Raw genomic sequence first — 223891 nt, 5'->3', positions numbered from 1 at the left:
ACGTCGTGGACGTCCCGGCCTGCCAGCCGCGCGGCCCGATGCCGGGCGACCGCGGTGGCACTGGCCTGCTGGAGCGCGTCGCCGGTGAACAGCCACGAGGTCGCCGAGTCCAGTTTGGACGACGACTTCCGCCGCAGCACCACCGTTTCCAGTACCGCGGCCGCGTGGTCCGGGGCGATCCGGCGCACGGCGGCGACGTCCGCGATACGGGTCTTGTCGGTCAGCGGCAGGGACGAGCATTCGGCGAGCGCCGCGCTTCCCGCGCCGGAGCGCAGGAAGGCGACGTCGTCGAGGGTGAACTGATACGGCAACCTACGGCCGCTTGGTACCGGTGATCATCACGTTGTAGAACAGCTCGCGCGGCAGCACCTTGGCGAGCAGCTTCTTGTCCAAAGCGGACAGCCGCAGCCAGAGCCGGTACGCGAACAGACGCCACCGCAAGGTCAGTTTCTCCTGCGGCACGGCGGCTTCGAAGGTCCGGATCGGCCACCCCGCGAGCGCGGCGGCGAACTCCTCGGTGACCGCGCGGACGTCCTGAGCGCCCGCGCCGCGGGCCATCGACTCGAGTTCCGACGGATCGAACGTGTGGATGTCGACCACGGCCTCCAGCGCGGCCGCGCGAGAGGACTCGTCGAGTTCCTCCTGCGGACGGCGCCAGCCGTTCAGCACCGGGAGCTTGGTCAGATTGGTGGTGAGGTACCAGGTGATCTGGCCGAGTTTGCGCGCGTAGAAGTCGCCGACCTTGGTCGGCTCCCCCGCGAACACGAACCGGCCACCCGGCTTCAGCACCCGCAGCACCTCGGCGAACGCCGCGCGGACGTCCGGGATGTGGTGCAGCACCGCGTGCCCGACGACGAGGTCGAAACTGTTGTCCTCGTACGGGATCCGCTCGGCGTCGGCGACCCGGCCGTCGACGTCGAGGCCGAGGTTCTCGGCGTTGCGCAGCGCGACCTGGACCATGCCCGGCGAGAGGTCGGTGACCGACCCCTTCTTGATCACGCCGCCCTGCATCAGGTTCAGCAGGAAGAAACCGGTGCCACTGCCCAGTTCCATCGCGGTCGGATACGGCTGGCCGTCCTCACCGGCGACCGCGTTGAACACGTCTGTCGCGTAGGAGATGCACCGCTCGTCGTAGGAGATGGACCATTTTTCGTCGTAAGTCCCGGCTTCCCAGTCGTGGTACAGCACGTTGGCGAGCTTGGGGTCGTCGAAGGCGGCCTTGACCTCTTCGGCGGTGGCGTGCGGGTTCGGCGCCGGATCGTTGACCTGGGTCATCGCGCTACTTCCCCTCGAAGGTGGCTTTGCCAGGGCCGTTCTCGATGAACGACTTCATGCCGTTGCGCTGGTCTTCGGTCGCCCACAGCGCGGCGAAGAGGTGCGATTCGAGCTTGAGGCCGTTCGCGAGGTCGGTGTCGAGACCGCCGTCGATGGCGGCCTTCGCGGCGCGGAGCGCCACGGCCGGGCCGTTCGCGAACTGCGAGGCCCACTTGTGCGCGGCGGCGTAGACGTCGTCCGGCGCGACGACCTCGTCGAGGATGCCCAGCGCCAGCGCCTCTTCGGCCTTCACGAACCGGCCGGTGAACACGAGGTCCTTGGTCTTGCTCGGGCCGATGAGCCGCGCGAGGCGCTGCGTGCCACCGGCACCGGGGATGACGCCGAGCTGGATCTCCGGCTGGCCGACCTTGACGTTGTCGCCGGCGATCCGGCGGTCCGCGGTCAGCGCGAGTTCGAGGCCTCCGCCCAGCGCATAGCCGGTGATGGCCGCGACGACCGGCTTCGGGATGTTCGCGATGGTGGCCAGCGACGCGGTCAGCGCCGCGCCGAACTTCGCGATCTCGGGGTAGGTGCGCTCGGCCATCTCCTTGATGTCCGCGCCGCCCGCGAAGGTCTTCTCGCCGCCGTAGAGGATCACGGCACGCACGTCGTCGCGCTCGGAGGCCTCACGGGCCGCCTCGGCCAGCTCGGCCTGCACCTGGTTGTTCAGCGCGTTGACCGGCGGGCGGTCCAGCCGGATCGTGCCGACCCCGCCTTCGACCTCCAGGCTTACGAACTCTCCCACGCCGTCCTCCTTAACCGTCCAAGACAGAGTGCAGGCTACCGGTCAGTACGACCCGTCAACGGCGACGGGCGAAGAAGCGATCACCGGAGCGTTCGAGCAGCAGGTCCTGGTCGAACGTCTTGGACAGGTTGTCGCTGGTCACGACGTCGTCGACGAGACCGGAGGCGACCGCGCGGCCGTCGCGCAGCAGCAGCGCGTGGGTGAATCCGGGCGGGATTTCTTCCACGTGGTGGGTGACGAGCACCATGGCCGGGGCCTCCGGGTCGAGCGCCAGCTCCGAAAGGCGCGCGACCAGGTCCTCGCGGCCGCCGAGGTCGAGTCCGGCGGCGGGCTCGTCGAGCAGCAGCATCTCCGGGTCGGTCATCAGCGACCGCGCGATCAGGGTCCGCTTGCGCTCGCCCTCCGACAGCGTGCCGAAGGTGCGCTCGGCCAGATGCGGGATGCCCAGCGCGGCCAGCAGTTCGCGGGCGCGGTCGGTGTCGAGGCTGTCGTATTCCTCACGCCAGCGGCCGACGACGGCGTATCCGGCGCTCACCACGACATCGAGGACGCGCTCCTCACCCGGCACCCGCTGGGCGATCGCGGCCGAGGTGAACCCGATCCGCGGGCGCAGCTCGAAGATGTTGACCTTGCCGATCCGGTCGCCGAGCAGGTCGACCGTTCCCGAGGTCGGGTGGAGTTCGGCCGCGGCCAGCCGGAGCAGGGTGGTCTTGCCCGCGCCGTTCGGGCCGAGCACCACCCAGCGCTCGTCCAGTTCCACGGTCCAGTCGAGGTCGGCGAGGAGGTCGTTGCCTGTTCGGCGGACCCCGACACCGGTCATCCTCACCACGAGGTCGTCAAGTTCGCTGGGCTGGATCGGCTCGCTCACGCGCCCATTGTGTCCGCACACGCGCGCGCGTGTGCACCGGGCCGCCGGTCCGCGGAAAGCGGCTGGTCCAGGGAGTGGGACGAGACCACCCGGGCGCGGTGGCTGTGGCACCATCGGCGTCGTGATCAGGTCCGTGTCCGCCGCCTTCCCCGTCATCGGGGGCTCTTTCTGGCGCCGCCGGACCATCGACCTGCTCCTCGTCGCCTCGTGCGGGTGTACCACCGCGCGACACGGCTGAGTTTCCCTTCTTCCGACGGCACGTGTGCCGTGGTTCCGTGTCGCGCCGCGTTCGGCCCTGCTACCGAGCCCGCGAATCTTCACGAGGAGCCCTACGTTGACCACGTCCATCACGCCCCGCCAGGACTTCGAGATCCACCCTCGGCTGACCGACCCGCTGCTCCCGGACCTGCTGCGCCCCGAACGCCTGCTCTGGACGCCCCGGGAGCTGGCCGAGCTGACCTCCACCGTCGCGACCGAACTGACCACGAGCCTGCGCGACCTGCTGCGGTTCGACGAGGAACGCCGCTGGTGGGCGCGGCTCGCGCTGACCGACGGCGTCGAACTGTGGCTGCTGTCCTGGCTGCCCGGCCAGCAGACCAAACCGCACGACCACGGCGGCGCGTCCGGTTCGTTCACCGTGCTGCAGGGCGAACTCGGTGAGGAGTACCGCTACCCCGGCGGCCCGATCCGGCGCCGCACGCATGTCGCGGGCGAGGCCATCGGCTTCGGCGCGGGGCGCGCGCACCAGGTGACCGGTATCGGCACCGAGCCCGCCGCCAGCGTCCACGCGTACTCGCCGCCGCTGGTCGCGACGCGTGAGTACGTCACACTCGCCGACGTTCCCGCCGAGATCCCCTCGCTGGCCCCGATACTGGGCGCATGAGCGAGCTTGCGAGCGAATCGATGACACAGTGCGCCGCTCATGCAACGCAAGGCGACCGGCTACGAGGAGTAGGCATGAGCGCGATCGAAGAACTGCTGGCCTCCGCCCGGTCCGGCGTGGACCGGCCGGAGGCCGGGCGGGCACTGCGGCTGCAACGCGACGGCGCCCTGATCGTGGACATCCGCCCGCAGGTCAACCGGGTCGAAGAGGGCGAGATCCCGGGCTCGGTGATCGTCGAGCGGATCCACCTCGAATGGCGGCTCGCGCCGGACAGCGAGTGGCGGCTGCCGGAGGTGAACGCGGATTCGACGGTGATCGTCGTCTGCAACGAGGGGTACGCGTCGAGCCTGGCCGCCGCCGACCTGCGGCGGCTCGGCCTGCCGGGTGCGACCGACCTCGAAGGCGGGTTCCGCGCCTGGCGCTCGGCCGGCCTCCCGGTCCGGGAGGGTGGCACGCCCGCGGTCCCCTAGCGGCGGACCGTCAGCCGCGCGATCGAGTCGGGGGAAAGCGGAAGCGCCGCCTGGATCCCGGCACCGGGCACCGGACTGGGGTTGACCAGGACGCCGGTCGACACGCCCCGTCTGGCGGCCGCGAGCACGACCTCGCGGCCGGTCCGGTGCCGGACCCGGCCCCAGCCGGCGCCGGTGGCCGCCCGGTACTCGGCGAGCAGGCGCTCGTCGGTGAAGACGCAGAACCAGTCGCCGTACCCGCCGAGACGGGCCGGGATCGGTGCGCCCCCTTCGTCCGCCGGGCCCCACACCGTGCCGTCGAGGAACATCCGCATGGCCGTGGGCCCGGGGGCGGGCGCCTCCCGTTCCGGCCGGACGTTTTCGGCGATCCACCGTGCGGCCAGCCGGAAATCCTCGCCGGTGAGGTCCTCCTGGAAACCGTCGAGGCTGTTCTTGACGTTCCCCAGGAACTCGTAGAACCGCCGGGTGCAGGTGCGCTCGGAAACCGCGACACGGCCGCGGCCCACCATGGCCCGGATCCGGCCGACCATGCCCGACGCGCCGTCCGCCGGATCCACGCCGAGGTTGTAGGCGGTCCAGACGATCTCGGGCATCAGCGGGTCGGCGAACCGTTCGAGGACGCGGTTCAGCCGCAACAGGACGATCTCGCGAACCCGGCCGGGTTCGGCGTCCTCGGCGATACCCCAGATGGCACGCAATTCGGGTCCGAGTGCCTCGGCCAGCCCGTCCTGCCGGATGCCGGCGCGGGCGTGGATGTGGTGCAGCCGGTCTTTGGCCCGGCGCGACGTTTTCGTTTCCTTCGCCGAAGCCACCATTCCTCCGCGTTTCCGGACAGGAACGGCAAAGTCTATTTCACCGGCGTTTTCCCCATTGTCCGCTGGAAAGCGAAGATCAGGGTTTTTCTTTGTCCGGCACCGGCTTGACAACCCGCGAAAATGCGTTTAGTCCTCTGGATGCGGTAGTTCGTAACCCGAACTACCGCATCCAGAGGACTAAACGCAGGAGATGGGAGGGTGGTCAGGCCAGGACGACGCGGGCGAGTTCGGCGGGAGTGGCGAGCAGACGGTGTTTGGGCAGCACCCGGACGGTGTAGCCGATCGAGCCGGGATGCGGCAGCTTCAGCCGCGCGGCGAACGCGCCGATCCCGTCGCCGGACATCCCGACGGTGACCGGGTCGCTCAATTCGTCCCCGTCACCCACCTTCCCGACCACGGCCTGAACGTCCACTTCGGACGGATCGAGACCGGCGAGATCGATCCGCGCCCGGATGGTCACCTCGGTGCCGGTGACCATCGGCGCGTTGTCCTCGACGAGCAGTTCGGTGTCGAAGACCCGTACACGCGGCCAGGAGACGTCCAGTTTGGTCCGGTAGTCGGCCAGCGACAGCGCACCGCGGTACCCGTCACCCGTCGCCTCCGCGACCATCCGTGACGCGGGCAGGTAGCCGGACTCGACGTACTCCCGCACCATCCGCGACGCCTGCACACGCGGCCCCAGGCTCTCCAGCGTGTGCCACACCATCGACAGCCAGCCGCCGGGCACGCCGTCGGCGTCGCGGTCGTAGAACAGCGGCGCGATCTGGTGGCCCAGCAGGTCGTAGAGCGCTGCGGCCTCCAGTTCGTCACGGCGCAGCGGGTCGGTGACGCCGTCCGCGGTCGGGATCGCCCAGCCGTTGCTGCCGTCGTAGCACTCGTCCCACCAGCCGTCGCGGATGGACAGGTTGAGGCCGCCGTTGAGCGCGGACTTCATCCCCGAGGTCCCGCACGCCTCCAACGGGCGCACCGGCGTGTTCAGCCAGACGTCGCAGCCGCGGTAGAGGTAGCGCGCCATGGACATGTCGTAGTCCGGCAGGAAGACGATCCGGCGCCGCACCTCGGGATCGTCGACGAACCGGACGATCTGCTGGATCAGCTGCTTGCCGCCCTCGTCGGCCGGATGCGATTTGCCCGCGACGACGAGCTGGATCGGGCGCCGCTCGTCCAGCAGCAGCGCGCGGAGGCGCTCCGGGTCGCGCAGCATCAGCGTCAGCCGCTTGTACGTCGGCACGCGGCGCGCGAAGCCGACCGTGAGCACGTCGGGGTCGAAGACCGTGTCGGTCCACCCGAGTTCGAGCGCGGACGCGCCGCGCTGCATCCACGCGGCCCGCACCCGCCGCCGCACCTCGGCGACCAGCTTCTCCCGCAGTTCCCGCCGCAGTGCCCACAGCTGCTCGTCGCTGACGCCGTCGCGCAGCGGCCTGCCCTGGGTGCCGTCGAGACCCCACTCCTCGTGGTTGCGGCCGAGCAGCGCGCTCAGCTCGCGCGCCACCCAGGTGGGCCCGTGGACGCCGTTGGTGACCGACGAGACGGGCACCTCGTCGAAGTCGAACCCGGGCCACAGCCGGGAGAACATCCGCCGCGACACCCGGCCGTGCAGTGCCGAGACGCCGTTCGCGCGCTGCGCGAGCCGCAATCCCATATGCGCCATGTTGAACAGGCCGGGGTTGTCCTCCGCGCCGAGCGCCAGCACACGGCGCGGGTCGACGTCCGGGACGAGCCTGCCGTCGGTGAAGTACCGCTGGACGAGGTCGACGGGGAACCGGTCGATCCCGGCGCTGACCGGGGTATGAGTGGTGAACACGGTGCCCGCGCGGACGGCGGGCAGCGCCTCGTCGAACGCCAGCCCGTCGGCCTGGATGATCTCGCGCGCGCGTTCCAGGCCGAGGAACCCGGCGTGGCCTTCGTTGGTGTGGAACACCTTCGGCTGCGGATGCCCGGTCAGCTCGCAGTAGCGCCGCACCGCGCGGAAGCCGCCGATGCCCGCCAGGATCTCCTGCCGGATGCGATGGTCGGCGTCTCCGCCGTAGAGCCGGTCCGTGACCGCGCGCAGGTCCTCGTCGTTGGCATCGGTGTCGGTGTCCAGCAGCAGCAACGGGATCCGGCCGACGCGGGCCTTCCAGATCTGCGCGTGCAGCGTGCGCCCGGCGGGCATCGCGACGTCGACCAGCACCGGCTTGCCGCCGTCGGTCAGCAGTTCCAGCGGGAAGGCGTTGGGGTCGATGACCGGGTAGTGCTCGACCTGCCAGCCGTCGAGCGACAGTGCCTGCCGGAAGTACCCGGCGCGGTAGAGCAGGCCGACGCCGACCATCGGCACGCCGAGGTCCGACGCCGCCTTGAGGTGGTCACCGGCGAGCACGCCGAGGCCGCCGGAGTAGTTCGGCAGCGCCTCGGTGACGCCGAACTCCATCGAGAAGTACGCGACGGCGGAGGGCAGGTCCGCGTCGTTCTGCTTCTGATACCAGCGAGGTTCGGCGAGATAGCGGTTCAGATCGGCGACCGCCTCGCGCGCGCGGGCGAGGAAGTCGTCGTCGACGGCCAGCTCGTCGAGCCTGGCCGGTGGCAGGGCGGTGAGCATCCGCAGTGGGTCACGGACCCGGTTGAACAGCTCCGCGTCCATCGACGCGAACAGGTCACGGGTGGGCGGATGCCAGGTCCAGCGCAGATTCGTGGCGAGGTCACCGAGGCCGGAGAGCGACTCCGGCAGGCTCGCGCGGACGGTGAACCGGCGGACTGCTCTCATGAGGAGCGACCATATCGCCACGGTCCCCACCTCGCTCAAGACCCACTTCGGGGATTACCTGCACGCTCGCCATAAGCGCTGGGTATGGTCCCTGCTTGCCGGAGTACGCGGCCCGGTCGGGGCCCTGACGACAAGCGAGTGAACATGATCCAAGGGGGAGTGCTGGGCTTTCGGCGCCCGGCTCTGATCGCGGTCGTGGCGGTGCTGGCCCTCGGGCTGAGCGCCTGCAGCGACAAGGGCGGCACCGGAACCGGCAAGGACGGCAGCCAGCCGGGAGCCGGGGACATCGCCGGACTGCCGGTCACGCATTTCGAAAGCGGGCTGAAGCCGGACGCCCCGAAGCCGGACCTGCAGGTCCGCAACGAGGACGGCTCCGAAGACGACACGCTCGCCATCGCCGCGATCGCCGACGCGCAGACCTACTGGACCGAGGTCATGCCGCGCGACTTCGGCCAGCAGTACGAGCCGCTGAAGTCGCTGCTGTCCTACAGCGCGCGGTCCGACACCGAAGAAACCGAATGCGGCAGCGTCAAGGGCCTGGTCAACGCCTTCTACTGCCCGCCGGACGACTCGGTGGCGTGGGACCGCGGCGTGCTGCTGCCGATGCTGCGCGAGCGGTTCGGGAAAATGGCGAGCGCCGTCGTGCTCGCGCACGAACTCGGCCACGCCGTGCAGTACCGGCTCGGCGAGAAGGCCAACATCAAGAAGAACACCCCGTCGATCGTCAAGGAACAGCAGGCCGACTGCTTCGCCGGCGGCTACTTCCGCTGGGTCGCCGAGGACAAGAGCAAGTTCTACCGCGTCTCCACCTCCGAGGGCCTGAACCAGGTCATGGCGTCGCTGTTCCTGATCCGCGACCAGGCGGGCACCAGCGCGACCAAACAGGGCGCGCACGGCACGGCGTTCGACCGCACGTACGCGTTCCAGGTCGGGTTCGAGAAGGGCCCGAAGGAATGCGCGGCGATGAACGAGGAGAACATCAAGGCGCGGATCACCGAGCGCCCGTTCGACAAGGGTGACAAGGGCAAGGGCGACGCGAAGCTCGACGCCCAGATCATCGGGATCCTGAAGAAGAGCCTCGACGACGCCTTCAAGGGCGCCGGCGTCCCGGGCCCGGAGATCACCGAGGACGGCAACGGCAGCTGCCCCGGCGGCGTCAGCACCCCGCCCGCGTCGTACTGCGCGTCGAACAACACCGTCAGCATCGACATGGCCAAGCTGCGCGAACTCGCCCAGCCGGTCGATCAGCAGGCGGAATGGGAGAGCGGGCACAGCGAGGGCAAGGGCGACTTCGCAGCGTTCTCGGAAATCGCGTCCCGCTACGCGATGGGCATCCAGAAGGGTGTCGGCGCGTCGATCGACAACGCGAACGCCGGTCTGCGCACCGCCTGCCTGGTCGGGGCGTGGGCGAAGGCCAGCTCGGTGCCGGGCGCGACCCTGCGGCTTTCGGCCGGTGACCTCGACGAGGCCATCTCCGACCTGCTGAGCCCGGAAAGCCTGGTCTCGGCCGACGTCAACGGCAAGCGGGTGGAGAACGGTTTCGAGCGGATCGAGGCACTGCGGAAGGGCTACCTGGAAAGCTCGTCGGTGTGCTCGACCCAGTACGGCTGATCGGCCTGACCGGTCCGGTCACGGCTTCCTGAAGTGTTATGAACGGGACTTTCATTGCAAATTTTGCAATGAAAGTCCCGTTCATAACATCCGGGCCTTGCGAACCCGGCAGGCCTCAGTAAAGGGCGCTCGCCAGATCCCGTCGCGCCTTCATGACCCGCTCGTCCGCCGAGTCGAACAGTTCGAACAGCGCCACCAGGTGCTCCCGCACCTTGTTGCGGTCGTCGCCCGCCGTCCGCCGCACGGCCGCGATCAGCCGCGCGAAACCCGCCTCGGGCTGCTGGCCGGCGACCTCGAGGTCGGCCGCGGCGAGCTGGGCGTCGAGGTCGGCCGGGTCGGCGTCGGCCTTCGCGATCGCGTCCGGGCCCGCGGCTTCGGCGCGCGCGGTGAACTTGACCTGGGCGAGCGCGGTCTTGGCTTCCTCGTTCGCCGGCTCGACGTCGAGGATGCGCTCGTAGGCCGCCTGCGCCGCGGCGAAGTCGCCGCGTTCGAAGGCCTCTTCGGCCTCCGTGAACCGCGGGTCCTCCGGCTGTTCGACGCCGCCGCCGTTCTGCTCGGCGGCCGCGATGCCGGGGAGCTTGTCCCGCAGCGCGTCGAGGAGCGAACCGAGCCACTTGCGGATCTCGGGTTCGGGCAGTGCGCCGGAGAACGCGTCGACCGGCTGGCCGCCGCCGATGGCGATGACCGTCGGGATCGACTGCGCGCCGAAGAGCTGCGCGATGCGCGGGTTGGCGTCGACGTCCACCTTCGCGAGCACCCAGGCACCGCCGGACTCGGCGGCGAGGCGCTCCAGCACCGGGCTGAGCTGCTTGCACGGCCCGCACCATTCGGCCCACAGGTCGACGACCACCAGCTGCCGCAGGGATCGCTCGACGACCTCGGCCTGGAAAGTCGCCTCGGTGACTTCGATCACGGCGTCGCCTGCCGTCGCACCGCCCTCCGCCGAGGGCCGCGGCGGCGCCGGGGGCTGTTTCTGACTCGCTTCTGCTCGTGCCTTGAGCGCGGAAAGGTCGACCGCGCCGGAAAGCGCGGCGGACATCGCCGCCGTCTTCGCTGCTGATCCGCGTGGGTGTGTCACGGTTCCATCCTGGCACGCATCTCCGAGCGTTTCACCGCAGGTGCCCCCGGCTGCCCGCTTGGCAGGACGGGCCCGTTCCGGCAGGCTCGCCACGAGGGGGTGATCGACATTCCGACCCGCAGGACGGCCACCGTGGCCGTCGCGATCGCCATCGCCGTCACGTGGGTGGCGGTGATCACGGTACTGATCGTCCATCAGCCCGACCCCGGCGTCGGCAGTCCGGGGCAGCTCCGGGAGGACCTCACCACCGCGCTCAACCGGCACGACGTGGAGGCCCTCTCCGGGCTCATCGACTACCCGCCCGCGGCGGCCGGCGACTTCGCGAAGTCCTATATCGACGCGTTGGCCGACCGCGGCGCCCACGACGTGACGGTGAAGTTCGCGCCGAACGATCTCGCGCCGACTTCGGCGACCGTCAGCGGGAAACTGGGCGATGGCAGTTCCTTCGGTTATCCGGTCGCCATCGCGGTGAAGGACAAGCTGTGGATGGTCTCCTTCACCCCACCACTCCCCTGACTCATTCGCTCAGGTGCTTCTCGACGCGCTCCACCTTCGCGGTCAGCTGCCCTTCGTAACCCGGCCGGATGTCGGCCTTGAGCACCAGTCCGACCCGCGACGAGCCTTCACCCGCGGCTTCGACGGCCCGTTTGACGACGTCCATGACCTCGTCCCAGGAGCCTTCGATGTTGGTGAACATGGCGTTGGTCGAATTCGGCAGGCCGGACTCGCGGACCACCTTCACCGCACGGGCGACCGCTTCGCTGACCCCACCGTCCTCCTCGGACGCGGACGGGCTGACACTGAAGGCGACGATCATGTTCTGCTCCTCGTTCAGACGCTTTTCCCACGCATAACACCCGGTCGTGCGGCGTGGCACGGGTACCCGCTGGTAACTTCGAACGCCATGAGCCGTCCGTTGCCGTTCGACCCGATCGCCCGCGCGGCGCAGCTGTGGGAGGCCCGCATCGGGCCGTCCTCGACCATGGCCGCGGTGACCGGGATCATGCGCGTGCAACAGATCATCCAGTCCGCGGTGGACGGCGCGCTCAAACCCCACGGACTGACCTTCGCCCGGTACGAGGCACTGGTCCTGCTGACCTTCGCGCGCGCGTCCCATCTGCCGATGCGCGTGATGGGCGAGCGGCTGCAGCTGCACCCGACGAGCGTCACCAACATCGTCGACAGGCTCGAAAAGGACGGGCTGGTCAAGCGCGTCCCGCATCCGACCGACCGCCGCACCACCTTGGTCGAGATCACCGACGAAGGCCGCGTACGCCGCGAAGAGGCCACCAAAGCGGTCACCGAAATCGACTTCGGGCTGACCGGGCTCACCGGCAAGCAGACCGAGCAGCTGACCGAGCTGCTCACCAAGGTCCGCAAGGCCACCGGCGACTTCACCGAATAGCGCGTGAAGGCCCCCTTCCCTCGGCTGAGCCGAGGGAAGGGGGCCTTCACGCGCTTTAAAGGAAGATCAGGCCGCGACGGTTTCCGGGGTCTTGGTGAACAAGCCGACACCGCCGTGCGACAGCCGCTGCGGGCCGTCGAGCTTGCCGTTGCGCAGCGCCCAGGACTCGAACAGCCAGGTGAACAGCGGCGGGATGCTGGAGAGCAGCGCGAGGATCAGGGTCTTCGGGCGCCAGCCGAGCGGCTTCGCCACGGAGAGGGAGACCAGCACGTAGAGGACGAACACGACGCCGTGCACCATGCCGAGGACGGGAACGCCGCCCTCGCCGAGCTTGACGGCGTACTTGAGGAACATCCCGACCAGCAGCCCGGCCCAGGAGAGGGCTTCGGCTACCGCGGCCACGCGGAATACTAGAGCGGCCTTGCTGGACACTTTCTCCTCCTGTGGGGTCTCACCACTACGTGTACACATATGACTACGTCCGACGAGCACTGTCCAAGGCGGACTCGCCAAGAACGTCAACAGCGCTGTCGGACGTGGTAATACCAGTGTGAGGCGTGACGCCCCTCACCGGAACACCGGGGGCCGTGATGCTCCTCACGACCCCCGGTACGAACCGGTCTAAACCAGTCGGATCACCCGGCGCACGGTGACTTCGGCGCGTCTTCCGGACCGCTCGCCCAGGTGGCCTTGGCGGCGTCGGCGGTGAGCTTGAAGTCCAAAGTGGTCCCTCGCGTCAATTGTTCCAAGCCGACATACGCCCGCTGCGAACCGGATCCCAGCCCTTGGACGTATTGGAGCTTCGCCGGGTCGGCGCCGTCGGCCTTGATCGTGATGTCGCGGCCGTTCTCCAGATGCACCACCGACTTCTCGAACCTCGGCGCGTTCAGCACGAACTGCCCGGTCCCCGGCACCGCCGGGTACAACCCCAGCGCGCTGAAGACGTACCACGCGGACATGGTCCCGAGGTCGTCGTTCCCGGTGACGCCGTTCGGCGCGTTGGTGAACAACGTGTGCGCGGCGCGCACCACGGCCGAGGTCTTCCACGGCTGCCCGGTCAGCGTGTACATCCAGGGCGAGTGCAGATCCGGCTCGTTGTTCGGGTTGTAGCGGAACTGGTTGTAGTAGTTGTACGGGCCGACGACCCATTCCTCGCGCACGGTCTTCGCCGGATCCTTGACCAGATCCCCGTAGGCGAAGAAGTCGTCGAGCCGCTTGCCGACGTTCTCCTTGCCGCCCATGCGTTCGACGAGACCGGGGACATCCTGCTGGGTCAGCCACTGGTACTGCCACGACGTGCCCTCGTGGAATCCGTCCTGGCTCTGCGGGTCGAACGGCTTGCCCACCGGGCTGAACCAGTCTCCCCCGGAGACCTTGGGCCGGTAGAACCCGGTGAAACCGCGGTCGGTCACCGAGGGATCCCACAGGGTGCGATAGGTGCGGGCCTTGTCGGACAGGGCTTTCGCGTCCGCCGTCTTGCCGAGGCCGGCGGCCATGATGGACAGCGAGCAGTCGGCGAGCGCGTACTCCAGGGTGGCGGAAGCGCCGTGGTTCGGGTCGGTGTCCTGCCCCTTCTTCGGGAAGTCCGGGTCGTACTGGACGAACCCGTCCTTCTGGTAGCTCGCGTTACCCGAACGGCCCTGGAACGGCGACGACGCGGGCGGGATCTCCCGCGAGTTCTGCAAAAGCGCCTGGTACGCCTTCAGTTCCTGCCCGGACAGCGCACCGAACCGCCACAGGTCGACCAGGAACGGCGTGACCGGGTCGCCGGTCATCGTGTTCGTCTCCTGGTTCGCGTACGCCCAGCGCGGCAGCCAGCCGCCCTGGTCGTGGATCGCGAGGACGGATTTGGCGACGTCCTTCGCCCGCGACGGCCGCAGCAGCGCGAGCAACTGGTTCTGCGTGCGATAGGTGTCCCACAGCGAGAAGAACTCGTAGTACGTCCAGCCCACCGCCCGATGGATCTTGTCGTCGAAACCGCGGTAGCGGCCGTCGGCGTCGTTGCCGGTCAACGGCTGCAGCAGCGCGTGATAGAGCGAGGTGTAGAACACCGTGCGGTCGTCCTTGGCCGCGCCGTGGATGTCCACTGAGGACAGTTCCTTGCGCCAGGCGCGCTGGGCGCCGTCGCGGACCGCGTCGAACGACCGGTTCTTCTCGGACGCGAGGTTGAGCCGGGCACCGGAAGCGTCCACATGGGAGATCGCCGTCGTCGCGGTGACCTGCCCGCCGCCGAAGGTCAGCCAGGCGCCGCGCAGGCCCTCGCCGCCGGCGGACTCCTTCGAACCCGGCGTACCGCCCGTCGGCGACCAGGTCCCGAACGACTTGAACGGCTTGTCGAACGTCGTGGTGAACCAGGTCTTGTACGGCTTCCCGCCGCAGAACGCCTGGGACTCCACCATTCCTTCGACCGTCCGGTCCCCGACGACGCGGATCTGGCTCGCCGTCACCGGTTCCTTGTCGTTGGCCTGGCCGACGTTGACGAAGACGTTGGCGTCCCCGGATTTCGCGAAGGTGTAGCGCTCGACGCCGGTCCGCGTGGTCGCGGTGGTCTCCGCGTCGACGCCGCCGTAGCCGGTGAGCCGCACCTTGTAGTAGCCGGGTTTCCCGACCTCGCCCTCGTGGGTGTAGGGCGACGCGTACTTCTTGTGGTCGAACGTCCCGGGCTTGCTCGTGTCGAACGCCGCGCCGGGGCCGACCGTGCCGGTGGTGGGCAGGGTCGACACGAGGCCGCCCTGCTCCCAGCAACCCGCGCCGGACAGGAAGAAATGCCCGAAGCCACGGATCGCGGTGTCGTCGTAGCGATAGCCGGCGTAATGCGACGAGATCGGGCTGACCTGCGTCATCCCGAACGGCGCCGAAGCGCCGGGGAAGGTGTTCCCGTCGTCCTTGGTGCCGATGAAGGTGTTGACCGCGTCCACGGGGTCGCCACCGGGCGCCGCCGCCGCGACGGGCGTGAAAAGCCCGGCCGGGACGACAAGCGCGGTGAGCAACCCGGCGACGCGGGTCGAAGTGCGTGCAGGCATGGGAAAGGCCGCCTCCTGACAACGTTGTCGCTGCCTGCTCACCTTCGACAAGAACAGACCACCTGGTCAAGAGGTCCGCCAAACCCTGTCCGATTCAGGACAGCGGGAGTACGAAAGCCGCGACCCGGACCGTGCCGCTCCCCGACTGCCGCAGCCCTTCCAGGACGATCTCGGTCGGCTCGTCCTCGATGTCCAGTTCGACCATCTCGCGGGTGACGTCCTCGCCCGCGCCCAGCTCGGTGGCCAGCGAATCGCCGTCGATCAGCAGGCGCACGCGGCCCACGGTCCCCGCCCCCGCGACGGTCTCGACGATCAGCCGCACCCGACCAGGCGTGACGAAAGCGCGCAGCAGGGGTTCCCATGCCGTGGACTCCGTGCCGGGCCAGTCCGACGGCCTCGCGGGCGCGAAGGGCTCGCCCAGCGCAGGCCCCGGGGACACCGGCCGGTAGAACTCGCTCATCACGCCAGTATCGAGGTGGGCAATAACGGTTCGAACTCGGAAAGTGTCTTCCCGGCGAACCGGGCATTGACATCACCGCGTCGCTGGCGTTCAATTCCCGCCACTATGACAACGTTGTCTTCCAGCGGCCCGGACAACGGCCACCGCACCACCAGCCGACGGGCCACGATGAGTGACGTGGCCCGGCTCGCCGGGGTGAGCATCAAGACCGTCTCGCGGGTCGTGAACGACGAGCCCGCCGTCCATCCGGACACCGCCGAGCGGGTCATGGCGGCCATCGAGCAGCTCGGCTTCCGGCGCAACCTCGGCGCGCGGAACCTGCGGCGCGGTTCCACCACCGGGACGATCGGCCTGATCGTCGAGGACGTCGGGAACCCCTTCTATTCGGAACTCAACCGGGCCGTCGAACGGATCGCGACCTCGTTCGGGCGCCAGGTGCTGACCGGTTCGTCGGAGGAGAACTCCGATCGCGAACGCGAGCTGGTCCTCGAGTTCTGTTCCCGCCGCGTCGACGGCATCCTGGTCGTCCCGGCCGGGATGCAGCACGGCTATCTGGTCCCGGAGATGCGCGCGGGCACGCCCGTGGTGTTCCTCGACCGGCCCGCCGGCGACATCGTGGCCGACACGGTGCTGGTCGACAACATCGGCGGCACCATCGAAGCGGTCGCCCATCTCGCGAAACACGGCCACCGCCGGATCGCGTTCCTCGCCGACAGCCCGGACATCTTCACCGCGGGCGAACGCCTGCGCGGATTCCGGGAAGGCTGTGTCCGCAACGGGATCCCCTACGACGAGAGCCTCGTCGTGATGCGGACGCCGACCGCCGAGAGTGTCGGCGACGCCGTGCGGCGGCTGCTCACCGGGCCGAATCCGGCCACCGCGGTGGTCGCGGGCAACAACCGGGTCGCCGTGCACCTGCTGCGCGCGCTCGCGCACGCCGAAAAGCGGCCCGCGATGATCAGCTTCGACGACTTCGAACTGGCGGATCTGCTCGATCCGCCGGTCTCCGTGATCGCGCACGACGTGAGCGCGTTGGGCCGGGCGGCCGCGGAGCTGCTGTTCGCCCGGGTCCAGGGAGATCAATCCGCCCCGAGAAAGGTAGTTCTGCCCGTGCATCTCGTAGCCCGCGGTTCCGGGGAGGTCGCCCCTTCATGAGCGGCCACCTCGAACCGATCCGCCTGCCGGCGAACCAGCCGCCGCAGTTCTACCGCGGCGGGGACGCCATCGCCGCGTTGCGGGGCGCCCCTTCCGAGAGCAAGTTCGGCCCCGAAGACTGGGTCGGCTCGGCGACCACGATGTTCGGCCAGGAGACCAACGGCCTGACCAAGCTCCCGAGCGGGGTCTGGCTGCGCGACGCCGTCCGCGAGAACCCGAACGCCTGGCTCGGCGCCAAACACGTCGAGGCACTCGGCGACTCCACCGGACTGCTGGTGAAACTGCTCGACGCGGGCCAGCGGCTGCCGGTGCACTTCCACCCGTCGGACGCGTTCGCCCGGCGGCACTTCGACTCGCATTTCGGCAAGACCGAGGCGTGGATCGTGGTCGGCACCTACGGCGACGACCCGCGCGTCTACCCCGGCTTCCGGGAGACCGTCGACAAAGCGACGGTCAACGAATGGGCCCGCACCCAGGACGCGCCCGCCATGATCGGGGCGCTGAACAGCGTCGCGGTCACGCCCGGCGACACGGTGTACATCCCGGCGGGCCTGCCGCACGCCATCGGCGAGGGCGTGTTCGTCGTCGAACTCCAGCAGCCGACCGACTTCTCGCTGACGCTGGAGTGGCGCGACTTCCTGGCGAACCCGGAGAAGGCACATCTCGGGATCGGGTTCGAAACCGCCATCGAGACGCTGGACACCTCGGGCTGGGACGAAGAACGGCTCGGCTCGATCGTCAAGCGCACCGCGGCAGACGCGGCGTCCACTGTGGACCTGCTCGCCGACGGCAGTGACGCGTTCTTCCGCGCCGATCAGCTCCGTCCCGCTGTTTCCGGTAGGTCGACAACGTTGTCACTGGATCCGTCGTTCGCGGTACTGGTCGTCATGGACGGTTCGGGGACGCTCCGCACCGAACACGGCGGCGAGTACGCACTGAGCAAGGGCGAGACCTACGTGGTCCCGTACGACGCCGGTCAGGCAGGCGTGGAAGGCGACGTCACGGTCATCCGCTGCAGGCCACCGGCACCGGAGAAGAGGGAGCGGTCGTGAGCGAACTCCTGCTCGACGCACAGGACCTGGTCAAACGCTACGGTTCGGTGGAAGCGCTGCGCGGCGCGTCGTTCCAGGCGCGGGCCGGTGAGGTCACCGCGCTGATCGGCGACAACGGCGCCGGGAAGTCCACTTTGGTCAAATGCCTGTCCGGCGCGGAGCAGCCGACGTCGGGCAAGATCCTGCTCGACGGCTCCGAGGTGGTGCTGGACTCCCCCACCACGGCCCGGCGGATGGGAATCGAGACGGTGTACCAGGACCTCGCGGTCGCACCGGAACTCGACCCGGCCGCGAACCTGTTCCTCGGCAGGGAGATCCACCGCAAGGGGATCCTCGGCAAGCTGGGGATGCTGGACAAGAAGGAGATGCGCCGCCAGGCCGTGGACGAGTTCCAGCGGCTCGGCGTGACCTTGCAGAGTCCCGACGTCCCGATCGGCTCGCTGTCCGGTGGGCAGCGGCAGAGCGTCGCGGTCGCGCGCTCGGTCGTGTGGGCCTCGAAGGTCGTGTTCATGGACGAGCCGACGGCGGCGCTCGGCGTGGTGCAGCGCGAACGCGTGCTGGACGTGATCAAGAAGGTGCGGGACAAGGGCATCGCCGTCGTCCTGATCAGCCACAACATGCCGGAGGTGCTTTCGGTGTCCGACCGCATCGAAGTACTGCGGCTCGGCAAGCGCGTCGCCCGGTTCACCGGCGCCGACACGAAACTCGAAGACCTGGTCGCCGCCATGACCGGGGCGCTCGTACAAGAGGAGGCGGCGTGACCGTGTCCACTCCGGCGAAGAAGGACCCCGGGATCCAGACCACTGTGGACGGTGGCTTCGGCAGGCGGTCGATCGGCCAGCGGCTGATCGGGGCCAACACCTTCTGGATCGCGCTGGTGCTGCTGGCGCTCGTCATCGTGTTCACCGCGATCGCGCCCGCCGAGTTCGCGACGTTGTTCACCTTCCAGACGCTGCTCATCGAGACCTCGGTGCTGCTGGTGCTCTCGGTCGGCATGACGTTCGTGATCATCACGTCGGGGATCGACCTCTCGGTCGGTTCCGTGCTGATCTTCGCGGGCATGGTGGCGGGCAAGACGATGGAGGCGCTGAGCCCGGACGGCGACGCGACGAAGGCCGGCTGGGGCGTCATCACCGCCGGGCTCGTGGCGGCCGTCGTCGCGGGCACGATCTGGGGCCTCATCAACGGTTTCCTGATCGCGGTGGCCAACATCCCGCCGCTGATCGTCACGCTCGGCACGATGGGTGCCGCACTCGGTGCCGCGTACCTGCTGAACAACGGGTCCGACGTGCGCAGCGTGCCGACCGAGCTCAACAAGACACTCGGCTACGGGACCTCGTTCGGCGGGGTGCCGAACCTGGTGCTGGTGGCCGTGGTGATCACCCTGATCGGTGCCTGGCTGTTGCACACCACCAAATTCGGCCGCTACACCTTCGCCGTCGGCTCCAACGCCGAGGGCGCGCGCCGGGCGGGGATCGGGGTGACCGCGCATCTGCTGAAGGTGTACACGCTCACCGGTTTCCTCGCCGGTATCGCCGGTTTCCTCTCGCTGGCGTACTACGCGTCGACGACGATTTCGGCGCACACCACGGACAACCTCAACGCCATCGCCGCGACGGTGATGGGTGGCACGAGCCTCTTCGGCGGTGTCGGTTCGGTGCTGGGCACGGTGATCGGCGTGTTCATCCCGGCCGTGCTGAAGAAGGGCTTCAACATCACGCAGGTCCAGGACTTCTGGCAGATGATCGCGGTCGGCGCGGTGCTGATCGCCGCGGTCTGGTTCGACCAGCGGCGCCGTCGTCGCCGCAATTCTCGTTGACCCTCCCCGCCCCACCACCACCTCGACGGAACTGCTTCGCAACGTCAATTCATATCCGAGCACAAAGAGGTGCAATCACCATGAAGAAGACCCTGCTCGTCACCGGTGCCGCCGTTTCCGCGGCTCTCCTGCTGACCGCCTGCGGCGGCGGCACCGTCGGCGGATCGTCGTCGGGCGACTCCGGCGCCAAGACCACCAGCAAGAAACTGTCGCTGATCCCGGGTGTGCAGGCCGAGCCGTTCTACATCTCGATGCAGTGCGGCGCCGAGGCCGAAGCCAAGAAGGCGGGCTACGAGCTCACCACGCAGGCGCCGCAGAAGTTCGACGCCGCCATGCAGACCCAGCTCGTCAACGCGCTCGGCTCCAACCCGCCCGCCGCGCTGCTGATCGCGCCGACCGACGCGCAGGCGATGCTCGCGCCGATCCAGCAGGTCAAGTCGCGTGGCGCGAAGGTCATCGAGGTCGACACCGCGCTGAAGGACACCAGCGTCGCGGAGTCGTCCATCTCCTCGGACAACGCCGAGGGCGGCAAGCTCGCCGCGAAGACGATGGCGGAACTGGCCGCGGGCAAGACCGGTTCGGTGCTCGTGCTCGACACCATCGCGGGCACCTCGACCACGAACACCCGCGCGAAGGGCTTCGAGGACGAGCTGAAGAACTACCCGAACCTGAAGTCGGCGGGCGTGCAGTTCACCCAGAACGAGCCGGACCAGGCCGCGTCCAAGGTGACCGCCGCGCTCGCGTCCACCCCGGACCTGATCGGCATCTTCGCGACGAACCTCAACACCGGCGAGGGCGCCGCGACCGGCCTGCGGAACGCGGGCAAGATCGGCGCGGTCAACCTGATCGGCTTCGACGCCTCGCCGTCGGAGATCGAGGGCCTGCGCAAGGGCGAGTACCAAGGCCTGATCGCGCAGGACCCGGCCGCCATCGGGCAGCAGGGTGTGCAGCAGGCCATCGCGGCGCTGGAGGGTAAGCCGGTCACGCGCAACCTGACCGCTTCGCTGCACTCCATCACCAAGGCGAACATGGACGCCAACGCGCAGTACTTCTACAAGCAGAGCTGCTGACGCGTTTCGGTAACGCCATGAAAGGTCCTTTCCTTGCAAAATTTGCAAGGAAAGGACCTTTCATGGCGTTCGGGACCCACTCACTCCGCGAGCTCGACCACTCCAGCAGGCGCGAAGAGCGTGAGGGCCGCATACAGCCTGGCGCCCCCACCCAGGTGACCCAGCGCGTACGCGTACTCGTCACCCTCAAGCAGGAGATCCGGCCCGGAACCGGTCCATTCGAGCCGGTAGTGCCACCAGTGCATCCACCGCCCCACCCGCCGCTTCTCCCGCCACACCCGCAGCCGCGTGACCTCGGTCCACCGGACCTCGAAAACCCCCGGAACCGAGAACCCCGCAGCGGAGATCACCAGCGATCCCGCCGAACGCCGCAACCCGAGCAGGATCAGCCCCGCGAACCCCAAGCTGAGCAGGCCGAACAGCAGGCCATAGCCGATGTCCCGCGCCAGCCCGGCCAGCGACACGACGACGGCCGCCAACCCGCCCGCGCCGAAGACCACGAATCCGACGAGCGCGAGCCGTCGCATCACGACGTCGAGCCGGAGCACCACGGCATCCCCAACGACCATGCCCGGAGCGTAACCGCCGGAACCACCCACCGACGTTAGGATCTAGCCCTCGACGTCGCGGAGGGAGGTGGCCGATGAGCACCCGCCTGCCCTGGCGCACCGTCCCGGCCGCCGATCCGGTGCCGGTACTCGCCGCCGCCCAACGGGTCTCCGACGATCTCATGGACGGCCTCGCCGGCCCCCGCGTCCGCCACGCGACGCACGGTCTCCGGCGGCTGTTCGGCGTCCCCGGCCTCGGGCTGACCGACCTCTCCGGTTCGCTGATCTGGTCCGGCCGTCCCGCTGCCGACGACGTCGTCGTGGCGGCGCTCGACGAGGTCCTCCACTCCGAGACACCGGTGTCCGAGCCCGGATTGCTGGCGCTGCCGCTGCACGTCCACGACGAACTCGCCGGTGTCCTCCTGGTCACCGAAGGAAAGACCGCCGTCGCCCGCCAGGCCGCCGAACTCGTCGTCCACGCGCTCGAACGCGGGCGGCTGGAGGCGTCCGCCGAGCAGGCCGCGGAGGCGGAACTGCGCGCGCTGCGGGCCGAGATCTCGCCGCACTTCGTCTACAACGCGCTCACCGTGATCTCCTCGCTGGTCCGCTCCGATCCGGATCGCGCGCGCGACCTGATGCTCGACTTCGCCGAGTACACGCGTTACAGCCTCGCCCGGCACGGCGAGTACACGATGGTCGCCGAGGAGTTCCGCGCCATCGAGACCTACCTGGCGCTGCAGCGGGCGGTCCTCGGCGAACGGTTGCGGGTCCAGGTGCGGGTGGCGCCGGAGGTGCTGGCCGTCGCGGTGCCGTATCTCGTGCTGGAACCGTTGGTGGAGAACGCGATCCGGCACGGGATCGAACCGCGCTCCGAGGCGGGGTTCATCCAGGTACAGGGAATGGCGGAAGGGAACGACTGCGTGATCAGCGTCGAGGACGACGGACTCGGCATGGACCCCGCCCGCGCGGCGGCGATCCTGGCCGGGCGCGGCGACGACGGCGTCGGACTGGCCAATGTGGACAAGAGACTGCGCAGTGTCTACGGGCCATGGTACGGACTGACGGTCGAAACCGAGGTCGGCGCGGGCACCCGGGTCGTGGTGCGCGTGCCCCGTTTCCAGCCGGGGGTGCTGCCGTGACGAACGGGCTCCGGGTACTGGCGGTCGACGACGTGCCGCCCGCCCTCGACGAACTGTGCAGCCTGCTGCGCGAAGCGCCGGAAGTCGCCGAGGTGGTCGCGGCCGGTGACGCGCTCAACGCGCTCAAACTGTTGCAGGGCAGTCACTTCGACGCCGTCTTCCTCGACATCTCCATGCCGGGACTCGACGGGCTCGAACTCGCCTCGCTGCTGGCCCGGCTGAACGAGCCGCCGGTGATCGTGTTCGTCACCGCGCACGACGGCCACGCCGTGACCGCCTACGGTATCGGCGCGGTCGACTACCTGCTCAAACCGGTCCGCGCGGAACGGCTGTCCGCCGCACTGTCCAAAGTGGTCCGGATGGCGGGCAACCAGGCCGAAGAGCAGAAGCCCGCGCCGGACGCGATGTCCGCGCTGCCGGTGGAATCCGGCGGCCGCACGCGCTACGTCCGGCGCGACGAAGTCCAGTTCGTCGAGGCCCACGGTGACTACGTCCGTCTGCACACGAAATCCGGCGTCCACGTCACGCGAATGCCCATCTCCCGGCTCGAAGAGTATTGGGAGGGGACGGGATTCACCCGCGTGCATCGCGGCTTCCTGCTCGCCGTCGACGCGGTACTGGAACTGCGCAGCGACACCACCGGCGGACTGCTCGCGCATACCGAGGCCGGTGACGTGCCGGTGAGCCGCCGCCACGCGCGTGACCTGCGCGACAGGCTGCTCGCCGCCGCGCAACGCGGTGAACTTGGCCCGGGGAACCGGCGGTGAGCCGCGTCAAACGGGTCGCCGTCACCAGTCCGCAGACCCGGCTCGCGCATTCGCGGCGCCGGTCGCGCGGCCGCTGGCGGGTGCCCCGGCTGGCGGCGAACGACGCCGAACGCGCCGACAGGCTCTACCGGGCCCAGCGCCGTCGCGGGCTCCCCGCGCTGGCAGGGATGTTCGGGCTGGTCTTCGGGCTGCCGCTGGTGTTCGGCCTGTTCCCCGGGCTGGATTCGGTGCGGCTGCTGGACATCCCGCTGTCCTGGCTGATGATCGCGATCCTGCCGTATCCCGCGATGGCGCTGCTGTCGTGGTGGCAACTGCGCCGGGCGGAAAAGATCGAGGACGACTAGTGGTCGCGGTGCTGTCGGTGGCCCCCGTCGTCCTGATCACCCTGCTGATCGGGTTGCGCGGGGTCGCCGCCATGCGCACGACGTCGGACTTCCTCGTCGCCTCCCGCCGGATCTCGCCACTGGTCAACTCCGCCGCGGTCTCCGGCGAATACCTGTCCGCGGCGTCGTTCCTCGGCGTCGCCGGGCTGGTGGTGAAGGACGGTATCGGCGCGCTCTGGTATCCGGTCGGGTTCACCGCGGGCTACATCGCGATGCTGGTGCTCGTCGCGGCGCCGATGCGGCGATCCGGCGCGCTCACCGTGCCGGACTTCGCCGAAGCCCGGCTCGCCTCGCCCGCGCTGCGCCGCCTCGCCGCCATCGTCGTCCTCGTGATCGGAACCCTTTACCTGGTACCGCAGTTCCGCACCGCGGGGCTGGTGCTCACCGCGGTCGGCGGGACGCCGTACTGGGTCGGTGTCGTCATCGCGGGCACGGCGGTCAGCGCGACACTGGCGCTCGGCGGGATGCGCGCGGCGACCTACGTCCAGGCGTTCCAGTTCGTGCTGAAACTGCTGCTGTTCCTCATCCCCGCGATCTGGCTGGTCTCCCAGATCTCGCCAGAGGAGCGGTCGGCTTCGGTGCATCCGGTGGAGTTCACCCACTTCGCCCGCGATACCCAGCTGTCGTTCGAGATCGACGTGACGCTGACCCTGCGCGAGCCGACCACCCTGCTCAGCCCGGAGAAACGCGTTGTGCCGCCGGGAGAACTGACCGCCAGGAGCGGTGAGGTACTGGAATTCGCCAAGGGCACACCGGTTCCCGCCGTCCGCGGTGGCGCCCCGCTGGGCGGGCCGGACTGGCAGCGGCCGCTGCTCGACCTCGGCGACCACGGCTACCCGCTGCTCGGGACCTGGGCGATCCTGATCGCGACCATGCTCGGCACCATGGGCCTGCCGCATGTCCTGATGCGCTTCCACACCAGCCCCGACGGCCGCGCCGCCCGCCGGACGGCGGCGATCACCGTCGCCCTGCTCGGCGTTTTCTACCTGTTCCCAGGGATTTACGGAGTGCTCGGCCGGGTGCTCGTGCCCGAGCTGTACGTCTCCGGCGCGACCGACCTCGTCGTCGTCGCGCTGCCGTCGCAGGTCGACCAGGGCTGGGCCGGTTCGCTGTTCACCGGGCTGCTGACGGCGGGCGCGTTCGCCGCGTTCCTCGCGACGTCGCTCGGGCTCCTGCTGGTGATCTCCGGCGCGGTCGCGCACGACCTGATGCCGGGCGGGCTGCGGCGGCTGCGCTGGTCGGTGCTCGGCGCGGCGGCGGTGATGGTCCTGCTCGCGCTGCCCTCGGCCAGATTGGACGCGGGCGTGCTCGTCACCTGGGGCTTCACCGTGGCCGCGTCGACGTTCTGTCCCTTGCTGGTACTCGGCATCTGGTGGAACCGGCTGACCGCGGCGGGCGCGATCAGCGGTGTCCTCACCGGACTGGTCGCGTCCTCCGGCTCGATCCTCGTGGCCCTGTTCGGGCCCGCGCTGAGCGGCCTGCCCGCGATCCTGGTGTCGCAGCCCGCCCCGTGGTCGGTTCCACTGGCATTCGGCGTAATGCTCGTGGTTTCCTTACGGGGCAGGCCTCCTTCCTGGTCAACCGCCGCCATGTTGCGGCTGCATCTGGACGATCGCACAGCCGAAACCCCTTCGTCGTGGTCTGAGTACCGTTCGTCGACCGTTCGTCGTCTCGGCAGGCGTTTGAACCGCTGACGGTTCCGGTCCGCTTGAGCCCTCCTTAACGTGGCGCGGAACACATTCGCGGCGCGGCGAAGGGAAGACGATGTGCGTACGGATGCATCGGGCTTCCCCCGGTCCCCCGGCCGTGCTCGTTCTCGTGGACAGCAAGGAGACCACCATGAGCACCGAAACGGACGCACCCAGTCCGCCTGAGACCGATTGGGACAAGGCCCACGACAGCGCCGAGTTCAAGGAGCTGCGTTCACGGCTGCGCCGGTTCGTGTTCCCGGTGTCGGCGCTGTTCCTCGTCTGGTACCTGCTGTACGTGCTGCTCGCCGACTACGCGCACGGCTTCATGAGCACGAAGCTCTTCGGCAACATCAACGTCGGCCTCGTCTTCGGCCTGTTGCAGTTCGTATCGACCTTCTTGATCACCGGGCTCTACGTCCGCTACGCGAACAAGAAACTCGACCCCATCGCGGAGAAGATCCGCACGGACATCGAGAGTGAGACCAAATGACCCTCGCCGCCGGAGTCGAGGGCAGCAGCCCCGCGCTCAACATCACCATCTTCGGTCTCTTCGTCCTGGTCACGCTGTTCGTCGTGTTCCGGGCCAGCCGGAACACGAAGACCGCGTCGGACTACTACGCCGCCGGCCGCGCGTTCACCGGTCCGCAGAACGGCGTCGCCATCGCGGGCGACTACCTGTCCGCCGCGTCGTTCCTCGGGATCGCGGGTGCGATCGCCGTCTACGGCTACGACGGTTTCCTTTACTCCATCGGCTTCCTGGTCGCGTGGCTGATCGCGCTGCTGCTGGTGGCGGAACTGTTGCGCAACACCGGCAAGTTCACCATGGGCGACGTGCTGGCCTTCCGGATGAAGCAGCGCCCGGTACGGGCCGCGGCGGCGACGTCCACCCTGGCCGTCTCGTTCTTCTATCTGCTCGCGCAGATGGCGGGTGCCGGTGGCCTCGTCGCGCTGCTGCTCGGGATCGAGAGCAAGGCCGGGCAGGCCGCGATCATCGTGATCGTCGGCATCATCATGATCGCCTACGTGCTCATCGGCGGCATGAAGGGCACCACCTGGGTGCAGATCATCAAGGCCGCGCTGCTGATCGCCGGTGCGCTGGCGATGACGGTCTGGGTGCTCGCGCTGTACGGCTTCAACTTCTCCGGGCTGCTGCAGGGTGCCGTGGACAAGGCGGGCAAGGCCGGTGAAGCGCTGCTCGGGCCGGGTAACCAGTACGGGAAGACCGGCACGACCAAACTCGACTTCCTCTCCCTCGGCATCGCGCTGGTGCTCGGTACCGCGGGTCTGCCGCACGTCCTGATGCGCTTCTACACCGTGCCGACCGCGAAGGAAGCCCGTCGTTCGGTGGTCTGGGCGATCGCGCTGATCGGCATCTTCTACCTGTTCACCCTTGTGCTCGGCTATGGCGCCGGCGCGCTCGTCGGGTCGGACAAGATCAAGGCGGCGCCGGGTGGCGTGAACTCGGCCGCTCCGCTGCTGGCGCTCGAACTGGGCGGGCCGATCCTGCTCGGCCTGATCGCGGCGATCGCCTTCGCGACGATCCTCGCGGTGGTCGCGGGCCTGACGATCACGGCGTCGGCGTCGTTCGCGCACGACGTCTACGCCAACGTGATCAAGAAGGGCAAGGCGTCCCCGGCCTCGGAGGTGAAGGTCGCCCGGATCACGGCGCTGGTGATCGGCGCCGTCGCGATCCTCGGCGGCATCCTCGCCAACGGGCAGAACATCGCCTTCCTGGTGGCACTCGCGTTCGCTGTCGCGGCATCGGCGAACCTGCCGACCATCCTGTACTCGCTGTTCTGGAAACGCTTCAACACCCAGGGCGCGCTGTGGAGCATCTACGGCGGTCTCGCGGTCTGTGTCCTGCTGATCGTCTTCTCGCCGGCGGTCTCGGGGAAGCCCGTGGACCCGAAGACCGGTAAGAGCGCCTCGATGATCCAGGGCGTCGACTTCCACTGGTTCCCGCTCGACAACCCCGGCCTCGTCTCGATCCCGGTCGCGTTCTTCCTCGGCTGGCTCGGCACGGTCCTGTCGAAGGAGCACAACCAGAAGAAGTACGCCGAGATGGAGGTCCGCTCCCTCACCGGTGCGGGCGCAGAAAAGGCGATCGCCCACTAGTCGCCGGGGCGTGCGGCCGGGCATCCTTTACGCCCCCCGGCCGCACGCCCCGGTTCCCATTTCCCTAATACGGCAGCTTCCCCGCCGCCAGTTCGGTCAGTTTCGCCCGGAGATCGGCGCGGACCGACTTCCACAGCCCGGTGCCCAGCGAGATCCGCGCCACCCCCAGTGTGGCGAGCGCGGAGAGATCGGGGCCGCCGGGAAGCGGCATGGCGTTGACCGCACCGGGCGCGACCGCCTTGACGAAGTCGCCCAGCACTTCCGGCGACTTCGCCAGGATCGGGTAGACGCAGTCCGCGCCCGCTTCGAAATACGCCTTGGCCCGCACGATCGCCTCGTCCAGTACGGCACGCTCGTCGGAGGCGCTCACGAAGACGTCGACGCGGGCGTTGATCACCAACGCGTCTCCGGCGGCCTCACGCAACTTCGCGATCTGATCCGCCTGTGTCTCCAGCGACCGAAGTCCGCCCGCGACGTGATCGGTGTCCTCGTAGTTGCAGCCGACCGCCCCCGCCTCGGCGAGCCTCGCCGCGAGGTCTCCCGCTTCGAGGCCGTAACCGGACTCGACATCGACCGTCACCGGCACCGAGACCGCTCGCGCGATCCTCGTGGCCGCCGCGAACATCTCCTCGACAGGCGCGGCCTCCCCGTCGTCGTACCCGAGAGCCTTGGCGATGGCGAAGGAACTCGTCGCCACGACGGGGAACCCGGCGGCTTCGACGAGACGCGCGCTGTCGGCGTCCCACGCGTTCGGCAGGAGCAGCGGCGTGCCCGCGACGTGCAGTTCCCGGAGCCGTGCCGTGGTCATTCGGCGCGCTCGGGCAGCGGGGCGTGGCTGGTCACGCACATCCGGTTCCAGCTGTTGATCGCGATGGCCTCCCACACGACCGCGCGGTACTGCTCCTCGGTGAAGACGCGCGTGGCCTCTTCGTAGACGTCGTCCGGGACCTCGTGCAGGGTCGCCACGTTCGTGATCGCCTCGGTGAGCGCGAGCGCGGCCCGCTCCTGTTCGGTGAACAGTTCGGTCTCGCGCCAGCCCTGCAGCACGAACAGCCGACGCGGCGATTCCCCCATCTGCAGCGCGTCGTGGGAGTGCATGTCGAGACAGAACGCGCAGTGGTTGATCTGCGAGGAACGCATCTTCACCAATTCGAGGATCTTCTGGTCGACACCGGCGTTGGCGGCGGCCTTCTCGACTTCGGCCTGCAGTTTGGCCATGGCCTGGTAGATCTCGGGCACCCGTTTGCCCACGTGGATTCGCTTGGTCATGACCTTGAATCTAGCGACAACTGGCCCACGAGTATGGTCCAGTCACATGGCAGAATCGTGGTCCAGTTCGGGAATAGACGTCCATCTGGACTGGCGTCCCGAGAGCGGCCGGACCGGACTCGCCGCGGCGATCCGCTCGGCCATCCGGGAGGGACGCTGGCAGGCGGGCGCGGCGGTGCCTTCGACCAGGGCCTTGGCACAGGACCTCGGAGTGGCGCGGGGAACGGTCACCCGGGTCTACGCCGACCTCGCCGCCGAGGGCTATCTGCGGACCTCGCAGGGCGCACCGACCCGCGTCGCGACGGCGGGCGCGCTGCCCGCGTCACCACCGAGGCCCGCCCCGCGCGATCCGGCGCCGCGCTGGGACCTGCGTCCCGGCAGGCCGAATCTGTCCGCCTTCCCCCGGGCGGCCTGGCTTGCGGCGACCCGGCGGGCGCTGCACCGGGCGCCGATGTCGGCGTTCGACTACACGGCCGAATCCGGGGCGGCGGAACTGCGGGAGACACTCGCCGCGTATCTCGCCCGCAGCCGCGGCGTCGTCGCCGATCCCGAGCGCATCCTGGTGTGCGCCGGGTTCTCGCACGCGATGGCGGTGCTGGCCCGGGTCCTGCACGCGCGCGGGGCGGACGAGATCGCGTTCGAGAACCCGTCGCTGCACATCTACCGGGAGATCGCCGCGGCCAACGGGCCCAGGGTGACCGGTGTCCCGGTGGACGATCACGGGATCACGGTGTCCGCTTTGGACAGTCCGGCGGTGGTGGTCACCCCGGCGCATCAGTACCCGCTGGGAGTCACCCTCGCCCCGGGGCGGCGGGCGGAACTCACCCGCTGGGCGGCGGAGACCGGCGCCGTCGTCATCGAGGACGACTACGACGGCGAGTTCCGGTTCGACCATCAGCAGGTCGGGGCGTTGCAGGCGCTGGCGCCCGAACGGGTCGTGTACGTGGGGACGACGAGCAAGACGCTCGCGCCGTCGCTGCGACTGGGGTGGATGGTGCTGCCGCGGTTCCTGGTCGAGCCGGTGCGCGCGGCGCTGGCCGCGAGCGGGGCCCGGCCCGCGCTGCTGGACCAGCTCGCGATGGCCGAACTGATCGAATCGGGCGCCTACGACCGGCACATCCGCCGATGCCGCGCCGAATACCGCTCCCGGCGGGACCGCCTGCTCGCGGCCTTGCCGGATTCCGTGCTGCCGCAGGGCATCTCGGCGGGGGTGCACCTGGTGCTCCAGTTCCCGGGCGAGCTGCCCCGGGAGATGGAGGTGATGGCCGCCTGCCGCCGCCGCGCGATCGGGCTCGAAGGACTCAGCGGCTATTGGATCGGCGAGCCCCAGCGCGAAGGACTCATCATCGGCTACGGGGCCGCCGCGAAGCACGCCTTCACCGGCGCCACCCATGCCCTGCGCGAAGCCATCTTCGAGGTCACCTGACGCCCCCTCCCCGCCCGTATTTCGTCCTCTGGATGCGGTAGTTCGTACTGCCAACTACCGCATCCAGAGGACGAAACGCATAGGGGGTCAGCAGTACCAGGGGCGGGCGCGCAGGATGTCGGTCTTCAGGACCGGGGCGCCGTCGACCGGCGCGGGGTTCTCCGGCGTGGGCTGGACGCCGCCCGCGGCGACCTTGTCGAGGGTTTCGAGACCGTCCGGGCCGACGGTGCCGAAGATCGTGTAGTTCGGGCGCAGCGCGGAATCGCCGTACACCACGAAGAACTGGCTGCCGTTCGTCGCCGGGCCCGCGTTGGCCATCGCGAGGACGCCGCGGGCGTACACCTTCCGCGCGCCGGTCGGGTCGGTCGGCGCGGGCGGCAGGCCGACGGGCAGTTCGTCCTTGTACTTGTAGCCGGGGCCGCCCTCGCCGGTGCCGCTCGGGTCACCGCACTGCAGCACCTTCAGCGTGGGGTACGCCGTCAGCCGGTGACAGGTCGTGCGGTCGTAGAACCGGTGCACCGCCAGATGCAGGAAACTCTGCACCGTGCACGGCGCCTTCGCCCGATCGAGGGTCAGGTCGATCTTGCCCTGGTTGGTCTTCAGTTGTACCGGCACCGTGCCCCGGCTCGGCGTGTGCCGAGGGTCCGGCGGCAGCGGGACGGGCCGCGCGGCCGGCTCCTCCGGGGTCTCCGTGTACTGGCACGGCCCCTTCGTGACCTTCGGCGGCACGGCCTCCGCCGACGCCGTCCCGGTACCGGCCGCGAGCATCAGCCCGGCACCCAGCACGCTCACAACGACCTTCGCGATCCTCTGCACGGTTCCTGCCTCCCAGCCGTGGACGAAGAAGAGAGCATAGGGTGAATCCCCGCCGTTTCCACAGGTCCGGAAGTAGGTGCGCGGTTAGGGTCGGAGCCGTGGAGATCGCCGAACGACACCAATGGCAGCTGAACGCCCTGACCTTCCTGTACGCGTACACGCAGTACGTCCTGGTGCACGAGAGGGTCATGGCGGGGCTGCCGCCGGACAAGCCGGCCGAACTCGACAAACCGCGCGTCCTCAGACTGGCCAAGATCGTCGACGACATGATCCTCGACTTCCGCAAGGAGGACGGGCTGACCGATCTCGAACGGCGCCGCGTCATCCGGCTCGCCAGGGAGATCAAGTCGCACGTCCGCGAGAAGTGGCCGCCTCGCGACCCTTCACTGACCGAGTGGATCGCGTCGGCCGCGGCGCATTTCTACTGCGAGGAGCACATCAACAACGGCTACGTCCGGATGGGCCGCGTCTTCGACCCCGACATGGCGGACAGGTTCCTGGAGCGCGTCGAGTTCTGCCGGGGGCAGACGGTCACGATCACGAACTACGCCAACAAGGTCGCCGACGGCGAACAGCTCACTTTCGGCGAGACCAACCAGCTCGAAGTCTGGAAAGAGGACGCCATCGCGCATCTGGACAACCTCGACAGCGACTTCGGCGACATCAAGATGTACGTCGAATTCTGAGCGGCGAAGCCTGCCCGGTCGGCCAGACTTGCCTGTCTCAACGGACCCGCGAAACCGCGGGAAATTGACACTTTCCTCCCTTGATCGAGATGCTCGGTTCCGCACGAAGCACACTCCTTTCGTCATTTCGTTCAAAGGAGAATTAGGTGATCTCGAGCAAGAAGGCGGCCCGGCGTGTCCTGGCAGCGGCGGCCGCCGCTGCCGCCGCGTTCAGCATGCTGGTGCCGACAGGCACCTCGTTCGCCATCGACCACATCCCGTGCCGGGACGGGGAGAACTTCCTGAAGATCTGGTCCCACCTCGGCGGGAGCACCAGCGTCGACTGCTACGCCAACCGCGGGAGGATCGGCTTCGGCGGCTGGTGGATCGACAGGATCTACACCGGCAACAACGACCTGATCTACTACGACAGCAACGGCGCCGACGTGAGAATCAACCGGTGGACCGATATCAGTTTCCCGAACCGTCCGCCGAAGGTCCGTGTCATCGAAATCCTCTGAAAGCCTCGTGAGTGGTGATGACGGTTAGAACCGTCATCACCACTCACGAGCGGAGTTCGGCTATCAGTTCGTCGGCCGCCGCGAACGGATCGATCTTCCGCGCGACGACGCGTTCGGCAAGTTCGGCGAGCCGGTCGCCGGAGCGCAGGTCGACGATCTCCGCGCGCAGCCGCTGGACGGCGATCGCCTCGACCTCGTCCCGCGCCCGCGCCGCGCGCCGCCGGGGCAGTTCTTCCCGCTGGACCAGCCAATCGTGGTGGTCCGCCAGCGCGCGGACGACGTCGTCGACGCCTTCACCGCGTGAGGCCACCGTTCGCACGATCGGCTGACGCCAGCTCGGGCCGCGGATCTCCCGGCGCACCAACGAGATCATCTGCTTGAGGTCGTGCACGGTCGCGTCGGCGCCCTCGCGGTCGGCCTTGTTGACCACGAACACGTCCGCGATCTCCAGCACCCCGGCCTTCGCGGCCTGGATACCGTCGCCCATCCCGGGCGCGAGCAGGACCAGCGTGGTGTCGGCCAGTTTCACGACGTCCACTTCGGACTGGCCGACGCCGACGGTCTCGATCAGCACGACGTCGAAACCGGCCGCGTCGAGCACGCGGACCGCCTGCGGGGTCGCCCACGACAGTCCGCCGAGATGCCCGCGGGTGGCCATCGACCGGATGAACACGCCGGGATCGGTGGCGTGTTCGGTCATCCGGATCCGGTCGCCGAGCAGCGCCCCGCCGGAGAACGGCGACGACGGGTCGATCGCCAGCACCCCGACCCGCAGGCCCTGCGCCCGCAAAGCCGTGAGCAGCGCGGACGTCGATGTCGACTTGCCGACACCGGGTGGACCGGTCAGGCCGATGACACGCGCGTTGCCCGTATGCGGAGACAACTTGGCCGCGACCTCGGGCAACTGTGGATGGGCGTCCTCGACCAGCGACAGCAACCGGGCGATCGCGCGGGGGACGCCGTCCCGCGCGCGACCGACCAGTTCGTCGATATCCAGCTGTACCGGCAAAGGCTTACGGGACGCGGAGCAGGAGCGCGTCACCCTGGCCGCCGCCACCGCAGAGCGCGGCGGCACCGAGGCCACCGCCACGACGGCGGAGTTCGTGGATCAGGTGCACGGCCAGCCGCGCGCCGGAAGCGCCGATCGGGTGCCCGAGCGCGATGGCACCGCCGTCGACGTTGACCCTGTTCACGTCGACGCCGAGCTTGTCGGCCGACACCAGGCCGACGGCGGCGAACGCCTCGTTGATCTCGATCAGGTCGAGCGCGTCCGCGGTCAGCTTCCCCTTGGCCAGCGCGGCCAGGATCGCGTTCGACGGCTGCTCGTGGAGGCTGGCGTCCGGGCCGGAGACCACGCCGTGCGCGCCGATCTCGGCGAGCGCGGTCAGGCCCAGTTCCTCGGCCTTGGCCTTGCTGGCCACGACGACCGCGGCGGCGCCGTCGGAGATCTGCGACGCCGAACCCGCGGTGATGGTGCCGTCGGAGGCGAACGCCGGGCGCAGCTTCGCGAGGCTTTCCACGGTGGTGTCGGCGCGGACGCCTTCGTCCTTGGAGAAGACGACCGGGTCGCCCTTGCGCTGCGGGATCGACACCGGCGCGATCTCGGCGTCGAAGCGGCCGGCCTCGATGGCGGCGGCGGCACGCTGGTGCGAGCGCGCGGAGAACTCGTCCTGCTGCTCACGGGTGATTCCGTAGCGGCTGTTGTACTTCTCCGTCGACGCGCCCATCGCGACCTGGTCGAAGGCGCAGAACAGGCCGTCGTAGGCCATGTGGTCGACCAGCGTGGTGTCGCCGTATTTGAAGCCCGCGCGGGACTTCGGCAGCAGATGCGGCGCCTGGGTCATCGATTCCTGTCCGCCCGCGACGATCAGGTCGAACTCGCCCGCGCGGATGAGCTGGTCGGCGAGCGCGATGGCGTCGAGACCGGAGAGGCAGACCTTGTTGATGGTCAGCGCCGGGACGGTCATCGGGATACCGCCGGCGACCGCGGCCTGACGGGCCGGGATCTGGCCCGCGCCCGCGGTGAGCACCTGGCCCATGATCGTGTACTGGACGGCGTCCGGCGAGACACCGGCCTGTTCGAGTGCCGCCTTGATCGCGAATCCGCCCAGTTGCGCACCCGAGAAATCCTTCAAGGAACCGAGCAATCGCCCGATCGGTGTACGGGCGGCACCCAGGATCACGGAACCGGACACGGCGTCCTCCAAGCATCGGCGCAAGGGCAATAGGCGGTCTTCGAGACCATACCCGCGTCACGGCCTTCTTGATGGAGCCAGTGTGAGGCGGCGCACGCCGGTCCGCCCGCCCGCGCCTCTATCCTGCTCTGCATGAACCAGGCGCTGAAACCGTTCGTGACCGCCATCGACCACGTGGGCATCGCGGTACCCGACCTCGACGCGGCGATCGCCTTCCACACCGAGCATTTCGGCCTGGAGGTGGCGCACGAGGAGGTCAACGAGGAGCAGGGCGTCCGCGAGGCGATGCTGCGCGCGCCGGGCACCGCCGGGACCGAGACCGCCATCCAGCTCCTCGCCCCGCTGCGCGAGGACTCGGCGATCGGCAAGTTCCTCGCGAAGAGCGGCCCCGGCCTGCAGCAGCTGGCCTATCGAGTGTCCGATGTGGACGCCGCCGCGGCGGCGCTGCGCGCTCAGGGACTCCGGCTGCTCTACGCCGAGGCCAAACGCGGCACCTCCAACAGCCGGGTGAACTTCGTCCACCCCAAGGACGCCGGTGGGGTGCTGGTGGAGCTGGTCGAACCGGCCGACGGCGGTCACTGACCGCGCGTCAGCGCCTCGGCGATGAAGAGGACCTCGCGATCGATCTCGGCGGGGTCCCCGTCCTCGCTGTGCCGTGCCGTCGCGTGCCGGTGACTGACCGCCCTCGCGAGCAGCCCCGACGCCGAGTCGATGTCGGCGACCGGGAGTTCGCCGCCGGTCGCGGCGACGATCACCGCCTTCACCTGGCGGACCAGTTGCTGGAACCGTTCGGCCAGCGCGTCGCGGACCGCGCGATGGGTGTCAGCCTCGCGCCACAACAGGTGTGACAGCGCCAAGGAGCGGTTGAACCGCCTGTCGAGTTCCCTGACGAGGCCGCGGAGGCTGCCCGCGAGGTCGCCGGGGACGACCACGACGGCCGGTTCGATCCGGGCGTCGGGCAGTTCCGCGACCAGGGCGGCCAGTAGATCCGACTTGCGCCGGAAGTAGTAGTGCACCAGCCCTTTGGGCACACCGGCCCGTTCCGCGATCCGCGACGTGGGGGTCGCGTCGAAACCGGATTCGGCGAAAAGCGCCTCCGCGGCTCGCAGGATGCGCTGTTTCGCCGAATCCTCTTTCACGCCGTCTCCTCCTGGGTCAGTGCTGTCCCGCCGTCTTGTGCGTCGCCTGGGCGATCGGCATCGCCGCCGCCCCGGCCACCACGGTCAGGACGCCACCGATCCAGGCGGTCCAGGACGCGCCCATGAGGTCGGAGTAGCCCATCACCCATGGCGAAATGAACAGCAGCGCGCCCAGCACGATCTGGATGCCTTCGCCGTAGACCATGCCAGGCATCGCGAGCGACGCGAGGCCGTCGAGGGCGACCAGCGCGCCGAGGACGACGAGCGTCCACATGGCGGTGTTGTCCGTGGTCATCCAGAGGGGTGAAAGCGCGACGACGACACCGATGACCACCTCCGCCCAGTCATGGGGACGGGTCCAGGGGCGCGTCGTGGGTTCATTCATGCGTGCTCACCTCCGAGAATCGACGAAACCTGCAGGTCGGAGAGATCTCCAAGGTCGATGGTCCGCTTGGTTGGCCGGCCGGTCAAGAGCGGTCGATAACACTTCGGGATGTGGACGTGCTCCACGTCTCGTACAGTTGTGGACTTGGTTACCGGTGAGTAATTTGTGCCGCTAACGCCGTCCCCCTTTTCGCGGAGGTACCGATGTCGCAGCTCGGCGAGATCCAGCAGGCCATTCTGAACGATGACCTCGGCGCCGTGGCGTCGCTCGACGTGCCGGAGACCTACCGAGGCGTGACCGTCCACAAGGACGAGGCCGACATGTTCCAGGGCCTCGAAAGCCGCGACAAGGATCCGCGCAAGTCGCTGCACGTGGACGAGGTCCCGACGCCGGAACTCGGCCCCGGCGAGGCGCTGGTCGCGGTCATGGCGAGCGCGATCAACTACAACACCGTCTGGACCTCGATCTTCGAGCCGGTTTCGACCTTCAAGTTCCTGGAGCGCTACGGACGGCTTTCGCCGTTGTCGAAGCGCCATGACCTGCCCTATCACGTCGTCGGCTCGGACCTGTCCGGCGTCGTGCTGCGCACCGGACCCGGTGTGCACAACTGGAAGCCGGGCGACGAGGTCGTCGCGCACTGCCTCAACGTGGAACTCGAAGGCCCGGACGGGCACAACGACACGATGCTCGACACCGAGCAGCGGATCTGGGGCTTCGAGACGAACTTCGGCGGGCTCGCCGAGATCGCGCTGGTCAAGGCGAACCAGCTGATGCCGAAGCCGGGCCACCTCACCTGGGAGGAGGCCGCCTCCCCCGGTCTGGTGAACTCCACGGCCTACCGCCAGCTCGTCTCGCGCAACGGCGCCGACATGAAGCAGGGCGACGTCGTGCTGATCTGGGGCGCCTCGGGCGGCCTCGGTTCCTACGCGACGCAGTACGCGCTCAACGGCGGCGCGATCCCGGTGTGCGTGGTCTCCAGCCCGGAGAAGGCGGAGATCTGCCGCAAGCTGGGCGCGGAGCTGATCATCGACCGCAACGCCGAGGGCTACAAGTTCTGGAAGGACGAGCACAACCAGGACCCGAAGGAGTGGCAGCGGTTCGGCAAGAAGATCCGCGAGCTGACCGGCGGCGAGGACCCGGACATCGTCTTCGAGCACCCGGGCCGGGAGACCTTCGGCGCGTCGGTCTACGCCGCGCGCAAGGGCGGCACGATCGTCACGTGCGCGTCGACGTCGGGCTACATGCACCAGTACGACAACCGCTATTTGTGGATGAACCTGAAGCGGATCATCGGCAGCCACTTCGCCAACTACCGCGAATCGTGGGAGGCGAACCGGCTGATCGCGAAAGGTCTGATCCACCCGACGCTGTCGAAGACGTACTCGCTCGAAGAGACCGGCCAGGCCGCGCTGGACGTGCACCGCAACGCCCATCAGGGCAAGGTCGGCGTGCTCGCCCTTGCGCCGGAAGAAGGTTTGGGCGTCCGCAACCACGAATTGCGCGAGAAGCACCTCGACGGGATCAACGCGTTCAGGAACGTTTAGCGCGCCAGAACGCACTTTCGCCGCGTTGGAGTGGGTGCTCACCCTTCCGTGACTCCAGCTCGACTACGGTAGAAGGATGAGCCTTGGCGAGGAACGGGAGCTAGTGCCGCTGGGAGCCGGCTTCGACGTGGCGAAGCGCGGTTACAGCCGTGCACAGGTCGACGAACATCTCGAGCGGCTGGACGCCGATCTGAAGATGCTCACCGCCGATCGCGATGCCGCCATCGCACAGGCGGGTGACCTGGCACGGCAGCTGGAGATCGCGCGCGGCGAGATCGCGGACCTGCGCGGCCAGGTCGACAGGCTGGCCCAGCCGCCGACGAGTGTCGAAGGTCTTTCCGAGCGCCTGCAGCGCATGCTGCGGCTCGCGCAGGACGAGGCCGCCGACACCAAGGCGCGTGCCGAGGCCGAAGCCGGCCACATCCGCGCGAAGGCGGAGACCGACGCGAGCGCCATGCGCGCCCGCTACGAGCAGCTGCTCAACGAGCTCGATCTCCGCCGCAAGGAGATGGAGGCCGAGCACCGCGGCGTGCTCGAGAAGGCCCGCGCCGAGGCCAAGGAGATCACCGACAAGGCGAAGGCCGAGCGTGACAAGCTCGACGCCGAGTCGCAGCAGCGCCGCACCCAGGTCGAAGAGGACTTCGAGATCGCGATGGCGTCGCGGCGTACCGAAGCCATGCACGCGCTGGCCGAGCAGGAGGCCGCGAGCAAGGCCGAGGCCGCCCGCCGCGTCCGCGAGGCCACCGAGGACGCCGCCGCCATCCGAGCGAAGGTGCTCGAAGAGGAGACGGCAGCGAAGGCCGACATCGAACGTCGCCAGCGCGAGTCCGTCGCCGACGCCAACAAGCGCAAGCAGGACTCGATCACCGAGGCCAACGCGCGGCTCGCCGAAGCGGCCGACGAGGCCCGCCGCCGCGTCCGGCAGGCCACCGAGGAGTCCAACCGGCGGATCACCCAGGCCACCGAACGGGTCGAAGCTCTCCGCAAGGTGCGCTCCAGCCTGGCCGAGCAGGTCCGCACCGCGCGGACCGCGCTCGCCGAGGCGACGCACGTGCTCGGCGACGAACCGCATATCCCGGCGGATCTGAAAGCGAAGCCGTCCCCCGACTCCGAGGCCACCGTGCAGCTGCGGACGGCCGATGTGCCGAAGGCCACGTCCGGCGCGAAGCCTTCACCTCGACCTGCGGCAGCGCAGAAACCGACTGGCGAGTAACCTTCTCACCCGACCGTGCTCACGACGGCCTGCGGGCCGGTCGCCGAGCGGTTATCGTCGCTGCTCGCACGCAGGTGCGGCAGACAGATCGGTGGAGGTTGCGGATGGCTGCATATCGGACCGTGGTCGTGGGCACGGACGGATCGGATTCCTCGTTCGCCGCGGTCGACCGGGCGGCGAGCGTCGCCGGGGACTCCGGAGCGACCTTGGTCATCGTGTGCGCCTACTACCCCGCCAACAAGGGTGACGTGGAGAAGGCGCAGGACGTCCTCGGTGACGAGGCCTACCAGGTCGTGGGCTCGGCACCGGCCGAGGACACCCTGCTCTCCGCCCGCGACCGGGCCGCCAAGGCCGGCGCGAAGGCCATCGATACCGCCGCTGTCGTCGGCGACCCCGTCGACGCGCTGCGCAAGGTCGTCTCCGACCGCTCCGCGGACCTGCTGGTGGTCGGCAACCGCGGGCTGAACACGCTCGCGGGCCGCATCCTGGGTTCCGTGCCGTCCGAGGTCGCCCGGAAGTCGGGTGTGGACGTGCTCATCGTCCACACCACCTAATGACCGATTCCGGCGAGCCCGACGCGCTTCAGCAGCGTCTCGAACGGATCCTGCTCGGCGGCCGACGCAAGTACACCCGGCTCGAAGTCGCCGAGAAGGCGGGCGTTCCCGAAGAGCGTTCTCGGCGGCTTTGGCGCGCGCTGGGCTTCGCGACCGTCGATGACGACGAGGTCGTCTTCACCGACGCGGACATCGAGGCGATCCGCACCGCCGACCAGCTGATGAACTCGGGCCTGATCGAGCCCGGCATCGAGCTGGCGGTGACGCGCGCGCTGGGCCAGCACCTTTCGCGGCTCGCGGAGTGGCAAGTCCACATGCTGTGGTCGATGATCACCGAGAACAAGGACATCGGCACCAGCGAACGTCAGATCGCGCGGCTCGTCGACAGGCTGCTGCCCGAGCTGGAAAAGGTGCAGAACTTCGTCTGGCGGCGGCACCTCGCGGCCTACGCGGGACGGGCGTTCGCCTTCCCCGACGAAGACCTCGAAGCCAGGACCGAGGTCGTCGGTTTCGTCGACATGGTCGGCTACACCCGGCTGACCAGGCAAATCGGCGAAGACGAGCTGAGCGCCGTCCTCGACCGGTTCGAATCCGTCGCCACCGAGGTGGTCGCCGAACACCACGGCCGGATCGTGAAGATGATCGGTGACGAGGTGCTGTTCGTCGCCGATTCCGCCTTCGACGGCGCCGAGATCGCCCTGACGCTGTCCGAACGCGCCGAGGCCGACGAGACCCTGCCCGGTGTGCGGGCCGGCATGGCGTCGGGCCGGATCCTCAGCCGGTTCGGCGACGTCTACGGCTCGGTCGTGAACCTCGCCGCCCGCCTCACCTCGACCGCGCGGCCGGGCACCATCCTGATCGACAAGGAGCTGGCCACCGAGCTTTCGGGGGTCGAGGAGTACGAGGTGCGGGCCCGGCGACCGGTGTCGGTGCGGGGCTACAACCGGCTGCGGCCTTCGTCCCTGCGGCGAGCGCGGGAGCGACCTTCCGGCATGTTCGCCTCCTCGCAGCAGCTCGCCGCGGAGATGCTGGGACTGGTGCCCGGCATCCCTCCCGCTCCGGACGCCTCGGCCACGCCCGAGCCCGAGAGCGTCGAGGACGCCACGGCGGACTCGTCACCGCCTCGGCCGCGCCCCAAGCGACGCCGACGGCGCTGACGCCCTCGCGCCGGCCCTCGCGTTAGTCCTCTGAATGCGGAGGTCAGGCGGGAAGCACGGCGTATTGCCGCACGTAGAGGTCGGTGTAGGTGACCGGGCCGCGCGGGCCGGGGACCTTGTCCAGGTTGATGCCGGTTTCGGGGACGGCCAGGAGCTTGAAGCCGTCGAGCAGCCGGGTCGGAGCGTTCCAGAAGACGCCGGTGCCGGTGTAGGCGTCGAAGAACGCGTCGGCGGCTTCGCGACTTTCGGTGGCGATGCCGGCGGCCAGTCCCGAAGTCCGCTCGTTGGCGATCTCCGCCGCTTCGGGCAGGTCCTCGACCTTGGCCACGGTGACGGTCGCCTCGCGGTCGGAGTCGAGGGCCCATTCGTAGCCGATGGCGTGCTCGTGCGGGGCGAGCGACGGCGTGACGCCCCGTTCGGCCAGCGCGCCGGAGATGGCGGGCCAGACGCGGTCGTGGGCACCCTCGTGGATCAGCAGCAGGTTCAGCCGGTTGCAGACACCGAGCCTGTCGAGGCTGTTGAAGACCAGGTCGCGCACCTTGTCGGTGTCGGCCGCTTCGTCGACGTACAGCACGCCCCCGCCATCGGCGTGGGCCAGTGTGCGGACGCCGTGGACGGCCGCCTCGGTGGCCAGCGCGCGGGTGCTGTCACCGCTGCCTCGCAGGATCACCAGCGGCACGAGCGCGGGGAAACGCACCAGCGCGGAAGCCGCTTCGCGCTCCGCGCGCGGCACGAGCTGGATGACGTCCGGGTCGATACCCGCTTCGACGAGCGCGGGGGCGATCACGGTCTCCCGCAGGCGCTGGGCCGAGCCGAGCGCGGCGGAGCCCGTGCGGAGAACGCCGCCGTTACGCGACTTCACCAGCTGCGAGGCGACGTCCACCGTGACGTTCGGGCGCGCCTCGTAGTTCGCGCCGATCACACCGACCGGACGGCGCCGTTCCACCAGTTTCAGCCCGCCGTCCAAAGTGGACACGTCGACGCACCGCTCCTGGTGCGGCGCACCCGCCAGGAGGCGGAGCTGTTCGGCCATGCCGGTCAGCCGCTCGGGGGTGATGGTGAGCCTGTCGAGCAGACCCGCGCTCATCCCGTCCTCGCGCGCCTTGGCGATGTCGGCCTGGTTCGCCTCCAGTACCGCTTCGGCGTGCTCGACCAGCTTGCCCGCCATGGCGTTCAGCGCGGCGTCGATCGCCTCGGCGGACGCGGCGGCCAGCGACGGCGCGGCCCGTTTCGCCGATCGAGCGCATTCCTCGACGGCCTTGGCGACCTCGTCCATCTGGTGACTCCTTCCGCGCGGAACGAGCCACCAGTCTGCCGTACCGCCCCGGTCAGGCGACGGTCGGCTCCAGCAGCCACAACCCGCCCGCGAAGAGGCAGCTCACCGTCAGCACGGCCATCACCAGCACCCACAGCACCGCGGGCATCCCGGTGAGCCTGCCGAGCTGATCGGCGTCGGAATCCCTCGCCGAGCCCCGGCGGCGCTTGATCTGCAGCTCGACCACCGGCCGGACACCGCCGAACAGCAGGAACCAGGTCAGCAGGTAGACGAAGATCGCCTGGAACCACGACGGCGCCACCAGCGCGACCAGGCCGAGCACCACCGAGCTGATGACCACCGCGAACACGCCGTAGGTGTTGCGCACCATCACCAGCACACCCAGCAGCATCAGGGCCATCACGATCAGCACGACGGTGATCAGATCCGACGACAGCAGCCCGGCGAACACCAGTCCGAGTACCGCGGCCGCCGGGTACCCGGCCAGCGCGGTGAACGCCATCCCCGGCCCCTCGGGTTTGCCCCGGGAGACGGTGACGCCGGAGGTGTCCGAATGCAGCTTGATGCCCTGCAGCCGCCTGCCGACCAGCACCGCCGCGAGCGCGTGGCCCGCCTCGTGGACGAGCGTGATCAGGTTGCGGGCGATCCGCCAAGGCCTGCCCGACAGCACCACGAGCAGCGCGAGACCACCGGTGACCAGGGTGATCGTGCCGGGCGGGGTGGACTGGGCGATGTCGGAAACCGTTTCGGCGGGAGACGAGCTCACCTCATCAGCTCACCACAAGCCGGATATGTCCCGTGTCAGGCGGTCATCGAACCCCCGATCTCGCGCATGCGAAACTCCCGGTCGTTGCGCAGCGCGAAGGCGACCCAGCTGCGGAACGGCCGCCACGCCATGGAGAGTTCTTCCAGCTCCTCGGTCTCCGCCCGCGGCAGGTCGTACGCGGTCCGGATGGCCTCCTGCACCCGCGGCTCGTCTCCGGGGAAGACGTCCGGATGCCCGGCTCCCCTGATGAGGATCAGCTGCGCCGAGAACGGGCCGATCCCCGGCAGTCGCTGCAGCCGGCGCAAGGCCTCCGGCACCGGCATGGCGCGCAGGTACGTGGCGTCGAGCAGACCGTCCTTGGCGGCGTTGGCCACCGCGCGCAGCCGCTCGGCCTTCGCCTCCGTCAGGCCCGGCCCGGCTTCCACCCCGGCGAGGACGTCCGGCGCCGGGAACGACCGGAGGATCCGCCCGCCGACGTCCACCGGCCTGCCGAGTTCCTCCGCGAGCCGCCGTTTCACCGCGGCCGCGTTCGGCATCCGGGTCCGGTGGCTCAGGATCGCCCAGCAGGCCGCTTCGTAGGGCGAGTGGAACAGGACGGGCCGCAGCCCGGGGAACTTCCGCTGAAGGCGGCCCACCACGGGATCCGTGGCGCCGATCTTGGCGAATCCGACGCCGTCGACGTCCACCGAGAGGATCCGCCGCACCTGGGCGCCGACCTCGACGGCGAGCGCTTCTTCGGCGAAGACCTCCACTTCGATCGAGCCGGGTGATCTCTGTCTGACGGCCGCGCCGACGTGTTCCCAGCCCGCTTCCACCGGGAAGGCGAGGCGCAGGGTGCCGGGTTCGGCGGCGGCGTCGGCGCGGCACGCCGGCCGGAAATCGGTCAGGAACCGGATGGACTTTTCGAGGTCGAACGGGCCGCGCACCGGGATGCGGAGCGTGGTCGTCTGCTGCAGGGTCGAGCCGGTCATTTCGGGCTCCTTCGGCTGGGAACGGCGACTCCCTCCGACGTTAGAGACGGCCACCGACAGTTTCGGGCCGCGGCGCCGGGGATGTCGCGAACGGGCCGGTCATGGCAGATTCTCGGCTGAGGACGTGAAGGGAGCAGCCATGCCTGACCAACGCGAACGTCTCTTGAGCCTGCTGCAGCCGGGCACCACACCCACCGGAGGACGGGACGGTTTTCTCGATCTGCTGGGCGAAATCCCTCAAGCGGGACCGCCGACCGGACTCGCGCAACGGCTGATGCGCACGTCCGCCGTCCCGATGATCTACGAGCGGTATTGGCGTCCGGCGCTGGGCAGGGTCGCGAAAGGACTGACCGGCCCGAGCATGGCGGGCGAGGTCCGCATCGCGATCGAAGCGCTCGGCCTGAGCCCCGGCAAGGTCGCGCTGGACGTCGCCTGCGGCACCGGCCGGTTCACCCGCGCGTTCGGCGAAGCGGTCGGCCCGGACGGGCTTTCGATCGGGCTCGACGGTTCGGTCACCATGCTGGAGAAGGCACTCGCCGCGCCCAATCCGGCTTCGGTGGCCTATCTGCGTGCCGACGCCGTCGATCTGCCCCTCGCGGATTCCACTGTGGACGCTGTCTGCTGCTTCGCCGCGTTGCACATGTTCGCCGACCCGGACGCGGCACTGGACTCGTTCACCCGCGTGCTGAAACCCGGTGGCGCGCTGGTGTTGCTGACCAGCGCCCGGCACAACGACCAGCCGATGCGGCTGGCGGACACCGTCCTCGGCAGCCTCAGCGGGCAACGGATGTTCGATCGCGGCGAAATAGCGGCGAAGCTGTCCCGGCGCGGATTCGATCGCGTGAAGGAGCGGTTCTCCGGTGTCACGCAGATCGTCTCGGGAGTGCTACCGGTTAACATCCGGCCATGATCCGCTCTGAGCACGCTTCGCCGATTCCCCCCGACGACGGCTATCTCCGTTCGCTGGTCGAAGCGACCGCCGACGCCGTCGCCGCGGCCGAGCCCCTCGGTTCCCCGCATGACGGCGCGGACGCCGCCACGCGGGACGCCGTCGGCGCCGAGATCCGCGCGCTGACGGCGGAACTGGTGGAGCTGAGCCAGGACCTGCACGCTCATCCCGAAGAGGGTTTCGCCGAGCACCGCTCGGTTCGCGCGCTCGGCGAGCTGCTCACCCGCCATGGCCACGAGGTGACGATCGGCGCGGGCGGCCTGGACACCGCCCTGGTCGCGACCACTCCCGGCAGCGGTCCGCATATCGCGGTCCTCTCCGAATACGACGCCCTTCCCGGACTCGGCCACGGCTGCGGGCACAACGTCATCTGCACCGCGGGCGCGGGCGGTTTCCTCGGCGCGGCGGCGGTCGCCGAACGACTGGGCGGCCGGGTCTCGCTGATCGGCACGCCGGCGGAGGAAGGCGGTGGCGGCAAGGAGACCCTGGCCCGCGCGGGTGTCTTCGACGACGTCGACGCCGTGCTCATGCTGCACCCCTTCAGCCACGACATCGCCATGCACCCGTTCCTCGGCAGGCGTCAGCTGGAAATGGTGTTCCACGGCGTCGGCGCGCACGCCTCGGCTCAGCCGTTCATGGGACGCAACGCGCTCGACGCCGCCGTCGCCGCGTACCAGGGCGTCGCGGCGCTTCGGCAGCATCTGCCCTCCAGCGACCGTGTCCACGGCGTCTTCACCGACGGTGGCGCGCGGCCGAACGTCGTCCCCGAACGCGCCGCCCTGATGTTCTACCTGCGGTCCGCTCGGCCGGAGACGCTGCGCGACCTCGCCGAGCGGGTTTCGGCGATCGCGCGCGGCGCGGCGGAGATGACCGGCTGCGGCGTCGAACTGCACTGGGACGCCCAGCCCGCGTATCTGCCGATCCGGTTTAACACCACGCTCGCCGGTCGCTGGTCGGTGCATCAGGTCGACGCGGGCCGCAAACCGCTGCCGCCGGGGATCGTGCCCGAATTCCTCACCGGCTCGACCGATCTCGGCAACCTTTCCTACCGGATGCCCGCGATCCACCCGATGATCGCCATCGCCGGACCGACGACCGCCTTGCACACCAAGGAGTTCGCGGCCGCGGCCGGTTCCCCGGACGGCGATCGCGCGGTCGTCGACGGTGCGCTGGGCCTGGCGCTGACCGCCGTCGACTACCTGGCCGACGCGGAACTCCGCGCGGCGGTGCACGAGGAGTTCGATGCCTCGGGCGGGGCATTGGACGTTCCGGCGTTCTTCGACTGAGGATTCTTCTCAGGAAAGCGCAGGGGGTTTCCACAGGCGGCTCACAAGTAGGGGCGCGAATCTGGTGCCATGACCGAGAACGAGAGTCGGCCCGGCCCCGCCTCCACCGGTGGGCACCAGCCGCCACAGCACCCCGGATACAGCACTCCTTGGCAGGCCGCGCCGAATCCGCTCTTCACCCCGGCTCCCGCGCCACGGAAGAAGGCGAGCCGCGTCGCCGTCCTCGTCAGCGCGACGGCACTCGGCGCCGCCCTCGTCGGCGGGATCGGTGGCGCGGCGATCGTCGGCCTCGGATCGACGCCGTCCGCGTCCGGTACCGGTACCTCCGCGGTCGCCAACGGGCAACCGGTCGGGAACACCACCTCGGGTGACGTCAGCGCTGTCGCCGCGAAGGTGACCCCGAGCGTCGTCCAGGTGAACGTGACCACCGGACAGGGCGAGGCCGTCGGATCCGGCGTCATCCTGACGGCGGACGGCCGCATCCTCACCAACGCCCACGTGGTCGCCGACGCCGAGGGCGACGTCACCATCACGCTTTCGAACGGCAAGCAGTACAAGGCGAGCGTGGTCGGCGCGGACACCAAGGCCGACATCGCGGTCTTGCAGGCGAAGGACGCGAGCGGGCTGACCCCCGCGTCGCTCGGCGACTCCAGCAAGCTCGTCACCGGCCAGCAGGTCGTCGCGATCGGTTCTCCCGGCGGGCTGCAGAACACCGTGACCACCGGGATCGTGAGCGCGCTGAACCGCAAGCTCGACGAGTTGAGCGGTGGCCAGGGCCGGCGTTCGCCCTACAGCCGGACCGCGAACGAGAACGGGCCGAGCTACACCGCGATCCAGACCGACGCCCCGATCAACCAGGGCAACTCGGGCGGGGCGCTGGTGGACGCGCAGGGAAACGTCATCGGCATCAACTCGGCGCTGTACAACCCGGCCTCGACCGGCAGCATCGGCATCGGTTTCGCGATCCCCATCAACGACGCGAAGAAGATCGTCGAGCAGATCGTCGGCTGACCCGGCCGTCTGGACCGCTTTCAGGGGGCGGCCCAGCCGGCACTGTCGTGAAGGCCTCCTTGCCTACCTTCAGGGTAGGGAAGGAGGCCTTCACGGACTTTCAGAGTTCGTAGGTGAGGGCGAAGGTGTGGTTGCCCTCGTCGTCCTGCGTGATCGTGGCGGTGCCGGTGATGCCGGACAGTTCGCCGTGCCCGGAGCCCGGCAAGACGATCAGGCGATGGCCGTCCTCACCCGCCGAGTGGTGCAGGACGAAGCCGCCCTTGCGGCCGTCGACGGACACGGCAAGCCGCTCGAAGGCGACGTACGCCCTCGACGTCCCGCTCACCGCCGTGAGCATCTCCACGGCGCTGGTGCCCTCGACCCCGCCGGTGAAGGTCTTGGTCAGCAGCACCCGTGAGAACTCGGTGTTCTCAGCCTTCTCGGTGGCTTGCGGGTCCCAGCCGTCCACGGTGAACGACGCTGTCGCGATGTTGGTCATGGCGCCCACCCTGCCGGAGATACCTGACAGAACCCGTCAGGTATTCCTCAGCGCCTCCGGTTCCCGAACAGCCCTCGCGTGATCTCCCGCCCGAGCGCGCTCGCCGCGGACCGGAGGAACGACTTCACCGCCGGGTTCTTCATGGCCTGTTCGACCATTCCCGGCGCTTCCTTCTCCGGTTTCGGAGCCGGAGGCGCTTCCGGCGGGGCCTCGTCGGCGGGCGGCACGGCCACCTTCGCGGCGAGCTTCTCGTACGCCGACTCGCGGTCGATCGTCTCGGAGTACTTCGCGTGCAGCTCCGAAGACGTCGTCGCCGCGGAGATCGCTTCGGCGCCGATGGACCCCATCTTCGAACGCGGCGCCCGCAGCCGCGTCCAAGCGACGGGCGTCGGCGCACCGCGTTCGGAAAGGACGGTGACGATCGCTTCGCCGATACCGAGCGACGTCAGGGCCGAGTCCAGCTCGTAGTGCTTCGTCTTCGGGTACGTCTTCACGGTCTTCGTCAGCGCCGCCTGATCCTCGGGCGTGAAGGCGCGCAACGCGTGCTGGATCCGCGCGCCCAGCTGCGACAGGACATTGTTCGGGATGTCCGTCGGAAGCTGCGTGCAGAAGAAGACGCCGACCCCCTTCGACCGGATCAGCTTCACGGTCTGCTCGATCCGCTCCAGGAACGCCTTCGACGCGTCGTTGAAGAGCAGATGTGCCTCGTCGAAGAAGAACACCAGCTTCGGCTTGTCGAGGTCGCCTTCCTCGGGCAGCTCCTCGAACAATTCGGCCAGCAGCCACATCAGGAACGTCGAGAACAGCGCGGGCTTCGACTGGAGGTTGTCCAGCTCCAGCAAGGTCACCATGGCCTTGCCGTCGACCTGGCGCATCAGGTCGTGGACGTCCAGCTCAGGCTCGCCGAAGAAGTCCTCCCCGCCCTGAGCCTCCAGATTGGACAGCGCCCGCAGGATCACCCCGGCCGTCGCGGCCGAGACTCCGCCGATGCCCTTCAAGTCCTCTTTGCCCTCGTCGCTGGTCAGGTGCGTGATGACCGAACGGAGGTCTTTCGTGTCCAGCAGCGCCAGGCCGCGCTGATCGGCCCAGTGGAAAATCAGGCCGAGCGTCGACTCCTGGGTCTCGTTGAGCCCCAGCACCTTCGACAGCAGGATCGGGCCGAAACTCGTGATCGTCGCCCGGATCGGCGAGCCCTTCCCGCCCGTGCCCAGCGACAGGAACTGCACGGGGAACGCGGCGGGCTCCCACTGGTCACCGAGTTCTTCGGCGCGCCGGGCGATCTTGTCGTTGCTCTCGCCCTCCGCGGCCAGGCCCGACAGGTCGCCCTTCACGTCCGCCAGCACCACCGGCACCCCGGCGGCCGACAACTGCTCGGCGACCAGCTGCAAGGTCTTCGTCTTCCCGGTACCTGTCGCGCCCGCGACCAGGCCGTGCCGGTTCAGCGTCGCCAGCGGCAGGCGGACCGCCGCCCCGGCGTCGGCCTTGCCGTCGATCACGACGGCACCGAGCTCGACCGCCGCCCCCTCGCTCACGTACCCCTGCGCGATCTCCTGGGCTGGACCCTGTTCGGCCACTGTCGCTCCCTGGTCTGTGATACGGCTCACCTGAGGATGCACACGCTGCCAGTAAGCGGCCCGACCCGCACGTCGCGCGCCCTGAATCCCCGGGTCGGGTTAGGGTTCCGGGGTGAACGACCGCCTAGTCTGGATCGACTGCGAGATGACGGGGCTCGACCTCGGCAAGGACGCGTTGATCGAAATAGCCGCGCTGGTGACCGACGCCGAGCTCAACGTCCTCGGCGAAGGCGTCGACATCGTCATCCACACCGACGACGAAACCCTCGACGGCATGCCGGAGGTCGTCCGCGAGATGCACGCGCGCTCCGGCCTCACCGAAGAGGTCCGGCGCTCCACGGTCACCCTGGAAGAGGCCGAACAGCGCGTCCTCGAGTACATCCGCGCCCACGTGCCCGAGGCCAACGTCGCCCCGCTCGCCGGCAACTCCATCGGCACCGACCGCGGCTTCATCACCCGCGACATGCCCTCCCTCGACGGCCACCTGCACTACCGCATGGTCGACGTGTCCTCCATCAAGGAACTCGTCCGGCGCTGGTACCCGCGGATCTACTACGCCAAGCCCGAGAAGGGCCTCGCGCACCGCGCGCTCGCCGACATCAAGGAATCCATCGGCGAGCTCGACTACTACCGCCGCGTCGCCTTCGTCCCGCAGCCCGGCCCGACCACCGAACAGGCCAAGGCCGCGGCCGCTGAAGTGCAGGAACGCCACTAACCGCAACCCGTTGCGGGCCCCGGAAACGGGCACGCTAATATAGTGCGGCCGAGGTGATGGGGAAGCTTCCCGAGCCCGGCGATGGTGGGCGTAGCTCAGCTGGTAGAGCACCTGGTTGTGGTCCAGGAGGTCGCGGGTTCGAAACCCGTCGCTCACCCCATCACCCCAGTCTGTTCGGGGCTCTTGCGAGCCCCTCCCAACAGGCTGGGGTTTCGCCTTTTTTTGGGGGCCGAGCCCCCAAGCCCCCGCCGGAGGGCTGCGCCCCCGGACCCCCATCACATCGGTGCCGTCAGTAGCCCAGGGGCGGGAGTGCGTCGTCCCCGAACGTCATGAGGGGTCCCCATAGGACGAAATTCGTCCTATGGGGACCCCCCATGACACCAGGTCAGTTCCGGTCGCCGCCGGTCTTCCAGTCGTCCCACGACATCTGCCACACCGACCAGCCGTCGGTCGGCTCCAGCACCTGCGGACCCGAGTTGGCGACCGTGATGATGTCGCCCTTCTTCGAGATGTCCATCAGCCACTTCGCGTTCTCGGTCGACAGGTTGATGCAGCCGTGGCTCACGTTCCGCTTGCCCTGCGAACCGACCGACCACGGCGCCGAGTGGTAGAAGATGCCGCTGTTCGACATCCGCACCGCGTACTTCACGAAGGTCCGGTAGCCCGCCTTGCTGTCCGTCGGGACGCCGTAGGTGCTCGAGTCCATCGTGTAGCCGGTGTGCTCGCTCATCACGGTGTAGGTCCCGGCCGGGGTGCTGCTCGACGGCTTGCCCATCGAGATCGGCATCTGCTTGACCTCTTGGTCGTTCACCACGACCTTCATCTGGTGCGTGCCACCGTCGGCGGTCGCGACCAGTTTGTCGCCGACGACCACCTTGGCGGGCTTGTCCTCACGGCCGAAGGTGTTGTTGCCGAGGTTCTTGCCGTAGATCGCCGCGTTGACCGAGATCTTGGTGCCCGGCTTGAAGTACTCCTTGGGCCGCCACATCACGGTCTTCTCGCCGAACCAGTGGAACGCGCCCTCGGTCTGCGGTTCGGTGACGATCTTCAGCGCCTTCTCGGTCGCCGCCTTGTCCGGCACATTGGCGGTGAAGGTGAAGATCAACGGCAGGCCGACACCGACCGTCTCGCCTTCGACCAGGTTGATCGAGACACCGATCTGGCGACCCGGCTTGGCCGTGGAGAACGTCGAGGTCGCGGTGACCGGTTTGCCGTCGGTCCCGGTCGCGGCCGCGGTGACGGTATAGGTCTTGCCGTAGCCGAGCGGCTCCGCCGACTCCCAGCCCGAACCGTCTTCCTTCGGCTTGCCCGCGACGACCTTGCCGTCGGCACCGGCGAGTTTGACCTCGCCCACCTTGCCGTCGGCGACGGCGACCGTGACCGGCTCACCGGGCGCCACGTCCGCCGCGCCCTGCGCCGGGGTCAGCGTCATCACGGCGGGCTTCGGGGCCGGAGCGGCCGCACTGCTCTGCTGCGAACCCCCGGGAGCGCCACCCGGCGACGGCGATTCACTCGACGGTGTACTACTGCACGCGGCGAGTGTGAACCCGGCCACCACAGCCACCACAGCCACCCGCGACCGCCCCGTCGCTCCCCAGACCCTCATGCACACCGCCCGTTTCGCGTGGTACCAACCCCAACGTCTGGCTATAGTCTGCCTGACCGGCCGCAACGCCTGCGGCCGGATGGCCGAATCCGTCCCCGCGACGCCCACGGCGGCCGAAGGGGACCCCCCTGAAACGGGCCCCAGCAACCCTGTGTTAATGTTTTCCACGTCGCCGAGGGGAACACCAAAGCGGCGGGAACAAGCAAGCGCCATTAGCTCAATTGGCAGAGCAGCTGGCTCTTAACCAGCGGGTTCGGGGTTCGAGTCCCTGATGGCGCACACTCAAGCCCCACGTTTTCGGATTCGATGACGTGGGGTTTTGTGCTATGTGGACGCATTCCCTCCACTTCCTTATTGTCCATTGTGGTCTGATCCGGTCGCTTCGGCCCGCGGCGAGGCGGCTTCAAGCAGGACCGTGGGGATCAGGCCGCATCATCGCGTCGATCGCGAGTGCGGCCGACCCGAGCCGGCGCGCGATTAGTCGGCGGCTGCGCTTCGTGCTTCGATCTAGTTCGACGGCGGCTGAGCCGACGGGTGACCAGGCTGGGTGTTGCCGGGTTGGGGGTTCGGGAAACCCTGCTGTGCGGCCATCGGATAGTTGACCGGCCCCGGGTACGGCGCGACGCCGGGTTGCCGAGACTGACGGCCACTCTTGAGGACCGCGATCGCGACCAGGAGCCAGGAGAGCAGCGCGGCGGCGTCCAGTGGGACGCCGACACCCAGGAAGATCAAGCGGATTTCGTCGGCGGTGAGCCGCTCGGACGCGGCCCAGGACGGCAGGTTCAACGCCACGAACTGCCAGATGATGCTTGCCACCGTGGCGACGAGCATGACGACGAAAGCGCCCACCATCAGGCCGGAGACTCCCTTGGCGCGTCCTCTGATCGAGAAGATCAGGCCGAGGATCCCCACCACGAGCAGCAACACCCGCGGAATCGCTTCGATGGTCGTGTACATCACGTCTGGCATGCCTTGCCTTTCAGGACTCTCCGCCGGGATCGAGCGCCCGGTCCACGCCATGGCGATCCTAGGCGTGACGACGCCCCGCGGGGGCGCGTTCGGTGCACATCGGCCGTGGGTCGTATTCGACGGCGGGTCAATCGGCGATGGCCTTCTCACCGTCCCCAGCGAGCCGGGACCGGCGCATGCTGTAACCGAAGTAGATGAGCAGGCCGAGCGCCATCCAGCCACCGAACACGATCCAGGTCGCGCCATCGAGGCTGAGCATCATGTAACCGCAGCACAGCACCCCGAGGATCGGCGTGACGGGAGAGAAAGGCACGCGGAACGAGCGCGGAGCCTCGGGCTGCCGCCTTCGCAGCAGCAGGACGGCGACGTTGACCAACCCGAAGGCGAACAGCGTGCCGATGCTGGTGGCGTCGGCCAGTTTCCCGAGCGGGATGAACGCGGCCAGCGCCGCGACGAAGCCGGAGACCACCAGGGTGTTGACCCGGGGAGTCCCGGTCTTGGGATCCACTTTGGACAGTGAAGCGGGGACGAGGCCGTCCCGGGACATCGAGTACAGGATGCGCGTCTGTCCGTAGAGGACGGTCAGCACGACACTGGAGATCGCCACGATGGCGCCGACGGCCAGCAGTCCGGCCCACAGCGGGTTGTCGGACACGGCACCGAGCACATGCGACAGCGCGGCCTCTTGGCCGTCGAACTCCTGCCACGGCAGCGCGCCCACGGCCGCCACGGCGACCAGGCAGTACAGCACGGTGACGATCGCGAGCGAGAGCAGGATCGCCCTCGGCAGATCCCGTTGCGGGTTCTTCGCCTCTTCGCCCGCGGTGGAGGCCGCGTCGAAACCGATGTAGGAGAAGAACAGTTTCGCGGCGCCGGCGCTCAGCCCGGCCAGGCCGAGCGGCAGGAACGGGGCGAAGTTCGCCGCCCGCACCGCGGAGAACGCGATCGCGCAGAACAGCACCAGCGTGCCGATCTTGATCACGACCATGATCGCGTTGGCCCGCGCGCTCTCCTTCGCGCCGGACAGCAACAGGACCATGGCGAGCAGGACGACGACGATGGCCGGGACGTTGACGATCCCGCCCGAGCCCGGTGGCTGGCTGAACGCGTCGGGAATGGCGAAACCGAACGCCAGCCGCAGCAACTCGTTGAGGTACTGCCCCCAGCCGACGGCCACCGACGCCACCGAGACGCCGTACTCGAGCACCAGGCACCAGCCACAGACCCAGGCGACCAGTTCGCCGAGCGTGGCGTAAGCGTAGGAGTAGGACGACCCGGACACCGGGATCATGCCGGCGAGTTCGGCGTAGGAGAGCGCGGAGAAGAGCGCGGTGATCCCGGCGAGCACGAACGACAGCACGACCGCGGGCCCCGCCACGGGTACCGCCTCGCCGAGCACGACGAAGATCCCGCTGCCCAGCGTCGCGCCGATGCTGAGCATGGTCAGCTGCCCGAGCCCGAGGGAACGCTTCAGCGTGCCGTGATCACTGTCGGCGATGAGATCGGCGACCGGTTTCCGCCGCACCGCCGCGGCTCGCAGAGTCATGCCGAGGACCGTATCCGCCGCGCTGAACCGGGCGGCCGCCAGGACCCCGGCGTGAGATCAGTTTCCGTGTTCGGCCCAGCTCGGCAGGTCGCGGGCGACCTCGGCGGGGGATGGCATCCGGGCGATCTCCTCGGCGATCGCGCGGGCCGCGTCGCGGTGGGCGGTGTTTCCGTAGTGTGGCAGTAACTTCTGGGCTTGGTCGGCGATGGCGTCCGCGGTGATTTCGGTGGGCAAGAGGCGTAGCGCGGCACCCGCGGCACTGAGGGCCTCGGCGTTGGCGAACTGGTCGGCTCCTTGAGGAAGGACGAGCTGAGGGGCGCCGACGGCGAGCGCTCCGAGGGTCGTGCCGCTGCCGCCGTGCTGCACGACCACGTCGACGTGCGGCAACAGGTCCGCCTGCGGTATCCACGCTCGCACCGTGACGTTGTCCGGCACCGGGCCGAGTTGTTCCGGGTGGATCCGGCCGGAGGCGAGCACGACGTGCGCGTCGAGCGCGGCCAAGCCATGGATGGCCGTGGTGAGCAGTTCCGGCGTGCCGAACGCGGTGCCGAGCGTCAGGTAGATCAACGGTCGCGAAGTGCGTCCGGAACGCCACGGGAGCGGCGCCGGTTCGGAATAGGCGATGGGGCGCAGTGCGATGCGCTCGGCCGTCGCGAGGAACTCCTTGTCCTGTAAGGACTGTGGGCAGATGTCGAGATGTGGCCGGGCGGGAACCGCCGGGCGCTGGAGTCCGATTCCCTCGGGGAACATGCGGCCGAAGCCGTGCCAGAGACCGGGAATCCCGGCGCGCTGCGCGGCGATGGCCGCCCCCGGCTGGCCCCATTCGTGGACGACGAGGTCGGGCCGTAGCCGCGCCAGTTCCGGTTCGAGATCCTCGGCGTAGATCTCGTAGAACGCATCCGCCGGGCGAAAGGGCCGGAGTCCGTTCCTGCGCAGGGGCACGTGGACGTGTTCACCGACGGCGAAGTGCACCTCGTGCCCGGCTTCCCTGGCGGCGATCGCGAGCGGGATCAGGGGGTAGGTATGGCCTGGCGACGCCAGGCTGGCGAAGAGCACGCGCATGACAGCGGACCACACTCCAGATGTTTTCGACAGATGTTCAGATCATCTGAATGATGATAGCCGGGTGCCGCGGGCACGGCCACACTGGACCGGTCGGACCCGGCTCATGCGCGAAGCGAGAATGAGGACATGGGTTACTGCCTGCACGCTGTCGTCGCCACCCATCCGCTCCTGAGCAAACTGGTCGTGGATATCGACGACGCACACATCGTGCCGCTCGGACAGCACCTTTCACTGATCCCCGTGACCGACGCGGTCTTCGATGCGGTCACCATCACCGACGCACCCCTGCCCACCGGATTCTGGAAGCTGCCCGCAGGGTTCGACCGCAAGCTGGCCGCTTGTTCGACGGACGGTCCCGTGGCCTACATCGAGGCCGAGTACTTCGGAGGGACAGGCTCGCAGAACGCCCAAGTGTGGGACGCCGGGCACGGTGCCCTCGGCCCGCTCCACCTCGCTGAGAACCAGCCGGCCTCACCTGACGGCAGCCCGATCTCCCAAGCGCTCCGACGCCTCGGGGTCGACAAGGGCGATCATTACGACGAGTTCGACGCGGTCAGGCTCAACCGGCATCGCGACACCGATGACTGGCTCGACCACCGCGGTTGATCACGGCCACTGGCCGAAACCAGCATCGTGCCGTGGAGCCCGTTACCGCTGGCCGGTAACGGGCTCCACGGATCAAGTCAGCTCATTGGACGGTGAGACTGTATTCGGTGGTCCCGGTTTTACCGGTGCTGTCGGTGGCGGTGATGGTGATCTTGTAGACGCCGGGCTGGAACGGCGCGGCGATGGACATGCGTGAAGTACCGCCCGGGGCCACAGTGGACGGCTGGAACATCGGGTTCATCGTCAGCCCGGTCGCGGTGAGTGTGCTGTTGCCCGTTCCCCCGGTGACGGTGACGGTCGCGTCGACGAACGAGCCGGATTTCACCGTTCCCGCGCCGGGTGAGACGGCGGGCTTGGGCCCGTCCGTGGTGCCGCCGTCGCCGACGGTCAGGGTGTAGTCGGCCGACTTGGTGCCGGACGCGCCTCTCGCGGTGACGGTGATCCGGTGCGTGCCTTTCGGAGTGCTCGCCGCGGTTTCCACGGTGAGTTTGGCGACGTCGCCGGAAGTGACGGACGAGCCGGGCTGGAACGTGGCCGTCGCGCCGTCGGGCAGGCCGGTGACGGACAGGTCGAGCTTTTCGGGTCCGGTGTCGCCCGCCTTGGTCACGACGGAGGTCGAGATGTACTTGCCGGGTTCGGTCTTGCCCGCCGCCGGACTGAGGGAGACGCCGAATTTCCCGTCCCCGGGCTGCGTGCCGCCGATCTCGCCGCGGGCCCAGTCGCCCATCTCGTTGGTGAGCCGGGCCATGATGCTGTAGCGGTCGCATCCGCCCGAGCCCCACGAGACGACGCCGACGATCACACCGTCCACGATGAAGGGCCCGCCGCTGTCGCCGGAGCAGGTCGCGGTGCGCCCGTCGTCGTAGCCGACGCACACCATGAGGTCGGGGTTCACCCGCACGTTGAACACCTGGCAGGTGTTCGCGTCGTTGACCGGCATCGTGGTCTTGTAGAGGACGCCGGATCCGCCGTTGGCCGAGGTCCGCCCATAGCCGACGGCGGTGCCCGACTTCCCCGGTGCGGTCAGCGCGGCATCACCCGATCCGGCCACCTTGGCCCACTGACTCTCCGGGACGGGCAGGTCGGTTTCGGTGGTGATCACCGCGACGTCGTAGCCGGTCTGCCAGGAGTTCGGGCCGGTGTAGCGGGGGTGCACTTTGTAGGAGGCGACGGGTGTGCGGAAGGTTTCGTCGCCTGGAGTGTTCAGGTCGTCGTCGCCGTAGAGGTAGCTTTTCGCACCGCCGACGTCGATCATGCAGTGCGCCGCGGTGACGATCTTGCGTTTGCCGACGACGGAAGCGGTGCAGGACTGGCCCTGTGGGCCGCCGCCACCCGCACGCAGACCCGCGATGATGTAAGGGTTTTCCCGCACGGTCGTCCGTTGTCCGTTGACCACCCGGGTGCCCATGTCCGGGGGCCGCAACTGGTCGGTGGGTGTCGCGGCGATGGCGGAGGGCCCGGCGTCCGCCGTGTCGATCGCGGGCAGGGTGATCACGGCCAGTGCCATGGCGAAGGCGATGACCAGACGTGCTGTTCTCATCGTGCTCCTCGGTTCGCAGGGACGTTCCGGTTCAGAACGTGATCGACCAGCCGGTCAGGGTGCCGGTGTCGAATCGGTGGATGTCGCGGACCTGGAGCTTCCAGGTGCCGTTGGCGTTCTCGCCGGAGGCGTCCACGGTGAAGGTCTGGTGCACACCGCCGCTGTCGCCGATCCCGCCCGCTCGTTTGAGAGGCCGCGTGGCCCCGCTCGGTCCGACCAGGTCGATCGCCAGGTCCGCGGAGTAGGTGTGGTCGATGTCCACCCGGACGGCCAAAGCCGCCGAAGCCTTGCCGTCACAGCTGCTCTGGGTCACGGTGTTGCCCACGGTGGCCCCGGCGTCGGGGATGGACACGTCCTCGTCGTTGGACACGACACCGCATTCGGGCGGCGTGCCTCCTCCGATGAACCCGGTGTAGAGCACCGCGTCCGGCGAGCCCGCGCCGGGATCGGTCACCAGTCCCGGTGAGGCGTTGCGGACGAGGGCGTCGCGTACTTGCTGCGGGGTCGCGCCCGGATTCGCGGCGAGGTACAGCGCCGCCGCCCCCGCGCCGTGTGGCGAGGCCATCGAGGTACCGCTGCCGGTACGGTAGCCACCGGTGTGGTCGGAGGAATAGATGTTGCCGCCCGGGGCGAACAGGTCGACGCATTTCCCGTAGTTCCCGCTCCGGCCGCCGCCCTGGTTGATCCAGCCGACGGTCAGCGCTTCGGGGGTTCGGCCGGGGCTGGCCGTGCAGGCGTCCTGGCCGTTGTTGCCCGCGGCGACAGCGACCACAAAACCCTTGTCCACCAATGCTTTCACTTGAGCATCGCCGACTCCGACGGTGTCCATGACCAGGCTCAGGTTGACCACGGCCGGTTTGCTCCCGTTGGCCGCCACCCATTCCAGTCCGCTGACGGTGGCCGAGTCCGGTCCGGAACCGCCGCAACCCAGCGAGCGGACCGCGACCACCTTGGCCTTCTTGGCGACGCCGACGGTTTTGCCCGCGATGGTGCCCGCCACGTGGGAGCCGTGCCAGAAGCAGTCGGTCGCGTCGCCGTCGTTGTCGATGAAATCGTGGCCGTGCGTGGCCCGGCCCTCGAATTCGGTGTGCCGGATGCCCACGCCGGAGTCGACGACATAGGCGGTGACGCCCTCACCGGCGTTGGGGTAGACGTACTTCTTGTCCAAGGTCTTCGTGCGCTGGTCGATCTGATCCAGCCCCCACGAGGGCGGGTTCGGCTGCTCTCCGGCGGCACGGGCGACACCGTCCTGGTGCACCGCCTTCACCGCCGGGTCGGCGGCCAGGCGCCTTGCCTGCCGCTCGCTCAGGTCCCGGACCGAGAAACCGTTCAGGGTCAACGCATAGGTGTCGACCACCGCACCGCCGTAGCGCTGGGTCAACGACGCGGCCCCACCCTGCGCGGCCGCCTGCGCGCCGTCCCGGAGGACCACGATGTAGCGACCGGCGAGAGGCTGCCGGGCTTGCACGATGTCGCCTTCGGGCGTCGCGGCCGACGCGGCGGGACTCACCGCCACCAGTGCGGCCGCGATGCCGAACAGACGTAACGTCATTCGGGCCTTTTGCATCTCTCCTCCATCTCCCGTGTGCGCCTGGCGCACCGCTTCACCATTCGGCGCGGGCGGAGGGGAAACAATCGTGGTGAGACCCCGGAGGGGTACGGCATTACCGTGATCAGGGTTACGTGCTGGAGACGGTCCGACGTATCGTTGCGGCCTCCTGGAACCGGCGTGACCAGTGCGGAGGTGGCGATGGGTGTGTCTCCGTCGACGCGCGGACGATCCGTCCCGATGGTCGGCCGGAGCGCGGAACTGGACGCCTTGTCCGACCTCGTCACGTGTCCGCCCGCGGTGGCGTTCCTGGAAGGTGAGGCGGGGGCCGGGAAGACCACTTTGATCGGTGCGCTCGCGACGACGGTCCGCGGCCGGAATCTGTGGCTGGCCGTCGGTACCTGTCAGCCGCTGGAAGAACCTTTCCCCTATGGTCCGTTGCTCGACTGTCTCGGACGAGCCGGGGACAGGGTGGCCCATCCCGATCCGGTGACCGGCGCACTGCGCGGGCACCTGCCGGAACTCGCCGATCTCCTGCCGCCGGAACCGCCGCCGCTGGACCGGCCGGAGGCCGAGCGCCATCGGATGTTCCGTGCGGTCTGCGCCCTGGTGCGCACGCTCGGGCAGGCCGTGCTCGTGGTCGAAGACGTGCACTGGGCCGACGAAGACACCCGTCAGGTGCTGAGATTCCTGCTCGCGGATCCACCGCCCGGACTGTCGCTGGTCCTGACCTACCGGCGTGAGGAACTTCCCGGTGATGCCCCGCTGGGGCCGGTCGTGCACCCGCCGTCCGAGGTCGCCACCGCGCATCTGGGTCTCCGCCCCTTCGAGGAACCGGAGGTCCGGAGGCTGGTCGAAGTCGTGACCGGCGGCGGCGTTTCGGAGTCGTTCGCGACCGCGGTGCTGCACGAGACCGGCGGAATTCCTTTCGTGGTCGCGGAAACGGCCCGTGCACTGCGTGACCGGCTCGTGGACACCCGGATCGAGGGGGCGGTGGCGGGCCGGGGCCTGGCCACCGTCGATGTGCCCGTCCTGGTGAAGGAGTCGATACTCGAACGACTGCACCGGCTGATCGAACCGGAGCGCGCGGTCGCCGAGGCGGCGGCCGTGCTGGGCGACGCGGCACCGGCGGAGGTCCTCACCGCGGTCGCGGGGTCTTCCGGAGTACACCCGGTGGTGGGTTTGGTGCGTTCCGGTGTGCTGACGGAAGGCCCGCCGAACCGGTACGGCCTCCGGCACGACATGGCGCGGCGGGCGGTGTACGCGGCTTTGCCGGGACCGCGCCGACAGGAGCTGCACCGCGCCGCGGTTCGGGTGCTGGCCGACGTCGCCGGATGGCCGGTCGCGCGGCTCGCCCGGCACTGTGCCGAGGCGGGCATGCGGGAAGAGTGGTTGCGATACAGCGAAAGCGCCGCGGACGCCGCTGCCGAGGCGAACGACATGTCCGTCGCGGTGGACATGCTCTCCCCAGTGGTCTCCGACCGCGAGGTGCCCGCCGAGGACTTGAACCGGCTGGCCACGAAACTCTGCGGGTACGCGCTGGCGGGACTGCCCGACGCCGGGGTGATCATGCGCATCGAGGCACTGCGATCAGACCCCAGGCTGGTCGCCGCCGTGCGCGGCGAAGTGCGGCTGTGCTTGGGCATCCTGCTGGTGCGCGAGTCCCGATTGGACCGTGGATGCGCCGAAATCGCCGAGGCGATAGAGCTTCTCGGCGACCAGCCCGAGCGGGTCGCGTCCGGGATGGCCCTGCTTTCCGTGCCCTACCTCGACATCTCCACCGTGGCCGACCACCGAGCCTGGCTTCCGCGGGTGGAGGACCTGCTCGCTCATCTACCGCGGCGCACCGCGCGCACGGCGGTGCTGGCCACCGTGCTCGGTGGGCGGCTCATCGTCGGGGACCCGGACAGCTGGGACCGGATCACCCTGCTGCCCGCGCCCGACGACGTCGCCGACCCCGCTGAGCTCAGGCATCTCGCCAGGGCCCACACCAACCTGGCCGACGCGTGCTCGTGGATCGGCCGGGACCGGCAGGGGCGGACGTTCCTGCACACCGGGCTGGCACTGGCCTCACGGGTGGGCGCCGATTACGTGGTGGCGACGGCCGAAGCCACCGAAGCCCGGCTGGATTGGCTGGCTGGCGAGTGGTCCGGCCTGGCCGAGCGGGCACAGGCGCTGATCGGTGTCTATTCCCCTCTGCCGCATATCGCGAACGAACTGAACCTGGTCATCGGCTGGCTGGCCGCCGCCCGCGGTGACTGGCTGACCGCCGAACACGGATTCCACGCCGCCCTCGGCACCCACCCGACGGCGGTGCTCCCGGTGGCGGTGGCCGCGGCGGGCGGGATGGCCGCCATGCTGCTCAGCCGGGACGACGCCACGGCTCGCGGCCACGCGGAGCGCGGACTCACCCTGTTGCGCGCGAAGGGCTCCTGGGCGTGGGCGGCCGAGATCGTCCCCCAGGCTGTCGCATGTCACCTCGCCGACGACGAGCCCGACGCCGCGCGACAGCTGGTCGCGGAGGCCGAGGAAGGGCTGGACGGCATCGACGCGCCCTCGGCGCGGACGGCGCTCACGGTGTGCAGGGCACAGCTGGCCGCCTCGACGGGAAATCACGACGAAGCGGAACAGCACTACCGTGACGCGCGGCTGCGCTACGACGAACTCGGGCAGCGCTACCGCGCCACGCAGTGTGCCGACCGGGCCGCTCGCGTCTCCGGCGCCGATCCCGCGGTGTTCCGCGAGCTGGCCGTCACGTTCGACGCGCTGGGCGCCACCGTCGACGCCGCCCGCTGCCGTCACCACATCCGCAGCACCGGCACCGTCATCCCCTCCGTCCGTGGCCGCCGCAGCTACGGAACGCAGCTGTCGCCACGCGAACACGATGTCGCACGCCTGCTGGCCAACGGCCACACCAACCGGGAGATCGCTCAAGCCCTGTTCATCTCACGACGTACCGTCGAGGACCACGTCGCCAACGTTCTCCGCAAACTCGACGCGTCCTCCCGGCACGATGTCCGAATCTGAATCCGGCAGGCGTTAGTCGCCCGGGGTGGCGGCTATGGGGGAATTCGACGCGTGCCTTAGGCTCGACGCCCTCGTTACCGGAAGGGCACCAATGGCATCGATAGTCGGAGTGCACGGGATCGGCCAGCAATGGCTTGGGAGACAGCAACTTCTCGCCGCCTGGGGTCCGGCACTGGGCGACGGACTGGAGCGGGCGGCCGGCCGACGGCCGATGTTTTCCGACCTCGATATCGCCTTTTACGGAGATCTTTTTCTTCCGGCGCGGAATGGTGCCACGGATTCCGTCGTCACCAAATCCGGAGTTCCCGATTCCGTCGAGGACCTCGACCTCAGCACCGAAGAATGGGCCGACCTCGCCGAGGCCCTCGCCGAGCTGGTCACCCCGGCCGAGATCGCCGCTGCCGCCGCCGAGGTGCCGAAGGGATTCGGTCGCTTCCCACGACCGCTGCAGGCACTGCTCGCGGCGATCGACCGCCGGTACGGGGCGGCCGCCGCGGTGCTGTCCATCAAGGAACTCCGGCAGGTACGCCGGTATCTGCGCCAGCCGTCCGTCCGTGAAGCCGTCGACGACCGGGTGCGGGAGATGATCCCGGCGGACTGCAGGGTCGTGATCGGCCATTCGCTCGGTTCCGTGGTCGCCTACGAACTCCTGCGCCGAAATCCGGGACTCGGGGTCGAAATGCTGATCACCGCCGGTTCGCCCCTGGCGTTGCGGATGGTGCGGGACAACCTGCGGGTCGAGCCCCTGCCCGTCCCGGCCTGGGTCAACATCCGCGATCCTCATGATCCGGTCGCCTGTGGCGGGGAGCTGCGCGCCTGGTGGCCACAGATCGGCGAAACCGACGAGATCGTCGTGGACAACGGGGCGAAGGCCCATTCCGCGGAGCGGTATCTCAGCCGCCGTCAGACCGGCGCCGCGCTCTTGCGGGTGGCCGGCAAATGACCGGCGACAGCATTCTCCGCAGGCATTTCGTGGCCATCGCGACGGCGGAGTACGACGACCCGAACTGGCTACCCCTGCCGGTCGGCGAGGAGGTCGCGGCCCTGCGCGCCTGGCTGTGCGCGGACCATCTCGGCGGACGCCGATTCGAGCACCGTTTTCCCGAACTGGCCGACAGTCCGGCGAAACGGGACATCCAAGCCGCACTGGAAAACCCTCCCCCGGAAGACCGCTGGCGGGACGCCGACGCCGCGGTCGTCTTCGTGACCGGGCACGCCGAGGCGGTCAACAAGGCGCACCATCTGATCCTGAAGGAGACCGAGTCGAATCGGCGGGGCGCGACCGCTCTCGCCTCGTTCGACCTCTTCAAATGGCTCGCCTGCACGGATGTCACGCACCTCGTGGTCATCGTCGACACCTGCTACGCGGGCATGATCATCGGCGAACTGGCCAAACTCGACCAAAAAGCTCCCGAGTCGTGGGTGATCCTGGCCAGTGCCGCGGAGACCCAACAGGCAGGCACCGGAGTGCTGAGCCGGGCGATCACCGCGTTCCTCGACAAACTCGCCTCCCGGGAGGGAGCGCAGTTCGGCCACGCACCCCATCTGTCGGTGGAAGACCTTCTCGACGGACTACGGGAACACCTCGGCCGCAGCCAGATAGCCGAGGCGGTCACGGGGCTGTCCCGCCGATCGCCGCACGTCTGTCTGCCCAACCCGCACTACCGCCCGGACGCCGTGGTCGAAGTCTCCCCGGCCCGGCACGACCTCGCGCTCTCCCGGCAGGATCTGCGCACCCACTGGGGACCCAAGGCACGAGGCGTGGCCACGGACGACGAAGCCGGCTGGCTGTTCACCGGCCGCGCCGAACTGATGCGGGCGCTGATCGCGGCAGCCACCGGCGAGCCCGGCACGACGGTGATCACCGGAGCGGCCGGCAGCGGGAAGTCCGCGGCGCTGGCCCGTCTGGTGACCCTGAGCGATCCGGAGTTCCGGCGGGCACACGCCGCGGAACTCGCCGTCGTCCAGGACGACCTGATGCCGCCGTCGGGCGCTGTCGACGTCGCCGTCGTCGCGACCGGAAAGCTCGACACCGAAGTCCTCGACCACATCCTGCGCGCCTTCGAGCCGGCGCACCGCGACAGCGAGCACCCGGGTGCCAGCCTCGACGAACGTCTCGCCTCGTGGCAGGCCCGGTTACGGACGAGCGACCGGCGGGTGACCGTGGTCGTGGACGCCGTCGACGAAGCCGCCGCGCCGCGTAGCCTGCTCACCACGATCATCGCCCGGCTCGAGCCGAATCCACGGGAACCCCGCGTCCGGTTGCTCCTCGGTCTGCGCTCACCGGGCGGAGAACGACGGGTGGATCAGGTGCGGTACGCCACGCCTCCGCTCGCCGACCTCGCCGAGACCCTGTTCGCGTCGAACCGGATCCGGGTCGACGAGGCGCCGTGGTGGGACCCCTCCGACGTCATCGCCTACGTCGCCGGGATCCTCCGGAACACCGCTGGTTCGCGATACCTCGGCGACGACGGCACCCGGACCGCCGAGCTGGCGGCCGCTGTCGGCGGCCGGGCGGGACGGTCGTTCCTGTTCGCCCGCCTCGCCGCGACGTCACTCGCCCACGGCATGCTCGGGACGTCGTGGCGCGAGGCCCTTCAGCAGGGCGTCACCGGCGTCTTCAAGGCCGATCTCCACGGCACCTTCGCCGTCCCGGCCGACCGGCACCGGGCGATCGTGCTCCTCCGGGCGATCGCGTTCGCCCGCGGTGCCGGACTGCCGTGGCGGAAGATCTGGCCCCGCGTGGCGAACGCGGTCGGCGACAGCGACTACGAATTCGGCGACACCGACATCTCCTGGCTGCTCGATTCCCGCCTCGGCGCGTACCTGGTCACCGACCGGCAAGACGACGCGACCGTCTACCGGCTCTTCCACGACCTGCTCCGTGACACCTTGCGGGACGACTGGCACGAACTGCTCGACCAGCCGCCGCTCGAAGCCGACTCCCGGCCCGCCGTCGAGGCCAGGATCACCCGCGCGCTCGACGATTTGAGGACGCAGGGAAGCCCTCCGCCCTACGTCAGGCGGCACCTCGTCGAGCACGCCGCCGGCGGTGGCGTGCTCGACGGCACGATCCTCACCGAGGATTTCCTGCCCTACGTCGACGTGGCACGGTTGAGTTCGGTGACGGCACGAGGCCCGAAGCCGGAAAGCCCGCTCCTCAGGCACTGGCGCAGCACTCCCCAACTGTCCTCATTGGACTCCGCGCCGATCAACGCGGACGCGTTGCGCTTCCGCCTCGCCGCCGAGGGATATCACACCGCGAGGGCCGTCCGGCGCGGTCCGGGCTGGGAACCGCGGTGGCTGAGATGGACATGTGAGCAGGCGGAAATCATCACCCGATGCTCCGGTCCGGTCCGGGCGCTGGCTGTCGCGACCTTCGCCGACGGGAGACAGATCGTGCTGGTCGGCGGGGATGACGGCGCCGTCGGTCGCTGGGATCCGGTCGCGCGGGAGCAGATCGGAGATCCGCTCCTCGGCCACACCGGCGCGATCGGCGCGATCGCCACCATCACCCTCGATGACGGCCGGACGGTGGCCGTCACCGGGAGCACCGACGGGACGAGCCGGGTCTGGGATCTCGCCGCGGGCACGCCGATCGGGAAACCCTGCGCCTACGAAGGCGCTGTGACATCCCTTGCCGCATTACGCCTCCCGGACGGGCAGGTGGTCGCCGTGATCTCGGACGACAAGGCGAACGCCGTCCACATCCGGGATGTGGTGACCGGCGAACCGATGCCCTCTCCCGCCAAGGTGAGCGGATACCGGGGTTCCTCCCTGACCGTCACGGTGCTCCCGGACGGCAGGGTGCTCGCGCTGGCGGTGGCGCCTGGCGGTGCCGTCCGTGTCTGGGACCTCGTCACCGGAGATTCCGTTCACGTGTGGAACCGGGTGACGGGCGATCGGGAAAACGTCATGCGTGACCCCTCGTTACTCAAGAACATCCGCGGCACCGCGTCCGCCCTCACCGCCGGTGTGTCCCCCGACGGGAAGCCGGTGGCGGTGGTGGGCGGCACCGGCGGCGAGCTGTGGTTCCACGACCTCGTCTCCGGTGACGAAATCCTGACCTGGGCGATCCCGGAGAAGCACACCGTCGAGGCGATGGCGCTGGTCGACATGCCAGGAGGCAGGGGCAAGAGCCTCGTCGTCCTCGCCGGGCGGCTGTGGATCGCGGCACTCGGCGAGGAGCGGCTCGCCTTCGACGCCATCGGCAGCGGCGTGCTGATGCTGCACTCGCTCGCGACGATCGTGCTCCCCGACCGAAGCGTCGCCGCGGTGACGGGAAGCCATGACGCCGCTGTCCGGCTCTGGCACCTGACCGCCGACGCGACCTCGGCCCGGGGCGAGGCCGAGAGGGTTCGTGCGTTCGCCACGGGGAGGCTGCCCAACGGCCGGGAGATCACCGTGCACAATCTCGGCGAAACCTTGCGCGTCGTCGATCTGCGCAGCGGCTCGGAAGTGCGGACGCTCGAGGAGGGCAGGCGCGTCAACATCGTCGAAATCCTGACCCTTTCCGACGGCCGGGTCGTGGTGGTCAGTTCCTCCGGATGGGATTCGCTGATCCGCGTGTGGGATCTCGCCACCGGGGATCCGGTGTCGGAGATCTGGACCGGCCATGGCCTGGGGGTCACGGCCATGACCACCGCAGTGCTGCCCGGCGGGCGGGCCGTGGTGATCAGCTCCGGCAGCTTCGGCAGCGGTGTCCATCTGTGGGACCCGGCCTCCGGCGCCTCACTCGGCCGAGTCTCCCGCGGTCCCTTCGCGGGTGCCCGGCGAATCGAATCCTCACCGGGGTCCGACGGCATGGTGAACTACGAGATCGGGAGCGAGGAGCATCCCTGGAACGGCTACTTCGGCATCCAGATGACGCTCGCCACGGTGCTTCCCGACGGCCGGGCGGCAGCCCTCGCGAGCGGCGACGACGGCACCGTCTGCGTCTGGGACCTCGTCACGCGCCGCCGTCTCGGCGACGTCAACCTCGGCTGCTCGATCTCCGCGGGCGTCGCCCTGACCTGGCCCGACGGCCGGAGTGTGGCGGTGGTCGGCGGAAAGGACGGGATGCTACGGGCGGTGGACATCGCCACGGTCCGGGTCATCGGGACACCGATCTCCGCGCACAGCGGTCCGGTGGGGGCGCTCACCGCCGTCCGGCTGCCGGACGGCCGACCGGCGGTGATCAGTGCCGGTCACGACGGCGTCGTCCAGGCCTGGGATCCCGTGTCCGCGCGATCGATCGGCCACCCGCTCCTGCTCGACAGCGACGTCTTCACCCTGCACGGCGTCTCGCGGCGCAAGGCTCCTCAGCTCCTGATCGGCGGAAACGGTTTGGCCTGTATGGAACTCCGGCTCGACGAGCATTGACGTGAGCGCTGTGAACGACGCGCTCACCCAGAGATGAGCAGCCAGTCGATCACCACGATGACCGAGAACACCGCCGCGCCCACAGCGATCCCAAGCCACGGGGACCTACGACGCCGGTCGAAACGCGTAACACACAACCCGGCAAGGACAATCGAGGCGATCCAGCCGGCCAGCGGAAGCCAGAACGCGACATTCTGACCAGTGCTGGTGCACAAGAACGATTTGTCACCCGGCCGACACGAATCACTGCTCATCGCCCCGCCCACACCGAGTGTGAACGCCACCAGTCCACTCACGAGCACCAACACCACGCACACCACCGCCGTCAGCCCGCGACGCGCCGATGATTCCGGAGTATCCAGCGCACTCACCCTCGAGTGCTTTTCGAAGCAGGCGCCCCGCCGGCGTGTTGCTTGGCCGCGGTCGTCAAATGGCAACCGGTCTCGATCGAGATCACCGTGGTCTTGTCCGTCGACAGTGTCACGCTAGCCAGGTACTGGTCTTTCAATTCGAACTCGAACGCCGGCGGCTTGTTCACCTGCAGTCCCGGCTTGTCGAACCCATGTGCCGCGCCGACCTCGGTCACGATCCGCGTCGCGGCCTGCCACTGCTCGCCCGTGACCGGTTTCGGCGCGATGAGGAAGCTCAAGAACATGCGGACAGCGTCCCGGCTATCCACCCCGGGGAACTCGTTCGCACACCCCGACTGGCGCCCATCCTGCTTGTCCACCCAGCCCGTCACCCCGAGTTCCGTGGACAGTCTCGCTTGCAGGGCCTGACGGAGCTTGTCGTAGTGCGCGACCGCCTCTTCGATCGACGGCCTACGGGAGAGCTCGGCGTACTGATCCTGACTGGGCATCGACTTCTCCGAAGATGGTGTTCCAAGGTACTGCCCGCTATCGCTGCAGGCCACCACCGACGACAGCAGGCCCACGGTCATGATCACGGCAAAAGAGACTCGGCTCGGCATGAGAAACACGTCTTCCTAGCGTGCGGCGACAGTCAGCTGCGGCATACCCGCAACGACAGCGGCGATATTGTGCTTGCTGGTCGAATCAACCTCACCGGGCATCGTCTTCGTGTACTCGCTGTGCCCATACGACGCGGCCAACGGCGCACCATCGGCGCCTACCTCGGCATCAGCCGACAGCTGATTCATCCCCTCCATCGCATACGGTGCCCGGCCATACCGCCACGTCTCCGGCACATACCGGGCGACCGCGTCACCCTCGGCCGTGATGTTGTAGGCGTGCCCGTCAGGCACCTTCAAATCGTGGGCGGTGTTGTCGGTCCCGAAATGGTTCGCCACACCCGGACTGCCGAACACCACCGCGTCATCCACCCCGGTGCCGGCGTGGGTGAGACTGATCCCGGTCACAATCGACCCTTGCGAATGCCCCAACGCGGTCAGATGCGGATCGGTCGGGCGCGAAGCGTTGATGCCCTGATCGAACTTCGCGAGCTTGTCCCCACCGACGTCCACGTTCTCCGCGGTCGCCAGCCCCACCAACGACGCTGGATCATCGAGCGTGGACGGCTCATAGCCGATCCAAGTAATCGTGGCCACCGAACCGCCGCCCTGGGTGGCGAGCATCCGCTCAGCACTGCGCGCGACACCATCCAGGTCATCAACGTAGCCGCGCATGTTCCCGTCGACCGTGGAGTTCATACCCGGAGTGAACACCGCGACATGCTGCGCGGTGTCGACATCGCCGTTCGCGATCGCCGCTTTCGGATGGTCGCCGGTCAAATCCAGCGACATCAGCTGCCGATTCGGGTTGAGGCTGCCATCCGGATCGTGCATCATTCCGGTGATCGAGTCGATCGCCTTCACCCGCTCCTCGAGGCGTGCGATCTCATCCGAGTCGCCATCCTCCCGACGCAGCCGCTCCAGCTCCGCGGTGAAGCCCCGTTTCTGCTGCTCAAGCAGGTTCAAGTTCGCGCTGCTTCGGTCCACGGCTTTCACCCCGTCCCGGTTACCGACCCAGTCCGGGTGCTGCGCGATCAGCTGCTTGCGCTGTGATTCGGACAAGGCGGCCCACCACGCGGCGTTCATCGACGGATCCGCACCCACCGGCGGAGGAGTCAGCACCGACAAGGCACCGTTCACCGCCCCCGAGTTACCGGCCGCGGCCAGACTTGTGTTCTCGTTGTCGTTCCCCGTGGCGTCGATGACATTCCCGGCCTCGATCCGCCCCAGTACCGCGCACAAATCGTCGTCGATGTCGGTGGCTTGCCGTAAGACTTGCTCGACCCGGTCTTTCAGCTCCTCGGCGAGCCGGGCGCGTTCCTCCGCGACCAGCTGTTCTTGCTCCGGCGGCACTTCCGGCATCCCGTTGTCGATGACCGCACCATCGGCCGCGATCGTGAAGTGGTTACCCGAGGCGATCGTCTCGGCTTCCCGTACCCCGTTCCGCACACCGGTGATCGCGTCCCCAGTATCGCCCGCCGCGCGGCGCAACGCCGCGATGTCCGCGGCGTACTCCTCCAGGCCGTCGATGATCTGATTCACTTCGACGGCCGCCGCGCCGGCCGCTTCACCATGCCAGCCCTCAGGCGTAGTGATGTCGCGCAGATCATCCGAACACGCCACCAGCTTGTTGTAACCGGCGTTGATCGCTCCGACCGCCTCCTGCAACACGGCCGGATTCCACCGCTTCGCTTCCCCCCACGTGACCATCAGCCGGCCTTCACCGGCCCCGGCACGGGCACCGTGATGTCCGCCGCCGCGGTCGCGTCCTGAGCCGAATACAAGTCCGCGGCCTTCGCCATATTCCCGGCATGGGTATCGAGCCGGGCTTCGAAACCCGCCTGCCGGGACACCAGCACATGCTTGACCCGAGCCATCGCCAACGCGGCCCGCGACCCCGGCATGCCAAGATCGCCCGTCGGCACGGCGGCCGGGCAGCCGGCTCCGCGCAGGCCCTCGACGACCCGTCCGGCGGCCTGACTCGCGCCGCGGATCTTGCCGACCACCACCCGATAACCCGTCACGAACGCCTCCCCGCCGTCGGTAACCACTGGTCACCATACGACAGCGATGCGTATCCGCTCAACCTGTCAGACCACCCGTGAACAGCGAAAACGATGGTTCAAGCAGATCTCCCCAAAATCAGGTAGGTAGGACTACTCATTCCTGAGCGTCGGATACCGAATCGCCGGAATCCGGAGGTTTGCTCGCCCGCGGCCATGCGCACGGCAGTCCACTCAAGGAAAGCGGACGCCGATCTGACGATGGTGTACTCGAACCAGAGCAAGTGGCTCATGGAGACGCGCCCGCCACTGTCCACAGTGGATGACGATCCGGGCAGCGGCGCCCCACCACGGGCGAGGTCCTGTTGCCCAAGAGCCACCGGCCTCAACGAGCGGGTGTCTGACCAGGACGGGTCAGATGACGCAGACGGGCCCCTGTCGGCTGTGACAGTTGACCAGGGGCGGTCGTGGCGGCGTCAGCGAGCACCGAGGTGAGAACCGATTCGATCGCGGCCCCGGTCGAGTATTCGATGGCGATAATTCTTCACCGCGTGACAGTCGAGGGCGAAATCGACGGTGACAGCGTCAGCGTGAAGGCCCAACGCGCACCTTCCCCTGCGGCACCTGACGACAGGAATCACGTTCGCCCAGCAGGGACCGAGAAGAAGCCGGAGGGGAGACAGCCTGGTCGTGAGTGGCAAGTGTCGTTAGAACGACACTTACCACTCACGACATCCACGTAGATGACCGGCCGGCGGCGCCGGTGTAGGCTGCCGCATATCGTCACCAGGCGTCAGTGACCGTTCCGCTCCTGACCTGGTTCGACTTCGGCCGTGATGTTCTGTCCGGCCACTTCCCTCCCCCGGCTTGTCGGCCTGGTCCTCATCCCTGCCCGAGAATGGAGTGAACCCATGCGTACCACCAGAATCACCGATGGCGTCGAGCGAGTGGTCATCGAGAACACGCTCGATCGCAACCGCGAAGCCCTGATCGAGACCGCGCGCGGCTTGTCCGAAGCCGACGCGCGCCGACGGCTCGTACCGTCGTTGACGACGCCGATCTCGTTGCTCAAGCACGCCGCGGCGGCTGAGCGCATCTGGTTCCAGCGATTCTGGGCGGGGCTCGACGAAGCCGACTGCGACGGTTACTCGAAGCGGGACGAGGGCACCTTCACCGTCACGGACGACGAGACCCTGGCGGACGTGATCGCCGAGTTCGAACGGGCGAGCAAGCGATCACGGGAGATCGCCGGCCGGTTCGACCTCGACGACACCAAGACCTTTCCCGGTGAGGGAACGGTCAGCCTGCGCTGGACCTTGCTCGCCATGATCGAGGAATTCGCCCGGCACGCGGGGCACGGCGACATCCTTCGTGAGCAGATCGACCAGAACCGAACCCGTTAGCTGGGGTCAGCGCCGGGCGAGAACCCGCTTGGCCAGCCATCCGGCGTAGACGGCCAGTCCCGCCACCCCGGCCTTCCGGGTCGGGCCCGCCGCGATCGCGAGGCCGATGGCGAGTTCGGTGGCGCCGTTGCGATAGGTCCAGTTCCGGGTGTCGGTGGCGAACGCCATCCGCGTCACGGGCTCGAAGGCCGCCGGGGCGGCGAAGTGGGCGAGGCCGGTCGCGGCGATACCGAGGCCGAGGACCTGGCTGGTGCGTGAGGACATGGATCTGCCTTTCCTGGTCAAGTTCAGCCGAGGACGCCGGCGCGGCGCCACAGCCTTCGGCTCGGGCCGCCGATGAGGCCGATTTCGGTGAAGTGGTCGACGGCCTTGGCCGCCCATGCCGCCTTGGTCCGGCGCCAGTGCGGGTTCGCGGAGGCGGCCTGGCGGGCTTCGCGCGGGTCGAGTCCGACGGAGGTGTATGCCTTGGGGTGCAACAACTCCGACGTCGCGACGAAGGCCATGGCGGCGATCGCCCAGCGGAGGAGTTCGCGGCCGACTCGGCCGTGCCTTGCCCAGGCCCTGCCCAGTTCGTCCTTGGCGAAGCTGATGTGACGTGCCTCTTCCAGGACGTGGATCCGCGAGATCATCCGGATCATCGGCTGCAGGCTGGGGTCACGCATCATCTCGCGCTGCATGCCGTCGGCGAGTTCTTCGACGTAGATGGCTCCGGCGAACAGCAACGCCGGTCCGCAGAGGGCGCCGAACACCTTGCCCGCCCGGTGCGCCGAACGGCTGGGGCGCCGGACGACGCCGCCCGTCTTCGCGATCGAGCGGGCGAACATGGTGCTGTGACGGCATTCGTCGGCGATCTCGGTGAGCGCGTACTGCGCGTTGCGCGTCGTCGGGTCGCTGTTGTACACGTGGCGTACCAGGCCCTGCATCAGGATCAGCTCGAACCAGATACCCGACGCCGCCGCGGCCGCGGCCTCCTGACGGCTCAGTTCGCCGCGCTGCCCTTCGTCGAGCCGGTCCCACAATGCGGTGCCGTACAGGGAACAGCGTTCCGGCGCCTTTCCGTACGCGCCGTCGACCAGTGGTGCCAGCCAGTCGACATCGACGTCGGGATCGTAGGAGAACCGCGCCGAGGACCGTTGCAGGCGCTCGGCGACCCGCTCCCGCTCGTCGGCCGAGCCGGTGTTCGCGGTCATGACGACCTCCTCGAATCGGTGTTCTCCGGCAGCGGTCCGCCGCCGTCCGGGATGACCTGGCCGGAATCCCGGTAGGCCACCGCCTCGTGAAAACCGTCGCGTTCGGCGAACTCGCGGAACCAGCGGCCTTCCGGGGTATGTCGGGTGATGCCGTCGAACAGCGTCGCGAGGGTCTGGGTGCCGGACAGGCCCATGTTGTCGTAGGCCTGGTTGATCATCAGCTTCTGCATCACCAGCTGATTCGTCGGCACGCCGGCCATCCGGTCGGCCAGTTCCTCGACGGCGGCTTCCAGTCGTTCGGGTTCCACCGCGTCGAGCGCGAGTCCCCATTCCGCCGCCGTGGTGCCGTCGATGGTGTCGCCGGTGAGCAGCATCCGTTTCGCTCGCTGGGCCCCGACGCGGTAGACCCACATCGCGGTCGTCGGGCAGCCCCAGACCCGGGCGGGCGGGTAGCCGATACGCGCGTCGGACGCCATGATCAGCACGTCGCAGGAGAGCGCGATGTCACTGCCCCCGGCGATCGCGTGCCCCTGGACCTGGCAGATCGTGGGTTTCAGCGACCGCCACAGGCTGAAGAAGTCGTCGGTGTTGCGCTTCATCACCCGGTAGTCCTTGACCGGATCCCAGACCGGGCCCTGGTTCCAGCGGCCTTCGGCGTCCTGCTCGGCGAACTGCTTGAGGTCGTAACCCGCGCAGAACGACCGGCCTTCGCCCCGCACGACGATCACCCGGGCCGCGTCGTCCTCGTTCGCCAGCTCCACGGCCTGCCGGATCTCGCCGGGCATGACGTCGTTGATCGCGTTGAGCCGCTCGGGGCGGTTCAACGTCAGGTAGGCCTTCCGGTCCTGGACGCGGTAGGTCAGCGTCTCAAAGGCCATCGGAGCCTCCCAGCGCGCGAAGGGTGAACGTGACCAGGTGCGGGATCGTGTCCGGGCCGCCGTCCCCGGCCAGGGGGCCGACCAGCATTTCGGCGCCCGCGCCGACCAGTGCCGCGGCGGTCGCTTCCGCGTCCTGCGAGGGCAGCAGTCCCCTGGTGACGCCGTCGGCGATCGTCCTGGCGAAGACGTCGCGGAACGCACGGCGGAAGACCAGCCGTTCGGCCTCCACCACGGCGTCGACCGGTTCGGCCAGCAACGCGTACGCCAGCCGCGGCGCCTTCAACGCCCGGCCCGCGAAGGTCTCGATCACCGCGACCACCCGCTCCCGGACGTCGCCGTGGGACGCGGCCGCTTCGACGGCGGCGACCTCCCGGGAGACGACTTCGCGGAAGACCTCGACGACCAGCTCGGCCTTGGACGGGAACTGCCGGTACACGCTGCCGGTGCCCACCCCCGCCCGCGCGGCGACCGCGGCCATGGAGCAGCCCGCGTAGCCGGTTTCCGCCAGCAACGCGATGGCGGCGGCCAGGATCTCGCCTCGCTGCGAGTCCAGCCTGGCCTGCGTTTTCGGGGTACGTCGGTATGGCACGCAAGGAGTGAAGCACGGATTCCGCACTTCAGCAACGCCCGTCTTGTGAGCCCTTCGCCATGCCGGGCGTCCACCGGACGAGGGTTAGCCCGAATCGTCCAACGCCCGGGGAGCGGGACCGAGTACGTTCGGGTGGTCGGCGCAAACGGGCCGGCCCTGGGAAAGGGACATGATGGATCAGTTCCGCGACACCACGTCGGCGTTGCGGGAGCTCACCGAGTCGATCCGGCTCGACGAGTCCCGCGACGAGCTCTTGGCGCGGGTGGCGAAGAAGGTGATCGGCCTGCTGCCCCAGGCGGACGCGGCCACCGTCACGCTTTACGAGGACAACGATCCGAGCACCGTCGCCGCCACCGACGAGTCGCTGCTTCCCCTGGACAAGGCCCAGTACAGCGCGGACGAGGGCCCTTGCCTGACCGCGGCGAGCAGCGGGACCATCGTCCGGACCCGGCTGGAGACGGCGGCCGGGCGCTGGCCGGATTTCGCGGCCGCCGCCGAGCAGCTCGGCGTCCGGACCAGCCTGTCCTGCCCGCTGTTCGTCCCCGACGAGGGGCACGGCTTCAAGCGGCGCGACACCGAGCCGCTTTCGGGCGCGCTCAACATCTGGAGCTACACCGAGAACGCGTTCGACCCTGTCGAGTCGGCGCTGATCGCGATGTTCACCTCGGCGATCTCGGTGATCATCCTGACCGCGTCCCGCTGGGCCGCCGCCGAGAAGCAGGCGGAGACCCTGGTCGCCGCACTGGAGACCAGGGACACCATCGCCACCGCGAAGGGCATCGTGATGGCGCGTCTGGAACTGAACGCCGACGAGGCGTTCCGCTGGCTCACCGAGGCATCGCAGCACACGAACCGGAAGATCCGGGAGATCTCGGTGCTGATCGCCGAAGACCCGGGAGCCGTGTTCGGCCGCTAGACCGTTTCCTGGGTGATCGAGATCCGGCGGTTCTCCCGCGACGACTCGAGGCCCGCTTCCGCGAGCCGGATGCCGCGGACGCCTGCCATGAAGTCGTAGGGATGCGGCGTGTCCTCCACGACATGCCGGATGAACTGCTCCCACTGCGCGCGGAACCCGTTGCCGAACTCCTCGTTGTCCGGCACCTCCTGCCACTGCGCGCGGTAGGACCGGGTCTCGGCCAGATCCGGGTTCCACACCGGCTTCGGTGTGGCCTCCCTCGGCTGGATGACGCATTTGTGCAGGCCCGCGACCGCGCTGCCGCGGGTGCCGTCGACCTGGAACTCCACCAGTTCGTCGCGGTGCACCCGCACGCACCAGGACGAGTTGAGTTGGGCGATGACCCCGCCCTCCAGCTCGAAGATCGCGTACGCGGCGTCGTCGGCCGTGGCCGCGTACCGCTCGCCCTTCTCGTCGACGCGCTCCGGGATGTGGATGACGGCCTTCGCGGTCACGGCGTTGACGGCCCCGAAGAGGTTCTCCAGCACATAGTTCCAGTGGCAGAACATGTCGACGACGATGCCGCCGCCGTCCTCGGCACGGTAGTTCCAGCTCGGACGCTGCGCGCTCTGCCAGTCGCCCTCGAAGACCCAGTACCCGAACTCGCCGCGCACGGAGAGCACCTGGCCGAAGAAGCCGCTGTCCATCAGCCGCTTCAGCTTGAGCAGGCCGGGGAGGTACAGCTTGTCGTGCACGACGCCGTTCTTGACCCCGGCCGCCTCCGCGTGCCGCGCCAGGGCCAGCGCGCCCTCGACCGACTCCGCGACCGGCTTCTCGGTGTAGATGTGCTTGCCCGCGTCGATGGCGCGGACGATCGACTTCTCGCGCACGGCGGTCAGCTGCGCGTCGAAGTAGAGCGGGAGGTCGTCGTCGCCGAGCGCCGCGTCGAGGTCGGTGGTCCAGCGGGACAGCCCGTGCCGGGTGGCGATCTCTTCGAGCTTGTCCGCGTTGCGCCCCACCAGGACCGGCTCCAGCTGGACCCGTGACCCGTCGGACAGTTCGACCCCGCCCGCCTCCCTGATCGCCAGGACCGAGCGCACCAGGTGCTGCCGGTAGCCCATCCGCCCGGTGACGCCGTTCATCACGACGCCGAGTTTCCGCGTGGTCATCCGTTCTCCTTTGAAAGCGCTTTCTCACTACCGGGACTCAGGACCCCAGGGCCCTCCTTCGCGAGGTGGGATCAATCTTGAAAGCGCTTTCTCATGGTGTCAAGTAGCCGGAAGACGATGGGGACTTTCCCCACATGACACGCACTTCCGCAGTCAGTCCTCTGGATGCGGTAGTTGCACGTGCATGTACCGCATCCAGAGGACTGAACGCGGGAGTCAGGCGCCGGTCACCTCGATCGGGTCGAAGGTGACGCGGGTGACAAGGGCGTCGGACCACCGGGCTTCGAGCCCGGAAGGACCCGCGGTGACCTCGACGTCCTCCTGCGGTTCGGCGGAAAGAGAAGCGAGGGCGGCGAAGATCGCGGTGCCTTCGGCGTCCGCGGTCAGCCGCGGGACGACGGCCCACCGGGTGAACGCCGTGCCCTGGGGCGCGCGGAGTTCGTCCTGCCCGGTCCAGCCGAGCAGCGGTCGCAAGACCGACTCCCCCGGACCGGTGGCCCAGCCGGTGAGTTCGACCCTGGCGCCGGGCGGTGCGCCGAGCACACGGTGCACCCGCAGTTCGTACCGGCCCCGCGCGACCGTCACGCTCTCGACCCGCAGGCCCGGCACCATCGGCGGCCCGGACGCGAACACCGGGTTGTGCCACGACGCCGCCCACCCCCAGCCGTCGCCGTTCCCGGCACCGATCGGCTGGATCCGGCGGCGGGCACTCCGCACGCCACCGACGACGACGGCGAAATGGTTGTCCCGGACATTGCCCGCCGCCGTCGGGCCCGTCCGGGTCGAGTAGGCGTGCCGCGCGTACAGCGGATCCTCGCCTTTGGCGGAGTCCGGTTCGTGCGGGCGGACGTGGTCGCTGCCGTGGTTGTGCAACCGGACGACGCCGTCGGCCCCCGTCGTCTGCACGAGTAATCCGGCGGACGGGATGGCCAGCACCGTGTCCGGGCCTTCACTCGGCGCCGTTCCCTCGACGTCAGTCCACAATGGATCGTCCGGCGACGCCAGCAGGCAGACGAACGCCTTCGAGGCCCAATAAGGGGAAGCCGGTCCCGAGTAGTGCTGCAACGACGCGTCATGCGGTCCGTGCCAGCCGAGGCTCAGCAGTCCGTCTTCGCCCACCGAACCGCGGTCGAGGAAGTACCTCAGCGTCCCGCTCATCAGGCGACGGGAGATCCCGGGATCGAGCGGGGTGTTCCCGGTGAGCGCCCCGAGGCCGATCGCCGACGCCGCGGCGAACCGGTAGGTCAACGAGCGTCCGAAGTAGACAGGGGCCCCGTCACCGCCGAAGAACAGGCGGAAGCCCGCCAGATGCTCGCGCAGCCTTCGCCCGTGGACGGACGGCTCCCCCGTCAGATAGCCGTCGAGCACCGGGTACAGATGCAGGGCCCAGCCGTTGTACAGGTCGAAGGCGCGGCCGTCGCCGTCGGCGTACCACCCGTCGCCGCGATACCAGGTTTCCAGCAGGCCAAGCGCCCGCTCGCGGGCACGGGCGGTTTCGGCGTCGCCGCGGCCGACCGCCTCCAGGAATCCCGCCACGGTCGACGAAAAGAGGTACCAGTTGTTCGGCGCGGGCACATGCCGCAGCGCTCCCCGGAGCCAGTCCTCGACCCGGTCCTGCACCGCGGTGTCGAGCCGGTCCCACAGCCATTCCCTGGTCAAGCGCAGGCTCAGCGCGACGGACGCGGATTCCACCATCGGCTGGCCCTGGACGTCGTGGTCCAGGATGAGCGGCCACGATTCGGCGTCCTCGCGGCCGGGGTCCCGGGTACCGGCGGTGATCCCTTCGGCGTAACGGCCGAGCCAGCCGTGCGGATCGTCGCCCTTGGCGCCCGCCACCCGGAACGCGGCGGCGAGGAAGGTGCGCGCGTAGCCCTCCAGCCCGTCGGAGCGGACGCCGCTGACCGACGGCCTCCCCGGCAGATCGAGGAACGCGCCACCCGGGCTCGCCCAGCGCCAGGCCGCGCCGAGCAGGCCGTCCGCGACCGCCTCCCAATGCCGCCGCGTGTACCCGGTGTGCGGGCTCAGTTCCCTGTCCTCAGCGGGGAGCTTCATGCGATCCTTCCCAGCCTCTCGCGCTTGACCGGATGCGCGAATCCCTCGCCCGAGACCCAGCGCGTGACCTCGGCGACGGCGAGGTCGGCCAGCCGCCGCCATTCGTTGCCCTGTGATCCGGCCAGATGCGGGGTGATCAGCACGGTCTCGATAGTCCACAAAGGATGGTCGCGGGGCAGCACCTCGGGTTCGGTGACGTCGAGCACGGCCCTGATCCGGCCGTCGGCGGTGACGTCGGCGAGCGCGTCCTGATCGACGACCGCGCCGCGCGCGGTGTTGATCAGGACGGCGTCGGGGCGCATCGAGGTGAGCAGCTCGCGGCTGACCAGGCCGCGGGTTTCGGGCAGCAGCGGGGTGTGCACGCTGACGACGTCGCCGCGGGCGAACAACTCGCCGAGCCCCACCCGCTCCACGCCGAGTTCCCCCACGTCCGCGTCGGTGACGTAGGGATCGTGCAGCAGGACCCGGAGATCGAACGGCCGCAGCAGCTCGATCACCCGGCGCCCGATCAGCGATGCGGACAGGATTCCCACCGTACGGCCGAAATTGCCGACGTCGGACGGGGTCGAGAGCCAGTCCTCCCGATCTCGGGTCTTCCGGTAGTCGCGAGCGCTTTCGAAGACGCGCTTGCCGGTCAGCAGGATCATCGACACCGTGTACTCGGCCACGGGAAGCGCGTTGGCCGACGCGGCGGACGCCACCTCGATCCCCCGGTCCCAGCACTCGCCGGTGACGTGCCCGTGCACGGAACCGGCGGTGTGGACGATCGCGCGCAGCCGGGGTGCGGCCGCCAGCGCGGCGGCGTCGAGCGGCGCGCAGCCCCAGCCGGTGACCAGCAGCTCGACGTCCCTCAGCACGTCGAGCGCTTCGGGAGTGGTGAAGTCGTCGAGCACCGGATCCGCGACGAGGTCACAGACCCGGCCCAGTTCGGCCAGGGGTCCGGGGGTGAGCACGGCGGCGGCGGCCTCCTTGCTCATCGCCAGTGCGGCACGAACGGTCACTTGACCGCCCCCGCGGTGAGCCCGGACCGCCAGAACCGTTGCAGCAGCGCGAAAGCGAGCACCAGCGGGATGACGGCGAGCAGCGACCCCATGATCACCACCGGATAGTACTCAGGCGAGACCGACGCGGAGCTGTTCCACGAATAGAGACCGAGGCTGACCGGGTACAGTTTCTGGTCCGACAGCATGACCATCGGCAGGAAGAAGTTGTTCCAGATCGCGGTGAGCTGGAAGAGGAAGATGGTGACCACTCCCGGTGCCAGCATGCGCAGGGCGACCTTCCGGTACATCTTCAGCTCGCTCGCGCCGTCGATCCGCGCGGCTTCCAGCACCTCGCCGGGAACGTAGCCCTGGCTGAAGATCCGGCCGAGGTAGACGCCGAACGGGTTGAACAGCACCGGGATGAACACCGCCCAGAAGGTGTTGACCAGGCCCGTTCCCGAGGCCATCAGGTACAGCGGCAGCGCGAGCACCGTCTGCGGCACCATCACCGCGGCCAGCACCAGCCCGAAGAGCTTTTCCTTGTGCCGGAAGCGGTACTTGTCGAAGGCGTACCCACAGGCGATGCTGACCAGCGAACTGATCGCGGCGCCGACGACGGCGTAGAGCAGGCTGTTGAGATACCAGCGGCCGTAGATCCCGCCGTCCATCGAGAACAGGTCGCCCACGTTCTTGAGGAACGAGAATCCCTTGGCGGAGAAGAGATCACTGCCGAAGAGCGCGTCGCGGTCCTTCGACGCGGCGAGGATCAGCCACAACATCGGCAGCACGGTGTACAGCACCGAGACACCGACGACGAGGTTGACGGCCGACCGGCCCAGCAGCCGGGGCCTCAAGGCGGGAGCGGTCATCGGTCGTTCTCTCCCCGGTCGCGGTTGGACCAGCGCGTCACGCCGTAGGACAGCGCGATCGTGCAGGCCAGGAGGATCACCGACGCCGCCGCGGCCAGCCCGTAGTTGTTGCGGGTGAAGGCGGCGTCGTAGATGTACATGCTCGGCGAGAAACGGGCGCCGACCATCGGCGTCGACTGGCTGAGCAGCATCGGTTCGGTGAACAGCTGCAGTGCCCAGATCAGCGAGAACAGCACGACCATGACCACCGACGACCGGATGAGCGGCGCCTTGATGCGCACGGCCGTCCGGACCGGGCCGGCGCCGTCTACCACGGCGGCCTCGATCACCTCGCGCGGGATCGCCTGCAGCGCGGCGTAGAAGACCACCATGTTGTAGCCGAGGTTGCTCCACAGCGCGATGTTCACGATCGACGGGACGACACCGTGCACACCGAGGAAGTTCACCTCGATGTCGGCCTTGCCGAGCAGGTCCAACACCGGGCTGAGGCCCGGTGTGTAGAGGTAGATCCAGATCAGCGCGGCGATGATGCCGGGGATGGCGTGCGGCATGAACAACGCGAGCTGTGCCGACGCGCGCAGCCTGGCCGCGCCGGAATCCAGCAGCAGCGCCAGCACGAGCGAGCCGACGACCAGCAGCGGGATGTAGAGCAGGCAGTACAGGACGACGACGCCGAGTCCACCGAGGAACGTCGGATCGGACAGGACGGCGGCGTAACTGCGGAACCCGGCGAACACCGTGGCTTCCGGGCCGAACCCGAGCCCTGGCTGGTCGTCGCCGAAGAAACTCAGCCAGACGGCGGTGCCGACGGGGATCAGGAAGACCGTCACGAGCAGTGCGAAGAACGGGGTCATCAGCACACCGGCGGCGAAATGCTCGCGGCGGCGTGATTTCACGCGTGGCGTGTTCTCCGCGGGCGGCCGCGCGACGGGTGGGGACAGGGTCGCGGTCATCGAGGGGGCACCACCTTTCTCTTCCGGCGGTTCAGGAACTGTGTTCGGTGGTGGCCAGGCCGAGTGCCTTGAGATCCGGCATCGTGCCGTTGTGCGCGTCGCGGACGGCGTCGAGGATCGTCCCGTCGCCGCCGCCCGCCTTCGCGAAACCGTCCTGCATGACCCGGTTGGTCGCGGTCATCCGCGGTCCCCAGGTCCAGCCGTCGCGGATCTTGCCTGCTTCCTCGGAGAAGAGCGTGTAGATGTCCTGGCCGCCGTAATACGACCTGTCGAACGCCTGCCTGCCGACGTCGACGAGCGCGGACGCGACCGGGTACTGGCTGCTGGCCCCGCTGGAGAGCCGGGCGCGCAGGGCGTCGGGATGCGAGACCTGCCATTCGATGAATTCCATCGCGGCTTCGGGATGCTCGCTGTCCTTGGTGATGGCGAAGGTGGACCCGCCGTGCGTGCCGACGGCCGGGTTCGCCGGATCCCATTGCGGCATCGGCGCGATCGCCCACCGTCCTTTTTGGCCTGGCCGCGCCTTCATCTGGGCGCCCGCGTCCCAGGCGCCACTGAGCTTGGTGAGCACCAGGTTCTGGGCGAGCTGGGCGTCGTACTGTCTGCCGGAGGCGGCGTTCACGAATACGAGTTGGTCGTCGATCAGGCGCTGCCAGCAGTCGGCGACCTTACGGGTCGGGGCGTCGGCGATCGAGACGTTCCACGCGCCCTCGCGGGTGTCGAACCACTGGGCGCCGGCCTGCCAGGAGAACGCGGCGAACTGCGTCGCGCCGTCCGTGGGGAACACACCCACCCTCGAAGCGGGCAGCTTCTCGCGGACCTTGCGGCCCAGATCCGCGTAATCGTCCCAAGTCCGCGGCACCGCGAAGCCGAACTTGTCGAACAAGTCCTTGCGGTAGTGCAGAACCATCGGTTCGACGTCGAGCGGAACGGTGAACACCCGGCCCGCGAAGGTGGTCAGCCCCAGCGCCTGCGGCAGCAGTTTCGCCCGCAGGGAGTCACTGACGAGATCGGTGATGTCCCTTGCCACGCCGTCGATCGCGAAGCCGGGCACCTGCGGGTATTCGATGGTGGCGATATCGGGCGAGTTGCCCGCGCGGGCGGCGTTGCTCAGCTTCGCGTAGCCGCCGAAATCGGCCGACGGGATCTGCTGGAAGACGACCTGGATGCGGTTCTGCGCCTTGTTGAACGCGTCGACGACCTGCTGGCTTCCCCGCAGCGCGGACCAGAAGACGATCTTGACCGGCCCTCCTCCCGAAGCCGCCTTGGGCGGCGCCTTCGAGGTGCAGGCACCGAGGGCCGCTCCGAGGGGGAGAGCGAAAGTCGCGGCGAGAACGGACCGTCGGCTCGGTCGACCAGGCATCGATGCCTCCTGCGATTCGGATATCGCATTCTGATCAGCTGAGCGTTTTACGGTCAATAGTTTCGCTTAACACGGTCAAACGATCAGATCGACTTCGTCGAGCCCCTGATCTTCAGTTCCGGCATCAGCTGGACGCGCTGAGGCGGACCGTCACCGGCGAGCCTGCGGAGCAGCTGCTCGGCGGCCACCCGTCCGACCTCGGCCTTCGGCGGCGCGACGGCGGTGAGCGGAGTGCTGCCGAGCGCCGCGACGACGTCGTCGTAGGCCACCACCGAATAGTCCCGCGGCACGTGAAGCCCGGCTTCGGCCAGCCGCTCGACGAGCATCAACGCGTCGACGTCGCCGTGCAGGACCGCCCCGGTGAACCCGCGCTCGCCGACGAGTTCCGCGAGTTCGCCCTCGTCCTGCGGCGGAGCCGAGTGATCGGGGCCCGCGTCCGGAGCGCTGAGGATCACGGCGCTCTCTTCGATCTCCGGCCTGCCCGCGATTTCGGCGAACGCGGCCCGCAGGGCGCGCGCGGTCGGGCTGTCGTCCCTGGCGGCGAGCACGATCCGCTTGTGCCCCAGTGAAACGAGGTGATCGACCGCGAGGTGGACGCCGTACCAGTGGTCGGTGCAGACGGAATCCGTCGCGTGCAGGACGCTGCCCGGGCGCGGGCGCCGCTCCATCACCACGGTGGGCACCGGCATGTCCGCGATCCAGCCGTAATCCGCCTCTTCCGCTTCGGCGGTGCGCCAGCGGGGCGCGATCAGCAGGCCGCGCACGTCGTCCGCGAGCACCCGTTCGACGATCGAATGCTCGGCGCTGCCTTCGATCCGGGGCGCGATGTGCAGGACCACCCGCATCCCGGCTTCTTCCAGCGCGGACCGCGCGCCGTGCACGGCCTCGTTCAGGTAGGCGTGCCGCTCCGGAACCACGAGCGCGACCGTGCCACCGCCGACCTCGTGCTCCGCCTGCGCCACGACATGCGGCACGAGGGCCTTCGCCACGCCGTGCCCGCGCCGGAGCCTGCCCTCGCGTGCGAGGCCTTCGACGTCACGGCGCACCGTGACGACGGAGACCTCCAGTTCGGCGGCGAGGTCGGTCACCCGCGCCTCCCCGCGCGCCTCGACGGCCGCCAGAATCCTCCGGCGCCGGTCGCCACCCAGCTCTCGCATCGCCCTGCCTGTTCGTTTGACCGTTTCAGCCGAGCATAACGATCAACGACCGGGCGTCAAGAAACGGGCTCCGTCTCGTGCCCCACCCGCCACCGCCGCCTTTCGTGATGGCGCGGGGTCACAGCCGATCCGGCTGAGGTCGTGTGTGGAGGATTTGGGACGGTGAACGTCCTGAATCCTCCACGCTCGGTCTCGTTGACGAGGAATTCGGGCACGACGGGCACGATCCGCGCGACGATGTGGGAATCCGGACACTCAACGTCCCGATTCCCACATCGTCAAGCCCCACAGCCGCGAAACCACCACCTCACGCAGATCAGGCGTAGGCAGGTAGATACCGGTCCGCTCTAACCGTCATTACCACTCACGAGACGTAGGCGCGGACGGCGTCGAGGTACTCGGTGATCGCGTCCCGGTTGCGCAGCAGGCATTCGGCGCGCCGGGTCATCCGATCCCGTTCGCTCTCCAGGGTTTCCAGCATCTCCGGCGTCGCGTCCGGGAAGTAGATCTGCCGGGGCTTGTCCAGGCAGGGCAGGATCTGTTTGATGATCCGGGTCGGCAGTCCGGCGTCGAGCAGGCCGCGGACCTGGATGACCCTGTCGACCGACGACTCGTCGTAGTCGCGGTAGCCGTTGGCCTGCCGCTCCGAGACGATGAGCCCCTGTTCTTCGTAATAGCGCAGGAGTCGGCGCGACGTCCCCGTGCGCTCCGACAGCTCCCCGATCCGCATGTGCGCCACCTCACCCCGGCAGGCTTGACCTTGACACCTATGTGATGGTTCGAGCATACGGACCATGACTCCGAAACTCCCACTCGGCGCGCTCCTCGCGCTGACCACGGCGGCGTTCGTCACCGTTCTCACCGAAGCCCTGCCCGCAGGGGTGCTGCCCGCGATGAGCGCCGGACTCGGTGTCGGCGAAGCGGCGACCGGACAGCTCGTGACGGTGTACGCGATCGGCACCGCGCTCACCGCGATCCCCTTGTCCGCCGCCACTTCGGGCTGGCGCCGCAAACGCCTGCTGCTGACCGGGGTGGCCGGTTTCGCCGTCGCCAACACTGTCACGGCGCTGTCCACGAACTACCCGCTGACCCTCGGCGCGCGTTTCGTCGCCGGAGTCGCCGCGGGCATCGTATGGGCCCTGCTGACCGGTTACGCGCGGCGGCTGGCGCCGGAACCGGTGCGGGGCAAGGCGATCGCCGTCGTGATGACCGGTATCCCGCTCGCCCTCTCGCTCGGCATCCCCGCCGGAACGTTCCTGGGCGGCGCCTTCGGCTGGCAGGTGACGTTCTCGATCATGTCGGCGATCGCACTCGGCCTGCTCGGCTGGATCGCCCTGGCCGTCCCCGATTTCCCGGGGCAGGACAAGGGCGGCAGGCTTCCCGTACGCCGGACCCTCGCCGTGCCCGGCGTGGCCGCGGTCCTGGTCGTCACGCTGACCTTCGTGCTGGCGCACAACATCCTCTACACCTACATCGCCACCTTCCTCGAACACGTCGCGATGGGCGGCGCCGTCGACCGGATCCTCCTGGTGTTCGGGCTCGCGTCGATGGTCAGCATCTGGATCGTCGGCCTCTTCATCGACCGGCGGCTGCGCTTCCTGACCGTCGCGAGCACCCTCCTCGTCGCCCTCGGCGCGACCATTTTGGCTCTACTGGGCGAAAACCCGGCGCTGGTCTACCTCACGGCGACGTTGTGGGGGCTCGGCTGGGGCGGCATCCCGACACTGCTGCAGACCGCCGCCGCGCAGGCGGGCGACAAAGGCGGTGCGGCCGACATCGCGCAGGCCATGCTCGTCACCCTGTGGAACGCCGCCATGGCGGGCGGCGGGATCGCCGGTGGTGTCCTCCTCGCCGGCTTCGGCGCCGGGGTGTTCCCCTGGAGTGTCCTGGCGCTGCTGGTGCCGACGCTGGCCGTGGTGCTCCTGGCCCGGCGGAACGGGTTCACAGCGGCAGTTCCGGATGGCTCCGGATCGCCTCGAGAACCAGGTCGACAGCGGCGCGAGGCGCGGAGCCGCGCCGGATCGCCGCGGTGATGGAGCGGGTGACCGGCGTCGCGAGTTCGCGAGTCGCGACGCGGTAGCGCTTGTCGACGGCGAGGCCGGGCAGCAGTGCGATGGCGAGCCCGGCCTCGACGTGCTGCAGGGTCATCATGTAGTTGCTGAACCGGCACACCACACGCGGCTCGAATCCGGCCTCGCGGCAGAGCCTGGTCGCGAGGTTCGCCATGTACGACCCGGGGACGTCGAACGCCCAGGGTTCGTTCGCGTAGGCGGCGAGATCGGCGCGGCCCCGGCCCACCGCCGGATGGCCGGGCGGGATCACGAGCACGATCGGATCGGCCGCGAGCGGCACGAGGTCGACATCCGGTCCCAGCGGCTGCTCGACGAAATCCGTGGTGGTGATGATGACGTCGACGTCGCCCACCCGGAGCGCGGGCAGGCTCGCGTGCGGTTCGAGTTCGAGCAGTTCGATGTCCAGCTGCGGATGCGAGCGGGCCAGCCGGGTCACGGCGGGGACGGCGATCGTGTGGATCGCGCTCTGGAAGGCGCCGACGCGGACGAGGCCCGCCGGCGCTTCGCCGAGGCTGCGCAATTCGGCCTCGACGGTCTCCATGTGGTCGAGGATCGCCCTCGCGCGGCGGGCCAGCATCAGCCCGGCCGGGGTCAGCCGGACACGGCGGCCGGTGCGCTCCAGCAGTTGCGTCCGCGTTTCGGCTTCGAGGACCGCGAGCTGCTGGGACACGCTGGACGCGCTCAGGTTGGCCGCTTTCGCGACCGCGCGGACCGTGCCGAGGGTGTCCAGCCTGCTCAGCAGGCTGAGCCTCCAGGGGTTGAGCATGGGACCATTGTTGTACGGATCAGGCGAACAGCACAGCCGGAATTGTGAGCTGGACGTGTCGCTCGGCGGCGTCTTACCGTCGGGACATGGCTGCTCCGATCACCGACCTGTCCACCGCGGACCGTTTCTGGGCCGACGCCGACCGGCACCTCGTGCGCTACGCGGGGGCAGGCGACTTCACCCGCGAGATCATCGACCACGCCGCCGGAAGCTATCTGTTCACCGAATCCGGACGGCGGATCCTCGACTTCACCTCCGGGCAGATGAGCGCGATCCTCGGTCACTCGCATCCGGAGATCGTCGCCACCGTGCGACGTCAGATCGGCTCACTCGACCATCTCTTCAGCGGGATGCTGAGCCGCCCCGTCGTCGACCTCGCCCGGCGGCTCGCCGAGACTTTGCCTTCACCGCTGGAAAAAGCGTTGCTGCTGACCACCGGGGCGGAATCGAACGAGGCCGCGATCCGGATGGCGAAACTGGTGACGGGCAAGCACGAGATCGTGTCGTTCGCCAGGTCGTGGCACGGGATGACGCAAGCGGCCGCGAGCGCGACCTACAGCGCGGGCCGCAAGGGTTACGGCCCGGCGGCACCGGGCAACTTCGCGATCCCCTCGCCGAATTCCTACCGTCCGGACTTCGTGGACGGTGACGGCGGGCTCGACTGGCGGCGCCAGCTGGACTTCGGGTTCGAGATGATCGACGCCCAATCCGTCGGCAGTCTCGCGGCGTGCGTCGTCGAGCCGATCCTCAGCTCGGGCGGGATCATCGAGCCGCCACCCGGATATTTCGCCGCTCTGCGGGAAAAATGCCGCGAACGCGGCATGCTGCTGATCCTCGACGAAGCCCAGACCGGCTTGTGCCGCACGGGAAACTGGTACGCCTTCGAACGTGACGGCGTCGTCCCCGACATCCTGACCCTGTCCAAGACGCTGGGTGCCGGGCTCCCGCTGGCGGCCGTGATCACGAGTGCGGAGATCGAGCAGGAGGCGCATGACCGCGGCTACCTGTTCTTCACCACGCACGTCGCGGACCCGCTGGTGGCGGCCGTCGGGAACACCGTGCTCGACGTCCTCACCCGCGACCGCCTCGACGAACGCGCCACCGAACTGGGCGCCTTCCTCCGCCGCGGCCTCGACGATCTCGCCGTCCGCCATCCCGTCGTCGGTGACATCCGCGGCCGGGGACTGCTGGTCGGCGTGGAACTCGTCGTGGACCGCGCGACGAAGCGGAGTTCGGACGAGCTGGGCGCGCTGGTGACGCGACGCTGCCTGGAGCTGGGGCTGCACATGAACATCGTGCAGCTGCCGGGGATGGGCGGGGTCTTCCGGATCGCGCCGCCGCTGACGGCGACGGAGGAGGAACTGTCGGAAGGACTCGCGGTGCTGGACCGGGCCATCGGGGACGCCTGCGCGCAGTTCTTCCTCTGAGCCATGAGTCAAGGTGGTCGTGAGTGATAAAGAGCGTTAGAACGCTACTTATCACTCACGACTCCGTCCCGAAACCACGCAAACTGCTCAAGTTGGACACCTGTGTCCGGAAGGTGTCTCTTGTGGACACCCGGGGTCGAGGCCGGCTTCCGTCAGCCAGTCCGGACCCGCGCCGGAGCACTCCATATTTGCCTTATCTCTCAATAACAGTTCATCAAGCTGCCTTTCCAGCCAAATCAACCTCAAGGGACGGAGTCATCCGCCTGGTCGGCCACGGCTTCTCTTGAAGAGGTAAGGCAAACGTGGCTCAGTGTCAGGGTTGGTGTGGGCGAGTCGCATCCTGGCCTGGTTCGCGGCCGCAGGTTTCGTCGCCATTTTTTGGCGACGGCCATGAGGACGCGGCCATCGCGGGTCGACTCGGGTACCAGGCGCCTTTGCCTTGCCCCTCAATAACACTCACGACCACCCTGAGCATTTAGTCGACTAATGGCTATCCCGTACCGGAGGCCGAGAAAGCCCTCAGCAACCGAGCCACTTCACCAGGCCGGTCCAGAAACGGAGAATGTCCAGCACCCTCCACGATCTCCACCAGCGCCCCCACCGCCGAATACCGGGCAGAAGTCCTTTCACAGTCATAAAATCGATCCCGCCGCCCGAGAATGACCAAACACGGCAACCCGAGTTCCGCGATCTGCGCGTCCAAGGGCCGTGCCGCCAGCAAGCGCGCCCGGTCCACGAGCACGACCCGGGCCATGGCGGGCGCCGTGACGGCGTGATCGACCAGATCCTGCGCGGGATCATCGAACAGGACCCCGCGCCGGAGCCTGGCCGCGAACCGGCCCCAGCGCCGGCGAGCGACCATCCGCACCACCGCGCTCGCCATCGGCAACAGCACCGAACTTCCCGGCGGGAAGGACGCGTAGCTGTAGTCCGGCGCCTGAGCGATGACGACGATTCCGCGCACGCGCGGCGAGATCCCGGCGAGCGCGACGGCGACGTCCGCGCCGAAGGAATGACCGGCCACCAGGACGTCCTCGACGCCCAGCGAGTCGAGGACGTCCGCCACCATGCGCGCCTGCGACACCGCGTCTAGACCGGACGAACCGCCGGTGCACCCATGCCCCAGCAGATCCACCCGGATCACGTGATGCTCCGAAGAAAGGTCACGCGTGAGCCGGTCGAACCAGTGCACCGAGCCGCAATACCCGTGCAGCAGCACCAGCGGCGCGCCCGCTCCGTCCTGCCGGACATGGACGGCGACGCCGTTCACGTCGAGGATGTCGCCGATCGGAAGACGTCGCACGCCCCCAAAGTAGCTCAGACGGGCGCGCGCTCCGGCTTGCGGGACAACAGGAAGGCCGCGATCCCGGCGGGGAAGAACATGAGCACGCCGTAGATCCCGGCGGGTACGGCCATCGCCTTGTCGCCCAGTACGGAGATCGCGACGGCGATCGCGAGGGTGGCATTGTGGATGCCGATCTCCATCGCGGACGCGATCGACTGCCCGCGGTCCACCTGGAACAGCCGCGGCACGAAGTAGCCGATCGCGAGGCTGAGCACGGAAAGCGCCAGCGCCACCGGCCCGAGCGTCCCGATGTTGTCCACCAGGGTCCGGAATTCCTGCGCGATCGCGGCCGCGATCACCAGTACGAGCACCACAGCGGACCCGATCTTGACCGGTTTGCGCATCCGCTCGGCCCAGCCGGTGAACCGGCCCCGCACCGCCATCCCGAGCACGACCGGGATCAGCACGATCGCGAACACCTGCACGAATTTCGACGGCTGGAGCCCGAGCGAGGTGCCGCCGTCGAGGAACTCCGCCAGGTTCGCCGACGTCCCGCCGGGTGAGGCGACGAGCAGCATCATCCCGACCGCGAGCGCCCCGTCGAGGCCGAACAGCAGGATGAGGCCGACGCAGAGCGCGGGCAGCACGATCATCTGGCACACCAGCGCGACGACGGCCGCCTTCGGGTATTTCAGCACCCGGGTGAAGTCGCCGACGGTCAGGGTCAGCCCCAGTCCGAACATGACCAGCGCCAGCGCGATCGGCAGGAGGATCGAGAACATCGCCGAACCCATCCAGGGGCCTCCGTCCGATATGCCGTTTTTCAGATCGGCATCGTGTCAAGCGGCGACAGCACCGTCAAGGCACCGAAACCGCGGCGTGACCCCACTTGACTTTTCCGAGAGCAGTGCTCACTATTGTTACAGCTTCTAACGAACTTGAGATGCGATCATGGAGGTCGAGATGGACACGCTCACCGAGGTAGTGCTGCCGGGCAAGGTCGAGCCGGAAGGTCTGGAGCTGCGGGAACGCCCGCTCCCCGCGCCAGGACCCGGACAGGTCGTGATCGCGATGGAGGCGACCGGGGTCTCGTTCGCCGAACAGCAGATGCGCCGCGGCAAGTACTACGACCAGCCACCGTTCCCGTTCGTCCCCGGTTACGACCTGGTCGGCACGGTGCTGGCCACCGGCACCGGCGTCGGCCGCGAACTCGCCGGACGCCGGGTCGCCGCGCTGACGAAGACCGGGAGCTGGGCCAGTCACGTACTCCTCGACGCCGAAGACGTCGTCGAGGTCCCGGACGGGCTCGGTGCCGCGGAGGCCGAGACCGCGGTGGTCAACGGGATCACCGCCTGGCAGATGCTGCACCGCAAGGCCCGGGTGCGCGCCGGGCAGACGATCCTGGTCCACGGCGCCAACGGCGGGGTCGGCTCGCTGCTGGTGCAACTCGCCGCGCGGGCGGGTGTGCGGGTGATCGGCACGGCCTCGGCGCGGCACCACGAAATGTTGCGGCGCCTGGGAGTCCTGCCGATCGACTACCGCACCGAGGACGTCCCCGCTCGCGTCCGCGAACTGGCGCCCGAGGGCGTCGACGCCGTCTTCGACCACGTCGGCGGCGCGAGTGTGGTCGCGTCGTGGCGACTGCTCGCCCGCGGCGGAACGCTCGTCGCGTACGGCAGCGCCGCCACCCGTGACGACGAGGGCTCCAAGCAGTTGCCCGTACTCAAGATCCTCGCCCGTGTCCTGCTCTGGAACAGCCTGCCCAACGGCCGCGCCGCGTACTTCTTCAACGTCTGGGCGGGCCGGTCCTTCGCGAAGAACCGCTTCCGCGCCCGTCTGCGCACCGACCTCACCCAGGTTTTCGCCGCGCTGAAGGACGGCACGATCACCGCCCAGGTCGCCGCCCGGCTGCCGCTGAACCGGTTCGCGGAAGCGATGCGACTGGCCGAATCCGGGACGGTCGCGGGCAAGGTGGTGCTCACGCCGTAAGAGATCGGTAAGCGCGCCAACCCGGCATTCCGGACTCCGCACGCGGTTGAATGACGCCATGAATCGCAAGCGGGTGCTCACCGTCCTGGCGGTGGGGCTGGTCGTGGTGGTGGCGGCGGGGCTGTACTGGTTCCAGCCCTGGAAGCTCTGGGTGAACGAAACGGTCCAGGAGGCGCTGCCCGCCGCCCCGGCCCCGGCTCAGACCTCGGCACAGGCTTCCGCACAACCTTCCGCGAGTGCCGCGCCCGCACCGAAAGAGCCCACGGTGGTGGCGACCGGCGAACTGATCAGCCATGAGCACGCGACCAGCGGCGGCGTCCGCATCCTGCGCGCGGCCGACGGCTCGCTGGTGCTGCGCCTGGAGAACCTCGACACGAGCAACGGTCCCGATCTGCGGGTCTGGCTCACCGACGCGCCGGTCCTGCCGGGTAAGGACGGCTGGTTCGTCTTCGACGACGGCGCGTATGTGAGCGCCGGGAAACTCAAGGGCAACAAGGGAAGCCAGAACTACATCCTGCCCGCGGGCACCGATCTGGCGCGCTATTCGAGCGTGACCATCTGGTGCGATCGGTTCAGCGTCTCCTTCGGCGCGGCCGAGCTGACCAAGTCCACTTAGGCGAGGCGGTCGACCGCGTACTCCATCTCCGCGCGGACGGCGCGCAGATCGATTCCGCCGGGGTCGATGATCGAGGCCACGGCGATCCCCCGCAGCTGACCGACGAGTGCCGCCGCGTACGCGTCGGGGTCGCGGACGCCGGTGATCGAGCCGTCCGCGAGTCCGGCGGCGACGGTCTGCGCGATGGCGAACCGGTACCGGCGATCGGCCTCGGTCATCGCCGACCGCACGGCCGGATCGCCGACGGTCGCGTCCGTCCACAGCACCACGAACGCGCGGTTCAGCGGCGGCATGTCGGTGAGCAGCTCGAAGAAGATGTCCAGCAGCGCCCGCAGCATGTCCATCGGGCTGGGCGTCAGACCACCCGTCCGGGTGGCGACGGCGGCGCCGAAGACGTCGGCGAACTTCTCCGCCGCGAACTCGACGAGCCGCTGCACCAGCGTCTCCTTCGAGCCGAACAGCTGGTAGACGACGCCACTGGGATAGCCGGTCCTGGCGCAGATCATGCCGATCTTCAGCCGGGCGAAGCCGGCCTCGCCGATGAGACGGGCGGCGGTGTCGAGAATCCGCGTCCTCGCGATCTCCTGATCTCGCTGGACCTGGCGCTCCTCGGCAGACGAGTCCACGCCGCGATCCTCCCACGACTTCCGGCCCATCACCTCTCGACGCGGCGTACGATCCGGACATGAAGATCGCCTTCGCGGCCGACGACCGGAACGCCACCACGGACGCCGTCCGGGCCTTCCTCGCCGAGGCGGGTCACAACGTGATCGCCCCGGTGACGTCGGAGTCGTGGCCGGATCTCGGCGCGGCGGTCGGCAAGGCGGTCGCCGACGGCGAGGCGGACTTCGGCGTGGTGATGTGCTGGACCGGGACGGGCACGGCCATCGCGGCCAACAAGGTCCCCGGCGTCCGCGCGGCGCTGGCCTGGGACACCTGGATCGCCGCGGGCGCGCGCAAATGGAACGACGCCAACGTGCTGGCGCTGAGCCTCAAACGGCTCGCCCCCGATGTGGCTGTCGAAATCACCGACGTGTTCCTTTCCGGTATCGCACCCGACCCCGACGAATCGGCGAATATCGCCCGGCTCGGGGAAATGGACGAACCTCGCCGATAGCGGCACCGAACCAGTGAACGACTAACGCTGTCGAACGTATTAGGCCGTTCGCAGGAAAATCACCACTCTACGTAGTGACGCTTCCCATATTGGTCCAGACCACGTACCGTCTCCCGCAACAAAGCGTTCCGCCATGGAGGTGGTCGATGAAGACGCATCCCCGCCTGCCCGGCTTCGGCCGAGGCAACGCGATGTCGCTGATTTCGCTTTGACGGAATCCTCTCCAAGATCATTTCCCTGCACCGGGTTGTAAGGAGTGAAATGTCGAGAAAAAGATGGCATCTGATCGGTCTGTTCACGGCCGTAGCGGCGCTGGCGGTCGGTCTGGTGACCGTCCCGGCGAACGCGGCGGGCGGGGTCGGAGCCTCGCTCACCAAGGGGTCGGACTGGGGGTCCGGCTGGGAGGGCAAGTACACGATCACCAACAACTCGGGGTCGAGCCTCGCGACCTGGACCGTCGAGTTCGACCTCGCGGCCGGGCACTCGATCGCATCGCTGTGGGACGGTAGCTACACCGTCTCCGGCCAGCACGTGACGGTGAAGAACACCTGGAACGGCAACCTTTCCAACGGTGGTTCCACCAGCTTCGGCTTCAACGTCAAGTACTCCGGCGCCTACAGCGCGCCCGCGAACTGCAAGATCAACGGCGGCTCCTGCGACCCGGGTGGTGGCACCCCGACGACGACGCCGACCACACCCACCACCACGACGTCGAATCCCCCGACGTCGACCAGCACGAGCAACCCGCCGACCACGACGACGACCTCGAACCCGAACCCCGGCGCGAAGAAGAACCTGGGCTACTTCGTGCAGTGGGGCGTCTACGGCCGCAATTACCACGTGAAGAACATCCACACCTCCGGTTCGGCGGCCAAGCTGACGCACATCAACTACGCGTTCGGCAACGTCACAGGAGGTTCCTGCACCGCGAATGACGACACCTACGCCGACTACGACAAGTTCTACGACGCCGGGTCCAGTGTGGACGGTGTCGCGGACACTTGGGACGCGGGCGCGCTGCGCGGGAACTTCAACCAGCTGCGCAAGCTGAAGAAGATGTACCCGGGCCTGAAGGTGCTGTGGTCGTTCGGCGGCTGGACCTGGTCCGGCGGCTTCGGCCAGGCGGCGAAGAACCCGGCCGCGTTCGCGGAGTCCTGCTACAAGCTGATCAAGGACCCGCGGTGGGCCGACGTCTTCGACGGCATCGACATCGACTGGGAATACCCGAACGCCTGCGGTCTTTCCTGTGACACCAGCGGTCCCGCCGCGATCAAGAACGTGGCACAGGCGCTGCGCACCAAGTTCGGCTCCTCGTTCCTGGTCACCGCCGCGATCACCGCGGACGCCAGCAGCGGCGGCAAGCTCGACGTCGCCGACTACGGTCCCGCTTCGGCGTACTTCGACTGGTACAACGTCATGACGTACGACTTCTTCGGCGCTTGGGCGGCGCAGGGTCCGACGGCCCCGCACTCGCCGCTGACGGCCTACCCCGGCATCCCGCAGCAGGGCTTCAACTCCGACGAAGCCATCCAGAAGCTCAAGGCCAAGGGCGTTCCGGCGAGCAAACTGTTGCTGGGTATCGGTTTCTACGGCCGAGGCTGGACCGGCGTGACGCAGGACGCCCCGGGCGGCACCGCGACCGGCGCGGCACCGGGCACCTACGAGGCGGGCATCGAGGACTACAAGATCCTCAAGAACAGCTGCCCGTCGACCGGCACGATCGCGGGCACCGCGTACGCGAAGTGCGGCAACAACTGGTGGAGCTACGACACTCCCGCGACCATCAACGGGAAGATGGGCTGGACCAAGAACCAGGGTCTCGGCGGCGCCTTCTTCTGGGAGCTCAGTGGTGACACCTCGAACGGTGAACTGGTCACGGCCATGCGCAATGGCCTGAACTGAGAGGCTGACAGTGGCTAAGCGGACTTGGATCCAGGCCGTGGGCCTGGCCGCCGCTGCCGTGACGGCCGGCGCGGTCCTCGTGATCGCGCCGGCCTCCGCGGCCGGCGGCGTCGGTGCCGCCTTCAGCAAGGGCTCCGACTGGGGCTCGGGCTGGGAGGGCAAGTACACGATCAGCAACAACTCGGGGTCGAACCTGCCCGCCTGGACGGTCGAATTCGACCTCCCCGCGGGACACTCGATCGCTTCGCTGTGGGACGGCAGCTACTCGGTCTCCGGGCAGCACGTGACGGTGAAGAACACCTGGAACGGCAACCTTTCCAACGGTGGCTCGACCAGTTTCGGCTTCAACGTCAAGTACTCCGGGGGCTACGTCGCCCCGGCGAACTGCAAGATCAACGGTGGTTCCTGTGATCCGGGCGGTGGCGGCCCGACCACGACGCCGACCACACCCACGACCACCACGACCACGACCTCCCCGACGACGACCACGAGCAACCCGCCGCTGCCCGGCGGCCGTGGCGCGCCGTATCTGTACATGGGCTGGGGCAGCCCGCCGAACCCGCAGACGGTCATGAACGCGACCGGGATCAAGTGGTTCACGATGGCGTTCGTGCTCTCCTCGGGCGGCTGCAACCCGGCGTGGGACGGCAGCAGGCCGTTGCAGGGCGGTGTCGACGCGAACGCGATCGCGCAGATCAAGGCCGCGGGCGGGCAGATCGTGCCGTCCTTCGGCGGGTGGAGCGGCAACAAGCTCGGCCCGAACTGCTCGACGCCGGAAGCGCTCGCCGGCGCCTACCAGAAGGTGATCGACGCCTACGGTCTCAAGGCGATCGACATCGACATCGAGAACACCGACGAGTTCGAGAACGCGACGGTGCAGGACCGTGTCCTGAACGCGCTGAAGATCGTGAAGACGAACAACCCCGGTATCCAGACCATCCTCACCTTCGGCACGACGACCAGCGGCCCGAACTCCTGGGGCCAGCGGCTCATCGACCAGTCGAAGGCGCTGAACGCCGGAATCGACGTCTACACGATCATGCCGTTCGACTTCGGTGGCGGCGCGGACATGTACGGCAACACCATCAGTGCCGCGAACGGCCTGCGGGACAAGCTGAAGTCGACGTTCGGGTGGAACGACGCCACGGCGTACGGCCATCTGGGCATCAGCGGGATGAACGGTCTTTCGGACCAGCGGGAAGTGACGAGTCTCGACACCTGGACCCGGATCACCAACTGGTCCAAGACCAACAAGATCGCCAGGCTGGCGTTCTGGTCGACGAACCGTGACCGTGGCTGCCCGAACGGCGGGGTCGCCGAGAACTGCAGTGGTATCGCACAGAACGACTGGGACTTCACGCGGATCACCGCGGGCTTCTGACGTCCCTTCTCCCCGAAGTATCCCCGAACTGCGGGCCCGCACCGAAGCTGCACGGTGCGGGCCCGCTCCATGTCTCTCTCCCGCTCCCCCTCCCGGGTTTCGTCCTCTGAATGCGGTGGATGCACACGCAAGTAGCGCGTCCAGAGGACGAAACGCGGGGGTCAGGGCAGGGCGTTCAGGAAGGGTTCGTGGGCGTTCTGGAATTCCCAGCCGTAGTACCGGTCCCAGTTGATCGACCACGTCATCAGCCCGCGCAGCGCCGGAGAAGCACCGCCGCGCAACGTGTACGACCCGCACCCGGAGTTCTTCACCAGGCAGTTCAGCGCCGCGTGCACCGCCGCCGGCGCGGTATGCCCGTTGCCCGCGCTCACCGCCGCCGGCAGCCCGAACGCGATCTGGTCCTCCCGCAGCCCCGGGAACCGGAACCCGGTCGACGCCACGGTGAACCCGGCCTTGACCATGTCCGTCATCGCGATGTGGAAGTCGGCGCCGCCCATGAAGTGGTACTGGCCGTCCAGGCCCATCACCGGTCCGGAGTTGTAGTCCTGGACGTGCAGCACGGTCAGCGCGTCACGCATCGCGTGGATGACCGGCAGATACGAACCGGTGCGGTTGTCGGCGCCGCCGAGACCGCCGTAGTACTGGTACCCCGTCTGGACGAAGAACGTCTCCGGCGCCATCGTGAGCACGAATCCCGCGCCATACCGGGCTTTCAGCGTCTTCAGCGCCGAGATGAGATTGACGATCACCGGCGTGGTCGGGTTGCGGAAGTCGTTGTCACCGGAATTGAGATACAGCGAATGTCCCTCGAAGTCGATGTCGAGCCCGTTCAGCCCGTACCGGTCGATGATCGCGGAGACCGACGAGACGAAAGCGTCCCTCGCCGCCGTCGTCGTCAGCTGCACCTGGCCGTTCTGCCCGCCGATGGAGATCAGGACCTTCTTGCCCTGCGCCTGTTTCGCGCGGATCGCGGCGACGAAGTCCGCGTCGCTCTCGACGGCCGGGCATTCCGCCACCGGGCAGCGGGTGAAGCGGATGTCGCCGGAGGTCACCGACGTCGGCTCACCGAAGGCGAGGTTGACGATGTCCCAGGCCGCCGGGACGTCGGCCATCCGCGTGTAGCCGGAACCGTTCGCGAAACTCGCGTGCAGGTAACCGATCAGCGCGTGCTTCGGCAGGCCGGTGTCGACGCAGCCGCCGGTCGTCGCGCCTGCTTCCGCGGTCTTCGGCGATTCACCCGCGCTGTTGTACGCGGCCACCGAATAGCTGTGCGAGGAACAGGCCGTCAGCCCCGAAACGGTGGCCGAAGTCCCGGTCACCGTCGCGCGCACCGTGCCGCCTTCGTACACGCGATACCCGGTCACCGTGCCCGCCGACGCTCCCCACGAGAGCGCGATCGACGAGTTCGTCACCGTGCCCACCGCGGGATTCCCCGGCGCGGGCGGCGCTCCCGGGGTGCCCCCGCCGGGACCGTCGAGGCTGATGTCGTCCGCGTAGAAGGTGCCCGACCCGTACCAGCCGTGGACGTACACCTCGGCCGTCGTCTGCGTCGACGACGTCGTGAACGAAAGCGAAAGCTGCGTGTACGCGGTCGCGGCGGTCCAGGTCGACGGTCCGCCGGTGACGCCGAGGTACACCGGGTTCCCGTTCACCCAGGCGGACACCGCGTAGGTGGTGTTCGGCTGGACGGATACCGTCTGTGCGCATTTCCCGGTCGTCGAACCGGGCGTCACCGAGACGGCGTAACCGCCCGAACGGACCGGTGTGGTGACGGCCGCGCCCGCCGCGCACGCCCAGCCGGACGTCGAACCGGCCTCGAAGCCGGGATTGAGGAGCAGATTGGCCGCGTTCGCGGTGCCTCCGCCGGTGATCAGTCCGGCGAAGGTGAGCACCAATACGGCCAGAAAGGCCAGGGATCTGGAACGCCTCATCGCGATTCCTCTCCGATCATGGGCGGCAGGCTGCCGCATCCGGTTAATTGTCTAGACCAATATGGCCGAAGTCCAGAGCCAGGACGCACTAGGGCCGAAAGACCCGACTACTCCGGGCTGCTTTACCGGTGTGACGCGCGTACGCGCTCCGTAACGTCGTCAGTGCCAAACAAGGGCTGGGGGCTTAAGGGAGGTGGGGATGATGGGAACGCACAGGTACACACCGAGAACGGCCCATCCGGCGTGATGACCGTGTCCGAAGCCGTCCGTCCGATCCATTCGCCTCGTCCGGAGGAACCGGACGGCGAACTGATCCGTGCGGCCATCGACGGCGACCGGCGCGCCGTCGGAAGCCTGCTGGCGCTTCTGCGGCCGATCGTGTTCCGGTACTGCGCGGGCAGGCTGGGCGGGACGACGCGCGGCATCTCCAGCGCCGACGACTGCGCGCAGGAGGTGCTGATGGCCGTCCTCCTCGCCCTGCCGCGCTACAACTACCGGGACGACAGCTTCCTGCCCTACGTCTTCGGGATCGCCTCGCACAAGGTCGCCGACGTCCGGCGGAACCTCGCCCGCGACCCGTCCGCGCCGGTACCCGACCCGGAACCCGACCAGGACGGGCCGTGGAACCCGACCTTCGAAGAGGTCGAGAAGGCGGATCGCAGCCGCCGGATGTCCCGGCTGTTCAAGTTCCTTTCGGCGAAACAGCGCGATGTGCTGGTGCTGCGCGTGATCCTCGGGTTCAGCGCCGAGGAGACCGCCGTCGCGCTCGGCATGGCGAGCGCGGGCGCGGTGCGCGTCACCCAGCACCGGGCGCTCAACGAACTGCGCCGGGTCCTGCGCGAGGATCCCGGTTTCGCCGACGGATTGGCGCTCTTCTAGGAAGTGGGCTTGCGGCGCTGGGAGGCGTAGACGGCCGCGGCGGTACGGCGTTCGAAACCGAGCTTGTGCAGCAAGGACGACACGTAGTTCTTGACCGTCTTCTCCGCCAGGTACAGCTTTTCCGCGATCTGGCGGTTGGTCAGCCCGTCGGCGATGTGGTCGAGCACCCGCCGCTCCTGCGGGCTCAGCTGTTCGTACCGCGGGTCCGGGAGGTCGCTCCCGCCGCGCAGCCGGTTCATCACCGACGCCGTCATCGTGCTGTCCAGGAGCGATCCGCCCGCGGCGACCGTGCGGACGGCCTTGACGAGCGCGCCGCCGGAGACCTGCTTGAGCATGTACCCGGCCGCGCCCGCCATGATCGCGCCGAACAACGCGTCGTCGTCCGAATAGGACGTCAGCATCAGGCAGGCGGGCGGCGGGGTGACGGACGAACGGATCTCGCGGCAGACGCTGACCCCCTCGCCGTCCGGCAACCGGACGTCGAGCACCGCGACCTGCGGTTTGACCGCGGGGATCCGCACCAGCGCCTCGGCGGCCGTGGACGCCTCACCGATCACCGTGAGATCGTCTTCGGCCTCGAAGACTGTCTTCAGGCCGGTGCGGACGAGTTCGTGATCGTCCAGCAGGAACACCGAAATCGTCATCCCACACTCCCCTGTCGGGCCGGCAGTTCCACCGACCAGTCGAGCCTCGTCCCGCCCTCCGGCCGCGCTTCGACGCTGAACGACCCGCTCCAGCGGGCCGCGCGTTCGGCGAGGTTCGCCACCCCGCTGCGATGGCCGGGAGCGGCGGGCATGCCGACGCCGTCGTCCACCACCGAAAGCTTCAGCCACCGCCCGTCGCGATCGACCGAGACGTCGACCGAGACCGCCGTCGCCGCGGCGTGTCTGACCACATTGGACAGTGCTTCGCGCAGGGTCGCGATGAGATCGGAGCGGACCGAATCCGGCACGGTCGAATCGAGCGGCCCGTCGAAGCCCACCCGGGGCTCGGCCGAGCAGCCCGCGTCGAGCGCGACGCGCAGCAACTCCGACCGGAGGCTGCCCTGCGCCTCGGCGGGTTCCTGCAAGGAAAAGATGCTGTTGCGGATCTCGCGGATCGTGCGGTCGATCTCGTGCGCGAAGCCGGTCACGCGGTCGGCGACGGCGGGCCCGCCCGCCAGTTTGCCGAGCCCCTCCAGACCGAGCCCGATCGCGAACAGCCGCTGGATCACCAGATCGTGCAGGTCGCGGGCGATCCGGTCCCGGTCCTCGAAGACGGCGAGCCGCTGCCGGTCCTGTTGCGCGCGGGCGAATTCGACCGCGAGCGCGGCGTGCGCGGCGAAGGTCTCGGCGAGCTGGACGTCGTAGGCGGAGAACGGGGTCTTGTCGCGGAACTTCGCCACCAGCAGGACGCCGAGTTTCTCCTCGCCCGCGATCAGCGGGACGGCGACCGTGGAGTCCAGGTCCTTGACCGCCGCGGGCATCACGGCGCCGCGTCCGCCCTGGTACTCGACCACCTTTTCGCCGTAGTCCCGGACCACGACGGGTTTGCCGGTGGTGAACGCCATCCCGGTCGCGGTGCCCTCGGCAGGCACCGCGATCCCGGCGAGCCGGTCCGCGTCCGGCCCCGGCGGCTCGACGATCTCGAAGACCAGCATCCCGTCGCCGCGAGGACGGGCCACCGCCCCCGTGGTACCGCCGGCCACGACGCGGGCGCGTTCGGCGATCAGGCGCAGAGTCGCGGTCAGATCCTGGTCGGTCAACAGCGCGCCGGTGACGTGATAGGAGGCTTCGAGCCAGCGCTCACGCCGCTGCACCTGGTCGAACAGCGCGGCGTTCTCGATCACCACACCGGCCGCCGCGGTGAGCGCGACGAGCAGGTCTTCCTCGGATTCGGTGAAATCCTCACCGTCCGGTTTGCGGGCGAGATACAGCATCCCGAAGATGCGGCCGCGCAGGCGGATGGGCATCACCCGGGACTCGGCCTCGGGCGGCGGGGTCTCCCACGCGTCGCCGAACCGGATGAACTCGTTCGAATCGAAGACGCTCAGCGCGCCGAAAGGCGCGCCGGTCAGCTCACAGGCGGATTCGACCATGCGCCGCAGCACGTCGGAGAGGCTGAGATCGTGGGCGATCCCCGCCACCGCGTCCAGGATTCTGGGCGCCTTGGCGTCACTCGCCGCACTCCCCCGCCGCACTGGCGTCACCGTCCCGGGGTAACTCCCCGGGCAGTGGGGTCAGGAATGACAAACGCGCCCGGATCGCTCACCTGGTGCGTCGATCACGGACAGTGCTTCGTTACTGCGAACGCCGAGGATCCTCCGACCGGTTACCGACTCGATCGGGATCCGCAGGTACCGCGCGTCCGTCTGAGAGGTCCAGCAGCCCAGCGGCAGGTCCGCGAGCTCGGCGATCACGATCGGATCACGCACCTCGGAGGCACGGCCCAATACGGTGACGAACCAGCCGGAGCCCAGGTCGTCGGTGAACTCGTCGACGGCGAAAGCGACCACGCTGTCGAGCACTCCGGCGAACAACGCGCTCTGTGACGGCGTCCGGACCACGATCGCGCCGTGGTGGACCGCGAACCGCGCGGGCTGGATCGCCGGCAGGGCGCGGGAGGTGAACACCACCCGGCCCAGCCCGGCGCCCGCGAGTCTCGCGAGACACTGCTCGCGATCGAGCGTCTCGAGACCCAAGGAGTCTGACATCGGCGTCCCCGCGTTCTCGTGGCCCAGTTGGCTTCGAGGTCCACGGTCCCCGGCTTACCGACTCGCCGGTAGGGCCGATGGACCCGGCCCGCGCGGGGGATGCCGGGCGTTACGCCTTCGGGGAAAGCAGGACGACGGGGATCTCCCGCTCGGTCTTGGTCTGGTACTGCGCGTAGTTCTTGAAGTCGGCGGTGATCTTCGGCCACAGGCGCGCCCGCAGCTCGCTGTCGGCGACGCTCGCGACCATCGGCTGCGGGGCCTGGCCCTTCAGCGTGACCTGGACCTCGGGGTTGTCGCGGAGGTTCAGGAACCACGCGGGGTGCTGGTCGTCGCCACCACGGGAGGCGACGATGACGTACGCGTCACCCTCGCGCAGCGGCGAGGTCAGCAGCACGGTGCGCGGCTGGCCGGATTTACGGCCGATGGTGGTCAGTTCCAGCACGGTCATCCCGGCGACCTCCCAGCCGGCGCGGCCGCCACTGACCTTCTGGATGACGCGGTGGACGGCGTTCATGGTCTTCAAGGCGAAATCACTGGGCATGCGGAGAAGACTACTCCGCTTTCATCGTGACTTCGATCCCGTCCAGCAGAACGGCCAGCGAGAGTTCGAAGGCCTCCCTCGCCTCCTGCTCCAGATACGGCACCGTCTCGTCCGCCATCCGGAACGCCCGCTCGCTCTCCATCCAGGTCAGCGTCGGGAACCGCTCGGCGAAATCCGGCGAGACCTCTTGCAGGAGCGCCGACCGCGCGTACCACCATTCGTCGTCGGTCTGCCCGGTCACCTTCTCCGCGGTCCTGGACTCGGCGACCGTCCTCGCGGGCTCGCGGACACACGAATACAGCGCGCTGACCAGCCTCCGCAGCACCACCGGCGACAGCCCGGTCCGGCGCAGGATCTTCACCAGCGCCTCCAGCACGACGTACTCGTGCGGCCCCAGCACCGGCCGCGCCGACGAGACCTGCAGGACCCAGGGGTGCCGCAGGTAGAAGTCCCACAGGTCGTACGCCCACTGAGCCGCGTCGGGCCGCCAATCGCCGCCTTCATACGAGGTGGGCAGTTCGGCGAGCGCCTTGTCGTACATGAGGTCGATCAGTTCGCTCTTGCTCGGGACATAGGTGTAGAGCGCCATGGCCGTCCGGCCGAGCCGGTCGCCGACGGCGCGCATCGACAGGCCCGCCATCCCTTCGACGTCGGCGATCTCGATGGCGGCGTCCACGATCAAATCCACCGACAGGCCCGGTTTCGGGCCGGGGCGCTCGACCGACGGCGACGCCGTCCGCCACAGCAGGGCCATCGACTTCCGGGGGTCTCCCTGCGCCGCGTAGACGACCACTTGCCAACTCCTTACAGCATAAACTAACCTCTGCTACCCTCACTTTACAGGCTAAAGAGTTTCAATCAGGGGAGAGCCATGCCTTCGGCCGCCGACAGCCACGACATGATCCAGGTGCGCGGAGCCAGAGAGAACAACCTCGCCGACGTCTCGGTCGACATCCCCAAACGCCGCCTCACCGTCTTCACCGGTGTCTCCGGCTCGGGGAAGTCGTCCTTGGTGTTCGGCACCATCGCCGCGGAATCGCAGCGGCTGATCAACGAGACCTACACCGCGTTCATCCAGTCCTTCATGGCCCCGGTCGGACGGCCGGATGTGGACGCGCTGCGGAACCTGAGCGCCGCGATCGTCGTCGACCAGGAGCGGATGGGGACCAACTCCCGCTCCACGGTCGGCACCGCGACCGACGCGCACACGATGCTGCGGATCGTCTTCAGCAGGCTGGGAAAGCCGCATATCGGCACTTCGGGGGCGTTCAGCTTCAACCTGCCCGAGGGGATGTGCCCGGAATGCGAAGGCCTCGGGAAGGTTTCCAGCATCGACGTCGACCAGCTGGTCGACAAGGAGCTTTCGCTCAACGAAGGGGCGATCACCGTCCCGAACTTCGCGCCGGGCGGCTGGTACTGGAAGGGTCTCGCGGAGTCCGGTTTCGTCGATCCCGCGGTCAAGCTGAAGGACTACACCGCTCAGCAGTGGGAAGACTTCATGTACAAACCCGCAACGAAGATGAAGCTCGGCGGGATCAACACCAACTACGAAGGCCTGCTGGTGAAGGTCCAGCGGCTGTTCCTGGCGAAGGACAAGGAGGCGACGCAGGCGCACATCCGGGCGTTCGTCGACCGCGCGGTCACCTTCGAGCGCTGCCCGTCCTGCGACGGCGCCCGGCTCAACCAGGCGGCGCTGTCGTCGAAGATCGACGGGCTGAACATCGCGGACTGTTCGGCGATGCAGATCAGCGATCTCGCCGACTTCGTCCGCAAACTCGACGACCCCTCGGTCGGCCCGCTGATGCAGACCCTGCGCGGCACGCTGGACTCGCTGGTGGAGATCGGCCTCGGCTACCTGAGCCTCGACCGCGAATCCGGGACGCTCTCGGGCGGTGAGGCGCAGCGCGTGAAAATGGTGCGGCACCTGGGTTCCAGCCTCACCGATGTCACCTATGTCTTCGACGAGCCGACCGTCGGGCTGCACCCGCACGACATCCAGCGCATGAACGGGCTGCTGCTCCTGTTGAAGGACAAGGGGAACACGGTCCTCGTCGTCGAGCACAAACCGGAGACGATCGAGATCGCCGACCACGTCGTCGACCTCGGCCCCGGCGCCGGGCCGAACGGCGGTCAGATCTGCTACACCGGCGACGTCGCCGGGCTGCGCGCGTCCGGCACCTTGACCGGGCGGCACCTCGACCACCGCGCTCGCCTGCGCACCGACGTCCGCACGCCGACCGGGCAGCTCCCGATCCGGAACGCGAACCGGCACAACCTCAAGGACGTCAGCGTCGACATCCCGCTCGGGGTGCTCACCGTGGTCACCGGGGTCGCCGGTTCGGGCAAGAGCTCGCTCATCCACGGCTCACTGTCCACAAGGGACGACGTGGTGGTGCTCGACCAGTCGGCCATCCGCGGCTCGCGGCGGAGCAACCCGGCGACCTACACCGGCCTGCTCGACCCGATCCGCGCCGCGTTCGCCAAGGCCAACGGCGTCAAGGCGGCACTGTTCAGCGCGAACTCCGAGGGCGCGTGCCCGAAGTGCAAGGGCATCGGGCTGATCTACACCGATCTGGCGATGATGGCCGGGGTGGCGACGGTCTGCGAAGAATGCGAGGGCAAGCGCTTCACCGCCGAAGTGCTCACCTATCGCTTGCGGGGCAAGAACATCAGCGAAGTCCTGGCGATGCCGGTCGCCGAGGCGCGTGAGTTCTTCACCTCGGGACAGGCGCGGACGATCCTGGACCGCCTTTCCGACGTCGGCCTCGGCTACCTCGGCCTCGGGCAGCCGCTGACGACGCTGTCCGGCGGAGAGCGGCAGCGGATCAAACTGGCCATCCGGATGGCGGAGAAGTCGGCGACCTACGTCCTCGACGAACCGACCACCGGCCTGCACCTCGCCGACGTCGACCAGCTGCTGGGCCTGCTGGACCGGCTGGTGGACGACGGGAACACGGTGGTGGTCATCGAGCACCACCAGGCCGTGATGGCGCACGCGGACTGGATCGTCGACCTCGGCCCCGGTGCCGGCGTGGACGGCGGGGAGATCGTCTTCACCGGCACCCCTGCCGATCTGGTCGCTTCCGGTGAGACCCTCACGGCCCAGCACCTGCGCGCTTACGTGGGCAAGTAGGGCGGTCGCGCGTGTTATGAACGGGACTTTCATTGCAAATTTTGTAATGAAAGTCCCGTTCATAACACAGAACGGCGAGCACGAACCGCTTCACGAAGGGCCGCTGCACCGGTCAGCCCCAGCACCCCCAACGCCAGTCCCGAAGTCACCATCTCGGCAGGCGAAGCAGCCAGCGGCGAAACCCCGGTCACCGACTCCACCCCCACGACGGCGGTCAGCAGCGTGTAGCCGCCGATCGCCACCCACCCCAGCCGCACCCGCCGCCGCTCCGTCCAGTCCGCGAACCGCAGCAGCCAGGCGAGCCCCGGCAGGATGAGGATCGCGTGCATCGCCACCGCGTGCAGCGGTTTCAGCGCGCCCGCGGTGGTGTACGCGGCCTGCGGGTTCCCGCCGCGCGCCTCGACGACGCCGCTCGCGATCATCGCCGCGCCCGCGCCGAGCGCCACCAGCAGCGCGACCAGCCCGAACCGGACCGCGAGCCGCATGCTGGCGGTGGTCTCCCCTTCGCCGCGCATCGCCGCGGCCGTGAACGAGACCGCCGTCAGGATGATCACGCCGCCGCCCGCCGCGAGTGTCGTCGACACCGCGTTGTCGAAGCCGGTCTCGAAGTTGAAATGCGACGGCACGCCTCGCCAGGCCTGCATGCTCACCAGCACTGTCTCGACGACACTCGCCCCGGTGAAGACACCGAGCAGCGCGTTCCGCACCCGTGGCCGCACCGCGACATACGAGGTCGCCCACGCCACGGTGGCCAGCGTCAGCCCGAACGACAGGCCGAACGTCACCGCCTTGCGCATCGACAGCGGCCCGGTCCAGGAGCCACCCGACGCGATCAAGACGACCGCGTGCACGACGCCGCTGAGGAACAGGAGCGCCCCGGTCACGTAGGCGACTCGCTCGATCGGCCGTAATTCCTTCATGTCGAAGAGTGTCTTCCGAGGCGCCGCGAAAAGCGTCGGCCGAGAAGCGACATCGCGCGTACGCCCGCCTACGTACCTGAGACACCCCTCAGCGAGATCGGCGGTAGAGACCAATGGTCTGTTAGTCTGGCCGGCATCATGCCCCGCATTCTTGTCCGCGTTCTCACGCTGATCGCCGTCCTCGCCCTCCTGTTCGGGGTGCCGTGGTGGACGGTCGTCGGCGCCCCCGAACTCCCGGCCGCGCTCGAGTACCTCGGCACGATCCTCTTCGCCGTCTCGGCCCTCGCCTTGCCCGCGTGCATGGTCCTCGGCCACGGCCCGTGGCAACGCGACCTCGCGGCGAAGATCGGCGACCTCGCCCTCGGGCTGATCTGGCTGCTGTTCTCCTTGTCGGTACTCGGAAACGTGCTGCGCCTCGTGCTCGCCCTGTCCGGAGTGGACGGTGCGGCGGAGATCGTGTCCGGTGTGATCGTGGCGAGCTTCGTGGCGCTGGCGGCGTACGGCATGGTCGAGGCCAGGCGCGTTCCGCGGCTGAAGGAACTCGACGTCGTCCTCCCCCGCCTCGGCGCCGGGCTCGACGGTCTCCGGTTCGCGATCATCACCGACACCCATTTCGGCCCGTTGAACCGGACGAGGTGGTCGGAGAAGGTCGTCGAGGTGGTGAACGAACTCGACGCCGACGTCGTGGCGCACGCGGGCGACCTCGCGGACGGTTCGGTCGCCAAACGCGAGGGGCAGGTCGCGCCACTGGGGAAGGTGCGCGCCAAACTCGGCAAGTTCTACATCACCGGCAACCACGAGTACTTCGGCGAAGCGCAGGCCTGGCTCGACCATATGCGCGACCTCGGCTGGGAACCGCTGCACAACCGGCACGTACCGGTGCGCCAGGGCGGGGACACGCTCGTCTTCGCCGGGATCGACGACCCGACGGGCGCCGCCTCCGGCCTGCCGGGGCACGGCCCCGATCTCCCGGCCGCGCTCGACGGCGTCGCCGCGAACACCCCGGTCGTCCTGCTCGCCCACCAGCCGAAGCAGGTCAAGCAGGCCGTCGAGGCCGGTATCGACCTCCAGATCTCCGGGCATACCCACGGCGGCCAGATCTGGCCGTTCCATCTCCTGGTCCGGTTCGACCAGCCGGTTTTGGCCGGTTTGTCCCGTCACGGCGAGCGCACGCAGCTGTACACGAGCCGCGGCACGGGCTTCTGGGGACCGCCGCTGCGGGTCTTCGCGCCCAGTGAGATCACCCTCCTGACCTTGCGAAAGCGCGTTTAGTCCTCTGGATGCGACGCCTTCGGGTCTCGCACCGGTGCCACCGACAATTTTTTTTGTCTTGACAACTGAAGCGTTCGGAGCGAGAGTGGTGTCCAACGAACCCCGCTCCGAAAGGCCGAGACGATGACCATCGCCGCCACCCGAACCCACGCCGCGATCCCCACCCGCGCCCTGCTCGCCTGCGGCGCCGTCTCGGGCCCGCTGTACTTCCTGACCGCGTTCGCCCAGGCCGCCGTCCGCGAGGGCTTCGACCTCACCAAGCACCCGGCGAGCATGCTGAGCAACGGCGACGCCGGCTGGATCCAGGTGACGAACTTCCTGGTCACCGGGGTGCTGATGATCGCGGGAGCGGTCGGCCTGCACCGGAGGATGGAATCGGGCAGAGGGAGCGTCTGGGGTCCACGACTGCTGGGCGCCTTCGGGGTCAGCCTGCTTTTCGCGGCGGTCTTCAAGGCCGATCCCGGCAACGGTTTCCCGGCGGGCACCGGCCCGGCGACGATCAGCACCGCGGGGATCCTGCACATGGCCGCCGGCTCGATCGGCTTCCTCTCGCTGATCGTGGCGACCTTCGTGTTCGCGAGCCGCTTCTCCCGTGAGGGACACCGCGGCTGGGCCGTCTACTCCCGCGCCACCGGCATCGCGTTCTTCTCCGCTTTCGCCGGGATCACTTCCGGCAACGCCAACGCCGTCGTGATGCTCGCCTTCTGGGCCGCCGTACTGCTGGCCTGGGGCTGGGTCACCGCCGTCATCGTCCGTACCGCCCGCTGACCCGATCGAGGAGAATCCCCGCCATGAGCACCGTGACCTCGCAAGACGGCACCACCATCGCCTACACCCGCACCGGCTCCGGCCCCGCCGTCATCCTGGTCGACGGCGCGATGTGTCACCGCGGCTTCGGCCCGGCCACGCCGCTGGCCGCCGAACTCGCCCCGCATTTCACCGTCTACACCTACGATCGCCGCGGCCGCGGGGAAAGCACGGACACCGCGCCGTTCTCGATCGCCCGCGAAGTCGAGGACATCGCCGCGCTGATCAAGGAGGCGGGCGGCACCGCCCACGTCTACGGGATCTCGTCCGGCGCCGCGCTCGCCCTCGAAGCCGCGAACGCCGGGCTCCCGATCACGAAACTGGCGGTGTACGAGTTCCCGCTGGTCGTCGACGACACCCGCCCGCCGGTCCCGGCCGACTACGCGCGGCGGCTGGAGACGGCCATCGCCGCCGGGCGGCCCGGCGCCGCGATCAAGACCTTCATGCGCGAGGGCGTCCGGGTTCCGGCGCCGGTCGTGTTCATGATGCAGTTCATGCCCGCCTGGCCGAAGCTGAAGAAGGTCGCGCCGACCCTGCGCTACGACGCCGCGCTCTTCGACGGCCTGCACGACGGCACCCCGCTGCCCGAGGGCCGCTGGGCGGGCGTCACCACCCCGACGCTGGTCATGGACGGCGGCAAGAGCCCGGCGTGGATCCGCAATGGCGTCGCCGCGCTCGCGAAGGCGGTCCCCGGCGCCGAGCACCGCACGATCGAGGGCCAGACGCATATGCTCAAGCCGAAAGCGGTGGCCCCGGTCCTGGTCGAGTACTTCACGAGCTGAGGCCCGCTACCCGCCCGCCGGCGAACTGGCTCCCTGCACCAAGAGTTTCGCGGAACCGGTTCCGTCGGCGGGCACCGTCCAGACCCCCGACTCCAGGCCGTAGGCCACGGTCCGGTCGTCGAGCCAGGCCGCCTGGTCGTCGACACTGCGCGTCTCCGCCAGCAGGGTCTCCCGACCGGAAGCCAGCTCGAGGACGGCGAGCCGCCACGGCGCCGCAGGATCGGCGGAAACCCGCTTCTTGAAGGCGATCCGCTTACCGTCCGGCGAAAGCGACGGGCATTCGACGTTCTCCCGGACCATCCTCGCGACGAGCTTTTCGTAATCCGCCTCGACGAGGTACGTCTTCCCCTTCGTCCCCACGGTCGCGTAGAACCGCTTGCCGTCGGGGGCGAAGGTGATCCCCCAGTAGTTCACGTCCGAGGCGTAGTAGGGCTTGCCGTCGAGCAGGAGCCCCATCTCCTCGATGCTCTTCATGAGGTTCCCGGTCGACAGGTCGAGTATCCCGGCCCTGGTCGAAAACCCGTTCTCCGCATAGGAATCCCCATTGACGAAGAGCGTCCAGTAGACGAGTTTCCCGTCCGGCGAGACCCGCCCGCGGCTGGGTGTGCCGGGGAGTTCGACCCGGCGGATCTCCTTCAGGTCCTTGTCCAGCACGATGACGTCGGTCATCGGCGGCAGCACACCCGGCTGCGCGGCGAGGCAGAGCGCCGTGCCCGCCGAGGTGGCGAACCGGTCGCAGCTGAGACCGGCCACCTTCCTCGGTTCGCCGGGCCGATCGGCCGGAACGGTGGCGAGGTGCCCGAAGTCGGGGCCTTCGGCGGTGTTGCGGAACAGCAGTTGTCCCTTGGCCTGCACCGAAATCGGCTGCCCGGTCACGACGGCGACCGAGTTGACCGCCGGCCCGCGGTCACGGGACTGGAGTCCGAAGACGACGGCCGCCGCGATCAGGACGACGACCGCCGCCGCCACGCCCAGGATCCGCGCCCTCATGCGTATGTCCTCAGTGGACGGAGAATGGCGGCCGCGACGACCGCGATCGCCAGCGCGCCCGCGGCGACCAGGACCGCGGCGTGCAGATCCCACGCGGTCCACGCGAGTCCGAAGAGGACGGAGGCGAACATCCGGGTCGTCGCCTGTCCGGTCTGCACCAGCGCCAGTCCGCTCGCCCGCTGGTGTTCGGGCAGCAGCGGCCCGGCGGCGGCCATCAGGACACCGTCGGTGGCGGCGTAGAAGACGCCGTGCAGGATCAGCGCCAATACCGCGAGCACGCCACCGTCCACCGGACCGAGCAGCGCCAGCAGCGCGGCGACCAGCGCGATATGCCCGCCGAGGAACACCTTCCAGCGGCCGACGCGGTCGGAGAGCCTGCCCAGCGGCACGGCGAGCAGCAGGTAGACACCCGCGGTCCCCAAGGGCAGCAAGGGAAAGAAGACGGCGCCGAGTTCCCAGCGCCGTTGCAGGACGAGGTACAGGAACGAATCGCTGAGGGTGACCAGGCCCAGCAGCGCCGCCCAGACGCAGATCCGGCGGAACGACGCCTGCCGGATCAGTCCGGCGGTCTCCCGCAAGGAGACCTTGGGGCGCTCGGTCCTCGGGCCCGGTTGGTGGTCCTTGACCAGCAGGACCAGGATGATCACGCCGATCGCGGCGACGCAGAAGCTGGTGAAGAACACCGAGTCATAGCTGCCGAGGCTGAGCCACAGCACGGCCATCGCGACCAGCGGGCCGAGGAAGGCGCCGAAGGTGTCCATCGCGCGGTGCACGCCGAACGCGCGGCCGAGATGTTCGGGATCGCTGCTCAAGGTGATCAGCGCGTCCCGCGGCGCGGTCCGGACGCCCTTGCCGGTGCGGTCGGCCGCGAGCACCGCCCCGATCGCCACCGTGGACGAACCCGCCAGCATCAGGCCGATCTTGCCCAGCGCCGAGAGTCCGTAACCGAAGCAGGCGACCGCCTTGAGCCGCTGCCACCGGTCCGCGAGGTGCCCGCCGACGAGCCGGACGACAGCGGTGACGCCGGAGTAGAGACCGTCGAGCACGCCGAACTGCAGCGGGCTCAGGCCAAGGCCGAGAACGAGGTAGAGCGGCAGGACCGCGGTCACCATCTCCGACGAGATGTCGGTGACCAGGCTGACCAGGCCGAGCGCGACGACGTTCCCGGTGACGGCCCGTTTCACGCCGCTCTTCGGGACTTCCGCCGCGGCGTCCGCTCCTCTACTGGTGGCGATGTACATGGAGACCTCCAGCGCCGCGAGAAGGGTGCCGGGTCGCGGTGCACACAGCCGCGACCCGGCACCTGATCGCGAGGATCAGTGGCAGGTGTAGGTGGGAGAGGAGTCGATGGTCTTGCCGTCCAGACCGACCAGCTGGGTCGAGAAGGCGTTGTCCGACATGTTCAGCTTGAGCACGCCGTAGGTCGAGATCGCCTTCGCCGTGGCCGGATGCAGCGTCTTGACCGGATACAGGGTCGCCCCGCCACCGCCGCCGATGATCTGCACCGGACCGGCCGCGTCCTTCGCCCCGGACGCGTTCTGCGGATAGAACCGCTCGTAGTGGTGGTCGTGCCCGTTGAGGACCAGATCGACCTTGCTCTGGACCAGGGTCTCCCAGAGCGTGGCCATCTTCGAGTTGTCGCCGTGGTCACCCGAGGTGTAGCGCGGGTGGTGGTAGTACGCGGCGACGCAGGGCTTGGTGTTCTTCGCCAGGTCCTGCTTGATCCAGTTCAGCTGCTCGTCGCTGATGGCGTTCGCGACCAGCCCGGGAGAGAACTCCGTGCTGTCGATGGCCACGAAGTGCCAGTTGCCCATTTCCCAGCTGTAGTAGGTCTTCCCGTTCGGGGTCGCGATATTCCCGAAGTACTGCTTGTAGGCGCCCAGCGGGGTGTGGTCGTAGGTCTCGTGGTTGCCGGGGACCGGGTGCATGATGCTCTTGTACTTGCCCCAGGTCTTGTCGAAGTAGCTCGTGAAGTCCTCGATATGGGCGTCGTCGTACTGGTTGTCGCCCATGGTGATCACCGCGGCCGGGTTCATCTGGCCGACCAGCGCGGCGGTCTTCGGGTGGACGCACGAGGACGAGGAGGCGGTGCACTGTTCGGCGATGTCACCGGAGGCGGCGAGGACGAACGAAGAACTGCCAGCCTGTGTGGTCGCCTGGATCTGGTTGCTGGCCGCCGAAGTGTTGCCGGCGGCGTCCTTCGCGCGGACGGTGTAGGTGTACGCGGTCGAGGCACTGAGCCCGCTGTCGGTGAAGGCCGTGGTCTCGGTCGTGCCGACGACCTGACCGTTCCTCAGCACCTCGTAGCCGGCGACACCGACGTTGTCCGTCGAGCCGGTCCACGTCAGGTCCACAGTGGACGAAGTGATCGCACCGGCCGCGAGGTTCGCGGGCGCGGTGGGCGCCTGCGTGTCACCGGACGAGTCCGACGTGCCGTAGACCTGCATCTCCCAAAGGGAATAGCCGTAACTGGTGGCGCGTTTGGTGCCGACGAGACGCAGGTACCGGCCGCGGCCGGACAGCCCGGTGAGATCGTCGGTCCCGCCGTTACCGCTGGTGACGGATTTGATCGTGGTCCACGCCGAACCGTCGTTGGAGACTTCCAGCCGGTACGCGGTGGCGTAGGCCGCTTCCCAGTTCAGCTTGACCCGGTTGATGGCCGAAGGGCCGCCGAGGTCGACGCGGATGAACTGCGGGTCCACCCCTTCGGCGCTCGCCCAGCGGGTGGTCGTCTTGCCGTCGACGGCGAGCGGGCCGCCGTACGACGAGTTCTCCACCGACGAGACGAGGACGGGTTTTCCTTGGGACAAAAGGACGTCAGCGGCTTGCGCGCTTCCGCTGAGCAGCGTCGGCAACAGGATGGCGGCCGCGCCTAAGGTCAGTAGTCTGGTTCGGGCCTTCACATCGTTCTCCCCGGGATCCGTGGCGGCGGGTAAGAGGGACGGGTGCGCGGCGTTGTTCTTCGAATACTGTTCGTTTGGTAACTTTCCTAACGAATGCGTACGGTAATCCGTACCACTCAGTGAGTCAAGACATAGACTCGTCCCATGACCGGTGCCTTGATCTTCGACTTCGACGGAACGCTGGTCGACACCGAGGCCGCCGTCCTCGTGGCCTGGCAGGAGACCTTCCGCGAACGCGGCGGCGAACTCCCCCTCGACGTCTGGCACACCGTGATCGGCACGCAGCACACCGCCGCCGCGATGTTCGAGCTGCTGGCGAAGGACGACGAGCACCTGGACAAGGTCGCGATCCGCACCGGCGTCCGCGCCCGGGTCACCGAGCTGCTGGCGTCCGAAGGGCCGCGTCCCGGCGTCAAGGAGTACCTCGAAGACGCGCATGAGCAGGGCCTGCGGCTGGCCATCGCGTCCAGTTCGACCGGCGACTGGGTCGCCACCCATCTGAACCGGCTGGGGCTCGCGGACGCGTTCGAAGCAGTCCTCACCGGCGACCTCCACGAGGCGAAGCCGAGTCCGGACCTCTATCTGGCCGCGCTCGCGGCACTGGACCTGCCGCCGTCCGAAGCGATCGCGTTCGAGGACTCGCCGCACGGGGTCACCGCGGCGAAGGCCGCCGGGCTGAAGTGCGTCGCGGTTCCGAATCCGATCACCGCCGTGCTGAACTTCGACCACGCCGATCTCGTCCTCGACTCGCTGGCCGACGAACCGCTGAGCGCGTTGCTCAGCCGCTGAGCGTTTCCGTCAGCCGGGCGAGGAACGGGCGCTGCCCCTTGAGCAGCTTCTCCTCGGCTTCGGCGAGCCCGAACCAGGCGACCCTGTCGACCTCGGGGAACTCCTGCGTCCGGCCCGACCGCGGCGGCCACTCCATCTCGAAGGTGCCGGGGACCACCTGAGCGGGATCGAGGTCCCCCTCCACCGCCCAGACCGTGACGACCTTGCCGCCGGACTGCTTCACCTCACCGAGCGGGAGATACTCCCCCTCCGGCGCTGGCAGGCCCAGTTCCTCCTGGAACTCGCGCCGCGCCGCGGCCTCCGGCGTCTCGCCCGGTTCGTACTCGCCCTTGGGCACCGACCAGCCGCCCGCGTCCTTCTTGGCCCAGAACGGTCCGCCCATATGCCCGAGCAGTACTTCGGTCATCTCGCCCGACCTGCGGAAAAGCAGGATCCCGGCACTCGTCTTACCCGCCACGGCGTCCAGTGTGCCCTTGCTCCGACCGGGTGATGCGAGGCGCCTCGGAAAAAAGTTCCGGCAGCGATGTCGAAACGCGTCGTGCCCGTACGACGCGTTGTCAGAAGCCGCCTCACAGACCCTCTCGGAAGGACCAGAACGATGACGCAGACCATCACCTCCACCGGCACCGCCACCACGACCACCGCCACCAGCCGGTCTGCCAGGGCACAGGGCGCGATCCAGTCGGCCGTCCGGATCGTGGTCTCGTTCCTCTTCCTTTGCCACGGCCTGCAGGGATTCGGCTTCTTCGGTGGCGTCGACGGTGCCGGCGGCTCGGTCGAACTCGGCTCCTGGCCCGGCTGGTACGGCAGCGTGATCGAGGTCGTCGGCGCCGCGCTCGTGCTGGTCGGCCTGTTCACCCGGCCGGTCGCCGTGCTCCTCTCCGGCGTCATGGCCTACGCCTACTTCACCGTCCACGCGCCGGAAGGCCTGCTGCCGCTGCAGAACATGGGCGAGCTGTCGACCCTCTACAGCTGGATCTTCCTGTTGATCGCCGTGATCGGCCCGGGCACCTTCGCGCTCGACACGCTGCGCCGCCGCCGTCGCTGAGCGAGAAAACAAAAGGGCCCCTTTCCTGGAACGACTCCAGGAAAGGGGCCTTCTTTTCATGTGCGCACAACGTTGTTGGGGTCAGACGAGCCGTGGTATTACCCACGAAAGAAAGTTCCCTTCAGACGGGCCCATCCGTCATCCTGAACCCCTATCAATGGTTTAGACCATCTTGAGCCGGAAGGATGTGTCATGACCCAGACAACCGCCGCCACGGGTGCCGAGATCGACTCCAGCAGAACGAAGTGGCAAGGCCTGACCCTCTCCATCGTCCGTGTAGTGGTCGCGTTCCTGTTCCTCTGTCACGGTTTGCAGAAGATGGGCTTCTTCGACAAGCCGGCCATACCGGTCGGCACCTGGCCAGGCTGGTATGCCGGGGTGATCGAGCTGGTCGGCTCGCTGTTCATCCTGGCAGGCCTGTTCACGCGCCCGGTCGCGGTGCTTCTTTCGGGCACCATGGCCTACGCGTACTTCGTCGTTCACCAACCGGACGCACTGCTGCCGTTGCAGAACAAGGGGGAAACGGCAGCGCTGTACTCCTGGATCTTCCTGCTGTTCGCGGTGGTGGGACCGGGCACTTACGCGCTCGACACCCTGCTTCGCCGCCGTCGATCCTGACCGTTCCCGAATGCCGTGAGGGACGCTTTCCCGGTGAAAATTACAAGGAAAGCGTCCTTCACTGCACTTTTTTCGCCGGGAGGTTGCGAGGGGCGGAGCGAGATCTTGCCCCGCGAGTAGTCGACTGCTCGCGTGGGTCGTGAGTGGTAAGTGCCGTTAGAACGACACTTACCACTCACGACCCACGCGAGGGGCCCCTTACCCGCGTCTCACGCGACGAAGGGCGCTTTCCCCGCATCGCATGCGGGGAAAGCGCCCTTCAGCGAGCGAGTGTCAGCGGACCTGAGGCAGTCCCGCCGCCAGGTCGGACAGCGCCAGCACGTGCTCCATCAGCACGGTCAGCACCTGCTTCGTCGAGTCCCGTTCCCGCGCGTCGCACAGCAGCAGCGGGACGTCCATGCCGACGTCGAGCGCCTGCCGGACCTCTTCGGTGCCATAGCGATACGCGTTGTCGAAGCAGTTGACCGCGACGACGAACGGCAGCCCGCGCCGCTCGAAGAAGTCGACGGCCGCGAAGCAACTGTCGAGCCGCCGGGTGTCGGCCAGCACGACGGCGCCGAGCGCGCCTTCGGCCAGTTCGTCCCACATGAACCAGAAGCGGTCCTGTCCCGGCGTACCGAACAGGTACAGGATCAGCTCGGGGTTGATGGTGATCCGGCCGAAGTCGAGGGCGACCGTGGTGGTCGTCTTCTTCTCGACACCGGTGAGGTCGTCGACGCCCTCGGACGCCGCGGTGATGACCTCCTCGGTGCGCAGCGGGGGAACCTCGCTGACCGAACCGACCATCGTGGTCTTACCGACCCCGAACCCGCCGGCGATGAGGACCTTGACCGCGTTCGCGGTCAAGGATCGCCGGGGCTCAGAGTTTCCGGATGCCATCAAGAACCGCCTGGAGTACGTGTTTGTTGGGGGTGTCGGTGACCGGGGTCGCGGTGCGGAACAGCACGAGGTTCTGTTCGATGAGGTCGCTCAGCAGCACCTTCACCACCGGCAGCGGCAGGTCGATGCGCGCGGCCACCTCCGCGACGGAGGTCGGTCTCTGGCACAGGTTGAGGATCCGCCCGTACTCCGGTTCGAAGCCGGCGACCTCGTGCGCGGTGCGCATGGCGACCACCAGGGTGATCAGGTCGAGGCCGATCGTGTCCGAACGGGTGCGCCCGCCCGTGACGGCGTACGACCGGACCAGCGGCCCGGCCTCGTCCTCGAACCACGACTCGTGCCGCCCGCTCATGGCGACGTGGGAGTCGCGGCGCGGGGCGCCGAAGTGAGCACCGCACCGACCCGCTTGACCATCAGGTTCATCTCATAGGCGACGAGGCCCATGTCCGCGTCCTCCTTGGCCAGCAGCGCGAGACACGCGCCGCGGCCCGCCGCGGTGACGAACAGGAAGGCGTGGTCCATCTCGACCATGGTCTGGCGGACGTTGCCGCCGCCGAAGTGCCGTCCCGTGCCCCGCGCGAGGCTCTGGAACGCCGACGCCACCGCGGACAGATGCTCGCCGTCCTGCTCCGACAGGTTGCCGGACCGTCCGATGAGCAGACCATCGGCCGACAGGACTACCGCCCTGTCGGCACCGCTGACCCGCTTGACCAGGTCATCCAGCAACCAGTCGAGTTCACTGACTCCCGCGTTGGCCATCTAGTCACGATCTCCGTACATGTCGAGGTCGGTGTAGTCGTCGGTGGGTTCGGTGTCCCGGGCACGCCGGGTTCCCTGCTGGAACGCGGCGAGACGGTTCCTGGCCAGCTCGGGGGTGTCCTCGCGGATCTCCTCCTGCTGGGCGGCAGGCCGGTCCTCCATGAGCTGGGGTACCAGGTTCGCCTGACGTCGGCGCTGCGGCAGCGGTGGCCTGCCGGGCGCCTCGGGGCCGGGTCGCCGGGTCTGCGGCGCGCGGCTGTCCTGCGGTCGGGTTTCGGCGGGCGGCCACGCCGGCGGCTGCACCGGTTGCGGCCGGGCTTCGGCCCGCGCGGGCTCCGGCCGGATCGGCTCGGGGCGCGGGGTTTCGGGCCGGGGCACCCGCGGCGGACGCGGGGGCAGCGCGGAACCGGGCTGCTCCGGGCTCGGCGGTGTCTGCGAGACCGGGGCCTGCGGGGCGATCGGCATCGGCACCGGAAGTTCGGGCCGTTCCGCGGGGATCTCGGTCCGGTGGCGGGCACGGCGGCCCGGGCGCAGCGGTGCGGCGTCCGGCACCTCGGCGCTCTCGGGGTCCACCTCGTCCTCCGGCTGATCGGTCGGGACCGGCGCGAGCAGGTCGGTGCGGACGAGCACGATGGCCCTGGTGCCGCCGTACGCGGATTCGCGCAGGTGCACGGAGATCCCGTGGCGGGCGGCGAGCCGCGCGACCACGAACAGGCCCAGCCGTGGCTCGGCTGACAGGGCCATGATGCCGAAGTCCGGCGGATCGGCCAACATCGCGTTCAGCTCGGCGGCCTGTTCCGGCTCGATACCGAGCCCTTGGTCCTCGACCTCGATCACGACACCCTTGCCGACGACGTTGCCGCGCAGCTCGACCCGCGACTGCGGCGGCGAGAACGAGGTCGCGTTGTCGATCAGCTCGGCGAGCAGGTGCACGAGGTCGCCGACGACCGGGCCCTGCACCGCGATCGCGGGCATCTTGGCCGTCTTCACCCTGGCGAAGTCCTCGGTCTCGGCCGAGGCACCACGAGTCAGCTCGGCCAGGGTGACCGGCTTGCGCCACTGACGGCCGGGCTGGCCGCCACCGAGGATGATCAGGTTCTCCGCGTTGCGGCGGGCGCGGGTGGAGAGGTGGTCCAGCTGGAAGAGCGTCTCCAGCTGCTCCGGGTCCTCCTGCTTGCGCTCGGCCTGGTCGAGCACCTTGAGCTGGCGGTGCACGATGACCTGGCTGCGGTGCGCGATGTTGAGGAACACCGCCTTGGTGCCTTCACGGGTCCGCGCCTCTTCGACGGCGGCCGCGATGGCGGTCTGCTGCGCCTTGTTGAAGGCCTCGGCGACCTGGCCGATCTCGTCGTCGCCGTGGTCGAGGAAGTGACCCTTGTCGTCGAGGTCGACGGGCTCACCGGCCCGCACGCGGTCCACCAGTTCCGGCAGCCGGATCTCGGCGACGTCGAGGGTGTCCTCACGCAGCCTGGCCAGCCTGCCGATGAGCCGGTTGGACAGCCGCAGGGCGATGACGAACACGCCGATAGCCACCAGCAGCGCGATGGCCGCGGCGATGGCCGAGGTGATCAGCGTCCGGTCGGCCTCGTCGATGGCCTCGGTGGTGGCCGCGCCACTCTGCTCGACGAAGCCGCGCATCATCGCGTCGCCGACGCCGCGGGCCGACTGCAGCCAGAGCTGCTCGGGCACCGGGAGGGTGGCCTTGCTGTTCTGCAGGAAGGTGTTCTCGACCGTGTTGACGGCCTTCCACGGGTCGCTCGCGACCAGCTGGTCGAACTTCGCCTTGACGCCCGGGGGCATCCGCGTCACCGACGACTCGAGCAGCGACCGGTACGAACCGACCTGGGTGACGTACGCGCGGTAGGTCTCGTCGGTGAAGCCACCGCCCGCCACGGCCGCGGCGGCGAGCGCGTTCGAGCGCTGCAGCTGGTCGATCGCGGTGAACAACGGCACCGCGGTGATCCGCTGGTAGGCGTTCTCCGCGTTCGGCGCGTCCTGCGCGAGCCCGGTGAGACCCTCGACGAACTGGTCGAGGATCTGGTTGTAGTAGGTGAAGGCGTCGAGCAGCGGCAACTGGCCGGAGTCGGCCGACTGCCGGATCTGCGGCATCTTCTGGAAGAGGCCGTTCACCGTGGCGATGCTGCGCTGCACGCTGTCGGGCGAGTCGCCGACGAACGTCTGGAGGTAGGAGGCGACGCCCTGGGTGGCGGCGTCGGTCTTGGCACGCTGCTCCACGAGCGCGGCGTGCTGGGAACGGTCGCCTGCCAGCTCGCGCAGCGTCAGCCGCCGCTCCTCCTGGATCTGGGCGAAGAACGGAACGGCTGGTGCTTCCGAGCCCCGGATCCGCTGCGCGTAGTCACGGCCGTTGACCGCGTCGAAGATCAGGTACCCGCCGATCGCCAGACCGACGAGCATCAGCGCGATGCTCGGAATGAGCGCGATCGTCAGAACGCGCGAACGAATCGATGAGCCGCGGCCTCGTCGAAGGGGAATTTGCTTCACCGTGGTCCGTTTTCCTTCCGGCAGTTTGGTGTCGGGTCGCCGGGGATCTCTTCACCCGCGGGATCCGATAGCCGGATCAACACAGCGTGGTCCGCTCCGCCCGCGAAGACGCTAGGAGACCCAAACGGGTGAGTCAAGTCCAGACGCGAAGGGTAGTCACGTATTGCGGTGACTCCCTGACAAGAGGGCCGCGGACCTCGAAAGTCCACCACGCGCGCGAGGCGCCCACCAGGGCGTCCAGTCGATCGGCCACCTGGCGGTTTACCGCAGGCAGCGGCTTGATCGGCGCTCGTCGGACACGATCAAGTCACAGCGAAGGGGAACGGCGTCCTCGCGGGAAAGCGGCTGAAAACTACACGCCGTGACGTCGCTCACGCTTTCGGACGAGAGCTCCACATACCGTTCGGTTTGCGAACGACTTCGCCCCGAAGGAACGCCGCCGTAACGCCGTTCGATCCGCGGAATCGAGAATTACCACCGCTCATTGCGGACGAATCCGCGAAATGATCTTCGCGGGTCCGGACAAGCTCGTCTTCGAGGAGCGTGTCGACCTTCCTGGACGCGTCCCGGAACATCCGGACGACCGCCCAGCACAGCGTCGCCACCCCGCAGAGCAGGATCGCGACGAGTACCGTCTCGACGGGGTAGCGTGCGCCGAATTCGTTCAGCAGGAAACCGGAAGCCACGCCGAGCGCGGCGACGAGGACATGATTGAGCGACACGTTCCCCTCCTTCTCCCGACGCCGTGGCCCGCGCCTTACCATCGAGACGGGCGACGCGGGCTTTCCTTACGCCACAGGGGAAGGATCTACGTCACACTCGCCGCGACAGCGAATAACGAGACTAACAGCGAATTCGCGGTAGATCGCTTTTTCTCCCCCGCGAGGGCGAGACGATCACCTTTTTGCCACCGAGCCCCGAATCACGTTCACTATTTTCGCGCGGGTGCCTGTCGCGCACGTTCGCTTCACCGTTACTTCGAAAACGCTCGAAATCACCGGACGCGAAGTTCCCGGAGCGTGGTCACGGCGCGGAGCACCTCGCCGTAGGTGGTGTAGAGCGGCGCCAGCCCGAACCGCAGCACGTCGGGCGGGCGGAAGTCGCCGATCACCCCACGTTCGATCAGGGCCGCCATCGTCTTGGCCGCGTCGTCGTCGACGACCGAGATCTGGTGCCCGCGATCGGTCCCGCGCGGGGTCGCGATCGTCGCGCCGTCGAGGAGTTCGTCCGCGCACCGGAAGAAGAACCCGCCGAGCGCGAGCCCCTTCTCCCGCAGCACGGCACGATCCACGCCGTCCCAGACGTCGAGGGCCGCGTCCAGCGCGAGCAGGGAGAGGATGTCGGGAGTGCCCGCCCGGCCCCGCGCGATGCCGTCGTGCGCCTCGTACGCGCCGCGCATGGCGAACGGATCGCGGTCGCCTGCCCAGCCGGCCAGCGGCTGCTCGAACCGGTCCAGCCATTTCGTTGCCACGTAGAGGAAAGCGGGTGCGCCGGGGCCGCCGTTGAGGAATTTGTAGGTGCAGCCGACGGCGAGGTCGGCACCCGTCGCGTCCAGCTCGACCGGGAGCGCTCCGACGCTGTGGCAGAGATCCCACAGCGCCAGTGCCCCGGCGCGGTGCAGCGCCGCGGTCAGCTCGGCCATGTCGTGGACGCGCCCGGTCACGTAGTCGACGTGGTTGATCAGCGCGACGGCCGTCCGCTCGCCCGCTTCGGACGGCATGTCCTCGGCGACGACCCGGCGCACCGTATGCCCGGTCAGGCGGGCGACCTCGTCGGCGATGTAACCGTCGGTGGGGAACGTGTCCGCGTCGACGAGGATCTCGTCGCGGCCCGGGTTGAGGCGGGTCGCGGCGACCAATGCCTTGAAGAGGTCCACGCTGGTCGAATCCGCTACGACGACCTGTCCCGGCGCGGCCCCCACGAGCGGCGCGATCCGCTCGCCGACCCGCACCGGGGCCTCCCACCAGCCCTCCGACCAGGACCGGATGAGCCGGCCGCCCCATTCCTCGCGGACGACGGCGGCGAGCCGCCCGGCCACGTGCTTCGGCGGCGCGCCCAGCGAGTTGCCGTCGAAGTAGGCGATCCCCGGGTCGAGGTCGAATTCGTTTCGCTTGTGCGCCAAGGGATCGGCGGCGTCCAGTGCCGCGGCTTCGGCTACGAGGTCAGTCACGGCGGTAATCGTCGGCGAGTGTGTTCCAGAAGTCCAGCTCATACGCCTGGAACAACCGCGCGTGGGTGCGAGCGTCCTTTTCGGACAGCCGTCCGGCGTCGAGCGCGGCCTGCACGGCCCGCACGGCGAGGTCCTCGAGGTCCGGCGACGGCGCGCCGAAGAAGTCGAAGAAGGCGCACGCCTCGTCGGCGAAGCCGTACTGCTCCCGCATCGCCGCGGCGATGGCGGCGCAGTACCGGCCGAAGGCGGCGAAGTTGGCGACGATCGCGACGATGACCTCGGCGGGCTCGCCGTTGAGCGCCAGCCAGGCGACGAACGCCGGATACGCCTGGCAGCCCGCACGCGGCTCGAAGCCGGGTGACTCCTCGGCGAGCGCGGGCAGCTTGCCGAGCGCGAGGCCCTCGCCCGAGGCCAGCATCGCGAAGAACTCCCGGGCACCCTGCTCCTGCGAGCGCGACGCGAGCATGAGGAAGCTACGCCAGTCGCTGCGGACGATCCGGTACTCCTCCGCGGCGATCGCGGCGAAGACCTCCCGCGCCGCCTTGCCCTTGGCGACCAACGGGACGAGCCGGTTGTCGTCGTCGCGGGGAGCGAGTTCCGCCTGCACCGCGTCGATCAGCTCACGTGCCGGACCGGTCATCGTCAAGGCTCCTCCTCGTTCGGAACTGACGCGGTGAAAACGGAAAAGGTGGACATTTCGCAGGCCGCGACCGTGGCCGCGATTCTCTATCCACCACTGCCGACAGCGCTTACAGTGTGCCTGATCAGGCAGCATCGAGGAGGCCAGCGTTGACCACCCAGCCGACCGTCGCCGAGCAGATCGAAGGCCAGACCATCCCCGCCCTGCTTCACCGCAACGCCCAGGAGTTCGGTGAACTGCCGGCGATCACGTCACTCGACATCGAGGGCAAGCCGACCCTGAACTGGCGTGAATTCCGCACCGCCATCGCGGAGGTGTCGCGCGGACTCGCCGGACTCGGGCTCGGCAGCCGCGACCGGATGCTGATCATGGCACCGAGCAGTCCCGAGCACCTGATCGCCGACCTCGCCGCCGCCCATCTCGGCGCGATCCCTTGCACCGCGTACGCGACGCTCAGCCCGGAGCAGATCGGGTTCGTCGCCCGGCACAGCGCCGCCGGTGTCGTCGTGCTCGCCGGTGCCGACGAACTCGGGCGCTGGTCCCAGGTTCTCGACGACCTGCCCGCGCTGCGGCACGTCGTCCTGCTCGACGCGTCCGTGGTTCCACAGGACGACAAGAGGTTCCTGTCGTTCGCCGACCTGCGGGCGGCGGGCGCCGAACAGCACGCGGCCGATCCGGCGGCGTTCGAGACGGCGTGGTCCGCGATCACTCCGGACGATCCGCTGTCGATGATCTACACCTCCGGCACCACCGGCGACCCCAAGGGTGTCGTGCTGTCCCACCGCAACGCCATCTACCAGGCCGCCGCCGTCCAGCGGCTGCACGATTCGCCGATGCACGCCACGAACATCGCGTACCTGCCGCTCGCGCATATCGCCGAACGCGAACTGTCGATCTACATGCCGATCGTGTGGGCCGGGCACGTGCACACCGTCGGCGACCCGTCCGCCGTCGTCGGCGCGCTGGGCCAGGTGCATCCGAAGAGCTTCTTCGGTGTCCCGCGTGTCTGGGAGAAAATGGTCGCCGGTCTGAAGAACCTGCTCGGTTCGGTGCCGGAGGACAAACGCACCGCCCTGCTCGGCGCCAACGAACTGCTGCAGCAGGGCTACAAACTGCGCAGTGACGGCAAGGAGGTGCCGCCGGAACTGGCGGAGAAGATCGCGCAGGCCGACGCGGCCGCGCTCGCCCCGGTGCGGGCCATGCTCGGCCTGGACCAGGTCGAGGTCGCCTCCAGCGGTGCCGCCGCGCTGCCGGTGGAGATCCTGTACTTCATCGCCGGGCTCGGCGTCGAGATCCAGGAGGTCTGGGGCCTGTCCGAGACCACCGGCGCGGTCACCTCCAACACGCCGTCCGCGTTCAAGGCCGGTTCGGTCGGCCGTCCGCTCGAAGGTATCGAGGTGAAGGTCGCCGAGGACGGCGAACTCCTCGTCCGCGGCGCGATCGTGTTCCTCGGCTACCTGCAGGAGGACGGCTCGATCAAACCGGACGTCGACGCCGACGGCTGGCTCGCCACCGGCGACATCGGCACGATCGACGAACGCGGCTTCGTCACGATCACCGATCGCAAGAAGGAACTGATCATCACTTCGAGCGGCAAGAACATCGCCCCGACGAAGATCGAAGGCCTGCTCAAGGAACACCCGCTGATCGGGCAGGCGGTCGCGATCGGCGACGACCGGCCGTACGTCACCGCGCTGATCGTCGTCGACGACGAGATCGCGCCGGGCTGGGCGGCCGCGAACGGCGTCCAGCTCACCGAAGGCGAATCGCTCGCCGACAACGCGCGTGTGCTCGCGGAGATCGAGAAGGCCGTCGAGGCGGCGAACGCGCGGCTGGCGCGGATCGAGCAGATCAAGCGGTACCACGTGCTCCCGAAGGCGTGGACGCCGGAAAGCGGTGAGGTGACCCCGACGCTGAAGCTGAAGCGGCGGATCATCAACGACCGGTACGCACCCGCGATCGCCGATCTGTACGCGGCCGCGCCCGAGCCGGAACCCGCTCCCGCCGCCGGCTCCTGATCCAAGCCGGTCCGTGAAGGACTCCTTGAGGGACCCTGAGTCCCTCAAGGAGTCCTTCACGGAGTACAGCCCGGTCTCGAAAAGGGTCGCCACCAGGGCACCGCCGCTGCTAACTTGCCGCCGTGGATCTCTTCTCCCGCTCTTGGGCGGCGCTCCTCGCCGCCGTCGCCGAAACCCCCGACGAAGACTTCGCCAAACCGTCCGGCTGCGCCGGCTGGCTGGTGCGGGACCTGGTGTGCCATCTGGTGATCGACGCCCAGGACGTCCTGATCACCCTCGCCACGCCCGCCGAAACCGAACCGACGCGCAACGCGGTCACCTACTGGGAGGTCACCGGCAAACCGCCCACCGGCGAGGACGATCTCGACGCGCTGATCGTCCGGCTCGCCGCCGCGTACCAGGAACCCCGCTTGCTCAAGTTCCACCTCGACGACGTCGGTTCCGCCGCCGGCCGGGCCGCTGACCTCGCCGATCCGGGGATGCGGGTCGGCACCCGCGACATCGTCCTGTCCGCGGGCGACTTCCTTTCCGCGTACGTCCTGGAATGGACGCTGCACCACCTCGACCTCGTCGCGCATCTCCCGCACCGCGACGGTCCCGCCGCCGACAGCCTCGCCAAGACCCGGCAGATCCTGGAGCAGCGCACCGGGGAGAAGTTCCCGGCGTCGTTCTCCGACACGGACGCGCTCCTCGTCGGCACGGGTCGCCGCGAACCGACCGACGCGGAGAAGGCCGAACTCGGCGACCTGGCGGCGAAGCTGCCGTTCGTCGTCGGCTAGGCGATACACCTAAGCCGTCCGGGTGGACTCCGTCCACTTGCGCAGCCGGGGCGGGACACGCTTTTCGAGGCCGTAGTTCTCCAGATGCGCGCTGAAGACCTCGTCGAAGGCGCGCTGCACGGTCTCGGTGTCCCACACCGGCCGCTCCAGGATGGGCTGCTTCAGATACGGCTGCCCCATGACGTGCAGCTGCGGTCCGTTGCAGCGGATCATCTGCCCGGTGATCCCGTCGGATCCGGCGCCGAGCAGGAAGAGCACGACCGGCGCGATCCGCGACGGCGTCCGGTCCGGCGGGCACGCCCGCAGCGACCGTTCGGACTTCCACACCATCCGGGTGTGCGCGAGCGGGCAGACCGCGTTCACCCGGATGCCGCTCTCCTCCAGGTCGAGCGCCCAGGAGTAGGTCAGTGAAGCGACGGCGCCCTTGCTGGCGGCGTAGACGCCGAGCTTGCGCTGTCCGAGCGACGCGCCCGACGAGATGTTGACGATCGAGCCGGGGGTGCCACGCGCGACCATCGCCTTGATCGCGGCGAGCCCGGTGTACATGACGCCGAGGACGTTGACCTCGACCAGTTCGCGCGCCTGCTCGACGTCGTCCTCCCACGGCAGGGCCTCGTAGTTCAGGCCCGCGTTGTTGACCAGCCCGTCGATGGCGCCGAACTCGCCGACGCAGAGGTCGATGATCTCCTGCGCCTGCTTCGGATCGGCGACGCTGTGCCCGCTGGCGACCGCCCGGCCGCCGAACCGGCGGATGTTCTCCGCCGTCCGCTCGGCCAGCGCGGCGTCGATGTCGTTGACCACGACGGACCCGCCCGCCCTCGCCACGTGCACCGCGAACGCTTCGCCCAAGCCCCGCCCCGCCCCGGTCACGACGACGGCCTTGTCGTCGAGCAAACCGTTCATCGCCTTCACCCCTTACCGCCCGGCCGGCCTCCACCTCCAGACCGGTCTTCCCTCAGTGTTGGCCCATTCAGCCCAACCGGGGCGACGGCGGCGGCGAACGGCGGGCGAGCTGCGCCGAGCGAGTGCGGACCGATCGGCGCGCAGATACCCGCGCACGAGTCAGAGCGGCGTCACCCACCGGTCAGACGGCGTAGCTCGATCGGCCTAACAGGCGAAGGATTCGCGGCTCTTCTGTTCGTCTCGCTGTAGCCAGAGGCATACTGAACGTTGTTCGGCGGGACATTAACTGTGACTCCCTCGTCGGCCGTGTACCAGGGCAGGCCAGAATGCAAGGGAGCTGAGTTCACCCGATCGGGGGGAGGTGGTCACGGAGTGAAGACGAACGCGGCGCCGCGGATGACCGCCGCCCTGGCGAACCGCGAGTTCCGCGCACTCTGGCTCGCCGAGGTGCAGTCCCTGATCGGGGATCAGCTCACCATCGTCGCGCTGGCGATCCTCGTCTACGACCGCACCGGCTCCGCGCTGCTGTCGGCGGTGGTCTACTCCCTGACCTTCCTGCCCGCGCTCGCCGGCGGTCTCGGCCTCTCCCAGCTGGCCGATCGCTACCCGAGGCGCACCGTCCTCGTCTTCTCGTCGCTGATCCAGGCGGTCCTGATCGGGGTCATGGCGATCCCCGGCACCCCGCTCGCCCTGCTGTGCGGGCTGGTGGTGCTGGCGCGGCTCGCGAACGCGCCCGGCAACGCGGCGCAGAACGCGCTGACCCGCGAGGTGTTCACCGACGACGACCTCTATCTCAAGAGCCAGGACATCCGGGGCATCTCGACCAACACCGCCATGCTGCTCGGCCTGGCGGGCGGCGGATTACTGGTTTCGCAGGTGGGCGCGAGCTGGGCGCTGGCGCTGGACGCGGCGACGTTCCTGCTGAGCGCGGCCGTCGTCCGGTTCTCCGTCTCCCGGCGGGCGGCGGCGTCCGACGGCGGTGGCAGCTGGTTCGGCGCGGTGAAACAGGTCTTCGGCAACCGTCACCTGCGGGTACTGGTCTGGTTCTCGTGGCTGGTCGGCCTCGCCGTCATCCCGGAGGGGCTCGCCGCACCGCTCGCCGCGGAGATGGGCGTGGGGAAACAGGCCGTGGGCTGGCTGCTGGCGGCCGATCCACTGGGCTTCGTCATCGGCGCGTTCCTGCTGTCCCGGTTCGTGTCCGCGGAACAACGGCGAAAGCTGCTGGGTGTGCTGGCGGCACTGCCGATGGTCGCCCTGATCGCCTTCGTGCTCAAACCGGGGTTGATCCCGGCGTTGCTCCTGCTGGCGGCCGCGGGTGCGGCGGGGGCGTATCTGATCACGGTGAGCGCCACGTTCATCACCTGGGTCCCGAACGAGCTCCGGGGCGGTGCGGGTGGGGTCTATCGCACGGGGTTGCGGGTGGCTCAGGGCATAGGGGCGGGACTCGGCGGGCTCGCCGCCGATCGGCTCGGGGCGGCGACCTCGGCCATCGCACTGGCCGGTGTGGTCGGCCTGCTGCTGGCCGTCCTGGTCGCGCTCAGCTGGGGGCACATCAACGGAACCAGCCCGGAACCGTTGCTGTCATGACGAATCCACACTGGACGACCCCTGGGGCGGCACGGCCGCCCGGCGGGTTCGTACTCGGAAATCTCGACGACTGGACACTGCTTCGGCACCTGGGTCTTCGGTACATCGGCGAAAAGAAACGACTCTCGATCAGAAGTCACGGCTCGACACTGGCACACACCTCCCGGTCACCTCGCTGCGAACTAATACCTTGTCCGGGCTCAGAAGTCACGACTGGACACTATCCGTCACCCCTTCCACACCGCGTCTCGAAAAACATTCAGCCGTCAAGATCAGAAATCACGGGACACGATTGCCACCTCCGGTCCGTGTTCGCGGGCAAGGCGAGTCAGGGGCACACCCGTGCTGCCGCCCTTGCCGGTGCCGAACAACTGATGCGATGGGATGATACCGGCCGTGGAATACGAACGGTGTATCAGTCGGTACCGGTGAGATTACTCAGCCGTGCCGTCCGCGCGGAAAAGAGGTAGCAATTGCCAGCCGAGACCGGCGACCGTCGCCAGCACGGCGACGGCACCGGCGACCTTGCCGGACGAGCGGCGGCAGCCGCCGCCGGGAGCGGTGTACCGGTGACCGAACGCGGGCAGGCAAGCCCGGAAGGTGACCAGGCCGAACCGCCGCGACGCCATCCCTACGATCCCAGGGTGTGGGCGCTGTGGCAGCGGCCGAAACGGTTCATCGCGTTCCTTTTCGCCATGGAGGCGATCGGAATCGCGATCATGGTCGTCGCGACGGTGAATTCCACGAATCCGGGAAAAATCGACTGGGTTCGGTTCGCGATTCTCGCCGTCGGGGCCACGGCGCATATTCAGCTGACCCAGCGGCAAGAGGAAAGGCGGCGCGACCGCAGCCGCACCGTTCTCATCGACCTCACCGCCGTCTGGACATTCCCGGCCGCGGTGATCCTGCCGCTTTCACTGACCCTTTCCATCATCGCGCTCGTCCGAATACAGCATTGGTTCATCGCCCGGCGCCCGGCGCACAACTTCGTGTTCTCCTCGGTCACCCACGGCGTTTCGGTGACTTTGGCATCGATCACGTTCGCGGCGTTCGGACCGCATGAATGGGGCCGGATTTCCGGCTGGGGCACGCTCGGCGAATTCGGTGTCCTGATCATCACCGGGATGGTCTTCGAGGCGGTGCAGATCGCCTACATCGGCGGTATCCTCGCGATCGGCTCGCCGAAGCGGCCGTCGGTGTCGACCGTACTGGGCAACGCGGCGGACAACCTGCTGGAGGCCATCACGATCGGCCTCGGCGCGGTCACCGCGGTACTGCTGTTGATCATGCCACCGATGGTGATCGTGATGGCCGTGGTGACGGTGGTGTTCAATCGCCTCGCGGAGATCGACCAACTGCAAAACGACGCGCGGACGGATCCGAAAACCGGCGTTCTCAACATGCGCGGCTGGTCGGAGTCCGCTGATCGGGCGCTGGGAAGGACCGCCCGATCGGACGACAACCTGGCCCTTCTGATGATTGATCTCGACCACTTCAAGTGGATTAACGACACATATGGACACCCCGCGGGCGACGACGTCCTCCGCGATGTGGCGCGGAAATTGGACGAGGTCACCCGGCCCGCCGACGTCATCGGCCGGTTCGGCGGCGAGGAATTCCTGGTCCTTCTGCCGGATATCGACGAAACGGCGGCGAAACTCGCCGCGGAGCGAGTGCGCACCGCAATCGCCGAACTGCATATAGTCACTACCGACAAACGCGGCAGCCGCGTCACCATCTCGGGCCGGACTACCTCGATCGGGGCGGCACTGTTCCCTCGTCACGGTGAATCCCTGGAAGAACTGCTGCACTCCGCCGACGCCGCCGTCTACGTGGCCAAGGAGAACGGCCGTAACCAGGTGCGGTTCGCCCAGGACGTCGACCGGCCGCCCCCTCCCGCAGGCATGCGTTCAGAGGACTGAAGGCGAAACCCGGGGGGTTAGCCGGATGTCGGCCACGCTCGGCGGATGGCACCCTGGACGCCATGCCAGCGACAGCCGACGCCGACGCTCGTCCTGCCCGCATCAGGCGGCCATGGTCGACTTCGGGCTGGTTGCTGCTGGTGACGGTGCTGGTGTTCGGCTTCGGCTTGATCGCGTCGCGCCCCGCCTCGCCGCCGGACCAGGGACCACCGACGGGTGACATCCTCGCCGCGCAGAACACGGTCGACGCGCTGGTGCGCCCGGGCCCGGTCGAAGCGGCCATCGCCAAGCTGCCCGCCGACTTCACCGCGGTCAGCGGGATCACGCCGGGAGTGATGACGGCACGGGACGGCACCGTACGCGCCGTCCACACCGACGGCGGCTGCTCGGCACCGTGGGGCGACGACAACACCAAATGGGACTACGCCGTCCCCTGCAAGGCCCACGACCTCGGTTACGACATCCTCCGCTACGCCGAACGCAAGGGGCACCCGCTCGGCCAGGAGGCCAGGGCCGCGCTCGACGACCGGCTCTCGTCCGACATGCACCACGCCTGCGTGCTCAACCCGATGGACTCGCGCGGCACCTGCGAGGTCGTCGCCTCCCTCTACACCGCCGGTCTCGTCCTCAACTCCTGGCACCAGCGCTGGGGGCCGCCCGTCGGTGACCCGCTCGGCCCGATGATCGTCGGGGTACTGGTGATCGGCGCGCTGCTGGTGTTCCGCCTCCGCGGCTGGGTCCGCACCCGCCGGACCACTGTCGCCCTCCCCCGCGAGCCGCGGCCGGTGGCCCCGGTCGGCCGGTGGGCGCTGCTCGGCGTCGCCGGGGTCGTGCTGATGCTGCTCGGCGAATCCGCCGTCGCGCTCGCGCACTGGGCGGGCGCGCCGGAGCGGTCGTTGTGGCCGTTCACCTGGCTGGCGCAGCTCTGCCCGCTGATCTTCTTCGCGGTGGGCCGGATCAACGAGGCGGGCTGGCGCTCGATCCGCGCGACCGGCGGCCGCTATCCGCAGTACCTCGCCGACCGCGCGAGCCCGCTGCTGCGCCCGGCGCTGATCTTCGCCGTCGTCGCGCTGGTCGTCCCGCTCGCCCTGGAGGTGCTGGGGATCCCGACGGGCACGAACGCCACCGTCATGCGGATCGCGCTGCACCCGCTCTGGCTGCTCGGCGTCTTCCTCCTGACCGTCGTCCTCGCGCCGGCGCTGCTGGCGCTGTATCGCCGGACCCGGACCGCCTCCGTCGCCGGGCTGCTGGCCCTGACCTTGGCGAGCGAGGCCGCGGCGCAGTGGTCGGGCTCGGCCGTCCCGCGCTACGCGGAGACGTTGTTCCTCGCGCTGTTCGTCCAGCAGCTGGCGTTCGCCCACGCCGACGGCGTCCGCCCGCCGCGGGCCGTCCTCCTGGCGACGGCGTTCACCGGTGCCGCCGGACTGGGCCTCGCGGTCGCCGTCCGCGGCGAGGGGGCGATGCTGCTCGGCGGTCCCGGCGCCCCGGCCGCGCTGTCGGGTCCGCCGTGGGGAGTGCTCCTGCTCGGCCTCGTACAGCTCGGGCTCCTCGGCCTGTTCGCGCGTCCGCTGGCCCGGCTCGGCGAACGGCAGGCGATCGCCGCCACCGCCCGACTCGTCCTCCGCGCCCCGATGAGCCTCTACCTCGGCTTCCTGTCCGCGATGCTGCTGCTCGTGGCGGTCGTCTACCTGCCGGGTCCGGTCGTGGACGGGCTCAGCTGGCTGGCCCGGCCGAGGGTCCTGCTCGCGCTCGCGCTGCTGGCCGTGCCCGCCGCGCTCGTCTTCTGGTGGTTCGAACGGCATTCGGGACCGCAACAGCGGGCGGTCGACGAGCCCGGCCTGCGTGCCGCGGTGTTCTGCCGCGCCGCGGCGACGGTCGGGATGGCGTACGCGATGCTCGGCGTGTTCGGGTTCGCGCTGACCCGGTTCGGCGGCGCCTCGGCCGACGCCGACCTCCTCGGGCTCCGGCTCGGGCCGGTCCAGAGCCTGGTCAACCTGCTCCTCGGGGTGTACCTGCTCCACACCGTGCGGAACGGCACGAGCCGGATGACCGGGACCTGGCTGGTCTGCGCGATCGCGTGCGCGCCACCCCTGATGAGCGCGCTCGACGGCAAGCAGGTCAGTGCCGCGTCCGTCGCGCTGCCCGTCGCGACGATCGTCGTCGCGATGCTCGCCGCGGCCGCCACGCTGGTCCCGGCGCGGGCGGCCAGGCGCGTACTCCCCTGAGTCACACAGCGCTGACCAGGCATTCTCCGTACCATTGAGCGCAAACCGGTGGTGCGTGCCACATCTTCGGGGGGATGTGTAATCCTGCGACAACCCTCGACAGGCACCATGCGTCCCTTGAAGAGACCGTCAGCCGGTAACGAACAGAAGGAGCAGACCGCGTGGAGTACCCGCCTCGGAATGGGCAAGGGGACCGTCGTCCCGCCCGGCCTAGGCAGGACGCGCCCGGACGCGTTCCTCCCCGTCCGGCCCCGCCTCGTGGATCCCGCCCGGCACCCGCCCGCCAGGCCGCGGGCGCGCCGCCCCGGCGCCCGGAACCGCGGCGCGCGCCCCGCCGGTCGTTCAGAGGGCCCAAGATCGCGCTGGGCCTCGTCTCGCTCCTGGTGATGGGGCTGACCGGGTACGCGTGGGCCGCGATGGACGGGCTGACCTTCGCGAACGTCGGCATCGGCTCCGACGAAGGCGACAAACCCGCCGACGGCGCCCGCGACATCCTGCTCGTCGGCCTCGACAGCCGCACGGACGCGCAGGGCAACCCGCTGTCCAAAGAGGTCCTCGCGCAGCTGCGCGCCGGGCAGGCCGACGGCGAGCTGAACACCGACTCGCTGATCTTCGTGCACATCCCGAACGACGGTTCCAAGGCCGTCGCGATCTCGCTGCCGCGTGACTCCTATGTGGACATCCCCGGCGGCTACGGCAAGCACAAGATCAACTCGGCCTATGCCCGCGCGATGCTCGATGAACGCAAGAAGCTGCAGGCGAACGGCGTATCCGACCCGAAGGAACTCGACCAGAAGGCCAACGAGGCCGGGGCGAAGACGCTGATCAAGACGGTCGAGAAGCTGACGGGCTCGACCATCGACAACTACGCCGCGATCAACCTGCTCGGCTTCAGCGAGATCACCCAGGCCATCGGCGGGGTCGACGTCTGTCTCAACGACGACGTCAACGACCAGTTCTCCGGCGCGAAGTTCAGCAAGGGACAGCACACCATCTCCGGTGTCGAGGCGCTCGGCTTCGTCCGCCAGCGCCACGGGCTGCCGCGCGGCGACCTCGACCGGGTCGTCCGCCAGCAGGTGTTCATGGCCGGGATGGCGCGCAAGGTGCTCTCGGCAGGCACGCTCACGAACCCCGGCAAGCTCAACGACCTGATCACGGCGATCAAGAAGTCCGTCGTGCTCAACCAGAACTGGGACGTCTTCGGGTTCGCGCAGCAGATGAAGAGCCTGACCGGCGGCCAGCTCGAATTCCGGACGATCCCGATCGTCAACATCGAGTACAAGACCCCGGAGGACGGCGTCGCCATCCAGGTCGACCCGAAACAGGTCAAGGACTTCGTCCAGGGGCTCGCCGGCCCGCAGCCCGGCGAGCAGCCGCCGCCGCCCGCCGAGTCGCCCAACAAGGCGACCACGGTCGACGTCCGCAACTCGACGACAAAGGACGGATTGGCCGCGACGGTGCTGAAGCAGCTCGTCGACAAGGGTTTCACCGCGGGCGACACGGCCACCGCCAGCGCGCGCAAGAAGACGGTCGTCTGGGTCGCGAAGGGCCAGAAGGAGGCGGGCCAGGCGGTCGCCGACGAACTCGGCGGCAACCCGACCGTCCAGGAGGACAAGAGCGTCGAAGCCGGGCACGTGATGGTCTTCCTCGGCTCGGACTACAAACCGGCGAGCGGCGCCCAGGGTTCCGGCTCGTCACAGAACGTGGCGGGTTCCTCGGCCGCGGCCCCGCCGCCCGAGCAGTCCGACGAGAAGCCGATCACCGCCGAAGGCGTTCCCTGCGTCAACTGACGTCCGCACCGGTCAGGCGTCCACCGCCACTCACGTGCCTCTGTACCGACGCCTCAAGGCCGCCGCGTTAACCCGTTCGGACCAACGGGCCAAAATCCGGCGAAAAAGCACCCCCGAAACCGCGTAAGAGCGGAGGGTCTGCCGACTTTCATTCACGTGAGGGCGCTCATCCCCTTGGTCACCGGGGGTGAGCGGTGGAGAAGGTTGGCAAGGCAGGGGTTGGGGAGTGCTGATCGACGCTGAGGCCTATCAGCGGATACTCGGAGACGAGCTCCGCAAGCTCCGCCGTAAGCGTGGCTGGACACGCAAGGAGCTGAACCAGCATCTGCAGAGCGAGATCTCGCTCCAGACGCTGGCCACCTACGAGCTGGGCACCCGGCACTGTTCCGTGGTGCGGCTGGTCGAACTGTGCGTCGCGATGGACGAATTGCCACAGGATCTGCTGGCCAAGGTGCATCGCCGCGTATTCGTCGACGAACCGGGCCGGGTCCGGATCGACCTGCGCCTGGTGATCAAGGACGACCAGGAGGAACTGCTCCCCCTGCGACGGTGGGCGGACGATCGCCTCAAGCGGTCGGGCGACGCCGGGAGTGCCGAGGTCAACCTCGACTTCCCGGCGCTGGAACGGATGGCCGAGCTCTGCGGCATCCCCACCGTCGATCTCATCGGAAGGCTTCGCCGGCTCAACCCCTCATGAGCGCGGCTCTCCCTGGTCCGTGAAGGCCTTGCCCCCCATCTGGGCTTTCACGGACCTCCCCCTTTTGCGCGTGCTCAGCCGAGGAGTTCGTAGTCCTCGCGCCGCACCTTGCGGGTGTCCAGCCAGTATCGCCAGGTGAAGCCGGGCCAGATCGTCCGGTTGACGCCCTTCGCGTCCAGGTACCAGCTCTTGCAGCCGCCCTGGGTCCAGATCCCCTTGGCGAGTTTGCGCTGGATCTCGCCGTTGAACCGCTCCTGCGCCTCCGGCCGCGGGTCGAGCGCCTTGCCGCCGGCGAGCCGCAGCGCCTGTGCGACGTAGGAGATCTGCGCCTCGATCATGAACACCACGGAGTTGTGCCCCAGCCCGGTGTTCGGGCCGAGCAGGAAGAACAGGTTCGGGAACCCGGAGACGGTTATGCCCTGATAGGTCCGCATCCCTTCGGCCGCCCACTCCTTGCCGAGGTTGCGCCCGTCCCGGCCGATGATCTCCAGGTCGTCGAAGGCGTCGGTGACGTGGAAGCCGGTGCCGTAGATGATCGCGTCGACTTCGTGCTCGACCCCGGCGCCGTCGACGACGCTGTGCTCGCGCACCTCCTTGACGCCTTCGGTGACGACATCGACGTTGTCCCGCGCGAGCGCCGGGTAGTAGTCGTTGGAGACCAGGACCCGCTTGCAGCCCATGGTGTAGTCCGGCGTCAGCTTCCGGCGCAGCTCCGGATCCTTGACGCTCTTGAAGATGTTGCGCTTCGCGATGCGCTGGCCGATCTTCATCACCCACGGCTGCCCGTTGAAGCCGATCGCCCGCGCTTCGAGTCCCCAGTAGAGGACATCGCGGAAGGCACGCTGCAGCAACGGAACCGACCGGAATGCCTTCCGCACGGCCTCCGGCATCTCGCGGTCCGGCTTCGGCATGATCCACGGCGGAGTCCGCTGGAAGAGCGTCAGCTCCTCGACGTCCTTAGCGATCTGCGGGACGAACTGGATCGCGCTCGCGCCGGTGCCGACCACGGCGACCCGCTTGCCGGTGAGGTCGTAGTCGTGCTCCCACCGCGCGGAGTGGAACGCGCGCCCCTTGAAGTTCTCGATACCCGGCAGTTCCGGGATCTGCGGCAGGTGCAGCGCGCCGACCCCGGCGACGAGCGCGGGCGCGACGAACTCGTCGCCCGATTTCGACGCGACGTGCCAGCGGTTCTCGTCGGCGTCCCAGCGGGCGCCGGTCATTTCCTGGCCGAAGCGGATGAAGCGGCGAAGGTCGTACTTGTCGGTGACGTCTCGCATGTAGCGCCAGATCTCGGGCTGCGGCGAATACGCGCGGGACCAGCCGGGGTTCTGCTCGAACGAGAACGAGTACATATGCGAGGGGATGTCGCAGGCGCAGCCGGGGTAGGTGTTGTCCCGCCAGGTGCCGCCCACGTCGTCGGCCTTCTCCAGGATGACGAAGTCCTCGCGGCCCTCTTTCCGCAGCTGGATCGCCATGCCCAGCCCGGAGAAGCCGGTCCCGACGATGACGACACCGGTCTCGGTGCGGTTGCCCATGACCCCGACCTCTCGTTCGCATTACCTGTTACCGGGAGTACACCTTACTCGAAGTAGGTTACCTTCGGTAGAGTGTTGTGGTGACGACGGTGAAGCGCAAACGCATGCCACGAGCGGAGCGGATGCGGCAGATGATCGAAATCGCCGAAGAAGTCTTCTCCGAACGCGGGTACGGCGCGGCGTCGATGGACGAGATCGCCGAACGCGTCGGCGTCTCGAAACCGATGCTCTACGAGTACTTCAACTCGAAAGAGGGACTGCTGCTGGCCTGCATCCAGCAGTCCAGGGCGGCGCTGCGCGAGGTCACCGAACAGGCGACGGTCGGCGCCGCCACCGCCGAAGAGGCACTGCAGCGAGGGCTGCTCGCCTTCTTCGTCTTCATCCGGGAACGGCGGCAGGCCTGGTCGCTCCTCCGGCACGAAATGGCGCTCATCGGCACACCGGCCGCCGACGAGATCGAGCAGATCCGGCGCCAGCAGACCGATCTGATCGCCGCGCTGATGGGCGGTTACTTCGAAGTGGGCGACGACCTGCGCGCCGAGGCGTCCGCGGAGTTCGTTGTCGGGGCATGCGAACGGCTCGCGATCTGGTGCGAGCGACACGAGGACGTCAGCCCCGAAATGGCCACCGGATACGCGATGGACGTCCTCTGGTCTGGCCTCTCGGCGAGGGCTCGCTGAAGCGACTGTGAAGATGCGCGTGCATTAGGCCATTCGGTCGTCACTCAGAGCACATTGCCGCCAGTGTCTTGTGACACAGAGTTGTCCTACTGTATCGATGACACTGTAGAAACTCTGATGGACAGTTACGGCCCTCGTCAGGAGGGGGCGCCACCACCCGAAAGTGGCGTCATGACGGTGTCGTGGCGAAGTCCACAGAGAGACGCATGCTCGCGAGGAGAGGGGTGAGGCGGATGACCGAACCGATCACCGCGTCGTACGTCCAGGAGGACGACGATTGGAAGGTCACGGTCAGCGGCTCCGGTAAGGAACTGACCGGTCGCGCACCGGGCATCATCGCGGCTCGGGACCGGGCCGACCAGCTGGTCGAGAAACTGTCCCCGCCCGAACGGTCGACCGTGGTGCACCTGCTCAACGGCAGTGCGCTCGAGTTCACCGCCGCCTACATGACGGCGAGGCTCACGCTTCCGGAGATCGAACCGCTCGTGGTTCCTCCCCCGGCGAACGGCAAGGCCAAGGAGAAGACCAGCGCCAAGCCGCCGGTGCCCCAGGGCAAGGAACTCCCGAAGGCCGTCGACGAGGCGAAGAGCACGAAGAAGGCTGAGCCCGCCAAGACACCTGCCAAGGCGGCCCAGACCTCCTGAGACCTACTTCAGGAGCTTGCGGATCAGCAGTACGCCGATCAGCACCGCCCCGCCGATGAGCGGGTACTTCACCTTGGGCTCGTCCAGCTTCGCGCGCAGGCCGGTCTTCGCGGAATCCACCAGCTTCGCGGGGTTCGCCTTCGTGCCCAGCTGGTCGAGCGTGGCGACCAGCGCGTTCCTGGCCTGCTCGATCTCACGCTCGATGGTCTCGGGATCGCGAGCCACGTGTCCTCCTCGCCGCAACGTACCTGCAGGGGCCCCACGTTAGAGGACGCCGACCCCACGGGCGGCATCGGCCACGCCGAGGAAGGCCGATCGTGTCGCACGATACGATTTCGAGGCGGTACTGGGGCCCGTAGCCCAATTGGCAGAGGCACACGGTTTAGGTCCGTGCCAGTGAGAGTTCGAGTCTCTCCGGGCCCACCCCAGGCGTCGCGCGAGGTATCACCGGGGCGCGAGAACGATCCTGCCGAAGACCTCACCGGCGTCCATTTCCCGGTGTGCCTGGACGGCTTGCTCCAGCGGCAGCACGTCGTGCACCACCGAGGCCAGCTCGCCCCGGCTCGCGGCGGCGAACAACTCGGCGGTCATGTCGCGCCGGTCGGTTTCGGCAACCGTGTCCGCGCTGAAGGTCGCGAACGACAGCGACTTCCGGAACGCCGCGAACAGCGCCATGGCGAAGTCGGGCGGCGGATAGCCCGCGACCGCGCCGACGGCCACCAGGCGGCCGTTCGGATTCAGCTTGCCGAAGAACGACGGCAGGTCCGCGCCGGCGGCGATGTCGATGATGACGTCGTAGCCCCCCGGGCCGTCTCCCTCGCCGGCCCGGTCGAGTACGTGGGTCGCACCGAGTTCGCGCAGCCGCTCGCCCCGTCCGGCCGACGACGTCGTGACAGCCACCGCGCCGGCACCGGCGCGGGCCGCGAGCTGGACCGTCATGATCCCGATGCCGCCCGCCGCGCCGCGCACCAGCACCGACTCGCCGGGGGCGAAATGGGCATGGCGCAGCCCGAAGTGGCCCACCATCCCGGAGGTCCCGAGCGTCACCGCGTCGACGGCCGACAGGTTCGCGGGGAGGGGGATGAGCGCTTCGGCCGGGGCGATCGCCTGCTCGGCGTAACCGCCGCCCAGGCCGATGAACGCCCAGACGCGCTGACCGGCCAAGGACGGGTCGACGCCATCGCCGACCGCGGCCACGGTGCCCGCCACCTCACCACCGAGGATGTGACCGTCCGCGAAACCCGCGTCGGCGATGACACCGCTCCGGATCATCACGTCGACACCGCCCACACCGATCGCTTCGGTCTCGATGCGCACCTGCCCGGCGGCGGGAACCGGATCGGGGAGGTCGATGACCGCGAGACCATCCGGGCTTCCGAACGCCCGCACCGCGACTGCCTTCACTTGCCGTCTCCATTCCTGGGATCTCGGGGAACTCGACGGCGGACGTTAACGGACGCAGGCGTCCGTTTGGCTAAAATGAGAGAGTGCCCGATCGTTTGCCTCAGACGCTGCGTTCCGACGCCAGGGACAACCGGGAACGCATCCTCGACGCGGCCCGCACCGTGTTCGCCGCCGAAGGCCTGAACGTGCCGATGCGGGAGATCGCGCGCAGCGCGGCGGTGGGCCCCGCCACCCTGTATCGCCACTTCCCGACCAAGGAACTGCTGGTCACCGAGGCGTTCAAGGACCAGATGCGCGCCTGCTACGCCGTCGCCGACGAGGGGCTCGCCGATCCGGACCCGTGGCGCGGCTTCCGCGGCGTGATCGAAAAGCTCTTCGAACTGCAGGCGCGCGACCGAGGTTTCGCCGCGGCCTTCATGACGACCTTCCCCCGCGCGCTCGATTTCACCGCGGACCGTGAACACGCCCTGAACTCGATCGCCGAACTGGCGCGGCTCGCCAAGGAGGCAGGCCACCTGCGCCCCGACTTCGTCCTGGACGACCTGATCCTCGTGATCATGGCCAACAGCGGCATCCACGCCGCCTCACCGGCCACGCGGATCGCGGCTTCCCGGCGCTTCGCCGCACTCGCGATCGACGCTTTCCGGGCTACGCCTGTGGCGACGTCTTAGGCGCGCGCCGAGTCCCGCCGAGATGTGCCCTCAGGCTCAACGGGCAGTGGCCACCCGGCGAGCCGTCTCGACCAGGGCCTGAGCGGCGCGGCCCGCGCGCTTGAACTCGTCCGCCGTAGCCGGGGTGTGGCTGTAGCCCGCCTTGGTCTTGAGCTTGAGCAGCGTTCTCAAGTCCTTCGCGCATTCCCTGTCGGCCTGGGCCAGCAGACTGATCGCTTCATCGTGATTCTCACCCTGCGCGTGCTCGCCCAACCTGGCACAGCAGATGACGTCGGACGCCGCGATTCCGGCGTGGACACACAAGGTCACGTAGGCGTCGGTGACGTCCTCGTGCTCGTCGGCGAGTTCGCGGATCATGTCCGCCGCCTCGATGAACTGGTTCGCCTTGTGCAGACGCCCTCGCTGGACGCATCCATCGCACCGCCTGGTGCGCATGTCAGCCTTTTCCCTTTCGCAAGTGGCCGGTCAGCCATGTCCTGCTCCCGGCAACGGTGAGCCCGTCTCGTGCCACATCGCGCAGCACGGCCTCGGCGTACCCCCGGTCCGCGAGTTCGGCTTCCGTGAACTCCAAGGGGCGAGTGTCGTTGCCGGTCCAGCGAGTCACCTCGACAGCCAATTCGTGGACCTGCGTTTCCCACTGGTCGTCGTCGGCGTCATCGGGCCGGATCAGCAGAAGGTCCACATCGCTGTCCTCCGTCATGCCGCCGCGTGCCGCTGAGCCGAACACCGCCGCATAGACCGGCGGGAGCTCCCAAGACTCCAGCCGGTCTTCGATGCGTTCCAGCAGTGTCTTTTGGATCCGGGCGAGCCCGATAATGTGCTCCGCCGCGAGATGCTCACGGTTGAGCCGGTACGCGAAGGCGTTCCCGACCCGGTCGGACAGCACGACTCCCTGCTTCGTCAGGCGCCGCAGCACCTTTCGGATCCCCTCCTCCGAGTGCCTCGCCAGAAGACGATGCAGCTGCCCGGTCGTGAAGATGCCGTCATGGTTGGCGAGCACGGCGAGGACGTCGCCGTCGAGCGTGGGGGTGACCGTCATCAACGGTCGGCTCAAGTCCACGATCCCACTCCTGGAGCAGCCTTCGAGCTGCCGACTATAGTGCTGGTTGCCCAACTATAGTACATGTACCAGTCTCATAGTTGGCTTGGCCGCATCACCCGCGAGGCCCGAGGATCAGCGCACCCGGTCGTAGACCACGGCCATCTCCCCCAGCTCCCCGACCTCCTGATACGCCAGCTTCCACTTCGACGCCGGCAGGCCGGCGACGAACAGCCGCTGTCCGCCGCCGGTGATCTCGGGGCAGATCATCAGGTACAGCCGGTCGATCAGGTCGTCGGCGAGCAGGGCCTTGATGACGCTCGCGCTGCTGTTGACCAGGATGTCGCCCTCCCCCTCGGCCTTGAGGCCGGCGACGACCTCCGCGGCGGGGGCGTTCACCACGCGGGCGCGGTCCCAGGGTGCCTCGGTCAGCGTCTTCGAGAGGACCACCTTTTCCGCGTCCACCAGCCACTTCGCGTAGGCGCGGTCGCGCGGGTCGGCGTTCTCGTCGCCGGCGACCATCGGCCAGAAGCCCAGGAAGCCCTCCGCGTTCAGTCTGCCGAGGAGCGCCGTCGTCGCGTTTTCGTGGATGCGGGCGAGGTGTCCCCGCGCGACGTCGGTGGTCGCGTACGAGACGATCGCGCCCATGTCTCCGGGGCCGCCGGGGCCGCTGTAGTGGCCGTCGAGGGTGAGGCTGATGTTCGCGGTGACGCGGCGGCCGGTCGAGTTCGTCATGTCATTCAGTCCTTTTCCTGGATGAGTCGGGCTGCGAGGTTGTCGAGCACCTGGCCCCAGCCGGTTTCGATCCCGGCGATGAAGGGGACGGCCTCGACGGTGGTTTCGGTGATGCGCAGGTCCAGCCGGAGCCGGGTGCCGCCCGGCGTCTCGGTGAACCTCAGGTCGTAGTGACCGGTGAAGAAGGTTTCCCCCTTGGCGTCCAGCACCGAGAGGTCGAACTCGAGGTGTTCGAGCTCCTTCGCGGCGTGGACCTTCCCCGCGGAGCGGTAGCGCCCCTCGGCGTCGCGATAGTCGAGAACGGCACGTCCGCCCGTCCACGGCTCGATGACGCAGTCGGTGACGGTCATCGACGGCGGCGCCCACCAGGACGCGAGCAGCTCCGGCTCGGTCCAGTGCCGCCAGACGACGTCCCGCGGCGCGGACAGCGCGCGGTCGAACGAGAACGCGCGTCCGTCCGCCCACCGGTCCCGGTCCGCGACCGCGGTTTCCGCGTCGATCGCGGACCGGTAGCGCGCGAGGACATCCCGCTCGCCTTCGTTCGCCGTGATGGTCGCGACCAGCGCGCCCAGCCGGTTTTCGAGTTCCTTCAGCGGAGCCGCCTCGACCGCGTAGACGCGACGCTGCCCGAGCGGGAAGACCGTCACGAGACCGACGCGGGCAAGGGTCTGGAGATGCTTGGTGGTCTGCGGCTGCCGAAGGCCGGTCAGCTCGGCGAGCTCACCGACGGAACGAGGCCGCTCGGCGAGGAGTTCGACGATGCGCCACCGCGCTCCGTCTCCCAGTGCTGCTGCGATCTGCTCCATGCCGAGAAGTATTCACTCAAGAGAATATTCTTGTCAAGGAATATCTTGGACCCGGAATTCCAGGAGGCTCCGCTGGTCGGTGAGCGTGGTGACGGAGTCGAAGACCAGGCCGTCGGTGGCGGCGAGTTCGCGAAGCTCGTCGAGACGCCGCTCCCTGCCGCCGTAGAGCACGAGCATGACCAGGTCCCACTCGGTCTGGGCGCCGAGTCCACCGACCGCCTCGATGACGAGGACCCGGCCTCCGGGGCCTGCCGCCTCGGCGCAGCGGGCCAGGACACGGTGCGCGTGCTCGTCGTCCCAGTCGTGGAGGATGTCGGACAGCAGATAGGCGTCCGCCCCCGCCGGGAGCGGATCGAAGAAGCTGCCCGCGGTCACCTCTGTCCGGTCTTCGAGGCCCAGTTCGCCGAAGGTCTTCCGGGCGCCCGCCGCGGTGGGTCCGAGGTCGACGAGATGGCCGCGCACAGAGGGGTTCGCCGTGAGGATCGCGGCGAGCAGACTTCCGTGGCCGCCGCCGACGTCGACGATCGTGCCGAAGCGGGACCAGTCGAAACCGGCGACGAGGCCGGGGATCTGCGCGCTGAACCGCTGGGTCATCTGCCGGTCGAACGACTCACGCAGCCGGGGATGTTCGGCGAGGTCTGCCCAGAAGTCCTGGCCGTAGCGACGGGGGTACGCCGCCTGACCGGTGGCGACGCTGTGCGCGAGTTCGACCATCGCCAGTTCGCCGCGTCCGCCCGCCGCCTCCATGTCCAGGAGCCCGGCCAGGCCGTTGCCCGCGTCGGCGCGGAGGTTCGCGCCGTACTCGGTGGTGCGGTGGCCGCTCGGCGTCGCTTCGAAGACGCCGAGCGTGGTGAGATGCCCCAGCAGCAGGCCGAGCGCGAGCGGGGATTGGCCGAGTTCCACCGCGAGTTCGTCGGCGGTCGCGGCCTCGCCGGACAACCGGTCCGGCAAGCCGAGGGTGACCGCCACCCGCAGCGCCATCGGCGTCGTCAGTCCGGCCAACCGGAGGAGTTCGTTCCTGTCGTTGTCATGGTTCGCCACGAGAATGCACTGTGTCAGCGCGGTCAAGCGGAAATCAGGGCACGATCTCCTTCAGCGCGCCGAAACCGCGATCCCCCGCGACTTGAGCCGTTCCGCCAGCACCGGCGCCGGCGGCCCGTCGACGTGGGCGCCGACCAGATCTCGTCGACACCCGCCGACAGGAGCAGGTCGATCGAGGCACCGAGACCGAGGATCCCGGCGATGTTCGGCATCCCGCCTTCCAGACGGCGGGCGGTGCCGTCCGGCGCGTACTCCAGGTTGTCCCATTCTTCCCGATGGGAGACGGAGTTCCAGCCCGGCTCCAGCGGCCGCAGCAGGTCCAAACAGGACTCCCGCACAGAGAGCACGCCGCAGCCCTGCGGGCCCAGCAGCCATTTGTGCCCGTCGGCCATCGCGAAGTCGACACCCCAGTCCGCCAGCCGCGGCCGAACTGGACCCAGCTGGTCACCACGAGCTTGGGCGGCGGACCCGCGGCGATCACCTCGGCGAAGGCCTCGGTGGTGAGCCTGCCGCCGGGACCGTCCGGGCGCACCTGGTCCACCACCACACCGCGATCGGCGAGCGCGAGCCTCGGGTACAGCGTCGACGGGAATTCGAGGTCCGGGATGACGACGCGGTCGCCCGCCGCCCACTCGAGTCCGTTCGCGACGAACCCCAGGCCGGTACTGGTGTTCTTGACGAAGGCGACGTCGCGAGCGGGCACCCCCATCAGCGTCGCGGCCGAAACGCGGGCCCGTTCGACGGCCTCGCTGTGGGCAGTGGGCAGATCCCGGCGTGATTGAGATAGGCCCAGCGGTTCGCGGCGGGAAACCGCTCGCGCGGCAGCGGAGTCATCGGATCCTCCTTAAGTGAACACCGTGTCCACTTCACTGCGCCGAAGCTAGCCGATAACCGGTCACGGTGTCCACTTCCATCGTCGATCAGGGCTCCAGCGTCTGCCCGGTCATGCCGATGGTCTCCACTGCCTCGACGTAGCTCCGCGCGACCTCCGCCGCCGGGGTGCCGCCGTCCGGTTCGCCGAGCGCGGCCAGCGTTTCGCTCACCCAGCCCGGGCTGACCGCGTTGACCCGGAGGCCGCGCGGCAGTTCGCGGGCCGCGGCGGCGACGAACGCTTCGAGGCCCACGTTCGTCAGCACGCCGAACGCGCTGCCACGCAACGTCTCCGGGATCCGTCCCGCGGTCAGCGTCACGGAACCGCCGCCCGGCAGCCGGGGGATCGCGTGCCGCAGCAGAAACACCTGGCCGAGCAGTTTCCCTTGCAGCCCTTGGACGAACTCCTCGTCCGTACCGCCGTCGACCGGGACGAGCGAGCCGCTTCCGGCGCAGCACACGACGTGCTCGATGCCCGGCTCGGCGTCGAACAGCGCGTCGAGGGTGCCGGGCCGCTCGACGTCCACCCGGAACTCGCCGGAGCGGGACGCGGGGAGCACGGTGTGCCCGCGCGCGGTGAGGGCTTCGGAGACCGCGGTCCCGATGGTTCCGGTGGCGCCGACCACGAGGATCTTCAACGGTGTTTTCCTTTCGAGAAGGGGATTCCTACCCCGCACGGTAATCAGGTTGCGGCCGTGCCGGGCCCACGGGAAGGATCCGCCGGGTGCCCGCATCGCGTTCCGCCTTGTCCCGCTGGCAGTTCGACCTGACCTGGTCGCTGTTCGAGTACCACCTCGCCGAACTGAAGCCGGAGGACTTCCGGTGGGAGCCGGCGGAACTCTGCTGGACGGTGCGGCCGGACGGCAGGCCGGACTGGGCCGACACCGAACCCGATCCCGTCCCGGTCCCCACGATCGCCTGGCTCACCTGGCACATCGGCTGGTGGTGGAGCGTCGCACTGGACCACGCGAACGGACGGACTCCGCGTGAGCGCGAGGAAATCACCTGGCCCGGCGAAGACGACACCATCGCCTGGCTGCGCGGGCTTCGCGACCAATGGCTGGCCGTGCTGGATCGCTCGACCGACACAGACCTGGACGCGCCGTCCGCCTACCCTTGGGGCGCTGAAGCCGGGCTGACCTTCGCGCACACGGTCACCTGGGTGAACTCCGAACTGATGAAGAACGCGTCCGAGATCGGCCAGCTGAGGTTGCTGCGCGGCGCCCGCCCGTCGTGAGTGGTGATGACGGTTAGAACCGTCATCACCACTCACGAGGCTGGAGGGAGTGCACAGTGGAGCTGGATCTGGGCGCGGTCCGCGCGTTCGTCGCGGTGGCCGAAGACCGGTACTTCGGCGAGGCGGCGATCCGGCTGGAGGTGAGTCAGCAGGCGGTCTCCAAACGGGTCGCGAAGCTGGAAGCGGATCTCGGCGTACAGCTGCTGTCGCGGACGCGCGGAGGGGCCGAGCCGACCGAGGACGGCGAGGCTTTCCTCAAGCACGCCCGGGCGCTGATCGGCCTCGCGGACCAGGCCGTCGAGCAACTCCGGGGCAGGCGCCGCCCGCTGCGCGTCGACGTCCTCGGCACGCGGCTGGCGACCATGGAGGTGATCCGGGCGTTCCACGCCGACCACGACGTCGAACTGGAACTCGTCACGCCGGGGCTGGGCGCGGAGCGACGGCCGATGCTGCCCGATTCGGTCGACGCCGCCTTCGCCCGCGTCAGCACCGTGAGCGATCCGGCGATCAGCCGCACGCCCGCCTATCTGGAGCCCGCGAACCTGCTGGTCGGCAGGCGGCACCCGCTCGCGCGGCGGCGACGGGTCGCGATGGCGGAACTCGCCGGGCTCACGGCCTGGATGCCGTACAGCGCGCGGGCCAGCGAATGGGCGGAGTTCTGGCAGGAGCTGTGCCCGGCGTTCGGCGTCCTCGTCGACACCGGCGGACCGAACTTCGGGCTGGAGCACCACATCGAAGTACTCAGTACGGCAACGGACCGCGTGGGTTTCGTCGGCGCGAAGATGCACGTGCCCTGGCATCCGGACGTCGTCCAGATCCCGCTCGTCGATCCGACGCCGGTGTACCCGTTCTCCCTGCTGTGGCGACACGAAAACAGGCACCCGACGCTGTCGCTGCTGGTCGAGCACGTCCGGTCCGGCTACCGGCCCTTCGACGCGGAGCGGCAGTGGCTTCCGGAGGGCGACCGGGCGGCCATGAGCATCTAGAGGACCAAACGCTTGTCTAACTATACGAACGGTCGTACGTTTAGTTCATGACCTTCGCACTCGTCCAAGCCTTGGCCGTCGCCAAGAGCAGGCAGGACATCCCCGCGGCGCTCGACCTGCTGCATCCCGACATGACGCTCGAAACCCCGGCCTTCGACGCTCGTCTGCTGGGGCACCGCGCGGATGACCATGACCGGTGACCGGTTCGGCGTCGTGCCCAACGGCGATCGCGCCGAACTCCCCGTCTTCATCCAGTTCACCTTCGCGGACGGTCTCATCTCGTCCGAACGGTTCTACTTCGACCTCTCCGCGCTCTGCGCCCAGTCCGGCGTCTCGACCGACGCCGTCCGGCGGACGGTTTTCGGCTCATGACCACGCGGGTGAGGGACCTCGGCGAACTCCGCACGGAACTGCTCTTCGACATCGTCGTCGACCTGCACCCACGGTTGGACATCGGTGGCGGCCGGGTGTTCTTCGGTGCCGCAGGCGGCACGTTCGAGGGCCCGGACCTGCGTGGCGAGGTCCTGCCGGTCGGCGGCGACTGGGCCGTGTTCCGGCCGGACGGCACGATGACGCTCGACGTCCGCCTGACCCTGCGCACCCACGACGACGCGCTGCTGCACATGACCTACGGCGGTCGCTGGCGGATCCCCGCCGAACTCCGCAGCGAACTCGCCGACCCCGCGACCCGGCATCTCGTCGACCCGACCCGGTACTACTTCCGGACGAACCCGCTTTTCGAGACCGGTTCCGAACGCTACGCGTGGCTGAACGACGTCGTCTGCGCCGGTTCGGGCTACCTGGTCGAAGGCGGGGTCGCCTACCGCGTCGCGAAGATCGGCTGACTCAGAGCCAGCCGTTGGCGGTGGCGACCCGGAACGCCTCGGACCGGCCGGCGACGCCCAGTTTCGTGACGACGGCCGAGAGATGGTTGCGCACCGTGCCGGCGGAAAGCCCGGTACGACGCGCGATCGCGGTCACCGGGGTGTCGAATTCGGCCAGCCGCAAGACTTCCAGCTCACGCGGGGTCAGCGGGCAAGGCGGCGCGGTGAGCGCGTCGGCGGCCAGCGCGGGGTCGACGTAGCGGGAACCGGCGTGCACCCGGCGGATCACGTCGGCCAGCGCGCCGCCCGGCGATCCCTTGGGAAGGAAGCCTTTCGCACCCGCGTGCAACGCCTGCCGCAGATGGGGCGGCCGCCCCCGGCCGGTGAGGATCACCACGGCGCAGGACGGCAGGGCCTTGGCCAGCTCGGCGGTGACCTCCAGGCCGTCGAGTCCCGGCATCTGCAGGTCGACGACGGCGACGTCGGGCCGGTGCGCGCGGGCGGCGTCGACGGCGGCCCGGCCGTCGGCCGCCCGCGCGACCACTTCGAGGTCCTCCTCCAGCTCCAGCAACGCCGCCAGGGCGTCCCGGATGAGGTCCTCGTCGTCGGCGAGCAGAACGCGGATCACGGCGCGGGAACCGAGATGTCGAGGGTGAAGACGTCGCCCTCGCGACGGGTGCGCAGGGTGCCGCCCAGTCCGGCGAGCCGTTCCGAGGTACCCCGCAGCCCGAAACCGAGCCCGTCCGCGACGGCCTTCCCGGCGCCGTCGTTGGCGATGGTCATCCGCACCTCCTCCGGATCCCGGCGGATCTCGATCGTGCACCATCCGGCGGTGCTGTGCCGCAGCACGTTCGTACAGGCCTCGCGCAACGCCAGCGCGAGCTGGGTCGCCGTCCCGGCGGGCGGGTCGTCTTCCGGCTGCCGCACGGTACAACGGATCCCCGCGTCGCGGAGCACGTTCTCCACTGCCAGCAGCTGATCACCGAGGTCCACTTCGCGATAACCGTGGACGGCCTCGCGGACCTCGGACAACGCGGACGTCGCCAGGTTCTGTGCCTCCGCCGCCTCGCACGCCGCCCGTTCCGGATCGGTGCCGCTCAACCGGGCGGCCAGTTCCGCCTTGAGCGCGATGACCGCCAGGCGATGGCCGAGCAGATCGTGGACGTCGCGTGCGAACCGCAGCCGTTCCTCGCTGACCGCGAGCCGAGCCCGCGCCTCCCGTCCGGCCCTGGCCTGCAGGAGCAGATCCCACAACCGGGACGGCAGCACGATGGTCGCGAGGATCGTGCCCGCGAGGGCGGCGGCGATCAGGCCGTGGACGAGCGGGGAGCCGCCGGTGAACACCCCGGCGACCACCGTCGCGGCGACGATCACCGCGGGCGCCACCCAGCGGAGGCGTCCCGCGAACAGCAGCGGCGCGAACCCCGCCGCGGCACCGCCGAGCCACGCCCAGGTGAACATGTCGCCCGGACCGGCCGGGGCGACGAGCGGGATCGACACCGCGGTCGCCGTGGCGAAACCCCAGCGCCGGACGGCGGGCGATCGCTCCGCGAACAGGGCGACGGCGTAGGCGATGGCCAGGATGAGCAGTCCAGCCACGGCGAGCCACTGCCGGACCGGCTCCGGCTCGCGGAACACCGCGACCACCGGCACCGCGAAGCATCCTCCGGCCATCACGGCCACCGCGGCCAGGATCATCGACCGGACACCGCGCAGCCGGTGGTCGCCGTCGGCGAGGTCGGTGAGGTTCCCGGTCACGGCCCCGATGCTAGAGCTCACCAGAACACCACGATCGTGACGGCGACGACGAGGTCGACCACACCGCACCACTCCGACCACCAGCGCGGCGCGACCGCGTCCGCCCGATGATGCGCGAAGTCCCACACCGCGTGCGATCCCCAGGCCGCCGCGATCACCCAGCGGGCGAACTCCGGGTCGGCGTTCGCCGCCACCACGGCCAAGGCGAAGTAGAAAGCGAACCCGGCGACCTGGATCGCCAGCAGCCGTCGATCGCGGAAGCTTCCCCGGATCACTCCGAAGAACAGGTACGCCGCCGGGAGGATCAGCATGACCCAGGACAGTGGCGCGGCCGGGTCGCTCCAGGCACTCATGGTCATGGCCAGCGCGATCCAGGTCGGCGCGCGATGGCCGAGTACGTCGACGAGGGGATGCGCACGGTGATCACCGTGCGGGAGCGAGTACTCCTGACGGTGGATCAGCATCGCGATCGCCATCGCGGGCAGCATCAGCGCGTGACCGCCCATGAGGACGTCCTCGCCGGGGATCAGGCCGGACCAGTGCGGGACCAGCAGCAGCAGGTACGGCACGTACATCGCCGCCGCCATTTCGAGCACCCGCGCGCGGCCGTGCCCGCGGTAGAGCATCCAGACCGTCATCGCCACGGTCATGTCGGTCGCCGCGGCCAGCGCCGCCACCTCGGTTCCGGGCGCCTCGGGCCAGAGCGGCGCGAACAGTTCCATACCCACGAACATCGCGACGGCCATCTCGATCGCGTGCCGGGCGAAGTACCGCCACCGGGGCGCCGTCCTCGGTTCTTCCAGGGAAAGTGTCATGGGACGAGCGTCGCCTGCGGCGGTGCGCGATTCCCATCGGCGATGTTCACGGGTCACCCGTGCGGATCCTCACGGGTGACCCGTGTGCACGATGCGCGAAGGGCCGCCGGTACGGAAAAGTGAGGTCATGGGCGAGGGGCTGATCGGCGCGCGGGTGACCCGGCAGGAGGACGTCCGCCTGCTCACCGGCCGGGCGCGGTACATCGACGACGTCACGATGCCCGGGCTGCTCGAAGCCGCCGTCCTCCGCAGTCCCCTGCCGCACGCGCGGATCGTGCGCGTCGACGTCACGGGCGCGAACGCCCATCCCGGTGTCTTCGCCGTGGTCACCGGCGAAGACGTGCTGTCGTGCACGAAGGCGCCGCAGCCGGTGATCTGGGCGAACCTGCCGGACATGCGGATCCCCGAAACCCACGCGCTGGCCGTCGGCAAGGTGCGGTATCCCGGCCAGGGCGTCGCGGCCGTCGCGGCGAAGGACCGGGCGACCGCCGAAGACGCCCTGGAACTGATCGAGGTCGAATACGAGGAACTCCCCGCCGTCAGCACCCTCGAACAGGCGCTGGCGGACGGCGCCCCGAAGCTCTACGAAGACTGGCCGGGCAATATCGCCGGGACCGGGACGATCCCGGTGGGTGACGTGAACGCCGCGTTCGCCGAGGCCGACGTCGTGCTCACCGAGTCGTTCCGCTTCGCGCGCCAGATGGGTACGCCGCTCGAAACGCGGGGTGTCGTCGCGACCTGGGACCCGTTCACCGACCGGCTCGACGTCTGGCTCTCCACGCAGGCGCCCAACCTGGCCCGGGAGTTGCTCGGCGAGGTCTTCGGGCTTTCGATCGACAAGATCCGCGTGCGCACCCCCGACGTGGGCGGCGGCTTCGGGAACAAGTTCGACTTCTATCCCGAAGAGGTCGTCGCGACGATCCTCTCGCGGCGCACCGGGAAACCGGTCAAGCTCATCGAGGATCGCGCGGAAAGCTTCGTCGCCACCGCGCACTCGCGCGAGCAGAAGATCGACGTCGAACTGGCCGCCAAGGACGACGGCACGATCACCGGCCTGCGTGCCACGGTGTACGGCGTGCTCGGCGGTGTGCTCGGGTCCGCCGGCGCCAGCCCGTGCTGGACGACGACCGCGTTGCTGACCGGGCCGTACGCCATCCCGAACGTGGAACTGAGCCTCGTCGCAGTGATGACGAACCGCTCGCCGTACGGGTCGTTCCGCGGTTACGGGCTGCCGAAGGCGAACTTCGTGCACGAACGGCTGGTGGTGCGGCTGGCGAAGCGCCTGGGGATGGACGCGCACGCGGTACGGCGCAAGAACTTCATCCGACCGGAGGCGTTTCCCTACCAGAGCCCGGTTTTCGTCTACGACAGCGGACGCTACGAAGACTGCCTGGATCTTTGCCTGAAGGCCGTCGAAGAGGCGGGCTGGGCCGAGCGACGCGGGAACGGGGTCGGCATCGGGTATGCGTTCCACAACGAACTGACCGGGTTCGGGCCGAGCCGGATCATCAATCTCGCGGGACTGGGGCATTCCGGCTTCGACGAGGAGGTCGTCCGGGTCGACTCGACCGGGCACGTGACCGTCCACACCGGACTGTCCGCGATGGGCCAGGGCCTCCACACCACGCTGGCACAGGTGGCCGCGCAGACACTCGGCGTCCCGCTCGACCACGTCACCGTGCTGTCCGGCGACACCGACAGCTGCCCGTACACCGGATACGGCTCGGCGGCGAGCCGGGGAGCGGCCGTCGGCGGCGCGGCCGTGCTGAACGCGTCGGCGCGGCTACGGGCGAAGATCTTGCGCGTGGCGGGCCACATCCTGGAGGTCTCGCCGGATGATCTGTCCCTCGACGACGGAGTCGTCTCGGTGAAGGGCGTGCCGGGCAAGGAGATCACGCTGGCCGCGATCGGCGACGCGGCGTACCGGCGACTCAACGGCGTCTGGCCGGAAGACGAGACGCCGACCCTGGAGGAACGCGAGGTCTACGACCCGGTCAATGTCGCGACCTCGTTCGGCTGCACCGCCGTACTCGCCGAAGTCGACCGGGAGACCGGCGTGGTGACCCTGCTCGACTACCTGATCGCGCACGACTGCGGCACCGTGATCAACCCGACGATCGTGGACGGGCAGCTGCACGGCGGCGCGGCGCAAGCGATCGGCGGGGCGCTGTACGAGGAGCTGGTCTACGGCGCCGACGGCCGGATGGAGACCACGTCGTTCACCGGCTACCTGCTGCCGACGGCGACCGAGATCCCGTCGTTCTCCGTATCCCATATGACGACCCCCGCCGAGCACGTTCCCGGTGGCTTCAAGGGAATGGGGGAAGCGGGTGTGATCGGCGGTGGCGCGGCGATCGCGCACGCTGTCGAAGACGCTTTGCGCGAGTACGGTGTCGAGATCACTTCGCTGCCGATCACGCCACCCCGGCTGCTGGCCGCGATCAAACGGGGAGCCCGCCGGTGAAGGCCGCGCCGTTCGACTATCTCCGGGCTTCGTCGCTCGATGAGGCCATCGAGGCGCTGGCGGAGACGCCGGACGCGCGGGTGCTGGCGGGTGGGCAGAGCCTGGTGCCGTTGCTGAACCTGCGTCAGGTACGGCCCCCACTGGTGGTCGACATCAACCGCCTCGACGGGCTTTCCTTCCTGCACAAGGAGAACGGACGGCTGGAGATCGGCGCGCTCACGCGGCATCGTGTCGTCGAGACGTCCGCTGTCGTCCACTCCGAAGTCCCCCTGCTCGCCGAGGCGCTCGGTTACGTGGGGCATGTGGCGATCCGGAATCGGGGCACCATCGGCGGCAGCCTCGCGCACGCCGACCCGGCCGCGGAGCTGCCCGCGGTGATGGTCGCCCTCGACGCCGAGTTCCGCGTCCACGGCCCCGAAGGCGAGCGGCTGATCACCGCGCGGGACTTCTTCCTCGGTCCACATCGGACGGCGCTGGGCCCCGGCGAACTGCTGACCCGGATCTCGGTGCCGTCGCACCGAGGCGGTAGCGCGGTCGAAGAACTGAGCCGCCGAAGCCGCGATCTCGCACTGGTCGCCGTCTTCGCCACCGTGACGATGTCCGGCGGCGTCTGCGAAACCGCCCGGATCGCCATCGCCGGCGCGGCCCCCACGCCGATCCGCGCCACCGCCGCCGAAGAGTCACTCACCGGCCGTGCCCTGACGGCCGACGCGATCGCCGCCGCGGCCGACCTCGCCGCCGGCGCGACGGATCCGCCCGGCGACCTCCACGCCCCGGCCGATTACCGGCGCGAGATGGTCGCGGTCCTCACCCGGCGGGCGATCACGCGAGCGAAGGAGGGCGCATGATCACGGTCACCCTGACGGTGAACGGGCGGACCTACCGCGCGGACTGCGAACCGCGGCGGACACTCGCCGACTTCCTCCGCCACGACCTGGGTTTCACGGGGGTGCACGTCGGCTGCGAACACGGCGTCTGCGGCTCGTGCACGATCACCCTCGACGGCGCGAGCGCGCGATCGTGCTGCCTGCTGGCGGTGCAGGTGGACGGGGCGGAGATCGTCACGATCGAGGGGTTGGCGTCGGACGGCGAACTGCATCCGCTGCAGGAGTCGTTCCGGAAGCACCACGGGCTGCAGTGCGGTTTCTGCACGCCCGGGATGCTGGCGACGGCGAGGGAACTGCTGAAGGACCATCCGGACCCGACGGACGCCGAGATCCGGCAGGGGATCTCGGGAAACCTGTGCCGGTGCACGGGTTACCAGTTCATCGTGGACGCCATCCGGGACGCTGGTCGTGAGTGGTAAGTGTCGTTCTAACGACACTCGGCACTCACGACCACCTCACCCACGATCAGCCGACGATGTCGATCTCGAAATCCACGTTCGAGCTGTACTCGAAGTCGACCCACACCGCGCCGGGCAGGGCGTACCGCCGGTGCGAAACCGTCTTCGGGTTGAACCCGGGCGTCTGCAAGGGATTCCCGCCGACACCGACCTTGTCGCTCCCCCAGGCGTAGATGTTGCCCTGCCAGACGGGCGCGTCGGTGATGCCGTCGCCGTCCACGCGCGGACGGACGATGATCGCGGCCGTCTCGCTGCCGGAGAGCAGCAACCGCACGGACGTGGTGGACGGACTGGCCGGTATGGTCCTGCGTTCCATGAGTTCTGTCGTCCCCTTCCGCTTCGGGGCGGCGCCGCCGCCGGTCAAGTGGGCGTTCGTGTAGGACTCGTTGAGGTCGACACTGCTCGCCTGGATACCGGGGATCCGGCCGGCGTCCGAGTACTGATGCAGGTCGTAGCGGCCCGCGGCGGCGTCGGGTTTGGCGCCGTAGCGCGCGATCCAGATGACCAGGTCCGGAACGCCGAACCGATCCGGGCGCAGCATCTTGGCGAGTGAGTTGTTCATGTACACACCGGGCCGGAACCCGTGCCCCGCGACGCGGTTGCAGAACCTGATCGAGAAGTCCCGCTTGCGCGCGTCGGGGATGTTCGGCGCGCTCGAACCCGGCGGGTTGTCTTCGAGGTCGAGCATCGGGGCGCAGCCTGTCGCCCCCAGCCGCCGGACCTCCGCGATGAACACGTCGGCCTGCGCCTCGGGTGACGGGCTCGCCTGGGCGAAGTGGTAGCCGCCCACCGGGATCCCCGCGGATCGCGCGCCGCGCACCAGGGCGTCGCCGGTGTGGCGGCCGCCGTTCGGCAGGCCGCCGCCGTCGGTGAGCTTGACGAAGACGAAGGACACTCCGTGCTTCTTGACGGCCTGCCAATCAGTAACGGATTGAAAGCGGCTGTAGACATCTATTCCCAGCGCCATCGTTACAGCCTGAAGGGCGAACCGGTTGGACAAAAGGGCCTAGCGGGCGATAACTGGTACGCCCGATTCGCCCTTTCGGGCGGCGCCTCCCCGGCTGACCGGACTCACCCGTGCCCGTACTGTGACAGCCATGGCGTCTCGAAGCCCTTTTCGCTGGATGACCCGGTGGGCGGACTGGTTCGAAGAACGCGGCGTCTACGTCCCGGGCGAGGAGAGCCGCGCGGTCGACCCGATGCGCGATTTCGGCTGGCTGATCGTGGCCTGGGTGTCCGGTCTGGCGATCTTCATCCTGTTCTTCGCCTTCGCCGTTTGAGCCCGTGGCCGCTGTGCCACCGAGGTGACGACTGTCACTAGCCGTACCCCTGCGATCACGGAACGGCCACGGCTGTACACCAGGTGCGCCTCAACCCGGCCGCGCCGCTGCTTTCAGCTGAGAAAGACCGTCACTCTGGACTCTTCGGCACTAATACCTACCTCGAACGGCCCACCCGACCCGCCGACTGGAGTAACCGCACATGGCGCCCCCGCGCACCCCGAAGCTCTTGATCGCCGCCTGCTCGTTGCTGCTGGCGACCGCGTGCGGGGTCCCGGCACCGGAAAAAGGGGCCGCCGCGCTCGGTGCCGACGCCCCGGCGCACGGGCTGGCCGCGACCCACGCGGAAGGCGACCTCACCTTCGGCGCGCCGCACCGGTTCGCGACCGGGGTCACGATCTCCGTGTCCGCGCCGAAATCGTTCCGCCCCAGCGTGTCGGCGTATCCGCAGAGCCCGCGCGCGGTGGCCTTCGGCATCGAGGTGACGAACGCCGGTGACGGGGTCTACCGGCTTTCCGGCCTGTCCGTGACAGGCGAGGTCGACGGCGAAAGCTCGTCGGTCAAACAGGTCGTCGATCCGGTGCAGGGCTACAACGGCATCGCGGACGCGGGCAAGGACGTCGCACCCGGCCGGTCGGTACACCTGAACCTGGCGTTCGCCGTTCCGGACAAGCCGGTGCGCCTGCGTCTGCAGGTACGGCCGAACCCCGCGGAACCGGTCGCCGCGACCTACTGTGGGAAGGTCTGAGGGCGCCGGTTCGCTACCGTGTGCGTCATGACCGAGCAGCGACTCTCCCCCGGCGACAAAGCGCCCGACTTCACCCTCCCCGACAGCGAGGGCAACGACGTCAAGCTCAGCGACTTCCGCGGCAAGTCGGTGGTCGTGTACTTCTACCCGAACGCCGGAACCCCGGGCTGCACGAAGCAGGCCTGCGACTTCCGGGACAGCCTCGCGCAGCTCAACGACGCCGGCTACCAGGTTCTCGGCATCTCCCCGGACAAGCCCGCGAAGCTGGCGAAGTTCGTCGAGGCGGAGGGGCTGACCTTCCCGCTGCTCTCCGACACGGAGAAGACCGTCCTCAAGGCGTACGGCGCCTTCGGCGAGAAGAAGAACTACGGCAAGGTCTACGAGGGCGTCATCCGCTCGACGTTCGTGGTCGACGCGGACGGCAAGATCGCGGTGGCGCAGTACAACGTCCGGGCCACCGGGCACGTCGCGAAGCTGCTCCGGGACCTCTCCCTGGCGTAACGCCTCGTGAGTGGTAATGACGGTTAGAACCGTCATTACCACTCACGAGAGTCAGCCTGCCAGCTTCCGCAGCTCTCCCACCAGCGCCCGCAACGCCCGTCCCCGATGCGACGCGGCGTCCTTTTCGGACGGTTCCAGCTCCGCCGAGGTCCGCGTCTCACCCTCGGGCACGAAGATCGGGTCGTAGCCGAAGCCGTTGGTACCACGGCGTTCCCGGATCAGCGAGCCCCGCCATTCCCCGCGCACCACGGTCTCGTCGCCGCCGGGGACGACCAGCGCCGCCGCGCAGACGAAAGCCGCGCCCATCCGCTCGTCGGGGGTGTCGGACAGCTGCGCCAGCACGAGGTCCAGGTTCGCCTCGTCGTTCCCGTGCTTGCCCGACCACCGCGCCGACAGCACGCCGGGCATGCCGTTGAGCGCGTCCACGGCGATACCCGAATCGTCGGCGATGGCCGGGAGGCCGGTCGCGGCGGCCGCGTCCTGGGCCTTCGCGAGCGCGTTGCCCTCGAAGTCCGGAGCGGTCTCGGGCGCTTCGGGGAATTCGGGGACGTCGGCGAGACCGATGACCTCGACGCCCTCGATCCCTTCCGCCACCAGGATGCGCCGGAGTTCGCCGAGTTTCTTGGCGTTGCGGGTGGCCAGAAGCAGCTTGGTCACTTCGCACCCTTCTTCTTGTCCGTGCGCGGCTCGGGCAGTTCGCCGGGGTACGGCAGCGCGAGCGCCTCGGTCTGCAACCGGGTCAGCTCCTCGCAGCCCGCGAGCGCCATGTCCAGCATCGTGTCCAAAGTGGACCGCGCGAAGGTGGCGCCCTCGCCGGTGCCCTGCACCTCGATCAGGGTGCCCGCGTCGGTGGCGACGACGTTCATGTCGACCTCCGCGCGCGAGTCCTCCTCGTACGGCAGGTCGAGACGCACACGGCCGTCGACGACGCCGACGCTGACCGCGGCGACCGAGGACGAAAGCGGCTGCGGGTCGGCGAGGCGGCCCGCGGCGCCGAGCCAGGTGACGGCGTCGGCGAGCGCGACGTAGCCGCCGGTCACCGCGGCCGTGCGGGTGCCGCCGTCGGCCTGGATGACGTCACAGTCGATGACGATCGTGTTCTCCCCCAGCGCCGCGAGGTCGATGCAGGCGCGCAGGGACCGGCCGATCAGCCGGGAGATCTCGTGGGTGCGGCCGCCGACGCGGCCCTTGATGGATTCGCGGTCGCTGCGGGTGTTGGTCGCCGACGGCAGCATCGCGTACTCGGCGGTGACCCAGCCGAGGCCGGAACCGGCCCGCCAGCGAGGGACGCCTTCGGTGACGCTCGCCGCGCACAGCACCCGGGTGTCGCCGAACTCGATCAACACCGAGCCCGCCGGCCACCGCTGGAAACCGCGGGTGATCTTGATGTCGCGAAGCTGGTCGTCGTTCCTGCCGTCTTTTCTCGCCACGGCCGTCACTCTAGAACCCCGCGTCAGACCTCGTAGACGGCGCCCTGCTCGACCAGCTCGGCGGCGGGGAACCCGACGGCCGCCTCGGCGAGGATGGCGTCGCGGTCGGTCCAGGGCGCGACGTGGGTGAGCAGCAGCCGCCCCACCCCCGCCTTGCGGCCCAGCTCCCCCGCTTCCTTGCCGGACAGATGGACACCGGCGGGACGGTCGGGCGAGTCGGTCCAGGACGCCTCGGACAGCAGGACGTCGACGCCGTCGGCGAGTTCGGTCAGTGCGTCACAGATGCCGGTGTCGCCGGTGTAGGCGAGCGTCCGGCCGCCGTGCGCGATCCGCAGGCCGAACGCCGGGGTCGGATGGTCGACCGGGATCGCGGTGACCTGGAACGGTCCGATCTCCATCGGCTCGGTCCGCAGGACGTCGAAGGCGAAGACGTCGGAGAGGTCGGTGATCGCCCGCTCCTCCTCGTTCGCCGCGTAGGCGTAGGCGAGCCGCTCGTGCACGTCCGACGGCCCGTACACCGGCAGGCGGCGCGGCCGCCGCGGATACGGCAGCGCGGGGTGGTACCGCCGCATGACGGTCAGCGCGCTGACGTCGGCGCAGTGATCGGGGTGCAGATGGGAAAGGATCAGCGCGTCCAGATCGAACGGGTCGCGCAGGGCCTGCAGCCGCGCGAGCGTCCCGTTGCCGAGTTCGAGCCCCAGGACGAACCCGTCCGCCTCGATCAGATAGCCGGACGCGGCGGCGTTGGGCCCGGGGATGCTGCCGCAGCAGCCGAGGATCGTGAGACGCACTGTGACACCTTAAGCGCGGAATCGGCTTTTTTACGCGCTGGTGGGAGCCAGCACACCCGGAGCGAAACCCATGAACCGCTGAGCGAGTCTGGTGAACGGCTCGGCGGATCCGGTGGCGACGAACTCGTGCCTCGGCGGGGTGTCGCGCTCGGCGAGGAGGTCGTTCTCGGTGAGGACACGCACGAGGTCACGCGCGGTTTCCTCGGCGCTCGACACCAGCGTGACGTCCCGGCCCATGACGATCTGCAGCACCCCGGACAGCAACGGGTAGTGCGTGCAGCCCATGACCAGCGTGTCGACCTGGGCGTCCAGCAGTGGTTCGAGATATCCCTGTGCGAGGCCGAGCACCTGACGGCCGGTGGTGATCCCGCGTTCGACGAAGTCCACGAACCGCGGGCACGCGACGCTGGTGATCTCGACGCCCTGCGCGGCGGTGAACGCGTCGTCGTAGGCGCGGGACCGGACGGTGCCCTCGGTGCCGATCACCCCGATCCGGCCGGATCGCGTGGCGGACACGGCCCGGCGCGCGGCCGGGAGGACGACCTCGATGACGGGGACGTCGTAGCGTTCCCGCGCGTCGCGAAGACAGGCCGCGGACGCGGTGTTGCAGGCGATGACCAGCGCCTTCACCCCGCCTTCGACGATGTCGTCCAGCGCCTCCAGCGCGTACTTGCGTGCCGTCGCGATGGGAAGCGGGCCGTACGGGTTGCGGGCGGTGTCGCCGACGTAGCGCAGCTGCTCACCGGGCAGCTGCTCCAGGATCGCCCTGGCGACGGTGAGCCCGCCCACCCCGGAATCGAAGACGCCGATCGGGGCGTCGGCGCTCGGCTTGGTCACACGGCGAGGCTACCGGGACCGGCCGTCGGGCTCTTCTTGGCTCGGGACCTGTCCATCCTCGCCACCACCCAGGCCGCGAAGACACCGGACAGCGCACCGAACAGGTGGCCCTGCCAGGAGACGCCCGGATCACCCGGAAGCAGTCCCCAAAGCATCCCGCTCCAGATGCCCAGCAGCAGCACGGCCACCAGGATCTGCCCGGCCGCGCGGTTGAAAATACCCCTGACCAGCAGGAACGCCAGCCAGCCGAAGGCGACGCCGGAAGCGCCGACGGTGACCGTGTTGTCCGGCGCGATCAGCCAGACACCGAGCCCGGAGAGCACCCAGATGATCGCCGTGACCAGCACCCACCGGCCGATGCCCGCCGCCATCGCGAGGAAGGCGAACACCAGGACCGGGACGGTGTTCGAGAGCAGATGACCCCAGCCCGCGTGCAGCAACGGCGCCCAGAGCACGCCGTCCAGCCCGGACAGGTCGCGGGCGAGGATGCCGCCCTGGTCGAGGTCGGCGGGCAGCACGACGTCGACCAGCTCCACCAGGTAGAGCAGCACGGTGAAGGCCAGCGCCACGATCGCGGCGGCCTTCGGGTTCGGCGGCAGGACGCGTTTGGCCGGATCGGTGCCGGACGACTCGCTCGCCGGGACCGGCTGGGGAGGCAAAGTGGTCACCTCCCCAGGCTACGGCCGGTCCGGGCGGGATCGCCTCCGTGAGAACCCTGATTTGTCGGTGGGGACCGCTACGGTCGGTCGTATGGGGATCTCTTCTTCCGAGCACGTCGACGTGCCCGCCTACCTCGCGCGACTCGGCCTCGGGCACGAGCCGCCGAGCCTCGACGCGCTCTTCCGCCTGCACCGGGCGCATGTGGAACGGGTGCCGTACGAAGATCTCGAAGTCCAGCTGGGCCGGGTCACCTCGCTGGATCCGGCGGTGTCGTTCGGCCGGATCGCCACCGGGCGCGGTGGCTACTGCTATCACCTCAACGGTGCGTTCTCGGCCTTGCTGAAGGCACTCGGCTACCAGGTCACGCGGCATCCCGGCGGGGCGCACACCGCTCAGGAGACCGCCGGGATCCACCTCAACCACCTGGCGTTGACGGTGACCGGGCTGCCGGAGACGCCCGAAGTCGGCTGGTTGGTCGACGTGGGGCTCGGCGACGGCATCCACGAGCCCCTTCCACTGCGTGAAGGCGAGTACAAGCAGGGGCCGCTGGTGTTCCGCATGCGGACGTCGGAGATCACGCCCGGCGGCTGGCGGTTCGACCACGATCCGCAGGGAAGTTTCGTCGGCATGGATTTCGCCCCCGAGACGGCCGTGATGCCGGACTTCGCCGAGAAACACGTCGAGCTGTCGACGTCCGAGAACTCCGGGTTCGTCCGCACGCTCGTGTTGCAGCGCCGGGACGCCGAAAGCCTCGATTCGCTGCGCGCGCTGACGCTCACCCACCTGCCGGGCGGCAAGACGGTGCTGGAATCACCGGCCGAGTGGTGGACGGCGATCGAGGACGTCTTCGGGGTGCGGCGTGGCCTGTTCACCGATGAGGAGCGGGACAGGCTGTGGCGGCAGGCCGTCGCCCAGCACGAGCGTCACCTCGCCGGTGCGGAAGGGAGCGAGGCCTTGCCGAGCGCGTAGTCCACGGCCGCTTCGGCGTGCAACCTGGTGGTGGGGAAGGTGGGCACCGGGCTGTCTTCGGGACCGACGAGCAGCTCGATCTCGGTGCACCCGTAGATGACGCCGTCCGCGCCCGCGTCGACGATCCGCGCGATGATCTCGCGGTACCGCTCGCGCGACTCGTCGGTGACGACGCCGTGGACGAGTTCGTCGTAGATGATCCGGTGCACGGTCTCGCGGTCTTCTTCGTTCGGCACGAGCACGTCGAGCCCGTGCGCGGCGAGGCGTTCGCGGTAGAACGGCTGGGCCATGGTGAAGCCGGTGCCCAGGAGCCCGGCGCGCTTGACGTTCTCGGCTTTGATCGCCGCGGCCGTGGTGTCGGCGAGGTGCAGGAGCGGGATGCCGAGGCCGTCGGTGAGCTGCTCGGCGACCTTGTGCATCGTGTTGGTGCAGAGCACGACGAAGTCCGCTCCGGCCGCTTCGAGCCCGCGCGCGGCGCGGTTCAGCTCCCGGCCGGCGTCGTCCCAGCGACCTTCGGCCTGCATCGCCTCGATTTCCGCGAAGTCCACGGAGTAGAGCACGGTATGCGCGGAGTGGTACCCGCCGCGGAATTCACGGACGCGCTCGTTGACCAGCCGGTAGTACTCGGCCGACGATTCCCAGCTCATCCCGCCCAGCAGCCCGATGACCTTCATGCCCACCATCGTGCCAGCGCCGCGCGTGCCGTACCGCCAACGCTATGAAAGGTCCTTTCCTTGCAAAATTTGCAAGGAAAGGACCTTTCATAGCGCGCGAGCAGAGGTGAATCAGGCCCAAAGCTGCCCGTCAAGCCGCTCGGCCGCTTCGTCGAGCGAACCGGAGTAAGCGCCCGTCGAGAGGTACTTCCACCCCGCGTCCGCGACCACGAAGGCGACGTCGGCGGGCTTGCCCGAAGCCGCGGCCTTCTCGGCGACAGCCAGCGCGGCGTGCAGCACGGCACCGGTCGAGATCCCCGCGAAGATTCCCTCGTGCTCCAGCAGCTCACGTGTCCGGCGAAGCGCGTCGTAAGCGCCGACGGAGAAGCGGCCGTTGAGCACGCTCGCGTCGTAAAGCTCCGGGACGAAACCCTCGTCGAGGTTCCGCAGGCCGTACACCAGTTCGCCGTAGCGCGGCTCGGCCGCGATGATCTGCACGTCCGGCTTCGCCTCGTGCAGGTAGCGCCCGACGCCGACGAGGGTACCGGTGGTGCCGAGGCCGCCGACGAAATGCGTCAGCGTCGGCAGGTCCTTGAGCAGTTCGGGCCCGGTTCCGCGATAGTGCGCGTCGGCGTTGGCCGGGTTGCCGTACTGGTAGAGCATGACCCAGTCCGGGTTGGCCTCGGCCAGCTCCTTCGCCCGGCGCACGGCCTCGTTGGAGCCGCCCGCGGCCGGGGAGAAGACGATCCTCGCGCCGTACGCCTGCAGCAGCTGCTTGCGTTCGGTGGAGGTGTTCTCCGGCATGACACACACCAGCCCGTAGCCCTTGAGCTTCGCGGCCATGGCGAGCGCGATCCCGGTGTTGCCCGACGTCGGCTCCAGGATCGTGGAACCGCGCCGGAGGGTGCCTTCACGCTCGGCGGCCTCGATCATCGCCAGTGCGGGGCGATCCTTGATCGAACCGGTCGGGTTGCGGTCCTCCAGTTTCGCCCACAACCGCACGTCGTGGGTGGGCGAAAGCCGGGGCAGGCCGACCAGCGGGGTGCCGCCGAGCGTGTCGAGCAGCGACTCGAAGCGAGCCATGGATCAGCCTCCGGCCACGGCGGGCAGGATGGTCAGCGTGTCGCCGTCCTTGACCTCGGCCTCGAGACCACCGGAGAAGCGGACGTCCTCGTCGTTGACGTAGACGTTGACGAAGCGGTGCAGCTTCTCTTCCTTGACCAGGCGGGCCTTGAGACCGCCGTGGCGGGACTCGATGTCGTCGATCACCTCGAGCACGGTCTTGCCCGTCGCCTCGACGGACTTCTCGCCGCCGGTGTGCGTACGCAGGATGGTCGGGATGGACACGGTCACGGCCATGGTTTTCTACCTCCGGTGGGTTCTCTACTACGCAGACGTTCGGTCCGGCCCGGGTTATTCCGGGTCCGGGGTTCAGCCGATGATCTCGACGGGCTCCTCGGTGATCTCCCCGTCCACGATCCGGTACGACCGGAACTGGTGCGAGTCGGGGTCCTTGGTGGAGACGAGCACGTAGTGCGCGTCGGGTTCCGAGGCGATCGAGACATCGGTGCGCGACGGGTAGGCGTCCGTGGCGGTGTGCGAGTGGTAGATGACCACCGGGACCTCGCCGTTCGCCTCCAGTTCGCGATGCAGCCTGAGCTGGTCCATCGAGTCGAACTGGTAGAACGTCGGCGACCGGGCCGCGTTGACCATCGGGATGAAGCGCTCGGGGCTGTCCGACCCCTCGGGGCCGGCGATCACCCCGCACGCCTCGTCGGGATGGTCACGGCGGGCATGGGCGACGATCTCGTCGACGAGGTCACGGCGGATCCGGAGCACATCCACATCTTAGGTGCTGGACGCAGCGGGTCCACACTCTGAGATTGCCGCCACTCGCCCCCGCGTTTCGTCCTCTGGATGCGGTCCTTGCACGCGCAACTACCGCATCCAGAGGACGAAACGCGGGGTCAGGAGAGCGCTTCGGGCCAGACGTCGCGGTAGGCGCGCATGCCGCCGGCCGAAGTGGCGTTCAGCACGCCGTGCACCATCGCCCGCCCGAACACCCGCGCCGCCGCCGAGCACAGCGTGTCCAGCACCGCCGCGCGCGCCGTGGCCGCGATCGGCCCGGCGCCACCGGGCAGTTCCCGCTCGCCGGTCGCGAGCGCGAAGACCGTGTCACCGTCGAACATCGTGTGCGCCGGCCGCACGGCCCTGGCGAGACCGTCCTGCGCGGCCACCGCGAGCCGCCGCGCCTCCGCCTTGGACAGCGCCGCGTCGACCGCGACCACGCCGATCGTCGTGTTCAGCCCGGCCGCCTTCGCCTCGACGTCACCGGGCCGGTCCGGCCAGCGGACGCCGAACTCGCCTTCGACCTCGTGATCCGCCGCGAACGCGCGACCGGTCGAGAGATCCACCGCCTCCCCGGCGGCGTTCACCGCGGCGACGACGCCGACCGTGAACTCCCCGACGCGCTCCGAGGCCGCCCCGATCCCGCCTTTGAGTGATCCCGCCTTCGCCCCGGCACCCGCGCCGACGGTCCCCAACGGCACCGGGCCCGCCGCCGCGGCCTCACAGGCGGCATAACCGAAGGACGCGTCCGGGCGGTTGCCCCAGTCACTGCGCGGCAGGTCGAACAGCACCGCCGCGGGCACGATCGGCACCACCTCGTGCGGCTGTGTGCCGACCGGGATGCCCAGATTCCGCTCGGCGAGCCAGCGCATCACACCGTCCGCCGCGGCCAGGCCGTACGCGCTCCCGCCGGACAGGCAGATCGCGTTCACGTGCTGGACCAGGTTCTCCGGCTCCAGCAGGTTGGTCTCACGGGTCCCGGGCGCGCCGCCGCGCTGGTCGACGGCCCCGACGGCGCCGCCGGGGACCAGTACGACCGTCGTCCCGGTCGCCCAGCCGTCACCGACCCGCTCGTGGTGCCCGACCAGCACCCCCGGAACGTCGGTGATCATGACGTCAAGGACTGGATGAGGGTTTCCTGCACCCAGGTCAGCCAGTGGTAGACACCCAGATGCGGCGCGCGAGGGTCGTCCTCGGGCAGCTCGTCGGGCATGTCCTCGGTGACGTCGAGCGCGGTGCCCAGCGCGAGCCGGACGTCGTTGAGCGCGCCCAGCCAAGCGTCGGCCTGCTCGAAGGTCAGCCGCACGTTCCCGCCGTCGCGCGGCAGCGTGTCCAGCACGATCTTGGCGACGCCGACCTTCTTGTCGAGCAGATCCGGCTCGTGGATCGACCGCATCGCGGCGGCCGAGTCGATGTCCTCGCGGGTCGGGTTGTCCGGGTCCAGCTTGTGGAAGTCCGGCAACAGCCGCGAGAGCACGGGATCGTCCGGTGACTCCGTCGGGCCCGTCCGGATCCCGGTCAGCTCGGCCAGCTCGTCCTGCGGCGCCTCCTCGGCGCGCGCGGTGAGCATGTCCTCCAGCTGGCTGACCAGGCCACGGAGGACCGCCGCCTCCTGCTGCTCGAACCCCGCGACGATGGTCTCGCCCTTACGGCGCCATCCGTTCACGATGGCTGCTCCATCGTCGCCCAGAGGCCGGCGGCGTGGAGCTTCGCGACGTCGGTCTCCACCTTCTCCTTGGAACCGGAGGACACGATCGCCTTGCCCTTCTGGTGTACGTCGAGCATCAGCTTCGTGGCGTGGTCCCGGCTGTAACCGAACAGCTTCTGGAACACGTACGTCACGTACGACATGAGATTCACCGGATCGTTCCAGACGACCGTCCGCCAGGGACTGTCCTCAGAGACGACTTCTACTCCCTGTGGATCAACCTGCGTCTGCTCGGATGCGACAGGCGTGGACATGCACTCCATGGTGTCACGGGCCCCACCCGGTATGGGCTGGCAGGTCCGGCCATGTGGGTGAATAGGCTGGCCCCATGGGTTTCCCCGAGGCGGCCACTGGCGCCAGCACCGCGCTGCTCACCGACCACTACGAGCTGACCATGCTGGCCAGCGCCCTCTCCGACGGGACCGCGGACCGGCCCTGTGTGTTCGAGGTCTTCGCACGTCGCCTGCCCGACGGGCGCCGCTACGGCGTCGTCGCGGGCACCGGCCGGGTCCTCGACGCGATCGCGGACTTCCGGTTCACCGACGCCGAACTGAGCCAGCTGGAAGCGACGGCCGTCGTCGACGACGCCACTCTTTCGTGGCTCGCGGACTACTCCTTCTCCGGGAACATCGACGGCTACGCCGAGGGCGAGCTCTACTTCCCCGGCTCCCCGATCCTGACCGTCACCGGTTCGTTCGGCGAGGCCGTCGTCCTGGAGACGCTGATCCTCTCGATCCTCAACCACGACAGCGCGATCGCCTCCGCGGCGGCGCGGATGTCGGGCGCCGCGCACGGCAGGCCGATCATCGAGATGGGCGGGCGCCGCACGCACGAGTACGCCGCCGTCGCCGCCGCGCGGGCCGCGTACCTCGCCGGTTTCGCCACCACCTCCAATCTCGAAGCCGGACGGCGCTACGGAATCCCGACCCGGGGCACGGTCGCGCACGCCTTCATGTTGCTGCACGACAGTGAAGAGGCCGCGTTCCGCGCCCAAGTGGACAAGATGGGTGCCGATACCACTCTTCTGGTGGACACCTACGACATCACCAAGGGGATCGAAACGGCCGTCCGGGTGGCGGGGCCCGAGCTGGGCGCGATCCGCATCGACTCCGGTGACGTGGGCCCGCTGGCCCGCAAGGCGCGCGAGCAGCTGGACTCCCTCGGCGCCAAAGACACCCGCATCGTGGTGTCCGGCGACCTCGACGAACACGCCATCGCGGCACTGCGGGCGGAACCGGTCGACGCGTACGGCGTCGGCACCTCGGTCGTCACCGGTTCCGGCGCGCCGACCGCCGGGATGGTCTACAAGCTCGTCGAGGTCGACGGCAAGCCGGTGGCCAAGCGCAGCGCGCACAAGGAGTCCCGCGGCGGCCGGAAATCCGCGCTGCGACGGCACCGCGAGACCGGCACCGCCGTCGAAGAGGTCATCTGGACCGCCGCCTCGGCGGTACCGGAACGGGGACCGAACGACCACGAATTGCAGATTCCGCTGGTCCGGGACGGCCGGACGGTGGATGATTTGCCCACGCTGGACGACGCGCGCCAGCGGCTTCGGCGTGCGCTGGTGAGCCTGCCGTGGGAGGGCCTCAAGCTCTCGCACGGGGAGCCGGCCATCCCGACCGTATTCGTCTAAAGAGAGTTCAGGAGCAACACATGGGGACCGCCCTGATCGTGGTCGATGTGCAGAACGACTTCTGCGAAGGCGGGTCGCTCGGCCTGCCCGGCGGCGCCGCGGCCGCCGAAGGGATTTCGAAGCTGGCCGCCGAGGGCGGCTACGCGCACGTCGTCGCCACCCGTGACTACCACATCGACCCGGGCGACCACTTCAGCGAGACGCCGGACTTCAAGGACAGCTGGCCGCGGCACTGCGTCGCGGGCACCTCCGGCGCCTCGTTCCACCCCGCGCTCGACGTGGTCCCGATCAGCGAGGTCTTCTCCAAGGGCGAGTACACCGCCGCGTACTCGGGCTTCGAGGGCAACGCGCGGGACGGCAAGACGCTCGACGCGTGGCTGAAGGAGCACGACGTCACCGAGGTCGACGTCGTCGGCATCGCGACCGACTTCTGCGTACGCGCCACGGCGCTCGACGCGGCGAAGGCGGGCTTCACCGTGCGAGTGCTGCTCGACCTCACCGTCGGCGGTTCGCAGCCGACGGTCGACGCCGCGCTCAAGGACTTCGACGAGGCCGGCGTGACCTACACCGGAAAGGCGCCGGTCCCTTCCGCATGATCCAGCACGACCTCCAGGACACCCTGATCGAAAACCGGCTCGTCGCGATTCTGCGGGCCGCCGACGCGAGCCGCTTCGCCGACGCGGCCATCGTGCTGCAGGCGGCGGGCGTCCGGGTGCTCGAAGCGGCGTTGACCACGCCGGGAGCCCCGGAAGCCATCGCGACCATCCGCGAGAAACTCGGCGACGACGTGCACATCGGCGCCGGCAGTGTCCGCGAGGTGTCCGATGTGGACACCGCCGCGGACGCGGGCGCGACATTCCTGGTCACGCCGACGGTGAATCCGCTGGTGCTGGAGCGCTCGCACGAACGCGGGCTGCCGGTGATCTGCGGCGCGCTGACCCCGACCGAGATCGACCAGGCCTGGCGCCTCGGCGCGGCCGCGGTGAAGGTGTTCCCGGTCGCCGCCGTCGGCGGGGTCGCCTACCTGCGCGCGATCCGGGCGCCGATGCCGGACATCCCGCTGGTGCCGACCGGCGGCGTCCACCTCGCCGACGTCGCGAAATACCTCGAGTCGGGTTCGATCGCCGTCGCGGCCGCCACGCCGCTGCTCGGTGACGCGCTCACCTCGGCCGGGTCGCTTACGGATCTGGCGACCCGGGCGAGCGAGTTCGTCGCCGCGGCGGCGAAGTACGTCTCGCGCGTCTGACCCGCTTCGCTCCGCTCGCTCCCGAAGTGTCATGAGGGGTCCCCATAGGACGAAAATTGTCCTATGGGGACCCCTTATGACCATCCCGGTACCGAAAGAGATCAGGGCGCCTTCTTGCCGTACGGGTCGCACCGCGCGGTCCCGAGGTAGATGTCGCCCTTCGCCGGTCCGCCGCCCTGCGGGAACAGCTTGATGTGCAGCATGTGCGTCACGAGACTCCCGTCGGGCGGCGTCGGCGTGACGGCCTCGTTGACCGTGAGCGACGCCAGCGCCGTCCCGCCCTTGCCGCCGGCGATGGTCAGCCGGTAGTTCTGCGGGATGTTCTCCGGCAGCGTGAAACCCGTGATGTCGCCGAACTCGATGTAGCCGAGGCTGCCATCCTTGGTGGTACTGCACTTCGCCAGGAAGGTGCGCACCTTGATCACCGGCCCGCCGAAGCGCTTGAGCAGCGTGGTCTCGAACCGCCGCCCGCTCGCCTCGCCGACAGCCACCGTCCCGGTGCGGCCGCAACGCGACTCGCCGCCGTTGAACCGGGCGAAGTCGCCGATCGACCCGCCCGCGGTCTTCGCGGTCGACGGCCCGTCGGCGTCGCACGGCGCCAGTTCGCCGGTGGTGACGTGTTCGTCGTCGATCTCCACGTCGACCGAGCCGACCGACGCCGACGCCGACGCGGGTGCCGGTTCGGCCGACGCCACCGGGCCTCCCGCCGCCAGCGCCGCGGTCAGCAGCGTCACCGAAAGCAGCCTTCCCGCCGTCCTGGTCTTCTTCATGACTGGCAGCTTCCAGCAAGAGCCTGACCGGCGCAGGGCCACGCCACCCGGACGAGTGGACCGAGCCGGACCGTGAGGTGGCCGACATTCGGTCCGCACTCCGTCTTCTGACGTTAACCTCGGTTCACATTCGTGTACTCATAGGAGGTCTGAGTGTCTTCGCTGTCTGTGGCCGGCCACCGTCCGGTCCTCGCCGACCTCGTTCCCGGCGCCCTCGTCCGTGACGCGATCCTGGTCGCCGGTGGGGCCGCCCTCACCGGCGCGGCCGCGCAGCTCGTCATCCCGGTGCCGGGCTCGCCGGTGCCGATGACCGGCCAGACGTTCGCCGCCCTCCTGGTCGGCGCGGCGCTCGGCTGGAAGCGCGGCGCGCTGTCGATGGCGCTGTACCTGGCCGTGGGCGCCGCCGGTGTCGGCTGGTTCCAGGACGGCTCCTCGGGTCTGTTCGGCGCCAGCGCGGGCTACATCGTCGGGTTCGTCTTCGCCGGTGCTCTGGTGGGCGCACTCGCCGGCCGTGGCGGCGACCGCACGCCGCTGCGCATGGCGGGCACGATGGTGCTCGGCAACCTCGTCATCTACTCCTTCGGCGTGCCGTGGCTGGCGGCCTCGCTGGGCGTCAGCCTGTCGACCGCGGTGCAGAAGGGCGTCGTGCCGTTCCTGATCGGCGACGCGCTGAAGATCGCCGTCGCGGCCGCGCTGCTTCCGGGCACCTGGGCGCTGGTTTCTCGCTTCCGCAAGGACGCGTGACCGGCCCTTTCACCGCCCCACGCGCTGCAATGAAAGGTCCTTTCCTTGCGAAATTCGCCAGGAAAGGACCTTTCATTGCACGGTGCGGGCGATCTTGACGGTGGGCCCGGCTATCGTCTTGTCCCGTGCCCAACCGTGCTGATTTCCCCGGCGTCCTCGAACTCCTGACCCATGCGGTCGAGTCCGTGGGTGGTGCCGAGCGCGAAGGCCAGGTCCGGATGGCGGACGCCGTCGGCCGCGCCATCCGCACCGGCGAGCACCTGGCCGTGCAGGCGGGCACCGGCACCGGGAAGTCGTTGGCCTACCTCGTTCCCGCGATCCGGCACGCGGTCGAGAAGGAGGCCACGGTCGTGGTCTCCACGGCCACCATCGCGCTGCAGCGCCAGCTGGTCGACCGCGACCTGCCCCGGCTGGCGAAGGCGCTGAAGAAGCCCCTCGGCCGCGAGCCCACCTTCGCGATCCTCAAGGGCCGTCGCAACTATCTCTGCCTTCACCGGCTCGATTCCGGCGCCCCGGACGAGCCGGAGGATCAGCAGCTGTTCGACCCGTTCGCGGTCTCCCGGCTGGGCAAGGAGGTCACGCGGCTGCGGGAATGGTCGTCCGACACCGAGACGGGCGACCGCGACGAACTGGTCCCCGGCGTCTCGGATCAGGCGTGGCGCCAGGTTTCCGTCACGGCCAAGGAATGCCTCGGCGCCTCGCGCTGCCCCATCGGCACCGACTGCTTCGCGGAGCGGTCCCGCGCCGAAGCGGGCAAGGCCGACGTGGTGGTCACCAACCACGCGCTGCTGGCGATCGACGCGCTGCAGGGCTACCAGGTGCTCCCGGAGCACGACCTGGTGATCATCGACGAGGCGCACGATCTGGTCGACCGCGTGACGTCCGTGGCGACCGGCGAGCTGACCAGCGGCATGGTGTCCGCCGCCGCCCGGCGCTGCGGGAAGCTGGTCGACGAGGAAGTGGCCGATCAGCTGCTGGAGGCGAGCGACGGGCTCGCCCTGATCCTCGACGACCTGCCCGCCGGCCGGATGGATTCGCTGCCGCAGGCCCTCTCCGGCGCGATCCCCGCCGTCCGCGACGCCGCGCACCGCTGCCTCACCGCGCTCGGCAAGGACCGGAAGGAAGAGGTCGACGAGGCCACCGCCCGCAAGCTGGCGCGGTCCCTGCTCGAAGAGGTCCACGACACCGCGGTCCGGCTGCTCGAAGCCTTCGACGACGACAACGCGCATCAACGCGACGTCGTCTGGCTGACCGGGGACCGCTTTTCCACGAACCCGCGCCCGCCCGCGCTGAAGGTCGCGCCGCTCGGCGTGGCGGGCCTGCTGCGTGAGCGCGTGTTCAACCAGCACACCACCGTCCTCACGTCGGCGACGCTGACCCTGGGCGGCACTTTCGACACCATGGCCCGGCAATGGGGTCTCCCGCCCGGCGGGGCCAGGGTCGAGAAGGCACCGGGTGCGGCGACCGACAAGGCCGCCCCGGCCGACAGCGACGACGCCGACGGCCCGAAGTGGACCGGCCTCGACGTCGGCTCGCCGTTCGACCACAAACGCAACGGCATCCTCTACCTGGCCAAGCATCTGCCGCCGCCGGGACGGGACGGACTGCAGCCTTCCACGATGGACGAGCTGGCCGAGCTGATCGAGGCCGCGGGCGGGCGCACCCTCGGCCTGTTCTCCTCGATGCGCGCGGCGAAACAGGCCACCGAGGAGATGCGGGAACGGCTCGATCTGCCGATCCTCTGCCAGGGCGACGATTCCACCGGCCTGCTGGTGCAGAAGTTCTCCGAGGACGCGCGCACCTGCCTGTTCGGCACGCTGTCGCTGTGGCAGGGCGTCGACGTGCCAGGCCCGTCGCTGCAGCTCGTCGTGGTCGACCGCATCCCCTTCCCGCGCCCGGACGATCCGGTCTCGTCAGCCCGGCAGCGAGCCGTGGAAGCCAGGGGCGGCAACGGTTTCCTCACCGTCGCGGCGACACACGCCGCGCTGCTGCTCGCGCAGGGCACTGGACGGCTGCACCGCTCGGTCACCGACCGCGGCGTCGTGGCGATCCTGGACTCGCGGCTGGCCACGGCCCGCTACGGCGGATTCCTGCGCGCGTCGCTGCCGCCGTTCTGGCCGACCATGGACCCGAAGGTCGCCCGCGACGCGCTGCGCCGCCTCGACGCCGCCGCCCCGGCCTGAGTGGCCTGGGACACGGCCGAGTACCGTTAACGGAACGCCGAAGACAGGGAGAACCGGTTGTCCCACGAGTCGCCCAACGCACAATCCCGGACCGTCAGCGTCGATGACACCGGAGTGCGGCGCCAGCTCGCGGACGGAAGCGAGGAAGCCGTCACGTGGTCCGAGCTGTCCGCGGTGGTGGTCAGAGTGATCCCTGAAGGCCCGTGGAAGGAAGACGTCTTCTTCATGCTCGCAGGCACCGACGGGAAGGGCACCGCGATCCCCAGCGGCGACCCGGCCGCCGACGCGCTGATCGAGCGGCTGCAGACGCTGCCCGGCTTCGACAACGAGAAGTTCATCGAGGCGATGACCACCGACGCCGACGAGGCATACGTGGTCTGGAGCGCCGAAGGCCACCCCGCCAAACACTGACCCCCGTGCTATGACGGTCCTTTCCTTGCGTCGTGAGTGGTAAGTGTCGTTAGAACGACACTTACCACTCACGACTAGGCATGATCGTTACAGGGCCGGTGATGGGCGCGGTGGCTCTGACCGGTCTGGCACGAGCAAGGTCGCGACCCGGGTAACCGCCCGACCAGGCCGTACCTCGCAAGTAGTCGACTAATTGCGACGGTCCGCACCCCATCAAGCACTAGAGCCAAGTGCTATGAAAGGTCCTTTCCTTGCAAATTTCGCAAGGAAAGGACCTTTCATAGCATCCGGGCACCTACTCGACCGGGAAGCTTTCCGTGACCGGGATGCCCTTCTTCAGCGTCCGGCTCACCGTGCACAGCCGCTCGATGGCGCGGTCCACCGCCGCCGCGAGCGCCTCACGGTCCTCCCCGGAAAGCGACGACACGTCGACGTCGAAAGCGACATGGACGGCGTCAAGCTCCGAAGCGCCTTCGCGCTGGTCCGCGGTCACGCCGACCCGGAACTTCGAGTCCGCGCCGATCCGGCGCGTGATGAGGTTCTCGGCGGTGACGGCCGAGCAGCCCGCCGCCGCGATCTGCAGTAGTTCGGACGGTGAGAAGGCGCCCTCGGCGCCCTTGCGGCCGATCACGACCTCGGCACCACGTTCGTTGCGGCCGACGAAGCGGTGCTCGCCGTCGCGCTGGACTTCCAAGGACACGGTTTCCCTTTCAGCTCGTCGCTGCCATGACCCGCTGCGCGATGACGGTGACCGTCCCCGGATCCACCTCGGTGAATCCCGCGTCCCGGACCGCGACGACCCCGTCGCGCCGCCACGAACCTTCCGGATCCTCGATCGGGCACAGCGCCTTCCAGACCGCGACCGGCGGCGTCCGCACCGAGCACCGGAACCCGGTCTCGGCCCAGGCGGCCCGTTCGGCTTCGTCCAGCAGCGAGGCCAGGATCATCGTCGCGTGCCCGACCTGGGCGGCCCCCTTGCCCACGGTCATCGCGACCTCGGGGTTCAGCAGCAGTCGCGGCACACCGTCCGGCGCGGGCCCCGGCTCGTCGGCCGGGAGTTCGCTCCCGGAGATCTGCAGCCGCGAGACCTCTTTCGGCGCGTCGACGACGCGGCCGGGCAGCAACGCCCGCGCCTCGGCGCCGTCGACCTCGATCGTGATGCCCGGCAGTTCCTGCACCGCGTGCCAATGCGCGCCCCTCGCACGGCGGGCGACCTTGCGGATCCGGCCGTCGACCCACGCCTTGAGCGGATCGTGCCATTCGCCCTCGGGCTCGGCGCGTTCGTCGAGACAGACCGCGATCGCGGCCGCCGCGGCCGCCTCCAGCAAAGCGGTGCGGGACGGCGGTTCGGCGCGTTCCATCCGCAGGATCACCGGCATGGCGCGGACTTCGGCGGGATCCTCGTCGGAGGTGTCCACCGTGTCCTCGGCGGGAAGGCCCAGCCAGTACGCGTAGCGCGCGGCAAGCGGCTCCAGCACGCTCATGGCCGTGACAGTTCGAGACCGTCGGCCGCGTCGGCCGCTTCGATCTCGCCCCGCGTGACGCCGAGCAGGAACAGCACGGCGTCGAGGTACGGATGCGAAAGCGCGGTGTCGGCGACCTCGCGCAGCGCGGGCTTCGCGTTGAAGGCGACACCCATCCCGGCGACGGAAAGCATGTCGATGTCGTTCGCCCCGTCGCCGACCGCGACGCACTGCTCCAGCGAGATCTCGTACTCCTCGGCGAAGCGGCGCAGCGCCGTCGCCTTGCCCGCGCGGTCGACGATCTCCCCGACCACCCGGCCGGTGAGCTTGCCGTCGACCACTTCGAGCTCGTTCGCGGCGGCGAAATCGAGGCCGAGGTCGTCCACCAGGGACTGGATGATCTTGGTGAACCCGCCGGAAACGACCCCGCAGCGGAAGCCCATCCGCTTCAGCGTGCGGATGGTCGTGCGCGCGCCGGGGGTGAGTTCGATCGACGCGGCGACCTCGTCGAGCACCGTCTCCGGAAGGCCTTCCAGCAGCGCGACGCGGCGCTCCAGCGATTCGCCGAAGTTCAGCTCGCCACGCATAGCGGCTTCGGTGATCTCACGGACCTGGGGCTCGACACCGGCGTGCGCGCCGAGCATCTCGATGACCTCGCCCTGGATGAGCGTGGAGTCGACGTCGAAGACGACGAGCCGCTTGGCCCGGCGGGCGAGTCCGGCCCGCTCGACCGAGATGTCGATACCCGCCTCCACGGCGGCGTCGGCCAGCGCGGTCCGCAAGGCGGCGTCGGCTTCCGGCGTGTCCTGGGCGAGCGAGGTGTACAGCTCCAGCCCGGTGACCGGGTAGTCGGCGACGCTGCGGATCGAGTCGATGTTGACGTCCAGCGCGGCGAGACGGCGCGCGACGTCGGAGAACGCCCGCGCGGTCACCGGGCGGCCGAGCATCAGCAGGACATGCGTCGAGTCCTTCTGGCCGATGGCGAACGGGTCGGCGCCGATGGCCGAGCCGATCTTCACCTCGACCTGCATCCCGACCGACGCCATCGCCTGCTCGACGTACTCCTGCAGGCCCTCGGGGTCGCGGTAGACCCCGGCGAGCACGCCGAGCACCAGCTGGCCGCGGATGACGACCTGCTCGACGTCGAGGACGTCGACGTCGTGGCGCGACAGCACGGCGAACAGGACCGAGGACACCCCCGGCTTGTCGGGACCGGTGGTGGTGATGAGAACTGGTGTCTGCGTCACGGGCTCAGTCTCTCTCAGCCGAGTATGAAAAAGGCGCGTGCCTTGCCCCTGTGTGAGGCAAGGCACGCGCCGATTCCGCTTATCGGGTCACTTCTCGCTGGAGTTGTCCTTGGTGTGGTCACCCGGCATGGCCGCCTCGGTGAGCACCTGGGACGGCGCGCGGTGGGTGTTGACCTTCTGCTTCCCGAAGAAGCCGATCTCACCTTCGGAGTGGATGCGCTCCATCATGTGCGGGTAGTGCAGCTCGAACGCCGGACGCTCGGAACGGATCCGCGGCAGCTCGGTGAAGTTGTGCCGCGGCGGCGGGCAGGACGTCGCCCATTCGAGCGAGTTGCCGTAGCCCCACGGGTCGTCCACCGTGACGATCTCGCCGTACCGGTAGCTCTTGAAGACGTTCCAGATGAACGGCAGCGTCGAGGCACCGAGGATGTACGCGCCGATCGTGGAGATCGTGTTCAGCGTGGTGAAGCCGTCGGACTGCAGGTAGTCCGCGTACCGCCGCGGCATACCTTCGGCGCCCAGCCAGTGCTGCACCAGGAACGTGGCGTGGAAGCCGATGAACGTGGTCCAGAAGTGCCACTTGCCGAGCTTCTCGTCCATCATGCGGCCGGTGATCTTCGGGAACCAGAAATAGATCCCGGCGAACGTGGCGAACACGATCGTGCCGTAGAGCACGTAGTGGAAGTGCGCGACGACGAAGTAGCTGTCCGACACGTGGAAGTCGATCGCCGGCGCGGCCAGCATGATGCCGGTCAGACCGCCGAAGAGGAACGTGACGATGAAGCCCATCGAGAAGATCATCGGCGTCTCGAAGGACAGCTGACCCTTCCACATCGTGCCGATCCAGTTGAAGAACTTCACGCCGGTCGGGACCGCGATCAGGAAGGTCATGAAGGAGAAGAACGGCAGCAGCACGGCACCGGTCGCGTACATGTGGTGCGCCCACACCGCCACCGACAGCGCGGCGATCGCCAGCGTCGCCCAGACCAGGCCCTTGTACCCGAAGATCGGCTTGCGGCTGAAGACCGGGAAGATCTCCGACACGATCCCGAAGAACGGTAGGGCGACGATATAGACCTCTGGATGGCCGAAGAACCAGAACAGGTGCTGCCAGAGGATCACGCCGCCGTTCGCGGGGTCGAACACATGCGCCCCGAGATGCCGGTCCGCCAGCAGGCCCATCAGGGCCGCGGTCAGGATCGGGAAGGCCAGCAGGATCAGGATGCTGGTGACCAGGATGTTCCAGGTGAAGATCGGCATCCGGTACATCGTCATACCGGGGGCGCGCAGGCAGACCACCGTGGTGATCATGTTGACGCCACCGAGGATGGTGCCGAGACCGGAGACGACCAGACCGGAGATCCACAGGTCGGCGCCGACGCCGGGCGAGTGGATGGCGTCCGACAGCGGGGTGTAGGCGAACCAGCCGAAGTCGGCGGCGCCACCCGGGGTCAGGAAGCCGGACATCACGATGAGGCCGCCGAAGAGGTACAGCCAGTACGAGAACGCGTTCAGCCGCGGGAAGGCGACGTCGGGCGAACCGATCTGCAGTGGCAGCACGAAGTTCGCGAAGCCGAAGAGGATCGGCGTCGCGTACAGCAGCAGCATGATCGTGCCGTGCATGGTGAACAGCTGGTTGTACTGCTCCTGCGAAAGGAACTGCTGCCCGGGACGCGCCAGCTCGGAACGGATCAGCATGGCCATCGCGCCGCCCACCATGAAGAAGGCGAACGACGTGACCAGGTACATGATGCCGATTTGCTTGTGGTCCGTCGTGCGGAACAACCGCAGCAGGTACGAACCCTTAACCGACTCGCGCGCGGGGTACGGGCGCGTGGCGATCGGCTTGGGGGCTACGGCCGTCACTCCTGCCTCCAACACTCAAACCTTGTGGTGGTCAATTTCCGGTCGCCGGGGCGGGTTCTCCGACCCACTCCGACGGCTAGTGGGGATCGTAGCCCTCACTACCGACAGTCGCGCGCACCGGCTGGCAAGATCGCGCCGTGACCGACGAACACACGCGTGCGGGAGTGGCCGCGGCGGTCGCCGTCGGTGACCGGTACGGGCTCCCGACAGGCACCCCCGCTGTCCTGCATTTCAAGTCGAACGTGCTGGTGAGACTGGGTCCGGTGGTGGCGCGGGTGCCGGGCACGACGCGCCTCGCCCGGCGGGCCCCCGAGGACTGGCTCGCGCGCGATGTCGCACTGTCGGAGTACCTCACGGAACGTGGTGTGCTCGTCGTCTCACCCACCACGGATCCCCCGGCAGGCCCGCATTTCGCCAACGGTTTGCCGGTCACTCTCTGGCATTACACGCCCCATGAACCGGGCGAAACCCTGTCGCCGCGCGAGGTGGCGGAGTCGCTCGCCCGGGTGCACGCCACGCTCGCGGACTACCCCGGCGAGCTGCCCGAACTCGGACCGGTCGACGACCTTCGGGTCCTGCTCGACCGGCATGGTCACACGATGGACGGCGCGGTGCCCCGGCTGCGCGAAGAACTCGCACGGGTCGCGGCGACCCTTCCGGCGGACGGTGCCCGGCCGCTGCACGGTGACGCCCATCGGGGGAACGTCGTCGCGACGGCGGCCGGACCGTGCTGGCTCGATTTCGAGGACACCTGGCGGGGACCGCTCGGCTGGGACCTCGCCGTCCTCTACGCGGACCTTGGCGCTTCGGCTCTCTCCGCGTACCCGGCCGAGGTCGCCCCTTCGTCCCTTGAGCCGTTCCTCGCGTTGCGTCGGTTGTTCGAAGTCGCCTGGCGGTTCGTGATCGCGCAGCGGTTTCCCGAGCGACGCGGGGAGGCCGAGGCGGCCCTGGAGCGCTACTTCCGGCGCGTTTAGTCCTCTGGATGCGGTAGTTCGCACTGCCGACCACCGCATCCAGAGGACTAAACGCGGGAGGGGGTTAGACGGCCGCCAGCAGGAGTTCCGCCGCCACCTCGACCCCGTCCGTCCGCACCTCCCCTCCGACCCGGCGCGCTCGCTCGGCCACCTCCGGCCGCAGCACCTCGGCCAGCGCGAGGGTGAGCGACTCCGCGTCCGGCTCGCCGGTGATCGCCGTCCCGACCCCGAGATCGCGGACACGCTCCGCGAAGTACGGCTGGTCGAACATCCGCGGGACGAGCACCTGCGGTACCCCGGCCCTGGTCGCCGCCGTGGTCGTGCCGGCGCCACCGTGGTGCACGGCCGCCGCGACCCGGGGGAAGAGCGCCTGCTGGTTGACGTCCCCGACGGCGATGCAGTCGGGTTCGTCGTCGATCAGCGCCAGTTCGGCCCAGCCGCGCGACACGATGGCCCGCCGCCCGTGCGCCCGCGCCGCCTCGATCATCGCCTTCGCGATCTCCTCCGGGGCGCGGATGCTCCCGAAGCCGAAGTAGACCGGCGGTTCCCCGGCGTCGAGGAACGCCTCCAGCTCCGGGGGCAACGGGCTGTGGTCCGGCAGGATCCAGGCGCCGGTCTGGTGCACGTCCAGCGCGGACGGCCCCCGCCACGGCGCCAGCACCGGATCGGCGGCCAGCCACGGCCGCTCGGTGAAGATGTGCCCGCGGACGTCGTCGACCGGCGGCAGGCCCAGCGGTTTCCGCTGCGCGTTGAGCACACCGCCCCAGTGCTCGTTCCACCGTCGTGCGTCTTCGGCCCATAAGGACGGGATGGCGGCATCGGGATTCTCCGGCGCCCATCCGGTGAAAACGGGCGGACGATGGTGCAGCGAAGGCAGCGTTATCGGGCAATAAGCGGTGAAGAAATACGGAATCCCTTTCCACTCCGCCACCGAATGGGTGGCGATGTTCAACGCCATTCCCGCGACGACGGCGTCGCAGCCCTCTGCCGCCTCCGGCAGCGTCTCGAACTGGTCGACGACCATGGCCTCGGCCATCCGGCGGCGCCCCTCCGGCGAAGCCATCGCCTTGGTCATCGCGGAATCCGGCTTCGCGGTCGACCGGAGCCCGGGCCCCAGCGGCGCGAAGGAGATCCCGAGACCTTCGGCCCATTCACGGAAATCCGGCGGTGCGCAGAGCCGGACGTCCTCGCCGAGTTCCCGCAACCGCACCGCCAGAGCCACCAGCGGCTGGACCTCACCCCTTGTCCCGATGGTGGACAGGAGTACACGCATGGGAATCCCCCTTCGGAAAATGTGAAGGGAGGAATTGTGGACCGGGAATGGGGGCTTGCCGCAAGCCCCCGGGTCCGCTATACCTTTAAAGGGGCGAGGGAGCCGTTATTTCGCGGGGTACCAGCCCAAAATCGCTTCGACGACTCCGGCCGGATCCTCCAGCGGCGTCAGATGCCCCGCCTCCGGCAAGACGACCAGTGTCGCGTCCGGCAGCGTCTCCACCAGGGTGTTCGCCGCGTCCAACGGGGTCAGGCCGTCCTCTTCGCCGACGACGACCAATGCCGGAACCTCCGCCGAGCGCAGGGTCTCGACCGAATCGGGCCGTGCCGCCATCGCGCGCGCCGCCCACGCGATCCCCGACGGCGGCTGCGACGCGATCAGTTCACCGAGCCGTGCGGCGACCTCCGGCCGGTCCGCGCGGGTCTTCTCGGCGAGCAGTCCCGGCGTGACGGCTTCGGCGAGCCAGCCGACACCTTCGGCCTCGGCCCGGGCCGCGACGTCGTGCCTGGCTTGCGCGGCCTCGGGGGTGTCGGCCGTCGCCTTCGTGTCGATGAACACGAGTCCGCCCACGCGTTCCGGTGCGGCGCGCAGCACCGCCATCGTCAGATAGCCGCCCATCGAGCAGCCGCCGAGCACGACCTTGTCGAGTTCGAGCCGGTCGAGCAGCGCCACGACGTCGCGGGCGGCGTCGTCCAGGTCCGGCTCCCGGTCGGTTTCCGGCAGCGGGCTGCGGCCGAGCCCGCGCTGGTCGGGAGTGATCAGCCGGAGGCGCGCCGAGAGCGGTGCGCGGACCGCGTCCCACATGCGGGCGTCGACGGGAAGGCGTGCAGCAGTACCAGCGGGAGATCCGTCATGGCGATAATTCTGTCGCACCCTGGCGCTACCGTCGGAACCGTGCTGACAGAGATCAAGACGGAGAGACTGTTGCTCCGGCGGCTGCGCGAGGCGGACCGCGAGAACATCGTCGCGCTGCAGGCCGATCCGGAGACGAACAAGTTCAACGTCGTACCGCATACCGTCGAGGGCGCGCGGGAGCTGTACGACGCCTGGATGAAGCAATGGGACGAGCACGGCTTCGGTTATCTCGCGGTGTCCGCTTTGGACGATCCGGAGGTGATCGTCGGCTTCGGCGGCGTCCGCTATCACGAGTGGAACGGCGAGCGCGTGCTGAACCTCGCGTACCGCTTCTGGCCGTTCGCCTGGGGCAAGGGCTACGCGACGGAGATGGCGGCCGCCGTCGTGGAATGGGCGGAACGGGAGATCCCCGAGGTCCCCGTGATCGCCAACATCATGGTGGCCAACGAACCGTCGATCCGGGTCGCCGAGCGGCTCGGGTTCAAGATCCACACGGAGGAGGAGTTCGAAGGAGCACCGTCACTGCACATGCGGCGCTGACTCACCAGCGGCCGGGACGGCGCCGGGACCGCGCGTCCCAGCAGGCCCGGTGCCAATGGCGGCGGTCGGCGATCCCGCCGGTGTCGTCGGCGGGCCAGACGACCAGATGCGGGGTCCCCGGCCGGATCTCGTGGTCACAGCCAGGGCAGCGGTAGTCCTTGGTGGCTTGCGCGCCGGGCACGGTCCGGACCAGCCACTCGCCGTCCGTGGCCGACTCGGAGCGCGCCCAGCCGGTGGACGCGCCGAGGTCTGGGCGTCCACCGCGATCGGGCCGGTTACGTCGAGGCACGCCGAAACGGTATCCGGAGCCGGGGCTCAGCCGCCGAAGTAGGCGCCCGGCGTCACACCGACCGCCCGGCGGAAGGCGACGACGAACGCGCTCGGCGAGGAGTAGCCGATCCGGCGGGAGACGGCAGTCAGCGGCATGCCCTCGGCCAGCAGCGGCAGTGACGCGCGCAGCCGTGCCTGTACCCGCCACGCGCCGAACGTCGTCCGGCATTCGGTGAGGAACAACCGCGCGAGCGTGCGTTCACTCGCGCCCGCCTCACGGGCCAGGTCGGCGAGGCCGCGCCGGTCCGCCGGATCGGCGATCACCGCCCGCGCGACGGTCAGCGCGCGGGCATCGGACGGCATCGGCACGTTGATCGGGACGACGTCCACCGCTTCGAGCAGGTCGAACGCGACGGCTTCGGAGCGGCGGCGGGCGTCGTCATCGAGGTCGGCCGAGCCGAGATGCTCCAGCAGTTCCCGCAGCAGCGGCCGGACGGCGACCAGCGTCGGCACCGTCCAGCGCACCGGGCACCGGTCCGTCGCGGCGTAGATCCCGCGCAGCGCGGCGTGCGCGGTGGCGCCGGTGCGATGGCGGACGCCCGCGGGGATCCACAAAGCCCGGGTCGGCGGCAGCACCCAGTGCTGCTCGCCGACGCTCACGTTCAAGATCCCCCGTGCCGCCCAGGCGAGCTGGTGGCCGTCGTGTTCGTGCCACGGAAGCCACGCGCCGGCCGGCAGGTCCAGCTCGCCGAGCACCATCGCCGTCGGCATCGGGGGAAGGTGGCCGTTTCCCGACATCGGTTGGCAGCCTATCGCCTACCGGTCACGGCTAGCTTCGGATTCATGCCGATGAACCTGGTACACCGCAAACTCTGCAGTTCCGCGCTGTGGGCGAAAGCCGTCGCGGCGGAGATGCCGGGCAACGTCGCCGGCTTCGATCTCGGCGACTCCGTCCTGGAGATCGGCCCCGGGTACGGCGCGACCACCCGCGCGCTGGCCCGGCTGGTCCCCCGGCTCACCGCCGTCGAGATCGACGAGACGTCGGCGGAGCTCCTCCAGCGGGAGTTCGGCGAGCGCGTGCGGATCGTCCACGGGGACGGCGCCGCGATGCCCTTCGAGGACGGCGAGTTCTCGGCGGTCGTCTGCTTCACGATGCTGCATCACGTGCCGACGACGGCGCTGCAGGACGCGCTCTTCGCCGAGGCGTTCCGCGTGCTCCGCCCCGGCGGTGTCCTGCGCGCGATCGACAGCTTGGAGAGCTTGCCGTTCCGGCTCCTCCACATCGGCGACACGCTGAACGCGCTCGACCCGGTCTCGCTCTGGCCCCGCCTCACCGACGCCGGCTTCACCGACATCAAGGTCGACCACGTCCCGAAGCGCTCCGTGCGGTTCTCCGCCCGGAAGCCCCACTGATCGCGTTTAGCCCGCTAAACGCGCTCTGTCAGCCGCGCGCCAGGACCAACGGGACCAGTTGTTCGGCCGGGGTCAGCGAGCCGTGCTGACCGACCAAAGAGGACTCGACGGCCTCGGCCAGTTCCCGCACGAGCCCGAAGCGTCCCTTCGACGCCACGACGACGTCGCCGATCCGCGGCCGGACGCGATCGGAGACCGGCCCGAACCAGCCCGCCTCGACGGCCTCGTCGCGCGACAGGATCCACGCCCGGTCACCGATCACCTCGCGCCAGGCCGCGAGCACGTCGGCCTCGGCACCCGGTTCGCTGTAGACGTGCCGGGCCCGGACCTCGCCCCCGATGGCCCGGACGCCGCCGAGCAGCGCGGGCGTCTCGTCGATGTCGAGCGCGCCCTCGACGGTCACCATCCCGTGATCGGCCACCACCGCGAGGAGCGCGCCGGACGGCAGGCCGTCCACAATGGACTCGACCAGCCTGTCGACCTGCCGCAACTGCATCCGCCACGGCGACGAGCCCGGCCCGTAGACGTGGCCGAGCATGTCGAGTTCGCTGTGATAGCCCCAGCAGAACGCCGGCCGCGTCTGGAGGCACCGCAGGATGCACGCCGCCAGGTCGCCGAGCGCGTGCACGCCGACGTACCGGCCGCCGGACTGGGTCGCGCGGGTGAGCGCGGTGTCCGCGAACTTCGCCGACGAGACCACGCTGGTGGTGATCCCGGCGGCCGCCGCGCGTTCGAACGTGGTCGGCAGCGGCTGCACCTCACGCGGCGGCAACGCCCCGCGGAGATCACCGCCGTCCACGTGACTGCTCCAGCGCAGGGCGTTCAGGACACCCGCGCCCGGAACCTCGAAGGTGTAACCGACCAGGCCGTGCTCCCCCGAGGCCAGCCCGGTCCCGATCGCGCCGAGCCCGGCCGCGGTCGTCGATGGGAAACCGACCCGCAGCGGCGACTTCGCCAGCTGCGTGAGCACGGGCGCGTCGGCGGCGTGCTCGGCCAGCAGCTCCCAGCCGAGACCGTCGATGAGCAGGACGCAGGCGCTGGACGCCTCGGCGAGGCTCAGCGAGTTGGCGAACCCGGTGGCACCGAGGGCGGAGAGGACGGACGGGACGACTTGGCCGAGGTGCGGCACATGCGCGGCGACAGGCAGTTCCACCCGGCCAGCTTGCCATCCCGGAGACGGGAAGGAGATGGGATAATGCCAGGCATGCCGACCTACGCCTACCGCTGCCGCGAATGCACCGAGACCTTCGAACTCCTGCGGCCGATGAGCGAGTCCGGCGCGCCCGCGCCGTGCCCCGAGGGCCACCAGGACACCGTCAAGCTCCTGACCACCGTCGCGCTGACCGGATCGGCGTCCGGCCCCGCCCCTGTTCCCGCAGGTGGGGGCGGTGGCTGCTGCGGAGGCGGCTGCTGTAGCTGACCACCCGATCGGGTGGCTATACGTGTGACGAAGTAGCCAACGGGTACTCCCCTCCCACCAGTCTGGAACCTCCAGTGGTGGAAGGGAGCAAGTCCAGTGGCCACATCAGCACTGGCGGCCGTCGATTTCGGTCAAGGCGTGTCCAGCGCCTGGAGTTCGGTCGCCACCTTCGTCCCCAAACTGCTCGCGTTCCTGGTCATCCTGTTCATCGGCTGGCTGATCGCCAAGGCGCTCGCCAAGGCCGTGAGCATGGTGCTCGAAAAAGTCGGGTTCAACCGCCTGCTCGAACGAGGCGGCTTCAAACAGATGCTGGCGCGTAGCCAGTTCGACGCGTCGAACATCATCAGCAAGATCGTCTACTACGCGATCCTGCTGATCGCCCTGCAGTTCGCGTTCGGCGTGTTCGGCCCGAACCCGGTCAGTTCGCTGCTCAACGACATCGTCGCTTGGCTGCCGCGCGCCATCGTCGCGATCGTCATCGTGGTGATCGCCGGCGCGATCGCCAAGGCGGTCAAGGACCTGGTGGCCAACGCCCTCGGCGGCGTCTCCTACGGCAAGGTGCTCGCGACCATCGCGTCGGTGTTCATCTGGGGTCTCGGCGCGATCGCCGCGCTGAACCAGATCGGGGTGGCCACCGCGGTCACGCTGCCGGTGCTGATCACCGTGCTCGCCACGGTCGGCGGGATCGCCGTCGTCGGTGTCGGCGGTGGCCTGATCAAGCCGATGCAGCAGCGCTGGGAGACCTGGCTCGGCCGGGCCGAGGCGGAGATCCCCGCCGCGAAGGCGCAGGCCGAGGCCTACCAGCGCGGCCGCGAGGACGCGCGCCGCTCGGGTGACGTGCCGACCGAGCAGACCACCGTCCACCAGCCGGTGTCCGCTGGACACCACGCCGCCGATCCGACCCGGACGCAGCAGGCCGGCGGCGGGATGCAGACCGGCGGCGGGATGCCCGCGCCGCAGCAGCAGTTCCCGCCGAACCAGGGTCAGGTGCCTCCGCACCAGGATCCCGGCCAGCGGCCCCCCGGTGGGTCAATGCCCCCTCCGCCGGAGTACCGCTGACCTGCAACGGGAACGGATGGGGTGACCGGCCGCCCTATCCGTTCCCGGTCGGCAGCGCTCGCGGATCGTCCATGGTGGCGGCCAGCGAGCACACGCCGACCAGGCGAGCGGTCAGCCAGTCGCTGGTGTTCCACGCGGCCAGGTCGGCCGGGGCACGGAACGTCCAGCCCCTGGTCCGGGCCTCGTCGAGCAGCCCTCGCGTGTAACCGGCGAGGAGTACCACCCCGGCGACCGCCGCCGAACCTTCGACCCCCGCCGCGAGGATGTCCCGTACCGCGGCGGAGTGCTGATCGAAGACGGCCGACAGCCCGGGAAGGGCCGCCGCGGCGGCGAGTCCGGCGACGCCGATCTGCTCGTGAAGCCGCGAGAGCGTGCTACGAGCCGAAGATTCCACCCAGGACGACACCAGATCTTTCACCCGACCAGGTTAGCCAGGCAGAGCGATTTGTCGACATCCGCGTGATCACGATCGCAGCGGCGTTCAGCAGGCCTTGAGTGCCTGGTCCAGGTCGTGCCACAGATCCTCGACGTCCTCCAGCCCCACCGACATGCGGATGAGCCGGTCGGTGACGCCGGCGCCGTGCCGGTCGTCCTCGGCGACGATCCGGTGGCTGATCGACGCGGGATGCTGGATGAGCGAGTCCACGCTGCCGAGACTGACGGCCGGGGTGATCAGCCGGACCGCGCCGATGAGCGCGTGCGGATCGCCCTCGACCTCGAACGCGATCAGCGGGCCCCCGATGCTCGGATAGTGCACCGCGGCGACGTTCGCGTGCGCCCGCAACCGCTCGACGAGTTCGGCCGCCGTCGCGGCCGCGGCGTTGACCCGCAGCGGAAGCGTCGAAAGCCCGCGAAGCAGCATGTACCCGGCCAACGGGTGCAGAACGCCTCCGGTGGCGAAGCGGATCTGACGCAACATGCCGGCGTCTTCGGCACCGCAAGCGACCACGCCACCCATGACGTCGCCGTGGCCGCCGAGGAACTTGGTCGCGCTGTGCAGGACGAACCGGGCGCCGTGCCGCCCCGGCCGCTGGAGCACGGGAGTCGCGAAGGTGTTGTCGACCAGCACCGGGACGTCGCCCGCGGCACGCACGATCTCGGCGATGTCGACCTCGCGCAGGGTCGGGTTCGCGGGCGTTTCGAGCAGCACCAGCCCGGTGTCGGGCCGCAGCGCCGAAGCGAGCCCTTCCGGATCGGCCCAGGTCACCTCGGTGCCGAGCAGTCCGGAGGTGAGCATGTGGTCGGTGCAGCCGTAGACCGGGCGGACGGCGACGATATGCCGTTTGCCCTGCGCGACGGCGGCGAGCAGCGACGCCGACACCGCGGCCATACCGGTGGCGAACGCGACGGCGTCTTCGAACCCTTCGAGTTCGGCCAGCGCCTTCTCGAACCGTTCGACGGTCGGGTTGCTCAGCCGCCCGTAGACCGGCAGACCCGACAACGAGCCCGTGGTGGCGAACTCGTCGATGCGGCTTGCCTCTTCGACGCTGTCCCGCGACGGGTAGGTCGTGGACAGGTCCAGCGGAGCGGCGTGGACGCCGAGATCCGTGAGATCGTCACGGCCGGCGTGGACGGCTCGGGTGCGGAGCGTTGCGGTCATACCGAGATGGTGCGGTTTTCTCCGGATCGGAAGCAATATCCTCGGATATCATTCGCCGATGTCGGATTCTGTCGAACTGAGCACGGTCGACCTCCGGATTCTGCGGCTGCTGCAGAACGACGCCCGGATCTCGAACAAGGATCTGGCAGCTGAGGTCGGCATCGCGCCTTCGACCTGTCTCGACCGCGTCAACCGCCTTCGCGAGTTGGGGGTGATCACCGGTCAGCGCGCGGAGGTGGACGCCGCCAAACTCGGCCGCCCGCTCGAAGCGCTCCTGTTCGTCCAGGTCCGGCCGCACCGGCGGGCACTGGTGGACTCGTTCGTCGAGCATCTGCTGGCGCTGCCCGAGGTCCGCGCCGTCTACCACCTGACCGGACCGGACGATTTCCTCGCGCACGTCGCCACCGCTTCGGCGACCGAACTGCAACGGCTGGTGCTCGACGAACTGACCGCCCGCGACGAGGTCGCCCGGGTGCACACGAACCTGGTCTTCCAGCACTGGAGCGGGGGACCTTTGCTCCCGCCCGGCTGAACGGATCGCCCGGGACGGGTCCCGGGCGATCCTCACCCCCGGCTAATCGAACTCGATCGAGAAACCGATGCCCCGCCGGTTGTTGGGACAGTAAGCGGTCGAGCCACGCCGGTCGCCCAGCCAACGCCACTGCCCCGGCGTCTCACCACCGCCCTGGCAGGTGATGCGGAACCGGTAGCTGGCCGGTCCCTTGCCGTCGCACCACCCCGAGTGACGGCCGGTCGGCACCCGGTCCTTGTTCCAGGTGCTGCACGGCGGCGCGGCGACCCGGTCCGTCCCGGCCTCCGCCGCGTTCGCCTGCACGGCCCCCGCCCCGGTCAACGCCAGTGCCGACACGAGCACCATCGTGGCGCGTGCCGTCCGTGATCGGTGAAGCATTCTCATCTCGTCCTCCCTCGAACCGAACTGAACCGACCGCGCCGAGCCTGGCGACGGCGGTGGAGGGCGAACAAGGTGCGAGGCCGTCCGGATGTGTCCCGATCCGTCCGGATGCGGCCGGACCGCAGGTCAGTCGATGCGGACCTTGAAGGGATGCGTGACGTCGGCGGGGCAGGTGAAGACGTTCAGCACTCCCCGCCGGTGGAACGACCAGCCCGCCGGCTCGCCTTCGGTGACCTCGCAGCCGCAGCCGACCTCGTGCTCCTCCGTGGCCAGCGCGATCGTCTGCCGCAGCTCGGCGCCGCATTCCCGGCAGTCCAGATCGGCGCGCTCGGTCGCCGACCAGGCCGTCCAGCCGCCGATCTTCGAGTACTGCCCCAGCTCCGGCCAGCCCTCCGGATCGTCGCCCGCGCCTTCGGGGATGCCGAGCGCGGCGCGGGTCTCCGGCGGGAAGTCGCAGAGGCGGGGCAGCTCGTCGATCGAGCACGGTTCGAACACGCAGGGCACCGGCAGGAGAGCGGCGTCGGCTTCCTCGGGCGCGGGCGGCGGGTCCGCGATGTGCTCGACTTCGCCGGAATCGCGCCACACCAGCCGCACCGCGGGCCCTTGGTGACGCGGGCTGTCGTGCTCCATCGGGCAGAACAGGATCTGCAGGACATCGGTGCCCTCCGGGAAGGGCAGCTCGGGGAAGTCGCCGCGGAAGAACTGCGCCGCGCTGACCATCACCGGCACCGGGCCGTCGAGCCGATGCCCGCTCTTCCAGGCGTCGTCGGACGCGTCCGGGTCCGGCGGCCAGGTCACCGGGCATTCCGGCCACGGCTCGTCCGACGGCCAGAGCAGCGGGCCGCCCAGGTGGCTTTCGTCAGGGCGCGGCTCGCCCGGCGCGGGGTGCAGCCGGATGGCCGTCCGGACCAGGTCGTTCAAGCCGGGGATCGGCATCCCGTCGTATGTCAGCTGGCGCACCCCGGCGAGCTTAGAGGTCCGGCAGCGGATCTTCAGGTTTTGCCGCGTCACGCATGATCTCCGCGTCGGCCGCGTGCACCACCGAGACGTACTCGTCGTCGATCTCGTAGTCGACGCCGCAGAACTTGAACCACGGCGTGGTCTCGGTCCGCACCGGCCCGATGCGGTGACCGCGCAGCGTCGTCGCGACGACCCGTTTCGGTGTCTTCCTCGACCAGTACCCCGTCGTCAGCACCGTGATCGTCTTGCGGGTCACCACGAAGAACACGCTGGGAGTGGTACTGCCGAGGATGTCGGCGGGGAACACGTACTGGATGTCGTCGTCCGGATCGAGGAATCCCCTGATCCGCTCCCTGACCCCCGAGGAAACCGGCATACCGTCCAAACTACCGGCCGGGTCACCTCTCGTGAGTGGCAATGACGGTTCTAACCGTCATTACCACTCACGAGGCCCTACCTGGCCGAGTAGTCCTTGAAGCCCTTCCCGGTCTTCCGCCCGAGCCGCCCCGCGGTCACGAGGTGCTCCAGCAGGGGCGCGGGTGCGAAGCCCTCTTCGCGGAACTCGTTGAACAGCGTCCGCTGGATCGCCAGCGAAACGTCCAGCCCGACGACGTCGAGCAGTTCGAAGGGGCCCATCGGCAGCCCGCAGCCCACCTTCATCGCGGTGTCGATGTCGTCGGCCTCGGCGTAGTGCGCTTCGAGCATCTTCACCGCGTCGTTGAGGTACGGGAACAGCAGCGCGTTGACGATGAAGCCGGCCCGGTCGCCGCAGTGCACGGGGTGCTTGCCCACCGCTGCGCAGACGGCGTCGACGGTCGCGACCACGTCGGGCGCGGTGGAGATGGTCGAGACGACCTCGACCAGTTTCATCACCGGCGCCGGGTTGAAGAAGTGCACGCCGACCACGTCCGACGGCCGCGAGGTGGCCGCCGCGCAGGAGATGACCGGGAGCGACGACGTGGTCGTCGCCAGGACCGCGCCCGGTTTCACGACGTCGTCGAGAGCGGCGAAGACGGCCTGTTTGACGGCCAGATCCTCGGCCACCGCCTCGACGACGAGGTCGACGTCGGCCAGTTCGTCGAAGTCCACCGCGGGCGAGATCCGGCCGAGCGCGGCGGCGGCGTCCTCTTCGGACAGTCTCCCCTTGACGACGGCCTTGTCCAGCGACTTCTTCACCTTCGCGACCGAAGCGGCGGCCTTGTCGGCGCTCCGCGCGCGCAGGATGACCTCGTAGCCGCGTTTCGCGAACACCTCGACGATGCCGGTCGCCATCGTCCCGGTCCCGACGACGCCGACCTTGCGCACTTCCCTCGGCGCCACCGTGTCCACTGTGGACGCGGTGACCGCGTCGGTGACCGTCGGTGAATCGGGCTCGTCGTAGGTGTAGAACCCCTGCCCCGTCTTCCGGCCGAGCAGGCCCGCGGTGATCATCTGCTTCAGCAGCGGCGCCGGCGCGTGCAGCCGGTTGCGGGACTGGTGGTACATCGTGTCGAGGATCTCGTACGCGGTGTCCAGCCCGATGAGGTCGAGCAAGGCCAAGGGCCCCATGGGATATCCGCAGCCGAACCGCATCGCCGCGTCGAGATCCTCACGGGTGGCGTAGCGCTGTTCGTACATCCGCACGGCATGGTTGAGATACCCGAAGAGCAGCGCGTTGGCGATGAACCCGGCGCGGTCGCCGATCACCACCGGCGTCTTGCCGAGTCGTTCGGCGAACGCGACGACGTCGGTGATCACCTCGGGCTCGGTGACCACGGTGCGGACGATCTCGACCAGTTTGAGGATCGGCGCCGGGTTGAAGAAGTGCATCCCGACGACCTTGCCCGGCCGCGCGGTGTGCACCCCGATCTCGGTGATCGACAGCGAGGAGGTGTTGGACACGAAGATCGTGTCCGGGCCGGTGATCTTGTCCAGCTCCGCGAACACCTCGGATTTGGCTTCGAGGTTCTCCGGGATCGCCTCGATCACCAGGTCCACATCGGACAGTTCCGTCAGCGACGTGGTGTAGGAGATCCGGTCCAGGAGCGCGCTCCGGCCGTCGGCGTCGAGTTTGCCACCCGCCACCGCCCGTTCGGTCGAATGCTCCAGATGACCCCGGCCCCGGCGCACGCCGTCGTCGTCGATCTCCACGGCGACCACGGACACGCCGCTTCGCGCGAGCACCTCGGCGATCCCGGCACCCATGGTGCCGAGACCGATGACTCCCACACTCGAGATTTCCCGCGCCACAACCGGCCTCCGGAGGTTACTCGCTGGTAGTTTTCTCCGATCGTGCCATGCCGGGACGCGGAAAGCAGCGGCTGTCACCCTCCTAATCGAGTAAGTGTCACTCGCCGAAGAGGGCTGATGGGTCCGTGAAGGCCCCCTTGAGGGACTCGTGTTTGTTTACCCACTGCTCCGGGCTCGAGTTCCAGGGGCCGCATGGTGCGTGGGTCGCGAGTGGTGAGGAGCGCGGATGCCTCATGCACCTCACCTGGGCGCTCGCACCGACCCACTCCTCGCAGCAACGCCGTGAAGGCCTCCTTGAGGGACCCAGAGTCCCTCAAGGAGGCCTTCACGGATTTGAAAATATAGACAGTCGGAGAAGCGCCCAGCGCCTTCGGCTCACTCGCCGAAGTTCTGCTCGACCAGCTCCTTGACCTTGGTGAGCGCTTCGTCGGCCTGCGCGCCCCGCGCCCGGACCTCGATCCGGTCGCCCTGACGTGCGCCGAGGGCCATCAGCGCGAGCACGCTGTTGGCGTCCGCGGTCTCCTCGCCGAGCCGCACGGTGACCTCCGCCTCCAGCCCCGCGATGCTCCGGACCAGGACCGCCGCGGGCCGCGCGTGCAGCCCGACGTCGTTGCGCAGCGTGAGTTCGACACTGCTTTCGCCGTCCTGCGCACCGCTGTCGAACGTCAGATCCGGCGGGGCGCCCGCCGAGGCGGCGGCTTCGGCGACGGCCTTCCGGTCCGCTCCGCCCTGCGCCGCGACGGCGGCGGCGATCGCGCCCTCGACGAGCGGCGCGTCCACGACCACCGCGGCCGACGGATCGGCGAGCGTTTCGACGGCCAGGTCGGCGGTCATCTGCGCGCTGCCGAGGTCGTACAGCAAAACGACTCCCGACCCCGAGTCGGCGCGTTGCGTGGCCGCGACGACCTCGTCGTAATCCGTGCCGATCCCGCCGTCCGGCAGGCCGCCCGCCGCCGCGATGGTGACGTCCGGCGCCATCTGGGCAGCGAGTTCGGCGAGCCCTTCGGCGAGTTTGGCGCTGTGGGAGACGAGCACGATTCCGACGCTCACCGGGCGGCCTCCGCGAACGCGCGCAGCAGCAGCGCCGTCGAACGGGCACCGGGATCGAGATGGCCTTTCGCGCGCTCACCGAGATAGGACGCGCGCCCCTTGCGTGGCACGAGGTCCACAGTGGACTCCGCACCCTTGTCCGCGGCGTCGGCCGCCGCGGTCAGGATCGACGCGATATCCGAACCGGCGGCCTCCTCGGCGGCGGACACGGCCGGGATCAGCGCGTCGACCATGGTCGCATCCCCGCCGACGGCCTTGCCGCGCGCCTGCACTCCTTCGAGCGCCGCGCGCAGTGCCTCGACGAGCAGCGGACCGTCCACTTCGGCCGCGGTGCCCAGTTTGCCCGACGCGCGCAGGAAAGCCGTACCGTACAACGGGCCCGCCGCCCCGCCGACCTTCGAGATCAACGTCGTGGCGGCGAGTTTCAAGACCGCGGCGGGGGTTTCCGGCGTCGCGGTGTCCAAAGCGGACACGATCGCGGTGAACCCGCGGTCCATGTTCTCGCCGTGGTCGGCGTCGCCGATCGCGCGGTCGAGGTCGATCAGCTCGACCCGATGTTCGGCGATCACCGTGGCCGCCGCCCGCAAGGCGGCGGCGAGCGTCTCGGCGGTGCAGGCCATCTCAGACTCCCCACCTCAGGGCCGGGGTGTGCACCGGCGCGTCCCACAACTCGGTCAGCTCGTCGTCCAGTTTCAGCAACGTCAGGCTCATCCCCTGCATCTCGAGACTGGTGATGTACGGCCCCACCAGGCGCCGTTCGACCACGATCCCACGCTCGGCCAGCAGCCGCTCGGCGATCCCGTGCGCCAGATACAGCTCGACCAGCGGGGTGCCGCCCATCGAGTTCGTGAACAGCAGGACCTTGTCGCCCTCGCCGAAAGGCAGGTCCGACACCACCGCTTCGACCATGCGCGCGACGAGTTCGTCGGCGGACACGGTGGGCGTCCGCTCGATCCCGGGTTCGCCGTGGATCCCGATGCCGAACTCGATCTCGTCGTCGGCGAGGTCGAAACTCGGCTCGCCCGCGTGCGGCACGGTCGGCGCGGTGAGCGCGACACCGATCGAGCGAACCTGGCCGATCACCTTGCGCGCCAAGGCCTCCACCGCGTCGAGCGCGTCGCCGCGTTCGGCGGCGGCCCCGGTGATCTTCTCCAGCAGCACCGTGCCGCCGACCCCGCGGCGGCCGGCGGTGTACGTCGAATCCTTGACCGCGACGTCGTCGTCGATCACCACGCTGCGCACGTCCAGCCCCTCGGCGGCGGCGAGTTCCGCGGCGGTCTCGAAGTTGAGCACGTCCCCGGTGTAGTTCTTCACGATCAGCAGCGCGCCCGCGTCCCCGGTGGTGGCCTTGACCGCGGCCTCGACGGCGTCCGGCGTGGGCGAGGTGAACACCGCGCCGGGGACGGCGGCCGTCAGCATGCCCTGCCCGACGAAGCCGCCGTGCAGGGGCTCGTGCCCGGAACCGCCGCCGGAGATCACCGCGACCTTGCCCGGTACCGGCGCGTCCACCCGCACCACGATCGCCGGATCGTCCTCCACGCGGAGCACGTCGGCGTGCGCCGCGGCGAGCCCCCGCAAGGATTCCGCGACCACCGTTTTCGGGTCGTTGATGATCTTCTTCAAGGTGGCCTCCGGCACGTCGGCGGGTGGGGGTGTCCCCTTCCTACCTCCCGCGGCCGGATGCCGCCAGCGTCAGGGCTTCGGCAGCTTCGAGATCACCGATTTGGCGATCTTGACCGCCTTCTCGCAGGACGCCACTTCGTCCTTCTTCTCGTCGTAGTTCTGGTAGATCACATTGGCGATCTCGACCTGGTCGTCGACCCAAGGCTTGTGCTGCCACTCCACCTTGCACTCGGCGGAGCTGCCTCTGCCCACCTTCTGGTATGCGGTGACGCCGTCGATCTGGATCTTCTTGCTCCCGTCGCGTTCCTCGGGCGGCAGGCCGTAGCGGAAGCCGATCGAGATCCGCGGGTTGGAACCCGGCGTCCAGTCGCAGGAGTGGAAGGTGGTCAGCGCGGTCGCGCCGTGCGGGGCGACCTCGTTGAGGACGGCGGTGTCCGCGGCGGCGCACGGGTCGACCGCGGTCAGCGTGCCCGGCGTGGACGGGTACTTCGCCGGGGAGGCGTGCAGGCTCTTCACGGCCTTCGCCGCCACCGCGCGACCGGTCGCGCACGGGTCGCCGCCGTCGTAGGTGACCGAAAAGCTCATCCCGCGCTCGGGTTTGCGCAGCGTCATCACGCCGACTTCGCAGCTCTTGCCGTCCTTGGCCTTGCGCTCGACCTGCGGCAGCCCCTCGACCGCCGTGACGGTCACGCCGTTGGTGGAGACGTAGGTCGACGCGCCGATGTCGACGCTGACCGAAAGCTCCTTGCCGCCGGCGTCGATGACCTTCGCCCGGCAGGAGCCGAACGAGGTGAGCGACGGTCGCGGATCCTCCGGGGTGCCGAGGCTGCTCAGCACGTCCTTGCCGACCAGCGGGCACGGGTCGATCGTGCGCATCACCGCGGGGGTGACCGCCGGATCGTTGATGTCCCCGCTCGGCACCTCACCACCGGAACCGGCTTCGGCGGCGACGGTGGTACGGGCGAAGTTGGACTTGCCGAGGTTCTGTCCGCAGGCCGACAGCGCGCCGAGGGCGGCGACCAGGGCCAGCGCGGACGCGATCCGGCGACGTCGAGCGTTGAGCAGCACGACGTGCACGGTAGCCGGACCGCCTCGCCGCTGTCCGGACAACCCGGCTATTCGCCGCCCTCGCCGGTTTCCGTTGTGGGCGGCACCACGATGGGCCGCAGCTTCGCCCACAGCATGAACAGCGCCGCGAACACCAGCATGCCGATGCCCGCCCACAGGTTGATGTTGACGTCGGCGGCCTTGGCGCGCTCCTCGGCGGTGGTGAACCAGATGCCCATGATCGTGAGCACCAGGCCGTAGCCGCCGATGAGCAGGGCGATGATCAGCCGGATGTCGAAGACGCCGGCCTTCTTGGGAGCTTGGGAAGCAGCCATCTCCGGCCTCCTAGAAGATGATGTTGAGCGCGATGGTCAGGATCAGCACGATGCCGGCGAGCAGGCCCGGCTTGCGGTACCAGCCCGCGTCGTCGCCGGTTTCGTCGTGCTTCAGCGACTCCTTCGGGGTGAGGGAGTAGACGAGGCCGACCAACTGGGCCTCCGGCTTCGGCGTGGTCGCGAGCGAGACACCGACGCTGACCGCGATGTCGACGACGAACGCCGTACCGGCGGCCACGAAGCTGATGCCCTGCCCGGTGAGCCCGAGGACCCCGGCCTGCGACAGCAGCCACACGGTGATCGCGGACGCGGTACCGGACACCAGGCCGACCCAGCCCGCCGTCGGCGTCATCCGCTTCCAGAACATGCCGAGGATGAAGGTGGCGAACAGCGGCGCGTTGAAGAAGGAGAACAGGTCCTGCAGGTAGGTCAGGATGTTCCCGGAGTTCGACGCGATGAACGCGGTGCCGATGGCGAGCACGGTGCCGATGGCGGTGACCATGCGGCCGAGGCGGAGGTAGTAGCCGTCCGACTCGTTCTTCTTCACGTACGACTGCCAGATGTCGTAGGTGAAGACGGTGTTGAAGGAACTCAGGTTCGCGGCCATACCGGCCATGAAGGACGCGAGCAGACCGGCGAGCGCGACGCCGAGCATGCCGTTGGGCAGCAGGTCGCGCATCAGCAGCAGGATCGCGTTGTTCGCGGTGACCCCGCTGGGCGCGTCGCCGCCTTCGAGCAGGACCTGCTTGTCCTGGACGTACTCGGACACGGTGACCGCGGCGATCATGCCGGGGATGATGACGATGAACGGGACCAGCATCTTCGGGAACGCGCCGATGATCGGCGTCCGCCGCGCGGCCGACATGCTCTTCGACGCCATGGCCCGCTGGACCTCGACGAAGTTCGTCGTCCAGTACCCGAAGGACAGCACGAAACCGAGACCGAAGACGAGACCGAGGACGGAGAGGAAGCTGTTGCCGAAGCCGGTGAGGTTGTCACCCGGCCACGAGTGGAGCTGCGCCTCGCCGCCGGGGCTCGCGGTGACCTTGTCGACCAGGCCCTGCCAGCCGCCGACCTTCACCAGGCCGACGATGGTCAGCGGCAGCAGCGCCGCGACGATCACGAAGAACTGCAGGACCTCGTTGTAGATCGCGGCGGAGAGGCCGCCGAGCGCGGTGTAGGAGAGCACGACCGCGGCCGCGACGATGATCGACACCCACAGCGGCCAGCCGAGCAGGAGGTTCACCACGCTGGCGAGCAGGAACAGGTTCGCGCCGGCGATGAGGATCTGCGCGCTCGCGAAGCTGATGCCGTTGACCAGGTGCGCGGGTTTGCCGAACCGGCGGAGCATGAACTCCGGGACACTGCGGACCTTCGAGCCGTAATAGAACGGCATCATCACGATGCCGAGGAACAGCATCGCCGGGATCGCGCCGATCCAGAAGTAGTGGACGGTCGGCAGGCCGTAGAGCACGCCGTTGGCCGACATGCCCATGATCTCGACCGCACCGAGGTTCGCCGAGATGAAGGCGAGGCCGGTGACCCAGGCCGGTAGGGAGCGGCCGGAGAGGAAGAAGTCGAGGCTGCTCGAAACCGACCTTCGCGCCATGTACCCGATGCCGAGTACCAGTGCGAAATAGAAGGCGAGCAGGACGTAGTCGATAGGACTTGCGTCCAGCCGCAGGTTCGCATCGGCCAGCACGTGCAACCGACCCACCTCCATAGTGAAAATGTCCACGAGAAACGCCGGTAACGCGTCAATCGCGGACCATACTGCATGGATTCAGGAACGGCAGTGCGGGCGTCGGAGTCTGCCCGGATGTCCGTTCCACCTGCACCTTGCGGACTCCGGGGCACCCCATATCGCGCCCGATTTCGCCTGGTCTCGACCGGTAAGCCCGGAAAAGGGCCGTTCCCCGGCGTCTCCGCCGGGGAACGGCCCTTCCCGTGACCGGCGGGGGTTTACCGGTCCGTGGGCAGGCCGACTTCGCCGTCCTCCTTGATCAACCGGGCGAGGACGTCATCCGGCATGTAGGTGCGATGCGGGTAGCCGGGGCCCCACGAGTTGAGGAACGGGACGGCACCGAGTTCGTCCGCGCGCGGATTGCCCAGCACCTCGTGCACCTCGTCGACGGTCTTCGCCCAGCGGAAGGCCTGGATACCGTTCTTCACGTCGGGCGTGTAGGCGGCCCGCTTGACGTGGTCGTCGTCGGCGTAGGTCTCCGACCACGGGACGTGGCCCAGTTCGAGCAGGACCTCGGCGGCGGCGCGGCACGAGGTGCCGTTGTTGTCACCGGGGTTGGTCTCGTCCCATTCGTCGCGCATCTTCGCCTGGTCCCAGAGCCACCGTGCGGCGTAGAGGTCGCCGTTGAACAACGTCATACAGCGCGACCAGCCGAATCCGACGCAGGCTCCTTCCCTGCCCTGGTCGTAGAAGGTGTACTGGGTTTCCCCGTCGGTCGATTCGCCGGGTTCGAGGCAGACGCAGTGCCCGCCGCGGATCCGGGTGAGCGATTTCGCGCCGCGCTTCGCGACGAAGAACTCGCCGGACTTCTCGTCCTTTTCCGGGACGTCGAATTCCTTGTACCAGTTGACACCGATGACGACCGGTGACCGGGTGGGCCGGTCTTCGGTGGCCAGCGCGGTCAGCGGATAGCGCTCGATGTGGCGCCAGTCGTCCGGGATGAACCGGCCGAGACGATCGTCCACCGGGTCGCTGCCGATCGGGCGATAACGCATGGGATCCTCCTATCCCTCATCCCACCGGAATACCGCCGGCGAGTTCACTGCGGCACAATCTTTTCCAGAAACCGCCGCGCGGCCTCCCGCCCGTTTTCGAAGAGGCGCTTCTTCTCCTCTTCGCCGAGCCCGAAGTCGACGGCGGAAACACCGGTCGTGTCGACGTACACCGTCCGCCGGTTCACACCTTCCTCGTGCAACCGGTAACGATTCCAGTCCGACATCAGGGTTTCGAGCGAACCGATGGCGATCCGCAACGCGCTCTTCACCGGTTTGTCCCGGCCGCCCACCGGTTCCCCGGAAAGCTTCACTCCCCAGGTCGGCCAGCGCGCGGGCTTCGAGTCGGTCCGGTCGAAGACGGTGATCGGGAAGTTCGACAGCAGGCCGCCGTCGACCCAGGTGACGGTGCCCTCGGGGCGAACGTCGAACTGCACCGGCCGGAAGTAGAACGGAATGGACATCGACGCGCGGACGGCGTCGACGATCCTTTCCGCACCGGGATCGCGGCCGTACTGGGAATAATCCCAAGGCAACCGGACGAGCACGCGGCGGGTCAGGTCACTGACGTGGACGACGAGGGAATACCGTTGATAAGAACGCAAAGTACCTTCGGGATCCTCGATGGCGAGATCGGCGAACGTGCGCACGCCGACCTCGTCCAGCAACGGCGTGAGCCATTCGGCGAGATAGTCACCGGTGTGCATCCCGTCGTGCAGGATCAGATCGAGACCGTCGCCGATCGGGCCGGTGACCTTGTCGAGCAGGGACTGCTCCTGGAACCGGCGGCAGTCCATGTCGTTCATCACCGCTTCCAGCCCGCCGAGGTCCTTCCCGGCTTTCTGGTAAGCGGCGACCAATGTCGCGACGATCGCACCCGCACTCGTCCCGGCGATGCGCGGGAACGAATAACCGGCTTCGTGCAACTCCAGCACGGCGCCCAGTAAGCCGATGCCTTTGACGCCGCCGCCTTCCAGCACCAGATCGACATGCTTGCCGGAATCAACCATGGCCCATCACCCCTGCACCCGCGACCACCGGTTTTCGGTGGTACCCCTCGCGGAAATCGAGTGTGACACAGCGCAAGACCGAGGAATCCGGCGTTCACCCGAATGGCACAGAAATAGCTGGTTCTTTTGACGGATGCGCCGAGTTCGTTAATTTCCCGCCGCCCTTTAGGGCATTCTGTGGCGCGAGAAAGAATGCAGATACAAGCCGAAGGACTCGATTGGATATCGGCCTTTCAACGCCCGCCCGTCATGCATGTAGTCCTCTGGATGCGGTACTTGCGCGTGCAACTACCGCATCCAGAGGACTACATGCGTGGGTGGGGGCGTCAGAAGAGGCGGAACTCGTCCGACTCGATGCCGCGCAGCGCGTCGTAGTCCAGCGTGAGGCACCGGATCCCCCGGTCCTCGGCCAGCACCCGCGCCTGGGGCTTGATGATCTGCGCCGCGAAGACGCCCTGCACCGGCGCCAGCAGCGGGTCGCGGTTGAGCAGTTCGAGGTACCGCGTCAGCTGCTCGACGCCGTCGATCTCGCCACGTCGCTTGATCTCGACGGCGACACTGGCGCCGTCGGCGTCACGCGCCATGATGTCGACCGGCCCGATCGCGGTCGGGAACTCCCGCCGCACCAGGGTGTAGCCCTCCCCGAGGGTCTTGATGTGCTCGGCGAGCAATTCCTGCAGATGCGCCTCGACGCCGTCCTTCTGCAGGCCCGGTTCCGCGCCGAGTTCCTGGGCGTGGTCGTGGAAGATCTCGTCGATCGTGATGACGAGCTTCTCCCCCTGCTTGTTCTCGACGATCCACAGCTTGCCGTCCTCGATCAGCCAGCACGGCGGGCTCATCCAGTTCAGCGGCTTGTAGGCACGGTCGTCCGAGTGCACGGACACCGAGCCGTCGGCCTTCACGAGCAGCAGCCGCGTGGCCATCGGCAGATGGGCGGTCAGACGGCCGGCGTAGTCGACCTGGCAGCGAGCGATCACTAGGCGCACTCCGCGAGGGTAGGACAAGCATGGCGATACTGTTCGCATGGACCCCGTTCAGCGTGTCAGCTCGCGTGAGGTGTACCGGAACAACTGGATGACCGTGCGCGAGGACGTTGTCCGGCGGCGCGATGGTTCCGAAGGGATCTACGCCGTCATCGACAAACCCACCTGCGCCGTCGTGATCCCCTTCGACGGCACCAGGTTTCAGCTGGTCGAGCAGTTCCGCTACCCGCTCGGCCAGCGGCGCTGGGAGTTCCCCATGGGCACCGCCCCCGACCTCGCCGACGTCCCTCCGCCCGAACTCGCCGCCCGCGAACTGCGGGAGGAGACCGGGCTGATCGCGGGGTCGATGACCGACCTCGGCCTGACCGACGTCGCCGCCGGCATGTCGAGCCAGCGCGGGCGGGTGTTCCTCGCCACCGATCTCACACAGGGTGAAGCCCAGCGCGAGATCGAGGAGCAGGACATGCGGACGGCGTGGTTCGAACGCGAGGAGTTCGAGAAGATGATCACCTCGGGTGACATCACCGACGCGCAGACGCTGGCCGCCTACACGCTCCTGCTGCTGCGCGAACGCGCGTGAGCGGCTCCCCCCGATGTTATGAACGGGACTTTCATTGCAAATTTTGCAATGAAAGTCCCGTTCATAACATCGGCGGAGCCACGCGTGCGGAGGTCAGTCCGGCCAGACGGGCGAGCGCTTCTCCAGGAAGGCCGCCATTCCCTCACGCGCCCCGGGCAGCTGCGACGCCGACGCCATCACTTCGAGCGCCAGCGCGTAGGCGTCGGCCTCGGGCCGGTCCAGCTGCGCGTAGAGGGTCTGTTTCCCCATCGCCTTGCTCGCCCGGCTCCCCCGCGTCGCACGCTCCAGCAGGGAAGCGACGGCTTCGTCCAGTGAGTCGTCCGGGACGACGCGGTTCACCAGACCCCAGTCCAGCGCCGTCGCGGCGTCGATGACGTCGCCGGTGAGCGCCAGTTCCATCAGGCGTTTCCGCCCGATCGAGCGGGCCACCGGCACCGCCGGGGTGTGGCAGAACCAGCCGCCCTTGCCGCCGGGGAGGGCGAACCCGGCGGATTCGGCGGCGACGGCGAGGTCGCACGTGGCCACCAGCTGGCAGCCCGCGGCGGTCGCGAGCCCGTGCACCCGCGCGATGACGATCTGCGGCACCGACTGCATCGTGCCCATGAGGTCCGTGCACAGCCGCAGCAGCTCGCGCACGGCCATCAGGTCACGCGCGGCGACGTCGCCGAAGTCGTGTCCCGCCGAGAACACCGGTCCGGCACCCGCCAGGACGATGCCGGTGGCGTCGGTCTCCCCGGCCTCGCGGAACGCCGCGAGCAGTTCGGCCAGGTGGTCCGCGGACAGCGAGTTCCGCCGCACGGCGCGGTTCATGGTGATGGTGACGGTGTCCCCGTCCCGTTTCACGAGGATGTGCTCGTACTCGGCCATGCTTCGACGGTAACCGACCGGAACGTCCGGCGATACGAATCGGGTCCGACGCCGACGTCGGCGCGGAGCCGTCGCCGCAGGTTGGCGGCGGTGCCGAGACCGGACCGCTGCGCGACCCGCTCGACCGGGAGTTCGGTCGTCTCCAGCAGCCGCCGTGCGAGCCGGACCCGTTGCGCCCGCAGCCAGCGGCCCGGTGTCACGCCGGTGGCCGCCGCGAACTCGCGGTGGAAGGTGCGCTCGCTCAGCCCGGCGTGGCCGACGAGATCCTCGACGCCGATGTCCTCGGCGAGCCGCTCCAGTGCCCAGTCCATTGTGGACGAAACGCTCGGCCGCGACGGCCTGGGCGGCAACGGGTTGTCGACATACTGCCGCTGACCGCCTTCGCGCGCGGGCGGCATCACCAGCCGCCGGGCGAGCGCGGCCGCGACCTCGGCGCCGTGTTCGCGCCGCACCAGGTGCAGGCACAGATCCAGGCCCCCGACCACGCCCGCGGACGTCAGCACGGCTCCCTCGTCGGTGAACAGGACGTCCCGCTGGACGACGGCGTCGCGCGCGGCGGCTTCGAGGTCGTCCAGCAGCCGCCAGTGCGTGGTGACCGACCTGCCGTCGAGCAGCCCCGCCGCGGCCAGGGTGAACGCCCCGGAACACAGCGACGCCACGGTGCTCCCGGCCCGGTGCGCCTTGCGCAGCGCGGCGACGACGGCCGCGGGCACTTCGGCGTGCGGATCGACCCGGCCGGGTACGAGAACGAGTTCGCAGCCGTCGAGCCCGTTCAGCCCATGGGTCGCTTCGACCCGGCCGAACGGATGGGTGGCGACCGTCGCCCGGCTCGGTGCGCAAAGCCGTACCTCGAAGGGGCCGATACCGCTGTCGGTCCGGTCGACACCCCAGACCTCGCCGATCACGCCCACGTCGAAGGACCGGCTGCCCGGCAGGAGGAGCACGCCCACGGTTCGCATGGCAGAAAAGTACCGCATCGCGCGTCTCCTGCCACTCCCCGACGGCCGGGGGACAGCGGAGACTCGAAGCCATGACCACTGAAGAAACCAAGGCCCTGCTCGTGATCGACGTCCAGCGCGGCTTCGACGAGCCGGTGTGGGGACCGCGCGACAACCCCGGCGCGGAGGCCAACATCAAGGCGCTCGTCGACGCTTGGCAGGAGCGGGGGCTGCCGATCGTGCTGGTGCACCACGACTCCGTCAAACCCGGCTCGTCGCTGCGGCCCGGCCAGGAGGGCAACCACTTCAAGCCCGAACTCGACGGCGTGCGCGCGGACCTGGTCTTCGGCAAGAAGGTCAACTCCGCCTTCCACGGCGACATCGACCTCGACGGCTGGCTGAAGACGCGCGGCATCACCTCGTTCGTCCTCGCCGGGATCCAGACGAACTTCTGCTGCGAGACCACCGCGCGCGTCGGCGGGAACCTCGGCTACGACGTGACTTTCGCGCTCGACGCCACGTTCACCTTCGACCTCGCCGGGCCGGACGGAAGCGTCCTGACCGCCGGCGAGCTGTCGAAGGCGACCGCGACGAACCTGCACGGCGGCGGGTTCGCCACGGTCACCTCGACGAAGGAGATCCTCGGAACGCTCTAGGCCGTGTCCTGTAAGTCTGTTCGATGGGCTTCGTGATCCAGGTGGTTCCTGGCGGCGCGGGCGGATCGGCCTCGTACCGGGTCGTACTCGGCCGCATCCGCCCGTGCCGTCAGGGGCCGCCTGGGCGCGAAGACCGCGAACAAGACTTGCAGGACACGGCCTAGGCCCGGTCGATCACGGCCTTGAGGAACCGCCGTGTCCGGTCGTGTTCCGGATCGCTGAACAGCTTTTCCGGCGGGGCGTCCTCCAGCACCTGTCCCTGGTCGAACATCATCACGCGGTCCGAAACGTCTTGTGCGAACTGCATTTCGTGCGTGACGCAGAGGATCGTGATGTCGGTGGACGTCGCGATCTCACGCAGCACGCGCAGGACGTCCGCGACCAGTTCGGGATCGAGGGCCGAGGTGACCTCGTCCAGCAGCAGCACGTCCGGTCGCATCGCGAGCGCCCGGGCGATCGCGACGCGCTGCTGCTGCCCGCCGGAAAGCTGCGTGGGATGCGCGTCCTTCTTGTCCGTGAGCCCCACCATTTCCAGCAGTTCGACCGCCCGCGACTCGGCTTCGTCGCGAGGGACACCCAGCGAGTGGACCGGCGCCTCGGTGATGTTCCGCAGCACGTTCATGTTGGGGAACAGGTTGAACTGCTGGAACACCATGCCGATCCGTTTCCGGACCGCGCGCAGGTACTTCTCGTCCGGGCGGACGAGTTTCCCGCCGCGCTTCATATGGCTGAGGTAGTCACCGGAGACCTCGATCGTGCCGCCGTCCACCCGTTCCAGGGTCATCAGCAGCCGCAGGATGGTCGTCTTCCCGGACCCACTAGGCCCGATCAGCGACACGAACTCCCCCGGGGCGACGGTGAAATCGAGGTCACGCAGCACGACGTGGTCACCGTAGCGCTTGACCACGCGGGAAAACCGGATCATCGGCGAATCAACTGTGGGCGGCACGACGCTCCAACCTTCTCACCAGAATCGAAGCCGGCAGGCTCACCAGCAGGAACAGCACCCCGGCCAGGGTGTACGGCTCGATGACGCGGAACGTTTCGGCGCCGACCTCTTTCGCCCGGTTGAGCACGTCGAGGACGCCGATCCCCAGCAGCAACGGGGTTTCCTTGAACATCGAGATCGTGTAATTGCCCAGTGCGGGCAGGACCCGCGGGACCGCTTGCGGCAGGACGACCGCCGTCCACACCCGTTGCCGCGGCAGGTTCAGCGCGGTCGCGGCTTCCCACTGTCCTTTCGGGACTGCCTCGATCCCGGCCCGGTACACCTCGGCGGCGTAGGTCGCGTAGTGCACGCCGAGCGCCACGACACCGGTGACGAACGCCGACATCGTGAAGCCCGTCAACGGCGGGACCAGGTAATAGATCGCGAAGACCTGGATCAGCAGCGGCGTACTGCGGACGAACTCGATGAACAACCGGACCGCTTGCGACAGCACGAGGATCCCCGTCCGGCGGATCAGCGCGAACACCAGGCCGAGCGCGTAGGCGACCACCGAGGCGAGCAGGGTGATCTCGACGGTGACGAGAAGCCCCTTCAGCAGCAAGGGAATCGAGTCGAACGCCGCTTCCCAGCTCCAGTCCATCACACACCCCCCGCCGTGGCCGTCATCTTGGCGGGTGCCCGGCCGAGCCGCCGCGCCGCGAACCGCTCCAGCGTCCGCATCCCGCTCGCGATCATGAGCGCGAGCAGGAGATAGAGCACGAGTTCCGTGCCGTAGATCCAGGCGATCTCGGCACTGAACACCGGCCGCAGCAATTCACCTTGCCGCGCCATCTCCGGAACGGCGATGAACGAGAGCAAGGCGGTGCTCTTCAGCAATTGGATGAACAGATTGGTGAACGGTGGCAGCATCTCCGCGAACGCCTGCGGCAGGATCACCCGGCGCATCCGCTGCGCGGGCGACAGATTGAGCGCGACCGCGCCCTCGAACTGCGCTCGCGGGACCGAGTTCACCGCACCGCGGACGATCTCCGCGCCGTAGGCCCCGTGATTGAGGCCCAGCACCAGGATTCCGGCGAACATCGGCACCAGCTGGAAGCCGATCAGCACCGGCAGCACGAAGTACAGCCAGAACAGCTGGACGACCTCCGACGTGCCGCGGAAGATCTCGACGTAGGTGCGGGAGATCCCCCGCACCAGCCGGGACGGTGAGCGCAGCGCGAGCCCCGAGACCAGGGAAAGCACCACGGTGATCGCGATCCCGCCGAGAGCGGCGGTGACGGTCGCGGTCAGTCCACTGAGGATGGACGAAATGATGTGCGATACCGACGACGACATGACGTCCGCCCCGTCACACCGCGCAGAGTTTCTCGGTGGTGACGTCGGCCTTCGGCAGATTGTCCGCCGAGAAGCCGAACGGCGTCACGATCCTGGTCCATTCGCCGCTGTCGTGCAGTTTCTTGAGTTCGGCGTTGAACGCCTCGCGCAAGGGGTTGTCGCCCTTGCGGAAGACGAAGGCACCGGCGGAGACGACCGGCTTGCCGTCCTTGACCGGATCGAAGCCCGGCGTCACCTCCGCCGCGGCGCCCGGGCTCTTCGCGAGGACGTCCTTGAGGGAGATGTCGGTCAGCGCGGCGCAGTAGACCCGGCCGTCGGTGACCGCGCGGAGCATGTTGTCCTGCGAATCGAGGGTGACGATCTGGTCCTCGGCGACCCCGGAATCGGTGGCATAACCCTTTTCGACGGCGGCCGAGAGCACGGCGACCTTGACCTTCTTGGCCGCGATGTCCTCGAACTTCCGCACCTGCTGCGGATTTCCCTTGGGTACCAGCAAAGCCGTCAGCGCCGAGTAGTCGGGGATCGAGAAGGCCGCGGCGTCACACCGCTCCTTCTTGATGTTCATGCCCGCCGCGACGACGTCGTACTGCCTCGCGTTCAACGCGGGGATCAACTGGTCGAACGAGACCGCGCTGGCTTCGACGTTGTCGATGCCCATGGCCTTGAAAACGGCACGGGCGACTTCCGGCGCTTCTCCGGTGACTTTGCCGCTCTGATCCGTGAAACCGTAGGGTGCTTCGTTCGCGATACCGATCTTGATCTTCTTCGAGTCCTTGGCGGCCTGCAGCGCGTCTCCCGACGACGTCGAAGTGCACGCGGACAACAGAACCGGTCCACCGATCGTGACCGCCCCCAGAACGGCGGACCGCCGGAAGAACTCCCGCCTCGACCACTCACCGTGCGCCATAGCAGCACCTCTTTTCGATTAATCGGTTTAATCGAAACGTAGGTGGGTACCTTGACGCGGGCAGTGTGAGCGGGTCACCCACCAGCCGCCGTTATTCGACCGTGATCGACGGTGACGTTATGTGCTCAGGCCGTGGCGCTCCCGCACCAAACCGACAATTCCGTCCATGATGTCGGTGAGTTCGTAGTCCTTGGGCGTGAACACCTTCGCGATCCCGCGCTCCAGGAGGATTTTCTCGTCGTCGGGCGGGATGATGCCGCCGACGATGACCGGGATGTCGCCCGCGCCCGCGGCCCGCAGCCCGTCCACGACCTGCGGCACGACTTCGAGATGCGAACCCGAGAGCACCGAAAGCCCGACCACGTGCACGCCCTCCTGGACGGCGGCCGCGACGATCTGGTCCGGGGTCAGCCGGATCCCCTGGTACACCACCTCGAAACCGACGTCGCGCGCCCGCACGGCCACCTGCTCGGCGCCGTTGGAATGCCCGTCGAGGCCGGGTTTGCCGACCAGGATCCGCAGCCGCTCCCCGATTTCGGTACTCGTGGCCTTGACCCGGTCGCGCACGCGGCGGAGCTCCTCGTTGCCCTCGCCTGCCGCCGCCGAGGCGGAAACCCCGGTGGGGGCCCGGTATTCGCCGAACACCTCACGCAACGCCCCCGACCATTCACCGGTGGTGACCCCGGCGCGGGCGCAGTCGATCGTGGCCTCGAACAGGTTCTCCGGGGTCTTCGCGATGGCCTTCAGCTTCTCCAGCGCCGATTCGGCGGCCGCGTTGTCGCGGTGCGCCCGCCATTCCTCGATGGCGCTGACGGCCTGTTTCTCGACGGCGGGGTCGATCGTTTCGATCGCCTTGGCGCCTTCGGCTTGCAGCGGCGACGGCTCCGTGGTCTCGAACTTGTTGACACCGACCAGGATCCGCTCGCCGTTCTCCATACCGCGGCGGTACTCCGCGAGCGAGGCGACGAGCTGCGACTTCATGTAGCCGCTCTCGACGGCCGCCACCGCGCCGCCGAGATCCTGCACCCGCGCGATCTCCTCGCGCGCGCCGGCCATGATCTCGTCGACCTTGGCCTGGATGACGTGCGAGCCGTCGAAGATGTCCTCGTACTCCAGCAGGTCGGTTTCGAACGCCAGCACCTGCTGCATCCGCAGCGCCCACTGCTGATCCCACGGCCGGGGCAGGCCGAGCGCCTCGTTCCAGGCCGGCAGCTGGATCGCGCGGGCCCTGGCACCACGGGAAAGCGAGACCGCGAGCATTTCCAGCACGATGCGCTGGACGTTGTTCTCCGGCTGGGCCTCCGTGAGCCCCAGCGAGTTGACCTGGACGCCGTAGCGCAGCCGCCGCGCCTTCGGATCCGTTACGCCGTAACGATCCCGGGTGATCTCGTCCCACAGCGCGGTGAACGCGCGCATCTTCGACATCTCTTCGACGAACCGCACCCCGGCGTTGACGAAGAACGAGATCCGCGCGACCACCTTGGCCATGTCGGCCTGCTCGACCTGCCCGGAATCCCGGACGGCGTCGAGGACGGCGATGGCGGTGCACAGCGCGTACGCGACCTCTTGCGTCGGCGTCGCGCCGGCCTCCTGCAGGTGGTAGCTGCAGATGTTGATCGGGTTCCACTTCGGCACGTGGTGGACGGTCCACGCGATCATGTCGGTGATCAGGCGGAGACTCGGCCCCGGCGGGAAGATGTAGGTACCGCGGGAAAGATATTCCTTGATGATGTCGTTCTGTGTGGTGCCGGTGAGTTTGGCCAGCACCTCGTCCACGTCGCGGCCCTCGGCTTCGGCCTGCTCGCGCGCCACGGAGACGTAGAGCGCCAGCAGCCACATGGCGGGCGCGTTGATCGTCATCGACGTGTTGGCCTCGGCGAGCGGGATGCCGTCGAAGAGCCGCCGCATGTCACCGATATGCGAGACGGGGACGCCGACCTTGCCGACCTCGCCCTTGGCGAGCTGGTGGTCCGGGTCGTAGCCGGTCTGCGTCGGCAGGTCGAAGGCGACGGAAAGACCCGTCTGCCCCTTGGCGAGGTTGCGCCGGTAAAGCTCGTTGGACGCGGCCGCGGACGAGTGACCGGCATAGGTCCGCATCACCCAGGGGCGGTCCCGTTCACGGTCCGTGGGATAGGGCACGGTACACCTCCGGCGCTGGACGACCGTCTGAGTGTACCGGCCGGTAACATCGGCCGCGCAGTTGAATCGAACACAGTCGGGTCATTCTCCGACCGCGTGGACCTCTGGCGGCTCGTTGCGCTGCCGCGCCTCTTCGACGGCCTTCGCCAGCTTCTCGCGCACCTTGCCGACCTCACTGACCCCCACCAGGATGACCGGGGCCTTCCGGTCCTTCCCGTGACCGGTGCCGTAGTTCGCCGACGCCCACGCCAGCACACCGAGTTTGCCGAAGGTGATCGTGCCGGTCTTGCCGGGGCCCGGGGTGACGACGGGATCGTCCAGCTCCGCCAGCGGCGCAGACTCGTCCTTGCGGCGTACCAGCGAACTGGTCGCGATGACCCGGCCGTCCGTGACGGCGTAAGTGGTCGAGGCGAGCCGGAGGTACCGGATGAGCGGCCTGCCGGCGAGATGGAACACGCCCGCGACGGTGAGCACGAACCACGCGACCACGTGGAACGTCGTTTCGTGGTGGTAGACGAAGAACGCGGTGACGCCGCCCAGCCAGAGCAAACCGAACGGGACGTTGAAGTAGTCGCCGGGGTTGAAGAGGGGCCTGCGTACCGGGTGCCCGGCCCAGATGACCCGTTCGCCTGGAAGGAGGTCGATCTGCCCCTCATGCATGCCAAGGCACATTACCCGTGACTCGCACGGGTGGCAGTGTCCGTTCGTCGGTCTCCCGCCGCACCACCGAAGGAAGAGCGCCCCGCTAACTCGCCGGACAATGTGACCGAAATCCGCGAGACTCGTCCGCGCGCGGCGTCTAGCGTGAGCCACTGTGACGTGGAGTTCGTACAGCAGCTATCTGCTCATCGCGGTCCTGATCGTCCTCGCCCCCGGCCCGGACACGATGGTGATGCTCAAGAACTCGCTGTCCGGCGGCAGCCGCGGCGGATTCCTCGCCACGGCCGGGATCTTCGTGGGCAACGTCGTCCAGGGCACCGCCGCCGCGCTCGGCCTCGGGGTCGTGATCGCACAGTCGCAGCCCGTGTTCGTGACGCTCAAGTGGCTCGGCGCCGCCTACCTGGTCTTCCTCGGCTTCCAGGCGCTGCGCGGCGCGTGGCGGGGCGACTACACCGGCCTCGCCGCGGTGAAGCAGCAGCGCGCGAGCGGGTTCCGCAGCTTCCGGCAAGGCGTCCTCTCCAACATCACCAACCCGAAGGTCCTCGTGCTGTACCTGTCGGTGCTGCCGCAGTTCCTCGACCCCGCGACGACGTCGACGTGGCACGCGCTGCTGCTCGCCTACACCGTCGCGGTGCTGGGCTTCCTCTGGCAGGCTGCCCTGGTGTTCTTCGTGCACCGAGTGCGGACCTGGCTGGAACGCCGCAAGGTCCGCCGCGCCCTCGACGGCGTCACCGGCACCGCACTGGTCGGCTTCGGCGCCGCATTGGCCTTCGAGTCATGACCTGGGGCGCATATGGTGGCTTCGCGCTGATGATGCTGGCGCTTGCCCTGGTCCCCGGACCGGACAACATGGTGGTGCTGAAGAACGCGCTGTCCGGTGGTGTCCGCGGTGGTGGCTGGGCGTGCTTCGGTATCGCGGTCGCGAACCTGGCGCAGGCCACCGCGGCCGCGCTCGGGCTCGGCGCCGTCATCATGAACTCGCGGCCGGTCTTCGAGGCCGTGAAATGGGCGGGCGCCGCGTACCTCTGTTATCTCGGAGTGCGGGCGCTGATCGGCGCGTACCGCGGGGACTACGAGCACCTCGCGGAGAACGCCGCCGCGCGCCGGAGCGGGTTCCGCCGCTGGCGGGAGGGCTTCCTCTCCAACGTCACCAACCCCAAGGTGCTGGTGCTGTACCTGTCGGTGCTGCCGCAGTTCCTGACCCCGGGCGTCACCACCACCGGGGACGCCCTGCTGCTGGCCTACACGATCGCGGCCGCCGGCACGATCGCCCAGCTCTTGCTGCTGTTCTTCGTGCACCGGGTGCGGACCTGGCTGGAACGCCGCAAGGTCCGCCGCGCCCTCGACGGCGTCACCGGCACCGCGCTGGTCGGTTTCGGCGCCGCGCTCGTGTTCGAGTAACCCCTTCGGTCGTTCACGCGATACTCCGTATGTCGCAATGGCGCGACTTCAGGAGGCTTCGATGAACAAGAAGACCTACGGCGTTATCGCCGGAGCCGCCTTCTCCCTCGTCCTGTTCGGCGCCGGCCCCGCCGTCGCCGGTGAGCACGGCAACGGCGCTACACCGCCCGGCCACGCTCAGGACACCGCCAAACCCCAGCCACCGTCCAAAGCGGACTTCTCCGGGCACGGCGCGAACAAGCACGGGCCGTACGACTCCACCAGGGACGGTTCACCGTCCGCCAACGGCAACGGCGGTGGCGACGCCGTCGGGAAGCCCTGCGCCGGCTGCGTCGGCAAGGCGGACAACAAGAACCCGCCCGGGCAGCTGCCCGGGGGCTCCGACGCGAACGCGGGCTACGAATGCGACCGCAACCACGGCGTCGGGCGCGGCAACCCGGCACATACCGCCTGCGTGCCGGACCGGACACCGCCCGCCACGAAGCCGCCTGCCGGCCCTCCCCCGCCCGGGGGACCGCGGGCCGAGACCGCGCCTCCCGCGGTCCTGCCGGTGGCGGCCCCCGCCGCGGCCGCCGCACCCCGCGCCGACGTCGCCGTGGCGAGCTCCCCTTCGCTGGCCAAGACCGGTTTCGATCTCGAACCCGCGCTGCTGGCCGGGCTGGGCTTGCTGACCATGGGCGGTGCCGCGGTGTTCGCGGGTACCCGGCGGCGCCGGGACGCGTGACTACTTTCGGCGGATGACTTCCGGCCGTCCACCACGTTGAATCCCGTCTCCAGAAGCACCGAGCCGAGGAGGCCGTCCGTGAGGTTCACCCCTGCCGCCACCGTCGCGGCGCTGGCCGCCGCCCTGCTACTGGGCGGGGCCGACGCCGCGACCGCGATCAACTCCTACAACGCCACCCCGGCACCGGAGCGCACCGAAGTCGGCGCCCTCGTCGCCACCTGGGACAACGACGGCGACCCGGCGACACCCGACCGGGTCGACTGGGTGTGCTCCGGCACCATGGTCGACGCGGACACGTTCCTCACCGCCGCGCACTGCACCACCGACTGGCCGGCCAACGTGCGGTTCTTCGTTTCGCTCGACCAGGACGTCCAGGCGGGTCTCGACGCGGCCGCGAAGAAGTACCCCGGCGATCCGGCGGCGATCGCCAAGGCCGTCGCCGTGGAGGGCGTCGCGCACAGCGAGCCCGGCTACCCGGGCAACTCCGCGGACTCGCACGACATCGCCGTCGTCCAGCTGCCCGCGAAACAGGTCGCCGCACGCTGGAGCTTCACCCCCGCGAAGCTGCCCAGCGCCGGTCAGCTCGACAAGCTCGGACCGCAGGCGCTGAACTCGACGCCGTTCGTGGTCGCGGGATACGGCACGCAGGAAGCCGTGAACGGGCCGGGCGGGCACACCCATCCGGGCGGCGGCGTCCGGATGAAGGCCCCCGTCACCTTCGACGCGCTCAACAAGACCTGGGTCCGGCTCGCCATGACGGCGCCCCAGGGCAACGGCGGCGCGTGCTACGGCGACTCCGGCGGGCCGAACTTCGCGACCATCGGCGGCGTGCGTGTCCTGGTGTCGACCACCATCACCGGTGACGGGCCCTGCTACGCCACCAACGTCACCTACCGGCTGGACTCACCGACGTCCCGCGACTTCCTCGCGGCGTTCGTCGCCCTGCCCTGATCGCGCGTGAAGGCCCCCTTCCCTCGGCTGAGCCGAGGGAAGGGGGCCTTCACGCGCAAACGTCAGGCTCGTTCGGGCTCGCCCGAGACCCGCTCGATGCGGGCACCCAGCCGGTTCAGGTTCTCCACGAAGTGCGGGTAGCCGCGGTCGATGTGGAAGACGTCCCAGACCTCGGTGACACCGTCCGCGCACAGCCCGGCGAGTACCAGCCCGGCGCCCGCCCGGATGTCCGACGCCCACACCGGCGCGCTGGAAAGCCTCTCCACCCCGCGGACGACAGCGTGGTGGCCGTCGGTACGCGCGTCGCCGGAGAGCCGCATCATCTCCTCGATGAAGCGGAACCGCGCCTCGTAGATGTTCTCGGTGATCATCGACGTCCCGTCGGCCACCGCCGAGAGCGCCACCGCGAACGGCTGCAGGTCGGTCGCGAAACCGGGGTACGGCAACGTCACCCAGTCGACCGCCTTCGGGCGTTCGGCCTGGGAGATCCGGAAACCCTTCTCGTCGAACGTCTCGACCTCGGCGCCCGCCAGGCGGAGCTTGTCGAGGACCAGGTCGAGGTGGTGCGGGTTGACGCCGCGGACGGTCAGGTCGCCCCGGGTCATCGCGGCGGCGAACGCCCAGGTCGCGCCGACGATCCGGTCGCCGATCACGCGGTGCTCGGTCGGGTTCAGCTTTTCGACGCCCTCGACGGTGAGCGTCGAGGTGCCCGCGCCCTCGATCTTCGCGCCCATCTCGATGAGCATCGTGCAGATGTCGACGATCTCGGGTTCGCGCGCGGCGTTGTCGATGACCGTGGTGCCCTCGGCGAGTACGGCGGCCATCAGGATGTTCTCGGTGGCACCGACACTCGGGAAGTCCAGCCAGATCTGCGCGCCGCGCAGGCCCTCGGCCTTCGCCACCACGCAGCCGTGCTCGATGGTGCTGGTGGCGCCCAGTTTGCGGAGGCCGTTCTGGTGCATGTCGAGCGGCCGCGAGCCGATCGCGTCACCGCCGGGCAGCGCGACGACGGCCTGCTTGAGCCTGCCGACCAGCGGCCCCAGCACGCAGACGGAGGCGCGCAGCTTGCCCATCGCGGCCGAGTCGGCGCGGTGCGACAGCTCGGCGGGGGTGGTGATCTTCGCGGTGTCACCGTCGATGACGACGTCGCAACCCACGCTGCGGAGGACGTCGCCCATCAGCGGGACGTCCAGGATCTGGGGGCAGTTCGTGATGGTGGTGGTGCCCTCGGCCAGCAGGGCCGCGGCCATCAATTTCAGGACACTGTTCTTCGCCCCGACCACGTCGACCTCGCCGACCAGCCGTGCTCCGCCGTGCACGTCGAAGTGCTCACTCATGGGCGCCAATCATGCCCTCTCGTCCCGATTTGCCTTACGCCGGGCCGGTAGAGTCGGTTTCATGGTCGTTCGCATCAACCGCGTGTACACGAAGGTCGGCGACAACGGCACCACGGCGCTCGGGGACGGCTCGCGAGTGCCGAAGACGTCGCCGCGGCTGGCCGCCTACGCCGATGTCGACGAAGCCAACTCCGTCATCGGGCTCGCCCTCGCGATGGGCGGTCTGCCCGCCGAGATCGCCGACGTCCTGCGCGGGGTGCAGAACGATCTCTTCGACGTCGGCGCGGATCTGTGCGCGCCCATCGTGGAGAACCCGCCGTACGAACCGCTGCGCATCACCGAGCGGTACATCGAGCGGCTCGAAGGCTGGTGCGACGAGTTCAACGAGCGCGTGCCGAAGCTGACGTCGTTCATCCTGCCGGGCGGGACCCCGGGGGCGGCTTTCCTGCATCAGGCCCGCACGGTCACGCGCCGGGCGGAGCGCTCCGGCTGGGCGCTGTACGAGGCCGAGCAGGCCGCGACGAACCAGCTGGCGATCAAGTATTTGAACCGGCTTTCGGACCTGCTGTTCATCCTGTCGCGGCTGGCGAACCCGGACGGCGACATCCTCTGGCGGCCCGGCGGCGGGGACTGAGGAAGCGATTCGGCACCTGGTCGCGGTCCCCGCGGGTGCGGATACCGCGACCAGGTGCCGAATCGCGTGATGGAGTGAAGCTCAGCCCTGTTCTCGTGCTGCCCAATAGCGCTCGAGGTCGACGTCGGGCGTGCCGTCCTTGCCCGGGTCGATCGCCTTCATCGTGATCGTGTCCTCCAGGGACACGGACTCGGGAAGGTGGCTCCAGCGGTTCGCGTCCTCGCTCTGAGTCATGGTCCGAGAATAGACGGGGATCACGTCCAAAGCCCGGTAGAAATGCCGGTCGACCGCGTTTCGTCCTCTGGATGCGGTGGTTCGCAAACCGAACCACCGCATCCAGAGGACTAAACGCCCCAGGAAGCGCGGAGCGCGGCGAGGGCGTCGTGGAAACCGGGGAAAGTCTTCTTCACGCAACCCGGATCGTCCAGCGTGATCCCGGGCGTACGCAGCCCCGTGACGCTGAACGCCATCGCGATCCGGTGATCCCGCCGGCACTTCACTAGCGCCCCCGTCGGCACACCCGGCTGGATCTCGATCCAATCCCGCCCCGTCTCGACCGAGACGCCCATCGCGCGCAGGTTCTCCTCGCACGCGGCCAGCCGGTCGCATTCCTTGATCCGCGTGTTGTAGACGTCCTCGATCCGCACCGGCCCGTCCGCGAACGGGGCGATGGCGGCGAGCGTCGGCACGGTGTCGGAGATGTCGCGCATGTTCACCGTGACGCCGCGCAGCCCGCCCGTCCCGGTCACGGTGACGGCGTCCTGGCCGACCTCGACGTCCGCGCCCATCTTCCGCAGGACCTCGACGAAGGCCAGATCCCCTTGCAGGGCATCGGCGCCCAGCCCCGGCACGGTCACCGAGTTGCCGGTCAGCGCCGCGGCCGCGAAGAAGTAGCTGGACGTCGAAGCGTCGGGCTCGATCTCGTAGCGGCAGGCCCGGTACGGCGCGGGCGGCACGACGAACGTGTCACCGTCCCGGACGACCTCTACGCCGAAGCGCCGCATCATCGCGACGGTGATCTCGACGTAAGGCACCGAGACGAGGTCAGTGACGGTGATCCGCAGTCCCTCGGCGGTCAGCGGGCCGACCAGCAGCAACGCGGTCAGGAACTGCGACGACAGGCCCGCGTCCAGGGTGAGGTCGCCGCCCTTGATCCCGGCGGCCCGAACCACCAGCGGGTGATGGCCCGGCGAACCCTCGAAGGTGAGGTCGACGCCCAGTTCGAGCAGCGCGTCGGTGAGCGGCCCCAGCGGCCGGGCGCGCATCTGCTCGGACGCGTCGAAGCGGAAGGTCCCGTGCCCGGCGGCGGCCAGCGCCGGGAGGAACCGCGCGGTGGTGGCGCCGTCCCGGCAGAAGACGTCGGCGCGATCGACGGCGGGGCCTTCGGGCCTGCCGGAAATGGTCCACTCCGCATCGGAGCGGGAGACCTGATAGCCGAGCTTGAGCAGGCCTTCGGCGAAGCCCTCGGAGTCGTCCGAACGCAGCGGCCTGCCCAGCACGGTGGTGCCGTGGGCGGCGGCCGCGAGGAACAGGCCTCGGGCGGTGATCGACTTCGAACCGGGGATGTCGACGATGGTCACGGCGTGAGCATACGACGTGCGCGCGGAACCGATTCAGGAAGCGCGGGGCAGCCGACGGCCCGGCGGGGCCGACTCGAGCCAGGAAAGGAAACCGGTGAGGGCGCCGGGGCCCATCGCGATCTCGATCGCCTCCTGCGTGGCGGACTCACACCGCAGGACGATCGAGCCTTCCGGGACGGCGTACGCCTCCGTGCCGGACGGATCGCGCCGGTCCGCGATCTCCATGCTCACGCGTTCGAACACGCGATCCGGGCCGGTCCGCAGGCTCCAGACCCGGAACCAGACGAACTGCTCGCCCTCGTAGCGGCCCAGCCCCAGATGCCAGCTGGACCGCGCCTCGTCCGGACGCCACCGCAGCGCGACGCTCACGCCGCCACCGCGGCGCATCCGGACCCATCGCAACGAATACCAGGCCGCGAGCACGGCCAGGATGGTCAGGGCCCCGAGAACACCCACGGCGATTTCCACGGCCCGGCCCCTGTCCTTCGCCCGGTCAGACTGACTGACCGGCCGCGCGGAGCTGGGCGGTCGCCCTAGCCCGCTCTTGCTCGTCTTCGCCGCTCAGCGCCTTCTTGGCCGCATCGACGTCGATCTCGTCCGAAAGCTCCGCGCTCTCGGCGAGGATGCTCACGCCGGTCGCGGTGACCGACAGGAAACCGCCGTGCACCGCGGCGGTCACGGTCTCGCCGTCCGTGGTCGTCACCTTGACGACGCCACCCTCGACGAGCTGCCCGAGTACAGGCTCGTGACCGGCCATGATGCCGATCTCGCCCTCGGTGGTCTGCGCCACCACGAACGTGGCGGTACCGGACCAGAGACGGCGCTCGACGGCTACCAGCTCGACAGAAATCTCAGCCACGTAGCTTCCCTTCACCTCAGGTGCTGCCACCGAGTCTAATAGTCAAAGTTCCAACTATGCGAACGGCGGGACCAGCGTCCACAGTAGACACTGATCCCGCCGCTCATCGGAACATCACTTCTTGGTGATTTCCTTGTACTTCTTCTCGAGGTCTTCGAGGCCACCGATACCCAGGAACGCCTGCTCCGGGTAGTGGTCGAAGTCGCCCTTGGTGATGCGGTCGAACGACTCGATGGTCTCCGCCAGCGGCACCGTCGAGCCCGGGATCTGCGTGAACGCCTCGGCGACCAGCATGTTCTGCGACAGGAACCGCTCGATGCGGCGCGCGCGCTGAACGGTGAGCTTGTCCTCTTCCGAGAGCTCGTCCATACCGAGGATCGCGATGATGTCCTGCAGCTCCTTGTACTTCTGCAGGATCCGGATCACCTCGGAAGCCACCCGGTAGTGGTCCTCACCGACGATGGCCGGGTCGAGGATGGTCGACGTCGACGCCAGCGGGTCCACCGCCGGGAAGATGCCCTTCTGGAACACGCCACGCGAAAGCTCCGTGGTGGCGTCCAGGTGGGCGAACGTCGTCGCCGGGGCCGGGTCGGTGTAGTCGTCCGCGGGGACGTAGATCGCCTGCATCGAGGTGATCGAACGACCACGGGTCGAGGTGATCCGCTCCTGGAGCTGACCCATCTCGTCGGCCAGCGTCGGCTGGTAACCCACGGCCGAAGGCATGCGGCCCAGCAGGGTCGACACCTCGGAACCGGCCTGGGTGAACCGGAAGATGTTGTCGATGAAGAGCAGCACGTCCTGGTTCTGCACATCGCGGAAGTACTCCGCCATGGTCAGCGCGGACAGCGCGACCCGCATACGGGTGCCCGGCGGCTCGTCCATCTGACCGAAGACGAGGGCGGTGTCGTTGATGACGCCGTCCTCGGACATCTCCAGGAAGAGGTCGTTGCCCTCACGGGTGCGCTCGCCGACACCGGCGAACACCGAGGTACCACCGAAGTTCCGGGCGACACGGGTGATCATCTCCTTGATGAGCACCGTCTTGCCGACGCCGGCACCGCCGAACAGGCCGATCTTGCCACCCTCGACGTACGGGGTCAGCAGGTCGACGACCTTGAGGCCGGTCTCCAGCATCTTGGTCTTGCCTTCGAGCTGGTCGAAGGCGGGCGGATTGCGGTGGATGCCCCAGCGCTCGAGGTCGTCGCCGTAGCCGGGCTCGTCGAGGCACTCGCCGAGCGCGTTGTAGACGTGGCCCTTGACCTTGTCGCCGACCGGGACCGTGATGGGGCCGCCGGTGTCGGTGACCTCGGCGCCACGGACCAGGCCGTCCTGCGGCTGGAGCGAGATGGTGCGGACGAGGTTGTCACCGAGGTGGCTGGCGACCTCGAGCGTCACAGTCTTGCGGAGCTGCTCGAACTCGATTTCGACCTTGAGCGCGTTGAACTGGTCGGGAACGGAACCGCGCGGGAATTCGACGTCGACGACCGGGCCGGTCACCGAGACGATGCGCCCCTTGGCACGGGCTTCAGTACTGGTCATCAGTCATCACTTCCTGCTGCGGTGAGAGCGTTCGCTCCACCGACGATTTCGGAGATCTCCTGGGTGATCTGCGCCTGGCGGGCCTGGTTCGCCTCCCGCGTCAGCGTGTTCACCAGTTCGTTCGCGTTGTCCGACGCCGCCTTCATCGCGGTACGGCGGGCCGCGAGTTCGGACGCCGCCGACTCGAGCATCGCCGCGAAGATCCGCGTGTTGATGTACTTCGGCAGCAACGCGCCGAGCAGCTTCTCGGCACTGGGCTCGAACTCGTAGCTCGGGAGCAGGCTTTCCGGCTTCTCCTCTTCGCCCTCGACGTACTCGACCTCGAGCGGCGCGACGCGCTTGGCGACGGGACGCTGGGTGAGCATCGAGACGAACTCGGTGTAGACGACGTGGATCTCGTCGACACCCAGGATGCCGTCGGCGTTGCCCGACTCGTCGTCGGCGCCGTTCAGGAACGACTCGACGATGAGCTCACCGGCCTCCGCGGCGTTGACGTAACCAGGCTGGTCGGAGAATCCCGTCCAGCTTTCGGTCACCTCACGCCCGCGGAACCGGTAGAAGCTCAGGCCCTTGTTGCCGGTCACGTACAGCACCGGCTCCTTGCCCTGCTCACGCAGCAGCGTGAGGAGCTCCTCGGTCGCCTTCAGCACGTTGGAGTTGTACCCACCGCACTGACCCTTGTCGCTGGTGATCACGAGGACCGCCGCGCGCTTCGGGTTCGGACGCTCGACCAGAAGCGGGTGGTCGAGGTTCGCCGAGGCTCCGGCCAGGGCCGAGAGCACGTTCGTGATCTCGTCCGAGTACGGCCGGGAAGCCGCGACCTTCGCCCGCGCCTTGGTGATGCGCGCGGTGGCGATGAGCTCCATCGCCTTGGTGATCTTGCCGATGGACTTGGTCGCCTTGATACGCGACCGGAGTTCTCGGAGTTGTGCGGCCATGAGCTATCAGCTCACTTCTTCGGGGCGGGCTTGTTGACCTTGACGGTCTCCTGCCCGACCTTCTCGGCGTCCATCGCGTCGGAGACCTCGACCAGGCTCTTGCCCTCGGAGGTGGTGAACTCCTTCTTGAACTCGTTCACCGCGTCGACCAGCCCGGAAGCGGTCTCCTTGGAGAACTTGCCCGACTCGCGGATGTCCTTGAGGAGCTCTCCGTGCTTGCGACGCGCGGAGTCGACGAACTCGTCGCGGAAGCGACGCACGTCCTCGGTGGGAACGGTGTCGAAGTGACCGTTCGTGCCGAGGTACACCGTGACGACCTGCTCCTCGACCGGGATCGGCGAGTACTGCGGCTGCTTGAGCACCTCGTACAGGCGAGCACCACGCTCGAGCTGCGCCTTCGACGCGTCGTCGAGGTCCGAAGCGAAGGCCGCGAAGGCCTCCAGCTCGCGGTACTGCGACAGGTCGATACGGAGCGAACCCGAAACGTCCTTCATCGCCTTGACCTGCGCGGCACCACCCACGCGGGAAACCGAGATACCCACGTCGATGGCCGGGCGCTGACCGGCGTTGAACAGGTCCGACTGGAAGAAGCACTGACCGTCGGTGATCGAAATGACGTTGGTCGGGATGTAGGCCGACACGTCGTTCGCCTTGGTCTCGATGATCGGGAGACCGGTCAGCGAGCCCGCGCCCAGCTCGTCCGAGAGCTTCGCGCAGCGCTCGAGGAGACGGGAGTGCAAGTAGAAGACGTCGCCGGGGAAGGCTTCACGGCCCGGCGGGCGGCGCAGCAGCAGCGAGATCGCGCGATAGGCGTCGGCCTGCTTGGTCAGGTCGTCGAACACGATGAGGACGTGCTTGCCCTCGTACATCCAGTGCTGGCCGATGGCCGAACCGGTGTACGGCGCGATCCACTTGAAGCCGGCGGAGTCCGACGCGGGGGCCGCGACGATGGTGGTGTACTCCATCGCGCCGGCGTCCTCGAGGGACTTCTTCACCGCGGCGATCGTGGAGCCCTTCTGGCCGACCGCGACGTAGATGCAGCGAACCTGCTTCTTCGGGTCGCCGGAGTCCCAGTTGGCCTTCTGGTTGATGATCGTGTCCACCGCGACGGCCGTCTTACCGGTCTTGCGGTCACCGATGATCAGCTGACGCTGGCCACGGCCGATCGGGGTCATCGCGTCGATCGCGGTGATACCGGTCTGCAGCGGCTCCGACACCGGCTGGCGCTCGACCACCGAAGCGGCCTTGACCTCCAGCGGACGACGGTCGGTGGTCTCGATCTCGCCGAGGCCGTCGATCGGGGCGCCCAGCGGGTTCACGACGCGGCCGAGGTAGCCCTCGCCGACCGGAACCGAGAGGACCTGACCGGTCCGCTTGACCTGCTGGCCTTCGACGACGGTCTCGAAGTCACCGAGGATCGCGGCACCGATGGAGCGCGCGTCCAGGTTCAGCGCCACCCCGAGGACCCCGCCGGGGAACTCGAGCAGCTCGTTGGCCATCGCCGAGGGAAGGCCCTCTACGTGGGCGATGCCGTCACCGGCGTCGATGACGACGCCAACTTCTTCCCGGCTCACGTCCGGGGCGTAACTCGAGACGTAGTTCTCGATCGCGCTACGGATCTCATCCGAGGAGATCGTCAGCTCCGCCATTTCAATCCCGCTCTCGCTTCGTTCGTGCCAGTGTGCAAAGTCGTTGTTGTGGGGTCAGCCAGCCAGCCGGCGACGCAGGGCGTCGATACGCCCCGCGGTGCTGCCGTCGATGACCTCGTCGCCGACGCGGACGACGAGTCCGCCGCCCAGTGACGGGTCGACCTCGACGTGCAGCGCGAGCTGCCGCCCGTAAAGGGCGTTGAGCTTCTCGCTCAGCCGAGCGTGCTGCTCGTCGGACAGCGCGCTGGCGCTGGTCACCTGGGCGACCGAGCGCTGACGGCGTTCCGCGGCCAGCTGGACCAGCCGCTCGAGGGCGTTGGCGACCCCGCGTCCCTTGGCGCGCAGGACGACCTGCTCGACGAGGGTCTCGGTGACCACGTCCACCTTGTCGGCGAACAGGGTGCGGACGAGGGTCCGCTTCGCCTCGGCGGGAGCGGTCAGGTCGGACAGCGCCTGTTCGAGCTCCGGCGCACCCGCAACGATACGAGTGACCCGGAACAGCTGGTCTTCGACAGCGTCGATGTTCCCGGACTTCTCCGCACTGGTGAGCAGCGCCGAGCGGCCGAGGGCCTCGAGCCCGTCGGTCAGTTCGCGCGGGCTCGACCAGCGGCTGCCAGCCACGGAGTCGAGCACCTGCAGGGCCGGCTCGGAAACCTTGCCCGCGAGGATCCCGCGAGCGAGGCCGATCCGGGCTTCGGGCGTGGCAGAACCGTCGGCGACGGCCCGGCGCAGGCCGATCTCCCGGTCCAGCAGGGCGACGACCGAAAGCAGCTCGTCGCCGACCGTCGCCGGGTCCGTACCCGCGGCGGCCAGTACCTCGCCGAGACGATTCTCGGCGAGGTCGAGCGCTTCACGGCTCGCAGCATGCAGCGTCATTCTGGTCTACTTTCCCGCTCCGTTGGAGGCACCCGCGGTCTCCAGCTCGGCAAGGAACCGGTCCACGGTGCCGTGACGGCGCGCGTCGTCCGCGAGCGACTCGCCGACGATGCGGCTGGCCAGCTCGACGGAGTTGCGGCCGAGTTCGGCGCGCAGCTCGGCGATGATCTGCGCCTTCTGGGCCTGCAGCTGAGCCTGCCCCTGGGCGACGATGCGCTGGGACTCGGCCTCCGCCTCGGTGCGAAGCTCCGCCTTGATCTGCTCGGCTTCGAGCCGGGCGTCGTCGCGGATCTTCGCGGCCTCGGAACGGGCTTCCGCCAGCTGCGCCTTGTACTGCGCGAGGTTTTCTTCGGCTTCGGCCTGTGCCTTCTCGGCTCGCTCGATGCCACCCTCGATCAGCTTGGTCCGCTCTTCGTATGCCGCCTCGAAACGCGGGACGACGTACTTCTTCAGAACGAACAGCAGCAGAAGGAAGGCGATGAAACCGAGGATGAGCTCGGGAATGTGCGGCACGATCGGGTTGGGCGGCGCTTCAGCGGCGGCCAACGCCAATTCGGTCTTCAGCACAACGTCTCCTTAAGCGATGAGCGGAACTCAGCCTTAGGCGGAGGCGAGGAAGTAGATAACAATACCGATCAGCGCGAGCACCTCGGTCAGCACGAAGGTGGAGAAGGCGATGCTCTGCAGCTTGCCCTGGGCCTCCGGCTGACGGGCGGTACCGTTGATGACCGCGGCGAAGATCAGACCCACACCGATACCGGGGCCGATCGCGCCGAGGCCGTAACCGATGGCGGCGAGACCCGGGTTGATGTTGGTAGCGGCCTCGGCAGCCTGCGCAAGAACGATGTTGCTCACGTGCGTTTCCCTTCAAACTCGGTCCGCGCGACTCACGCGGATCGGGGGCTTTTGGTGTTTCTCAGTGCTCCGACGCCAGCGCGGCGCCGATGTACCCTGCGGACAGCAGTGCGAAAATGTATGCCTGCAGGACCTGGATGAATGCCTCCAGGAAGGTCATCGCGATGGCGAAGAGGAACGCCACCGGCGACGCGACCTTCACGATTCCTTCGCCCTCGGTCAGCAGGAAGCTCCCACCGAGCGTGAAGACCATGATGATCAGGTGCCCGGCGAACATCGCCGCGAAAACTCGGATCGCCAGCGTGGCCGGGGCGATGAAGAACTTCTGCGCGAACTCGATGGTGGAGTACAGCGGCAGAACGAACCCGGGAATACCCGCCGGCGCCAGTTCCTTCTTCAGGTAGCCCTTGAAACCGTGGCGTTTGAACCCGACGTAGTGGTACACCGGGTAAACGACAAGGAACGCGAGGGCGACCGGGAAGCCGATTCGCGCCATGGTCGGGAACTGGAAGAACGGGATGATCCCGAAGATGTTGTTCACCAGCACGAAGCTGAACAGACCCAGGACCAGCGGAATGAACGGCTTGAAGTCGGCAGAGCCGATCTGTTCCCGCGCGATGTTGTTGCGGCCGAAGTTGTAAATCGATTCGGCGATGAACTGTCCCTTGCCCGGGACGACCTTCAGCCTGCGCGACGACACCATGAAGTAGGTGACGAGGATGATCAGGGAGATGACCACCAGCAACATCGGCTTGGTGAAGCTCAACCAATAGCCGGAGCCGAACAACGGCGGTAGGTTGAAGTCTTTGACGCCAGGCGGCGTGAACTCCGCACCCTCGGCTAGTACCAGCGCGCCCACTGGGCTCCTTCCGGTTCTCCCGGCCGGCGTTCACTCCGCCGGGGGAATCGTCACGATCTGGACTTAACGTACCCGACACGTATCGGGCCGTCGGAGGCGGCCACCCCACGTTGTGCTGAACACGGTTTCACGTTCCGCACACGAGGATTCTCGATGCAGTGCTCCCGGGAGACAGACGCCTACCAGCGGGTAAGAGGGGACGATTCAACACCGTCGCCACACTGCTGTTCGGGGTTCGTCATCAGGAGCCGGCAGCCGAGGCCGCCGCCCATACGCGGACCATATCAGCAGGTACCGACGGGCCGTACAGGCGTACTACATTGCCCCCGATCAGCCGAGGACCTAGGTCCCGTCCCAGGCCAGGACCTCGGTCCCGCGATCAGCGGGAGGCGGGGATGATCGTCGGGATCTTGGTCTTGCGGAACGCCGCGAACTCCACGGCCGCGGCGACGAGAATCGCGACGATCATGGTGACACCCAGCGCCATCGGCTGGATCGAGGTCACTCCGCGAAGCAGGCTCAGCGCCGCGAAAAGCAGGACGATCTTGAGCACGTAACCACCGAGAGCGATCACCATGACGAACATCGGGTCCATCCCCGCGCTGAAGCGCATGAGGCCCAGCGTCGCGAGCGCGGACACGATGGCGAGCACGCCGCCGATGACCGAGCCGAGCAGGCCAGGGAGTCCATTGAGGATGGTGAAGACCACGACGCATACGAGCACCGCGGGCGGGACCAGCATCAGGGACGCCTTCATCATCGCGTTGGCCGCCTGCAGAACCACCTTGGCGTGGGGGTTCTCCTCCGCCTCGACGGTCTTCTCGGTCTCGCTCACAGAAAGCTCCCTGGTCGTCTCAGCCCGCCAGTGTAGGCCCGTGCCGGTTTCGGCTTTCAAGCAGTCCGGTTCCGCGAACGCAGCCTGGGGATGACCGACACCAACGTCGCCAGCAGGAAACCGAATCCGACAATCCAGAAAACCGCGACACTGTCGAAGAGTGTCACCGAAACCGCGCCGAACGCGAGCAGGCCCGCCCACAAGTAGATGAGCAGTACCGCGCGGCGCTGCGAATGGCCGATCTCCAGCAGGCGGTGGTGCAGGTGCATCTTGTCCGCGGCGAACGGGCTCTCGCCGCGACGGGTACGGCGGACGACCGCCATGATCAGGTCGAGCATCGGCACGAACAGCACCGCGGCGACCACGACGAGCGGCGAGAGCAGCGCGAGCGCGTCCTTACCGCTGAACTGCGGGTACGGCACACGGCCCGACGCGGACGTCGTCGCACCGGCCAGCATGAGCCCGATCATCATCGAGCCCGAGTCGCCCATGAAGATCTTCGCGGGCTGGAAGTTGTACGGCAGGAAGCCCAGACAGGCCCCGGCGAGCGTCGCCGCGATGAGGGCGGGCGGGTACGCGCCGACGTCGCCGCCCGAAGAGTCGAGCAGGCCGAGGGAGAACGAGCACGTCGCCGCCGCGGCGATGAAGCCGAGGCCGCCGGCGAGCCCGTCGAGGCCGTCGACGAAGTTCATCGCGTTGACCATGACGACCACCAGCACGACGGTCAGCAGCGCACCCTGGTTCTTGTCCAGCACCAGCACCTGGCCGAAGGACTCGCCGCCACCGCCCCACGGGACCCAGAAGGACACCCACTGCACGCCGAAGATCACCAGGATCCCGGCGCACATGACCTGACCCGCCAGTTTCGTCCAGGCGTCCAGCTCGAACCGGTCGTCGAGCGCGCCGATCAGGGAGATGACCCCCGCGGCGAGCAGGACACCCAGCGAGTCGAAGGAGAAGTCGAAGCCGCGGCTCAGCGCGGGCAGCTGGTGCGCGAGCCCCATCGCGGCGGCGACACCCAGGAAGATGCCGATGCCGCCCATCCGCGGGATCGGGGTGACGTGCACGTCACGGGCCCGCGGGTTGGCGATCGCCCCGATCCGGATGGCGACCCGGCGCACCACGCCGGTGAGCAGGAAGGTAACGGCCGCCGCGGTGAGGGCGACGAGGAGGTATTCCCGGATCGGGAGGCCTTGCGTGGGAGGCATGGTGCGTTACGCCGCCGAGGTCCAAGTCACCTGAACACGCTACCGCGCTGGGGGGATACGGCGGCCAACGGTACTGACACCCGGTGAATCAGGCGAGTGACTCCGCGGGCACACCCAGTACTTCCGCGACCGCCGCGCGGCTGACCGCGCCCTCCCGCAGGATGACCGGGTCGTCGCCGGTGAGATCGACCATCGTGGACGGAACGGGCTCACCGGACGAGCCACCGTCGAGATAGACCGCGACGCTGTCGCCGAGCTGGTCGACCGCTTCCTGTGCGGTGGTGGCGGGCGGCTGCCCGGAGACGTTGGCGCTGGAGACCGCCATCGGGCCGACGTCACGCAGCAGTTCCAGCGCGACCGGGTGCAGCGGCATGCGCAGCATCACCGTTCCGCGTGACTGGCCCAGATTCCACTGCAGGCTCGGCGCGTGCGGAAGGATGATGGACAGGTCGCCGGGCCAGAAGGCTTCGATGAGCGCGCGGGCCTGCGGCGGCGTGCCGAGCACCAGTCCGTCCACAGTGGACCAGGAGCCGACGAGGACACCGACCGGCATGTCCGGGCCGCGGTTCTTGGCCCGCAGGAGGGATTGGACGGCGCCGGCGTCGAAGGCGTCCGCGCCGATGCCGTAGACCGTGTCGGTCGGGAGGACGACGAGGCGGCTGGAGCGCACCGCGCTCGCCGCCGCGGCGAGCCCGTCGGCCCGCGTTTCACGCTTGCTGCAGTCGTACACCGCACTCATGGCAGATGAGCCTAGCCTGCGGCCTCGTGAGTGGTAATGACGGTTAGAACCACCATTACCACTCACGAGCCGACTCGGATCAGAAGGCGCTCGCCTGGGGACGGCGGGAGGGCGGCCGCGCGTGCGGTGAGCCCTTTTCACCTTTCGGTGAGGCGGACGGGACAGCGGCACGGGTAGGCCCTGCACCGAGCACACCGTGCTGGTCG

General features: G+C 68.8%; 232 protein-coding genes, 3 tRNA genes and 2 pseudogenes (1 of these 237 cut by a window edge). 93 read left to right on the top strand and 144 right to left on the bottom strand.

Annotated features, from left to right (window positions below; translation table 11 throughout):
* The 4 genes in view from SD37_RS08765 to SD37_RS08750 are tightly spaced (at most 55 nt apart) and all read right to left on the bottom strand, a layout consistent with a single transcriptional unit that may run on beyond the window.
* Window positions 1-311: the 5' portion of a class I SAM-dependent methyltransferase gene (locus SD37_RS08765; RefSeq protein WP_044852625.1), read on the bottom strand. The gene continues 859 nt to the left of window position 1, outside the view; 311 of the gene's 1170 nt are visible here — the first part of the coding sequence; the start codon lies at window positions 309-311; its stop codon lies beyond the left edge, outside the window.
* A 1-nt stretch (window position 312) separates the two neighbouring features.
* On the bottom strand, window positions 313-1275 hold the full coding sequence (locus tag SD37_RS08760) for a class I SAM-dependent methyltransferase (RefSeq protein WP_037304672.1): 963 nt from the start codon (window positions 1273-1275) through the stop codon (window positions 313-315).
* 4 nt (window positions 1276-1279) lie between these two features.
* Window positions 1280-2059, bottom strand: a complete 780-nt coding sequence (locus tag SD37_RS08755) for an enoyl-CoA hydratase/isomerase family protein (RefSeq protein ID WP_037304671.1) — start codon at window positions 2057-2059, stop codon at window positions 1280-1282.
* A gap of 55 nt (window positions 2060-2114) precedes the next feature.
* The gene (locus SD37_RS08750) at window positions 2115-2927 is read right to left on the bottom strand and encodes an ABC transporter ATP-binding protein (RefSeq protein WP_020630953.1); all 813 of its coding nucleotides are present in this window, start codon (window positions 2925-2927) and stop codon (window positions 2115-2117) included.
* Window positions 2928-3261: 334 nt separating this feature from the next.
* On the opposite strand from SD37_RS08750, the gene SD37_RS08745 reads away from it, so the two are divergent.
* Window positions 3262-3810: a cysteine dioxygenase gene (locus SD37_RS08745; protein WP_044852624.1), complete on the top strand. Its 549-nt coding sequence runs from the start codon at window positions 3262-3264 to the stop codon at window positions 3808-3810.
* 74 nt (window positions 3811-3884) lie between these two features.
* On the top strand, window positions 3885-4280 hold the full coding sequence (locus SD37_RS08740; protein ID WP_044852623.1) for a rhodanese-like domain-containing protein: 396 nt from the start codon (window positions 3885-3887) through the stop codon (window positions 4278-4280).
* Here the strand turns inward: SD37_RS08740 and SD37_RS08735 are convergent.
* Together SD37_RS08735 and glgP are read right to left on the bottom strand one after the other, a co-directional pair.
* Window positions 4277-5095 (bottom strand): hypothetical protein, encoded by an 819-nt coding sequence (locus SD37_RS08735; protein WP_044852622.1) that lies wholly within the window; start codon window positions 5093-5095, stop codon window positions 4277-4279. The genes SD37_RS08740 and SD37_RS08735 overlap by 4 nt on opposite strands.
* 202 nt (window positions 5096-5297) lie before the next feature.
* Complete coding sequence (gene glgP / locus SD37_RS08730) at window positions 5298-7838, bottom strand: alpha-glucan family phosphorylase (RefSeq protein WP_044852621.1); 2541 nt, start codon at window positions 7836-7838, stop codon at window positions 5298-5300.
* 138 nt (window positions 7839-7976) lie between these two features.
* Between glgP and SD37_RS08725 the strand changes: the two genes are divergently transcribed.
* Complete coding sequence (locus tag SD37_RS08725) at window positions 7977-9449, top strand: neutral zinc metallopeptidase (RefSeq protein ID WP_083254902.1); 1473 nt, start codon at window positions 7977-7979, stop codon at window positions 9447-9449.
* 115 nt (window positions 9450-9564) lie between these two features.
* Here SD37_RS08725 and SD37_RS08720 read toward each other — a convergent pair whose 3' ends face one another.
* On the bottom strand, window positions 9565-10527 hold the full coding sequence (locus SD37_RS08720; RefSeq protein WP_044852619.1) for a tetratricopeptide repeat protein: 963 nt from the start codon (window positions 10525-10527) through the stop codon (window positions 9565-9567).
* A gap of 99 nt (window positions 10528-10626) precedes the next feature.
* Here SD37_RS08720 and SD37_RS08715 point away from each other — a divergent pair, with 99 nt between their 5' ends.
* Window positions 10627-11043, top strand: coding sequence for a hypothetical protein (locus tag SD37_RS08715; protein ID WP_044852618.1), 417 nt, complete (start codon window positions 10627-10629; stop codon window positions 11041-11043).
* Window position 11044: 1 nt separating this feature from the next.
* On the opposite strand, the gene SD37_RS08710 is transcribed toward SD37_RS08715, so the two are convergent.
* Complete coding sequence (locus SD37_RS08710; protein WP_037304658.1) at window positions 11045-11344, bottom strand: thiamine-binding protein; 300 nt, start codon at window positions 11342-11344, stop codon at window positions 11045-11047.
* A gap of 87 nt (window positions 11345-11431) precedes the next feature.
* Here SD37_RS08710 and SD37_RS08705 point away from each other — a divergent pair, with 87 nt between their 5' ends.
* The gene (locus tag SD37_RS08705) at window positions 11432-11932 is read left to right on the top strand and encodes a MarR family winged helix-turn-helix transcriptional regulator (RefSeq protein WP_037304656.1); all 501 of its coding nucleotides are present in this window, start codon (window positions 11432-11434) and stop codon (window positions 11930-11932) included.
* A gap of 66 nt (window positions 11933-11998) precedes the next feature.
* Here the strand turns inward: SD37_RS08705 and SD37_RS08700 are convergent, their stop codons facing one another.
* The 3 genes from SD37_RS08700 to SD37_RS08690 form a co-directional block, all read right to left on the bottom strand.
* The gene (locus SD37_RS08700; RefSeq protein ID WP_044852617.1) at window positions 11999-12364 is read right to left on the bottom strand and encodes a DUF3817 domain-containing protein; all 366 of its coding nucleotides are present in this window, start codon (window positions 12362-12364) and stop codon (window positions 11999-12001) included.
* Between the two features lie 203 nt (window positions 12365-12567).
* The gene (locus tag SD37_RS08695; protein WP_044852616.1) at window positions 12568-14955 is read right to left on the bottom strand and encodes a GH92 family glycosyl hydrolase; all 2388 of its coding nucleotides are present in this window, start codon (window positions 14953-14955) and stop codon (window positions 12568-12570) included.
* 94 nt (window positions 14956-15049) lie between these two features.
* Window positions 15050-15415 (bottom strand): hypothetical protein, encoded by a 366-nt coding sequence (locus SD37_RS08690; RefSeq protein ID WP_044852615.1) that lies wholly within the window; start codon window positions 15413-15415, stop codon window positions 15050-15052.
* Between the two features lie 168 nt (window positions 15416-15583).
* Here SD37_RS08690 and SD37_RS08685 point away from each other — a divergent pair, with 168 nt between their 5' ends.
* The 5 genes from SD37_RS08685 to SD37_RS08665 all read left to right on the top strand — a co-directional run bounded on the left by SD37_RS08685 (window position 15584) and on the right by SD37_RS08665 (window position 20511).
* Window positions 15584-16570, top strand: coding sequence for a LacI family DNA-binding transcriptional regulator (locus SD37_RS08685; protein WP_044852614.1), 987 nt, complete (start codon window positions 15584-15586; stop codon window positions 16568-16570).
* On the top strand, window positions 16567-17622 hold the full coding sequence (locus tag SD37_RS08680) for a class I mannose-6-phosphate isomerase (RefSeq protein WP_065912765.1): 1056 nt from the start codon (window positions 16567-16569) through the stop codon (window positions 17620-17622). The genes SD37_RS08685 and SD37_RS08680 overlap by 4 nt, the downstream gene beginning before the upstream one ends.
* On the top strand, window positions 17619-18383 hold the full coding sequence (locus SD37_RS08675) for an ATP-binding cassette domain-containing protein (protein ID WP_044852612.1): 765 nt from the start codon (window positions 17619-17621) through the stop codon (window positions 18381-18383). Before SD37_RS08680 ends, SD37_RS08675 begins: the two co-directional genes overlap by 4 nt.
* A complete protein-coding gene (locus tag SD37_RS08670) occupies window positions 18380-19441 on the top strand; it encodes an ABC transporter permease (protein WP_044852611.1) in 1062 nt (353 codons plus the stop codon). The genes SD37_RS08675 and SD37_RS08670 overlap by 4 nt, the downstream gene beginning before the upstream one ends.
* A gap of 80 nt (window positions 19442-19521) precedes the next feature.
* On the top strand, window positions 19522-20511 hold the full coding sequence (locus tag SD37_RS08665) for an ABC transporter substrate-binding protein (RefSeq protein ID WP_044852610.1): 990 nt from the start codon (window positions 19522-19524) through the stop codon (window positions 20509-20511).
* An 80-nt stretch (window positions 20512-20591) separates the two neighbouring features.
* On the opposite strand, the gene SD37_RS08660 is transcribed toward SD37_RS08665, so the two are convergent.
* Window positions 20592-21080, bottom strand: coding sequence for a hypothetical protein (locus tag SD37_RS08660; RefSeq protein WP_236725297.1), 489 nt, complete (start codon window positions 21078-21080; stop codon window positions 20592-20594).
* A 74-nt stretch (window positions 21081-21154) separates the two neighbouring features.
* Between SD37_RS08660 and SD37_RS08655 the strand changes: the two genes are divergently transcribed.
* From SD37_RS08655 to SD37_RS08630, 6 genes are all read left to right on the top strand, one after another.
* Window positions 21155-22198 (top strand): sensor histidine kinase, encoded by a 1044-nt coding sequence (locus tag SD37_RS08655; protein WP_044852608.1) that lies wholly within the window; start codon window positions 21155-21157, stop codon window positions 22196-22198.
* On the top strand, window positions 22195-22965 hold the full coding sequence (locus SD37_RS08650; protein ID WP_044852607.1) for a LytR/AlgR family response regulator transcription factor: 771 nt from the start codon (window positions 22195-22197) through the stop codon (window positions 22963-22965). The genes SD37_RS08655 and SD37_RS08650 overlap by 4 nt, the downstream gene beginning before the upstream one ends.
* On the top strand, window positions 22962-23309 hold the full coding sequence (locus tag SD37_RS08645) for a membrane protein (RefSeq protein WP_044852606.1): 348 nt from the start codon (window positions 22962-22964) through the stop codon (window positions 23307-23309). Before SD37_RS08650 ends, SD37_RS08645 begins: the two co-directional genes overlap by 4 nt.
* Window positions 23309-25042, top strand: coding sequence for a sodium/solute symporter (locus SD37_RS08640; RefSeq protein WP_044852605.1), 1734 nt, complete (start codon window positions 23309-23311; stop codon window positions 25040-25042). The genes SD37_RS08645 and SD37_RS08640 overlap by 1 nt, the downstream gene beginning before the upstream one ends.
* 145 nt (window positions 25043-25187) lie before the next feature.
* Window positions 25188-25529 carry a DUF485 domain-containing protein gene (locus tag SD37_RS08635; RefSeq protein WP_037304862.1) on the top strand — a complete coding sequence of 114 codons (342 nt, stop codon included), beginning with the start codon at window positions 25188-25190 and terminating at the stop codon, window positions 25527-25529.
* Window positions 25526-27154 (top strand): solute symporter family protein, encoded by a 1629-nt coding sequence (locus SD37_RS08630; protein WP_044852604.1) that lies wholly within the window; start codon window positions 25526-25528, stop codon window positions 27152-27154. The genes SD37_RS08635 and SD37_RS08630 overlap by 4 nt, the downstream gene beginning before the upstream one ends.
* A gap of 64 nt (window positions 27155-27218) precedes the next feature.
* Here the strand turns inward: SD37_RS08630 and SD37_RS08625 are convergent, their stop codons facing one another.
* Together SD37_RS08625 and SD37_RS08620 are read right to left on the bottom strand one after the other, a co-directional pair.
* On the bottom strand, window positions 27219-27962 hold the full coding sequence (locus SD37_RS08625) for an isocitrate lyase/PEP mutase family protein (protein ID WP_044852603.1): 744 nt from the start codon (window positions 27960-27962) through the stop codon (window positions 27219-27221).
* Window positions 27959-28423 (bottom strand): carboxymuconolactone decarboxylase family protein, encoded by a 465-nt coding sequence (locus tag SD37_RS08620; protein ID WP_044852602.1) that lies wholly within the window; start codon window positions 28421-28423, stop codon window positions 27959-27961. Before SD37_RS08620 ends, SD37_RS08625 begins: the two co-directional genes overlap by 4 nt.
* Window positions 28424-28469: 46 nt before the next feature.
* Here SD37_RS08620 and pdxR point away from each other — a divergent pair, with 46 nt between their 5' ends.
* Window positions 28470-29849, top strand: a complete 1380-nt coding sequence (pdxR, locus tag SD37_RS08615; protein WP_065912764.1) for a MocR-like pyridoxine biosynthesis transcription factor PdxR — start codon at window positions 28470-28472, stop codon at window positions 29847-29849.
* 87 nt (window positions 29850-29936) lie between these two features.
* Here pdxR and SD37_RS08610 read toward each other — a convergent pair whose 3' ends face one another.
* Entirely contained in the window at window positions 29937-30617 is a 681-nt protein-coding gene (locus SD37_RS08610) for a peptidylprolyl isomerase (RefSeq protein ID WP_174567906.1), read from the bottom strand.
* 146 nt (window positions 30618-30763) lie between these two features.
* Between SD37_RS08610 and SD37_RS08605 the strand changes: the two genes are divergently transcribed.
* Both SD37_RS08605 and SD37_RS08600 read left to right on the top strand, forming a co-directional pair.
* The gene (locus SD37_RS08605; RefSeq protein WP_037304628.1) at window positions 30764-31351 is read left to right on the top strand and encodes a hypothetical protein; all 588 of its coding nucleotides are present in this window, start codon (window positions 30764-30766) and stop codon (window positions 31349-31351) included.
* A 146-nt stretch (window positions 31352-31497) separates the two neighbouring features.
* Window positions 31498-31851: a beta/gamma crystallin domain-containing protein gene (locus SD37_RS08600; protein WP_044852600.1), complete on the top strand. Its 354-nt coding sequence runs from the start codon at window positions 31498-31500 to the stop codon at window positions 31849-31851.
* A gap of 43 nt (window positions 31852-31894) precedes the next feature.
* On the opposite strand, the gene meaB is transcribed toward SD37_RS08600, so the two are convergent.
* Both meaB and SD37_RS08590 read right to left on the bottom strand, forming a co-directional pair.
* Window positions 31895-32860, bottom strand: coding sequence for a methylmalonyl Co-A mutase-associated GTPase MeaB (meaB, locus tag SD37_RS08595; protein ID WP_044852599.1), 966 nt, complete (start codon window positions 32858-32860; stop codon window positions 31895-31897).
* A gap of 4 nt (window positions 32861-32864) precedes the next feature.
* Window positions 32865-34046: an acetyl-CoA C-acetyltransferase gene (locus tag SD37_RS08590; protein ID WP_044852598.1), complete on the bottom strand. Its 1182-nt coding sequence runs from the start codon at window positions 34044-34046 to the stop codon at window positions 32865-32867.
* A gap of 132 nt (window positions 34047-34178) precedes the next feature.
* Here SD37_RS08590 and mce point away from each other — a divergent pair, with 132 nt between their 5' ends.
* Window positions 34179-34628, top strand: coding sequence for a methylmalonyl-CoA epimerase (gene mce / locus SD37_RS08585; protein ID WP_044852597.1), 450 nt, complete (start codon window positions 34179-34181; stop codon window positions 34626-34628).
* Here mce and SD37_RS08580 read toward each other — a convergent pair.
* Together SD37_RS08580 and SD37_RS08575 are read right to left on the bottom strand one after the other, a co-directional pair.
* A complete protein-coding gene (locus SD37_RS08580; protein WP_044852596.1) occupies window positions 34622-35185 on the bottom strand; it encodes a TetR/AcrR family transcriptional regulator in 564 nt (187 codons plus the stop codon). The genes mce and SD37_RS08580 overlap by 7 nt on opposite strands.
* Before the next feature lie 16 nt (window positions 35186-35201).
* Window positions 35202-35570, bottom strand: coding sequence for an SPW repeat protein (locus SD37_RS08575; protein ID WP_044852595.1), 369 nt, complete (start codon window positions 35568-35570; stop codon window positions 35202-35204).
* A 203-nt stretch (window positions 35571-35773) separates the two neighbouring features.
* Here SD37_RS08575 and ccrA point away from each other — a divergent pair, with 203 nt between their 5' ends.
* From ccrA to SD37_RS08555, 4 genes are all read left to right on the top strand, one after another.
* A complete protein-coding gene (ccrA, locus tag SD37_RS08570) occupies window positions 35774-37114 on the top strand; it encodes a crotonyl-CoA carboxylase/reductase (protein ID WP_037304616.1) in 1341 nt (446 codons plus the stop codon).
* Between the two features lie 76 nt (window positions 37115-37190).
* Window positions 37191-38327: a coiled-coil domain-containing protein gene (locus SD37_RS08565; RefSeq protein WP_418189805.1), complete on the top strand. Its 1137-nt coding sequence runs from the start codon at window positions 37191-37193 to the stop codon at window positions 38325-38327.
* Window positions 38328-38431: 104 nt separating this feature from the next.
* Window positions 38432-38881, top strand: a complete 450-nt coding sequence (locus SD37_RS08560; protein WP_037304609.1) for a universal stress protein — start codon at window positions 38432-38434, stop codon at window positions 38879-38881.
* Window positions 38881-40038, top strand: a complete 1158-nt coding sequence (locus SD37_RS08555) for an adenylate/guanylate cyclase domain-containing protein (RefSeq protein WP_044852593.1) — start codon at window positions 38881-38883, stop codon at window positions 40036-40038. The genes SD37_RS08560 and SD37_RS08555 overlap by 1 nt, the downstream gene beginning before the upstream one ends.
* Window positions 40039-40081: 43 nt before the next feature.
* On the opposite strand, the gene SD37_RS08550 is transcribed toward SD37_RS08555, so the two are convergent.
* Genes SD37_RS08550 through SD37_RS08540 form a run of 3 tightly spaced genes read right to left on the bottom strand, consistent with a single transcriptional unit; the run spans window position 40082 to window position 43051 of the window.
* Entirely contained in the window at window positions 40082-41314 is a 1233-nt protein-coding gene (locus SD37_RS08550) for an aldehyde dehydrogenase family protein (protein WP_044852592.1), read from the bottom strand.
* Between the two features lie 52 nt (window positions 41315-41366).
* The gene (locus SD37_RS08545) at window positions 41367-42080 is read right to left on the bottom strand and encodes a M50 family metallopeptidase (protein WP_044852591.1); all 714 of its coding nucleotides are present in this window, start codon (window positions 42078-42080) and stop codon (window positions 41367-41369) included.
* A gap of 35 nt (window positions 42081-42115) precedes the next feature.
* On the bottom strand, window positions 42116-43051 hold the full coding sequence (locus SD37_RS08540) for a DNA-3-methyladenine glycosylase family protein (RefSeq protein WP_044852590.1): 936 nt from the start codon (window positions 43049-43051) through the stop codon (window positions 42116-42118).
* A 139-nt stretch (window positions 43052-43190) separates the two neighbouring features.
* On the opposite strand from SD37_RS08540, the gene SD37_RS08535 reads away from it, so the two are divergent.
* From SD37_RS08535 to SD37_RS08525, 3 genes are all read left to right on the top strand, one after another.
* Window positions 43191-43961, top strand: coding sequence for a class I SAM-dependent methyltransferase (locus SD37_RS08535; RefSeq protein ID WP_044852589.1), 771 nt, complete (start codon window positions 43191-43193; stop codon window positions 43959-43961).
* Window positions 43958-45286 carry a M20 family metallopeptidase gene (locus SD37_RS08530; RefSeq protein WP_044852588.1) on the top strand — a complete coding sequence of 443 codons (1329 nt, stop codon included), beginning with the start codon at window positions 43958-43960 and terminating at the stop codon, window positions 45284-45286. The genes SD37_RS08535 and SD37_RS08530 overlap by 4 nt, the downstream gene beginning before the upstream one ends.
* A 69-nt stretch (window positions 45287-45355) precedes the next feature.
* Window positions 45356-46297 carry a S1C family serine protease gene (locus SD37_RS08525; RefSeq protein ID WP_044852587.1) on the top strand — a complete coding sequence of 314 codons (942 nt, stop codon included), beginning with the start codon at window positions 45356-45358 and terminating at the stop codon, window positions 46295-46297.
* A gap of 100 nt (window positions 46298-46397) precedes the next feature.
* On the opposite strand, the gene SD37_RS08520 is transcribed toward SD37_RS08525, so the two are convergent.
* A complete protein-coding gene (locus tag SD37_RS08520; RefSeq protein ID WP_044852586.1) occupies window positions 46398-46775 on the bottom strand; it encodes a DUF3224 domain-containing protein in 378 nt (125 codons plus the stop codon).
* 47 nt (window positions 46776-46822) lie between these two features.
* Window positions 46823-48349 (bottom strand): helicase HerA-like domain-containing protein, encoded by a 1527-nt coding sequence (locus SD37_RS08515; protein WP_044852585.1) that lies wholly within the window; start codon window positions 48347-48349, stop codon window positions 46823-46825.
* Window positions 48350-48461: 112 nt separating this feature from the next.
* Between SD37_RS08515 and orn the strand changes: the two genes are divergently transcribed.
* Together orn and SD37_RS08505 are read left to right on the top strand one after the other, a co-directional pair.
* Window positions 48462-49064 carry an oligoribonuclease gene (gene orn, locus SD37_RS08510; RefSeq protein ID WP_083254901.1) on the top strand — a complete coding sequence of 201 codons (603 nt, stop codon included), beginning with the start codon at window positions 48462-48464 and terminating at the stop codon, window positions 49062-49064.
* Window positions 49065-49148: 84 nt separating this feature from the next.
* A tRNA-His gene (locus SD37_RS08505) sits at window positions 49149-49224 on the top strand.
* 225 nt (window positions 49225-49449) lie between these two features.
* On the opposite strand, the gene SD37_RS08500 is transcribed toward SD37_RS08505, so the two are convergent.
* Window positions 49450-50670 carry a L,D-transpeptidase gene (locus tag SD37_RS08500; protein ID WP_201788873.1) on the bottom strand — a complete coding sequence of 407 codons (1221 nt, stop codon included), beginning with the start codon at window positions 50668-50670 and terminating at the stop codon, window positions 49450-49452.
* Window positions 50671-50876: 206 nt separating this feature from the next.
* Between SD37_RS08500 and SD37_RS08495 the strand changes: the two genes are divergently transcribed.
* Window positions 50877-50949, top strand: a tRNA-Lys gene (locus tag SD37_RS08495).
* Between the two features lie 228 nt (window positions 50950-51177).
* Here the strand turns inward: SD37_RS08495 and SD37_RS08490 are convergent.
* The 3 genes from SD37_RS08490 to SD37_RS08480 all read right to left on the bottom strand — a co-directional run bounded on the left by SD37_RS08490 (window position 51178) and on the right by SD37_RS08480 (window position 54247).
* The gene (locus tag SD37_RS08490; protein ID WP_044852582.1) at window positions 51178-51639 is read right to left on the bottom strand and encodes a hypothetical protein; all 462 of its coding nucleotides are present in this window, start codon (window positions 51637-51639) and stop codon (window positions 51178-51180) included.
* 127 nt (window positions 51640-51766) lie between these two features.
* Entirely contained in the window at window positions 51767-53185 is a 1419-nt protein-coding gene (locus tag SD37_RS08485) for an amino acid permease (RefSeq protein WP_044852581.1), read from the bottom strand.
* Window positions 53186-53242: 57 nt separating this feature from the next.
* Entirely contained in the window at window positions 53243-54247 is a 1005-nt protein-coding gene (locus SD37_RS08480; protein ID WP_044852580.1) for a glycosyltransferase, read from the bottom strand.
* A 129-nt stretch (window positions 54248-54376) separates the two neighbouring features.
* Between SD37_RS08480 and SD37_RS08475 the strand changes: the two genes are divergently transcribed.
* Entirely contained in the window at window positions 54377-54856 is a 480-nt protein-coding gene (locus tag SD37_RS08475; protein ID WP_044852579.1) for a hypothetical protein, read from the top strand.
* Window positions 54857-54938: 82 nt separating this feature from the next.
* On the opposite strand, the gene SD37_RS08470 is transcribed toward SD37_RS08475, so the two are convergent.
* Window positions 54939-56396: a trypsin-like serine protease gene (locus SD37_RS08470; RefSeq protein WP_044852578.1), complete on the bottom strand. Its 1458-nt coding sequence runs from the start codon at window positions 56394-56396 to the stop codon at window positions 54939-54941.
* Window positions 56397-56427: 31 nt separating this feature from the next.
* The gene (locus tag SD37_RS08465) at window positions 56428-57948 is read right to left on the bottom strand and encodes a S8 family peptidase (protein WP_145926555.1); all 1521 of its coding nucleotides are present in this window, start codon (window positions 57946-57948) and stop codon (window positions 56428-56430) included.
* A 198-nt stretch (window positions 57949-58146) separates the two neighbouring features.
* Here SD37_RS08465 and SD37_RS08460 point away from each other — a divergent pair, with 198 nt between their 5' ends.
* The 3 genes from SD37_RS08460 (at window position 58147) to SD37_RS08450 (ending at window position 66333) form a co-directional block, all read left to right on the top strand.
* Entirely contained in the window at window positions 58147-60972 is a 2826-nt protein-coding gene (locus SD37_RS08460) for an ATP-binding protein (RefSeq protein WP_065913085.1), read from the top strand.
* A 91-nt stretch (window positions 60973-61063) separates the two neighbouring features.
* Complete coding sequence (locus SD37_RS08455; RefSeq protein WP_044852575.1) at window positions 61064-61915, top strand: hypothetical protein; 852 nt, start codon at window positions 61064-61066, stop codon at window positions 61913-61915.
* On the top strand, window positions 61912-66333 hold the full coding sequence (locus tag SD37_RS08450) for an NACHT and WD repeat domain-containing protein (RefSeq protein WP_044852574.1): 4422 nt from the start codon (window positions 61912-61914) through the stop codon (window positions 66331-66333). The genes SD37_RS08455 and SD37_RS08450 overlap by 4 nt, the downstream gene beginning before the upstream one ends.
* 23 nt (window positions 66334-66356) lie before the next feature.
* Here the strand turns inward: SD37_RS08450 and SD37_RS08445 are convergent, their stop codons facing one another.
* Genes SD37_RS08445 through SD37_RS08430 form a run of 4 tightly spaced genes read right to left on the bottom strand, consistent with a single transcriptional unit; the run spans window position 66357 to window position 69327 of the window.
* The gene (locus SD37_RS08445) at window positions 66357-66704 is read right to left on the bottom strand and encodes a hypothetical protein (protein WP_044852573.1); all 348 of its coding nucleotides are present in this window, start codon (window positions 66702-66704) and stop codon (window positions 66357-66359) included.
* Window positions 66701-67273, bottom strand: coding sequence for an LppA family lipoprotein (locus tag SD37_RS08440; RefSeq protein WP_236725445.1), 573 nt, complete (start codon window positions 67271-67273; stop codon window positions 66701-66703). Before SD37_RS08440 ends, SD37_RS08445 begins: the two co-directional genes overlap by 4 nt.
* A gap of 45 nt (window positions 67274-67318) precedes the next feature.
* Entirely contained in the window at window positions 67319-68974 is a 1656-nt protein-coding gene (locus tag SD37_RS08435) for an alpha/beta hydrolase (RefSeq protein ID WP_167369615.1), read from the bottom strand.
* Window positions 68975-69012: 38 nt separating this feature from the next.
* Window positions 69013-69327, bottom strand: a complete 315-nt coding sequence (locus SD37_RS08430; protein ID WP_044852826.1) for a hypothetical protein — start codon at window positions 69325-69327, stop codon at window positions 69013-69015.
* Between the two features lie 890 nt (window positions 69328-70217).
* On the opposite strand from SD37_RS08430, the gene SD37_RS08425 reads away from it, so the two are divergent.
* The gene (locus SD37_RS08425; RefSeq protein WP_044852570.1) at window positions 70218-70709 is read left to right on the top strand and encodes a DinB family protein; all 492 of its coding nucleotides are present in this window, start codon (window positions 70218-70220) and stop codon (window positions 70707-70709) included.
* Window positions 70710-70715: 6 nt separating this feature from the next.
* On the opposite strand, the gene SD37_RS08420 is transcribed toward SD37_RS08425, so the two are convergent.
* Genes SD37_RS08420 through SD37_RS08405 form a run of 4 tightly spaced genes read right to left on the bottom strand, consistent with a single transcriptional unit; the run spans window position 70716 to window position 73366 of the window.
* A complete protein-coding gene (locus SD37_RS08420; RefSeq protein WP_044852569.1) occupies window positions 70716-70973 on the bottom strand; it encodes a hypothetical protein in 258 nt (85 codons plus the stop codon).
* A gap of 23 nt (window positions 70974-70996) precedes the next feature.
* Window positions 70997-71899, bottom strand: a complete 903-nt coding sequence (locus tag SD37_RS08415) for an AurF N-oxygenase family protein (RefSeq protein ID WP_044852568.1) — start codon at window positions 71897-71899, stop codon at window positions 70997-70999.
* The gene (locus SD37_RS08410) at window positions 71896-72777 is read right to left on the bottom strand and encodes a crotonase/enoyl-CoA hydratase family protein (protein WP_044852567.1); all 882 of its coding nucleotides are present in this window, start codon (window positions 72775-72777) and stop codon (window positions 71896-71898) included. The genes SD37_RS08415 and SD37_RS08410 overlap by 4 nt, the downstream gene beginning before the upstream one ends.
* Window positions 72767-73366, bottom strand: a complete 600-nt coding sequence (locus SD37_RS08405; protein ID WP_044852566.1) for a TetR/AcrR family transcriptional regulator — start codon at window positions 73364-73366, stop codon at window positions 72767-72769. The genes SD37_RS08410 and SD37_RS08405 overlap by 11 nt, the downstream gene beginning before the upstream one ends.
* Window positions 73367-73535: 169 nt before the next feature.
* On the opposite strand from SD37_RS08405, the gene SD37_RS08400 reads away from it, so the two are divergent.
* Entirely contained in the window at window positions 73536-74282 is a 747-nt protein-coding gene (locus SD37_RS08400) for a GAF and ANTAR domain-containing protein (RefSeq protein WP_236725296.1), read from the top strand.
* On the opposite strand, the gene SD37_RS08395 is transcribed toward SD37_RS08400, so the two are convergent.
* The 8 genes from SD37_RS08395 to SD37_RS08360 form a co-directional block, all read right to left on the bottom strand.
* Entirely contained in the window at window positions 74279-75430 is a 1152-nt protein-coding gene (locus SD37_RS08395) for a Gfo/Idh/MocA family protein (protein WP_044852565.1), read from the bottom strand. The two genes, SD37_RS08400 and SD37_RS08395, sit on opposite strands and share 4 nt — an antisense overlap.
* Window positions 75431-75646: 216 nt before the next feature.
* The gene (locus SD37_RS08390; protein ID WP_044852564.1) at window positions 75647-77482 is read right to left on the bottom strand and encodes a DUF2264 domain-containing protein; all 1836 of its coding nucleotides are present in this window, start codon (window positions 77480-77482) and stop codon (window positions 75647-75649) included.
* A complete protein-coding gene (locus tag SD37_RS08385) occupies window positions 77479-78483 on the bottom strand; it encodes a hydroxyacid dehydrogenase (protein WP_236725295.1) in 1005 nt (334 codons plus the stop codon). The genes SD37_RS08390 and SD37_RS08385 overlap by 4 nt, the downstream gene beginning before the upstream one ends.
* Window positions 78480-79334, bottom strand: coding sequence for a carbohydrate ABC transporter permease (locus tag SD37_RS08380; protein ID WP_044852562.1), 855 nt, complete (start codon window positions 79332-79334; stop codon window positions 78480-78482). Before SD37_RS08380 ends, SD37_RS08385 begins: the two co-directional genes overlap by 4 nt.
* The gene (locus SD37_RS08375) at window positions 79331-80287 is read right to left on the bottom strand and encodes a carbohydrate ABC transporter permease (RefSeq protein WP_044852561.1); all 957 of its coding nucleotides are present in this window, start codon (window positions 80285-80287) and stop codon (window positions 79331-79333) included. Before SD37_RS08375 ends, SD37_RS08380 begins: the two co-directional genes overlap by 4 nt.
* Before the next feature lie 31 nt (window positions 80288-80318).
* Entirely contained in the window at window positions 80319-81650 is a 1332-nt protein-coding gene (locus tag SD37_RS08370; protein WP_044852560.1) for an ABC transporter substrate-binding protein, read from the bottom strand.
* An 83-nt stretch (window positions 81651-81733) separates the two neighbouring features.
* Window positions 81734-82807: a substrate-binding domain-containing protein gene (locus SD37_RS08365; RefSeq protein WP_044852559.1), complete on the bottom strand. Its 1074-nt coding sequence runs from the start codon at window positions 82805-82807 to the stop codon at window positions 81734-81736.
* Window positions 82808-83171: 364 nt separating this feature from the next.
* Window positions 83172-83537: a MerR family transcriptional regulator gene (locus SD37_RS08360; RefSeq protein WP_037304549.1), complete on the bottom strand. Its 366-nt coding sequence runs from the start codon at window positions 83535-83537 to the stop codon at window positions 83172-83174.
* Window positions 83538-83601: 64 nt separating this feature from the next.
* Between SD37_RS08360 and SD37_RS08355 the strand changes: the two genes are divergently transcribed.
* Window positions 83602-84840: an MFS transporter gene (locus tag SD37_RS08355; RefSeq protein ID WP_044852558.1), complete on the top strand. Its 1239-nt coding sequence runs from the start codon at window positions 83602-83604 to the stop codon at window positions 84838-84840.
* On the opposite strand, the gene SD37_RS08350 is transcribed toward SD37_RS08355, so the two are convergent.
* On the bottom strand, window positions 84749-85645 hold the full coding sequence (locus SD37_RS08350) for a LysR family transcriptional regulator (RefSeq protein ID WP_044852557.1): 897 nt from the start codon (window positions 85643-85645) through the stop codon (window positions 84749-84751). The genes SD37_RS08355 and SD37_RS08350 overlap by 92 nt on opposite strands.
* 86 nt (window positions 85646-85731) lie before the next feature.
* Here SD37_RS08350 and SD37_RS08345 point away from each other — a divergent pair, with 86 nt between their 5' ends.
* Window positions 85732-87072, top strand: coding sequence for an aspartate aminotransferase family protein (locus SD37_RS08345; protein WP_044852556.1), 1341 nt, complete (start codon window positions 85732-85734; stop codon window positions 87070-87072).
* Window positions 87073-87562: 490 nt separating this feature from the next.
* On the opposite strand, the gene SD37_RS08340 is transcribed toward SD37_RS08345, so the two are convergent.
* Window positions 87563-88375 carry an alpha/beta fold hydrolase gene (locus SD37_RS08340; RefSeq protein ID WP_044852555.1) on the bottom strand — a complete coding sequence of 271 codons (813 nt, stop codon included), beginning with the start codon at window positions 88373-88375 and terminating at the stop codon, window positions 87563-87565.
* 14 nt (window positions 88376-88389) lie between these two features.
* On the bottom strand, window positions 88390-89151 hold the full coding sequence (locus tag SD37_RS08335) for a bile acid:sodium symporter family protein (RefSeq protein WP_044852554.1): 762 nt from the start codon (window positions 89149-89151) through the stop codon (window positions 88390-88392).
* A 169-nt stretch (window positions 89152-89320) separates the two neighbouring features.
* Here SD37_RS08335 and SD37_RS08330 point away from each other — a divergent pair, with 169 nt between their 5' ends.
* Together SD37_RS08330 and SD37_RS08325 are read left to right on the top strand one after the other, a co-directional pair.
* Window positions 89321-90346, top strand: a complete 1026-nt coding sequence (locus SD37_RS08330) for a medium chain dehydrogenase/reductase family protein (RefSeq protein WP_044852824.1) — start codon at window positions 89321-89323, stop codon at window positions 90344-90346.
* A 58-nt stretch (window positions 90347-90404) separates the two neighbouring features.
* The gene (locus SD37_RS08325; RefSeq protein WP_044852553.1) at window positions 90405-90962 is read left to right on the top strand and encodes a DM13 domain-containing protein; all 558 of its coding nucleotides are present in this window, start codon (window positions 90405-90407) and stop codon (window positions 90960-90962) included.
* Here the strand turns inward: SD37_RS08325 and SD37_RS08320 are convergent.
* Entirely contained in the window at window positions 90959-91588 is a 630-nt protein-coding gene (locus tag SD37_RS08320) for a TetR/AcrR family transcriptional regulator (protein ID WP_044852823.1), read from the bottom strand. The genes SD37_RS08325 and SD37_RS08320 overlap by 4 nt on opposite strands.
* 59 nt (window positions 91589-91647) lie before the next feature.
* Between SD37_RS08320 and SD37_RS08315 the strand changes: the two genes are divergently transcribed.
* The 3 genes from SD37_RS08315 (at window position 91648) to SD37_RS08305 (ending at window position 95362) form a co-directional block, all read left to right on the top strand.
* Window positions 91648-92079 carry an RpiB/LacA/LacB family sugar-phosphate isomerase gene (locus SD37_RS08315; RefSeq protein ID WP_044852552.1) on the top strand — a complete coding sequence of 144 codons (432 nt, stop codon included), beginning with the start codon at window positions 91648-91650 and terminating at the stop codon, window positions 92077-92079.
* A gap of 261 nt (window positions 92080-92340) precedes the next feature.
* Window positions 92341-93981, top strand: a complete 1641-nt coding sequence (locus tag SD37_RS08310; RefSeq protein WP_044852551.1) for a glycosyl hydrolase family 18 protein — start codon at window positions 92341-92343, stop codon at window positions 93979-93981.
* Window positions 93982-93991: 10 nt separating this feature from the next.
* Window positions 93992-95362, top strand: coding sequence for a cellulose binding domain-containing protein (locus SD37_RS08305; protein WP_044852550.1), 1371 nt, complete (start codon window positions 93992-93994; stop codon window positions 95360-95362).
* A gap of 161 nt (window positions 95363-95523) precedes the next feature.
* Here the strand turns inward: SD37_RS08305 and SD37_RS08300 are convergent, their stop codons facing one another.
* Window positions 95524-97293 carry a chitinase gene (locus SD37_RS08300; protein WP_044852549.1) on the bottom strand — a complete coding sequence of 590 codons (1770 nt, stop codon included), beginning with the start codon at window positions 97291-97293 and terminating at the stop codon, window positions 95524-95526.
* Window positions 97294-97539: 246 nt separating this feature from the next.
* Here SD37_RS08300 and SD37_RS08295 point away from each other — a divergent pair, with 246 nt between their 5' ends.
* Complete coding sequence (locus tag SD37_RS08295) at window positions 97540-98172, top strand: sigma-70 family RNA polymerase sigma factor (RefSeq protein ID WP_044852548.1); 633 nt, start codon at window positions 97540-97542, stop codon at window positions 98170-98172.
* Here the strand turns inward: SD37_RS08295 and SD37_RS08290 are convergent.
* The 5 genes from SD37_RS08290 to SD37_RS08270 all read right to left on the bottom strand — a co-directional run bounded on the left by SD37_RS08290 (window position 98169) and on the right by SD37_RS08270 (window position 102198).
* A complete protein-coding gene (locus SD37_RS08290; protein ID WP_037306773.1) occupies window positions 98169-98816 on the bottom strand; it encodes a response regulator in 648 nt (215 codons plus the stop codon). The two genes, SD37_RS08295 and SD37_RS08290, sit on opposite strands and share 4 nt — an antisense overlap.
* Window positions 98813-100360 (bottom strand): sensor histidine kinase, encoded by a 1548-nt coding sequence (locus tag SD37_RS08285; RefSeq protein ID WP_065912762.1) that lies wholly within the window; start codon window positions 100358-100360, stop codon window positions 98813-98815. Before SD37_RS08285 ends, SD37_RS08290 begins: the two co-directional genes overlap by 4 nt.
* Before the next feature lie 30 nt (window positions 100361-100390).
* Window positions 100391-100864 (bottom strand): pyridoxamine 5'-phosphate oxidase family protein, encoded by a 474-nt coding sequence (locus SD37_RS08280; RefSeq protein ID WP_044852546.1) that lies wholly within the window; start codon window positions 100862-100864, stop codon window positions 100391-100393.
* Window positions 100865-100973: 109 nt separating this feature from the next.
* Complete coding sequence (locus tag SD37_RS08275; RefSeq protein ID WP_037306774.1) at window positions 100974-101405, bottom strand: nitroreductase/quinone reductase family protein; 432 nt, start codon at window positions 101403-101405, stop codon at window positions 100974-100976.
* Window positions 101406-101415: 10 nt separating this feature from the next.
* Complete coding sequence (locus SD37_RS08270; RefSeq protein WP_044852545.1) at window positions 101416-102198, bottom strand: TetR/AcrR family transcriptional regulator; 783 nt, start codon at window positions 102196-102198, stop codon at window positions 101416-101418.
* Window positions 102199-102276: 78 nt separating this feature from the next.
* On the opposite strand from SD37_RS08270, the gene SD37_RS08265 reads away from it, so the two are divergent.
* Window positions 102277-104538, top strand: a complete 2262-nt coding sequence (locus SD37_RS08265) for an ATP-binding cassette domain-containing protein (RefSeq protein ID WP_044852544.1) — start codon at window positions 102277-102279, stop codon at window positions 104536-104538.
* A 59-nt stretch (window positions 104539-104597) separates the two neighbouring features.
* Here SD37_RS08265 and SD37_RS08260 read toward each other — a convergent pair whose 3' ends face one another.
* On the bottom strand, window positions 104598-105458 hold the full coding sequence (locus SD37_RS08260) for a hypothetical protein (protein ID WP_065912761.1): 861 nt from the start codon (window positions 105456-105458) through the stop codon (window positions 104598-104600).
* A gap of 138 nt (window positions 105459-105596) precedes the next feature.
* Between SD37_RS08260 and SD37_RS08255 the strand changes: the two genes are divergently transcribed.
* The 3 genes from SD37_RS08255 (at window position 105597) to SD37_RS08245 (ending at window position 108319) form a co-directional block, all read left to right on the top strand.
* Window positions 105597-106730, top strand: a complete 1134-nt coding sequence (locus SD37_RS08255; RefSeq protein ID WP_044852542.1) for a metallophosphoesterase — start codon at window positions 105597-105599, stop codon at window positions 106728-106730.
* A 123-nt stretch (window positions 106731-106853) separates the two neighbouring features.
* Window positions 106854-107498 (top strand): DUF998 domain-containing protein, encoded by a 645-nt coding sequence (locus SD37_RS08250; protein ID WP_044852541.1) that lies wholly within the window; start codon window positions 106854-106856, stop codon window positions 107496-107498.
* 23 nt (window positions 107499-107521) lie between these two features.
* On the top strand, window positions 107522-108319 hold the full coding sequence (locus SD37_RS08245) for an alpha/beta fold hydrolase (RefSeq protein WP_044852540.1): 798 nt from the start codon (window positions 107522-107524) through the stop codon (window positions 108317-108319).
* A 6-nt stretch (window positions 108320-108325) separates the two neighbouring features.
* On the opposite strand, the gene SD37_RS08240 is transcribed toward SD37_RS08245, so the two are convergent.
* The 3 genes from SD37_RS08240 to SD37_RS08230 all read right to left on the bottom strand — a co-directional run bounded on the left by SD37_RS08240 (window position 108326) and on the right by SD37_RS08230 (window position 112212).
* A complete protein-coding gene (locus SD37_RS08240; RefSeq protein WP_044852539.1) occupies window positions 108326-109309 on the bottom strand; it encodes a TolB family protein in 984 nt (327 codons plus the stop codon).
* Window positions 109306-110550 carry an MFS transporter gene (locus tag SD37_RS08235; protein WP_044852538.1) on the bottom strand — a complete coding sequence of 415 codons (1245 nt, stop codon included), beginning with the start codon at window positions 110548-110550 and terminating at the stop codon, window positions 109306-109308. The genes SD37_RS08240 and SD37_RS08235 overlap by 4 nt, the downstream gene beginning before the upstream one ends.
* A gap of 75 nt (window positions 110551-110625) precedes the next feature.
* Window positions 110626-112212 (bottom strand): discoidin domain-containing protein, encoded by a 1587-nt coding sequence (locus tag SD37_RS08230; protein WP_167369614.1) that lies wholly within the window; start codon window positions 112210-112212, stop codon window positions 110626-110628.
* A 144-nt stretch (window positions 112213-112356) separates the two neighbouring features.
* On the opposite strand from SD37_RS08230, the gene SD37_RS08225 reads away from it, so the two are divergent.
* Window positions 112357-113001 (top strand): HAD family hydrolase, encoded by a 645-nt coding sequence (locus tag SD37_RS08225; protein ID WP_044852537.1) that lies wholly within the window; start codon window positions 112357-112359, stop codon window positions 112999-113001.
* Here SD37_RS08225 and SD37_RS08220 read toward each other — a convergent pair.
* Window positions 112991-113458: an NUDIX hydrolase gene (locus SD37_RS08220; protein WP_044852536.1), complete on the bottom strand. Its 468-nt coding sequence runs from the start codon at window positions 113456-113458 to the stop codon at window positions 112991-112993. The two genes, SD37_RS08225 and SD37_RS08220, sit on opposite strands and share 11 nt — an antisense overlap.
* Before the next feature lie 141 nt (window positions 113459-113599).
* Here SD37_RS08220 and SD37_RS08215 point away from each other — a divergent pair, with 141 nt between their 5' ends.
* Both SD37_RS08215 and SD37_RS08210 read left to right on the top strand, forming a co-directional pair.
* Window positions 113600-114049, top strand: a complete 450-nt coding sequence (locus SD37_RS08215; RefSeq protein ID WP_145926553.1) for a DoxX family protein — start codon at window positions 113600-113602, stop codon at window positions 114047-114049.
* Window positions 114050-114241: 192 nt separating this feature from the next.
* On the top strand, window positions 114242-114667 hold the full coding sequence (locus tag SD37_RS08210) for a DoxX family protein (protein WP_044852535.1): 426 nt from the start codon (window positions 114242-114244) through the stop codon (window positions 114665-114667).
* A gap of 273 nt (window positions 114668-114940) precedes the next feature.
* On the opposite strand, the gene SD37_RS08205 is transcribed toward SD37_RS08210, so the two are convergent.
* The 7 genes from SD37_RS08205 to SD37_RS08175 all read right to left on the bottom strand — a co-directional run bounded on the left by SD37_RS08205 (window position 114941) and on the right by SD37_RS08175 (window position 121617).
* Complete coding sequence (locus tag SD37_RS08205; protein ID WP_044852534.1) at window positions 114941-115546, bottom strand: GTP-binding protein; 606 nt, start codon at window positions 115544-115546, stop codon at window positions 114941-114943.
* Window positions 115527-115898: a DUF742 domain-containing protein gene (locus tag SD37_RS08200; protein WP_037306798.1), complete on the bottom strand. Its 372-nt coding sequence runs from the start codon at window positions 115896-115898 to the stop codon at window positions 115527-115529. Before SD37_RS08200 ends, SD37_RS08205 begins: the two co-directional genes overlap by 20 nt.
* Window positions 115895-116305 carry a roadblock/LC7 domain-containing protein gene (locus SD37_RS08195; protein WP_037306800.1) on the bottom strand — a complete coding sequence of 137 codons (411 nt, stop codon included), beginning with the start codon at window positions 116303-116305 and terminating at the stop codon, window positions 115895-115897. Before SD37_RS08195 ends, SD37_RS08200 begins: the two co-directional genes overlap by 4 nt.
* Window positions 116306-118807: a sensor histidine kinase gene (locus SD37_RS08190; protein ID WP_044852533.1), complete on the bottom strand. Its 2502-nt coding sequence runs from the start codon at window positions 118805-118807 to the stop codon at window positions 116306-116308. It lies immediately after the preceding gene.
* A gap of 371 nt (window positions 118808-119178) precedes the next feature.
* Window positions 119179-119529, bottom strand: a complete 351-nt coding sequence (locus SD37_RS08185; protein WP_044852532.1) for a hypothetical protein — start codon at window positions 119527-119529, stop codon at window positions 119179-119181.
* A 272-nt stretch (window positions 119530-119801) separates the two neighbouring features.
* Window positions 119802-120986: a kynureninase gene (locus tag SD37_RS08180; RefSeq protein WP_044852820.1), complete on the bottom strand. Its 1185-nt coding sequence runs from the start codon at window positions 120984-120986 to the stop codon at window positions 119802-119804.
* Window positions 120970-121617 (bottom strand): hypothetical protein, encoded by a 648-nt coding sequence (locus SD37_RS08175; RefSeq protein WP_044852531.1) that lies wholly within the window; start codon window positions 121615-121617, stop codon window positions 120970-120972. Before SD37_RS08175 ends, SD37_RS08180 begins: the two co-directional genes overlap by 17 nt.
* A gap of 149 nt (window positions 121618-121766) precedes the next feature.
* Between SD37_RS08175 and SD37_RS08170 the strand changes: the two genes are divergently transcribed.
* Both SD37_RS08170 and SD37_RS08165 read left to right on the top strand, forming a co-directional pair.
* Window positions 121767-123635 (top strand): AMP-dependent synthetase/ligase, encoded by a 1869-nt coding sequence (locus SD37_RS08170; protein ID WP_044852530.1) that lies wholly within the window; start codon window positions 121767-121769, stop codon window positions 123633-123635.
* A 122-nt stretch (window positions 123636-123757) separates the two neighbouring features.
* A complete protein-coding gene (locus SD37_RS08165; protein WP_044852529.1) occupies window positions 123758-124414 on the top strand; it encodes a maleylpyruvate isomerase N-terminal domain-containing protein in 657 nt (218 codons plus the stop codon).
* A 9-nt stretch (window positions 124415-124423) separates the two neighbouring features.
* Here SD37_RS08165 and SD37_RS08160 read toward each other — a convergent pair whose 3' ends face one another.
* Window positions 124424-125317 (bottom strand): SDR family NAD(P)-dependent oxidoreductase, encoded by an 894-nt coding sequence (locus SD37_RS08160; RefSeq protein ID WP_044852819.1) that lies wholly within the window; start codon window positions 125315-125317, stop codon window positions 124424-124426.
* A 372-nt stretch (window positions 125318-125689) separates the two neighbouring features.
* Between SD37_RS08160 and SD37_RS08155 the strand changes: the two genes are divergently transcribed.
* Window positions 125690-126904, top strand: a complete 1215-nt coding sequence (locus tag SD37_RS08155) for an MFS transporter (protein WP_145926552.1) — start codon at window positions 125690-125692, stop codon at window positions 126902-126904.
* A gap of 434 nt (window positions 126905-127338) precedes the next feature.
* On the opposite strand, the gene SD37_RS43610 is transcribed toward SD37_RS08155, so the two are convergent.
* On the bottom strand, window positions 127339-127533 hold the full coding sequence (locus SD37_RS43610; protein WP_236725294.1) for a hypothetical protein: 195 nt from the start codon (window positions 127531-127533) through the stop codon (window positions 127339-127341).
* Between the two features lie 24 nt (window positions 127534-127557).
* Here SD37_RS43610 and SD37_RS08150 point away from each other — a divergent pair, with 24 nt between their 5' ends.
* The 4 genes from SD37_RS08150 (at window position 127558) to SD37_RS08135 (ending at window position 133538) form a co-directional block, all read left to right on the top strand.
* Complete coding sequence (locus SD37_RS08150) at window positions 127558-128826, top strand: GGDEF domain-containing protein (protein WP_236725444.1); 1269 nt, start codon at window positions 127558-127560, stop codon at window positions 128824-128826.
* 62 nt (window positions 128827-128888) lie between these two features.
* A complete protein-coding gene (locus SD37_RS08145; protein ID WP_044852527.1) occupies window positions 128889-131051 on the top strand; it encodes a phospholipase A2 in 2163 nt (720 codons plus the stop codon).
* Between the two features lie 161 nt (window positions 131052-131212).
* Window positions 131213-132841 (top strand): LCP family protein, encoded by a 1629-nt coding sequence (locus SD37_RS08140; protein WP_044852526.1) that lies wholly within the window; start codon window positions 131213-131215, stop codon window positions 132839-132841.
* A 226-nt stretch (window positions 132842-133067) separates the two neighbouring features.
* The gene (locus SD37_RS08135) at window positions 133068-133538 is read left to right on the top strand and encodes a helix-turn-helix domain-containing protein (protein ID WP_044852525.1); all 471 of its coding nucleotides are present in this window, start codon (window positions 133068-133070) and stop codon (window positions 133536-133538) included.
* Between the two features lie 74 nt (window positions 133539-133612).
* On the opposite strand, the gene SD37_RS08130 is transcribed toward SD37_RS08135, so the two are convergent.
* Window positions 133613-135073 carry a flavin-containing monooxygenase gene (locus SD37_RS08130; RefSeq protein ID WP_044852524.1) on the bottom strand — a complete coding sequence of 487 codons (1461 nt, stop codon included), beginning with the start codon at window positions 135071-135073 and terminating at the stop codon, window positions 133613-133615.
* A 122-nt stretch (window positions 135074-135195) separates the two neighbouring features.
* On the opposite strand from SD37_RS08130, the gene SD37_RS08125 reads away from it, so the two are divergent.
* Window positions 135196-135753, top strand: a complete 558-nt coding sequence (locus tag SD37_RS08125) for a TetR/AcrR family transcriptional regulator (RefSeq protein ID WP_044852523.1) — start codon at window positions 135196-135198, stop codon at window positions 135751-135753.
* 233 nt (window positions 135754-135986) lie between these two features.
* Window positions 135987-136397 (top strand): hypothetical protein, encoded by a 411-nt coding sequence (locus tag SD37_RS08120; RefSeq protein WP_174567826.1) that lies wholly within the window; start codon window positions 135987-135989, stop codon window positions 136395-136397.
* Between the two features lie 3 nt (window positions 136398-136400).
* On the opposite strand, the gene SD37_RS08115 is transcribed toward SD37_RS08120, so the two are convergent.
* Window positions 136401-136622 carry a DUF3618 domain-containing protein gene (locus tag SD37_RS08115; RefSeq protein ID WP_005165704.1) on the bottom strand — a complete coding sequence of 74 codons (222 nt, stop codon included), beginning with the start codon at window positions 136620-136622 and terminating at the stop codon, window positions 136401-136403.
* Window positions 136623-136746: 124 nt separating this feature from the next.
* Between SD37_RS08115 and SD37_RS08110 the strand changes: the two genes are divergently transcribed.
* A tRNA-Leu gene (locus SD37_RS08110) sits at window positions 136747-136820 on the top strand.
* A gap of 21 nt (window positions 136821-136841) precedes the next feature.
* Here the strand turns inward: SD37_RS08110 and SD37_RS08105 are convergent.
* On the bottom strand, window positions 136842-137801 hold the full coding sequence (locus SD37_RS08105) for a zinc-binding dehydrogenase (protein WP_044852521.1): 960 nt from the start codon (window positions 137799-137801) through the stop codon (window positions 136842-136844).
* Between the two features lie 83 nt (window positions 137802-137884).
* Here SD37_RS08105 and SD37_RS08100 point away from each other — a divergent pair, with 83 nt between their 5' ends.
* Window positions 137885-138472, top strand: coding sequence for a TetR/AcrR family transcriptional regulator (locus tag SD37_RS08100; protein WP_044852520.1), 588 nt, complete (start codon window positions 137885-137887; stop codon window positions 138470-138472).
* A 36-nt stretch (window positions 138473-138508) separates the two neighbouring features.
* Here SD37_RS08100 and SD37_RS08095 read toward each other — a convergent pair whose 3' ends face one another.
* The 7 genes and pseudogenes from SD37_RS08095 to SD37_RS08060 form a co-directional block, all read right to left on the bottom strand.
* Window positions 138509-138907, bottom strand: a complete 399-nt coding sequence (locus SD37_RS08095) for a hypothetical protein (protein ID WP_044852519.1) — start codon at window positions 138905-138907, stop codon at window positions 138509-138511.
* A 1-nt stretch (window position 138908) separates the two neighbouring features.
* The gene (locus tag SD37_RS08090) at window positions 138909-139532 is read right to left on the bottom strand and encodes a nucleotidyltransferase domain-containing protein (protein WP_044852518.1); all 624 of its coding nucleotides are present in this window, start codon (window positions 139530-139532) and stop codon (window positions 138909-138911) included.
* Between the two features lie 114 nt (window positions 139533-139646).
* The gene (locus SD37_RS08085; protein WP_044852517.1) at window positions 139647-140246 is read right to left on the bottom strand and encodes a dihydrofolate reductase family protein; all 600 of its coding nucleotides are present in this window, start codon (window positions 140244-140246) and stop codon (window positions 139647-139649) included.
* A gap of 5 nt (window positions 140247-140251) precedes the next feature.
* Complete coding sequence (locus tag SD37_RS08080) at window positions 140252-141052, bottom strand: metalloregulator ArsR/SmtB family transcription factor (RefSeq protein ID WP_044852516.1); 801 nt, start codon at window positions 141050-141052, stop codon at window positions 140252-140254.
* A 33-nt stretch (window positions 141053-141085) separates the two neighbouring features.
* Entirely contained in the window at window positions 141086-142093 is a 1008-nt protein-coding gene (locus SD37_RS08075; protein WP_145926550.1) for a methyltransferase, read from the bottom strand.
* Window positions 142094-142147: 54 nt separating this feature from the next.
* Window positions 142148-142927: pseudogene (locus SD37_RS44200) on the bottom strand (aminotransferase class V-fold PLP-dependent enzyme); the annotation flags it as partial.
* 86 nt (window positions 142928-143013) lie between these two features.
* Window positions 143014-143601 (bottom strand): SDR family oxidoreductase, encoded by a 588-nt coding sequence (locus SD37_RS08060; RefSeq protein ID WP_044852515.1) that lies wholly within the window; start codon window positions 143599-143601, stop codon window positions 143014-143016.
* An 86-nt stretch (window positions 143602-143687) separates the two neighbouring features.
* On the opposite strand from SD37_RS08060, the gene SD37_RS08055 reads away from it, so the two are divergent.
* From SD37_RS08055 to SD37_RS08040, 5 genes are read left to right on the top strand one after another with little or no spacing between them, the layout of a single operon-like run.
* Entirely contained in the window at window positions 143688-144200 is a 513-nt protein-coding gene (locus SD37_RS08055) for a DinB family protein (protein WP_044852514.1), read from the top strand.
* Between the two features lie 56 nt (window positions 144201-144256).
* Window positions 144257-145186 (top strand): LysR family transcriptional regulator, encoded by a 930-nt coding sequence (locus SD37_RS08050; RefSeq protein ID WP_044852513.1) that lies wholly within the window; start codon window positions 144257-144259, stop codon window positions 145184-145186.
* Between the two features lie 47 nt (window positions 145187-145233).
* Entirely contained in the window at window positions 145234-145386 is a 153-nt protein-coding gene (locus tag SD37_RS43420; protein WP_201788872.1) for a hypothetical protein, read from the top strand.
* The gene (locus tag SD37_RS43415; protein WP_044852512.1) at window positions 145376-145558 is read left to right on the top strand and encodes a nuclear transport factor 2 family protein; all 183 of its coding nucleotides are present in this window, start codon (window positions 145376-145378) and stop codon (window positions 145556-145558) included. The genes SD37_RS43420 and SD37_RS43415 overlap by 11 nt, the downstream gene beginning before the upstream one ends.
* Window positions 145555-146031, top strand: coding sequence for a DUF3237 domain-containing protein (locus SD37_RS08040; protein WP_044852511.1), 477 nt, complete (start codon window positions 145555-145557; stop codon window positions 146029-146031). Before SD37_RS43415 ends, SD37_RS08040 begins: the two co-directional genes overlap by 4 nt.
* A gap of 1 nt (window position 146032) precedes the next feature.
* Here the strand turns inward: SD37_RS08040 and SD37_RS08035 are convergent, their stop codons facing one another.
* The 3 genes from SD37_RS08035 to SD37_RS08025 are packed head-to-tail and all read right to left on the bottom strand — an operon-like array spanning window position 146033 to window position 148583.
* Complete coding sequence (locus SD37_RS08035; protein ID WP_044852510.1) at window positions 146033-146638, bottom strand: response regulator transcription factor; 606 nt, start codon at window positions 146636-146638, stop codon at window positions 146033-146035.
* Window positions 146635-147768: a sensor histidine kinase gene (locus SD37_RS08030; RefSeq protein ID WP_052675008.1), complete on the bottom strand. Its 1134-nt coding sequence runs from the start codon at window positions 147766-147768 to the stop codon at window positions 146635-146637. Before SD37_RS08030 ends, SD37_RS08035 begins: the two co-directional genes overlap by 4 nt.
* Before the next feature lie 17 nt (window positions 147769-147785).
* Window positions 147786-148583, bottom strand: coding sequence for a hypothetical protein (locus tag SD37_RS08025; RefSeq protein WP_044852509.1), 798 nt, complete (start codon window positions 148581-148583; stop codon window positions 147786-147788).
* A gap of 127 nt (window positions 148584-148710) precedes the next feature.
* Here SD37_RS08025 and SD37_RS08020 point away from each other — a divergent pair, with 127 nt between their 5' ends.
* The 3 genes from SD37_RS08020 to SD37_RS08010 are packed head-to-tail and all read left to right on the top strand — an operon-like array spanning window position 148711 to window position 152353.
* Window positions 148711-151047: a xanthine dehydrogenase family protein molybdopterin-binding subunit gene (locus SD37_RS08020; RefSeq protein WP_044852508.1), complete on the top strand. Its 2337-nt coding sequence runs from the start codon at window positions 148711-148713 to the stop codon at window positions 151045-151047.
* On the top strand, window positions 151044-151895 hold the full coding sequence (locus SD37_RS08015; protein ID WP_044852507.1) for an FAD binding domain-containing protein: 852 nt from the start codon (window positions 151044-151046) through the stop codon (window positions 151893-151895). The genes SD37_RS08020 and SD37_RS08015 overlap by 4 nt, the downstream gene beginning before the upstream one ends.
* Window positions 151892-152353, top strand: a complete 462-nt coding sequence (locus tag SD37_RS08010; RefSeq protein ID WP_044852506.1) for a (2Fe-2S)-binding protein — start codon at window positions 151892-151894, stop codon at window positions 152351-152353. Before SD37_RS08015 ends, SD37_RS08010 begins: the two co-directional genes overlap by 4 nt.
* A gap of 46 nt (window positions 152354-152399) precedes the next feature.
* Here SD37_RS08010 and SD37_RS08005 read toward each other — a convergent pair whose 3' ends face one another.
* On the bottom strand, window positions 152400-153359 hold the full coding sequence (locus SD37_RS08005; protein ID WP_256376572.1) for a glycoside hydrolase family 25 protein: 960 nt from the start codon (window positions 153357-153359) through the stop codon (window positions 152400-152402).
* Window positions 153360-153489: 130 nt separating this feature from the next.
* Here SD37_RS08005 and SD37_RS08000 point away from each other — a divergent pair, with 130 nt between their 5' ends.
* The 3 genes from SD37_RS08000 to bcp all read left to right on the top strand — a co-directional run bounded on the left by SD37_RS08000 (window position 153490) and on the right by bcp (window position 154921).
* Window positions 153490-153672 carry a hypothetical protein gene (locus SD37_RS08000; RefSeq protein WP_026466904.1) on the top strand — a complete coding sequence of 61 codons (183 nt, stop codon included), beginning with the start codon at window positions 153490-153492 and terminating at the stop codon, window positions 153670-153672.
* A 202-nt stretch (window positions 153673-153874) separates the two neighbouring features.
* The gene (locus SD37_RS07995) at window positions 153875-154420 is read left to right on the top strand and encodes a hypothetical protein (RefSeq protein WP_044852504.1); all 546 of its coding nucleotides are present in this window, start codon (window positions 153875-153877) and stop codon (window positions 154418-154420) included.
* 27 nt (window positions 154421-154447) lie between these two features.
* Complete coding sequence (gene bcp, locus SD37_RS07990; protein ID WP_037320684.1) at window positions 154448-154921, top strand: thioredoxin-dependent thiol peroxidase; 474 nt, start codon at window positions 154448-154450, stop codon at window positions 154919-154921.
* Window positions 154922-154972: 51 nt separating this feature from the next.
* Here the strand turns inward: bcp and rdgB are convergent, their stop codons facing one another.
* From rdgB to SD37_RS07965, 5 genes are read right to left on the bottom strand one after another with little or no spacing between them, the layout of a single operon-like run.
* Window positions 154973-155578 carry an RdgB/HAM1 family non-canonical purine NTP pyrophosphatase gene (gene rdgB / locus SD37_RS07985; protein ID WP_044852503.1) on the bottom strand — a complete coding sequence of 202 codons (606 nt, stop codon included), beginning with the start codon at window positions 155576-155578 and terminating at the stop codon, window positions 154973-154975.
* A complete protein-coding gene (gene rph, locus SD37_RS07980) occupies window positions 155575-156351 on the bottom strand; it encodes a ribonuclease PH (RefSeq protein ID WP_044852815.1) in 777 nt (258 codons plus the stop codon). Before rph ends, rdgB begins: the two co-directional genes overlap by 4 nt.
* 23 nt (window positions 156352-156374) lie before the next feature.
* Complete coding sequence (locus tag SD37_RS07975) at window positions 156375-157142, bottom strand: MBL fold metallo-hydrolase (RefSeq protein WP_044852502.1); 768 nt, start codon at window positions 157140-157142, stop codon at window positions 156375-156377.
* Window positions 157143-157172: 30 nt separating this feature from the next.
* The gene (murI, locus tag SD37_RS07970) at window positions 157173-157979 is read right to left on the bottom strand and encodes a glutamate racemase (RefSeq protein ID WP_044852501.1); all 807 of its coding nucleotides are present in this window, start codon (window positions 157977-157979) and stop codon (window positions 157173-157175) included.
* The gene (locus SD37_RS07965; protein ID WP_044852500.1) at window positions 157976-158647 is read right to left on the bottom strand and encodes a rhomboid family intramembrane serine protease; all 672 of its coding nucleotides are present in this window, start codon (window positions 158645-158647) and stop codon (window positions 157976-157978) included. Before SD37_RS07965 ends, murI begins: the two co-directional genes overlap by 4 nt.
* 82 nt (window positions 158648-158729) lie before the next feature.
* Here SD37_RS07965 and SD37_RS07960 point away from each other — a divergent pair, with 82 nt between their 5' ends.
* Window positions 158730-159608, top strand: a complete 879-nt coding sequence (locus SD37_RS07960) for an arylamine N-acetyltransferase family protein (RefSeq protein WP_044852499.1) — start codon at window positions 158730-158732, stop codon at window positions 159606-159608.
* Here the strand turns inward: SD37_RS07960 and SD37_RS07955 are convergent.
* The 7 genes from SD37_RS07955 to clpS form a co-directional block, all read right to left on the bottom strand.
* Window positions 159563-160282 (bottom strand): aspartate/glutamate racemase family protein, encoded by a 720-nt coding sequence (locus SD37_RS07955; RefSeq protein ID WP_044852498.1) that lies wholly within the window; start codon window positions 160280-160282, stop codon window positions 159563-159565. The genes SD37_RS07960 and SD37_RS07955 overlap by 46 nt on opposite strands.
* Window positions 160283-160393: 111 nt before the next feature.
* The gene (locus tag SD37_RS07950) at window positions 160394-161344 is read right to left on the bottom strand and encodes a PLP-dependent cysteine synthase family protein (protein WP_044852497.1); all 951 of its coding nucleotides are present in this window, start codon (window positions 161342-161344) and stop codon (window positions 160394-160396) included.
* A 3-nt stretch (window positions 161345-161347) separates the two neighbouring features.
* A complete protein-coding gene (locus SD37_RS07945; protein ID WP_005165659.1) occupies window positions 161348-161620 on the bottom strand; it encodes a MoaD/ThiS family protein in 273 nt (90 codons plus the stop codon).
* A gap of 72 nt (window positions 161621-161692) precedes the next feature.
* Window positions 161693-162100: a M67 family metallopeptidase gene (locus SD37_RS07940; RefSeq protein ID WP_037320701.1), complete on the bottom strand. Its 408-nt coding sequence runs from the start codon at window positions 162098-162100 to the stop codon at window positions 161693-161695.
* Between the two features lie 128 nt (window positions 162101-162228).
* Window positions 162229-163221 (bottom strand): P1 family peptidase, encoded by a 993-nt coding sequence (locus SD37_RS07935; protein WP_044852496.1) that lies wholly within the window; start codon window positions 163219-163221, stop codon window positions 162229-162231.
* Window positions 163218-163775 (bottom strand): DUF2017 domain-containing protein, encoded by a 558-nt coding sequence (locus SD37_RS07930; protein ID WP_037320714.1) that lies wholly within the window; start codon window positions 163773-163775, stop codon window positions 163218-163220. Before SD37_RS07930 ends, SD37_RS07935 begins: the two co-directional genes overlap by 4 nt.
* Window positions 163772-164071: an ATP-dependent Clp protease adapter ClpS gene (clpS, locus tag SD37_RS07925; protein WP_037320717.1), complete on the bottom strand. Its 300-nt coding sequence runs from the start codon at window positions 164069-164071 to the stop codon at window positions 163772-163774. The genes SD37_RS07930 and clpS overlap by 4 nt, the downstream gene beginning before the upstream one ends.
* A gap of 74 nt (window positions 164072-164145) precedes the next feature.
* Here clpS and SD37_RS07920 point away from each other — a divergent pair, with 74 nt between their 5' ends.
* The 3 genes from SD37_RS07920 to SD37_RS07910 are packed head-to-tail and all read left to right on the top strand — an operon-like array spanning window position 164146 to window position 166696.
* Window positions 164146-165450 carry a nicotinate phosphoribosyltransferase gene (locus SD37_RS07920; RefSeq protein ID WP_037320720.1) on the top strand — a complete coding sequence of 435 codons (1305 nt, stop codon included), beginning with the start codon at window positions 164146-164148 and terminating at the stop codon, window positions 165448-165450.
* A 20-nt stretch (window positions 165451-165470) separates the two neighbouring features.
* Window positions 165471-166046: a nicotinamidase gene (locus SD37_RS07915; RefSeq protein WP_037320723.1), complete on the top strand. Its 576-nt coding sequence runs from the start codon at window positions 165471-165473 to the stop codon at window positions 166044-166046.
* A complete protein-coding gene (locus tag SD37_RS07910; RefSeq protein WP_044852495.1) occupies window positions 166043-166696 on the top strand; it encodes a bifunctional 4-hydroxy-2-oxoglutarate aldolase/2-dehydro-3-deoxy-phosphogluconate aldolase in 654 nt (217 codons plus the stop codon). Before SD37_RS07915 ends, SD37_RS07910 begins: the two co-directional genes overlap by 4 nt.
* 101 nt (window positions 166697-166797) lie before the next feature.
* On the opposite strand, the gene SD37_RS07905 is transcribed toward SD37_RS07910, so the two are convergent.
* On the bottom strand, window positions 166798-167466 hold the full coding sequence (locus SD37_RS07905) for a choice-of-anchor P family protein (protein WP_044852494.1): 669 nt from the start codon (window positions 167464-167466) through the stop codon (window positions 166798-166800).
* Between the two features lie 153 nt (window positions 167467-167619).
* Here SD37_RS07905 and SD37_RS07900 point away from each other — a divergent pair, with 153 nt between their 5' ends.
* The 3 genes from SD37_RS07900 to SD37_RS07890 all read left to right on the top strand — a co-directional run bounded on the left by SD37_RS07900 (window position 167620) and on the right by SD37_RS07890 (window position 170804).
* The gene (locus SD37_RS07900) at window positions 167620-168210 is read left to right on the top strand and encodes a biotin transporter BioY (RefSeq protein ID WP_037320731.1); all 591 of its coding nucleotides are present in this window, start codon (window positions 167620-167622) and stop codon (window positions 168208-168210) included.
* A gap of 125 nt (window positions 168211-168335) precedes the next feature.
* A complete protein-coding gene (locus SD37_RS07895) occupies window positions 168336-170393 on the top strand; it encodes an ATP-dependent DNA helicase (RefSeq protein ID WP_037320735.1) in 2058 nt (685 codons plus the stop codon).
* Window positions 170394-170450: 57 nt separating this feature from the next.
* Window positions 170451-170804 carry a hypothetical protein gene (locus SD37_RS07890; RefSeq protein WP_037320738.1) on the top strand — a complete coding sequence of 118 codons (354 nt, stop codon included), beginning with the start codon at window positions 170451-170453 and terminating at the stop codon, window positions 170802-170804.
* A gap of 295 nt (window positions 170805-171099) precedes the next feature.
* On the opposite strand, the gene SD37_RS07885 is transcribed toward SD37_RS07890, so the two are convergent.
* From SD37_RS07885 to ctaD, 4 genes are all read right to left on the bottom strand, one after another.
* Window positions 171100-171504, bottom strand: coding sequence for an OsmC family protein (locus tag SD37_RS07885; protein ID WP_044852493.1), 405 nt, complete (start codon window positions 171502-171504; stop codon window positions 171100-171102).
* A 10-nt stretch (window positions 171505-171514) separates the two neighbouring features.
* The gene (locus SD37_RS07880) at window positions 171515-172288 is read right to left on the bottom strand and encodes a peptidyl-tRNA hydrolase (protein WP_044852492.1); all 774 of its coding nucleotides are present in this window, start codon (window positions 172286-172288) and stop codon (window positions 171515-171517) included.
* Entirely contained in the window at window positions 172285-173514 is a 1230-nt protein-coding gene (gene serB, locus SD37_RS07875) for a phosphoserine phosphatase SerB (RefSeq protein WP_037320748.1), read from the bottom strand. The genes SD37_RS07880 and serB overlap by 4 nt, the downstream gene beginning before the upstream one ends.
* Window positions 173515-173601: 87 nt before the next feature.
* The gene (ctaD, locus tag SD37_RS07870) at window positions 173602-175380 is read right to left on the bottom strand and encodes an aa3-type cytochrome oxidase subunit I (RefSeq protein WP_044852491.1); all 1779 of its coding nucleotides are present in this window, start codon (window positions 175378-175380) and stop codon (window positions 173602-173604) included.
* A 137-nt stretch (window positions 175381-175517) separates the two neighbouring features.
* Here ctaD and SD37_RS07865 point away from each other — a divergent pair, with 137 nt between their 5' ends.
* The gene (locus SD37_RS07865; protein WP_044852490.1) at window positions 175518-176354 is read left to right on the top strand and encodes a phosphotransferase enzyme family protein; all 837 of its coding nucleotides are present in this window, start codon (window positions 175518-175520) and stop codon (window positions 176352-176354) included.
* A 64-nt stretch (window positions 176355-176418) separates the two neighbouring features.
* On the opposite strand, the gene SD37_RS07860 is transcribed toward SD37_RS07865, so the two are convergent.
* Together SD37_RS07860 and SD37_RS07855 are read right to left on the bottom strand one after the other, a co-directional pair.
* Window positions 176419-177627, bottom strand: coding sequence for a glycosyltransferase (locus SD37_RS07860; RefSeq protein ID WP_044852489.1), 1209 nt, complete (start codon window positions 177625-177627; stop codon window positions 176419-176421).
* 105 nt (window positions 177628-177732) lie between these two features.
* Window positions 177733-178481: pseudogene (locus SD37_RS07855) on the bottom strand (alpha/beta fold hydrolase).
* A gap of 40 nt (window positions 178482-178521) precedes the next feature.
* On the opposite strand from SD37_RS07855, the gene SD37_RS07850 reads away from it, so the two are divergent.
* Window positions 178522-179022, top strand: coding sequence for a GNAT family N-acetyltransferase (locus SD37_RS07850; RefSeq protein WP_083254897.1), 501 nt, complete (start codon window positions 178522-178524; stop codon window positions 179020-179022).
* Window position 179023: 1 nt separating this feature from the next.
* On the opposite strand, the gene SD37_RS07845 is transcribed toward SD37_RS07850, so the two are convergent.
* Both SD37_RS07845 and SD37_RS07840 read right to left on the bottom strand, forming a co-directional pair.
* A complete protein-coding gene (locus SD37_RS07845; RefSeq protein WP_037320762.1) occupies window positions 179024-179311 on the bottom strand; it encodes a hypothetical protein in 288 nt (95 codons plus the stop codon).
* Between the two features lie 26 nt (window positions 179312-179337).
* Entirely contained in the window at window positions 179338-180090 is a 753-nt protein-coding gene (locus tag SD37_RS07840) for an AraC family transcriptional regulator (protein WP_236725293.1), read from the bottom strand.
* Window positions 180091-180141: 51 nt separating this feature from the next.
* On the opposite strand from SD37_RS07840, the gene SD37_RS07835 reads away from it, so the two are divergent.
* On the top strand, window positions 180142-180705 hold the full coding sequence (locus SD37_RS07835; protein WP_083255250.1) for a class I SAM-dependent methyltransferase: 564 nt from the start codon (window positions 180142-180144) through the stop codon (window positions 180703-180705).
* Between the two features lie 28 nt (window positions 180706-180733).
* Here SD37_RS07835 and SD37_RS07830 read toward each other — a convergent pair whose 3' ends face one another.
* The gene (locus SD37_RS07830) at window positions 180734-181858 is read right to left on the bottom strand and encodes an alkaline phosphatase family protein (protein ID WP_044852486.1); all 1125 of its coding nucleotides are present in this window, start codon (window positions 181856-181858) and stop codon (window positions 180734-180736) included.
* Between the two features lie 51 nt (window positions 181859-181909).
* Here SD37_RS07830 and SD37_RS07825 point away from each other — a divergent pair, with 51 nt between their 5' ends.
* Both SD37_RS07825 and SD37_RS07820 read left to right on the top strand, forming a co-directional pair.
* Window positions 181910-182125 (top strand): FmdB family zinc ribbon protein, encoded by a 216-nt coding sequence (locus SD37_RS07825; RefSeq protein ID WP_044852485.1) that lies wholly within the window; start codon window positions 181910-181912, stop codon window positions 182123-182125.
* A 96-nt stretch (window positions 182126-182221) separates the two neighbouring features.
* Entirely contained in the window at window positions 182222-183184 is a 963-nt protein-coding gene (locus SD37_RS07820; protein WP_044852484.1) for a mechanosensitive ion channel family protein, read from the top strand.
* Between the two features lie 34 nt (window positions 183185-183218).
* Here the strand turns inward: SD37_RS07820 and SD37_RS07815 are convergent, their stop codons facing one another.
* Entirely contained in the window at window positions 183219-183602 is a 384-nt protein-coding gene (locus SD37_RS07815) for a DUF6401 family natural product biosynthesis protein (RefSeq protein ID WP_044852483.1), read from the bottom strand.
* A gap of 63 nt (window positions 183603-183665) precedes the next feature.
* On the bottom strand, window positions 183666-184784 hold the full coding sequence (locus tag SD37_RS07810) for a trans-sulfuration enzyme family protein (RefSeq protein ID WP_044852482.1): 1119 nt from the start codon (window positions 184782-184784) through the stop codon (window positions 183666-183668).
* Window positions 184785-184842: 58 nt separating this feature from the next.
* On the opposite strand from SD37_RS07810, the gene SD37_RS07805 reads away from it, so the two are divergent.
* Window positions 184843-185316, top strand: coding sequence for an Lrp/AsnC family transcriptional regulator (locus tag SD37_RS07805; protein ID WP_007028289.1), 474 nt, complete (start codon window positions 184843-184845; stop codon window positions 185314-185316).
* A 42-nt stretch (window positions 185317-185358) separates the two neighbouring features.
* Here the strand turns inward: SD37_RS07805 and SD37_RS07800 are convergent, their stop codons facing one another.
* The 13 genes from SD37_RS07800 to nucS form a co-directional block, all read right to left on the bottom strand.
* Complete coding sequence (locus tag SD37_RS07800; protein ID WP_145926549.1) at window positions 185359-185700, bottom strand: hypothetical protein; 342 nt, start codon at window positions 185698-185700, stop codon at window positions 185359-185361.
* A gap of 123 nt (window positions 185701-185823) precedes the next feature.
* Window positions 185824-186657 (bottom strand): YwqG family protein, encoded by an 834-nt coding sequence (locus SD37_RS07795; protein ID WP_044852481.1) that lies wholly within the window; start codon window positions 186655-186657, stop codon window positions 185824-185826.
* Between the two features lie 10 nt (window positions 186658-186667).
* Window positions 186668-187033, bottom strand: coding sequence for a hypothetical protein (locus tag SD37_RS07790; RefSeq protein WP_044852480.1), 366 nt, complete (start codon window positions 187031-187033; stop codon window positions 186668-186670).
* A 77-nt stretch (window positions 187034-187110) separates the two neighbouring features.
* Window positions 187111-188886, bottom strand: coding sequence for a 3-hydroxyacyl-CoA dehydrogenase family protein (locus SD37_RS07785; RefSeq protein ID WP_044852479.1), 1776 nt, complete (start codon window positions 188884-188886; stop codon window positions 187111-187113).
* Window positions 188887-189261: 375 nt separating this feature from the next.
* Complete coding sequence (gene dhaM / locus SD37_RS07780) at window positions 189262-189936, bottom strand: dihydroxyacetone kinase phosphoryl donor subunit DhaM (RefSeq protein ID WP_044852478.1); 675 nt, start codon at window positions 189934-189936, stop codon at window positions 189262-189264.
* Window positions 189933-190556 (bottom strand): dihydroxyacetone kinase subunit DhaL, encoded by a 624-nt coding sequence (gene dhaL, locus SD37_RS07775; protein ID WP_044852477.1) that lies wholly within the window; start codon window positions 190554-190556, stop codon window positions 189933-189935. The genes dhaM and dhaL overlap by 4 nt, the downstream gene beginning before the upstream one ends.
* A gap of 1 nt (window position 190557) precedes the next feature.
* Complete coding sequence (gene dhaK / locus SD37_RS07770) at window positions 190558-191559, bottom strand: dihydroxyacetone kinase subunit DhaK (protein ID WP_044852812.1); 1002 nt, start codon at window positions 191557-191559, stop codon at window positions 190558-190560.
* 69 nt (window positions 191560-191628) lie between these two features.
* Complete coding sequence (locus tag SD37_RS07765) at window positions 191629-192627, bottom strand: DUF3558 domain-containing protein (protein WP_236725292.1); 999 nt, start codon at window positions 192625-192627, stop codon at window positions 191629-191631.
* A gap of 47 nt (window positions 192628-192674) precedes the next feature.
* A complete protein-coding gene (locus SD37_RS07760) occupies window positions 192675-192941 on the bottom strand; it encodes a hypothetical protein (protein WP_044852475.1) in 267 nt (88 codons plus the stop codon).
* Window positions 192942-192951: 10 nt separating this feature from the next.
* Window positions 192952-194649, bottom strand: a complete 1698-nt coding sequence (locus SD37_RS07755) for a sodium:solute symporter family protein (RefSeq protein ID WP_044852811.1) — start codon at window positions 194647-194649, stop codon at window positions 192952-192954.
* Between the two features lie 254 nt (window positions 194650-194903).
* Window positions 194904-195680, bottom strand: coding sequence for a hypothetical protein (locus SD37_RS07750; protein WP_044852474.1), 777 nt, complete (start codon window positions 195678-195680; stop codon window positions 194904-194906).
* A 44-nt stretch (window positions 195681-195724) separates the two neighbouring features.
* Window positions 195725-196687, bottom strand: coding sequence for a patatin-like phospholipase family protein (locus SD37_RS07745; protein WP_044852473.1), 963 nt, complete (start codon window positions 196685-196687; stop codon window positions 195725-195727).
* A gap of 326 nt (window positions 196688-197013) precedes the next feature.
* On the bottom strand, window positions 197014-197673 hold the full coding sequence (gene nucS, locus SD37_RS07740) for an endonuclease NucS (RefSeq protein WP_044852472.1): 660 nt from the start codon (window positions 197671-197673) through the stop codon (window positions 197014-197016).
* Window positions 197674-197710: 37 nt separating this feature from the next.
* On the opposite strand from nucS, the gene SD37_RS07735 reads away from it, so the two are divergent.
* Window positions 197711-198250: an NUDIX domain-containing protein gene (locus SD37_RS07735; RefSeq protein ID WP_044852471.1), complete on the top strand. Its 540-nt coding sequence runs from the start codon at window positions 197711-197713 to the stop codon at window positions 198248-198250.
* A 93-nt stretch (window positions 198251-198343) separates the two neighbouring features.
* Here the strand turns inward: SD37_RS07735 and SD37_RS07730 are convergent, their stop codons facing one another.
* Window positions 198344-199117: an enoyl-CoA hydratase-related protein gene (locus SD37_RS07730; RefSeq protein WP_044852470.1), complete on the bottom strand. Its 774-nt coding sequence runs from the start codon at window positions 199115-199117 to the stop codon at window positions 198344-198346.
* Window positions 199090-200076: a GlxA family transcriptional regulator gene (locus SD37_RS07725; RefSeq protein WP_044852469.1), complete on the bottom strand. Its 987-nt coding sequence runs from the start codon at window positions 200074-200076 to the stop codon at window positions 199090-199092. Before SD37_RS07725 ends, SD37_RS07730 begins: the two co-directional genes overlap by 28 nt.
* Window positions 200077-200147: 71 nt before the next feature.
* On the opposite strand from SD37_RS07725, the gene SD37_RS07720 reads away from it, so the two are divergent.
* Complete coding sequence (locus SD37_RS07720) at window positions 200148-200711, top strand: cysteine hydrolase family protein (protein ID WP_044852468.1); 564 nt, start codon at window positions 200148-200150, stop codon at window positions 200709-200711.
* Window positions 200712-200871: 160 nt separating this feature from the next.
* Here the strand turns inward: SD37_RS07720 and ehuA are convergent, their stop codons facing one another.
* From ehuA to SD37_RS07690, 6 genes are all read right to left on the bottom strand, one after another.
* The gene (gene ehuA, locus SD37_RS07715; protein ID WP_044852467.1) at window positions 200872-201636 is read right to left on the bottom strand and encodes an ectoine/hydroxyectoine ABC transporter ATP-binding protein EhuA; all 765 of its coding nucleotides are present in this window, start codon (window positions 201634-201636) and stop codon (window positions 200872-200874) included.
* A gap of 7 nt (window positions 201637-201643) precedes the next feature.
* Entirely contained in the window at window positions 201644-202300 is a 657-nt protein-coding gene (gene ehuD / locus SD37_RS07710; protein ID WP_044852466.1) for an ectoine/hydroxyectoine ABC transporter permease subunit EhuD, read from the bottom strand.
* Window positions 202300-202995, bottom strand: coding sequence for an ectoine/hydroxyectoine ABC transporter permease subunit EhuC (gene ehuC, locus SD37_RS07705; protein WP_044852465.1), 696 nt, complete (start codon window positions 202993-202995; stop codon window positions 202300-202302). Before ehuC ends, ehuD begins: the two co-directional genes overlap by 1 nt.
* A gap of 13 nt (window positions 202996-203008) precedes the next feature.
* Window positions 203009-203902: an ectoine/hydroxyectoine ABC transporter substrate-binding protein EhuB gene (gene ehuB / locus SD37_RS07700; RefSeq protein ID WP_044852464.1), complete on the bottom strand. Its 894-nt coding sequence runs from the start codon at window positions 203900-203902 to the stop codon at window positions 203009-203011.
* 117 nt (window positions 203903-204019) lie between these two features.
* Window positions 204020-206041 (bottom strand): protein meaA, encoded by a 2022-nt coding sequence (locus SD37_RS07695; protein WP_083254896.1) that lies wholly within the window; start codon window positions 206039-206041, stop codon window positions 204020-204022.
* Window positions 206042-206122: 81 nt separating this feature from the next.
* Complete coding sequence (locus tag SD37_RS07690; RefSeq protein WP_044852463.1) at window positions 206123-206701, bottom strand: YdbT family protein; 579 nt, start codon at window positions 206699-206701, stop codon at window positions 206123-206125.
* A 154-nt stretch (window positions 206702-206855) separates the two neighbouring features.
* Between SD37_RS07690 and SD37_RS07685 the strand changes: the two genes are divergently transcribed.
* The 4 genes from SD37_RS07685 (at window position 206856) to SD37_RS07670 (ending at window position 209777) form a co-directional block, all read left to right on the top strand.
* Entirely contained in the window at window positions 206856-207482 is a 627-nt protein-coding gene (locus tag SD37_RS07685) for a LysE family translocator (RefSeq protein WP_044852462.1), read from the top strand.
* Window positions 207479-208102, top strand: a complete 624-nt coding sequence (locus SD37_RS07680; RefSeq protein ID WP_044852461.1) for a LysE family translocator — start codon at window positions 207479-207481, stop codon at window positions 208100-208102. The genes SD37_RS07685 and SD37_RS07680 overlap by 4 nt, the downstream gene beginning before the upstream one ends.
* A 61-nt stretch (window positions 208103-208163) precedes the next feature.
* Complete coding sequence (locus SD37_RS07675) at window positions 208164-208826, top strand: LPXTG cell wall anchor domain-containing protein (RefSeq protein WP_236725291.1); 663 nt, start codon at window positions 208164-208166, stop codon at window positions 208824-208826.
* A gap of 78 nt (window positions 208827-208904) precedes the next feature.
* A complete protein-coding gene (locus tag SD37_RS07670; RefSeq protein WP_044852460.1) occupies window positions 208905-209777 on the top strand; it encodes a trypsin-like serine protease in 873 nt (290 codons plus the stop codon).
* 62 nt (window positions 209778-209839) lie between these two features.
* Here the strand turns inward: SD37_RS07670 and murA are convergent, their stop codons facing one another.
* Complete coding sequence (gene murA / locus SD37_RS07665) at window positions 209840-211114, bottom strand: UDP-N-acetylglucosamine 1-carboxyvinyltransferase (RefSeq protein ID WP_037320072.1); 1275 nt, start codon at window positions 211112-211114, stop codon at window positions 209840-209842.
* A 61-nt stretch (window positions 211115-211175) separates the two neighbouring features.
* On the opposite strand from murA, the gene SD37_RS07660 reads away from it, so the two are divergent.
* Entirely contained in the window at window positions 211176-211748 is a 573-nt protein-coding gene (locus tag SD37_RS07660; protein ID WP_044852459.1) for a cob(I)yrinic acid a,c-diamide adenosyltransferase, read from the top strand.
* Window positions 211749-211829: 81 nt separating this feature from the next.
* Here the strand turns inward: SD37_RS07660 and SD37_RS43605 are convergent, their stop codons facing one another.
* The 14 genes from SD37_RS43605 to SD37_RS07590 all read right to left on the bottom strand — a co-directional run bounded on the left by SD37_RS43605 (window position 211830) and on the right by SD37_RS07590 (window position 223685).
* Complete coding sequence (locus SD37_RS43605; protein WP_235783760.1) at window positions 211830-211982, bottom strand: hypothetical protein; 153 nt, start codon at window positions 211980-211982, stop codon at window positions 211830-211832.
* Between the two features lie 110 nt (window positions 211983-212092).
* Window positions 212093-213328, bottom strand: coding sequence for a 3-phosphoshikimate 1-carboxyvinyltransferase (gene aroA, locus SD37_RS07650; RefSeq protein WP_044852457.1), 1236 nt, complete (start codon window positions 213326-213328; stop codon window positions 212093-212095).
* Between the two features lie 33 nt (window positions 213329-213361).
* On the bottom strand, window positions 213362-213796 hold the full coding sequence (locus SD37_RS07645) for a DUF2550 domain-containing protein (RefSeq protein ID WP_044852456.1): 435 nt from the start codon (window positions 213794-213796) through the stop codon (window positions 213362-213364).
* A gap of 25 nt (window positions 213797-213821) precedes the next feature.
* Window positions 213822-214187, bottom strand: coding sequence for a F0F1 ATP synthase subunit epsilon (locus SD37_RS07640; RefSeq protein ID WP_044852809.1), 366 nt, complete (start codon window positions 214185-214187; stop codon window positions 213822-213824).
* A 114-nt stretch (window positions 214188-214301) separates the two neighbouring features.
* The gene (atpD, locus tag SD37_RS07635) at window positions 214302-215726 is read right to left on the bottom strand and encodes a F0F1 ATP synthase subunit beta (protein WP_044852455.1); all 1425 of its coding nucleotides are present in this window, start codon (window positions 215724-215726) and stop codon (window positions 214302-214304) included.
* Window positions 215726-216664 (bottom strand): F0F1 ATP synthase subunit gamma, encoded by a 939-nt coding sequence (locus SD37_RS07630; RefSeq protein ID WP_044852454.1) that lies wholly within the window; start codon window positions 216662-216664, stop codon window positions 215726-215728. The genes atpD and SD37_RS07630 overlap by 1 nt, the downstream gene beginning before the upstream one ends.
* Window positions 216665-216675: 11 nt before the next feature.
* Entirely contained in the window at window positions 216676-218313 is a 1638-nt protein-coding gene (gene atpA / locus SD37_RS07625; RefSeq protein ID WP_044852453.1) for a F0F1 ATP synthase subunit alpha, read from the bottom strand.
* Between the two features lie 54 nt (window positions 218314-218367).
* Entirely contained in the window at window positions 218368-219189 is an 822-nt protein-coding gene (locus tag SD37_RS07620) for a F0F1 ATP synthase subunit delta (protein WP_044852452.1), read from the bottom strand.
* Between the two features lie 6 nt (window positions 219190-219195).
* Window positions 219196-219756: a F0F1 ATP synthase subunit B gene (locus tag SD37_RS07615; protein WP_044852451.1), complete on the bottom strand. Its 561-nt coding sequence runs from the start codon at window positions 219754-219756 to the stop codon at window positions 219196-219198.
* Window positions 219757-219789: 33 nt separating this feature from the next.
* Entirely contained in the window at window positions 219790-220044 is a 255-nt protein-coding gene (locus tag SD37_RS07610) for an ATP synthase subunit c family protein (protein ID WP_044852450.1), read from the bottom strand.
* A gap of 61 nt (window positions 220045-220105) precedes the next feature.
* Window positions 220106-220903: a F0F1 ATP synthase subunit A gene (gene atpB / locus SD37_RS07605; protein WP_044852449.1), complete on the bottom strand. Its 798-nt coding sequence runs from the start codon at window positions 220901-220903 to the stop codon at window positions 220106-220108.
* Window positions 220904-221282: 379 nt separating this feature from the next.
* Window positions 221283-221738, bottom strand: coding sequence for a hypothetical protein (locus SD37_RS07600; RefSeq protein WP_044852448.1), 456 nt, complete (start codon window positions 221736-221738; stop codon window positions 221283-221285).
* A gap of 56 nt (window positions 221739-221794) precedes the next feature.
* A complete protein-coding gene (locus SD37_RS07595) occupies window positions 221795-222946 on the bottom strand; it encodes a glycosyltransferase family 4 protein (RefSeq protein ID WP_037320046.1) in 1152 nt (383 codons plus the stop codon).
* Between the two features lie 88 nt (window positions 222947-223034).
* A complete protein-coding gene (locus tag SD37_RS07590) occupies window positions 223035-223685 on the bottom strand; it encodes an L-threonylcarbamoyladenylate synthase (RefSeq protein WP_044852447.1) in 651 nt (216 codons plus the stop codon).
* Window positions 223686-223891 lie beyond the last annotated feature (206 nt).

It is taken from the genome of Amycolatopsis orientalis (assembly GCF_000943515.2).
GTDB classification, from domain to species: domain Bacteria; phylum Actinomycetota; class Actinomycetes; order Mycobacteriales; family Pseudonocardiaceae; genus Amycolatopsis; species Amycolatopsis orientalis.
Note: the sequence above shows the minus strand (reverse complement) of the source record. Positions and strands in the feature narration are given on the sequence as shown.

Excerpts from the sequence above, each read along its gene's own strand:
- SD37_RS08005 (WP_256376572.1), bottom strand. The coding sequence starts at position 153,359 with ATGGCGCTGGGAATAGATGTCTACAGCCGCTTTCAATCCGTTACTGAT.
- SD37_RS07825 (WP_044852485.1), top strand. The coding sequence starts at position 181,910 with ATGCCGACCTACGCCTACCGCTGCCGCGAATGCACCGAGACCTTCGAA.
- SD37_RS08460 (WP_065913085.1), top strand. The coding sequence starts at position 58,147 with ATGGGTGTGTCTCCGTCGACGCGCGGACGATCCGTCCCGATGGTCGGC.
- SD37_RS08290 (WP_037306773.1), bottom strand. The coding sequence starts at position 98,816 with ATGACGATTTCGGTGTTCCTGCTGGACGATCACGAACTCGTCCGCACC.
- SD37_RS08710 (WP_037304658.1), bottom strand. The coding sequence starts at position 11,344 with ATGATCGTCGCCTTCAGTGTCAGCCCGTCCGCGTCCGAGGAGGACGGT.
- SD37_RS07910 (WP_044852495.1), top strand. The coding sequence starts at position 166,043 with ATGATCCAGCACGACCTCCAGGACACCCTGATCGAAAACCGGCTCGTC.
- clpS (WP_037320717.1), bottom strand. The coding sequence starts at position 164,071 with ATGTCCACGCCTGTCGCATCCGAGCAGACGCAGGTTGATCCACAGGGA.
- SD37_RS08380 (WP_044852562.1), bottom strand. The coding sequence starts at position 79,334 with ATGACCGCTCCCGCCTTGAGGCCCCGGCTGCTGGGCCGGTCGGCCGTC.
- SD37_RS08575 (WP_044852595.1), bottom strand. The coding sequence starts at position 35,570 with ATGAATGAACCCACGACGCGCCCCTGGACCCGTCCCCATGACTGGGCG.
- SD37_RS08480 (WP_044852580.1), bottom strand. The coding sequence starts at position 54,247 with ATGCGCGTGCTCTTCGCCAGCCTGGCGTCGCCAGGCCATACCTACCCC.
- SD37_RS08195 (WP_037306800.1), bottom strand. The coding sequence starts at position 116,305 with ATGGCCAACGCGGGAGTCAGTGAACTCGACTGGTTGCTGGATGACCTG.
- SD37_RS08225 (WP_044852537.1), top strand. The coding sequence starts at position 112,357 with ATGACCGGTGCCTTGATCTTCGACTTCGACGGAACGCTGGTCGACACC.
- SD37_RS08560 (WP_037304609.1), top strand. The coding sequence starts at position 38,432 with ATGGCTGCATATCGGACCGTGGTCGTGGGCACGGACGGATCGGATTCC.
- SD37_RS07915 (WP_037320723.1), top strand. The coding sequence starts at position 165,471 with ATGGGGACCGCCCTGATCGTGGTCGATGTGCAGAACGACTTCTGCGAA.
- SD37_RS07630 (WP_044852454.1), bottom strand. The coding sequence starts at position 216,664 with ATGGCCGCACAACTCCGAGAACTCCGGTCGCGTATCAAGGCGACCAAG.
- SD37_RS08490 (WP_044852582.1), bottom strand. The coding sequence starts at position 51,639 with ATGCCAGACGTGATGTACACGACCATCGAAGCGATTCCGCGGGTGTTG.
- SD37_RS07595 (WP_037320046.1), bottom strand. The coding sequence starts at position 222,946 with ATGCCTCCCACGCAAGGCCTCCCGATCCGGGAATACCTCCTCGTCGCC.
- SD37_RS08415 (WP_044852568.1), bottom strand. The coding sequence starts at position 71,899 with ATGACCGCGAACACCGGCTCGGCCGACGAGCGGGAGCGGGTCGCCGAG.
- SD37_RS08620 (WP_044852602.1), bottom strand. The coding sequence starts at position 28,423 with ATGACCAAGCGAATCCACGTGGGCAAACGGGTGCCCGAGATCTACCAG.
- SD37_RS43420 (WP_201788872.1), top strand. The coding sequence starts at position 145,234 with ATGACCTTCGCACTCGTCCAAGCCTTGGCCGTCGCCAAGAGCAGGCAG.
- SD37_RS08240 (WP_044852539.1), bottom strand. The coding sequence starts at position 109,309 with ATGAGGGCGCGGATCCTGGGCGTGGCGGCGGCGGTCGTCGTCCTGATC.
- SD37_RS08660 (WP_236725297.1), bottom strand. The coding sequence starts at position 21,080 with ATGGTCGTTGGGGATGCCGTGGTGCTCCGGCTCGACGTCGTGATGCGA.
- SD37_RS08440 (WP_236725445.1), bottom strand. The coding sequence starts at position 67,273 with ATGACCGTGGGCCTGCTGTCGTCGGTGGTGGCCTGCAGCGATAGCGGG.
- SD37_RS08550 (WP_044852592.1), bottom strand. The coding sequence starts at position 41,314 with ATGGACGAGGTCGCCAAGGCCGTCGAGGAATGCGCTCGATCGGCGAAA.
- SD37_RS08685 (WP_044852614.1), top strand. The coding sequence starts at position 15,584 with ATGAGTGACGTGGCCCGGCTCGCCGGGGTGAGCATCAAGACCGTCTCG.
- SD37_RS08085 (WP_044852517.1), bottom strand. The coding sequence starts at position 140,246 with ATGACGAACTCGACCGGCCGCCGCGTCACCGCGAACATCAGCCTCACC.
- SD37_RS08665 (WP_044852610.1), top strand. The coding sequence starts at position 19,522 with ATGAAGAAGACCCTGCTCGTCACCGGTGCCGCCGTTTCCGCGGCTCTC.
- SD37_RS08255 (WP_044852542.1), top strand. The coding sequence starts at position 105,597 with ATGCCCCGCATTCTTGTCCGCGTTCTCACGCTGATCGCCGTCCTCGCC.
- SD37_RS08295 (WP_044852548.1), top strand. The coding sequence starts at position 97,540 with ATGACCGTGTCCGAAGCCGTCCGTCCGATCCATTCGCCTCGTCCGGAG.
- SD37_RS08470 (WP_044852578.1), bottom strand. The coding sequence starts at position 56,396 with ATGAGAACAGCACGTCTGGTCATCGCCTTCGCCATGGCACTGGCCGTG.
- SD37_RS07905 (WP_044852494.1), bottom strand. The coding sequence starts at position 167,466 with ATGAAGAAGACCAGGACGGCGGGAAGGCTGCTTTCGGTGACGCTGCTG.
- SD37_RS08530 (WP_044852588.1), top strand. The coding sequence starts at position 43,958 with ATGATCCGCTCTGAGCACGCTTCGCCGATTCCCCCCGACGACGGCTAT.
- atpD (WP_044852455.1), bottom strand. The coding sequence starts at position 215,726 with ATGACCAGTACTGAAGCCCGTGCCAAGGGGCGCATCGTCTCGGTGACC.
- SD37_RS43610 (WP_236725294.1), bottom strand. The coding sequence starts at position 127,533 with ATGGCGTCGCGGCGGTTCGGCCTGGTCACCTTCCGGGCTTGCCTGCCC.
- SD37_RS08760 (WP_037304672.1), bottom strand. The coding sequence starts at position 1,275 with ATGACCCAGGTCAACGATCCGGCGCCGAACCCGCACGCCACCGCCGAA.
- SD37_RS08345 (WP_044852556.1), top strand. The coding sequence starts at position 85,732 with ATGGCTGCTCCGATCACCGACCTGTCCACCGCGGACCGTTTCTGGGCC.
- SD37_RS08330 (WP_044852824.1), top strand. The coding sequence starts at position 89,321 with ATGGACACGCTCACCGAGGTAGTGCTGCCGGGCAAGGTCGAGCCGGAA.
- SD37_RS07860 (WP_044852489.1), bottom strand. The coding sequence starts at position 177,627 with ATGCGTGTACTCCTGTCCACCATCGGGACAAGGGGTGAGGTCCAGCCG.
- SD37_RS08450 (WP_044852574.1), top strand. The coding sequence starts at position 61,912 with ATGACCGGCGACAGCATTCTCCGCAGGCATTTCGTGGCCATCGCGACG.
- SD37_RS07690 (WP_044852463.1), bottom strand. The coding sequence starts at position 206,701 with ATGCATGAGGGGCAGATCGACCTCCTTCCAGGCGAACGGGTCATCTGG.
- SD37_RS08610 (WP_174567906.1), bottom strand. The coding sequence starts at position 30,617 with ATGCTCGCGGCCGGTACCGGGACGGCGTCGGCGGAGGCCGTGCCGCCG.
- SD37_RS08080 (WP_044852516.1), bottom strand. The coding sequence starts at position 141,052 with ATGGAGCAGATCGCAGCAGCACTGGGAGACGGAGCGCGGTGGCGCATC.
- ehuC (WP_044852465.1), bottom strand. The coding sequence starts at position 202,995 with ATGTCGTCGTCGGTATCGCACATCATTTCGTCCATCCTCAGTGGACTG.
- SD37_RS07620 (WP_044852452.1), bottom strand. The coding sequence starts at position 219,189 with ATGACGCTGCATGCTGCGAGCCGTGAAGCGCTCGACCTCGCCGAGAAT.
- SD37_RS07835 (WP_083255250.1), top strand. The coding sequence starts at position 180,142 with ATGAACCTGGTACACCGCAAACTCTGCAGTTCCGCGCTGTGGGCGAAA.
- murA (WP_037320072.1), bottom strand. The coding sequence starts at position 211,114 with ATGAGTGAGCACTTCGACGTGCACGGCGGAGCACGGCTGGTCGGCGAG.
- SD37_RS08315 (WP_044852552.1), top strand. The coding sequence starts at position 91,648 with ATGAAGATCGCCTTCGCGGCCGACGACCGGAACGCCACCACGGACGCC.
- SD37_RS07945 (WP_005165659.1), bottom strand. The coding sequence starts at position 161,620 with ATGGCCGTGACCGTGTCCATCCCGACCATCCTGCGTACGCACACCGGC.
- SD37_RS08365 (WP_044852559.1), bottom strand. The coding sequence starts at position 82,807 with ATGCGAGAGCTGGGTGGCGACCGGCGCCGGAGGATTCTGGCGGCCGTC.
- SD37_RS08735 (WP_044852622.1), bottom strand. The coding sequence starts at position 5,095 with ATGGTGGCTTCGGCGAAGGAAACGAAAACGTCGCGCCGGGCCAAAGAC.
- mce (WP_044852597.1), top strand. The coding sequence starts at position 34,179 with ATGAACCAGGCGCTGAAACCGTTCGTGACCGCCATCGACCACGTGGGC.
- SD37_RS07735 (WP_044852471.1), top strand. The coding sequence starts at position 197,711 with ATGGACCCCGTTCAGCGTGTCAGCTCGCGTGAGGTGTACCGGAACAAC.
- SD37_RS08260 (WP_065912761.1), bottom strand. The coding sequence starts at position 105,458 with ATGAAGGAATTACGGCCGATCGAGCGAGTCGCCTACGTGACCGGGGCG.
- SD37_RS07800 (WP_145926549.1), bottom strand. The coding sequence starts at position 185,700 with ATGAGAATGCTTCACCGATCACGGACGGCACGCGCCACGATGGTGCTC.
- glgP (WP_044852621.1), bottom strand. The coding sequence starts at position 7,838 with ATGAGAGCAGTCCGCCGGTTCACCGTCCGCGCGAGCCTGCCGGAGTCG.
- SD37_RS07680 (WP_044852461.1), top strand. The coding sequence starts at position 207,479 with ATGACCTGGGGCGCATATGGTGGCTTCGCGCTGATGATGCTGGCGCTT.
- SD37_RS08475 (WP_044852579.1), top strand. The coding sequence starts at position 54,377 with ATGGGTTACTGCCTGCACGCTGTCGTCGCCACCCATCCGCTCCTGAGC.
- SD37_RS08145 (WP_044852527.1), top strand. The coding sequence starts at position 128,889 with ATGCCAGCGACAGCCGACGCCGACGCTCGTCCTGCCCGCATCAGGCGG.
- SD37_RS08275 (WP_037306774.1), bottom strand. The coding sequence starts at position 101,405 with ATGCCCAGTGATTTCGCCTTGAAGACCATGAACGCCGTCCACCGCGTC.
- SD37_RS08635 (WP_037304862.1), top strand. The coding sequence starts at position 25,188 with ATGAGCACCGAAACGGACGCACCCAGTCCGCCTGAGACCGATTGGGAC.
- SD37_RS08465 (WP_145926555.1), bottom strand. The coding sequence starts at position 57,948 with ATGACGTTACGTCTGTTCGGCATCGCGGCCGCACTGGTGGCGGTGAGT.
- bcp (WP_037320684.1), top strand. The coding sequence starts at position 154,448 with ATGACCGAGCAGCGACTCTCCCCCGGCGACAAAGCGCCCGACTTCACC.
- SD37_RS08455 (WP_044852575.1), top strand. The coding sequence starts at position 61,064 with ATGGCATCGATAGTCGGAGTGCACGGGATCGGCCAGCAATGGCTTGGG.
- SD37_RS08655 (WP_044852608.1), top strand. The coding sequence starts at position 21,155 with ATGAGCACCCGCCTGCCCTGGCGCACCGTCCCGGCCGCCGATCCGGTG.
- SD37_RS08160 (WP_044852819.1), bottom strand. The coding sequence starts at position 125,317 with ATGAACGGTTTGCTCGACGACAAGGCCGTCGTCGTGACCGGGGCGGGG.
- SD37_RS08020 (WP_044852508.1), top strand. The coding sequence starts at position 148,711 with ATGGGCGAGGGGCTGATCGGCGCGCGGGTGACCCGGCAGGAGGACGTC.
- SD37_RS43415 (WP_044852512.1), top strand. The coding sequence starts at position 145,376 with ATGACCGGTGACCGGTTCGGCGTCGTGCCCAACGGCGATCGCGCCGAA.
- SD37_RS08535 (WP_044852589.1), top strand. The coding sequence starts at position 43,191 with ATGCCTGACCAACGCGAACGTCTCTTGAGCCTGCTGCAGCCGGGCACC.
- SD37_RS08215 (WP_145926553.1), top strand. The coding sequence starts at position 113,600 with ATGACGCAGACCATCACCTCCACCGGCACCGCCACCACGACCACCGCC.
- SD37_RS08690 (WP_044852615.1), bottom strand. The coding sequence starts at position 15,415 with ATGAGCGAGTTCTACCGGCCGGTGTCCCCGGGGCCTGCGCTGGGCGAG.
- SD37_RS08400 (WP_236725296.1), top strand. The coding sequence starts at position 73,536 with ATGATGGATCAGTTCCGCGACACCACGTCGGCGTTGCGGGAGCTCACC.
- SD37_RS08210 (WP_044852535.1), top strand. The coding sequence starts at position 114,242 with ATGACCCAGACAACCGCCGCCACGGGTGCCGAGATCGACTCCAGCAGA.
- SD37_RS08740 (WP_044852623.1), top strand. The coding sequence starts at position 3,885 with ATGAGCGCGATCGAAGAACTGCTGGCCTCCGCCCGGTCCGGCGTGGAC.
- SD37_RS08300 (WP_044852549.1), bottom strand. The coding sequence starts at position 97,293 with ATGAGGCGTTCCAGATCCCTGGCCTTTCTGGCCGTATTGGTGCTCACC.
- SD37_RS07790 (WP_044852480.1), bottom strand. The coding sequence starts at position 187,033 with ATGCCGGTTTCCTCGGGGGTCAGGGAGCGGATCAGGGGATTCCTCGAT.
- SD37_RS08125 (WP_044852523.1), top strand. The coding sequence starts at position 135,196 with ATGCGGCAGATGATCGAAATCGCCGAAGAAGTCTTCTCCGAACGCGGG.
- SD37_RS08525 (WP_044852587.1), top strand. The coding sequence starts at position 45,356 with ATGACCGAGAACGAGAGTCGGCCCGGCCCCGCCTCCACCGGTGGGCAC.
- SD37_RS08120 (WP_174567826.1), top strand. The coding sequence starts at position 135,987 with ATGACCGAACCGATCACCGCGTCGTACGTCCAGGAGGACGACGATTGG.
- SD37_RS08280 (WP_044852546.1), bottom strand. The coding sequence starts at position 100,864 with ATGTCAGACTCCTTGGGTCTCGAGACGCTCGATCGCGAGCAGTGTCTC.
- SD37_RS07730 (WP_044852470.1), bottom strand. The coding sequence starts at position 199,117 with ATGGCCGAGTACGAGCACATCCTCGTGAAACGGGACGGGGACACCGTC.
- SD37_RS07675 (WP_236725291.1), top strand. The coding sequence starts at position 208,164 with ATGAACAAGAAGACCTACGGCGTTATCGCCGGAGCCGCCTTCTCCCTC.
- SD37_RS08250 (WP_044852541.1), top strand. The coding sequence starts at position 106,854 with ATGACCATCGCCGCCACCCGAACCCACGCCGCGATCCCCACCCGCGCC.
- SD37_RS08360 (WP_037304549.1), bottom strand. The coding sequence starts at position 83,537 with ATGCGGATCGGGGAGCTGTCGGAGCGCACGGGGACGTCGCGCCGACTC.
- ehuA (WP_044852467.1), bottom strand. The coding sequence starts at position 201,636 with ATGATCCGGTTTTCCCGCGTGGTCAAGCGCTACGGTGACCACGTCGTG.
- SD37_RS08040 (WP_044852511.1), top strand. The coding sequence starts at position 145,555 with ATGACCACGCGGGTGAGGGACCTCGGCGAACTCCGCACGGAACTGCTC.
- SD37_RS08625 (WP_044852603.1), bottom strand. The coding sequence starts at position 27,962 with ATGACCACGGCACGGCTCCGGGAACTGCACGTCGCGGGCACGCCGCTG.
- SD37_RS08370 (WP_044852560.1), bottom strand. The coding sequence starts at position 81,650 with ATGCCTGGTCGACCGAGCCGACGGTCCGTTCTCGCCGCGACTTTCGCT.
- SD37_RS07840 (WP_236725293.1), bottom strand. The coding sequence starts at position 180,090 with ATGTCGGGAAACGGCCACCTTCCCCCGATGCCGACGGCGATGGTGCTC.
- SD37_RS07760 (WP_044852475.1), bottom strand. The coding sequence starts at position 192,941 with ATGGCTGCTTCCCAAGCTCCCAAGAAGGCCGGCGTCTTCGACATCCGG.
- SD37_RS08265 (WP_044852544.1), top strand. The coding sequence starts at position 102,277 with ATGCCTTCGGCCGCCGACAGCCACGACATGATCCAGGTGCGCGGAGCC.
- SD37_RS08420 (WP_044852569.1), bottom strand. The coding sequence starts at position 70,973 with ATGTCCTCACGCACCAGCCAGGTCCTCGGCCTCGGTATCGCCGCGACC.
- SD37_RS08390 (WP_044852564.1), bottom strand. The coding sequence starts at position 77,482 with ATGAAGCTCCCCGCTGAGGACAGGGAACTGAGCCCGCACACCGGGTAC.
- SD37_RS08375 (WP_044852561.1), bottom strand. The coding sequence starts at position 80,287 with ATGACCGCGACCCTGTCCCCACCCGTCGCGCGGCCGCCCGCGGAGAAC.
- SD37_RS08520 (WP_044852586.1), bottom strand. The coding sequence starts at position 46,775 with ATGACCAACATCGCGACAGCGTCGTTCACCGTGGACGGCTGGGACCCG.
- SD37_RS07995 (WP_044852504.1), top strand. The coding sequence starts at position 153,875 with ATGGCGCCCCCGCGCACCCCGAAGCTCTTGATCGCCGCCTGCTCGTTG.
- SD37_RS08095 (WP_044852519.1), bottom strand. The coding sequence starts at position 138,907 with ATGCGCACCAGGCGGTGCGATGGATGCGTCCAGCGAGGGCGTCTGCAC.
- SD37_RS08235 (WP_044852538.1), bottom strand. The coding sequence starts at position 110,550 with ATGTACATCGCCACCAGTAGAGGAGCGGACGCCGCGGCGGAAGTCCCG.
- SD37_RS07745 (WP_044852473.1), bottom strand. The coding sequence starts at position 196,687 with ATGGTTGATTCCGGCAAGCATGTCGATCTGGTGCTGGAAGGCGGCGGC.
- SD37_RS07750 (WP_044852474.1), bottom strand. The coding sequence starts at position 195,680 with ATGCGTTATCGCCCGATCGGCAGCGACCCGGTGGACGATCGTCTCGGC.
- SD37_RS08485 (WP_044852581.1), bottom strand. The coding sequence starts at position 53,185 with ATGACTCTGCGAGCCGCGGCGGTGCGGCGGAAACCGGTCGCCGATCTC.
- SD37_RS43605 (WP_235783760.1), bottom strand. The coding sequence starts at position 211,982 with ATGACTCAGAGCGAGGACGCGAACCGCTGGAGCCACCTTCCCGAGTCC.
- SD37_RS08395 (WP_044852565.1), bottom strand. The coding sequence starts at position 75,430 with ATGACCACGCGGAAACTCGGCGTCGTGATGAACGGCGTCACCGGGCGG.
- SD37_RS08130 (WP_044852524.1), bottom strand. The coding sequence starts at position 135,073 with ATGGGCAACCGCACCGAGACCGGTGTCGTCATCGTCGGGACCGGCTTC.
- SD37_RS08705 (WP_037304656.1), top strand. The coding sequence starts at position 11,432 with ATGAGCCGTCCGTTGCCGTTCGACCCGATCGCCCGCGCGGCGCAGCTG.
- atpA (WP_044852453.1), bottom strand. The coding sequence starts at position 218,313 with ATGGCGGAGCTGACGATCTCCTCGGATGAGATCCGTAGCGCGATCGAG.
- SD37_RS08695 (WP_044852616.1), bottom strand. The coding sequence starts at position 14,955 with ATGCCTGCACGCACTTCGACCCGCGTCGCCGGGTTGCTCACCGCGCTT.
- SD37_RS07935 (WP_044852496.1), bottom strand. The coding sequence starts at position 163,221 with ATGATCACCGACGTTCCGGGGGTGCTGGTCGGGCACCACGAGCGGGTC.
- SD37_RS07660 (WP_044852459.1), top strand. The coding sequence starts at position 211,176 with ATGGTCGTTCGCATCAACCGCGTGTACACGAAGGTCGGCGACAACGGC.
- SD37_RS08565 (WP_418189805.1), top strand. The coding sequence starts at position 37,191 with ATGAGCCTTGGCGAGGAACGGGAGCTAGTGCCGCTGGGAGCCGGCTTC.
- SD37_RS08325 (WP_044852553.1), top strand. The coding sequence starts at position 90,405 with ATGAATCGCAAGCGGGTGCTCACCGTCCTGGCGGTGGGGCTGGTCGTG.
- SD37_RS07960 (WP_044852499.1), top strand. The coding sequence starts at position 158,730 with ATGGGGATCTCTTCTTCCGAGCACGTCGACGTGCCCGCCTACCTCGCG.
- dhaL (WP_044852477.1), bottom strand. The coding sequence starts at position 190,556 with ATGGCCTGCACCGCCGAGACGCTCGCCGCCGCCTTGCGGGCGGCGGCC.
- SD37_RS08500 (WP_201788873.1), bottom strand. The coding sequence starts at position 50,670 with ATGAGGGTCTGGGGAGCGACGGGGCGGTCGCGGGTGGCTGTGGTGGCT.
- ehuB (WP_044852464.1), bottom strand. The coding sequence starts at position 203,902 with ATGGCGCACGGTGAGTGGTCGAGGCGGGAGTTCTTCCGGCGGTCCGCC.
- SD37_RS08350 (WP_044852557.1), bottom strand. The coding sequence starts at position 85,645 with ATGCTCAACCCCTGGAGGCTCAGCCTGCTGAGCAGGCTGGACACCCTC.
- SD37_RS08175 (WP_044852531.1), bottom strand. The coding sequence starts at position 121,617 with ATGACCGGTCCGGCACGTGAGCTGATCGACGCGGTGCAGGCGGAACTC.
- SD37_RS07720 (WP_044852468.1), top strand. The coding sequence starts at position 200,148 with ATGACCACTGAAGAAACCAAGGCCCTGCTCGTGATCGACGTCCAGCGC.
- ccrA (WP_037304616.1), top strand. The coding sequence starts at position 35,774 with ATGTCGCAGCTCGGCGAGATCCAGCAGGCCATTCTGAACGATGACCTC.
- SD37_RS07725 (WP_044852469.1), bottom strand. The coding sequence starts at position 200,076 with ATGCGAACCGTGGGCGTGCTCCTCCTGCCGGGCAGCCGGTCCTTCGAC.
- SD37_RS08425 (WP_044852570.1), top strand. The coding sequence starts at position 70,218 with ATGCGTACCACCAGAATCACCGATGGCGTCGAGCGAGTGGTCATCGAG.
- SD37_RS08000 (WP_026466904.1), top strand. The coding sequence starts at position 153,490 with ATGGCGTCTCGAAGCCCTTTTCGCTGGATGACCCGGTGGGCGGACTGG.
- SD37_RS08200 (WP_037306798.1), bottom strand. The coding sequence starts at position 115,898 with ATGAGCGGGCGGCACGAGTCGTGGTTCGAGGACGAGGCCGGGCCGCTG.
- SD37_RS07810 (WP_044852482.1), bottom strand. The coding sequence starts at position 184,784 with ATGACCGCAACGCTCCGCACCCGAGCCGTCCACGCCGGCCGTGACGAT.
- SD37_RS07805 (WP_007028289.1), top strand. The coding sequence starts at position 184,843 with ATGTCGGATTCTGTCGAACTGAGCACGGTCGACCTCCGGATTCTGCGG.
- SD37_RS08680 (WP_065912765.1), top strand. The coding sequence starts at position 16,567 with ATGAGCGGCCACCTCGAACCGATCCGCCTGCCGGCGAACCAGCCGCCG.
- ehuD (WP_044852466.1), bottom strand. The coding sequence starts at position 202,300 with ATGGACTGGAGCTGGGAAGCGGCGTTCGACTCGATTCCCTTGCTGCTG.
- SD37_RS08555 (WP_044852593.1), top strand. The coding sequence starts at position 38,881 with ATGACCGATTCCGGCGAGCCCGACGCGCTTCAGCAGCGTCTCGAACGG.
- SD37_RS08205 (WP_044852534.1), bottom strand. The coding sequence starts at position 115,546 with ATGGCATCCGGAAACTCTGAGCCCCGGCGATCCTTGACCGCGAACGCG.
- SD37_RS08355 (WP_044852558.1), top strand. The coding sequence starts at position 83,602 with ATGACTCCGAAACTCCCACTCGGCGCGCTCCTCGCGCTGACCACGGCG.
- SD37_RS07920 (WP_037320720.1), top strand. The coding sequence starts at position 164,146 with ATGGGTTTCCCCGAGGCGGCCACTGGCGCCAGCACCGCGCTGCTCACC.
- SD37_RS08310 (WP_044852551.1), top strand. The coding sequence starts at position 92,341 with ATGTCGAGAAAAAGATGGCATCTGATCGGTCTGTTCACGGCCGTAGCG.
- SD37_RS08335 (WP_044852554.1), bottom strand. The coding sequence starts at position 89,151 with ATGGGTTCGGCGATGTTCTCGATCCTCCTGCCGATCGCGCTGGCGCTG.
- pdxR (WP_065912764.1), top strand. The coding sequence starts at position 28,470 with ATGGCAGAATCGTGGTCCAGTTCGGGAATAGACGTCCATCTGGACTGG.
- SD37_RS07590 (WP_044852447.1), bottom strand. The coding sequence starts at position 223,685 with ATGAGTGCGGTGTACGACTGCAGCAAGCGTGAAACGCGGGCCGACGGG.
- SD37_RS08540 (WP_044852590.1), bottom strand. The coding sequence starts at position 43,051 with ATGACCGGCTCGACCCTGCAGCAGACGACCACGCTCCGCATCCCGGTG.
- SD37_RS08010 (WP_044852506.1), top strand. The coding sequence starts at position 151,892 with ATGATCACGGTCACCCTGACGGTGAACGGGCGGACCTACCGCGCGGAC.
- SD37_RS08025 (WP_044852509.1), bottom strand. The coding sequence starts at position 148,583 with ATGACACTTTCCCTGGAAGAACCGAGGACGGCGCCCCGGTGGCGGTAC.
- SD37_RS08245 (WP_044852540.1), top strand. The coding sequence starts at position 107,522 with ATGAGCACCGTGACCTCGCAAGACGGCACCACCATCGCCTACACCCGC.
- SD37_RS08630 (WP_044852604.1), top strand. The coding sequence starts at position 25,526 with ATGACCCTCGCCGCCGGAGTCGAGGGCAGCAGCCCCGCGCTCAACATC.
- SD37_RS07950 (WP_044852497.1), bottom strand. The coding sequence starts at position 161,344 with ATGGCTCGCTTCGAGTCGCTGCTCGACACGCTCGGCGGCACCCCGCTG.
- SD37_RS07880 (WP_044852492.1), bottom strand. The coding sequence starts at position 172,288 with ATGAGCGTGCTGGAGCCGCTTGCCGCGCGCTACGCGTACTGGCTGGGC.
- SD37_RS07955 (WP_044852498.1), bottom strand. The coding sequence starts at position 160,282 with ATGAAGGTCATCGGGCTGCTGGGCGGGATGAGCTGGGAATCGTCGGCC.
- SD37_RS08410 (WP_044852567.1), bottom strand. The coding sequence starts at position 72,777 with ATGGCCTTTGAGACGCTGACCTACCGCGTCCAGGACCGGAAGGCCTAC.